The sequence below is a fragment of the Pseudomonas sp. S2_B10 genome (assembly GCF_054668425.1).
Genome location: NZ_CP162768.1, coordinates 1 through 230686, shown reverse-complemented (window position 1 = coordinate 230686; position 230686 = coordinate 1). Strand labels below are relative to the sequence as shown.

Below are 230686 nucleotides of genomic sequence, written 5' to 3'. Positions count from 1 at the left end.
TGACCAGAAACCAGCCGGGATTGCGCACGCGCAGCTTGCGCTGCGGTGGCGACAGGTCGATGTGGGCTTTGGCAGTTGAAGTATTCATGGCATTCACAACCGAGTCATACAGACCTATGGAGATCCCCATGTGGGAGCGAGCCTGCTCGCGAAAGCGCTGGGTCAGTGTCATGTGTGTTGGCTGACACGACGCCTTCGCGAGCAGGCTCGCTCCCACAAGAGGCAGGAGCAAGGCATTCAGCGGTTACTTGGGATAACCCGCGCGCTTCATCTCGCGTTCCGTGGTCTGCTGCGCCGCCGCCAGCGCCTGATCCACCGTGGTCTGGCCGATCAGCGCTGCCGAGAACAGCTTGCCGACCTGGGTGCCGACTGCCTGGAATTCAGGAATGGTCACCAGTTGAATGCCGATGTACGGCACCGGTTTCAGCGTCGGTTTGCTCGGGTCAGCGGCCTTCAGCGATTCCAGCGTCACTTTGGCAAACGGCGCGGCGTTCATGTACGCGTCGCTGTAGGTCGAAGCGCGGGTGCCCGGCGGCACGTTGGCGATGCCATCGGTCTTGGCAACCAGTTCGCCGTACTCTTTGGACGTGGCCCAGGCGCTGAAGGTTTTTGCTGCGTCCTTGGCCTTGGAGCTGGTCGGAATCGCCAGCGCCCACGAATACAGCCACGCCGAGCCTTTATCCGTGACTTGATGCGGAGCGAAGGTGAAACCGACGTGATCGGCGACCTTGCTCTGGGTCTTGTCGGTGACGAACGAACCAGCGACGCTGGCGTCGACCCAGATCGCACATTTGCCGCTGTTGAACAGGGCGAGGTTTTCATTGAAACCGTTGCTGGATGCGCCCGGCGGGCCGGATTTCTTCATGGTGTTGACGTAGAAATTCAGCGCGTTTTTCCACTCCGGGCCGCTGAATTCCGGTTTCCATTGCTCATCGAACCAGCGCGCGCCATAAGCATTGGCGACCGTGGTGACCAGCGCCATATTCTCGCCCCAGCCGGCCTTGCCGCGCAGGCAGATGCCGTACTGCTCTTTGTCTTTGTGGGTGAGCTTTTCGGCAAACCCGGCGATCTCTTCCCAGGTCGGCCGCTCCGGCATGGTCAGCCCGGCTTCCTTGAACAGGTCGGTGCGGTAATAGGTGATCGAACTCTCCGCGTAAAACGGCAGCGCATACAGCGAACCCTTCACCGACAGGCCTTCGCGCACCGACGGAAAGACATCGTCGAGGGCGTAACTGGCCGGCAGGTCCTTCATCGGCTCCAGCCAACCCTTGCCGCCCCAGAGTGCGGCTTCGTACATGCCGATGGTCAACACGTCGAACTGGCCGCCCTGAGTGGCGATGTCGGTGGTCAGGCGCTGACGCAGGACGTTTTCTTCCAGCACCACCCAATTGAGCTTGATGTCCGGATGCTCGCTCTCGAAGGTTTTCGAGAGTTTCTGCATGCGGATCATGTCGCTGTTGTTGACGGTGGCGATGGTCAGGGTCTGGGCGCCAAGGCTGACGCTGCTGAGGGTCATGCAGGTGAGAGCGAGCAGAGCTTTTGCAGTGGGTTGCATCGTGCACTCCTTTTCTGACACCCGACGGGGCAGAAGGACAGTTATTGTTTTTGTGTCTTCCGAATGCAGGAAGAATCTGCGCTGATTACAGCCTTCCACGGCGGAGCTGACAAATCATCCCTAGCACTTTTGTTGATACTTTTTTGCACTGGGGTTTGGGCGGGGGAACGCAGGGAAGGGGTTTTGCGCGAGGGGGCGTTAGCGAATGCGTACAGATTTCGCCAGCCGGGGCACGGTTTTTTTTGGGAGCGAGCCTGCTCGCGAAGATGGTGTGTCAGCCACAGGATTTTTCAATGACAGACCGCTTTCGCGAGCAGGCTCGCTCCCACAGGTGGCGTGTCGTCAGAGATGGTTCTGTTCTGTCAGCCGTTGCACCGCCAGCCGTCGATAGTGCGACGGCGTCATGCCCTTGAGTTGCTGGAAGCGTCGATTGAAGTTGGAAATATTGTTGAAGCCCGACTCGAAGCACACCTCGGTCACCGGTTTGTCACCATCGGCCAGCAGCTCACAGGATTTGCTGATGCGCAGGCGATTGACGAATTCGATGAAGTTGCGCCCGGTGGCCTGCTTGAATACCCGGCTGAAATAGGTCGGTGTCATACCCAGGTGTTCGGCCACTTCTTCCAGTGAGATGTCCCGCGCGTAGTGGCTGAAGATGTAATCGACCGCGCGGTTGGTGCGGTCGATGTTGTGTTCGTCGGCCAGTTGCGGCGTGGTGGCACCGGACAACAACTGGAAATCATCACTGGCCGCGAGCAATTCCATCAGGATGAAAAAATGCCCGAGGCGAGTGATGCCGGTGCTGTCGGCGATCCGCTGCATCAGTGTCATGGCCTGACGGATCGTGCGCTTGCAACGAAATTCGATGCCGTACTGCGCACGCTCAAGCAGTGGCGCCAGGGATTTCAGCTCAGCGAACACCTGGTGCCCGCTCTCGAACAATTCGTCGGTGAAGTTGACCAGCATGTCGCGCTTCTCCACCACTTCATCCTCGGCGACCTGGCTGATCCAGTTGTGCGGCAGGTTGGGACCGGTCAAAAACAAAGTCTCTGGATAGAAGTTGCCGATGTAATCGCCGATGAACACCTTGCCGGAGCTGGCCACGATCAGGTGCAGCTCGTACTCCTTGTGGAAATGCCAGCGCACCAGCGGGCAGGGGAAGCCGTGCTGGCGGTAGATGATGGACAAACCGTTATGGTCGTCCATCAACTCGTAGGAAGGGTCGGTCACGCGAGCGGTTCGGGTCATGACGGGGCACTTTTTTATTATCGCTGCGCGATCATGCCTCGTTTTTTGCCATTTGTGCCACTTCCGACCGGCCGTCCGTGGTGACCGCTCAGCTGAGCTTGTCGCGCGCCTTTTGCAGGTTGGCCATTTGGCAGAAACGCACGATGTTCGAATTTTTGATGAAGTCGAAATTGATGATGTTGCACTTGCGCGCCCAATCGGATTTTTCCGGGTCGAACCACTCGTCAAGACTGTCGAGGATCCGCTGTGGGCCGCCGAGTGTGTAACTGGTTGCCGACAGCGACCATGGGCGGAGCGTACTGACAGGTGTGCTCAGTACGTTGTCTATATAGCCATAAAGATCCGAGGTGCTGACCTGTGATTTGCCGATCCACTTGTGATTGATTGGTCTGTAGAAACGAAAGTCTTCGCTTTCCCAGGTCATCGGCGCGGCCACCATGATGCGTTGCAATGGATTGATGGCTTTGAGTTGGCCAATTGTCAGATGCAGATTGTCGGTGGGAATGATCCGTTCCCCAAGGTGCTCCAGCAAAGTTGTTTTGAATTCCTCATGGTTGAATGGATCTGTAGCGCTGGAAAGTTCATGAAAGTCCAGAATGATAAACTCATTCGGGCTTCTTTCATAAAAACCCTTAACGTCCCTGATCAGGTCTTCAAGCGTTCGCGAAGAGTTGAACCCATTGTGCTGGAAACGGAATCTCGCCAGTTGTTTCGCCTTGCTGTTGTATACAAGGCGTACATCAAGTGCGCGAGCGCCGCGATTCAACTGCGAATAAAAGGAAACGTCCTGGCAGGCAAGCCAGTTTTTCCCGGGAATAAGGGCGTAAGACGCTTCCCAGTCACAACCGGCGTTATGCGCGCCGGGCAGGGTCATTTCAAATAACGAAAGATTATCGATTTGTGGTGAATAAGCCATCCATTGATGGGTTGGTATATCGTCGAAGTTTTCCATGTTGCACATCCTGCGAAGTGGTTAGTAGTTGCGCGCAGGATGTTTATAAGCATGTTCGTGTTATTGCGAAAGTTGGCTTTTAATGCAAGTCATGTAATTGATGTAATCAACGCTCTGTTGGACTCAGCTGGTTTTTGGCTTCGATCCATTGAGCCATGTATTGAGTGCTTTTGAGTGTGTGATGTCGCAACATGGCGCCGGTGAAGTTGTCGTTTCTAAGTTGTGCCAAGTGTTGTCGGCAATCATCTATCCGGTTGATCAGACGCGGGCCATGTACGCTGCGCTGATAACGCTGCTGCAAAAGTGCCGAAGCCTGAATCTGCGCCTGCTGCCAGCGCGCCGGATTTTCGTACAGTTGCACCGCCTGTTCGGCAAAGGTGTTTGCGTCGAGGGCGACGGCTCCCGGCCACGGAGCGTCGCCGTGCATGGCTTCGGCGCCGATCGGTGTGGTCACACTCGGCGTGCCACAGAGCATGGCATCGAGCAGTTTGCCCTTGATTCCCGCGCCGAAGCGCAATGGCGCAAGGCAGACTCGTGCTGCCGACATCACTTCAAGTGCATCTTCGGCCCAGTCCATGATGTGAAAGCCTTGGGCCGGGTTGTGCAGTGCGGTGGCTTTGGGCGGCGTATAGGCGCCATAGATATGCAGTTGCGCGCGAGGCAAGCGCGCGCGGATCAGCGGCCAGAGGGTGGTCTTCATCCAGAGCACGGCATCCCAGTTCGGCGCGTGACGGAAGTTGCCAATGCTGAGGAAATGCGCGCGCTCTTCGAAACCTGGCGCGGCGGTGTCCGGAAGATCAATCATCAACGGACACCAATGCAGGATTTGCCGAGGCAGACCGAATTCCTCCACCAGCAGGTCGATCTCGACTTCGGAAATCATCAGGTTCAAGTCGCAGCGATACAGCGCAGCGATTTCCCGTTTGGCCAGATCGGTGCCGGCCATCAGCTGGAATTCTTCGTGCAATGCCGGTGCAAACAGCTCGGTGAAATCAGTCTGCTCGTCGTTGCTTTTCAGCCGGTCTTTCAGGCGCTGATGACGCGCATGCCGCAGGCTTTGCAGGTCGGAAGTTTCCAGGAGGCGTAGGGCGTCCGGGCAGTGTTTCTCCACCCGCCAGCCAAACTGTTCTTCCATCATGAACTGATCGAACAGCACGATATCCGGCGCCAACTCGCTGATGAACGTGTCGAAACTGCTGTTGTTGAGCTCGATCGATACTTCGCGAATGCCCAGCGCCGTCAGATCAGCCTTGTGTTCACCCGGGCCGGCCGGGCTGCTGAACGTGATGTCCCAGCCTTGATCGAGAAATGTCTCGAGGATCTGCATGACATGCCCGCTGGCCGCCGATGAGCGCGGTTCTGGCCAGACGTAGCCGATGACCAGAACTTTGGTGGTACGCGAATGGCTCACGACTGATCCTCTGACCCATGGAAGAAAAAAGGGCGCAATTAAACCACAGCGAAGTGATTGAAATGCACCCTGTCCACCGACCAGCCGTTTCAGCGCTTAAATGACCGGTTTGGCGAGATTGAGCAGCAGCGGCCCTTGCAGAAACTTGCCGGCAGCGGTGTTGCGCACGGCATTGTCGATAGTCTTCACATTGAAGCTCAATATGGCCGGACGCGTTTGTGCTTGATCGAGCAGCGATACCGCAAGCATGTATGACTCAGCGTTGGCCAGCGCCGGATGGTCCTGGACCAGTTTCGGCAGACTGGTTTTTACCTGGTTGAACTCGACGAATCCCGGTCGGTGCGCCAGAGCGTGATGTGGATTGATCAGGTTGTCCGGATGCGCCTTGCGCGCGTCCCGAGCCAGCTCCAGCAGTCCGACCGCATCGAACTCCGCCTGATGCAACTCCGGGTAGACCTTGCCGTAGTACAGGTCGAGGGTGTCCGGGCCACCGTGGGACATTTCGTGAATCAGCACGTCGGCGACGCTGCCGTCGTCGTAGCGCGACAACTTGTAAAACTCATCGAGATTGTCCGGGTAGATCGACAGAAACCGGCCTGCGGACTCATCGATTATTTCGCCGGTGCGCAGCGCTGTCTGCCAGCGCTTATAGGCCGGTGGCGAAAGCGAGGCGATCACGCCGGGTTGATGCGGGCGGAACGTCACATTGCTGAAGCTGATCGACTCGAGATCCTTGCGCATCGCGCTGAGATGTTTCGACACGTGCTGTGCCACTTCATCGGAATCGTTACCGAACACATGCTTGAGCACCGCGCGAATGTCGTCGTTGGAAGACAGTTGCGACAGCGCGTTGATGGAGTTGTCCAGCTTGGTCCGGGCGCGGGGAATGGCTTTTTTCAGATAACCGCGGGTGTAACTGAATGGCTTGAAGCGGCCGAACAGGCGCTTCAACGGGGCGAAGTTACCCAGGTCGAGCAGTTTCAGGCGCGGGCCCCAGGCACCGCCGGTGCGGATGCTCAGCGCGTGCCAGTCCTGGTTGCGTTCCAGCACTGCGATGTCGATCGCCTCGCCAAGCGCGTCGGCGCCTCGCCAGGTCGCCTGACGCACATCGCCGGTGTGGGAGAGTCTGATCCAGTCCCGACTCTCGACGCCATGTATCAACCTTTTCAATTGCACGCTGGCGGTGTGCGCGGCGTCGAGCGCGGTTTCGCCGGCAAAGACCACGCCGCGTTTGACCAGACGAAAACCTTTGCGGGCGAGGGCGGGCAAACCGTCGAGCGGGTTGATCAGCGACACGGTCGCTCGGGCCACGGCTTTGGCGACTTTCAGCAGTTTTAGGGTGGTCGACCCGGTCTTGGCGATGATGCTCGCTGCCGACGCGCCAAGACCGACCAGCAGGCCGATGACCGACAGGCCATCCAGAATGCAGCCACCAATGCCTTCGGCGACACGGTCGGTGCGTCCGGAACGAATGTCTTCAATGCACTGTTTGAACGGCACGATGACGTTGATTGCCAGATTCTCGACGATCTCCCTGGTGTCGCGCCATTCTTCCAGGCCGTTGCGCACATCCAGTGCGGCATACAACTCTTCGCGGCGGGCGACAGGATGGTTGTCCAGTACGCATTGGGCGATCTCATCCAGTTGCGCAGAAAAGAACAGCGGAACCGCGCGCACATCAGTCTCTTGCAGTTGCAACTGCCAGAGCTTCTCCACCACTACTTTGGAAGTCATGCCCTGGCGTGGTTCGCTGCCTTCGCGGTAGGCGGCGTAATCGAGGGGCCACTCGCTGGCTTTGTTCTTGTCCTGAAAATCGTACTTGCTGCCAGTGTATGAAAGGGTCGGCCGTTGATGAATGAGACCGGTGTCTTGCAGCTTGAGCGCCAGATCCGGACGCTCGTAGCAGACGCCGCGCAGCGTGAACAGTTCGTAAGCGCGCAGCCGATCACCGTCGTCGCAGCAAAGAATTATCCCGTAACGCCCATTGGCCTCATCTCGCTGGATTTGCGTTTCTTGCTGCGGATTCAGTGGGTTGACCTCCTTCCTGACGGTGTAGAAGGTCATTTTGCCGCTGGTCAAGGCCTGACGATCATGCTCTGGCATCTGTGTGATCGCCATTTTGATCAGGGACGATAGACCCTCGCGCACGTTCCGGTAGTAACGATCAAACGCCTGATCAAACAGTTGCGACGGCGATTGCAGTTCGGCCAGGCGGGTGAAGGCATCGGCCGGGGGGTGGAAGTTGTCGCGGGTCTTGAATTTGTCCGAAAGTTGTCCGTCTTCAACCAGATCGCCGGAAAGATACAGATCGAGAATCGACAGGCGTAGGCGCAACAGGCCGTTGATCGCGTATTGGTTGTTGTCAGTGGCGCTGGCGAGGAAATTCCAGAACTCGGTAAGAATCCCCGCCGGATGCGCAGCCTTCAACCCTTCGAGCCAGCTACGTTCGCCGAAGCTGTCCAGGTACTTTATTTCGAAGGCCGGCTGTTCGAGATAGGCGCCGGCGGGCATCACTTGCTCCAGCGCACGCAAAGCGATTTTGCGCCGGTCCGGTGGCGCGGTGGACAAGCCTGTTTCAGACTGGGCCAGAGCCTCCATGTAACGCGAGAAATACGCGCTGGCCTTGATCACCGTGGTCTTGTCGTAGTCTTTGTCGCTGCGGTAAGGGATGACTCCGTTGAGTACCGCCCAGTCCACCACCGCCGGGATCGCCGCCGCTTCGTACAACTTGTCGAGCTCACCGGAAACCGGGGTCAGCTCGGAAAACGCCTTGAGTTGTGCAAACGTCATTGCACGCGAGCTGCCAGGTGCGGCGTGCTCGACCACGGCAGCGCTCTGGCGCGCAGTTACCCAGCCTGGCTTGTCCAGCGTGAGCCCGGGCGGGATCTGGTCGATCAGCAACTCCGGTGCTGCACCCGCGATCAATAGATGCGCTGCCAGTGGCGCGTTGTGCGCTTCGCTCAGGCCCAGATCAACCAGATGCTGTTCGAACAGGACGCGTACTTCGGCAGCGCTGAGTGTGGAATTCGCCGGTTGATAGAAGTCATAGCCGGCGACAAGAGGCTGATCGGAGCGCAATTGCATGTCGATGATCAGCGCAGCGATGACTAACTCATTGACCTGGCGTTCGCGCACGTCCGCGTTATTGGCTTCCAGATGCCAGCCAAGGCGTGCATGCAGGGTTTCTCCCAGGGCGCGAGCGGTTTTTCGCCTCAGGAAGTTGTGCAGGAACTTGTCCGCGTTGTCGCGTATGTCCTGTGCCGGAATCAGGTTGAAGTTGGCGAACGCCAGTACCTGCAACAGGCTTGTCGCACCTTGGGTCAGCTCATGCACTGTCTGGGTTATGACTTTGCGGTTCGCTATCGATAAATGAAACGGTGACGACTCATCGGCGTGGAGCAATTCGTGGTAGTCGCCCAAGGCGGGTGGCTCGGGCAGTTCGAAGGTCAGCCATTCAATCAGTGCCCGGGTTTCGGCAATGTTCGTCGGCAAGTCATAACCGTTGAACTTCAACCATTGCACTATGCCAATCACTTGGCCGGAATAAACGACGCCGCCGATGTTCTTCGCCAAATCGGCGAGCATATCGAGTTCTTCGGAAAACACCGAAACTTCAGCATTGTCCAGTGCAATGCTGAAACGATGGGATTCGAACTCTGAGTCATAAACAACGAGAACTCCGGCGTTGGTATCCACTGCTAGGTTAATATCAGCTGAAAAAGAATGGTTGCGTAACAGCTGCGCAAACTCCGGGGTTGCAATTAAATTTTTCAAGGCATTGCGTGCTGGTTCACAGCGTTCGTCAAAACTGCTGCCGATGACCCGGGGTATGAAGCGATCTTGCACATTGAATACAGTGGCGACCGGCAGCGAGGCGCTTGCCGAGTAACTGTCGGCCGAGACTTCAAACTCAGTTGCCTTAAGGGCTTCAACAAGTAACTGAACAATAAGCGCGCGTTCCTGTTTGTCGGAAGCGGAGCAATCGACGGCGGCAGGCACGTCGGAAGAAATGAACTGCATGGGCTCTATCCTGAATGAGTATCGAAAGTTCCCTGGCTGTACTTCGTTATTTATTAACGCCGCCAAAGATGATTCAGGATAGAGCTGGCAGGTTAAGCAATGGCAGTGTTAGTTAGTTGCTGATTGTTTTCGGATGTGACAAGTTGCATCTGCGACGGGCATTTATCAGATTTAGTTCAGAATACTTTTAACTTTGTCGCGCAATTGATCGATGGAGAAGGGCTTGCCGATGACATGCATGCCATCGGGTACTTCGAGACTCTCGGCATAGCCGCTGGCGAACAGGATGGGCAGAGCAGGGCGCAGCTGACGGGCCTTTTGAGAGAGTTCGCGGCCATTCATGCCAGGCAGGCCGTAGTCGGTCATCATCAAATCGATGGCTTTGCCAGGATCCGCAAGGATTTCGAGTGCCGCGTTGCCGTCATCAGCCTCCAATACCGTGTATTCCAGCTCCTCCAGTACATCGACGATAAGCATGCGCACGATGGAGTCGTCTTCAACGACCAGGATAGTGGATGGAGTGGCAGACATGGCAGGACTCTCAAAAATTGAAATCGGGGGATACCGGGCAAGCGAATTTGCCGGACTCTTGCATGAGTAAGTGGCGCATAGCCACAAGTTCCCGAGCTGATACAAAAAAGAACAGGTCAGTGCGGTGAGGCAAGGATAACCGTTGGCGTCGTCCAATGCGCAGGTGTGCGTAGGAAAATGCCATCATTTGTGTGAGAAAAATGGATCCATGGCGGGGTTTTGGGGCAAACTCTCGGGTTTTCAACAGTTCGACAAGGCTGCCCCATGTCCTCTCCGTCCTCGGTTGATGAACAACGGTTCCGCAAACTTCTGAGTCGCAACGTCAGCCTGCCGCTGGGCGTTGGCGTGCTCAGCGCCGTGTTCTTCGTCTCGCTGATCACTTATTTGCTGTCGGTCATCCAATGGGTCGAGCACACCGACCGGGTGATCAATAACGCCAATGAAGCGGTGAAGCTCACCGTTGATCTGGAAACCGGCATGCGCGGCTATCTGCTCAGCGGTGACGAGCACTTTCTCGACCCGTACGAAGTTGCCAAGCCGCGTATCGAGGTCGCTCTCAATACGTTGCTGGAGCTGACCGCCGATAATCCGGTGCAGACCGATCGCCTGCGCCGTTTGCAAGCCTTGCAGGTGGAGTGGGCCAATTACGCGCAGTCTATGATCGATCTGCAGCGCAGCAGTGGCGACTATCGCGGTGCGGTCAAGGCCGGGCGGGGCAAGCGCCTGACCGATGAAATCCGCAAGCAATTCGAGGACGTCATCGAGACCGAGCAGGTGCTGCGCGCCACGCGCAATGAGGATGTGCGCCGCACGACGATCTGGAGCATCACCCTTTACCTGATCTTCATCGTTGGCATCAGCGGTTTGCTGGCCTACATCGGCCGCCGTGATCTGCTAAACCTGTCGACCAACTACAGCGCCAACCTCGCCGCCCAACTGGCCAGCGCCGAACGCCTGGAGAAACAGGCGTGGCTGCGCAACGGCCAGACGCAACTGGCCGAGCAGGTGTTGGGTCAACTGACGCTGAACCTGCTGGGGCGCAACATTCTGCAATTCTGCGCGCAATACCTTGGCACTGCCGTCGCCGCGCTTTATGTGCGTGAAGAACATGGCGGCCTCAAGCGCGTGGCGACTTATGGTTTCTCCCGCGAGCAGGAAGAGCTCAATCAAACGATCTACAGCGGCGAAGGCATCGTCGGCCAAGTGGCAGAACAGGCACGCCTGATCCGTCTCGACGCGGTCCCGGGCGACTATTTCAAAGTCAGCTCCGGGCTCGGTGCAGGTCTGCCGCACAGTGTGCTGGTGGTGCCGACCAGCGATGACGATCGGGTCAATGGCGTGATCGAGCTGGGTTTCCTGCGTCCGCTGTCCGAGCGCGACATCGAACTGCTGGAATTGATTGCCGGCAACATCGGCACCTCGATCGAAGCGGCGCGTTACCGTCAGCGCTTGCAGGAAGTGCTCGCCGAAACCCAGCAGCTCAATGAAGAGCTGCAAGTGCAGCAGGAAGAGCTGAAGACCGCCAACGAAGAGCTGGAAGAACAGTCGCGGATTCTCAAGGAATCCCAGGCGCATCTGGAAACCCAGCAGGTTGAGCTGGAGCAGACCAACGAGCAGCTCGCCGAGCAGCGCGATGCGATGGACAAGAAAAACACCGAGCTGAATCAGGCGCAGATCCAGCTTGAAGAGCGTGCCGAAGAGCTGCAACGCTCGAGCAAGTACAAGTCCGAATTCCTCGCCAACATGTCCCACGAACTGCGCACGCCGCTCAACAGTTCGCTGATTCTGGCCAAACTGCTGGCGGAAAACCCGCAGCAGAATCTGTCGGCGGAACAGGTCAAGTTCGCCGAATCGATCTATTCGGCCGGCAACGATCTGCTCAACCTGATCAACGACATTCTCGACATTTCCAAGGTCGAGGCCGGCAAACTTGAAGTGATTGCCGAAAACACCCGCGTCGATCGTCTGGTCGACGGCTTGCGCTCGATGTTCGAACCGTTGGCTGCCGACAAGCACCTTGCGTTCACCGTCGAGGTCCAGCCGGACGCACCGGGCTTGCTGTTCACTGATCGTCAGCGTCTGGAGCAGGTGATCAAGAACCTGCTGTCCAACGCGATCAAGTTCACCGAGCACGGCGCCGTCAGCCTGAGCATCACCGCGCAGCCGAATGATCACATCGCTTTCAGCGTCAAGGATTCCGGGATTGGTATCGCTGCCGATCAGCAGGAAAGTATTTTCGAAGCGTTCCGTCAGGCGGATGGCACCACCAATCGCAAGTACGGCGGCACCGGTCTGGGCCTGTCGATCTCGCGGGATCTGGCGACGTTGCTGGGCGGTTCGATCAGCGTCGACAGCGTACCGGGGCAGGGCAGTACGTTTACGCTGGTGTTGCCGCGTCAGTATCACGAATTCGGTGAAACGCCGGCCGCGCCGCTGACCTTCCACCCGGCACCTGTGACGCCTGCGCCAGTTGCTGTTGCGGCTCCGCTGGCATCGGCGATTCCGGCAGTCATCCCGCGCTTTGCCGACGATCGCGACAAGGCACCGTTCGCCACCCGCTGCATTCTGGTGGTGGAGGACGAACCGAACTTCGCCCGTATCCTCTATGACCTGGCCCATGAGTTGGGCTACATGTGTCTGGTCGCCCACGGCGCTGACGAAGGTTACGACCTGGCGCGCGAATTCGTGCCGGATGCGATCCTGCTCGACATGCGCCTGCCGGATCATTCCGGTCTGACCGTGCTGCAACGCTTGAAAGAACGCGCCGAAACCCGGCACATTCCGGTGCACGTGATTTCCGTGGAAGACCGCGTCGAAGCCGCCATGCACATGGGCGCGATCGGCTACGCAGTGAAGCCGACCACCCGCGAAGAGCTCAAGGATGTGTTCGCCCGTCTCGAGGCCAAGCTGACGCAGAAGGTCAAACGCGTGCTGCTGGTCGAAGACGACGATCTGCAACGCGAAAGCATCGCGCGGCTGATTGGCGACGAAGACATCGAAATCACTGCCGTCGGCCTGGCCCAGGACGCCCTGGAATTGCTGCGCACGACCATCTACGACTGCATGGTCATCGATCTCAAGCTGCCGGACATGCTCGGCAACGATCTGCTCAAGCGCATGTCCACCGAGGACATCTGCTCGTTCCCGCCGGTCATCGTTTACACCGGACGCAATCTGACCCGCGATGAAGAGGCCGAACTGCGCAAGTATTCGCGCTCGATCATCATCAAGGGCGCACGCTCCCCGGAGCGGTTGCTCGATGAGGTCACACTCTTTCTGCACAAAGTCGAATCGCAGCTGTCCCATGAACGGCAGAAGATGCTCAAGACCGCGCGCAGCCGCGACAAGGTCTTTGAAGGTCGCAAAGTGCTGCTGGTAGACGACGATGTGCGCAACATCTTCGCCCTGACCAGCGCGCTGGAACACAAAGGCGCAGTCGTGGTGATCGGCCGTAATGGCCGCGAAGCGATTGAGAAACTTCATGAAGTCGAGGACATCGACCTGGTGCTGATGGACGTGATGATGCCGGAAATGGATGGCTTCGAAGCCACCAAGGAAATCCGCAAGGATCCGCGCTGGCGCAAGCTGCCGATCATCGCGGTGACGGCCAAGGCCATGAAGGACGATCAGGAGCGCTGCCTGCAAGCGGGCGCCAACGACTACCTGGCCAAGCCCATCGACCTTGATCGTCTGTTCTCGCTGATACGTGTGTGGTTACCGAAAATGGAACGCATCTAGTGGAACGCAGCAGTTCAGCCGAGCGCAACAGCGAAATCGAATTACGCTTGTTGATCGAGGCGATTTACCTGAAATACAGCTACGACTTTCGCGACTACTCCGGCGCTTCGATCAAGCGCCGGGTGCAGCACGCGCTGAGTCAGTTCGAGTGCGCGACCATCTCGGCCCTGCAAGAAAAAGTCCTGCACGACCCGACGGCGTTCATGCAGCTGCTGCAACTGCTGACGATCCCGGTCAGCGAGATGTTCCGTGATCCTTCGCACTTCCTGGCGATCCGCAACGAAGTGGTGCCGCTGCTGCGCACCTATCCGTCGCTGAAAATCTGGATTGCCGGCTGCAGCACGGGCGAGGAGGTCTATTCGATGGCGATCCTGCTGCGCGAAGAAGGCCTGCTCGACCGCACGATCATCTACGCCACCGACATCAACCCGCGCTCGCTGGAGAAGGCCAAGCAAGGGATTTTCTCCATGGAAAACGTCCGCGCCTACACCGCCAATTACCAGCAGGCCGGCGGCCAGCGTTCGTTTGCCGATTACTACACCGCAGCCTATGGCTACGCGATTTTCGACAAGAGCCTGTGCGAGAACGTGACATTCGCCGACCACAGTCTGGCCACCGACAGCGTGTTCTCCGAAACCCAGTTGATTTCCTGCCGCAATGTGCTGATCTACTTCAACAAGAAGCTGCAGGACCGGGCGTTCGGGCTGTTCCATGAATCGTTGTCGCATCGCGGCTTTCTGGTGTTGGGCAGCAAGGAAACCCTGGATTTTTCCAACTATTCGAATCAGTTCGAGGCGTTGGTCAAACAAGAACGGATCTACCGCAAATCATGAACGACACCCCGAGCCTGCCTCGCATCGAGGCTGTCGTGATCGGCGCCTCTGCGGGCGGTGTCGAGGCCTTGTTGACCCTGCTCGGGCCGTTGCGCAAAGGCTATGTGCTGCCGATCATCATCGTTCTGCATCTGCCGGAAGAACGCCGCAGTCATCTGGCCGAAGTGTTCTCCCGCCGTGTGGCGATGCCGGTCAAGGAAGCTGAAGACAAGCAGGACATTGAAGCCGGCACGGTGTATTTCGCCACGCCCGGTTACCACTTGTCGGTCGAAGCGGATCGCAGCTTGTCACTGAGCCTGGAGGACCGCGTACATCATTCGCGGCCGTCTATTGATTACTTGTTTGAATCCGCCGCTGACGTTTACGGCGAGACACTCGCCGCTGTCCTGCTGACCGGCGCCAATCACGATGGCGCGCGCGGGCTCGCTTACGTCAAGCGTTGCGCCGGCCTGACCATTGTTCAAGACCCCGAGGATGCACAAGTCGCCACCATGCCCCAGGCTGCACTGAACGTTCTGCAGCCGGATCATGTCCTACCCATTCACGGCATCGGCCGTCTGCTAGTCGAGCTGGAACGAATCGCATGCTGAGTAATATCCAAGCCAAACTGTTGATCGTTGACGATCTGCCAGAAAACCTGCTGGCGCTGGAAGCGCTGATCAAGCGCGAGGATCGCACGGTCTACAAGGCTCTGTCGGCGGACGAAGCACTGTCGCTGTTGCTGCAGCACGAATTCGCCATGGCCATTCTCGACGTGCAGATGCCCGGCATGAACGGCTTCGAACTCGCCGAGCTGATGCGCGGTACAGAGAAGACCAAGAACATTCCGATCATCTTTGTCAGCGCTGCCGGCCGAGAACTCAACTACGCGTTCAAAGGCTATGAAAGCGGTGCGGTGGACTTCCTGCACAAGCCGCTGGATATCCATGCGGTGAAGAGCAAGGTCAACGTTTTCGTCGATCTGTATCGCCAGAGCAAGGCGATGAAGCAGCAGGTCGAGGCGTTGGAGCAGGCCCGGCGTGAGCAGGAAGCGCTGCTGCAACAACTGCAAAGCACCCAGCTGGAGCTGGAACAAGCGGTGCGCATGCGTGATGACTTCATGTCCATCGTCGCCCACGAGGTGCGTACGCCGCTCAATGGCCTGATTCTCGAAACCCAGTTGCGTAAAATGCATCTGGCGCGAGACAACGCCTCAGCGTTCACCCTCGACAAGATGCAGGCGATGGTCGACCGCGATGAGCGGCAGATCAAAAGCCTGATTCGCCTGATCGAAGACATGCTCGATGTCTCGCGAATCCGCACCGGCAAACTGTCGATCCGACCGAGTCGTTTCGATCTGGTGCAACTGGTCAGCAATCTCCTGCAGAATTTTGCCTCGCAAATGGAAGCGGCAGAAACCAGCGTTTCCTTCGAGGCATCGGCGCCGGTAGAAGGTTGCTGGGACGAGTTCCGCATCGAGCAAGTGGTGTCCAATCTGCTGACCAATGCCTTGCGTTACGGTGGTCGCAGCCCGATTCAGGTGCGCGTCTATCGCGAAGATGACGAGGCCCGGGTCGAGGTACAAGACCACGGCATCGGCATCAGCGCCGAGAACCAGAAGCGTATTTTTCAGCAGTTCGAACGGGTGTCCGCCAAGACGGTGGTGGCCGGGCTCGGGCTGGGTCTGTTCATTTCCGAGCAGATCGTCGCCGCCCATGGCGGCTCCATCGTCGTCGAGAGTGAAATCAACGAGGGCGCCCTGTTTCGCGTTTGTCTGCCAATCCAGGAAAACGGCATATCCGACGCAACCTCTGAGTGACCACACGGTCGTATCAGCAGCTATTGACCGAACAAAGGCTTCCCATGAGCGTAGATGCGCAAGATGTAGTACTCGTCGTCGAAGACGAACCGGTTATCTTGATGGTCCTGACGGATTACCTGTCGGGGCAGGGCTATCGCGTGTTGCAAGCGGAAAATGGCGAGCAGGCTTTCGAGATCCTCGCCAGCAAACCTCATCTCGACATACTGATTACCGATTTCCGCCTGCCGGGCGGGATCTCCGGCGTGCAGATTGCCGATCCGGCGGTGAAATTGCGACCGGACCTCAAAGTGATTTTCATCAGCGGCTATCCGCAGGAAATCCGTGAGACCGGCAGCCCGATTACCAACAGCGCACCGATTCTGGAAAAACCGTTTGATCTGGATGTGTTGCAGGAAAAGATTCAGGAATTGCTGGCCTGATATGTAGGAGCTGCCGTCGGCAGCTCCTATCGATTCAGCTATTGATCATCTCGCGCACCTTTGCGGTGAGCAGATCAAAGGTGAAGGGCTTGGTGATCATCTGCATCCCCGAGTCGAGGAAGCCTCCGCGCACCGCAGCGTGCTCGGCATAGCCGGTGATGAACAACACTTTCAGACCTGGGCGATATTGCCGACCAACCTCCGCCAGTTGACGACCGTTCATCCCCGGCAGACCAACGTCACTGATGAGCAAATCAATACGTTGCGTCGAATTGAGAATCGGCATGGCGCCGTCGGCATCACCGGCCTCGACGAAAGCGTAACCCAGCTCACTGAGCACGGCGCTGACCAATACGCGCACCGCAGGGTCGTCTTCAACGATGAGTACGGTTTCGCCATCCATCGCATACGGAGCCTGCTGCGAATCCGAGACGGGAATTTCTACTTCCTCACCCCGGAAACGCGGCAGATAGAGTTTTACCGTGGTGCCTTCATCGATTTCACTGTCGATCGACACATGCCCACGCGACTGCTTGCTGAAACCATAGATCATCGACAGTCCGAGGCCGGTGCCCTGGCCGATCGGCTTGGTGGTGAAAAACGGATCGAACGCACGGCTGACCACGCTCTGGGGCATGCCGCTGCCATTGTCAGTGACGCTGAGCATCACGTAATCGCCTGGCTCCAGATTGCTGTACGCAGCCGTGAATTCGCGATGCAGCACCTGATTGCTGGTTTCCACCACCAGCTTGCCACCCTCGGGCATCGCATCACGGGCATTGATCACCAGGTTGAGCAGGGCGCTTTCCAGTTGATTGGGATCGGCCTCGGCAACCCAGAGATTGTCGTCCAGGCGCATTTCCAGATGAATGCTTTCATTGAGGCTGCGTTGCAGCAGCTCGCCCATCGACAGCACCAGCGTGTTCATTTGCACGGCTTTCGGGTCGAGTGACTGACGGCGCGAGAACGCCAGCAGACGGTGAGTCAGGCCGGCGGCGCGGTTCGCTGACGTCACACCTAGATCGATCAGGCTGTCGAGGTCTTCCGTGCGGCCTCGGGCCAGACGTCGACGCAGCAATTCGAGACTGCCGATGATGCCAGTGAGCATGTTGTTGAAGTCGTGAGCGATGCCGCCAGTGAGTTGGCCGACCGCTTCCATTTTCTGCGATTGGCGCAGAGCTTCTTCGTTGTGGCGAAGTTGTGCGGTGCGTTCTTCGACTTGCTGCTCGAGGGTTTCCAGAGTCGATTGCAGGCGGCGTTCGCTTTCACTCAGGTCGATCAGCCGATCGCGCGCTTCATATTGTCGTCGTCGCCCACGGAGCGCGGCGGAGACCAGGCTGACCAGCGTCGCGGGATGGAAGGGGCGCTCGAGAAACGTCACGTTGCCGAGCAGGGTACTGAGGCGCGACGGAGGGCCTTGTTCATCGCCGCCATGATGAGTCAGCAGGACAATTGGCATGTCCGACCACGCGGGCTGCTGGTCAAGGTAGGCGATTAGCCCTTCCAGTTCAGGTCCGCGCAGCGCTTCAGCAGCAATCACCAGCAGTCCGGCACCGACCTCCAGCTCGGTGCATAAAGCGCCGAGATTCGGCGCCACCATGCCGCCGTAGCCGGCTTCGTTGAGGATCATCAACGCGATCTGGCTGTCGCGACCCATAGGCGCCAGCACCAGCACCCGCTCGGCCAACGGCGTGTTGACCGTCACAAGCTTTCATCCTCAAGCAATGGATTGCTCGCTCCCATGTAAGTCGGCACGCCACGCAGCACGCCCTGGAAGGATTCCAGCGGTTGGCCGATGGTCATGCCATGCGAGGAGATCCGGTATTCACGGATGGTCGACTCGTGGTTGCCGGTACGTTTCTTGATAATTGAGATCGCCCGGCGGACTTTGCCGAGGGCTTCGAAGTAGCGCAACAGAATCACCGTGTCGGCCAGGTAAGTGATATCGACCGGCGCCTGCATATCGCCCACCAGGCCGTGCTGGGCGACCGTCATGAAAGTCGCCGCGCCTTTGCGGTTCAGGTACAGCAACAGCTCGTGCATGTGCAGCACCAGCGCGTTTTCTTCCGGCATCGCCGCTTGATAGCCGTTGATGCTGTCGATCACCACGGTTTTGATACCCAGCTCATCGACGCAACGCCGCACGCGATGGGACAACTCGCCGGGAGACAATTCGGCGGCGTCTACTTGTTCGATCAGCAGATTACCGGTGGCCTGCAAGGCTTTGAGGTCGATACCGAGATGACGCATGCGTTCGAACAACAGGCCCAGCTCTTCATCGAAAATGAACAGCGCGGCTTTTTCGCCTCGAGCCACCGCTGCGGCGGCGAAGATCATTGAGATCAGCGATTTACCGGTACCGGCCGGGCCGAGAATCAGCGTGCTGGAGCCGGTTTCGATGCCGCCGCCGAGCAGGGCGTCCATTTGCGGGATGCCGCTGGACAGCTGCAGACGTGGGTAGTCGCCGCGATGCTCCGCCGCTACCAAGCGTGGAAAAACATGGACGCCGTCGCCCATGATGGTGAAGTCGTGGAAACCGCCACGGTATTTCTGCCCGCGATACTTGACCACTCGAACGCGCCGACGCTCAGCGCCGTAGCTTGGCGTCAGCTCTTCAAGACGAATCACGCCGTGGGCGACACTGTGCACGGTCTTGTCGAGGGACTCGGTGGTCAGGTCGTCGAGCAGCAGGACGGTGGCGTCGTAGCGCACGAAGTAATGCTTGATCGCCAGAATCTGCCGACGATAGCGCAACGAGCTCTGCGCCAGCAGACGGATCTCCGAGAGACTGTCGAGCACTACGCGGGTCGGTTTGAAGCGTTCGACCACTTCGAAAATCTGCCTGGTCGCCTCACCCAGTTCAAGGTCCGAGGAATACAGCAGACTTTGCTGGTGCTCGGCATTGAGCAGGCTTTCCGGCGGTGTCAGCTCGAAGATCTTGATGTTTTCGTTCAGCTCCCAACCGTGGGAGAGCGCACCTTGACGCAGTTCTTTCTCGGTTTCCGAGAGAGTGATGTACAGGCAGCGTTCCCCGGCCAGCGCACCGGCGCGCAGGAAATGCAACGCCACGGTGGTTTTGCCGGTCCCGGGTTCCCCCTCGAGCAAAAACACATGGCCGCGAGACAAGCCACCGGCAAGGATGTCATCCAGGCCTACAATGCCGACGGCGGCCTTTGCACTGATCAACTCGTTTGATGTAGTCAAAAAACGCCCTCTTATGACTAGGGTAATCCGGCGGCTGGCTAGAGTGAGCCGCCTGAGTAACTTGACCTCACGGCGTGTTCACGGTTCCGCTTTTTCTTGGACGGGCGGCCAATTGAGTCCGCCCTGACTGGATTAAAGACCTTGTTGCAAGGCCGGGTCGTCCGGATTCAGCTGCTCCAGTTGCGCCAACAGGATCTGCACATTCTGCAGTTGGCCGCTTTCCTTCCAGTAGTTGATCAGCAACACCCGCGCCTTGCGGTCGGCGGGGTGGCGCTGGACGATTTCCTGCAGCTGTTTTTGCGCCGCTTCCAGTTCTTCCGCGCTGTGCAGAGTAGTGGCGAGGTCGTAGCGATAATCCTTGTTGTCCGGCTCCAGCTCGACGGCTTTGGACAGGCCGAGCAGGGCATATTCGCGCTGGCCGTGGTGCAGCAGCCACAGGCCGAGGGCATGTTGCAGATAGGCCGAATCTGGCTGCGCCTTGAGCTGGCGGGCAAGCAACTGGCGAGCGGCATCGCTCTGGCCCTGGCGGTCAAGCACATCGATCTGCATGACCAGCGCCGGCAGGTTGCCGGGTTCCAGACGCAAGGTATTGTCCAACGCCTGTTGGGCCTGTTTGTATTCGGCGTTATGGATATAAAGACGGGCCAGTTGCGCATAGTTGGCAGCGCTTTCCGGCTGGTTTTCCAAGGTCTGTTGCCAGCCGTCGATAGCCTGCTGTAGCGGTGCGAAATACAGGCCGAGCTCGTCCGGGCTCAGGCCGAGCAGGGCATTGATCGCAGCGAAACGGACAGTTTGTTCTTCATCGTCGAGCAACGGTCCGAGCAGCAGACTGCGTTGCCCGCCGGGCACCAGACCGACGATGCTTTTGATCGCGGCGACGCGCACTTGCGGCGCTTCGTGATGCAGGTCGATGTCAGCCAGTTTCAAGGCCTGCGGGCTGGGGTAGTTGGGCAGCTCGCCGTGCAGCCAGACCCGGCGTTTGACCGAGATGTCCGGGCGGCCCAATTGCTGGTACAACTGGCGCGCCGCTCCGGGTTCACCAGTGCGCGCGGCGTTCAGCGCTTCGCTGTAGCCATGTTTGATAGCATCGGGGATGGTCGGTGTGCTGCTGCGCCATGACAGCCAGACGACGCCGAGGATCAGTACGAGGCCTAGGCCGATCAGCAGGTTGCGGCGGGACTGAGTCATGCGGGGTTTCCGAAAGCTTCGAACTTGAGCAGAGCGGCAAGCTTCGTTCAGCTTGGCGCGTGAGTCAAACCGTTGCCGGCGAATCGTCCTACAACATGTGTCGACTGTGAAATCCGTCAGGCTTTTGCTGGAATGTCTACGCTTGCAGAAGTCGTTTTAAAGAGAGTGCCCATGTCTGCGCTGTACACCTATTTCAAGGCGTTGATCCATCCCGGTCAGGCTGTTCTGCTGTTTGCCCTGCGGACCATCGCCGCCGGGCTGTTGACCCTATATCTGGCGTTCATTTTCGATCTCGAACAACCGAAGTGGTCGATCATGGCTGTGGTGATTGTCAGTCAGCCATTGGCAGGGATGGCACTGGCGCGCAGTTTCGGCCAAGTGGTCGGCACCACCGTGGGTGCCGCGGTGGCGGTGCTGATCATGGCGATTTTTCCTCAGGCGCCGCTGCCGTTCATCACGACATTGGCGTTGTGGCTGGCGCTGTGCACCGCGGGCGGCACCTTGCTGCGCTACACCAGTTCCCAGGCGTTCGTGCTCAGTGGCTACACCGCAGTGGTGGTGGCCTTGCTGGCAATCCCGGATCAGGAAGGCACGTTTTTGCTAGCGGTCACCCGCGTCACTGAAACCCTGCTGGCCGTTGCCTGCGTGTGCGTGGTGAGCCTGCTCACAGCCCGGCCTGAAGCAGTGGCCAAAGGTTATTTCGCCAAAATCGATCAGGTGATCAAACTGGCCGCCAGCCACGCCGCCGAAGTGCTTCGCACGGAAGAAAGCGAAGCCGATTTTCAGCGTCGGCAGATGCAACTGCTCGGCGAGATCAGCGCATTGGAGGGGTTGCGGCGCCATTTGTATTTCGATGCCCCACGTTTGCGCGATGCCGACAATCTGGTGTTGCTGCTCGGCAATCAACTGATGCTGCTGACCTCGCGACTGACCGCGCTACGTCATCAGCGCGAGTTGCTCATCGAACGCTGGGAGGGCGATCTGCCGCTGGAGGTGCAGCAACTGCGGGCCGAGGAACTGGCGTTGCTTGAGCAACTGGCGCAACAGGGTCGTGCGCTGTCTGGCGCGGACCGGCAACGTTTCGTCACCTTGCAGCAACAGTTCGAAGCGTTGGCGTACAAGGCCGAGCAGCAGACCGAGAACATGAGTGCGGCCCTGCGTTCACTGGCCTGGGCGCTGCGTTGGGAGCAGGCGCGCCTGCTGCAGCAACTGGAGCAGATTCTCGAACTGAGCGACGCCATTCAGGAAGGGCGCCCGGCCAGTTGCCTATATCGCGGCCAGAGCAGTCCGTTGCATCTGGATTTCACCCTGGCCTCGATGAACGCCATTCGCGCCTTTACCGCGCTGTTGGTCAGCGGATTGATCTGGATCGAAACGGCGTGGGATGGTGCGCGCGGCGGAATGATTCTGGTGGGAATTCTCTGCTCGCTGATGGCGACTTTTCCGCGTCCGCTGATGGCTGCGCAAAGCTATGCGCGAGGCTTGGGTCTGGCACTGGTGGTGTCGGCGTTCTATCAATTCATGCTGGTGCCGGCGATCAGTGATTTCGAGCTGCTGGCCTTGCTGCTGGCGCCGCTGCTATATGCCATTGCCGTGGGAATTTCCAGTCCGGCCACCGCCGGTATCGGCATGGGCCTTGGCCTCTCCAGTTTCCTCATGCTCGGACCGCAAAATACCGGCACTGGGCAGAATACGGCGATTCAATGGTTCGAATTCGCCGGCGCCTACGTCAGCGCAGCGATGCTGGCCCTGATCGTTTATGCGCTGATCTTCCCGTTCCGCCCGGGCTTGCGCATCCGCCGCCTGTACGGCGAAGCGCGGGAGCAGGTGTACCAACTGAGCAAAATGCCGGCGACCGATGAACAACAATTCGCTTTCGAGAGTCGGATGACCGATCGCCTGACCAGCATGCTCGGCCTGCTGCCAGCGGCGAACGATCGTGCCATGCAGCGCTTGTATGAAATCAGCCTGGCATGCGTGGCCTTGGGCGTGGCCATGCATCAGCTGCGGCAGCAGGCACAGAACAACGCGCTACTTACCGATGCGTTCGGCCAACGCCTGGCGTCGGCGTTGCGCAAGACCGGTCGTTTGGTTGCCGGTCGCGACGATGTCCAGCTTGCGGCGCTGCTGGCCACGTTGCACCAACTCGGAGATGAGCTGGACGAGCTGCACGCCACCAGTCATGAACATCTATGGTCGGTGTTTCGCATGCGTGTGGCGCTGCTGATTGTGGTGTCATTCCTCGAGCGGCACGGCGATTATTTGCAACCTCAAGGCCTGGAAGGAGAACCGCAACTTGCCCATTGATTTCGAAATTGGCGGGGTTTATCTGCCGCCGATTGCCCAGGCACTGTTACTGGCGATTCCGATTTTCATGTTGCTGGACTGGTGTCTGCGGCGCCTCGGCGTGCTGCGCCTGGTGTGGCATGAAGCACTGTTCGAAGGCGCACTGTATGCCTGTGTCTGCGCCACGCTGATTCTGTTGATGGGAGCCTGATGTCTTGAAAGCACTAGTTGCACGAATGATGACCGTGGCAGTGGTGATCCTGGCGATCGTCCTCGGCTGGTTCGCCTGGGAGTATTACACCCGCGCGCCGTGGACACGGGATGCTCGGGTGAGGGCGGATGTGGTGACGCTGTCAGCGGATGTTTCGGGGCGTATCGTCAAACTGGCGGTGCAGGACAACCAGCATGTCGACAAGGGCCAGTTGTTGCTGGAGATCGATCCGGCGCGCTATCAACTGGCGGTCGAGCATGCCCGACGCTCGGTGGAGGTGTCCAAGGCCTCGCTGGGGCAATCGCAAGCGGCAATCGTCGCCAGTGAAGCGTTGCTCAAACAACGTCAGAGCGAGGAGCGCCGGCGACGTACGCTGAAGCAAGGCTTCGCCATTTCCGGTGAGGAATGGGAGAAGGCCAGTACCGACGTGGCGGTTGCCCAGGCGGATCTGTTGCGCAATCAGGCCAACCTCGGGTTGGCCGAAGCCAATGTGCAACTGGCAATTGCCGCGCTGACCCAAGCCGAACTGGACTTGCAGCGCACCCGCGTTGAATCGCCAGTGAGCGGTTACGTGACCAACCTGCTGACCCGCCAGGGTGACTATGCACAAGCCGGCGGGGCACTCCTGGCGCTGGTCGACAGCGATTCGTTCTATGTCAGTGGTTACTTCGAGGAAACCAAGCTGCCGCGAATCGAGGAGGGTGATCGGGTACGCATTCAATTGATGAGCGGTGAGCGTTTCGGCGGCACGGTAGAAAGCATCGCCTTCGCCATCGCCGACCGCGAAAACGCGCCGGGCAGCCGATTGCTGGCAAACATCAACCCGAGTTACACCTGGGTGAAGCTCGCGCAACGGGTGCCGGTGCGCATTGGGATTGATGGTGACTTTGCCGGCAAGAATCGCCTGCGCGCCGGTACAACCGCCACTGTCACCGTCCTGGAGGATCACCGCTGATCCATTGTGGGAGCGAGCCTGCTCGCGAAGGCAGAGTATCAGCCACCGCTGATATGTCTGACCTGACGCTTTCGCGAGCAGGCTCGCTCCCACAAAAAATCCCAGTGCTGCAAACAGGCATAAAAAAACCCCGCGACCGAATGATACGCGGGGCAAAAAATTTGGTTGGTTGCGGCCAACCAAAGGAGCTCTTTAACAACCTTTACTTGCTGGCGACTGTCTCCGGTTGCCAGCCACCGCCGAGGGCCTTGTAGATCGCGACGATGCCGCGATACAGCTCGACTTCGGCCTGGGCCTGACTGTCTTCGGCGTTCAGGCGCTCACGTTGAGCGTCGAGCAGGACGAGGAAATCGGTGGTGCCTTCGCGATAACGGATTTCTGCCAGATCAGCGGCCTTGCGACTCGATTCGCTCTGACGGATCAGCGAGATCAAACGTTGCTGACGCTTGCCGTAATCGCTGAAGGCATTTTCCGATTCTTCCAGCGCCAGCAGCACCTGTTGCTCGTAGTTAGCCAGCGCGCCTTCGGCGTCAGCATCGGCACCGCGCAAACGGGCGCGGACGCTGCCGAGGTCAAACGCAGCCCAGGTGATGCTCGGGCCGAGTGCCCATGCGTTGGCTGCCGAGGAACCGATCTGCGAGCCACGTCCGGCCGTCCAGCCGAGGAAGCCGCTGAGGCTGACCCGTGGGAACAGGTCGGCTTTGGCCACGCCGATGCGCGCAGTGGCCGAAGCCAATTGCCGTTCGGCGCTGAGAATGTCCGGACGACGTTGCAGCAGTTCACCCGGATCACCGATTGGCAGCGCCTTGGCGATGGCCGGCAGATCTTTCGGGCTCAGGTCGACGGTCAGTTTGTCCGGGCGTTCGCCGAGCAGGGTGGCGATACGGTTTTTCTGCCGAACCTGTTCCGCCTGCAACTGCGGCACGGTGGCTTCGACGTTGGCCAGACGCGCATCGGCGCGCTCGACATCAAGCTGATCACCGACACCGGCGTCACGCAGGCTGATGGTGATCTTGCGCGACTCCTGCTGGTTGTTCAGGTTGGCCACGGCGATTTTTTCCCGCAGCTGGGCGCCGCGCAGTTGACCGTAGGCGTCGACCAGTTCGGCAATCATGGTGACTTGCAGCTGATACAGATCGGCTTCGGCGGCCTGCTGGTCGGCATCGCTGGCTTCCAGATTGCGCTGGATGCGGCCGAACAGGTCAAGCTCCCAGGCCATGTCCAGACCGAGGTCATAGCGCTCGCTATTGACCCGGTCGGTGGTCTGGCCGGGAATCTGGCCCTTGCCCAAGTCGCTGCTGGCGCGGCTGGTGATGGTCGGCATCGCATCATTGCTGGCGTCGTCGCGGAACGCCCGGGCGGCTTTCCAGCGGGCGAACGCCACGCGCAGTTCACGGTTGCCTTGCAGCGACTGGCTCACCAACTGGTTCAGAGTCGGATCGTCGAATTGCTGCCACCAGATGCCTTCGAATTTCGAACGGTCGAAGTTCTTTTGCCCGGCGGCGCCGTCGGTGGCGGTCGTGATATTGGCCGCCTCCGTGGCTGGGGTCTTGTAGTCGGGGCCGACGGCGCAGGCGCTGAGGGCCAGCACCAGCAGACTCGGCAGGAAGACTTTCAGACTCATTGTTGCGCCTCCAGTGGCTTTTGAAGAGTGTGCGCCTTTGCTGCTTTGCGCTGCTCGCCGCGTTCGACAAAGTTACGGATCAGTACATAGAACACTGGCGTCAGCAGCAGACCGAAGAAGGTCACCCCGAGCATCCCGGAGAACACCGCCACACCCATGGCGTGACGCATTTCGGCACCGGCACCGCTGGAGAACACCAGTGGCACCACACCCATGATGAACGCGAAGGAGGTCATCAGAATCGGCCGCAGACGCAGGCGGCAGGCTTCCAGCACCGCAGCGAGCGGATCGAGGCCTTCTTCCTGTTTGTCCTTGGCGAATTCGACGATCAGAATCGCGTTTTTACAGGCAAGTCCCACCAGTACGATCAAGCCGATCTGGGTGAAGATGTTGTTGTCACCGCCGGAAATGATCACACCGGTGATGGCCGACAGCAGGGTCATCGGTACGATCAGGATCACCGCCAGTGGCAGGCTCCAGCTTTCGTATTGGGCGGCGAGTACCAGGAACGCCAGCAGTACGCAGAGCGGGAACACGAACAGCGCGGTGTTGCCGGACAGAATCTGCTGGTAGGTCAGGTCGGTCCACTCATAGGTCATGCCGTTCGGAAGTTCTTCCTTGAGCAGTTTCTCGATGGCTTTTTCCGCCTGGCCAGAGCTGTAGCCCGGGGCTGCGGCACCGTTGATTTCAGCGGTGATGAAGCCGTTGTAGTGCATCACCCGATCCGGTCCCGAGGTGTCGCTGACCTTGATGAAGGTCGCCAGCGGGATCATTTCGCCTTTGTTGTTGCGTACTTTCAGCTGGCCGATCTGGTCGGATTCAAGGCGGAACTGTTGTTCGGCCTGAACGTTGACCTGGTAGGTGCGCCCGAAGCGGTTGAAGTCGTTGGCATACAGCGAACCCAAATAGATCTGCAGGGTGTCGAAGATATCGCTGACGGCCACGCCGTGGGTCTTGGCTTTTTCACGGTCGATGGCGGCATCGACCTGCGGCACGTTCACCGTGTAGCTGGTGAACAGGCCGGCCAGTTCCGGCACGTTGTGGCTTTTGTTGATGATGTTCATGGTTTCTTTGTACAGCTCGTCGTAGCCCAGGTTGCCCCGGTCTTCGATTTGCAGGCGGAAACCACCAATGGTGCCCAGACCTTGTACCGGCGGTGGCGGGAAGATCGCCATGTAAGCTTCCTGAATGTTCGCGTACTGGCCGTTCAAGGCGCCGGCAATCGCGCCGGCGGACATGCTCGGGTCTTTACGCTCGTCGAACGGTTTCAGCGTCACGAAGACGATGCCGGCGTTCGGGCTGTTGGTGAAACCGTTGATCGACAGGCCCGGGAACGCTACGGCGCTTTCCACGCCCGGCTGTTTCAGCGCGAGGTCGGACATGCGCTTGATCACGTCTTCGGTGCGATCCAGGCTCGCGGCATCCGGCAATTGCGCGAAGGCCACCAGGTATTGCTTGTCCTGGCCGGGTACGAAACCGGTCGGCGTGCTGGAGAAACCGAAGAAGGTCAGTACCATCAGGCCCGCATATACGAGCAGGGCGATGCCGCTGCTACGGATAACCCGGCGCACGGTGCCGACGTAGCCATGGCTGGCGCGATCGAAGAAGCGGTTGAACGGACGGAACAGCCAGCCACCGAAGATCTTGTCGAGCACTTTCGAGAAGCGGTCTTTCGGCGCGTCGTGGCTTTTCAGCAACACAGCGGCCAATGCTGGCGACAGGGTCAGCGAGTTGAACGCCGAGATCACTGTCGAGATAGCGATGGTCAGTGCGAACTGTTTGTAGAACTGCCCGGTGAGGCCAGAAATGAACGCCGCTGGAATGAACACCGCACACAGCACCAGTGCGGTGGCCACGATCGGCCCGGTCACTTCCCGCATGGCGCGCTTGGTCGCTTCGACCGGCGTCAGGCCGAGTTCGATGTTCCGTTCGACGTTTTCCACCACGACGATGGCGTCATCCACCACGATACCGATGGCCAGTACCAGGCCAAACAGCGACAGGGCGTTGAGCGAGAAACCGAACAGGTGCATGACCGCAAACGTACCGATCAACGATACCGGCACCGCCACCAACGGGATGATCGAGGCGCGCCAGGTCTGCAGGAACAGAATCACCACCAGCACCACGAGGATCAGCGCTTCGAACAGGGTGTGCACCACCGCCTCGATCGAGCCACGAACGAAGATCGTCGGGTCATACACGATGCTGTAGTCCATGCCCTGCGGGAAGCCTTTCTTCAGCTCTTCCATCTTGCCGCGCACTTCGTTGGAAATGTCGATGGCGTTGGAACCGGGACGCTGGAAGATCGGAATCGCTACAGCCGGCTGATTGTTCAGCAGCGAGCGCAAGGCGTATTGGCTAGAACCCAGTTCAATGCGTGCGATGTCCTTCAGGCGAGTGATCTCACCGTCGGCGCCTGCGCGAATGACGATATTCTCGAACTCTTCTTCGGAGACCAGACGGCCTTGGGTGTTGACCGACAGCTGGAAACTTTGCGCGGTCGGGGCAGGGGGCGCGCCCAGTTGACCGGCGGCGACCTGACGGTTCTGCTCGCGAATCGCGGTCACCACATCGGTCGCGGTCAGATTGCGCGAAGCGGTCTTGTTCGGATCAAGCCAGACGCGCAGCGAGTAGTCGCCCATACCGAACAACTGCACATCACCGACACCACCCAGGCGAGCCAGCTCATCCTTGATGTTGAGGATCGCGTAGTTGGACAGGTACAGCATGTCGTAGCGCTTGTCCGGTGAGGTCAAGTGCACAACCATGGTCAGGTCGGGCGAAGCCTTGTCGACGGTGATACCGATGCGCGTCACTTCCTCGGGAAGCTTCGGCTCGGTCCGGGTCACCCGGTTCTGCACTTGCACCTGCGCGTTGTCCAGGTCGGTGCCCAGGGCGAAGGTGATGGTCAGGGTGATCTTGCCGTCGGCGGTCGATTGCGAGGACATGTACAACATGTTCTCGACACCGGTGATGGCTTGCTCCAGCGGAGCAGCCACGGTTTCACCGATGACTTTGGGGTTGGCGCCCGGGAAGTTGGCGCGCACGACCACGGTCGGCGGCACGACTTCCGGGTATTCGCTGATCGGCAACTGGAACAGCGAGATCGCACCGGCGATCAGGATCAACAGCGACAGCACCGCTGCGAAGATCGGCCGGGAAATGAAGAATTGGGAAAAATTCATCGGAGTTGTCGTCCCTTAACCGCGTGGGGTCGTAGCAGCCAGCTTCGCAGCCGAACCCGATGCACCCTTGGAAGGGGCAACTTTGGGCAGGTTGCTGGCTTCCAGCGCTTGACGTTGTTGAGCGAGGGCGGCGAGGGTCTGCTCGCTGGCCATCGGAATCACCTCAGGGGTGACCGGTGAGCCAGGACGAACCCGTTGCAAGCCCTTGACGATGATGGTGTCGTCCTTGTTCAGACCGTTGCGGACGATGCGCAGGCCTTCGATCTTCGGACCGAGTTCTACGGCGCGGTAGGCGGTCTTGTTGTCGCCATCCATCACCAGCACGAACTTCTTGCCCAGGTCAGTGCCCACGGCTTCGTCATTGATCAGCATGGCGTTGTAGGTGCCGCTGCCGACCAGTTTCAGCCGTGCGTACAAGCCCGGGGTGTAGGTGCCGTCAGCGTTGTCGAAGACTGCGCGACCACGGATGGTGCCGGTTTTCGGATTGACCTGGTTGTCGACGAAGTTCATCTGGCCGAGGTGCGGGTTGCCGTCTTCGTTGGACAGGCCCATGTATACCGGCGTAGTGGCGCCACGCTGGCCGTTGCGGGCCAGTTGGGTGTATTTGAGGAACACGCGTTCGTCGGCGTCGAAATAGGCGTAGACCTTGTCGGTGGAGACGACGCTGGTCAGTGCGGTGGTATCGGCGGTCACCAGGTTGCCGGCAGTGATTTCGGCGCGGCTGACGCGGCCGCTGATCGGTGCGGTCACGCGGGTGAAGCTCAGATTCAGTTTGGCCAGGTCCAATTGTGCCTGCAGAGCACCGACGGCGGCGCGGGCCTCTTGGGCAGCGCTGGTGCGCGAGTCGGCCAGTTCAGCGGAAATGGCGTTGCTGGTACGCAGACGTTCACCGCGAGCGGCTTCGTTTTCGCTGCGAGTGGCGGTGGCGCGGGCTTGAGCAACCAGAGCTTCGAGGCGGCGTACCTCGGCCTGGAACGGACGCGGATCGATCTGGAACAGCAGGTCGCCTTTCTTGACCAGCGCGCCTTCGGTGAACGCGACCTGATCGATCTGGCCCGAAACCCGTGGGCGGATTTCAACGGTTTCCGGCGCTTCGAGGCGCCCGGTAAATTCGTCCCACTCGTTGACCGGTTGTTCCAGCACCTTGGCTACGCTGACTTTGGCAGCGGGCGGGGCGCCGGCAGTCTCCGGAGTTTTGCCGCAGGCGCTCATCACCAGTACGGCCAGCATGGCCAACGGGAAGCGCAAATGTTTGAGTGATTGTTCCATGGATGCAATCCGCCGAAGTATTGAAGATGGGCGGATGATGCTCGGCGCGGGTGTGATGGCACGAATCGAATGAAGCAAAGGTAACTATCATTCGGAATGATATAAGCGCCGAGGCAGCCCTCTAGCATGCACCTTTCGTTAGGGGGCTAACAATCGGCCTGAAGGCAATTCTGTGTTGCTTGATCTGCAATGATTGCGACCGACGCTGCGCGCGGAGGATTATCCGGCGATTAAATACCTCGCTGTTACCAGCACCTCGGCCACTTGCCGGAGCAATAAGCCAATATCGCGGAACGGGCAACCAAGGGAGTTTCGCTCTAACATGAGCGCAACCTCATGCTCTGACATTTATCGTCCCCGGATCATTTTTATGCGCGACCTGCCCCCGACCGCGACCCTGCGTGCTTTTGAAGTGGCCACCCGACACCCGACGTTCACCGCTGCCGCTCTAGAGTTGCACGTGACCCAGAGCGCCGTCAGTCATCAGCTCCGGCACCTTGAAGAACTTTGGGGCTTGCAATTGTTCGAGCGCGGCAAGGCGTTACGCCTTACAACAGCGGGGGCGACGCTGGCGCCGATCGTGCGCGAGTTTTTCATCAGCCTTGAAGCAACGCTGGAGGATCTGCGCGAGCAAAAGGACAGGGTTCGCCTGACTGTCAGCACCACTTATTCGTTTGCCTTGAAGTGGCTGCTACCACGCTTGCCGACTCTGTCGCGCCTGCACCCGGAGCTGTTGGTGTCGCTGGATACCACGGACAAGATCATCCACTTCGCCAATGGCGAAGCCGATGTCGCAATCCGCTTGGGCAAGGGCAATTACCCCGGTCTGTATTCAGAGTTCCTCTTCGGCGAACAGGTGTTTCCCGTGGCCAGCCCCGAACTGCTGCAGCGCGTCGGCAGGCCGGGCAGTCCCGCCGAGTTGCTGCAGATGCCGTTACTCATTCGCGACGGCGCCGAGTTGGCGCCGAAATGGGAGGTGTGGTTTCAGTCCGTCGGGCTGGAGTTTTTACCGCTGCGCGAAGGCGTCAGGTTTGGCGACACCAACATGACGGTGGAAGCTGCGTTGCTCGGCCAGGGAGTGGCGTTGGTGCGCAGTGGGCATGTCGAAAATGAAATCGGCGACGGCCGCTTGCTGAGGCTGTTCGATGTGCCGTTCACTTCGCCGCTTGCTTATTATTTCGTCTGTCCCAAAGGCATCGAAGCCCAGCCGCATATCCTCAAATTTCGCGAGTGGTTGCTCAGTGAAGCGTTGAAGGTGCAGAGCGCACAGCGCTGAAGTATGAGCAATTGCTCACGGTGTAATGAGGAGACTTCACTGTAATGCCGATGCCAGGGATGCCTAGAATGCTGCATGCCAATCCATCTCGTACTCCTCGTTCTGTTCGCCGCGCTCCTGCACGCCAGCTGGAACGCGCTGCTGCGCGGTGGCGCCGATCGGCTCTGGTCGATGACGATGATGTGCGTGGCCATCGCCATCGTCTGCGCCATCGCCGCCTCTTTCATGGCCCCGCCTGCACCTGAGAGCTGGGGTTACGCGCTGCTCTCGGCACTGCTGCATGTCGGCTACAACCTGTTTCTGGTACGCAGCTATCGGGTCGGCGATCTAGGGCAGATCTATCCGATTTCCCGTGGGTCGTCGCCAGCGCTGATCACCCTCGGCGCCGCGCTGTTTGCCGGCGAAACCATAACCCCCGGCGAACTGCTCGGCATTGGTCTGGTGTCCGGGGGGATCATCTCGTTGGCGTTCCGAGGGCGCAGCCTGTCGGTGCCGAGCCTGCCATATGCGCTGGGTACCGGTTGTTTCATCGCCGCCTACAGCGTCGTCGATGGCATTGGCGCCAGGCTTTCCGGTGCGCCGCTCGCGTACACGGTGTGGATGAGCGCCCTGTGGGGTGTGTTGATGCCATTGGTGTATATCGGCCTGCGCGATGCTCGCAGTCTGTTTTCCGTGCGGCCCGGCATGCTCGCCGCAGTGGTAGGCGGGCTGGTTTCCTTACTGGCTTACGCAATTGTTATCTACGCGATGAACGAAGCGCCACTGGGCGCGGTGTCGGCCCTGCGCGAAACCAGCGTGCTGTTCGCGGCATTGCTCGGCTATTTGTTCCTCGGTGAAAAGCTCACCGTCCGCAGGATGCTGGCATGCGTGGTCATCGCCAGCGGCGCCATCATCATCGGCTGACATAGGCCAACTGCTCAGGAGAACGTCGCATGGATAAAGTCTCGCAAGCACCGCTGATTCTGATCACCGGCGGCAGTCGCGGAGTCGGCGCCGCCACCGCCCGACTCGCCGCCGCGCAAGGCTACGACGTCGCCATCAGCTACGTCGCCAACGAGTCTGCCGCTCTTGAGGTGGTGGCGGATATCGAAGCGTTGGGGCGCAAAGGCATCGCGGTGCGTGCTGACAGTGCTGACCCCGAGCAGGTTGCTGAACTGTTCTCGGCCATCGATCGTTCATTCGGGTGTATCGATGTTCTTGTGAATAACGCTGGCGTGCTGGCGAAACAGTCACGCATGGAGGACCTGAGCTTCGAACGCATGCAGCGCATCTTCGCAGTCAATGCGCTTGGGCCGATCCTGTGCGCGCAGCAGGCGGTGAAGCGCATGGCTTACCGGCACGGCGGCACAGGTGGCGCAGTGATCAACGTTTCTTCTGCCTCGGCGCGCCTGGGTAGCCCGAATGAATACGTCGACTACGCAGCATCGAAAGGCGCGCTGGAAACTTTCACCATCGGCTTTGCCAAGGAAGTCGCGCGGGAAGGGATCAGGGTCAACTGCATTCGCCCGGGGCACATCTATACCGACATGCACGCCAGCGGCGGCGAACCGGGGCGGGTGGATCGCGTGAAGGACTCGATCCCGATGGGGCGGGGCGGTCAGCCGGAAGAGGTGGCGCGGGCCATTTTGTGGCTGGCCAGCGCGGAGGCTTCGTTTGTCACCGGGACTTTTCTGGATGTGACGGGTGGCAAGTAGGTCCGGCTACAGGCTATCCGGATCCCCAAAGAACATCTGAATCCGCGACCTCAACCACCGCTCTCCCGGGTCGTTATCCTGCGACCCACGCCAGGCCATGTGCAGTTCAAATGTACGCGTCGGCAGCGGTGGATCTTCAGCACGCAGACCGCCAGCTGCCGTCAGTGCCTCAGCCGTGTAATCCGGCACGGTCGCGACGATATCGGTGCCCGCCAGCAGCGTGCCCAGTCCGTTGAACTGCGGTACCGCCAGCACCACGTGCCGTTTGCGTCCGAGTTTCTCCAGTTCTTCATCGACGAAACCACTGAGGTCGCCAGCGAACGACACCAGTGCATGCGGTCGGGCGCAGTAGTCGTCCAGGCTCAGCGGCCCCGGCACGGTGTCGGCGCGCAGCAGCTTCGGTGCGCTGCGGCGCAGGACCTTGCGCTTGGCGTTGGCCGGCAGGTCGGTGGTGTAGCTGACGCCGATCGAAATCTCGCCGGAGGCCAGCAGGCCCGGCATCAATATGTAATTGACCCGCCGCACCACGAGGACAATGCCCGGTGCTTCGGCGCGCAGGCGCTTGAGCAGCATGGGCAGCAGGGCGAATTCGACGTCGTCGGATAATCCAATGCGGAACACCGAGGTGCTGGTCGCCGGATCGAAATCGGCGGCACGACTGACGGCGGTCGAGATCGAATCAAGGGCAGGCGAGAGCAGGGCGAAGATTTCCACCGCGCGCGCGGAAGGTTCCATGCTGCGACCGGTGCGGACAAACAAGGGATCGTCAAACAGGCTGCGCAGGCGCGACAGCGCCGCACTGATAGCCGGTTGGCCGAGGAACAATTTTTCCGCGGCCCGAGTCACACTGCGTTCGTGCATCAATGTTTCGAACACGATCAGCAGGTTCAGGTCGACACGACGCAGGTCATTACGATTCATCTGGAGTCCTGGCAGAGTCATCAAACTTGACGAGGGCGGCCATATGAGAACAATGGCCGGCATGAATCTTACGGGGAAAGGCTGGTACTCTGCACCGGAAAATTCAGCTTTACTGCGACGGTGGCAGGCCTTTTTTCATGGATTTTGCCAATGCCGCCCTTGATGCGGAATCAATGACAGGCATGTCGACTATTAATAGCCACTGATGGTCTTGGGTCCAAAGCCCAGATAGAGTTCATGGCATTAGAGGTTACTTTGACGAGGTTTGCGATGTCCCGCACGATCCGTTTTCACAAGTTTGGTCCGGCCGAGGTGCTCAAATGCGAAGAGCATGCGGCTGCTCAGCCAGGTCCTGGCGAAGTGCAGGTGCGTGTCGAGGCAATCGGCATCAGTTGGTACGACACCCTGTGGCGCCAGAATCTGGCGTCGTCCCAGGCACGTCTGCCTTCGGGCCTCGGTCATGAAATGGCTGGCGTGGTCACTGCGGTGGGCGCTGATGTCGAAGACCTGTCCGTCGGCGACAAAGTGGCCAGTTTTCCTGCAGAAAGCCCGAACGACTATCCGGTGTACGGCGAGTCCATCGTCCTGCCACGCACCGCGCTGACCCGTTATCCCGATGTGCTCAGCCCGATCGAAGCGAGCGTGCATTACACGCCGCTGCTGATCGCCTACTTCGCTTATGCCGATCTGGCGCGGGTCAAACCGGGTCAATTTGCGCTGGTGACTGACGCCAGCCACTGCGCCGGCCCGTCTTTTGTTCAATTGGGCAAGGCGCTGGGTGTGCGAGTGATCGCGGCGACCAAATCGGCGGAGGAGCGGGAGTACCTGCTGTCCCTCGGTGCGGAGAAGGTCATCGTCACAGAAGAGGAAGATCTGTTGATGCGCATCAACAAGATCACCGACAACCGCGGCGTCGATGTGGTGTTCGATGGTCTTGGCGGCCCGCAGATGTCGTTGCTCGGCGATGTGCTGGCGCCACGCGGCAGTCTGGTGCTGTACGGCCTGCAAGGTGGCAACCAGACCCCGTTCCCGGCGTGTGCGGCGTTTCAGAAGAATATCCAGTTCTTCGTGCACTGCATCGGCAACTTCACCGGCAAGCCGGAGCTGGGCATTGTCCAGGACCACGTCGCTCTGCAGCGTGCTTTGCGTGACATCAACCAGTTGACCGCTGACCGCGTGCTCCTGCCGCTCAAGACTCGTGTATTCCCGTTCAACGAGTTCGTCGAAGCGCATCGCTACATGGACGAATGCCCATGCCGCGAGCGAGTGGCCCTGCAAGTGGAAACCGCGTAAATCCGCTCATCAGAGTCCGTGGCCCCCACGGACTCTTTTCTGTTTATACCCTCCGCTGTCAGTAAACCCTCCCCGACATCGAAGCATTGGCCTTTTCAGTAACTGAACTGGTTTTTGCCGTTCATCTGTATCTTCTAATCACACTATAAGCACTGATAATTGAATGATTACTTTCATCTCAAGGAATGAGCTATGGCTGTGCATTCAATTTGTCCGAGGCAATATCAAATGGCTGGCTCAGCTGGCTTCGTCAATTTCTGTTTAATTGCTGTAGGGCGATTCGGAAGTTGCTTCTCTTTTTCTTGTAATGATTTGGCGTGGGACGTTGTGGGAAGTTTCCTCAGAACATTGTTGAGTGACGAAGGGCCAATGAATACGGGTGGTTGAGCGTCCAGCCTGGCATCTGGAAGGCTTTGTTCAGGTGAAGTGTTTCAAATAACTACAACTTTGTAAGTGTTAGCATTTCAGCGTCTATTACTTATTGATCCAATTGCCGCGCGCCTACTGTCATGTCTGCGCGGCATGAAACTTTTGATACCGGGTAAATACCGATGAGCACGATCCATGATCAGGCAATGAACTATGTCTATCAGCAAGTATTGCAGCGTTTGCTGAGTTTCTTTTCCCGAGCCGAGCGCACGGCATTGCAATTGCTGATACAGCGCTTGGTGGTGGCCGCAGGCGGCATGGAAAACATTGGGCAATTCAAGGTGCTGGTGCCTCAGTCCGGCCTGCGGGACGGCTGCTATACCCTGGCCTTGCTCCGGGCCGCTCAGTTGACCATTGCCGGCCGTGCTCCGGCGACCTTTCAGCTGCGCGTGGCTTCCCTGCGCTGGAATGGCGACAGCCCGCTCGCCCTGCAAAACCTGCATCGCAGCTACAGCGCGCTATTCCTTTATGACGATCCGCGGGTCGAGGTGCTGATGGTGGATAACCGCGAGGTCCTGCCGTTCGACCATCGCACGCCTGTCAGCAATGAAGGGCGCGAGGCCAGCCGGGTCAATCTGCTGCTGGTGGGGCACTGTCGCACCTGGCTGGAAACACCTGAATTATGGGATGACGCCTACCTGGCGACGGCCGAGTACTACAGCCAGATCGCGCGCTGGAACAACGGCGTCGACGCCATGATCAGCACCGAAACCAAAGGCAGTCAGCAGCATTTCCTCGAAGGCCTGAACCGCGCGATGCAGCGAGTGGCAATACCGGCTCCAGGCCTGGTCAATGCCGGATTCGAAACGCTTTTTCCTCTGCTCGACGAGCTCGGTGATGACTTTTATCGGGAACTGCGTGCCGATGATGACCGGACCGTGTGGCGACCGGAAGGTGAATTCGAAGCCTGCCGGCGCACCAGTTTTATCGACATCAACGACATGATGGTCGGCAAGCTCGAGGACCGCTGGCCGCTGTTGGGCGAGTTTCTCGGTTATGAACCTGATGATCTCGCGCTATACCAGGGCGAAGCGGTGTTTGCTGATCCTCTGATCTCGGCACATGTGCGAGGTTTGTACGCACGGTTCATCGAGGGGCGCGCCTATGAGGCGGGCATCGACGATTACGTCCGGCACACGCTGGCCGACATGCGGCGAAAGCAGGTTGCCGAAACCGTCTGCGAGCACTTGCTGGCCAGCTACGACAACGCCGGCGGGCCAGAACAACTGCGGATGCTTGCCGAGGATTACCTCAGCAATGGTTTCGGATTGACCGAAACTCAGTTGGCGTGCCTGCTGTTTGCGCCGTTCATCGACAACGGCAAAGGTCTCGAACGCTTCCTGCGCAATTGTCATCCCGGCATGCTGGTCGCCATGCCGGACCTGCACCGCGCCATGCAGGGTCTGCACGCACCTGAGCAGGTGATGAAGTGGCTGACGGAAGTCAGCGGCTTGCCAGTCAGGCTGTTGAACCGCCTGTATGCAATGGGTCCTGTGCAGATTGATGCACCTGCGCAATTCTCCTCGGAGAGTTCGGGTTCGGACGAGGCGCGTTCGGCTGCGCCGTTCGAGCGGTCGACGGAACGCTGACGGTGAGCCAGAGCCTGGATTGTGAACCAATATCTACGGAAATGAGGGTGTGAAGGGCGCGCGGGACAACGACTTTGTTTATCAGGCAGTTTATCGATATCTGACAACGTTGATTGATGCTGCCGGGGGTGGTGCGGCGGTACGCATGCCTTCCTTGCGACAACTGGCGGACCGGCTGAATGTCTCCATCTCAACGGTGCAATACGCCTATTCGCTTCTGGAAAAGGAAGGCCGGGTCTATTCGATCGCCAAGTCAGGGTATTACGCGCAAGCGCAGTTCAGCATGGATGCACCCGGCAACGGCAATGACCTGCTGGAGACCGTGTACGTCAACGCCAGGCGTCCCGGGATGTGTGTGTTGAGTGCTGACGAACCGGCCTCGCTGCAACCGTTGGACAGTCCGTTGCTGACCTCGGAACGTGAGCTTTTGCGTCAATACCCGCGTCAGTTGCAGACATTCGTGCAGCCTTGCGGTGAACTGGAACTGCGGGTTGCGCTGGCGGCGCGGTATACCAGCTCGACAGAGCACTTCTGGCATGCCGATGACATTTATATCGGCGCTGATCTGCGTGGCGTCCTGGAGATTCTGATTTCGGTGCTTGGATTGCGTCAGGCCACCGTGATTGTCGAATCACCGTGCGACTGGGTCATCCTGCGCCTGCTCGAGTCGTGCGGAGTACGCGTGATCGAGTGGCCATTGCTTGCCCGAGGCGTGCTCGATCTGTCGGCACTCGAATCACTGCTGAAGAACGAGCCGGTTCGTTTGATCCTGCTGTCTTCCGTACTGAGCATGCCCCAAGGCAACGGTTTCACTCGCGAGTGTCAGCAGGCCACGGCGCAGTTGCTCAATCATCATGGCGTCTGGGTACTGGAAAACGACTGCTACAGCGAGCTTGACGAGCGCAATGATTCGCAGCGTTTGCGCAGTTGGCTCGATCCTGATCGTCTGCTGGTGTTTTCCACTTTCGAGAAATTCATCGGCGCCGAAGCACCATTCGGCTTTGTCTTGTCGCGTCACTGGCGCGAGGAATTGCAGCGCCATTTTCTGCTGCGGGCGTTTCGCTTGTCGCCCATTCGCCAAAAGGCGATTGCGCGGCTGTTGAATGGCGGACGGCTTGATCAGCATTTATTCGTGTTGCGGCGAATGCTGGGTGAGCGGCGAGCCGTGTTGATCCAGACACTGCGCGAACGCCTGGGCGATACCCTGCAGATTGGCGAGCCGCCGGGCGGGGCGACGGTGTGGGTGCGTTCGTTACGCCCGGTCGACATGGCAAGCGTGTTTCATCGCCTGCTCAAGCAACAGATCATCGTGGCGCCGGGCGAGCTGTTCAGTCTGCAGGGCTTGCATGCGGATCATCTGCGTTTGAGCGCGCTGAACCATGGCGAGCGGGATTTGCCGAGTGTCATCGGCTTGCTCGGCGATGCCTTGCGCCTGTCGCCCGGCCAATAACGTTAAAAAACATCGGGCGAGTTTCGGATACATCCCGTCGCACAGTGGTCAAACTGCCAGTAAACTGCGCTGCATTTCCTGAACCACTCCGATTTCAGAGGTTTTTGCATGACACTCAGTCCTTTTGCGGGCAAACCGGCACCGGCAGAACTGTTAGTCGACATCCCGCGACTGGTTACGGCCTATTACACCGGCCAGCCTGATGCATCGATTTCTACCCAGCGAGTGGCGTTCGGCACGTCCGGCCACCGCGGCAGTTCGTTCGATTTGAGTTTCAACGAATGGCACGTTCTGGCCATCAGCCAGGCGATCTGCCTGTATCGCGAAGCCCAGGGCATCACCGGCCCGCTGTTCGTCGGCATCGACACCCATGCACTGTCGACCCCGGCGGGCGCCAGCGCACTGGAAGTCCTCGCCGCCAACGGCGTCACCGTGATGATCGCCGAAGGCGATGAGTACACACCGACCCCGGCAATTTCCCACGCCATTCTCTGCTACAACCGCGGCCGTACCTCCGGCCTGGCTGACGGTATCGTCATCACGCCGTCGCACAACCCGCCACAAAGCGGTGGCTACAAATACAACCCAACCAACGGTGGCCCGGCCGATACCCACATCACCAAGTGGATCGAAGCCAAGGCCAACGAGCTGCTGGCGAACAAACTGGCCGGGGTCAAACGCATCAGCTACGAGCAGGCGCTCAAGGCCAGCACGACCCATCGTCACGATTACCTGAACACCTATGTCGCCGACCTGATCAACGTCATCGACTTTGATGCCATCCGTGATGCCAAGCTGCGTCTGGGTGTCGATCCGCTGGGCGGAGCAGGGGTGCGCTACTGGTCGGCCATTGCCGAACACTATCGTCTCGACCTGGAAGTGGTGAATAAACAGGTCGATTCAACGTTCCGTTTCATGACCGTCGACTGGGACGGTCAGATCCGTATGGACCCATCGTCCAGCCACGCGATGCAGGGCCTGATCGGCCTGAAAGAGCGTTTCGACGTGGCGTTTGCCTGCGACCCGGATCACGACCGCCACGGCATCGTCACGCCGTCCGGTGGTTTGCTCGCGCCGAACAACTATCTGGCGGTATCCATCGACTACCTGTTCCAGAACCGTCCGCAATGGCGCGCTGATGCCGCTGTCGGCAAAACCGTGGTCAGCAGCGGCCTGATCGACCGCGTGGCCAAGCGCCTGGGCCGTCGTCTCTACGAAGTGCCGGTCGGTTTCAAATGGTTCGCCGATGGCCTGTTCGATGGTTCGCTGGGTTTTGGCGGTGAAGAGAGTGCTGGCGCTTCGTTCCTGCGCAAGGATGGCGGCGTATGGAGCACCGACAAGGACGGTCTGATTCCTGCCTTGCTCGCCGCTGAAATGACGGCGCGCACCGGGCGCGATCCAAGCCAGGCCTACCGCGCGCTGACCGACGAACTGGGCGAACCGTTCTCGGTACGCGTCGACGCCAAGGCCAACCCTGAGCAGAAGGCACTGCTGAGCAAGCTGGCGCCGGAGCAGGTCACCTCGACCGAGCTGGCAGGCGAGAAGATCCAGAGCATCCTCAGCCATGCACCGGGCAACGATCAGGCCATTGGTGGTCTGAAAGTCATGACCGAAAACGGCTGGTTCGCCGCGCGCCCTTCGGGCACTGAAGACATCTACAAGATCTACGCCGAAAGCTTCCTCGGCGACGACCACCTCAAGCAACTGGTGGCCGAGGCGCAAACTTTGGTAGATGGCGCCATTTCCAGCAAATGATGCGCACATGAAAAAGGGCAACCGTGAGGGTTGCCCTTTTTTATTGCCTGCAGATCAAGCCAGGTCGACCAGTACGATCTCGCTGTCTTCGATCGCCGTGACCGTCAGCACTTGCTCATGGGCTACCGCCACACCGTCACGCGCTTGGGCACGCAAGCCATTGACCTCGATCACGCCGGTGGCCGGAACCAGATAGGCGCGACGCCCTTCGTCGAGCCGGTATTCGGCGGTTTCACCGGCCTTGATGTTCGCCGCCACCAGGCGCGCATTGGCGCGAATGTGCAGGCTCTCATCGTCGCCGTCTTTGCCGCTGGCCAAGGTGACAAAACCTTCGCGCTCGCCTTTGGGAAACGGCTTGGCTCCCCACGACGGCGGCGCACCGGTTTCGGTCGGCAGAATCCAGATCTGGAAGATCTTGGTTTCCTTGTCTTCGAGGTTGTACTCGCTGTGGGCGATGCCGGTGCCGGCACTCATCACTTGTACATCACCGGCTTCGGTGCGGCCCTGGTTGCCCAGATTGTCCTGGTGCGTGATGGCACCTTCACGCACGTAAGTGATGATTTCCATGTCGCGGTGCGGATGCTGCGGGAAACCGGTGCCTGCGGCGATGATGTCGTCGTTCCACACGCGCAAATTGCCCCAGCTCATACGCTGCGGATCGTAGTATTCAGCAAACGAAAAGTGGTGATGCGCGTCCAGCCAGCCATGATGGGCGCCGCCCAGCGAGCTGAAGGGTCTGAGTTCAAGCATGATCGTCTCCTTAAATTAGGTTCGTCAGGGGGCGGGCCCCGTGGTTGATGACGACGATCATCTATCAGCCAATCATCGATAAAAAGCGCAAAAACTGCCGCATCATGATCAGGTTATTTGATAGGAATTTGCCCCAAAATCGTCTCATCCGACTTTCAATTCGTCGCCTAAACCGATGACCTGTAAGCATTTCGCTAGAACTCATCAGCAAATCCAGACACCATAGCCGCCACAGCCTCACACCCTGGAGTCCGTCAGCGTGGCGCAACACACCCCCGATCTTCCCCCTGAACTTCGTCCACTGGCCGAGATGCCCTGGTTCAAGCGTCTGGCCGCGCGATTCTTTGGTCACGGTCTGACCAAGCTGCGCGCGCAGCACCGGGCATCGTGGCTGCACGGGCAAGCTGACGGATTTCGCAGTGGCCACACAGCCGGCGTCGAATATGGTTTCAAGGAGGGCAAGCTTGAGGGTCTGGAGGAAGGCCGCCAGGTTCTGCTGATTCGCGACAGCCGCAACACCGAGCATCGGCCGCCCAGCGTCGATAACAACCTGTTCGATGACTGGCGCCTGCCGCTCACCGCCGAATTGAAAAAACGCATCAAGGCTGACGTCGCTCGTTTGCTCCCGGCCCACGCCCAGCCCAGCGCCGCGCAATGGAAAATGATCTTCAGCGATACGCCGTCCACCTCGGTGGTCGCCGGTGCGGGCGCCGGCAAGTCGACCACATTGGTGCTGCGCATACTGTTGCTCAGCCATTATCTGGGTTTTGAGCTGGATTCGATGACTGTGGTGACCTTCACCCGTGAATCGCGCAAGGACTTCATCAACAAGCTCATCGAAATATTCACGTTGTGGGGGCAGCCGCTGAACCTCAAGCAGGCGCGCGAACTGGTGCGAACCTTCCACTCGCGCATCCTGCCGATGGTGCGCAGCCTGCCGGGTTTCGAGCGCTTGCAGGCCTTCGAGAACCTCAGCGATCGCCCGCAAAGTGGCGCAGAGGAGGTCGACAGCAATCCGTTTGACCTGCGGATCAACGACGCGCAACGGCAGCAACTCAATGCCTGCTACCACCGCTTGTTCAACGAGGATGAGCGTTTCCGCCAATTGATCCAGCCGCTGTCCCGCGCGGGTTTGCAATTAAAGGAACTGGAGCGCGATCATCCCGATGTGCAGAAACGCATGGCGGTCACCGAACTGGCGGCCAAGCGCGATGAAGAGCTCTGCGATGTCATCGAGGATCTGTGGTTTCGCGCCGGTGCGTGGCCTATCCAAGGCATTGAGCCGAGTCGGCAAACGTTTGAAATCAACGGCTCGAAGTTCCACGCTCATGGCTATATTCCCAGCCTCGATGCCTGGGTGGTGCTCGGCTTTGATCCCAAGGAAAACGCCCAGCTGACCCGACCCAACGCCAAGCTGAGTGTCCGCGCAGAATGGGCGGTCAAGCACACCCTGTTTCAAGCTTTCTGCCGTAAGCCATTGATATGGCTGGATAGTTACGAGTCATTCAGGCGCGTTCTTGCGACGTTGGCCGGAGATGCCAGCGCCGGTCCCGGATTTGATTACAAGGTCAAGGGCGAGCTGGCATCCGCGCCATTGCTGGACTGTTTTGTCGCCGCGGCGGGCTTCATCGAAAACCTCGGCCTGGATGTGCCGGACGCGGTCAGCCGGATGAGCTTCGCCAAGGACGATCCTGATCGTTTTTTCTTTGAGGCCCTGAGCCTGTTCTGGCGCGCATTTGAAGATCACCTGCTGGATCAGAAACCGCCAGTGATGACCTACAACCGCATGTTCGCGTTGTTCAGCGAACACTCGCCGGACAACCTCAAGCTGCTCAGCGATGAGTTGCTGCGGCCGATGGCGCATTTGATGATCGACGAATTCCAGGACGTATCGCCGCAGATCGTTTCGTGGATTCGCGCCAGCCTCAATGAAATCCGCAGCCGTGGCCCGGCCATGCACGTTGGGCGAGGGGCGCAGCGGTCGTCGCTATTGTGCGTCGGTGATGACTGGCAGTCGATTTACGGCTGGCGCGGCAGTTCGCCGAGCTACTTCATGGAGTTCAACAAGGAGTTTCCTTCGCCGAGCACCACGCGGGTGATGCTCAGTGACAACTACCGCAGTCATCAACACATCATCGATGCCGCCGAGCACATTGTCCGCGCAGCGCCGGCCATCGCAGGCAAGAAGGCCAGGGCCAGTGGTGAGCCCAAACCATTGCAGCCGGTCAACGTGCTTGAGCGGAATGACGAGGCGCTGGGTCAACGGCTGGCCGAACATTACCGCCGCGGCGATTCGATCTTGATGCTCTATCGAAAAAGCAGCGATAAGTTATTGATTGAGCAGCATATTCAGCCTGTAATTAATGTGGATTCGAGCTTGCCCTATGATGCGCGGCGGCTGAAACAGCTGACCTATCACAGCGCCAAAGGCTTGCAGGCTGATGCGGTATTCCTGCTGGGTGATTGCCAGCATCTGACCAGTTCTCCGTACAAGAACCAGGTGTATCGCATGGCGGGATTGGGCAAAAGTGGCGATAGCGAGCCGTACGACAATGCGCAAAAAGACGAAATCCTGCGCCTTGCCTACGTTGGTATTACGCGCGCCGTCAGCCATTGCTACTGGTACGTCGAACCGCAGGAAACCCAAGCGGTAAACATGCCGAGGGCATCGGATCGAGTTGCCAAGGGCAAGCCGTTCTTCGTCGATCATCGAACCGAGAAGGCCAGCGCCTGATCAATAAAAAAGCCCGCATCGCTGCGGGCTTTTTGTTTTAAATCAGGCGGTTATGCGTAGTTCTTGAGAGATTCCGGAGGAGTGAAAGCTTCCAGCTCATCTTCGATGGCCTCGATGATGCGCTCGACGTCCGCCGCGTTCATCACCGTTGCGCAGGGAATGCCGGCAATGGCGATCATGGTTTCGCCGCTGGCACGATCAAACAGACGGGCGATCAGGCTGCCCGGCGCATCCATCGTCGCCTCGAAACCCATGGGATGAAAATGCCAGCGCATCAGCTGGCAAGCATTTGGAAAGGTGACTTTGCTGAACCCTTTATTCATGGTGTTGCCCGCCTGCTTCATCGAGCGCTTCCTTTTGCTCATGTTAGGTGGGAAGAGCCTTCATTGGCTCAACCAGTGCTTGAGCTTTAAAAGTAGCATCCGTGTGTGAAAAAACTGTGAGTTTTTTCAGTCCGTTTAGCGATTGATTCGCATTTTTTGATGTAAGTCACTGGCTCATCGATTATCGCCAAAACGCCACCATGGATTTTTCATTGAAGCGGCAGAGGAAGTTGGGCAAGCTCGGTTCTTTTTTGCCGAGCCGCTTATGCACGCCGATGACGACGGCCCAGAACAGACCCAGGCCACGGCCGCCACGGTCATGCGCTATCACCTGAGCTGGAAACACCGGGATCTGGACAGCGTCATGGCGCTTTATCACGCCGATATCCAGTACAACGATTTCTTTCAGAATCGCGTACTCAGACTGGATGAGTTACGCGAGTACGTGCGCGTGAGCATGCCGCGAGAATCCGACGAACTGCTCGAGCATTGCGACCGCATTCGGGTGGATGGCAATACCGCGTTCATTCAGTACGAAGTGACCTTGCGTGGCGGCGATGGTTTGGTGTCGTTCCGTTCCAGCGAAGCGATCACGGTCAAGGACGGCCTGATATGGCGCGTCAATGAATACGCCTCGCTGGTGCGTACCCAAACCAACGGCAGTTCGGCACCGAGCCGTCCGGCGGTCAGTCGTCTCGGTCTGTCACCGCGCCAACTGAGCTTCATGGCCGAAGACCTGCAGCAGTATTTCGAGAAGCAGCAGCCTTATCTGGACCCTGAGCTTGACCTGCAAAGGGTGGCGAAGGAGTGCGGGTACAGCCGCAATCAGATTTCCTATCTGCTCAATCAGGTACTCGGGCAAAGCTTTTATCGCTACGTCAACCAGGCGCGCCTGCAGCATTTGCTGCGTGCACTGGACAGCGCCGCACCGCCATTGCGCGTCGACGAGCTGGCGTTTGCCGCCGGTTTCAATTCGCTGTCGGCGTTTTACAAATGCTTTCGCGAGCACACCGGCCAGTCGCCCAAGGCCTACGCCAAACAAATTTCTCTGCGGGCACGCGCGCAAGACATCCACTGACGGCAGCCACTAGGATCGACGCCATCGAAGGTTTTCAGTGGCGGAGTCTGGCATGTCGGCGTGGCGCACGATCAGTTTATGGATGGATCAGCTCGATGAGCCGCTGCTGGCGCGCCCTGCGTTAGAGCGGGACCTGGATGTCGACGTGGCGATCATCGGCGCCGGTTACACCGGACTGTGGACGGCGTACTACCTGAAAAAACAGGCGCCCGGCCTGGATATCGCCATCATCGAGGCGCAAACCGCCGGGTTCGGTGCGTCCGGACGCAATGGCGGCTGGCTGATGGGTAACTTGCTGGGCGAGGATCGCTTGCTCGCAGGCTTATCGCCGCAGCAGCGCAGGGCTTCGTTTGATCTGCTGCACAGCATCCCCGATGAAGTGGAGATCGTCGTTGAACGCGAAGGCATCGACTGCGATTACCGCAAGGGCGGGGTGCTTTATTGTGCCGCGCGCTACCCAGAGCAGGAAACCGTTCTGCGCGATTACCTGAGCAAGCTGCATGCCCAAGGCCTGACTGACGACGATTACCGCTGGCTGAGTCCCGATCAACTGGCTCAGCAGATCCGCGTGGCCAAGCCCTACGGCGGCATCTTCGCCCCCCATGTCGCGACCATTAACCCGGCGAAACTGGTTCGTGGTCTGGCGCGGACCGTGCAGAACATGGGCGTGAAAATCTACGAAAACAGCCCGGTCACCCACTGGCAACCCGGCAGTCTGCGTACCGCCAAGGCCAGCGTGCGCAGCCGTTGGATCGTCCCGGCGGTGGAAGGTTATTCGGTGACCTTGCCGCCACTTGGCCGTTATCAATTGCCGGTGCAAAGCCTGATTGTCGCCACCGAGCCGCTGTCCGCTGCGACCTGGGACGAAATCGGCCTCAATCGCGGCCAGGCCTTCAGTGAATTCAGCCGTCAGGTCACCTATGGCCAGCGCAGTGCCGACAATCGTCTGATCTTCGGCGCCCGTGGCGGTTATCAGTTCGCCGGCAAGCTGCGCCATGACTTCAACCTCACCCGCGATGAGGTCGAACTGCGCCTCTATCTGTTCGGCGAACTGTTCCCGCAGCTGAAAAATGTGCAGATCACCCACGCCTGGGGCGGCAACCTTGGCATGTCGCGGCATTTCAAGCCGCACATGCTCTGCGACCGCGCCAACGGCATCGCGTTGTCTGGCGGTTATGGCGGCGAGGGCGTCGGTGCCAGCAATCTCGGCGGCCGGACGCTGGCCGATCTGATTCTTGAGCGCGACAGCGAGCTGACCCAACAACCGTGGGTCCTGCCCGACGGTGGCATTCACGCGCTGCGTGCCTGGGAGCCAGAGCCATGCCGCTGGCTCGGCTACAACGCGATCATCAAAAGTTTCGTGCATGAAGACCAGACGCTGGCCAATCCGGCGACCGCGCCCTGGCGGCGCAAGCTCGCCAGCCAAGTCGCCGGGTTCATGGAAGGTTTCATGCACTGAACGTCGTTTCCCTCAACAAACAGGTCACGCCATGAGCATCACCCAATTCAAGAACACCGCCGGGCTCGAACTCGAGGAGTCCAACCCGGTCGCCGTGCCCCTCGGCGAACCTGTCGCAATTGCCTCGACCACCAGCGTCGAGCGCGACGACGGTGTCGAAACCGGCGTCTGGGAATGCACCCCGGGCCGCTGGCGGCGGCAGATCACCGCGCAGGAGTTCTGCCATTTCATTTCCGGGCGCTGCACCTTCACCCCCGACGGTGGCGGCGAAACCCTGCACATACAAGGCGGCGACGCACTGATGTTGCCAGCCAACACGCTCGGGATCTGGGATATCCAGGAAACCGTGCGCAAGAGCTACGTGCTGATTTTCTGATTGTTCGATCCTTTGATTGCCTGCCAACAAAAAAAGCCCATACAGGAATCGCCCCATGATCCAGAAAACCCTCGCATTGGCGCCGCTGCTGCTGGCCGCTTCCGTCAGTCACGCGGCCGAGACGGTCAAGGTCTACAACTGGTCCGACTACATCGCCCCGGACACCACGAAGAATTTCCAGAAAGACACGGGCATCGGCGTCACCTACGACGTCTACGACAGCAACGAAACCCTCGACGGCAAATTGATGACCGGCAAATCCGGTTACGACGTGGTCTTCCCGTCGAACCACTTCATGGCGCGGCAGATTCAGGGTGGGGCGCTGAAGAAACTCGACAAGAGTCAGTTGCCGAACTGGAAGAACCTCAACCCGGCACTGCTCAAAGCCTTGCAGACCAACGACCCGAACAACGAGCACGGTTTCCCTTATCTGTGGGGCAGCACCGGCATCGGCTACAACATCGCCAAGGTCAAAGCGGTGCTGGGCGACGACGCGCCGGTGGATTCCTGGGATCTGATCTTCAAACCCGAATACATGGAAAAACTGCAAAAGTGCGGCGTGGCGATCCTCGACAACGGCCCGGAGCTGCTCCCGGCGGCACTTAACTACCTCGGCCTGCCGCACCACAGCAAGAATCCCGAAGACTACAAAAAAGCCGAAGCTTTGCTAATGAAAGTGCGGCCCTACGTCAGCTACTTCCATTCCTCGAAGTACACCAGTGACCTGGCCAACGGCGACATCTGCGTAGCAGTCGGCTTTTCCGGCGACATCCTGCAAGCGGAGAACCGCGCCAAGGAGGCCAAGAACGGCGTCGAGATCGGTTATGCGATTCCCAAGGAAGGCGCGGCCATCTGGTTCGACATGGTCGCCATGCCCGCCGACGCACCGGACGAAAAGGCCGGGTACGCCTTCATGAATTACCTGCTGCGCCCCGATGTCATGGCCGGCATCACCAATTACGTGCACTACGCCAATGGCAACGAACAGGCGGACACGCTCATCGATCCGGCGATCAAGAACGACACCAAGGTTTACCCGAGCGCGGAAATGATGGGCAAGCTGTTTGCGCTGGAAGCGATGCCGCTGACTATCGACCGGATCCGGACGCGGGTTTGGAACAAGATTCGTACCGGCAGCTGAGTTTTTTCAGGCCAACGTACAAGACCCCTGTGGGAGCGAGCCTGCTCGCGAAGCGGTTTGTCATTCGACTCTTATGTTGACTGGCTTGGCGCCTTCGCGAGCAGGCTCGCTCCCACATTTGTTATTCAATGAATCAGCATAGTTGATATCAAAGCACTGGCACCGCTGACTGAAAGTGTGACTTGCCCAACAAATTCAAACTTAGCGATATTTAATATTTAAATAGAAAATCGTCAGACAATTTGCGCCCTCGCTACAACTAAAAACAATCTTTCCTCCCCGCACGCTTTGTTTACGGCAGTTTCCTGATACCACCAAATTGGATCGCAAAAAAATCCTTTACGACAGATTTCCAATTGTGTCAGGTTCGTTACGCCTTCATTGGGCGAGTGATAGGACGATCTCGCCAAAGATCGTCCTGTCGGACAAAAACTGTTCCATTGCTAAACAAGGAAGTGTGTTTATGTCGAAAGTTAAAACCAATGCTGTTGATTCCGCCGAACAGGCTTTCCAGCTGGCCGCCTTCAGCTCGGCGTACAACCAGATCAATAGCTTCAGCCATCAGTATGACCGTGGCGGCAACCTCACGGTCAATGGCAAACCCTCGTACTCCGTCGACCAGGCGGCTACGCAATTGCTGCGTGACGGCGCTGCCTATCAGGACAAGGACAGCAGCGGCAAGATCGAACTCACCTATACGTTCCTGACCTCGGCCTCGAACAGCACGATGAACAAGCACGGGATCACCGGGTTCAGTCAGTTCAGCGCGCAGCAACAGGCGCAGGCCAAGCTCGCCATGCAGTCCTGGGCCGATGTGGCCAATGTCACCTTCACCGAGAGAGCCTCGGGCGGCGACGGGCACATGACCTTCGGTAATTACAGCGGTGGCCAGGATGGCGCTGCGGCGTTTGCCTATCTGCCGGGCACCGGCGCCGGTTATGACGGCACCTCGTGGTACTTGATCAACAGCGGTTACACGCAGAACAAGAACCCGGATCTGAACAACTACGGTCGTCAGACCCTGACCCACGAAATCGGCCATACCCTGGGCCTTGCTCACCCTGGCGACTACAACGCCGGCAACGGCAACCCGACCTACAACGACGCGACCTACGGCCAGGACACCCGTGGCTACAGCGTCATGAGTTACTGGAGCGAGAGCAACACCAACCAGAACTTCAGCAAGGGCGGCGTCGAAGCCTATTCGTCCGGCCCGCTGATGGACGACATCGCAGCCATCCAGAAACTCTACGGCACCAACACCACCACCCGCACCGGCGACACCACCTACGGCTTCAACTCCAATACCGGCCGCGATTTCCTCAGCGCGTCGTCGTCGAGCGACAAAGTGGTGTTCTCGGTGTGGGATGCCGGCGGCAAGGACACCCTGGATTTCTCCGGTTTCACCCAGAACCAGAAGATCAACCTCAACAGCGCTTCGTTCTCCGACGTTGGCGGCATGGTCGGTAACGTGTCGATCGCCAAGGGCGCGGTCATCGAGAACGCGATTGGCGGTTCGGGCAGCGATCTGTTGATCGGCAACAGCGTGGCCAACGAGCTCAAGGGCGGTGCCGGTAACGACATCCTGTACGGCGCTGGCGGTGCCGACAAGCTGTGGGGCGGCGCCGGTTCGGACACTTTCGTGTTCGCCGCCAGCTCGGACTCCAAGCCAGGTGCGATCGATCAGATCCTCGATTTTGTCAGCGGTCTGGACAAAATCGACCTGACCGGCATCACCAACGGTGCGGGCCTGCACTTCGTCAACAGCTTCACCGGTTCGGCCGGCGACGCAGTGTTGACCTCGTCGGGCGGCAATAGCCTGTTGTCGGTGGATTTCTCCGGGCATGGCGTGGCTGACTTCATCGTCAGCACCGTGGGCCAGGCAGCGACCAGCGACATCGTGGCGTGATGTGAAAGGAAAGCGGCGCCTCGTGCGTCGCTTTCTTCGCTTGCATCGGCCTGATCCCCGAGCAAGGCTACGAGCGGAAGTGAAATTTCCTATGACTCGATACGTTTTAACTGACACGACGATGGCATGGCTGATGGCAGTCACGCTGATGATGACCGGAGCGACAAGCATGGCAAGCAGCCTCAGACTCGAAGAACCCTCGGCATTCGCCGGGCGCTGGCAGGCCACATTGACCGGTCACAACGACACACCTGAAACGCGGTTGCTGCAAGACAAGCCGTCGAACACTTGCGTTGTCGATCTTGCGCCAAACAAGACCTTGGGCGAGGGCGCCGATTGTCTGGGCGCGTGGTTGAGCGAAGCCCCGATTGGCTGGTTTCCAGAACCCGATGGCATTGCCATCACTGGCAAGGAGGGTTCGAAAATCGCCTTTTTCAGCCGCCGGGGGGATGGCTCTTACACAAGCAGGTTGAATTCGCAATTGCTTATCTTGCTCGAACGCGTCGGGCACTAAGCGGTGGCTGGGTAGTTGCGCGAAGTTGATGTACTGCGATAACTGAGCGTTATAACCGCGAAGCCGATCAACTTGTTATGAAATTGTAAGCACTACTTGCAAATGATCTTTGGCAGGTACGCGAAATATCAATGGAATGCTCGTCCGCACCGACGAGACTATGAACTCAGGAAGAATCAATGAAGATGGCGAAGTCTCCGGCCGCTCCGTTAATCAAGGCATTGGGCGACTATAAAAGCATTCTGATCAGCGTCGGTTGTTTCACTGCGTTGATCAACGTGCTGATGCTGGTGCCGTCGATCTACATGCTGCAAGTTTACGATCGGGTGCTGTCGTCACAGAACGAAACCACTCTGGCGATGCTGTCGTTGATGGTGGTCGGGTTCTTCGCCTTCATCGGCCTGCTGGAAGTGATCCGCAGCTTTATCGTCATCCGCATCGGCAGCCAGTTGGAGCGGCGCTTCAATCTGCGCGTCTATCAGGCCGCGTTCGAGCGCAACCTGTTCAAGGGCGAGGGTAACGCCGGGCAGTCGCTGGGCGACCTGACCCACATTCGCCAGTTCGTCACCGGCCCGGCGCTGTTCGCCTTCTTCGATGCGCCGTGGTTCCCGGTCTATCTGTTTGTCATTTACCTGTTCAACGTCTGGCTCGGCGTGCTGGCCACGGCGGGCGCGCTGTTGTTGATCGCGCTGGCGTGCCTCAACGAATACATGACCAAAAAACCGCTGGGCGAAGCCGCCGGTTTTTCCCAGCAGTCCAGTCAGTTGGCTACCAGTCACTTGCACAACGCCGAAACCATTCAGGCGATGGGCATGCTCGGCTCGCTGCGCAAGCGCTGGTTCGGGGTGCATTCGCGCTTTCTCGGTTTGCAGAACCAGGCCAGCGACACCGGTGCGGTGATCAGTTCGCTGAGCAAGACCCTGCGCCTGTGCCTGCAATCGTTGGTGCTGGGCCTGGGCGCGTTGCTGGTGATCAAGGGCGACATGACGGCGGGGATGATGATCGCCGGTTCGATCCTGATGGGACGCGTGCTGAGCCCGATCGATCAGTTGATCGCCGTTTGGAAGCAGTGGAGCGGGGCGAAGCTGGCTTACCGGCGCCTTGATGCGCTGTTGCAGGCGTTTCCGCCTAGCGACGAGGCGATGGCACTGCCGGCACCGAATGGCCAGATCAGCTTCGAACAAGTCAGCGCCGGCCCGCCCGGGCAGCGTGCGGCCACTTTGCACATGGTCAATTTCACGCTGGGCGCTGGCGAAGTGCTCGGCGTGCTCGGCGCGTCTGGTTCCGGCAAGTCGACGCTGGCTCGAGTGCTGGTCGGCGTGTGGCCGGTTCTGGGCGGCACCGTGCGCCTCGACGGCGCTGATATTCACCGCTGGAACCGCGACCAGCTCGGCCCCTACATTGGTTATTTGCCGCAAGACATCGAGTTGTTCAGCGGCTCCATTGCCGAAAACATCGCGCGCTTCAGCGAAGCCGACCCGCAAAAAGTCGTCACCGCCGCGCAACAGGCCGGTGTCCACGAGATGGTCCTGCGCCTGCCGCAGGGCTACGACACGCAACTGGGCGAGGACGGCAGCGGCTTGTCCGGTGGCCAGAAGCAACGCGTGGCCCTGGCCCGCGCGCTGTACGGCACGCCGAGTCTGGTGGTGCTCGATGAACCCAATTCCAACCTCGACACCGTCGGCGAAGCCGCACTGGCCAGCGCCATTGCGCAACTCAAGGCGCAAGGCACCACGGTGATTCTGGTCACGCACCGTTCTTCGGTACTGGCTCAGGCTGACAAATTGCTCGTGCTCAACGATGGTCGTTTGCAGGCGTTCGGCCCGAGTCAGGATGTGCTCAAGGCACTTTCCGGTCAGCACGAACAGCAACGCGAAAAAGCCGCACAAACACCGGGCGGGCTCAGCATGAGCCGGCAGTATCAGCCCTCGACAAGGAATTCGGGTGTATGAGCAGCGCCAGCATGAACACTGAAAACGAAGCGAATATGGAACACGCCTACCTCACCGAGCGCCCGGAGCGCGATGCGAAATTCTTCGCGCGCATGGGCTGGATTCTGGCCATCGTCGGCGCTGGCAGTTTCTTCACCTGGGCGGCACTGGCGCCGCTGGATCAGGGCATTCCGGTGCAGGGCACGGTGGTGGTCTCGGGCAAGCGCAAGGCCGTGCAGTCGATGAGCAGCGGCGTGGTCAGCCGGATTCTGGTGCGCGAAGGCGAGATCGTGAAGCAGGGCCAGCCGTTGTTCCGCCTTGATCAGACGCAAGTGGCTGCCGACGTGCAATCGCTACAGGCGCAGTACCGCATGGCTTGGGCCAGCCTCGCGCGTTGGCAAGCTGAGCGCGACAACCTCAAGCAAGTCAGCTTTCCGGCCGAGCTGAGCAACGACCCGGACCCGCGCCTGGCGCTGGTGCTGGAAGGCCAGCGGCAACTGTTCAGCAGCCGCCGCGAAGCCTTCTCCCGGGAACAAGCGGCACTGCGCGCCAATATCGAAGGCGCCACCGCACAACTGGCCGGCATGCGCCGCGCCCGCAGCGACCTCAATGCCCAGGCCAGTTCCTTGCAGCAACAATTGAGCAACCTGCAACCGCTGGCCGACAACGGCTACATCCCGCGCAACCGCTTGATGGACTACCAGCGGCAACTGTCGCAAGTGCAGCAGCAACTGGCGGAAAACACCGGTGAAAGCGGGCGCGTGGAGCAGGGCATCCTTGAATCGCGCCTGAAGTTGCAGCAGCACGGCGAGGAATACCAGAAGGAAGTGCGCACGCAACTGGCCGATGCGCAGCTCAAAAGCGTGACACTGTCCGAACAGCTGACCTCCGCCGGTTTCGACCTGCAACACAGCGAGATCCTCGCCACCGCCGATGGCGTGGCAGTCAACCTCGGCGTGCACACCGAAGGCGCTGTGGTGCGTCAGGGCGAAACCCTGCTGGAGATCGTTCCGCAAGGCACCACCTTGGAAGTAGAGGGGCACTTGCCGATCAACCTGATCGACAAGGTCGGCACGCATTTGCCGGTGGACATTCTGTTTACCGCGTTCAACCAGAGCAAAACCCCGCGCGTGCCCGGCGCAGTCAGCCTGATTTCCGCCGACCAGATGGTCGATGAGAAAACCGGCGTGCCGTATTACGTGTTGCGCAGCAGCGTCAGCGATCAGGCCATGGAAAAGCTCAACGGCCTGGTGATCAAGCCCGGTATGCCGGCGGAAATGTTCGTGCGCACCGGTGAGCGTTCACTCCTCAACTATTTGTTCAAACCGCTGCTCGATCGCGCCGGTTCCGCGTTGACCGAGGAATAAGGATGTTCGGCTGTATGAAAAAGCTTTGCATGCTGGGGGCCGCAATGACGCTGCTCGCGAGTCACTCGGCAGTCGCGGCCATGGGGCCATTCGAGATTTACGAACAGGCGTTGCGCAACGATCCGGTGTTTCTCGGTGCAATCAAGGAGCGCGATGCAGGCCTGGAAAACCGCGCGATTGGCCGCGCCGGGCTGCTGCCACGGATCGGCTACACCTACAACAAGGGCCGCAACTCGTCCAAGGCGACGTCTCTGGATGATCGCGCGCGCAACCGCACCGATGAGCGCAACTACAACAGTTACGGCTCGGCGCTGACGGTGCAGCAACCGCTGCTCGATTACGAGGCTTACGCGGCGTATCGCAAAGGCGTGGCGCAGTCGTTGTTCGCCGACGAAGCGTTTCGCGGCAAGAGTCAGGAACTGTTGGTGCGCGTGCTGGATAACTACACCAAAGCCTTGTTCGCCCAGGACCAGATCGACATCGCCCAGGCGAAGAAGAAGGCCTACGAACAGCAGTTCCAGCAGAACGAACACATGTTCAAGCAGGGCGAGGGCACGCGCACCGATATTCTCGAAGCCGAGTCGCGCTATGAGCTGGCGACTGCCGAGGAAATCGAAGCGCGCAACGAGCAGGATGCCGCCTTGCGTGAGCTCGGGGCGCTGGTCGGCGTGCCGGCAGTGGACATCGGCGATCTGGCGCCGCTTGGTCAGCAATTCCAGACCTTCACGCTGCAACCGGCCAACTTCGACACCTGGCATGAACTGGCGATCAGCAACAACCCGAACCTCGCTTCGCAGCGTCAGGCCGTGGAAGTGGCGCGCTATGAAGTCGAACGCAACCGCGCCGGGCATCTGCCGAAAGTAAGCGCCTATGCCTCGATGCGCGACAACGAGTCGGAAAGCGGCAACACCTATAACCAGCGCTACGAAACCAACACCATCGGCCTGGAAGTCAGCGTGCCGCTGTACGCCGGCGGCGGGGTGTCGGCCTCGACGCGCCAGGCCAGCCGCACCATGGAACAGGCCGAATACGAACTGGATGGCAAAACCCGCGAAACCCTGATCGAACTGCGCCGACAGTTCAGCGCGTGCCTGTCCGGAGTGAGCAAATTGCGTGCTTATCAGAAGGCCTTGAAGTCGGCGGAAGCACTGGTGGTCTCGACCCGACAAAGCATTCTGGGCGGCGAACGCACCAATCTCGATGCGTTGAATGCCGAGCAGCAACTGTTCACCACCCGCCGGGATTTGGCCCAGGCACGCTACGACTACCTGATGGCCTGGACCAAATTGCATTACTACGCCGGGACGCTGAATGAGCAGGATCTGGCGCGGGTGGACGAAGCATTTGTGGTCGCGCAACAGCCCTCACCCTAACCCTCTCCCAGGGGGAGAGGGGACCGATCCGGGGAGATTGGCGAGATGCACCGATTTGAACGAGCTGTGCTGAATCCGTAATCGACTGGTTTTCCAGGTCGCTGAATAACTGAAGACAACACGGTCGGCTCCCTCCCCCTTTGGGAGAGGGCTGGGGTGAGGGGACCGATCCGGGAAGGTTGGCGAGATGCACCGATTTGAACGAGCTGTGCTGAATCCGTAATCGACTGGTTTTCCAGGTCGCTGAATAACTGAAGACAACACGGTCGGCTCCCTCTCCCTTTGGGAGAGGGCTGGGGTGAGGGGAACGGGCGACACCGCAGGATCTGAGGCTTTGCACCGAGACGTTAATGAGCAGGATTTGGCGCGGGTGGACGAAGCATTTGTGGTCGCGCAACAGCCCTCACCCTAACCCTCTCCCCAGAGGGAGAGGGGACCGATCCGGGGAGATTGGCGAGATGCACCGATTTGAACGAGCTGTGCTGAATCCGTAATCGACTGGTTTTCCAGGTCGCTGAATAACTGAAGACAACACGGTCGGCTCCCTCTCCCTTTGGGAGAGGGCTGGGGTGAGGGGAACGGGCGACACCGCAGGATCTGAGGCTTTGCACCGAGACGTTAATGAGCAGGATCTGGTGCGGGTGGACGAAGCATTTGTGGTCGCGCAACAGCCCTCACCCTGACCCTCCCAGAGGGAGAGGGGACTGACCGAGTGGCCTGCGATAGCTGCATCGACTTGAACGACCGAGCAGGCCGCAGGTTTAGACATCAACACAAATCGGCTCCCTCTCCTCGGGGAGAGGGCTGGGGTGAGGGGAACGGGCGACATCGCTATCAGCCCTGAACAAAACAACAAAAACGAGAATGATGACCATGGACGTACGCATCAAACCGATTTCGCTCGGCACGCTATTGCTGGTGACCTCGGCAACGCAGGCGCAATACCTGGAACCCGGCCAGCCCGGCAATCCGGCCAGTTGGCGCAGCGCCGAGTTCCTGCGCGACTGGGGCCTGGAACGCATGCAGGCCGATCAGGCCTACGCAGCCGGCATCACCGGCAAGGGCGTGAAAATCGGCGCGCTCGATTCCGGTTTCGATGCCGCCCACCCCGAATTCTCCGCCGACCGTTATCACCCGGTAACCGCCAGCGGCAGCTACGTCGATGGCTCAGCGTTCAACGTCGACGGCACGCTCAACCCCAACAACGATTCCCACGGCACCCACGTGGTCGGCACCATGGGCGCCGCCCGTGATGGCAGCGGCATGCACGGGGTGGCGTACAACGCGCAAATCTACGTCGGCAACACCAACAAGAACGACAGTTTCCTCTTCGGCCCCGGCCCTGATCCGCGTTATTTCAAAGCGGTCTACGACAGCCTCGCCGATGCCGGGGTGCGGGCGATCAACAACAGTTGGGGCAGTCAGCCGCCGGATGTCAGTTACCGCACTCTCGCGGATCTGCACGCCGCCTACGCGCAACACTGGAACAAGGGCACTTGGCTCGACGCCGCTGCCGATGTTTCGCGGCGCGGCGTGATCAATGTCTTCAGCGCCGGCAACAGCGGCTACCCGAATGCCAGCGTACGTTCGGCGCTGCCGTACTTTCAGCCGGATCTGGAAGGTCACTGGCTGGCGGTGTCCGGGCTCGATCAGAGCAATCAGCAGAAATACAACCAGTGCGGCATCGCCAAATACTGGTGCATCACCACACCGGGGGCGAAGATCGACAGCACCATTCCCGGTGGCGGTTATGCGATCAAGTCCGGTACCTCGATGGCGGCGCCGCACGCGACCGGCGCCCTGGCGCTGGTGATGGAGCGTTATCCGTACATGACCAACCAGCAGGCGCTCGAGGTGCTGCTGACCACCGCTACGCAACTCGATGGCGCGGTCACCGACGCACCGAACGAGCGGGTCGGCTGGGGCGTCGCCAATCTCAATCGGGCGATGCGCGGGCCGGGGCAATTGCTCGGTGCGTTCGACGCGAATCTGGGGGCAGGGCAGCGCGATGTCTGGAGCAATGACATCTCTGACAAGGCGCTGCTCCAGCGCCAGCGCGAAGACCTCGCCGAGCACAGCGCCTGGCAGCAAACCCTACAGGACAAAGGCTGGGAGAACGGTGTCCCGGCCGGCGCCAGTCAGCAGGAGCAGACCGATTACGCCGTCGGCATGCTGCGTGATGCGGCAGCGGCGAACCGGGTGTATGAGGGCAGCCTGATCAAGTCCGGCCCCGGGCAATTGCTGCTCAGCGGCGCAAATACCTATCGCGGCCCGACCACCGTCAACGGCGGTCTGCTGACCGTCAACGGTTCGCTGACCTCAGCGGTCACCGTCAACGGCAGCGGCACCCTCGGCGGCTCCGGACGCATCGGCGCGTTGACCGCCAACAGCGGCGGCCGGGTTGCACCGGGCAATTCCATCGGCACCTTGAACGTCGCTGGTGATGTGACACTCGCCCCGGGCTCGACTTACGCCGTTGAGCTGTCGCCCACCAGCAGTGACCGCATCGTCGCCGGCGGCACGGCAACCGTCAGCGGCGCCAGCGTCAGCCTGGCGCTGGAAAACAGCCCGACCTTGCTCAGCAGCGCCGAAGCGCAAAGCCTGCTCGGTCGCCAGTACAACATCCTGCAAGCGGCCGGCGGCGTGCAGGGGCAGTTCGCTGCAGTAGTGCCGAACTACCTGTTCATCGGCGGCGCCCTCGACTACGCCGCAAGCGGCATCCAGCTGAATATCCAGCGCAATGCCACAAGCTTCGCCAGCGTCGGGCAAACGCCGAACCAGCGTTCGGTGGCCGCTGCAGTTGAAGGTCTGGGCGCCGGCAATTCGGTTTACGAAAGTGTGCTTCGTGCACCGACTCAGGCCTCGGCGCAGCAAGCCTTCCAGCAACTGAGCGGCGAGATTTATCCGGCGCTGGGGACGATGCTGATCAATGACAGCCGCCAGTTGCGTGATGCGGTCGGCGAGCGGCTGCACGATGAATCGGCGACCCGCAGCAACGGCTGGATCAAAGCCCTCGGCGCCTGGGGCAGCACCGATTCGGGCCACGACACGGCCGGCTACAACACCTCGATCGGCGGCCTGCTGGCCGGTGTCGACGGCGCGCTGGACGAGCAGACCCGCATCGGTCTGGTCACTGGCTACAGCGACAGCTCCTTGAGCATGGGCTCGGGCACGCATTCTTCGGCGAAAGTCGACAGCTATCACCTTGGTGCTTACGCCGGGCACGACATCGGCGCCTGGCGCTTGAGCACTGGCGCGGCCTACAGCTGGCATCGCGGCGATGTGAAACGCGATCTGCAATACGACGAGGTCAGCGCCAAGCAGAAAGCCAAAGTTGACGCGACCACCACCCAAGTCTTCGGCGAAGCGGCGTATCGCTTGCAGCTGCAAACGTTGGCGCTGGAACCGTTCGCCAACCTGACCTACCTGCATCTGGACACCGAAGGCTTCACCGAAAAGGGCGATGCCGCTGCGCTCAAAAGCTCTGGAGATCGACGCGATGTGGCGCTGAGCACCTTGGGCGTGCGGGCGAGCAAAACCTTCAACCTTTCGAACCAGCAAGCGCTGGACGTCAGCGCGCGTCTCGGCTGGCAGCACAGCCTCAGCGATATCGAATCAGAGCAGCATTTGCGTTTTGCCAGCGGCGGCACGCCGTATTCCGTGGAAAGCTCGGCGCTGGTACGCGATGCCGCACTGGTCGGCGTGCAGGCCAGTCTGGCCTTGAGCAAGGACGTGCGGGTCAACCTCGATTACAACGGCCAACTGGCCAGCCGCGAGCAGCTGCATGGCGTTGGCCTGAGCCTGAACTGGCAGTTCTGATTGCATGTGTTTGAGTCACCGTGGCGAGGGGATTTATCCCCGCTCGACTGCGCAGCAGTCGCAAAACCTTGATCGTTCCCACGCGGAGCGTGGGAACGATCAAGGCAACCGGATTTTTCGCAACATCACTAAGGAAGGTCGTGGATGGATAACAACAATACCCCCGCGCAATCGGGTGGCCGCTTTGCCCTGAAAACCCTGACAGTCGCCATGCTCTGTGCCAGTGCGATGGCGCAGGCAGCGCCTTACGCGGAAAACGGCCGCAGCGGCGATCCGTCGAGCTGGCGCAGCAATGAATTCAAGGCTGACTGGGGCTTGGGCGCGATCGGCGCGGATTACGCCTACGCCGCCGGCTACACCGGCAAAGGCGTGAAGCTGGGCATCTTCGATCAGCCGGTCTACGCCGCACATCCGGAGTTCTCCGGCAGCAACAAAGTCGTCACCCTGGTCACCAGCGGCATTCGCGAATACACCGACCCTTACATCCCGGTAAAGGCCGGCGATGCGTTCCTCTATGACGGTTCACCCTCGGTCGGCTCCAACGGCAAGCTCGGCGCCCATGGCACGCACGTCGGCGGCATCGCGGCGGGCAGTCGCGACGGCGGGGTGATGCACGGTGTTGCATTCGGTGCGCAGATCATCAGCGCCGATAACGGCGACCCAGGCCCGGAAGACGGCATCGTGCGCGGCAACGACGGCGCGGTGTACAAGGCCGGTTGGGATGCGCTGATCGCCAGCGGGGCGCGGATCATCAACAACAGCTGGGGCATCGGCATCACCGACCGCTTCGACCTCGGCGGCCGCGATCCGGCGTATCCGCACTTCACCGTCAACGACGCGCAATTGCAATTCAACGAAATCCGCACGCTGCTCGGCACCAAACCCGGCGGCGCTTACGACGGCGCCATCGCCGCCGCTCGCAGCGGCATCGTCACCATTTTTGCCGCCGGCAACGATTACAACCTGAACAATCCCGACGCCATTGCCGGCCTGGGTTATTTCGTCCCGGACATCGCGCCGAACTGGATCACCGTCGCCGCATTGCAGCAGAACCCGGACACCGCCAGCGCCAATCCGTACGTGATCAGCACGTTCTCCTCGCGTTGCGGCTACACCGCCAGTTACTGCGTCTCGGCGCCAGGCACCAAGATCTACAGCTCGATCATCGAAGGCACCAACGCCGGCAACCTGACCACCAGCTACGCCAACTACAACGGCACCTCGATGGCGGCGCCGCATGTCGCTGGTTCCATCGCCGTGCTGATGGAGCGCTTCCCGTATATGTCCGGCGACCAGGACGCCAGCGTGTTGCGCACCACCGCCACCGACCTCGGCGCACCGGGCATCGACGCCTTGTACGGTTGGGGCATGATCAACCTGCGCAAGGCCATCGATGGCCCGGCGATGTTCGTCACCGAGCAGGACATTCCCGAAGAATTCCGCGTGCAGGGCGCTTATGGCTCCGGCCAGTTCGTGGCTGATTTGCCGGGCATCGGCGCGATCATCGACCAAGGCAAACCGACCGAGCGGGTGTGCAGCGATATCACTTGCGGCCTCGACACCTGGCGCAACGACATCGGCGGCCACGGCGGTCTGACCAAGCAAGGCATCGGCACCCTGGTGCTGACCGGCAACAACACTTACAGCGGTCCGACCCTGGTCAATCAGGGTCGACTGGCCATCAACGGTTCGCTGCAATCGGCGGTCACCGTCAACAATGGCGGCATCCTCGGCGGCAATGGCCGCATTGGCGCACTGGCTGTGAGCAGCGGCGGTACGGTGGCACCGGGCAATTCCATCGGCACCCTGAATGTGGCGGGGGACGTTACTTTCGCGCCGGGTTCGACCTACGCCGTAGAGCTGTCGCCGACCAGCAGCGACCAGATCGTCGCGGGCGGCAAAGCCGTCATCGACGGCGCCACGGTGAGCCTGTCACTGGAAAACAGTCCGACCTTGCTCAGCACCGGCGAAGTGCAAAGCCTGCTCGGCACTCGCTACAACATTCTGCAAGCGGCGGGCGGCATTGAAGGGCGCTTCGGGCAGGTCTTGCCGAATTACGCCTTCCTTGGCGGCACTCTGGATTATTCGGCGGGCGGCATTCAACTGGCGGTGGGGCGCAATGAGGCATCGTTCGCCAGCGTCGGTCTGACGCCGAACCAGCGCGCCGTCGGTGACGCCGCCGAACGTCTGGGTGCGGGCAACGCGCTGTTCGAAACCCTGTTGCTGTCGCCCAACGCGGCGTCGGCGCAGCAGGCCTTTCAACAGTTGTCCGGCGAGATTCACCCGGCCATCGGCACGCTGCTGATCAACGACAGCCGCTACCTGCGCGAAGCCGTCGGCGAGCGCCTGCGTGAGCGTGATCTGTTCAATGCCGATGCGCCGACTGATGATCGCAGCAACGTCTGGGTCAAGGTCCTCGGCTCGTGGGGCGAGAGTGACGGCGGACACGACAATGCCGATTCCAATAGCTCCATCGGTGGGCTGCTGGCTGGTGTCGACGGTCTGATTGCTGAAGATACCCGTCTCGGTTTCGTCACCGGTTACAGCGACAGTTCGTTGAGCATGGGCAGCGGCACGCATTCGTCGGCGTCGGTCGACAGCTACCACTTGGGTGCGTATCTGGGCCATGAAATCGACGCGTTGCGCCTGACCGTCGGCGGCGCCTACAGCTGGCATCGCATCGACGTCAAACGTGATCTGCAGTTCGGCGACGTCAGCGGCAAACAGAAAACCAAACGTGACGCGACCACCGCGCAAGTGTTCACCGAGGCCGCATACGATCTGGGCCTGCAACCGATGAACCTGGAGCCGTTCGCCAATCTGTCCTACGTGCACCTCAACACCGACAGCTTCACCGAGAAGGGTGACGCTGCCGCGCTCAAGGGTGGTGAAGACAACCGCGACGTGGTGCTGTCGACCCTCGGCGTGCGCGCCAAGCGCAGCTTCGCTGTGTCGGACAAGCATCAGCTGGAACTGGGCGCCAGCCTCGGCTGGCAGCACAACCTGAGCAGCGTCGATGCCGACAGCCATCTGGCCTTCGCCAACGGCAACAGCGCGTTCACCGTGCAGAGCGTGTCGATGGATCGTGACGCTGCTGTGGTCGGCGTGCGCGCCGGGCTGGCACTCAATCGCGAGGTGCGGGTCAACCTTGACTACAACGGCCTGATCGGTTCGAACGAAAAAGATCACGGCGTCGGTCTGACCCTCGACTGGCAGTTCTGAGGCGTAACCGGCAGCGCTTCTGGGCTGCCGGTTTTTCAAGGAAAAGGAGCGCTGCACATGGGATTGTTCGATTACAAAAATGCCGATGGCAAAGGGGTGTACAGCGACGCCATCGCACTGACGCTGTATGCCTACACGCCCACCGGCAAACCATTGCCGGCCACGGCGTGGGCACCGGTCGCCGCGACGGCGCTGGGCTATCAGGGCAAGGTCGGCGTGCAAGGCACGTTCTTCGGGGAACAGGATGGCTTCACCAGCGCCGAGGCCGAAGTGCTCGGCAAGTACGACGCCGCTGGCAAATTGATCGGCCTTGGCATTGCCTTTCGCGGCACCGGCGGGCTGGGTTACAGCGACACTTTCGGTGATCTGAAAAACAATCTGCTCGTGGCGGTCGGGCCGTCGGATTACGCGAGCAACTACGCGAAAAACGCTTTCGACAATCTGCTCAACGCCGTCGCCGATTTCGCGATCGCCAACGGCATTGCCGCCAGGGATGTGCTGATCAGCGGCCATAGCCTCGGCGGGCTCGGGGTCAACAGCGTCGCTGAATTGAGCGCGGACAACTGGGGCGGCTTCTACAAGGACGCCAGCTTCATCGCCTTCGCCTCGCCGACCCAGAGCAACTCCAGCACCCAGGTGCTCAATATCGGCTTCGAAAACGATCCGGTATTTCGCGTGCTCGACGGCACCACGTTCAGCACGGCGTCGATGGGCAAGCACGACAAGCCGCACGAATCGACCACCGACAACCTCGTCAACTTCACCGATAACTACGCCTCCACGGCGCAGAACCTGGTGCCGTTCAGCATCGCCAATCCGCTGAACTGGTCGGCGCACAGTTCGCTGGGCTACGCCGATGGCTTGAATCGGGTGATTGATTCGGCGTTCTACAACCTGACCGAGCGCGACTCGACGATCATAGTCGCCAATCTCGAAGAGGCATCGCGGAGCAAGACCTGGGTCGAGGACCTGGGCCGCAGCGGCGAGCCGCACAGCAGCAGCAGCACCTTCATCATCGGCACGCAGAGCAGCGACTGGCTCAAGGGCGGGGCGGGTAACGATTTCCTTGAAGGACTGGGCGGCGACGACCGTTTTCGTGATGACGGCGGCTACAACGTCATTTTCGGCGGGCAGGGCCATAACACCTTCGAACTGCAGAAACCGTTGCAGAACTTCAGCTTCGCCAACGACGGCGACGGCACGCTGTACGTGCGCGACGCCTACGGCGGCGTCAGCCTGACCCGCGACATCGGCGCGCTGGTCAGTAAAGAGGCCGGTTCGTGGTGGGGCAGCAAGGAAATCACCTGGGGCGTCACCGCCAAGGGCCTGAGCAACGGCAGCGAACTGACCCATTACAACCATTCGCTCAGCGGTGATGGCTACGGCAATGCCCTGCATGCCATGGCCGATGGCGACTGGCTGTTCGGGCTTGGTGGCGATGATCAACTGATCAGTGACAAGTCGCAGGTGACTTTCGTGGGTGGCGCCGGCAACGACGTGATGACGGCGGTGGGTGGCGGCAACACCTTCCTGTTCAGCGGCGCGTTCGGTTTCGATGCGATCAATGGTTATCAAGGCAGCGACAAACTGCTGTTCATGGGCGTCGCGGGCGCGGGACAGGGTTATGACTACAAGCAGCATGCCGCGCAGTCCGGCGCTGATACCGTACTGAAAGTCGGCGATTTTGCCGTGACGCTGATTGGCGTCGGCGTGGCTAACCTGACGGATTCGAGTTTCGTCTTTGCCTGATTCCGAAGGTGCAGGAGATCTCATTGTGGGAGCGAGCTTGCTCGCGAAAACGGTGGGTCAGGCGATTGTGATGTTGAATGTGCTGCCGCCTTCGCGAGCAGGCTCGCTCCCACAGGTGCGGCGTACACATGATCGTTCCCACGCTCTGCGTGGGAATGCAGCCGGGGACGCTCTGCGTCCCACAAGATCGCAGCCTTCGGCAGTTCCTACAGAGGCTGTGCAAGATGTAACGAATGCTCCGGAGCCTCGCGCTCTGGCTGTGAGCTATCTCTGACAATTCCAACAACAAGAGAGGCAATGGCAATGGGTGTATACGACTACAAGAACTTCGGCACAGCCGATTCCGCGGCGCTGTTCAGTGATGCCATGGCGATCACGCTGTATTCCTATCACAACCTCGATAACGGTTTCGCCGCGGGCTACCAGCACAACGGCTTCGGCCTCGGCCTGCCGGCGACGCTGGTCACTGCGCTGATCGGCGGCACCGATTCGCAAGGGGTGATCCCCGGTATCCCGTGGAATCCCGATTCGGAAAAACTGGCTCTGGAGGCCGTACAAAAGGCCGGCTGGACGCCGATCAGCGCCGCGCAATTGGGCTACGACGGCAAGACCGATGCACGCGGGACGTTCTTCGGCGAGAAGGCCGGCTACACCAGCGCGCAAGTGGAAATCCTCGGCAAGTACGACGCTCAGGGTCACCTCAACGAACTGGGGATCGCCTTTCGCGGCACCAGCGGTCCGCGCGAAATCCTCATCGGTGATTCGATTGGCGACGTGATCAACGATCTGCTCGCCGCGTTCGGCCCGGCCGATTACGCAAAAAACTACGTCGGCGAAGCCTTCGGCAATCTGCTCAACGATGTCGTCGCCTTTGCCCGGGCCAACGGCCTCAGCGGCAAAGACGTGCTGGTCAGCGGCCACAGCCTGGGCGGTCTGGCGGTGAACAGCATGGCTGACTTGAGCGCTGGCAAGTGGGGCGGGTTTTTCGCTGATTCCAACTACATCGCCTACGCCTCGCCGACCCAGAGCAGCGGCGACAAGGTGCTGAATATCGGCTACGAAAACGACCCGGTGTTTCGCGCCCTCGACGGTTCGACCTTCAGCAGTGCCTCGGTGGGTGTGCACGACGCGCCGCATGCCTCGACCACCGACAACATCGTCAGCTTCAACGATCACTACGCCTCGAACGCCTGGAACGTGCTGCCGTATTCGATCCTGAATATCCCGACGTGGATTTCGCACCTGCCCACTGGCTACGGCGACGGCATGACCCGCGTGCTGGAATCGAAGTTCTACGACCTGACCAGCCGCGACTCGACAATCATCGTCGCCAACCTGTCCGACCCGGCGCGGGCCAGCACGTGGGTGCAGGACCTCAACCGCAACGCCGAAACCCACAAGGGCAACACCTTCATCATCGGCAGTGACGGCAACGACCTGATCCAGGGCGGCAGCGGCAATGACTATCTGGAAGGCCGTGCCGGCAATGACAGCTTCCGTGACAGCGGCGGCTACAACGTCATTCTGGGCGGGCAGGGCAGCAACACCCTCGACTTGCAGCAGACGGTGAAGAACTTCGATTTCGCCAACGACGGCGCTGGCCACCTGTACATCCGCGATGCCAACGGCGGGATCAGCATTACCCGCGACATCGGCAGCATTGTCAGCAAAGAGCCGGGGTTTCTCTGGGGCGTGTTCAAGGACGACGTGTTGCACAGCGTCACGGCCACGGGGCTGAAAGTCGGCAGTAATCTCACCGTTTATGAATCGAGCGTAAAAGGCACGGCCGCTGCTGACATGCTCAAGGCCCATACCGGCGGTGACTGGCTGTTTGGCCTTGAGGGCAATGATCATTTGCTCGGCGGCGCGGGCAATGATGTGTTTGTCGGCGGCGCTGGCAATGACCTGCTGGAATCGGGCGGCGGGGCGGATACGTTTCTGTTCCACGGCGCGTTCGGCCAGGATCGGGTCGTTGGCTATACGGCCGATGACAAACTGGTGTTTCTCGGCGTACAGGGTGTGTTGCCGGGGGATGATTTCCGTGCCCACGCGTCGGCGGTCGGGCAGGATACCGTGCTGACATTTGGTGGGGATTCGGTGACGTTGGTGGGGGTGGCGCTGGGGAGTTTGAGCGACGACGGGGTGGTTATCGCCTGAGGTTGATGCGGGGCCTGTGCCGGCCCCTTCGCGAGCAGGCTCGCTCCCACAGGGGATTTGTGAACGACGCAGATCCAGTGTGTGATCGTTCCCACGCTCCGCGTGGGAATGCAGCCCGGGACGCTCTGCGTCCCACTCAAGAGCCGAACGCGGAGCGTCCGTGGAGGCATTCCTTTGCTGCGCATGGGAACGATCATTCAGGCCAAGTCAGTCTTCCTTGCGAACGGTCGCGACTTCATCGGCGCGAACCTTGACCTTGGCGCCGGAAATATCCTCGAACTCATAGAAACCGTCCTCGGTCTCGGTCTTTGGCATGTCCTCGGTCAGGTACTGGGTGCCGTTCTGCAACGTCACCACGGTCTGGGTCGAACAGCCGCCCAGCGCCAACAGGGCTGCGACCGCTACAGGAATGCCCAGCATCTTGATTTTCATACCCACCTCTGACTCCTTGCTTGAATGTGATTGCGGGCATTGTCGGCCCTGTAACGCGGTTGGTGCCAGCAGCGGCGGAAAAGTTCGATGGCGGCGCGAAAAAATGCCATTGATCTTTTTCCGTTTGCGCCGGGCAGGGCTGAGCTGTTATCTGTACGCATAACCAGTGTTCGCTTGCCGTGGCTTTGAATTCCCGTGACCTCCAACCCTCTCGACGATCCGTTCTATTACCTCAACAACTTCCGGCAAGTGCTTGATTGGCTTGGGCTTCGCTATGCCGATGTGATGAGCGCAAGCGAGCACGGCTTCATCCGCGACTTCAACACGCTGCCGCAAGCCTCGCAGGGATTGCTGGTGCGCATGGTCATGCGCAAGGGCATTCACTTTCGCGCGAGCAAACTCAACTATCTGGAAATCGGCGACATTGCCGAGGCGGCGCGGCCGTTGCTCGAACACGGCTGGCTCGACGAACACGCTGCGCTGACCCTGGCAGAGCTGTTTGATGTCCTGCTCAAGGCCGAGCTGCTGCAAGCGTTCGGCACCTTTATAGAACAGCCGAAAGGGCGCAAGGACGAGTGGCTGCCGGTGCTGGCCGAACAGTTCAGCGAGGCGCAGCCCCTGCGTGTCTGGGCGCCGCAACTGGCTGAGCGGCTGTTCAGCCTGACCCTGATGGACCTGTGCGATCGCCTGCGCCTGATGTTCTTCGGCAATCTGTATCAGGACTGGTCGGAGTTCGTGCTGGCCGACCTGGGCATCTTCACTTATGAAAAAGTCGAGTTCTGCGCTGACTCCCGAGGCCTGCGCAGTCGCGAAGACGTCGATGCCTGCCTGTTCCTGCATCAGTGCCAACTGCGTTTCGAGGCCGGTGAGCCGCTGGCGGAAATCGTCGAACAGATCAACGCCGTGCAGTTCGACAACCCGTGGCTACGCCGTCGGCAAGCCAAGGCGTTGTTCCAGATCGGCCAGTATGCCGAGCGCATCGGCGACTTTGCGCTGGCCCTGAGTGTTTACCGCGACTGCGCTTATCCGGGCGCACGGCTGCGCATGATCCGTGTGCTCGAACGCTGCGGCGAATACGCGCTGGCGCTGGAGCTCGGCACGCTGGCCGAACAGGCACCGCAAAGCGCGGCCGAGCAACAAGGTTTGCAACGCATCGTCCCGCGTCTGCGGCGCAAACTCGGTGGCCCGCCGCTCAAGCGTGCCAAGGCCAGAGAGGTCGAGCGCCTCGATTTGCATTTGCCGCGCAGCGATCCGGCGCGGTCGGTGGAATTTCATGTACAAGCGCACTTGCACGCCGATGACGGCCCGGTGCATTACGTCGAGAACAGCCTGATCAATTCACTGTTCGGCCTGTTGTGCTGGCCGGCGATCTTCGCGCCGTTGCCGGGTGCGTTCTTCCACCCGTTCCAGCGCGGCCCGGTCGATCTGCTCAGTGAAGACTTCCTCGAACGCCGCGCCGAGCTGTTCCAGGCCTGCCTGGGCGAACTCGATGACGGCCGCTACGCCGAGACCATCCGCCAGCGCTTCGTCGACAAGTGGGGCATCCAGTCGCCGTTCGTGTTCTGGGGTGCGCTCAATGAAGCCTTGCTGGAGCAGGCGCTGGCCTGTCTGCCCGCCGAACACTTGAAACACTGGTTCAATCGCCTGCTGCTCGACATCAAGGCCAACCGCGCCGGCATGCCGGACCTTATCCAGTTCTGGCCGCAGCACAAGACCTACCGGATGATCGAAGTCAAAGGCCCCGGCGACCGCTTGCAGGACAATCAACTGCGCTGGCTGGAGTTCTGCCACGAGCACCAGATGCCGGTGGCGGTGTGTTACGTGCAATGGGCGGAGCAGAGCGCTTGAGTTACAGCGTTGCCGTGCGTGCACTGTGCGAGTTCACCGCCAAGACCGGTGATCTCGACCTGCGCTTCACCCCGTCACCAACGGCGCTCGAAGGCATCGTCGGCCATCGCACCGTGGCGTCGCGGCGCAGTGAGCAGTACCAGAGCGAAGTGGCTCTGCAAGGCGAATTCGGCGAGCTGAAGGTCAAGGGCAGGGCGGATGGCTACGACCCGGCGCAAAACTGCCTGGAAGAAGTCAAAACCTATCGCGGCGACCTGAGCAGGCAACCGGCCAATCACCGCCAGTTGCACTGGGCGCAGGCGAAAATCTACGGCTGGTTGATGTGCCAGAAACTGCAATTGCAGCAGATCAATCTGGCGCTGGTGTATTTCGACGTCGTCAGCGAAAAGGAAACCTGCCTGGTCGAATCCCACAGCGCCGAGTCACTCCAGACGTTTTTCACGCAGCAGTGCGGCTTGTTCCTGCAATGGGCCGAGCAGGAAATGGCCCATCGCGAAGCGCGCAATCTGGCCGCGCAGCAACTGGCGTTCCCGCATGCGGATTTTCGTCCCGGCCAACGGCATCTGGCCGAATCAGTGTTCAAAGCCGTCAGCACCGGCCGCTGTCTGATGGCCCAGGCACCGACCGGGATTGGCAAAACCCTTGGCACGCTGTTTCCGATGCTCAAGGCCCTGGCGCCGCAGCAACTGGACAAGGTGTTCTTTCTCACCGCCAAGACTCCCGGACGCAAACTGGCGCTCGATGCCAGTCAGGTGTTGTTCAGGCAAGCGCCGGACTTGCCGCTGCGGGTGATGGAAATGGTTGCTCGCGACAAGGCCTGCGAACATCCGGACAAAGCCTGCCACGGTGAATCCTGTCCGTTGGCCCAGGGTTTTTATGATCGCCTGCCGGCTGCCCGCGAATCTGCCAGCCATATCAATCTGCTGGATCAGGCGGCGATGCGTGAAGTTGCCGCGCAGCACAGCGTATGCCCGTATTACCTGAGTCAGGAAATGGCCCGTTGGGCGGATGTGGTGGTTGCCGACTACAACTATTACTTCGACTTCAGCGCGCTGCTGTTCGGCCTGGCCCAGCTCAATCAATGGAAAGTCGCGGTGCTGGCCGACGAGGCGCACAACCTGGTCGAACGCGGCCGGCAAATGTACAGCGCCAGTCTCGACCAGTTCACCCTCGCCAGCGTGCGCAAAACCGCGCCGGCAGCGCTGAAGAATTCCCTGCAACGGGTCAACCGCGAATGGAACGCGCTGCATGCGCCGCAACTGGCGGCGTATCAGGCGTACGACAAGGCGCCGGACAAGCTCCTGCACGCCATCTCGCTGTGTTGCGCGGCCATTGGTGATTACCTCAACGAACATCCGCAAGGCCTCGACAGCGGCCTGCAGAATTTCTATTTCGACCTGCTGCAATTCGCCCGGGTCGCCGAGCTGTACGACGAGCATTACCTGTTCGATATCAGCAAACGCGATCTCGACCGCAAGCGTCCGCTGTCGCAACTGTGTCTGCGCAACGTGGTGCCGGCGGCGTTCATCGGCCCGCGCCTGACCGCGGCGCGCAGCAGCGTGCTGTTCTCGGCCACGCTGAGCCCGCGCAACTACTACGCCGACCTGCTCGGCACGCCCGCCGACACGGTGTGCATCGACGTCGAATCGCCGTTCAGCGCCGAGCAATTGCAGGTACACATCGTCAGCCAGATCTCCACCCGTTTTAACCATCGCCAGGCCTCGCTGGAGCCTATCGTCGAGCTGATCGCGCGCCAGTTCAGCGAGCGCCCGGGCAACTATCTGGCGTTCTTCAGCAGTTTCGATTACCTGCAACAGGTCGCGACGTTATTGGCCGAGCGCCATCCGCACATCACTCAATGGCTGCAATCGCGGGGCATGGCCGAGGGCGCGCGGCAGGCGTTTCTCGACCAGTTCAGCGCCGACAGCCAGGGCGTCGGGTTTGCGGTGCTGGGCGGGGCGTTTGGCGAGGGCATCGATTTGCCCGGCGCGCGGCTGATCGGCGCGTTCATCGCCACGCTGGGGCTGGCGCAGCTCAACCCGGTCAACGAGCAGATGAAGCGGCGCATGGCGGCGATTTTTGGCGCCGGCTACGACTACACCTATCTGTATCCGGGCATGCAAAAAGTCGTACAAGCCGCCGGGCGGGTGATTCGCACCCGTGAGGATCGCGGCACGGTCATGCTCATTGATGACCGCTTTGCCGAGAGCCGCATCCAGCAACTGCTGCCGCGCTGGTGGGCGATCAAAAGCGAACCGGCGCTTTTCAAATCGACGGATTCACGCATACTTCAGCCCATGACAGTGGCTGGTGAGTGTGATGAGTGAAAACAACAGTACCGCAGCGATCGAAGACAGCCGTTTCCGGCTGCTGATCGACGCGGTTGTCGACTACGCGATCTACATGATCGACCCCGACGGTACCATCACCAGTTGGAACTCCGGCGCCAAACGCTTCAAGGGCTACGAAGAAGCGGAAATCATCGGCGAGCATTTCTCGCGCTTCTATACCCCGGAAGACCGCGCCAACGGCATGCCGCAACGGGCGCTGGACACAGCGATCCGTGAAGGTCGCTTCGAAGGCGAGGGCTGGCGCGTGCGCAAGGACGGCACGCACTTCTGGTCGCACGTGGTGATCGATCCGATCATCGACCCCAACGGCGAACTGCTCGGTTTCGCCAAGATCACCCGCGACCTCACCGACCGCAAAATGGCCGAGGAAACCCTCAAGCAAAGCGAACAGCAGTTCCGCCTGCTGGTGCAGGGCGTCACCGACTACGCGATCTACATGCTCAGCCCCGAAGGTTGCGTCAGCAACTGGAACCAGGGCGCGCAGCGCATCAAGGGTTACCTGCCGGAAGAAATCATCGGCCAGCATTTTTCGATTTTCTACACTCCCGAAGACCGCGAACTCGGCGAGCCGCAGCGCTCGCTGGAGATTGCCACCCGCGAAGGCCGGTTCGAGAGCCGCAGTTGGCGGATGCGCAAGGACGGCACGCGGTTTCTTGCCCACGTGGTCGTCGATGCGATTCGCGGCGACACCGGCACGCTGCTCGGCTTTGCCAAGATCACCCGCGATGTGACCGAGGCGCACGAGGCGCAGCAGGCCCTGGAAAAGACCCGCGAGGCGTTGTTCCAGGCGCAGAAGATGCAGGCGATCGGCCAACTCAGCGGCGGTATCGCCCATGACTTCAACAACCTGCTGACGGTGATTCTCGGCAATCTCGAGATCGTGCAGAAACGCATCGGCGACGCGCCGAAAATCGCCCGTCTGCTGGAGAACGCCACCCAAGGGGCCTTGCGCGGTGTCTCGCTGACCCAGCGCATGCTGGCCTTCGCCCGGCGTCAGGAACTGAAGACGGAATCGGTGGATATCCCGCAACTGGTGCAAGGCATCACCGGGCTGCTGCGCAGTTCGCTCGGACCGGGCATTCGTATCGAAACACGCTTTCCCGACGATCTGCAGCCAGTGCTGGCCGACAGCAATCAGCTGGAGCTGGCGATCCTCAATCTCGCCACCAATGCCCGCGATGCCATGCCCGAGGGCGGCACGGTGATCATTCAGGCGCAAGCCGAAGTGGTGCTGGAACAAACTCATTCGACCCTGGCAGCGGGGCGTTACGTGTGCCTGAGCCTGATCGACAGCGGCGAAGGCATGGATGAAGCCACGCTGGCCTGCGCCCGCGACCCGTTCTTCACCACCAAGGGCCTGGGCAAAGGCACCGGGCTCGGCTTGTCGATGGTGCATGGCTTCATCGAGCAGTTGGGCGGGCGCTTTATTCTGAAAAGCGAGAAGGGCCACGGCACGGCGGCCGAACTGTGGATTCCGGTGGCGCTAGAGCAAACGGCCAGTCGCCCGGCGTACAGCAACGCCGCGCCCATTGCGGTCCCAAGGCTCAGCGTGTTGGTGGTCGATGACGATTCGCTGGTGCTGACCAGCACCAGCCTGCTGCTCGAAGACCTCGGCCACCGCGTCATCGGCGCGACCTCCGGCGCCCAGGCGCTGGCGCTGTTCGATCAGGGCGAAGTCATCGATCTGGTGATCACCGACATGGCCATGCCAAAAATGAGCGGCGCGCAACTGGCTCACGCCTTGCGTATGCTCAAGCCGGATTTGCCGATCATTCTCGCCACTGGATACGCCGAACGTTTGGAAGGCTTCGCCGCCGATCTGCCGCGCCTGCCGAAACCGTTCACCCAGTTGAATCTGGTCCAGATCATCGCCCAGTCGATGAAGTGACGCGCTGGTCGATCCGGCTGAACTAGCGCTGACGCGTGCCTTTCCAAAAGTCTTGTTCACTTTTGGAGGGCACGTCTCTTGTCTCGCATATTGACCCAGCCAAGCGCTGTTGAAGAAGCCTTGGCCGAGCACGACGCCAAGATGTTTGGCTCACCCAAGGAGCGGCTGGATTTCTATCGCCGGGAAATCCAGTACGAAACCAGCATCCTCGCCAACCGCACAGACGCCTACCTGGCGGCGCAGTCGTTTCTGGTGATCGCTTTCGCCTCGTGCATGGCCAACCTCAATCCCGAGTGGGGCAAGATGTTCACCCTTGTCGTGCCGCCGTTTCTGGCGCTGCTTGGTGTGCTCAGTTCGCTGAATGCCTGGCCGGGGATTCGTGCGGCTTACGACATCATTGATCACTGGCACTTTAAACAAAGCCAGTTGCTGCACAGCGAACCGGTGATGGGCGCGGCGTATGACGAGTCTCCACTGTTCAGCGAAATGGAATCGAGCCACAAGGGCTATCGCAAGTCGCTGCTGTTCTCAGTGCGCACGCCTTGGATTTTTGCGACGTTCTGGGTGATGTTGGGGGTGTATGCGGTGTTTATTCAGGTGACCAATCCTTGAGGTGGATTGGTCGGGGGCAGGGGACAGGTGCTGGATTTTGTGGTGTTAGTGAGATCTTACCCCCTCACCCCAGCCCTCTCCCCCAAGGGGGCGAGGGGGAAAGGGAGCAGATCTTCATGCTTTTCAAAATCTACATTCGGCGCGGTACGCCAGGTCGGTGTAGCACGTGAGAACACCCCGGTCAGTCCCCTCTCCCTCGGGGAGAGGGCTAGGGTGAGGGGCTTTTGACTTTTATCACGCAGTTTCCAGCTCACGCCGCGGTGTAACAGCATTCTGCACCGCTGCCGGAATAGGCGGGAAATCCTCATTCAGCACACACAGATGATCAATTGCATCTTCAAATTTCGCATCGGCTTTCTTGCGCAGTGCCCGGTATTGCTCAAAGCGTTCGAAGTCGGTCGGGGTCTGTTCCAGCAGCGCGTTGGCCGCTCGGTTCAGTTCGTGGGCTTCTTCGAACAGTTGACGATTGCGTTCCAGAGCCAGTGCTCTGCAAGCCTTGATTTGCGCAGGAGTCGAGCATTCGTTCATGACTGTGACCTTGTTTGTGTCGGGGTTCCGTTTGATAGGCTGTTCACCGCAGGGGAACCGAACCTGCCGGGTCGCGCTGGATGGTTGGCGCGGTTAAAGGTGTGACCCTTGGGTCGCGCCCGGCGATCCATTTTTTTGTAGAAAAATCTTCGATGATTTTCGGCAAAGCGCAGCGGTTGAAGAATCAGCTTTTTCGTTGCTTCAGACTTTCATAGCGCGCCAGCATCGGCTGTGTGCTGATGCCATGCAGCAGGATGCTCAGGGCCACCACCGACAACGTGATGTCGGTACAAACCTTGGCCACGTCGGAATCCAGGCCATGGTTCAGGGCGAAGAACAGGTAGAACAGGCTGCCGATGCCGCGAATGCCAAACCAGCCGATCAACAAACGCTGCGGCCCGCTGAGCAGAGTGCCCCATGGCATCAGCGCCACGCTCAGCGGACGAATCAGACAGAACAGCACGGCGCCGATCCACAACGCCCGCCAGTCCCAATGCGCAATCAGTACGACGCCGAGCAGGGTCACCAGAAACACTTCCATCGCCCGCTCGACCAGACTGCCGAATGCGAGCATGTCGCCCATCATGATGCCCGCTGCAACCTGGCTGTCTTCCAGTTGCTCGGTGTCGCCATGCACGGCGTTCTGTGGTTCGACGTTCTGATGACCGACCACCGGCTGCACCAGATGCTCCGCAGGTGCCTGGGTGATGCCCGTGGATTTCACTTCCTCCTGACGCAGACCGAGGCCAGCAGCGAAGACCGCGAGAAAGCCGTAGCCGCCAATGGCGTCGGCGACCACGTAGGACAGCGCGATCAGCGCGAGGGTGAGGTAATCGTTCGGGCCGAGGGTGCTGTCCTCGTTGTGAATGCGCAGCAACAGAGCGATGCGGCCAATTCCGCGCCCCATCCAGTAGCCGGTGAGCAAACCCGCCGGCACCGCCCATAACAGACTGCGAAGCACCCAGTGCTGCCATTCGCTAGCGCTGCCGTCGCCGTGCAGCAACAGCAGACCGAGAATCACGAAAGGGAAAGCCACGCCATCATTGAGCCCGGCTTCACCGGAGAGGCCGAAGCGCACGCTGTCGACGTCCTGCGCATCATTGACCTGCACCAGTGCGGCGAGCACCGGGTCGGTCGGCGCCAGAATCGCGCCGATCAGCAACGAAGGCCCCCACGGCAATTGCAGGCCCCAATGCAACAGCAGGCACACGCCGATAATCGTCAGAATCATTACCGGCCCGGCCAGACCAAAAGCGATACGCCAGGTCTTGTGGGCCAACGGCAACCGCAGCTTCAGACCGCAGACGAACAGGGAAAAGAGCACCGCGACTTCAGTCAGGTGCTCCATCCACAATGATGATTCTTCCAGCGACAGTTTCAGAAGTTCGAGGCCGCTGGGGCCGATGGCAATGCCCAGCAACAGGCACACTGCCGAGGTCGTAACCGGCATCCAGCGCAACCACGACGACGTCAGGGCCAGCGTCAGCAGCACGGCGCCGAGCACCGCGACCCATATGCCGAAACTCATGACCGCTCACTTCGGTGAATTCTCAAGGACAGGCGCACCGGGTCAGCTCACGGTCGTGCGCAGGTACTCGGGGATGAGCACGTTGAACCACAGCAGGATCATCGACACCAGCATGGTCACCAGCACCAGCAGGCCGACGCCCCACACGCACGCCGAATACAGCAGGCCTTGCTCCTTGCGCTCATGCATGAAGGTCGGCAGGCCGACGAACAGCAAAAACGTCGAATAGATTGACGCCGCGCCGAGCACCAGAATCGCCAGCCAGCGGCTCGGGTACAGCCCGGCGATCCCGGCGAGGAAAAACGGCGTCACCGTGTAAGCGGCAAACCCGATGCATTGATTCAGCGTTGGCCGCGCATCGAACGATCGCGACATCCAGCGAATGAATCCGCCGATAACCGCCACACCGGCGACAATCGTCACGTACAGCAGCACGCTCAACTGCAGGGCGCTGGCCGTGCTCAGGCGCACGTTCTCACCCGCGGCGAGGCTCCAACCGACTTGAGTGGTGCCGATGAACAGGCACACGGCGGGAATCAACGCGAGCAGCAGCAGATGCGCGAGGTAGTGGCGGGGATGGGTTTCCTCTTCGCGGCGGATATCGGTCCAGGCGAAGTTGGGTTGGGTGAAGAGTCTGACGAGGGGGGCGGACATGACAACCTCCTGTTCCAGTTGGCCCGTAGGCGCTTAAAGGTATGGAGAGATGCCATGCCGCTCGGGTTCAGTTTTTCTGCTGCACGGTTACAGCATCGGTTTGCCGCCGGTTACGCCGTAGCGCTGGCCGGTGATATAGCTGGCTTCGTCGGAGGCCAGCAGCACGTAAATCGGTGCGACTTCCACCGGTTGGCCCGGACGGCCGAGCGGGGTGCTGCCGCCGAAGTTCTGTACTTCTTCGTCGGGCATGGTCGAGACGATCAGCGGTGTCCAGATCGGGCCTGGGGCGACGCTGTTGACGCGAATCTCCTTCGGCCCGAGCATCTGCGCCAGGCCACCGGTGAAGTTGGCGATCGCGCCTTTGGTGGTGGCGTAGGCCAGCAGGGTCGGTTTGGGCATGTCCGAGTTGACCGAGCTGGTGTTGATGATCGACGAGCCTGGGCGCATGTGCTTGATCGCCGCCTGGCAGATCCTGAACATGGCGGTGATGTTGACGTCGAAGGTCATCACCCATTCGTCATCGGGGATTTCCTCGAAGTTTTCGTGGGTCATCTGGAACGCGGCGTTGTTGACCAGAATGTCGATGCGGCCAAAGCGCTCGACGGTCTTGTCGACCAATGCTTGGCACTGTGCTTTCTCGGCGATATCGCCCGGCAGCAGGATGCACTGACGCCCGGCCTGCTCGACCCAGCGTGCGGTTTCCTTGGCGTCTTCGTGTTCATTCAGGTAAGCCACGGCGACGTCGGCGCCTTCACGGGCGAAGGCAATCGCCACCGCGCGACCGATGCCGCTGTCGGCACCGGTGATCAACGCAATCTTGCCGGCGAGGCGCCCGGAACCGACGTAACTTTGCTCGCCGCAGTCTGGATACGGTTCCATCTTGCGTTGCGAGCCGGGCACCGGTTGGGCTTGTTTCGGGAAGGGTGGTTTTGGATAGTCAGTCATCGCAGGGTCTCCTGATTTCAAGTCCAGTGTTCCGGGTTGACCCGGTGGGTTTGCCTTGAGTTCGATCGGATTTGCGCTGGATTTAGTTGGCGATGCAAAACCAATGTGGGAGCGAGCCTGCTCGCGAAAGCGGTCTGTCAGACGATAAATATGTCGACTGACACTGCGCTTTCGCGAGCAGGCTCGCTCCCACAGGGGGTCATTTATACAGGGGAATACCGGGCAAGGATCAGCGTTTTCGGCTGGCCAGCGCCCGCTCCATCCGCGCAATCCCTTCTTCGAGCAACGCCCTCGGGCAACCGAAGTTCAAGCGCACGAACTGCTGATGCCGGTCACCAAAATCGAGCCCGGCACTCAGCCCGACCTTGCCCTGTTCGAGGAAGAACCGCTGCGGATCCGGCAGGTCCAGCGCGGTGCAATCGAGCCACGCCAGATACGTGCCCTGCGGCACATTGATGGTCACGCCCGGCAGCCGCGTGCGTACGGCGTTCACCAGCCAGTCGCGGTTGGCCTGCAGGTAGATTTTCAATTCCGCGAGCCAAGGCCCGGCTTCGCTGTAGGCGACGCGGGTGGCTTCCATGCCCAGCGGGTTGACGCTGTCGACCATGCCGCAGCGGGCGTGGTTGACGCGTTCGCGCAGCGCGGCGTCCTGAATGATCATGAACGAGGTCTTCAGACCGGCGATGTTGTAGGCCTTGCTCGCCGACATCAGGGTGATCGTGCGCTTGGAAATTTCCGGACTCAGCGAGGCGGTGGGAATGTGCACGCGGCCGTCGAAGCACAGTTCGGCATGAATTTCGTCGGAGATGATCCACGCGTCCTGCGCTGCGCAGATGTCCGCCACTGCCTGCAATTCTTCGCGGGCGAAGACCTTGCCGATCGGGTTGTGCGGGTTGCTCAACAGCAGGGCGCCGCCGCCTTTCAGCGACTCGCGCAGTGCGTCCAGCGGCGTGGCGTAGGTGCCATCGGCCTGAGCGTTGAATTCCAGCTCGACCTTGTTCAGGCCCCAATGCGCCGGCGCATGGCGCAGTGGCGGGTAGTTCGGCACTTGCACGACGACATTCTGCTGCGCCTGGACCAACGCCTTCAGCGCCATGTTGAAGCCGGATTCCACGCCCGGGAGGAAGATCAGCTCCTGCGGTTTGACCTGCCATGAATACTTGTTCCACAGGTCGGCGACGATGGCTTCGCGAAGGTTGTCTTGCGCCACGCTGTAACCGAGCAGCGGGTGCAGCAGGCGCTGTTGCAAGGCTTCGACGATGACCGGCGGCGCGGCAAAATCCATGTCAGCAACCCACATCGGCAACACATCGGCCGGGTAGCGGCTCCACTTGGTGCTGCCAGTGTGGTGGCGGTCGAACAACTGATCAAAATCGAAAGTCATGCGCGGTCTCGTCAAGGCGGAGTTGGTTCTGCCGGACATTCTATGCGCAACACCATCTGTGTGGGAGCGAGCCTGCTCGCGAATACGTCGGGTCAGGCAGCATCGAGTTGGATGACCCAGCGCTTTCGCGAGCAGGCTCGCTCCCACAGGGGGGTGTGCACTGGCTGGAAATCCGGGCCAGACACCCGACGGTCGGTTTTCACACAATCGGCAAGGTCTTTGTCTACAGTGAAAAAGTCGGCGCCAAGGCGTCGCAACCGTGATTGTCCAGATAAAGCCCGGCACAAGTACCGGGTTCCACCTGATCAGGAGTGCACGATGGATCTCAGCCGTCGTCAGTTCTTCAAGGTCGCCGGTATCGGCCTTGCAGGCTCAAGCCTGGGCGCGTTGGGCATGGCCCCGACGGCGGCCTTCGCCGAGCAGGTGCGTCACTTCAAGCTCGCCCACACCCGTGAAACCCGCAACACCTGCCCGTATTGCTCGGTCGGTTGCGGTTTGATCATGTACAGCCAGGGCGATGCCGGCAAGAACGTGGCGCAAAACATCATTCACATCGAAGGCGACGCCGACCACCCGGTCAATCGCGGCACCCTGTGCCCGAAAGGCGCGGGCCTGCTCGACTTCATTCACAGCCCCCGCCGCTTGCAGTACCCCCAGGTGCGCAAGCCCGGCAGCAATGAATGGACGCGCATCGGCTGGGACGAAGCCCTCGATCGCATCGCCGACCTGATGAAAGTCGACCGCGACGCCAACTTCATCGAGAAAAATGCCAACGGGCAGACGGTGAATCGCTGGCTGACCACCGGTTTCCTCGCGGCATCGGCGGCATCCAACGAAGCCGGCTACATCACTCAGAAGGTGATTCGCAGCCTCGGCCTGCTGGGGTTCGATAATCAGGCGCGTGTCTGACACGGCCCGACGGTGGCAAGTCTTGCCCCGACGTACGGCCGTGGTGCCATGACCAACACCTGGACCGATATCGCCAACGCGAATCTGATCCTGGTAATGGGCGGCAACGCAGCAGAAGCGCATCCGTGCGGCTTCAAATGGGTGACCGAGGCCAAGGCGCACAATGCTGCGCGGCTGATCGTGGTCGATCCGCGTTTTACCCGGACCGCTTCGGTGGCCGACTATTACGCGCCGATCCGTACCGGCACCGACATCGCCTTCATGGGCGGGTTGATCAATTACCTGCTGACCGAGGACAAGATCCAGCACGAGTACGTGCGCAATTACACCGACGTGTCGTTCATCGTCAAAGCCGGTTATGGCTTCGAAGACGGCCTGTTCAGCGGCTATGACGCGGAAAAACGCAGCTACACCGATAAGTCCGGCTGGGGTTACGAATTCGCCGAGGATGGTTTCGTCCGCGTCGACCCGACCCTGCAAGACCCGCGCTGCGTTTATCAACTGATGAAGCAGCATTACAGCCGCTACAACATCGACCTGGCCAGCCAGATTTGCGGCATGCCCGTCGACGCCATGCAGAAAATCTGGGAAGAGATCGCGACCTGCTCGACACCGGGCAAGACCATGACGATTCTCTATGCCCTCGGCTGGACGCAGCACTCGATCGGCGCGCAGATCATCCGCAGCGCGGCGATGGTGCAACTGCTGTTGGGTAACGTTGGCATGCCCGGCGGTGGCGTCAACGCTTTGCGCGGGCACTCGAACATCCAGGGCCTGACCGACCTCGGCCTGCTGTCCAACGCCTTGCCCGGCTACCTCACGCTGCCCAGCGACAGCGAGCAGGATTACGGTCAGTTCATCTTCAAACGCACGCAGGTTCCGCTCAGACCGGGGCAGCTTTCGTACTGGCAGAACTACAGCAAGTTCCACGTCAGCCTGATGAAATCCTGGTACGGCGCCAACGCCACCGCCGAGAACAACTGGCTGTTCGACCATTTGCCGAAGCTCGACATCCCCAACTACGATGTGCTGAAAATGTTCGACCTGATGAGCCAGGGCAAGGTCAACGGCTACTTCTGCCAAGGCTTCAATCCGATCGCTGCGTTACCGGACAAGAACCGCGTGATGGGCGCATTGGCCAAACTCAAGTGGCTGGTGGTGATGGACCCCCTCGCCACGGAAACCTCGGAGTTCTGGCAGAACGTCGGGCCGTACAACGACGTGAAAACCGCCGAAATCCAGACCGAAGTCATTCGCCTGCCAACCACCTGTTTTGCCGAGGAAGACGGCTCGCTGGTCAACAGCAGCCGCTGGCTGCAATGGCACTGGAAAGGCGCCGACGGCCCCGGCGAAGCGCAGACTGACATTCGCATCATGAGCGAACTGTTCCTGCGCCTGCGCCAGCGTTATCAGACCGAAGGCGGCAAGTTTCCTGATCCGCTGCTGAAACTGTCGTGGCCGTACAAGATCCCCGACGAGCCTTCGCCGGAAGAACTGGCGCGGGAAATCAACGGCACCGCTGTCAGCGATTTCACCGATGCTAGCGGCGTCACGGTCAAGGCCGGTACGCAGCTGGCCGGCTTCGGTTTGCTCAAGGATGACGGCAGCACCGCGTCCGGTTGCTGGATTTTCGCCGGCAGCTGGACCGAGGCCGGTAACCAGATGGCCCGGCGCGATAACGCCGACCCATTCGGCATGCACCAGCATCAGGGCTGGGCGTGGGCCTGGCCGGCCAATCGGCGGATTCTCTACAACCGCGCCTCGGCGGACCCGGCGGGCAAACCGTGGGACCCGAAAAAACGACTGGTGTGGTGGAACGGCAAGGCCTGGACCGGCACCGATGTGCCGGACTACAAGGCCGACGTGCCGCCCGAAGCCGGGATGAACCCGTTCATCATGAACCCCGAAGGCGTCGCGCGGTTCTTCGCCGTGGACAAGATGAACGAAGGGCCATTCCCTGAGCACTACGAGCCGTTCGAAACGCCGATCGGCATCAACCCGCTGCACCCGCAAAACAAGAAGGCCACCAGCAACCCGGCGGCGCGGATCTTCGATTCGGTCTGGGAAACCCTCGGCGAAGCCAAGGACTTCCCGTACGCCGGCACCAGTTATCGGCTTACCGAGCATTTCCACTTCTGGAGCAAGCACTGCAAGTTGAACGCGATTGCCCAGCCTGAGCAGTTCGTTGAAATCGGCGAGGTGCTGGCGAACGAGAAGGGCATTGCTGCCGGTGATCGGGTGCGGGTCAGCTGCAAGCGCGGCTTTATCGAAGCGGTGGCGGTGGTGACCAAACGGATCCGGCCGCTGCAGGTCAACGGCCAGGTCGTGCATCAGATCGGCATCCCGCTGCACTGGGGTTTCACTGGCCTGACGCGTCACGGTTACCTGACCAACACCCTGGTGCCGTTCCTCGGCGATGGCAACACTCAGACCCCGGAATCCAAGTCATTCCTGGTCAACGTGGAGAAACTGTAAATGGCCACCCAAGACATCATTGCCCGCTCGGCCACCACCACTGCGCCGCCGTCGGTAAGGACTCAGCAGGGCGTTGCCAAGCTGATCGACACGACCAAGTGCATCGGTTGCAAGGCCTGCCAGGTCGCCTGCTCGGAATGGAACGAGCTGCGCGACGAGGTCGGCCACAACCACGGCACCTACGACAATCCGCAGGATCTGACGGCGGATTCGTGGACGCTGATGCGCTTCACCGAGCACGAAACCGACGCCGGTAACCTTGAGTGGCTGATCCGCAAGGACGGCTGCATGCACTGCGCCGAGCCCGGTTGTCTGGCCGCGTGCCCGAGCCCCGGGGCGATCATTCAGCATGCCAACGGCATCGTCGATTTCGATCAGGACCACTGCATTGGCTGTGGCTATTGCATCACCGGTTGCCCGTTCAACATCCCGCGCATTTCGCAGAAAGACCACAAGGCCTACAAATGCACCCTATGTTCCGACCGCGTGGCGGTGGGGCTGGAGCCGGCCTGCGTGAAAACCTGCCCGACCGGCGCCATCGTCTTCGGCACCAAGGAAGATATGAAGGAACATGCCGCCGAACGCATCGTCGACCTGAAAAGCCGTGGCTTTGAAAACGCCGGTTTGTACGACCCGGCAGGCGTTGGTGGCACCCACGTGATGTACGTGCTGCATCACGCCGACACGCCAAAAATCTATGCAGGTTTGCCGGACCATCCGGCGATCAGTCCGCTGGTGGGCTTGTGGAAAGGCATCAGCAAACCCCTCGGCCTGCTGGCGATGGGCGCGGCGGTGCTGGCCGGGTTCTTCCACTATGTGCGCATCGGCCCGAATCGTGTCGAGGAGGATGAGCATCCGACGCCACCCGATACCTCGGTGCACGTGGTCGACCCGGCGGTGCACACCTTCGATCCACGCGGGGAGGAGCGGCCATGAGCAACAAGACGATCCTGCGTTACAGCGCCAACCAGCGCACTAATCACTGGCTGGTGGCGATCCTGTTTTTCATGGCCGGGTTGTCCGGGCTGGCGTTGTTTCATCCGTCGCTGTTCTGGCTCAGTAATCTGTTTGGCGGCGGTACCTGGACGCGGATTCTGCACCCGTACATGGGCATCGCCATGTTCGTGCTGTTCCTCGGCCTGGTGTTCAGCTTCTGGCGCACCAATTTCTTCATCGCCAATGACCGCCAGTGGCTGCGGCGGATCAACCGGGTGATGGTCAACGATGAGGAAAGCGTGCCGCCGGTGGGCAAGTACAACGCCGGGCAAAAGTTGCTGTTCTGGACTTTACTGCTGTGCATGCTCGCGTTGCTGTTCACCGGGCTGGTGATCTGGCGCGCATGGTTCAGCGCGTACTTCGGCATCACCACGATCCGCTGGGCCATGCTGCTGCATGCGCTGGCCGGGTTCGTGCTGGTGCTGAGCATCATCGTGCACATCTACGCCGGTTTGTGGATCAAGGGTTCGGTCGACGCCATGTTGCATGGCTGGGTCAGCCGGCCGTGGGCGAGAAAACACCATGAACTGTGGTACCGCGAGGTGACCCGCGACGAACAGCCTCGGGACGTGCCCGAGCGACCGCTGACAAAAAAGGGCTGACTTTTGCCAAGCATTCTTGAACCTGGGGAAATCGAGGCGGCGGCCAGTTCGCCGCCGTTTCTGTATCTGCCGCCACGTAACCTGTTTGCCCTGCGCGCTGAACGCCTCGAGCGTCTGGCCGAGGGCAATGGGTTGGCGGATTATCTACGGCTGATGGCCGGATTGTGCCGGGCGCAGCAGCAGGTCTTCGACGATCCGCCGCTCACCGCGCCGTTTGATGCGCAGCGTTTCGAAGCCTGTCAGCAGCACGGTCTGCCACCATTCGCGGCAGATGCCCTGGTGCGCGAAGATGCCTGGCAGCCGTGGCTCGACGCCTTGCTGCAGCACGATGCGCCAGCGCGTCAACCTGCAGTGATCGACGCGCTGGACAGTCTGCGCGCCGCAAGCCCCGGCCAGTTGCGCGCGTGGGCGGTGGCGCTGGTCAGCGGTCAGTATTCGCTGGTGCCGGCGGCGCTGGTGCCGTTTCTCGGCGCGGCGCTGCAATCCGCATGGAGCCACTGGCTGCTCAGTGTGCCAAATCTGCAACTCAAGCCTGGCGATAGCCTCAGCCAATGCCCGGCCTGTGGTTCACCGGCCATGGCCGGGGTGATTCGCCATCGCGGCAAGCACAACGGTTTGCGCTATCTGGTCTGCTCGCTATGTGCCTGCGAATGGCACGTGGTGCGGGTCAAATGCATGTATTGCGAGCAAAGCAAAGGCCTTGAGTATCTGAGCCAGGAAGACGACCGGCACAGCGCCGAACAGGCGCCGCTGCGCGCCGAAGTCTGCCCGAGTTGCAACAGCTACCTGAAATTGCTCTATCTGGAGAACGACGCCGAAGCCGAGGCGTTGTCGGCGGATCTCGGCAGTTTGCTGCTGGACATGCGTCTGGCCCAGGACGGCTATCAGCGTCTGGCGCCCAATCTGCTGCTGGCGCCGGGGGACGAATGACGAGAGCAAAACTGTGGAAGGGGGTGTGCTCCCACAGGTTTTTGTGGTGACCAACAATGTCCATTCCACCCCGAATCCCTGTTGGAGCTGGCTTGCCAGCGATTCGGTCGGCACATCCACCACCTTCTTTGACGGACCCACCGCAATCGCTGGCAAGCCAGCTCCCACAAGTCTATGTGCCGAATCACAAAGCCCGGTCAGCCCCGGATTTCTCTGTGGGAGCGAGCCTGCTCGCGAAGGCGTCGTTTCAGACACATCATCTTTGACTGACTTACCGCATTCGCGAGCAGGCTCGCTCCCACAGGTTTTTGTGGTGACCAACAATGTTCATTCCGCCCCGAATCCCTGTGGGAGCTGGCTTGCCAGCGATTGGTCGGCACATCCACCACCTTCTTTGACGGACCCACCGCAATCGCTGGCAAGCCAGCTCCCACAAGTCTATGTGCCGAATCACAAAGCCCGGTCAGCCCCGGATTTCCCTGTGGGAGCGAGCCTGCTCGCGAAGGCGTCGTTTCAGACACATCATCTTTGACTGACTTACCGCATTCGCGAGCAGGCTCGCTCCCACAGTTTTTTGTGGTGACCAACAATGTTCATTCAACCCCGAATCCCTGTGGGAGCTGGCTTGCCAGCGATTCAATCGGCACATCCACCGCCTTCTTTGACGGACCCACCGCAATCGCTGGCAAGCCAGCTCCCACAAGTCTATGTGCCGAATCACAAAGCCCGGTCAGCCCCGGATTTCTCTGTGGGAGCGAGCCTGCTCGCGAAGGCGTAAGGTCAGCCACATCCACACCAACTGACACACCGTTTTCGCGAGCAGGCTCGCTCCCACAGGTTTTTGTGGTGACCAACAATGTTCATTCCACCCCGAATCCCTGTGGGAGCTGGCTTGCCAGCGATTGGTCGGCACCTCCACCACCTTCTTTGACGGACCCACCGCAATCGCTGGCAAGCCAGCTCCCACAAGTCTATGTGCCGAATCACAAAGCCCGGTCAGCCCCGGATTTCTCTGTGGGAGCGAGCCTGCTCGCGAAGGCGTCAGGTCAGCCACATCCACATTGACTGACACACCGCTTTCGCGAGCAGGCTCGCTCCCACAGGTTTTTGTGGTGACCAACAATGTTCATTCCACCCCGAATCCCTGTGGGAGCTGGCTTGCCAGCGATTGGTCGGCACCTCCACCACCTTCTTTGACGGACCCACCGCAATCGCTGGCAAGCCAGCTCCCACAAGTCTATGTGCCGAATCACAAAGCCCGGTCAGCCCCGGATTTCTCTGTGGGAGCGAGCCTGCTCGCGAAGGCGTCAGGTCAGCCACATCCACACCAACTGACACACCGCATTCGCGAGCAGGCTAGCTCCGGCAGTGCGTCTACACTTCTGAAACCCTTTTGGGAGCAAGCTTGCTCCCAAAAGGGCCTGTTTCGGTCAAATCAGGAGTGGCTGATGTCTTCAAGCGTTGCCCTGCGGTTGCCGTCCATTGATGGGTTGTTGCGTCATCCGGCGTGCGCGCCGTTGGCCGAACGTTACGGCCGGGATTCGTTGCTGACTGGCCTGCGTCAGTTGCTCGATGAGCTAAGGCCTGACGTGTTGAGCGGGCAATTGGCGGCCGTGGAAATCGGCCCCGAAGTGCTCGCCGGCCGCGTCGGTGAACGCTTGGCGCAACAGCAGCGCAGTCAGGTGCGCCGGGTGTTCAACCTGACCGGCACGGTGCTGCACACCAATCTCGGTCGCGCCTTGCTGCCCGAAGAAGCCATCGAAGCAGTGCAAACCGCCGCACGCTATCCGCTCAATCTCGAATTCGATCTGGGCAGCGGCAAGCGCGGTGATCGGGACGACCTGATCGAAGGCCTGATCCGCGAACTGACCGGCGCCGAAGCCGTCACCGTGGTCAACAACAATGCCGCCGCCGTGCTGCTGACCCTCAACAGCCTCGGCGCGCGCAAGGAAGGCATCATCTCGCGCGGTGAGCTGATCGAAATCGGCGGCGCTTTCCGCATCCCCGACATCATGGCCCGGGCCGGCGTGCGCCTGCACGAAGTCGGCACCACCAACCGCACCCATGCCCGGGATTACCAAGCGGCAATCGGTCCGCGCAGCGGTTTGATCATGCGCGTACATGCCAGCAATTACAGCATCGAAGGCTTCACCGCGCGAGTGGCGACCGCCGAGTTGGCTGAACTGGCGCACGCCCATGGCTTGCCGTTGCTGGAAGATCTGGGCAGCGGCAGTCTGCTCGACCTGACGCGCTGGGGCCTGCCGGCGGAACCGACGGTGCGTCAGGCATTGCTCGATGGCGCCGACATCGTCACCTTCAGCGGCGACAAATTGCTCGGCGGGCCGCAGGCCGGGTTGATCGTCGGGCGCAAAGAACTGATCGCGAAGATCAAGAAGAATCCACTGAAGCGCGCACTGCGGGTCGATAAATTGACCTTGGCCGCGCTGGAGGCGGTGCTCGGTCTGTACCGCGATCCGGATCGCCTCGCCGAGCGTCTGCCGAGTCTGCGCCTGCTGACCCGGCCCCAGGCCGACATTCATGCTCAGGCTCTGCGTTTGCAACCGTTGCTCGCCGATGTGTTGGGCGAGGTCTGGCAGGTCAGCGCGGTCGAGGCGTTGGGCATGATCGGCAGCGGCAGCCAACCGGTGGCGCGCTTGCCGAGTGCAGCGCTGTGTTGCCGCCCGCAAGTGTCCAAGCGCTGGCGCGGGCGTTATCTGCTCAATCTCGAAGCAGCGTTGCGCGGTTTGCCGATCCCGGTGCTCGGGCGAATCGGCGACGATGCGCTGTGGCTGGATCTACGCCAGCTCGACGATGAGCCAGCGTGGCTGGCGCAGTTGCCGCAATTGCAGGTCGATCCGTGATCGTCGGCACGGCGGGTCACATCGACCACGGCAAGACTTCGCTGTTGCAGGCGCTGACCGGGCAAACCGGCGACCGCCGCCCGCAGGAGCGCGAACGCGGCATGACCATCGATCTCGGTTATCTCTACGCCGAACTCGCAGCGGGCTCCGGGCTGACCGGCTTCATCGACGTGCCCGGCCACGAAAAATTCACCCACAACATGCTCGCTGGTGCGCAGGGCATCGATCTGGTGTTGCTGGTGGTCGCGGCCGACGACGGCGTGATGCCGCAGACCCGCGAGCATCTGGCAATCGTCGAACTGCTCGGCATTCCCCGCGCCCTGGTGGCGATCACCAAATGCGACCGGGCGGGAGCGGGCAGGGTGGAAGAGGTGCAGCGTCAGGTCCTGGACCTGCTCGCGCCCGGACCATTTGCTGATGCGCCGATTTTTACCGTGTCGAGTGTGAGCGGGCAGGGCGTCGATGGATTGCGCGCGGCGTTGTTGCAGGTGCGGAGCGAGGTGCAGGCGCGCGGTTGCGAAGGCGGCTTTCGTCTGGCGATTGATCGGGCGTTCAGCGTCGCGGGTGCGGGGATTGTGGTCACGGGCACGGCGTTGTCGGGCACGGTTGCGGTGGGCGACAAACTTGTCTTGGGGCCTGCGGGCAAATCGGTGCGCATCCGTGGCCTGCACGCGCAAAACCAAGCCGCTGAACGAGCGTTCGCTGGTCAACGCGTGGCATTGAACCTCAGCGGCGATCGTCTGGAACTGGCGCAAATCCACCGTGGCCAATGGCTGCTTGCGGACTGGCTGCATGCCCCGACCCAGCGCATCGACATCGACTTTCAGCTGTTGCCCGGCGCGCGCATCTTCGAACACTTTCACCCGGTGCATCTGCACCTTGGCACCCAGGATGTCATCGCCCGCGTCGCTTTATTGCAAGGCCCGCGCCTGAGCCCCGGCGAGCGCATGTTCGCGCAATTGCTGATCAACGCGCCGGTGCACGCGGTGAAGGGTGATCGGTTGATCCTGCGTGACTCCAGCGCCCAGCGCACATTGGGCGGCGGTGTTGTGCTCGACCCATTCGCTCCGGCACGCCAACGCCGCAGCCCGGAACGCCTTGCGCAACTGCAAACCCTCGCCCTTAGCGTCAGCCTCGAACAGGCCCTGCCGGCACTGCTCAACCACAGCCCCGGCGGCCTCGACCCGCAACGCCTGGAACGCCAGTTCAACCGCCCGCGCGCGCAGTGGACGCTGGCGGAGAACATCCGCCTGATCGACACCCGCCAAGGCCCGCTGCTGTTCAACGTGCAGCGCTGGGGCCAGTTGAAATTCACTTTGCTCGAACAACTGGCGCGATTCCACGAACAGGAACCCGACCAGATGGGGCCGGACCGCGATCGCCTGCGCCGCTTCAGCGCGCTGGCACTGGAACGCTCGACGTTAATCAGCCTGCTCGACGAACTGCTCAACGCCGGCTCCATCCTCGCCAGCGGCCCCTGGCTGCACCTGCCCGACCATCAGGTGCGCCTGAATGCCGACGACGAAATCCTCTGGCAGCAATTACAGCCGTTGTTCGAACAGGCCGGTTTCGACTCGCCGTGGGTGCGCGACGCGGCTAAAATGCTCGGCGAAGACGACGCCAGCGTCCGCCTGCTACTGCGCAAACTCGCCCGCCTGGGCCTGATGCACCAGGTGGTGCGCGACCTGTTTATCAGCGACATCGTCCTGCGGCAAATGGCGGCGCTACTGCTGAAACTCGCCGAAGAAAATCCAGCGATTGAGGTGACAACTTTCCGTGATGCGCTAGGCTTGGGACGCAAACGCTGTATTCAGTATCTGGAGTATTTCGACCGACTCGGCCTTACCCGTCGCCTCGGCGAATCCCGCCAGATCCGCCCCGACAACGCGCTGGCCAACGTCTGCGCGCCCTGAGTTCAGGAAGACAATCGCGCCCGGTGGCGCGGCCGGGCTTCAAACCCGGTTGGGGACGGCATCCGTTCCCGGGCAGGTTCAACTCCGGCTGTCTTCCGCCAGTCTCCCAAAAGCAAAGATCGCAGCCTTCCGCAGCCCTACAAATCGATGTAGGAGCTGCCGAAGGCTGCGATCTTTTGATTCTGAATGCAGGAGAAACGTAGTCTGGCCCGTTTGGTTCGCCAGTTATTCAGAGGCAGCCGCGAACTTATGTGGGAGCGAGCCTGCTCGCGAAAACGGTATATCAGTCGACATCTCAGGGATTGACCCACCGCATTCGCGAGCAGGCTCGCTCCCACAAAGTTGGCGGCGTGAACGAAGCCATGTGATTGACAGAAAACCCTGTGTAGGCTTGCCCGCGAAGGCGCCTCACTCAGCATCCTTTAGCGAGGCCCGCTACTGTGGCAACTCCAGATTATCCAGCACCCGATTCACCGCCAACTCTCCGAGCATGATCAGCTGCGCGATCCCCATCAGCGTTCGGCGTTGCGATGGCTTGACCAGCCCGGCGAATTCCTGGGCGATGGTTTTGGCGGAGGCGAGGGTTTCACAGGCATTGGCCAGCAAGTCTTCGTTTTTGGTGTCGGCGGTGACGGCGTACATGGCGCGGGGGCTGAGGGGGGTGGGGTTGAGCCGGGAGGGCAGAGGTAGTGGTCGAGGGCGCGGTCGGCGGCTTGGTGAAGTTTTTTCGAATCGAGGGATTCGTAGGGGGAGGTGGGATCGGTTTCGGGTGGGTTGGGTGTTGGTTTGATCATGGTGAGACTCCGTGGTTGATTTAGCCGCCACGGCTCATCGCTAAACAAGTAAAGGTGGCGGCTGTACGCAGGTTAGCGATCCGGGTCACAGAAACCCCGGGTAGACCCGAAGGTCTCCCACGCACAGCCACCAAGACATCAAGTGCAGATCGAAAAATGCAATTGAGACTGGGCATTGGTGCGTCTGTAATGAGTCGGATCGCTAAACCCGATCGCTGATTCGTCAGCGACCGCACCACAATAGAACCCGCCCCCAAGGCGCACAAGCCGGCGGATTCTGGCGTAGCTGTAGGTAATGGCGCAAGGATTTGTAGCCTGGAAGGCGTGTCTGGAGGTGTCTTTTAAACAGTTTCGTTTAAATCGAAGCATTGCGCCGAAGCTGGTCGCGAAAGGACCATCCCGGCCAGTGAAAAATAACCTCGATCACGCGTGCTGTTTAAATTACTCTTATATATCTCCGTCACCTTTTCTTTGCTTTTCGTTTGCATTACTACAACGGTTTCGCACCTTAATTGCCGCTAGGAGCCGAATTATTGCTCGTCAATGTGAATGGCTGGGCATTATTTTCAATTTCGATTCGCGGTATTTTCTTTAGTCGAACATTGTCTATTTTAATGGTTGAAGGTGCCTGCAACATTATAAATATTCTTGAATGCGCTGTTGTTTGTGGTGTGCCGAGAAAAAATTTCATGAGGATATTTTTCCAGTTGTTAGTGCCAGATAATATTGGGCCCAATAAAGTTATTCTATTGGGCGCGTTCAAGTGTGGCGTCATAAAGATACTGAAGTTTATGGGATGCGAGCTCATATAGTCGAAGCTGAGAGCACATGATTCCCCGCTCTCAAGGTGGTGATATGATTTTGAAATGTATAAGGATGCGGTATTTTGGCCTGGTTGGGAGTATGCATAGTACTCATCGTTCTCTTTGACTATTGATCCTGCTCCTTGCTCAAATTGCCAGCCATTGCTCTCATAATTAGTAAAAGTAGTCAGATCATCGAGGGCTTTCTTGATCGTATACATTTTCTTCGGCAAGGATATTTGATCATCTTCAGTCCTATCAAAAGAAACCCTCACCTCAATCTCAAGTGTTGAGTCTTCTTCCCACATCAGCAACTTGTCCAATGGCACTGTATATTCCACCCAAGTCCTCCGCCGTTACCTCTTTCCCCTTATAAGCCTCTTCAACAAACCCCGTACTGCCATCACGCTTGATTTCCCTATACGTCAGCCAAATCCTTTGCCCCAAGGCAATGAATGGCCAAGCCGCCGTCCGCGTATGATCCGTCGGCAACAAATCCGCCGGATCCAGCACATCTCCCGTCACCCGATCAATCGCCGGCGTGGGCAATCCGGGGTGGCCGTCGGCAATGTCCTGCACGGTCAGTGTCAGCGGCAGGGAATCCCGTGTTTCAGATCCGGTTGTCTTGCTGTAATCCACAGTGACGTTCCTGCCGAAACTGTATGCAAGCACCTTGTTATCCAGCGCAATCTCCTGCGTCCCCAGTGCTCTGACCACGTGAGGCGGCGAGGTATCGGAGCCATCGGCGGGAACGCCCGGGGCGGCGGTCCAACGCACTTCGATGACATCATTGAGTTGAATGGAAGGATCGAAGACCAGCGCGGTCAGCGCATCTTTCGCCGCAAACGGATCCAGGCTGTTGCCTGGCGCTTGTTTGATTTTTGGCGATAGCAGATCCGGCGCCGTTTCGCCAATGATCTCGGCCTCAGCCGTTCCGGAATGACCAATGACGTTGCCCGCTGGCCGTTCCAGTTCAAACCGCACCTGCAAGCGTGCGCCGGAAGTCAGCTGATCGTTGGGTAGTTCCAGAATGCAGGGTTGCAGTACCCCGAACCTGTCGGTGATCACGCCCGGTTGAGTCGATTTCTCGGCCGCTTCGTTCAGCCGATAAAACGCCTTGACCGTGTCGCCCTTTTGAAAATGCGAGGTAGTGGGAGAAATGACGATCAATAGCGGCCGACCGTCGAGTTTTTCGAGGTCCACAAGCGCGGGATCGTCCATGTCATCGTCCGCAATTTCGCGCAAGAGTGGCTTGGGCAGAAATGTGCGCTCAAGATCAATGTTGGCAAAAATGAACTTCGACCAGCGGCTTTGGTGGGTCGGATTTTTCAGTTGATCAATCACGGTGTAGGAGAACGGGCAGTTAGTGATACTGCCGATTTCTTTCAGCCTGTCGGAATCAATCAGCACCGAGAACGGCTTGCCGGCTTCTTCCGGCGTCACCCTGTGAGTGAAACGCTGGCGATTGATCTCGTATTCCACCGCATCGTAGGCTCGGCAATAAGGGTAATCGAACGTCAGGAGTACGCCTTTCTCAGCCTGACCCTTGTCAATCACTGCCGGATTTCCAAGCTCTTCGGGCAGGCTGATCAGCAGATCCGGATGATCACCGGTCCCAGGCACATCATTGCCGCCGGGCGACGTGTCGTTGTAGAGCGCCCACGCTTCGATGGATTTGTTTTCATTGCCGGCGATGCTTTTCAGCATGTATTGGATTTTGTTGATGACCCCGTCGCGAAACTCCCTCTGGAACACGGAGAAGGTCATTCTCTCGTTGACGACTTGCTGTGGAATGCCGCTCTGCACACCGTTGATGTAGAGCCGGATGTCGACATATTGACCAACGTCCACAGGTGGATCGACCACTACCTGCACACCAGCGGCATTGACTCCATCGCGTGTGAGTTCCCTGAATATCCGCAATGGCAAGCCATACGCGTGTATGGGGGGTATGGCTGGCGGATCGCTGATCACGCCCTCGATCGCCAGGTATATTTTCACGGGATGCAGTGTCATGACGTCGTTGTCGGGTTGAGCATTGTCCATCGCACACCTTCCTGATGAGACGGCCAGGGAGGGCTGGCCGGGATGGAGATATCAGATACCGGGTGGGGGAAGTTGGCTACTGTCAGATCTGACAGTAGATGGTGGTTTCGCGACGAATGGTAGGCCGCTGCGGATGCAATGCCCTGTGGGAGCGAGCCAACTTGCGAATGCGGTTTTCAGTCGACATCTCAGTGACTGATACTCAGCCTTGGCGAGCAGGCTCGCTCCCACATTTGGAATGCGATCAAACTGTGGGAGCGAGGCAGCTCGCGAAGGGGCCGGAACGAATAGCCAATAACTCAGCCTTTCTGCATTGCTGTGATTTCTCCAGATTCAGAACTCGATTCGCTACCAACTCCCGAGCGCGTTAAATAATGTGGTCTGTATTTAGAGAACTTTCTACCGGATTCTAGAGCGGTATCCAATTGATTGATTGTTAACTGTGCCTGTCCAATTTGCACCTACTGCACTAATTCCCCCGACGTATGGCTTAGTTTGCCATTGGGCTTCTTTGGCGCTCACTCTCGCGACTGATGCATAGGGCAAACCGGTTAGATTAAAAATATATGAAGAATACCAATATTGTGTGGCCGGTCCATTTAATTTTTGAAAGCTAAAACTCGCGGCTTTGCCGGTCGGATCATCTACCCCAGGAGACAAACCGCCGGGGAATGGCCGAGCACCGATTGATGCCAACCACGACATGGCCTGTGCATGGTTACGTGGCTGCGAAGAATAGACCAGTTCATAAACATTTTCACATGTGACTTCGTAACTGGCATTTTCTCCATTCATATCACTTACATTGATACGGGCGATGCCATTTCGAATGGAGACAACTTGGCCGGTATCCTCATCCACTGAAGCAACCTCAGTGTTCGATGAGCTGTATTGATAAGGTGGTACACCGCCTTGGGCCTCGCGAATTTGCTGCGCGTTATCGTCTAAATAGGCCGTCGCATCGAAGGGGGGGCATACGGCGCGGGTGCTGGAAAGAAATGGGGACCGTCCAGCACCATCGGCGTCGTATCAATCTCCAATGCCTTGGCCACACTCACCGTATAAGTGCGCACCCGAAGCGGTACCGCTTTTGTCTTGTCCTTAACCCCATCAAGATTGACCGCACAAACCACTTTCAACTGGCTTCCATCTTTCAGTTTTTTCAACCACTCGACCTGCGCCAGTAACGAAATTCTGTCAGCCAATTCACTGCGCCCGCCTGACGAGATTTCGTTGGTTACCGGGTTCCCATCCGCGTCAACGCCTTCAAAATCAACCCAAACCGGGTGGGTTTGTTGCATCAGTGGAATTTTTTCCGAGAGCACCCGCGCATCACTCGGTAGTTCCGGAACATTGAGTTGCTGTCCGGTTTCCCCTGCAATATTCGGTGTCGGCAACCGCGGGTCATCCAACGCGATTTTATCGATGACCACCTCCAGAGGAGGGGATTCGCCGCTGGGCAAGCCATCACGAATCAATACCCACAACACCTGGATCGTTTTACCTTGATGAGCGAGAAGGAATGCCACACTGAATGTGAAATTGGCGCGTTTGTTGGTGTTGAATACCACTTGCGGAAATGGTGATCCCGGTACGCCACCGACAATTTTCAGAGTCGCCTTGTCGTTTGTCAAAGCGGCGTTGAACTCGGCTCGTACCCTCACTCCGCCTTCACTTGCCAGCACGTCGATGGGAGAGGTGGCGTTTACAAGTGTTGGTGGAACGAGAGAGATCTTGTCCAGATCCACTTCCACGAACACGGCATCGGACCAGGTTGGAGGGCCGGACGGGTTGGTCAGGTAGTCGACAACGCGATATTTGATTTCGAAGGTTTTATCGTTGCCACCCTCGATCAGCTTTTCTTTCGGGATGTCGATAACGACACTTTTTGGCACGGGAGGCAGGGGCGACGCACTGCCGGGTGTGAGTTGGTATGGGTGATGCGCGCCATTGCAAAACACAAAAATCCGGTCATACCACTGCAGGTTATCGTAGGTGACAGTCACCTTGAACTTGTCAGCTTCCGCCTGGTTGATGACCTTGTGGCTGACAGTGAGACTCAATGCCGGTGGTAAATCACCGGGCGGAGAGGTTCGATGGTAGAGCACCAGCTCAGGTGTGAGTTCATCATTCCCGGACGTGCGCTCAATGTGAATTTTGATGCGGTTAAGGCCTTTTTGCAGTAAGCCGGCAGGCAGGCGCAGAGGTGTATCGTCGCTTTCCTTGCCCTCAGCGATGGTGGTGCTAGGCCCTTTGTTGTCGTTGACCAGCAGGATGAGCTTATCGTTCTTGGTCTGATTCAAGTAAGCCAGCATGAGGACCAACAAGCCCTCGGTTTCATTGGCTTTCACAATGGTCACGCCGCCATGGACGTCTGCCATTGCAGGTTCCAGCTCAACCATTTCGGGGGCGTACGGGCGGGTCAGTGCAAAAGGTTCAACCAAGTTACGGATGCGGCTCATCGCATTCTCCTTGCGTGACATAGGATCGCTCTTGCTGCATCTAATGCGAGATGGGCCACATCGTCACCTGTCAACTCTGACAGGTATGAGTGGTTGTGCGACGGACGGTAAGGGGCTATAGGTGCGAAACTCATGTAGCTGCCTGCAAGCGAACGCATCCGTCAGTTGACAGTTCAGTGACTGAGCCAACGCTTTCGCGAGCAGGCTCGCTCCCACAGGGTTTGTGTTTCGGCATTTAGGGTTTGCGGGGGAGGTCAGTCCTGCAGTCGAGTTTGCAATTCCAGGACCTTCAACATTCTGAATTTGATTGTTTCGGCATCGAAGGTCTGAGGTTTTCCGCTGGGTTCGCCTTCTTTGAGCCCGGCGCGGATGGTTTCCAACTCAGCGTTTTGTTTTTGCTCAAGATGAGTCGAATCCTCGCTGCACTGGTTGCCATCCGCATCGCGATCCGCTTCGACCTGAGGTTTTAGCCGGCCTGCTGTTCAGTTGCGCTGCTGATTTTTCGTACGGTAGTCATGATCGGGCCTGATGATTGCGGAGCATTAACCCTCATACCTTAAATCAAAAGATCGCAGCCTTCGGCAGCTCCTACAAAACGAGGTAGGAGTTGCCGAAGGCTGCGATCTTTTGACCTTGTGTGCGTCAGACCCGCAAACGAATCTGCCACCCGAGCACATCCATCGGGTTAAATAATCCGTCCCCTTTGTGATCGCGAGCAGGCTCGCTACCACAGGTTCCTTCAGTGGTCGCAAAGTTTGCGTCCGACCAGGATCAATGTGGGAGCGAGCCTGCTCGCGAAGAGGCCGGCACGGGCATCGCATAACTCAGCCGGCCCGCATTACCCCGGCAATTCCAGATTATCCAGCACCCGATTCACCGCCAGTTCCCCGAGCATGATCAGTTGCGCAATCCCCATCAGCGTTCGGCGCTGCGATGGTTTGACCAGCCCGGCGAATTCCTGGGCGATGGTTTTGGCCGAGGCGAGGGTTTCGCAGGCATTGGCCAGCAAGTCTTCGTTTTTGGTGTCGGCGGTGACGGCGTACATGGCGCGGGGGCTGAACGGCGGTGGAGTAGAGCCGGGTGGGCAGAGGTAGTGGTCGAGGGCGCGGTCGGCGGCTTGGTGGAGTTTTTTGGAATCGAGGGATTCATAGGGGGAGGTGGGGTCGGATTCGGGTGGGTTGGGTGTTGGTTTGATCATGGTAAAGCTCCTTGAGAAATGGAGCCGTCAGCCTTCGCTGCTAAACGAAGAGGGTGGCGGCTTTACGCGGGTTAGCAGACCAGGCTCAAGGATCCCGGCGCACCGAAGTGCCCCACGCAAGCCGCCATAAATAGAGAGGCGGAGCCAGCGTACCTTGAAAATTTGCCAGGCTGCTAAACCCGATCACTGAACAGTCAGCGACCGCACCACAATAGAACCCGCCCTCAAGGCGCACAAGCCGGCGGATTCTGGCTTGGCTGTAGGCAATGGCGCAAGGATTTGTAGCCTTGAGACCGTGTCAGCAGGTGTCTTTTAAACAGCTTCGTTTAAATCGAAGAATTGCGACGGCATTGATGGCCTCTTCGCGAGCAGGCTCGCTCCCACAGTTGGAATCCCGTTTTCAGCAAGAGCTGAGTGGGTAGTTCAGAAACCCAGCGGGTACTGGATGACCACGTAAATCCGGTCAATATCATCGCCAGCCTGCGCCTCGTTGGCGCGGTGGGTGACGTGCGACAGCTGCACCGACAGATCCTTCGCGGCGCCGGATTGCACGACATATTTCAGGTCGATATCGCGTTCCCAGTGTTTACCGCCATCGCCCTGTTGCGGTTGATAGTCGCCGCTGTCGGCGTCGAACGGGTTGTAGGCGCCGCCCTTGGGCGCGTGCGTACCGTCGATGTGGCTGCCGCTGACGTAGCGGGTCATGAAGTTCAGGCCGGGGATGCCGAAAGCGCCGAGGTCGAGGTCGTAGCGGGCTTGCCAGGAGCGTTCGTTGGCGCCGTTGAAGTCGGCGTATTTGATCGAGTTGGCGAGGTAGATCGAGTCGCCGCCGACGAAATCGAACGGCGTGTCGCCATTGATCCGCTGCCAGCCGAGCATCACCGCATGCGGGCCGAAGCTGTATTTGCCGGAGAGGCTAAGGGCGGTGTTATCGATCTCGCCGGCCACTGCGCGGCCGGTGTCGCGGGTGTGGTAGAGGTTGGCGTCGAGCAGCACGCCGGACTGTTTAAAATGCAGGTTGCCGTAATACTGGTGCCAGGTGTCGCTCAGTTCTGAGGCGTAGAGTGCGCCGCCGACCGGGCTGCTGCCGAACAGGTCGGCGCCGACGAAACTGATGCCGCCTGCTTCGGTGTTGGCGCCGTAACCGTAGAAGTCGCCTTGGCCGGAAGAGCTATCCTGATTCTTGAACGCGGTGAAGTGCCCGGCGACCAGATTGACGTTGTCGAACTCGGCGCTGTTGAGCAAAAAGCCTGTGGCGTATTCCGGTTGCAGGCGTTTGTCGGAAGTGTCGAAGACCGGGGTTTCCACGGTCATTTCGCCGAAGGCCAAAGTGGTGCGCGAGACCTTGAGCTTGAACGCACCGCCAGCGCTGGAATAGTTGTTTTCACTGCGACCATCGCTGTCGACGGGCAGCAGACCAGTACCGGAGTGGCCCTTGCCGCCGTCGAGTTTCAGGCCGGCGAAAGCGTGGGCGTCGATGCCGAAACCGACTGTGCCCTCGGTGAAACCGGATGAGAAGTTGCCGATAAAGCCCTGTGCCCATTCCTGTTTGTAGTTTTTTCCGGAGGGCGTGGGCGAGCGGTAGTCGTTGCTGAGGTAGAAGTTGCGCAGCAGAACATCGCTTTTGGCGTCGTCGAAAAAGCCGCTGGCATGGGCGGTGCCGGTCAGACCGCAGAGCATGGCAAGCAGGGTGAGGCGGGAGGGCGCGCGGTTGATCATGGTCAGGGCCGGTGGTCATCAGGATGGCGCTGATGATCGAAGATCGGGAACAAAGAGGATTGGGTTGATGTGCTGAGTTGGCAGCTTTCACCACAAAACCTGTGGGAGTCGGGGGTAGTCAATTAGAACTGTGGCGGCCGTCAGGCCGCCATCGCTGGCAAGCCAGCTCCCACAGGGTTTGTGGGAGCTGACGCAGTGCATTAAGCCAGCGGCGGTGTACGCGGTGGGATCTGGCGTTTGCTGCCGGTGGATTCGAAGGCGGCGGCGAAGCGCAGCAGGTTCGAGTCGTCATAAGCGCGGCCGGCGAAGGTCAGGCCGACGGGCATGCCGATGTCGGCCATCACGCCCATGGGCACGGTGACGGTCGGAACGCCGAGGTGGCGGATCGCGAGGTTGCCGTTGGCCACCCAGACGCCGTTGCTCCAGGCGATGTCGGCCGAAGCAGGATTGACATCCGCGTCGGCCGGGCCGACGTCAGCGACGGTCGGGAACAGCACGGCGTCGAGGCCGAGGTTGTCCATCCAGTCTTCAAGGTCGATACGCCGGGTCTGCTCCAGACCGCGCAGGCCGTCAGGCACGGTAGGAATCTCATTCCACGGCGTGATGCCACGCTCGGCCATGCGCACGTATTCGTCCATGCCGGCGGCCAGATCGCCTTCGCGGTTGGGCAGGGTGCCCGGGTCGTGCGGGAAGATCTTCGGCCCGTCGACATCGACCAGACGATTAAGCTTCGGGTCGCCATTGGCTTGCAGGAAGTCGTCGAACGCCCAGGCAGTCAGATCCCACAGTTCATGGTGGAGGAATTCTTTCGACACCAGCCCACGGGTAAACACGGTTGGCGCGCCAGGGCGGTCGCCTTCGCAGTTGGAGACCAGCGGGAAGTCGGTTTCGATGACTTCGGCGCCAGCGGCCTCAAGGGCCTGACGTGCCTGCTGCCACAAGTCGATCACGGACGCGCGGGTGTTGATGCGCTGGCCGGTCGAGCCGCCTATGCCGGGGGCTTCGCTGGTGCCGGCGTCGGGGTCGGCGTTGATGTACATGCGCGGGATGGCGAAGCGTTTGCCGGCCAGGGCTTTGGCATCGGCGGCCAGTTCACTGTACGCAGCCGGGCGTACTTCGCTGACGCGCGGGATCGGCACCCACGGTTGCAGGCGCCAGAGGTCGCCACGGGTGTCCGGGTCTTCGGCGACGACCACGTCGAGCACTTCGAGCAGGTCGGCCATGGTCCGCGCGAACGGCACGACGACGTCCATGGTCGGGGTCAACGGCCAGTTGCCGCGCACCGAAATCACCCCGCGCGACGGGGTATAGGCGCACAGGCCGTTGTTCGACGCAGGGCCGCGACCGCTCGACCAGGTTTCCTCGGCCAGACCGAACGCAGCAAAACTCGCAGCGGTGGCGGTGCCGGCACCGTTGGACGAGCCGGAGGCGAACGGGGCGGTGAGGTAAGCGGCGTTGTACGGACTTTCGGCGCGGCCATAGACGCCGCGTTGCATGCCGCCGTTGGCCATCGGCGGCATGTTGGTCTTGCCCAGGCAGATCGCCCCGGCAGCGCGCAGGCGTTCGATGGTGAAGGCGTCGCGATGGGCGACCAGATCGGCAAATGCCGGACTGCCGGAAGCGGCGGTCAGGCCCTTGACCAGATAACTGTCTTTGGCGGTGTAGGGGATGCCATCGAGCGGGCCAAGGGTTTCACCGTTGGCGCGGCGGGCGTCGGAGGCGCGGGCCTCGTTCAGCGCTTCAGGGTTGCGCACGACGACGGCGTTGAGTGCCGTCGGGGTGTCGGTGCCATCGTAGGCATCAATGCGCGCCAGATAGGCCTGCACCAGCTCCACGGCAGTGGTCTGGCCGGATTCAAGGGCGGCGCGCAGTTGGGCAATGGAGACTTCGGTGACTTCGATCATGGGGTCACCTGTTGAGCGTGGTTGTTTGGGGCAGGAGTATTCATAGCGGTTCTCGTTGCACGGCTTTAAGCGACAAGGTCAAGACTGGCGCCTATTTAACACCAAGCCGCGCTTCGAGTAATCGGCGGGGTGATGGCCCCGCCGATTTTTTCTGCGTCTAGCGGATCATTCATTGATGCGCGGATGCTGCTGGACCAGCACTTTGCGCTTGGCCTCCAACTCGGCGATCTCGGCATCGATGTCTTCGATTTTCTGCTCGATGTTGTCGTGGTGTTCTTGCAACAACTCCTTGGCCTCTTCCAGGTCGGAAGCCGCCGGGGCCGCGCCGCGCAGGGGCTTGTTGGCGGTTTCCTTCATGGTCACGCCAGTGACCAGACCGACCACGGCGATGACCATCAGGTAATACGCAGGCATGTACAGATCGTTGGTGCTTTCCACCAGCCAGGCCACGGCAGTCGGGGTCAAACCGGCGATCAGCACCGAGACGTTGAAGGCACTGGCCAGCGCGCTGTAGCGGATGTGGGTGGGGAACATCGCCGGCAGGGTCGAGGCCATCACACCGATAAAGAAATTGAGCAGCACCGCGAGGATCAGCAGGCCGGAGAAGATCAGCGCGATGCTGCCGCTGTTGATCAGCATGAACGCCGGAATGGCGAAGATGAACAGGCCAATGCTGCCGACGACAATGAAGGGCTTGCGGCCGATCTTGTCGCTGATGAAACCGATCAGCGGCTGCACGAAGAGCATGCCGACCATGATCGCGATGATGATCAGTACACCGTGGTTTTCGCTGTAGTGCAGGTTGTGCGTCAGGTAACTTGGCATGTAGGTGAGCAGCATGTAATAGGTGACGTTGGTCGCCGCCACCACGCCGATGCAGGTCATCAGGCTGCGCCAGTGTTTGGTCGCGACTTCCTTGAACGACACTTTCGGGCCACCGGCTAGGCCTTCGCGGTCGCCTTGTTCGAGTTTTTCCACGTGCTGCTGGAATGCCGGGGTCTCTTCCAGGGCGTGGCGCAGATACAGGCCGATCATGCCCAGCGGCAGGGCGAGGAAGAACGGAATCCGCCAGCCCCATTCTTCGAAGCGCTGTTCACCGAGGATGGTTGAAATCAGCACCACCACGCCGGCACCGAAGACGAAACCGGCGATCGAGCCGAAATCCAGCCAGCTGCCGAGGAAGCCGCGTTTGCGGTCCGGCGCGTATTCAGCGACGAAGATCGAGGCGCCGGTGTATTCGCCACCGACCGAGAAACCCTGCGCCATTTTCGCCAGCAACAGCAGGATCGGCGCCCAGATGCCGATCGAGGCATAGGACGGAATCAGGCCGATGGCGAAGGTGCTCAGGGACATGATGACGATGGTCGCGGCGAGGACTTTCTGCCGTCCGTACTTGTCGCCGAGCGCACCGAAGAACAAACCGCCCAGTGGACGGATCAGGAACGGCACGGAGAAGGTCGCCAGCGCGGCGATCATTTGCACGCCGGGATCGGCGCCGGGGAAGAAGACCTTGCCGAGCACATAGGCGACAAAGCCGTAGACGCCAAAGTCGAACCATTCCATGGCGTTGCCCAGTGCGGCGGCGGTAATCGCCTTGCGCATCTTGGCGTCGTCGACAATGGTGATGTCTTTCAAACCGATCGGTTTGACGGTGTTCTTGCGTGATTTCATTGCGCTGTTCCCGCTCGCTGATCCAGATTACCGCTGCGATGCCATCTCCATGATGGCGCCGGCTCTTCTGGCTCAGATACATGCGGACACGAAATAATTCACCGATGGGCTGGAATTAATTTCGACAGGTGGGGCTGGTGGTCGGTGCTCTGAAGGGCTTGGTTGGAGCATTCAAGATAGCGGTTGTCTGAACCAATGCCATCGCGAGCAGGCTCACTCCTACAGTTTCGCGCGGCGAATCACAATTCCCTGATCCAACACAAATCCCCTGTGGGAGCGAGCCTGCTCGCGAAGGCGGCGACACATTCAACATCGCAGTCGCCTGACCCGGCGCTTTCGCGAGCAGGCTCGCTCCCACAGTGGTTTTGTGTTTCGCAGGGACTTATAGCGCAGCCTTCACCTGCAAACCCACCACCAAAGCATTGTCGATGTCCTGCCCGGAAAACGCGCCCGGTTCGATGATGTATTGCAGGTTCGGGCGCAGCGTCAGCCACGGGGTGGCCTGGTAGCCGTAGCCCAACTCGATCAATTGTTCGGCGCTATCGAGATTCGGAAACGCAGCACCATTGGCCAGCGCGGCATCCTGTTGCACATCGCGGCTGCGCGGGTTCGGCACGGCGCGGCCATAGCCCAGGGCCACGGTGTCACGCGGGCGGCCTTCGAACGGTTTGTACAAAACCACGCCGGTGCCGTACCACTTGCTGAACGGCGAGGCGGCTTCACTGGCCGCCGAATACTGACCGAACGCATGCAGGCTGCGGCCCTCGGAGGTCGGCGAACGCCATACGGCCTGATCGATCAACAAATAATGTCCGCCACGACCGGACACTTCATCGTCGCTGCCAATGCGTTTGACGTCAGAGCTGTCGTAGTAATAGCCGAGCTTGTACTCACCCGGCAGCTCGCCGGCGTGCTTGTACACCAGCTCGATCGGCACGACGGTGCCGGTGGTGTGCTTCGGCCCCAGATGCCAGGCGCGGCTGGAATTGCCGTTGCTTTCTGGATCGACGTTGAACGCTGCCACACGCAGCTGCCAGGACGGCGACAGGTCGTATTTGACCCGCACGCCCAGACGCGCGTTGGGGTAGTTGGTCCAGCCGCTGCCGCCGGACATGTTCAGCGGGTGACCGCAGAAACCGGCGTTCATGAAGTTGCACAGAATGCCGCTATCCAGACCGCCGAGGTCGTTGCCCATGGCCATGTAGCCGAGCTTCACGTTCAGCGCCGGGGTGAACAGGCTGCGCTCGTAACTCAGTTCCGTCAGGCGCGTGTACAGGCCGCCGTAGTTTTCCTGAATCGGCAGGCGGTTGCCGACCAGATCTTCCGAAGCGCTGTTACCGCGCCGGTCGTTGATGGTCAGTTGCACTTTGCCGGCGTTGTCGACGCCGTAGAGTTTGCTCAGATCAAACTGCACGCCGAGTTTGATGTTCTGCGAGTAGCGCGCCGAACGGTGCAGGCCGCCGTCGGCGTTGTAGGCGGTTTCGCCGCTGTAATCGCCAGTGAACTTGATGCCGTCTTCATCGAGTTGATGACGCAAGCCGCCCCAGTCACCGGTCAGGGTGCTGCGGGTCAGCAGATCGGAGTCGCTGGCGGCCAGCGCGGGTAGGGCAGTGGTGCAGCTCAGACCCAGCAACAGGCCAGTGGAAAGCTTGGTACGAGAAAAGCGAACAGCCGATGACATGTGAATCCTTCCTGCTGAAATCTTTAACGCAATAAAACGGCGACGCGGTGCTTTGGGGCACCGCGCGCTTGGAGGAGGTTGGTTGTGCGGCAGCGAGTTACGGCAGGGCGTAAGCCATCACGTAATCGCCACGATCGGTCGACTGGCGTGCGCCGCCAGCAGTGACGACGATGTACTGCTTGCCGGTTTTCGGCGAAACGTACGTCATCGGGCCGCCCTGACTGCCGACCGGCAGACGGGCTTTCCAGACTTCTTCGCCGTTGCCGCTGTTGAAGGCGCGCAGGTAGAAGTCCTGGGTGCCGGCAATGAAGATCAGGCCGCCCTGGGTCGACAGGGTGCCGCCGAGGGTGGGGAGACCGATCTTGATCGGCAAGTGCATGCGGATGCCCAGGGGACCGGTATCTTCAACGGTGCCGACCGGAACCTGCCACGCGACTTTCTGGGTCTTCATGTCGATCGCGGTCAAAGTGCCGAACGGCGGCGCCTGGCACGGAATGCCGGCCACCGACAGGAAGCGGTTCTTGTTCACCGCGTACGGCGTGCCTTTGAGCGGAACAGCGCCCATGCCGGTGTTCAGCGCTTCGCCACCGCCAGCGGCCTGGCCTTTGTTCTGCGACGGGATCATCTGGATCCACAGACCCAGGCGCATGTCGTTGACGAAGATGAAACCGTGCACCGGGTCAGTGGAGATGCTGCCCCAGTTCATGCCACCCAGCGAACCCGGGAAGCTCAGCGATTTGTCGGTACCCGGCGCTGTGTACAGGCCGTCGTAGCGCATGCTCTTGAAGTCGATGCGGCAGAGCAACTGGTCGTACGGCGTGGCGCCCCACATGTCCGATTCGGTCAGGTGCTGCGCGCCGATCTGCGGCATGCCCACGGATTTCGGCTGGGTCGGCGAGTACGGCTCGTTAGGGATGTTCGCGGCTTTCACCGGTACTTCCTTGACCTCGGTCAGCGGCTTGCCAGTGGCGCGGTCGAGCACATAGATCTGCCCGGCCTTGGTGCCGATGACCAGCGCCGGAACGCTTTGGCCGTCCTTGTCGAAGTCGATCAGGCTCGGCTGCATCGGCAGGTCGAAGTCCCACAGATCGTTGTGCACGGTCTGGAACACCCAGCGTTCTTCACCGGTGCTGGCGTCCAGCGCGAGGATCGAGGCGCCGTACTTGTGGTCCAGTTCGCTGCGCTCGACACCATAGATGTCGGTGGACGAGCTGCCCATCGGCAGGAACACCGTGTTGGTAGCCGCGTCGTAGGACATCGGCGCCCAGCTGTTCGGCGTGCTGCGCACGTAGGTTTTGCCGTCGGCCGGCGCGTTGCGGTCCTGCGGGTTGCCCGGGTCGAACGCCCAGCGCATGGCGCCGGTGATCACGTCAAAACCGCGAATCACACCGCCGGGCATGTCGCTCTGCACGTTGTCGGCAACACGACCGCCAACCACTACGGTGGTGCCAGCCATCAATGGCGCGGACGACAACTGATAGTAGCTGTCCGGAACATCACCCAGACCGGCCTTCAGATCGACCTGGCCGTTGTTGCCGAAACCCTGGCAGAACTCGCCAGTGTCAGCGTCGACCGCGATCAGGCGAGCATCGATGGTATTGGTCAGCAGACGACGCTGGCAGTTGGCAGCCGGCGCCGGTTTGGCTTCGATGATCGAAGAGTTGCTCGGCTGAGCGATGGTCGCGGTGGCGTCGAAATAGGCCATGCCACGGCAGCGCTGCCAGACTTTCGATTGCGCGTTGATCGCGTTCTTCCAAAGCTCTTTACCGGTGTCGGCATCGAGGGCGATCAGGTTGTTGTGCGGGGTGCAGATGAATACTTTGTTGCCGACCTGCAGCGGGGTGAGCTGGTCTTCGGCGCCGTTGCCATCGCTCTCGGCGACGTCCCCGGTGTGGTAGGTCCACGCGACTTTCAACTTGTCGACGTTGTTGCGGTTGATCTGGTCGAGCGCGGCGAAGCGGCTGCCACCTTCGGTGTTGCCGTAATGCGCCCAGTCTTTCTGCGCCTTGGCCGGCTCGACCGGAGTCAGGCCCGGGCCAGTGCCAGTGGCGGCAACGGTTGGGTGGGCGACGAACATGTTGCCCGCCGCAACGGCCACACCGACCGCCAGCACAGCGGCCACGGCATACGCACCACGACCGGCCACGCGGCCATTGGCGCGCGCCAGCAGCGGGTAGACCAGCGCGACGACCATACCGATGACGCTGAACATGAACAGCCGCGAGAACACCGGCCAGAACACCAGCCCGGCGTCAGCCACGGCCCAGATCGCGGTGGCCACGAGAAACGCGGCGAACAGCCAGGCGCCTGCAGTTTTCTTCAGTGCGATCAGCACACCGGAAACGGTCATCGCCAGACCGCCGACCAGGAAGTACCAGGAACCGCCCAGGCTGACCAGCTTCACACCGCCGACCGCGAGCGCCAGACCGAGCAGGGCGATGATCACGCCAAGGCCGACCAGAATGAACGTTGAAACGCCTGAGACGCGTTGACTGTGGTTCACATTGAAAGTCCCGTTTGAATGAAGCGCGGGATTATAGCGGTAACTAACCATTCAGTTAACCGCAGTTTTGCCATGAAACCGTGCACTTCTGTGAATCAAGCGTGGTGCAGGATTAGCAAAACGCAAGTTGAGAGGGGTTTCTCGAGGTTTCAGCAGGAGGGGCGGATTGAGCGTGGTATTGCAATGCACATGCTTGGACACCGCGCTGGATTCACCCCTCACCCCAGCCCTCTCCCCGAGGAGAGGGAGCCGATTTGTGGGCTTTTTGAGACCTGTGTTCGCCTCGGTATCTCAGGTCGGTGTAACTCGCGCATTCAACTCGGTCAGTCCTCTCTCCCTCTGGGAGAGGGAGCTGATTTGTGGGCTTTTTGAGACCTGTGATCGCCTCGGTATCTCAGATCGGTGTAACTCGCGCATTCAACTCGGTCAGTCCTCTCTCCCTCTGGCAGAGGGAGCCGATTCGTGGGCTTTTTGAGACCTGTGTTCGCCTCGGTATCTCAGGTCGGTGTAACTCGCGCATTCAACTCGGTCAGTCCTCTCTCCCTCTGGGGGAGGGAGCCGATTTGTGGGCTTTTTGAGACCTGTGTTCGCCTCGGTATTTCAGGTCGGCGTTACTCGCGCATTCAGCTCGGTCAGTTCCCTCTCCCTCTGGGAGAGGGCTAGGGTGAGGGGCTTTTGAGGTTGGCCGCGATGGCAACCTTGCCCTTGGCCCGGCCTTGTTCAACGTAGTGCAAGGCGTCAGCTATCTGATCGAACGGAAAAGTACGATCGATCACCGGTTTGATCACCCCGGCCTCAATCAACGCAGTGATTTTCTGCAACTGGATGCCGTCGGCACGCATGAACAGAAAAGAATAACCCACCCCGTGTTTGCGTGCTTTACGGCGAATACCACTGCTGAGCAGGCGCATCAGCACCCCGAGCAGCCACGACAAACCCTGCTCCTGAGCGAACTGCGCAGTCGGCGGCCCTGACAGGGAAATCAGTTGCCCGCCCGGTTTCAACACCCTCAACGATTTTTCCAGCACATCGCCGCCGAGGCTGTTGAGCACCACGTCGTAGTCGCGCAGCTCATTGGCGAAATCCTGCTGTTTGTAATCAATCACCAGATCAGCGCCCAGCGCCTTGACCCACGCGACATTCGCCGTGCTGGTCGTAGTCGCAACAAAAGCGCCGAGGTGTTTGGCCAGTTGAATGGCGACCGTGCCAACGCCACCGGAGCCGGCGTGAATCAGTACCTTCTGGCCTTTTTGCACGTTGGCGACTTCGACCAGTGCCTGCCACGCCGTCAACGCCACCAGCGGCATGCAAGCCGCCTCGGTCATGGCGAGATTGGCGGGTTTCAACGCGACCGCTGTTTCATCGACAGCGATGCGTTCGGCAAACGTGCCAATCCTGTTATCAGGCACACGCGCATAAACCTCATCGCCCGGCTTGAAACGCTTGACCGCCGCACCGGTGCTGAGCACCACACCGGCGACATCGTTGCCCAATATCAAAGGCATTTGATAGGGCAGGATCATCTTGAATTCGCCGCTGCGAATCTTCAGATCCAGCGGGTTGACGCTACTCGCGCGCACTTCGATCAGCACGTCGTGAGCGCCAACCAGCGGTTCGGGCAGGTCGCCAATCCGGCCGTTCTGCTTGCCGTAGCGCTCGATGAAAAATGCCTTCATTGCGGATGCTCTTGTCGGTAGAAACCCGCCGGCATAGCGGCGGGTTTGAATGAGGTCAGGCTTGCGTCAGATAACGTTGCGCAACAGCCGACTGGCGGATCTGCCCCAACAGGCCCTGCCGCGCGGTTTGCAGGGCGTCCCAGCGCTCGCCTTCGTGCAGCGGCGGGATGGTCACGACTTCGCGACGGTCGAAGCCGACCAGCGCGGCGTCGACCATGTCGCCGACTTCCATGATGTCGGTGAGGGTGTTGATGTCGATACCGGCGCGGTCCCAGATTTCCGTGCGGGTGGCGGCGGGCAGGACCGCTTGCACATACACGCCTTGTGGCGACAGTTCCAGGCTCAGGCCTTGAGAGAGGAACAGCACGAACGCCTTGGTCGCGCCATACACCGACATGCCGAACTCCGGCGCCAGGCCCACCACCGAGCCGATGTTGATGATCGCGCCGTCGCCGGCCTTGGCCAGGCGCGGGGCAATCGCGCTGGCCAGCCGCACCAGCGCGGTGGTGTTGAGGGCGACCAGTTGCGCCACGCTGTCGGTGCTCTGCTCGATGAAGGTACCGGACTGCGCGGCGCCGGCATTGTTGACGAGGATACCGATGCGCGAGTCGTCACGCAGACGCGCCTCGACGGTTTGCAGGTCGCTCAGTTGCGTCAGGTCGGCGTGTAGCACTTCGACATTGACGTTGTGTTCAGCGCGCAAACCGGCAGCAAGGGTGTCCAGACGCGACTGGTCACGGGCGACCAGCACCAGATCGTGCCCGCGTTGGGCGAAACGTGCGGCGTAGACAGCGCCGATGCCGGTGGAGGCGCCAGTAATCAGAACAGTAGGGCGAGTAGTCATGGTGTGGGCTCTTTGTCAGTTGAAGACTGATTGCGGGCCTTTAGGATGATGATCCAAATCTAAACTGTCAACGGTTTTGATTATGGCCAACATCTATGTATCATCGGCCGATGAATTTTCAGCGCTGGAGGTAGACAACATGCGCGTATCCAAGGCTCAGGCTCAGGCCAATCGCGAGCACATTGTCGAAACGGCATCAGTGATGTTCCGCGAACGCGGTTATGACGGGGTCGGCGTGGCTGACCTGATGGCGGCCGCCGGTTTTACTCACGGCGGTTTCTACAAACACTTCGGCTCCAAGGCCGACCTGATGGCCGAAGCCTCGGCCAACAGCCTGGCGCAGTCCACGGCCGCCGCCGAAAGCATGAGCGTGCAGGATTTCATCGACGTGTACGTGTCGCGCGAGCATCGCGACGGCCGCTCCACCGGTTGCACCATGGCAGCGCTGTGCGGCGATGCGGCGCGGCAGTCCGGGGACGTGAAAGCGGCGTTCGCTGAAGGCATCGAGCGCACGTTGCAGACGCTCGGCGAGAAATACCCGACGGCAGCGGATGCACCGCAAGGTGGGGGCCGGACCCGGATGATCGACCTGCTGGCCCGCGCCGTCGGGGCGATCATGCTGTCGCGGGCCTGCCCGGATGACTCGGCGCTGGCCGATGAGATTCTGGCTGTGTGTCACGCTTCGATGACTGAGTCGCTGCCCGCGATCGAAACTGCGCAAGAAGCCACGCAGGACAGCTGAAGCGATCAGTGCTGGCGGTGCAGGGCCTTGTCGAGTGCCGCCAGCAAAACCTCTTCTTCGAAGGGTTTGCACAGGCATTCAAACGCCTGGTAATGCCCGGACTCAGCCAGCGCCGCCTCGTCCCAATGGGCGGACATGCAGATCACCGGAAACTGTCGCGGCAGTTGGCGCATCACGTCGATGCCGGACAGGCCGGGCATGCGCAGATCCAGCAGCAGGCAGGCGATTTCGGCGAAGTCTGCTTCGGCGAGAAACGCTTCGCCACTGGCATAAACCTGCGCGCGATAACCGACCGAGCGCAGCAGATTCGACAGGCTTTTGCGCACCGACGCGTCGTCATCGACGATGCAGACAATCGTCGGTCGGGTGTTCTCGATCGCCGTCGGGCGACCCGCCGGGGCGCTCACGACAGGCTCGATGGGCCAGGCGAAGGCGCAGCGCTGATCAGTCCGTAGAGTTCGACGAGGTTGACCAGCGAGCGGGTCTGCATCTTCGCCATGATGTGTTTGCGATGAACCTTGGCGGTCACTTCACTGGTGCCCAATTGGTTGGCGATCTGCTTGTTCGACAGACCGCCAACGATCAGTGGCAGCACCTCGCGCTCACGCGGTGTCAGTTGCGCCGCCAGCTGCCGCACGTGCTGAACCCGTTGCCATTGATTGAACGCCGTCGCGGCGTGTTGACGGGTGCTGCGCAGAATGCCGAGCAGTTCATCGTCATTGAATGGCTTGGTCAGGAACTCCACCGCGCCGGCCTTCATCGCCTGCACCGACATCGGAATCGTGCCGTGGCCGGTCATGAAGATCACCGGCCACGGCAAGCCGCGCTCGTTCAGCGCCGCCTGCAATTGCAGGCCTGTGGTTTCGGGCAGGCTGACGTCGAGCAACAGGCACGCCGGGCCATTGGCGATGTCGCCCTCTAGCAGTTCTTCGGCGGACTGGAAAATCCGGTGCTCGATGCCTTCGGCGCGCAACAAGCGGCTGAGCGCGGTACGCACGCAGGCCTCATCGTCAACGATGAACACCGGCACCGATTGCGTATCGACCAACGGCGGCTGCGCCACCATCGGCGCCGAGGCCAGCGCGTTGAACACGGGCAGTTTGGGTTCGCGGTCTTTCAATAATCGGTAACCTCGACGGGCAACCGTCTGGATGATTTCTTTTTCCCCGAGCAGTTTGCGCAGCGAGGAAATCTGCACTTGCAGATTGTTCTCTTCGACGACGATGTCCGGCCACACCTGATTGATCAGCTCGTCCTTGCTGACGATGCGCCCATCGGCCTGCATCAGTACGGAAAGTATTTCGAACGCCCGCCCGCCCATGCGCAAGGGCCGGCCATCGAGAAAGGCTTCGCGCCGTTCCAAAGAAATCGTGGCTTGGCCGAGTCGGATCATGCGGGCCTCTGCGTTGCGGTGAGAAGGACAGGGCGCGGGCGCCGGGTTATCAGGTTCGTACGCTAGGGGACGGCCTGGCATAAAGCAATTATCCCGAGGGATAAGACGTGCGCTTGTATAGCGCAAGAAACAGCCGCGCAAGGCTCTGGACGGCCATCTTGAGGCTGCGGACGGACATCAGCGCAGCGGCTGGCCCTCTGGCAAAAAAACGCTGGGTATACTTCGCCACCAGCCTGAATCCCATTTCCAGCGGTGAATGCGTATGCCCGGCCAGCCATCCTCCTCTGCAATTTCCCGCGTGGCCGATGCGCCGATGCTCGATGAAGCATGGCTGGAGAGCTGTCGGTTCAGTCTGCTGCGCCGTGACCATGAACTGACCTGGTTCAGCCTCGAAGACAGCCACTCGGGCCAGAGCTGGTTCGCTGTGCGTGCGCCGATCCAGCGTCCGGCGCTGTGCCAGCGGCTGGAGCGCGATTTCCATTTGCAGTTGCCTTCGCAGTGGGCGCTCAACCCGCTCGCGCTGATTCGCTCGGCGGACGGGCCGGTGTTGGTCTACCCGCAATGGGGCGCGCCGCTGGCTGGACTGATCGACGCCGCCGGCTTACCACTCGGACGGGTGCTGAATATCGCCGTCGCCGCCGCGAATGCGCTGGTCCACTCTCGCCATCCGGAAACACCGCAAAACCCTGTGGGAGCGAGCCTGCTCGCGAAAGCGTCATTCCAGCCGACATCACCCTTGACTGACCCACCGCTTTCGCGAGCAGGCTCGCTCCCACAGGGTTCTTTATTGCCTTGGCATCTGCTGGTCGATGCTGACGACAGCGTCAGGCTGATGGGCTTTCACACCCACGCGCAGGAAACGCCGGCGACCGAACTGCCGAGCTTGGAACACTGGCCTTATCTGGCGCCGGAACAGCTGCAGCGCGACGGCGTCGATTCCGATGAGCGCAGCGACGTCTATGCGCTGTCGGCAATCATTTATGAGGCGCTGACCGGGCGCCCGCCGCTGATCGCTCGCGACGCCTCGCAATGGCTGCATGTGCACGCCGCCGTCGAGCCTTTGTCGCCAGCGCAATACCAACCCGACCTGCCGCAAGGCATTTGTCACGTGCTGCTCAAGGGCCTGGCCAAGGAGTCGGACGCGCGCTATCAAAGCATCGAATCGCTGGCCGCCGATCTGACCTGGTGCCTGCGGCAATGGCAGAAAAAGGCCAGATCGAAGCGTTCCGCCTCGGTGCATTCGATGCTCGCGCAACGGCCACGCGCGGCGATGTGCTGTTTGGTCGTGATGACGAACGTCAGCAACTGCTTGAACAGATCCAGCGCGTGCGCAGCGACGGCATCGCTCGCGTGCTGCTGGTTGCCGGCGCACCGGGAGCGGGGAAGTCGACGCTGATCCAGCAAGTCCTGCGTAGCCAGGCACCCGGTTATTGGGCCAGCGGCAAGATCGAACTGCTGAACAATGACCGGCCCTTCGCGCCGGTGGCGCAGATTTTTCAGTCTCTGATCAGCCAAGTGTTGACCAAGCCCACGCTGGCCTTGCAGGCCTTGGCCGAGCAACTGCGCGAAACCCTAAAGGGCCGTGGCCGCTTGCTGCTGGACCTGGCGCCGGAAGCCGAACTGCTGATTGGCGCCACCGCCGAACTGCCGAACATGCCGGCGCGCCACGCCCTGGATCGGGTCAATCGGGCGCTGCTCGATGTGCTCGAAGTCTTTGCGCAACCGGGGCATCCGCTGCTGCTGTTTATCGACGACTTGCAGTGGGCTGACGACTCGACGCAGGCGTTTCTCAAAGCCTTTATCGGCCGACCGACGCGGCATCTGCTGCTGGTTCTGGCGTATCGCGAGGGCGAGTTGACGGAGCATCCGGGCGGCTGGCTCGATGAGATGCGCAGAGCACCCGCGCTGCCAGTCAGTGACCTTCGACTAGGGCCGCTGTCGGTGCAGGCCGTTGCGCAACTGATGGCGGTCGAACTCGATGCTGACGTCGACAACCTCGAGGCGCTGGCCCGCGTCGTGCACTTCAAAACCGCCGGCAATCCGTTGTTCGTCAGCCAGGTGGCGCGCGCGCTGGTGGACGAGCGTCTGCTGCGTTTCGACGCGACGACGCGGCGCTGGGTGTGGAATCAGGCCGAAGTGAACGGCTATCGCTACGCCGACAACGTGGCCGAATTGATGGTGCAACGCTTGCAGCGTCTGCCGGTCAGTGCCCGTGAAGTGTTGCGCACCGCGGGTTACGTTGGTGGCCGCTGTGACGAAACGCTGTTGGGCGATTTGCTGGGGGACGATCCGGCGCAATTGCTGCGTGACGTGGATTATCTGGTCAGCGCCGGATTTCTCCTGCGCGAGCCTGGCCAACTGGTGTTTCCCCACGATCGGGTGTTGGAAGCCGCCGCTGCGCTGACCGCACCGGCCGGGCGCTCGGCTGAGCATGCGCGCATCGCTGCCGCCATGCTCGATCAATGCGGCGAGCAGCGGCAGGCGCGGGTCTTCGACATCGCCAGTCAGATTCAGCGCAGCGCCGGCAATGCGCTGCAAGCGCCTCGACGCGCTGAATTCATCCAGTTATTGCTCGAAGCTGCCGAGCGCGCCCGCGATAGCGCCGCTGTCGAGCAGGCCGTGGATTATCTGCGCAGCGCCGAGGTGTTACTCGGCGACAACGGCTGGACGCAGCTCTACCCGCAAGCCTTCGCGGCGCGCTGGCTGGCAGCCGACTGCGCGATGTTGCTGGCGGATCTGCCCGGCGCGCAACAGCGTCTCGACGACTGTCTGGAACACGCTGCCACCGTGCTGGACCGGGCGAAAACCTACCGCCTGCGCGCCAGCCTGCGCACCTTGCATTCCGATTACCACGGCGCGATCGGCGAAGCGCTGGCCGGTCTTGCGTTGCTCGACATCGACCTGCAGCGACACCCATCGAAGGCGCAACTGGGCGAAGCGTTCGAACGGGTTCGGCAATTGGTCGGTGCGCGACGGATCGCTGAGTTGACGGCGTTGCCCAAAGCCATCGAGCCGCGAATCGAAGTGGCCATGGAACTGCTGAGCACGCTGATCGCCTCGTTCTTCGTGCAGGACGACATTGCTTTTCTGCACCTGGCGAAGATGGTTGAACTGACTTTGCTCCATGGCACCACGCCGAGCAGCGGCTACGGTTTCGCCTGGTACGGCGTGATGATCGCCGACCGTTATGGCGAATATCTGGACGGTGTTGCTTTCGCCGAACTGGCGCTCGATCTGACTGATCTGCACGGCTATGAGGCGGGGCGCACCGGCACGCTGGTGGCGCTGGATCAGGTCAGCGCGTGGACCCGGCCGATGGCTTACGCGCGGCAGAAGGCTTTCGCCGCGTTTGAGTGCGGTCAGGCCGGCGGCGATCTGGGCATGTCGTGTTACGCCTGCAACCACATCGGCTCCGATCTGCTGTTCATGGGCGAGCCGCTGCCAAACGTGTTGAACGAGCTGGACGTCGGCCTGAGTTGGGTGCGGCAGTTTCACTACATCGACATCGAGCGCATTCTGCTGGCGCAACAGGCGTTCGCCAGCGATTTGCGCAATGGGCCTGAGCCTCGTTCGATCGCAATGCTGGATGCTTTGGAACATGACCGTTTTGGCCCGCTGCATCGCGACCGCGTTTCACAGCCGACGCTGTTGTGGATGTGGTTGTATTCGGGCATGTCGGCGTTCTATTTCGGTGAAGTGCGTTACGCGTTGCGCCGTTTCGAAGACGCCGAGGCGTTGACCTGGTCGCTGCCGGCGCACATTGATCTGGCGCATTACTACCTGTTCTACAGCCTGGCACTGGCCAGTCCCGAGGCGCCGGGCTCTGTTGCCGAAAAACTGCAGAAGCTGGAGCAGCAACGGCAGCGTTTTCTGCCATGGGTCGAGCTCAATCCTTCAACCTTCAGCAACAAACTGCTGCTGATCGAAGGCGCGATGGCCCGCGTGCGCGGCGAAGGGCTGGCCGCCATTCGCTGCTTCGACCAAGCGCAAATCGCGGCGGCCGCTGCCGGATTTATCCATGAGCAAGCACTGGCACATGAACAACTGGCCGAGGTCTGCCTGGCCAACGGCCTGGTCTCCGGCACGCATCATCACCTGCGTGTTGCGCGCGACTGCTATGTGCTGTGGGGCGCTGAAGCCAAGGCGCGCCAGCTCGAAGCGCAGCATCCGTTTCTCGCCCACGAGCATACCCTTCAAGCGGGAACGCCGGTGACGCGGGTGCGCCTTGATCTGGAAGTCGGCATTGAAGCGGCACGCGCGGTCTCGCAAGAGGTGTTGCTCGATCGGCTGGTGGAGACCTTGATGAATCACTTGATGATTCAGGCCGGTGCCGACCGCGGCGCGCTGCTGTTGGTCGCCGAGGGTGAGTTGCAATTGGCCGCTGCCGCGCATGTCGAGGCGGGCAACGTGCGGGTCAGTCAGGACAACGATCGCTCGCTGGAGCAGATCGCGCCGGTTTCAGTACTCAATTCGACCATGCGCACGCGCACGCCGCTGGTGCTCGACGATGCCCGCGCCGACTGCCCGCAAGCTTACAGCGCCGACTTGCGCGAGCGGCAGACGCGCTCGCTGATGTGCCTGCCGTTGCTCAAGCAGGGCGCGCTGATCGGTCTGGTGTATCTGGAAAACAGCCTGGTACCGAAGCTGTTCAGCGCCGAACGCCTGACCATGCTGGAAATCCTCGCCTCGCAGGCAGCGGTGTCGCTGCAGACCGCACGGCTCTACGCGCAACTGGTCGAAGACAACCGCTTGCGCGCGCAGATGGAAGCCGACTTGCGCAGCTCGCGGGCGGAACTGGCGCGCAACTCGCACCTGAAAATGATGGGCGAACTGTCGGCCTCGATCGCCCACGAAATCAGCCAGCCGCTGCTGGGCATTTCATCGAACGCCTCGGCCAGTCTGCGCTGGCTCAAGCGCGACACGCCTGATCTCGACGAGGCTATTCAGGGACTGGAAGACATCCGCTCCGACAGCGCCCGTGCCACCGAGATCGTCCAGGCCTTGCGCGCATTGGCCAGGCAGGCGCCGTTGCAACGATTGCCGGTGTCGATTGACGCGTTGATCGGTGAGGTCGTGCAACTGACGGCCAGCGATGTGCACAATCGCGGGGTGAGCTTGCACACGCAACTCAACGCTGCTGACCCGGTGCTGGGGGATCGGGTGCAGATCCAGCAGGTGATCTACAACCTGATCGTCAACGCGCTGGAAGCGATGGCTGGGCAGGGCGTGACTGACGGGCGCCTGGTGATTGAGTCGACGCTGTCCGATGGGCAGGTCTGCGTGGCTTTTCAAGACAATGGGCCGGGGATCGCCGAGCATCAGCGTGAAGAAATTTTCGATGCGTTCTTCACCACCAAGGGCAGCGGCATGGGCATGGGCCTGGCGATTTGCCGAACGGTGATAGGCGCCCATGGCGGGACGTTGCGCGTGGAAGACAGCGAAGAGGGCGCGCGGATCTGTTTCAGGCTGCCGCTTGCGCCGGACGCCAGGATCAAAAAGCCCCTCACCCTAACCCTCTCCCGGAGGGAGAGGGGACTGACCGGGGTGTTTGGGGGAGATACGCCGACGTGAAAGTCCGAGTTGAACTCAGGACTGGAAAAACACCAAATCAGCTCCCTCTCCTCGGGGAGAGGGCTGGGGTGAGGGGGGAGTTCACCGCCGTACCAACGCCGACCACCAGCGCTCTACCGCAAAAAAAAAGCCGCGAAAAATCGCGGCCAAAAGGGAGGAGTGAACAAAACCCTTTGAAATCCGACTCAGGGCCGCAGTTCCGTCAAGCGCTGGCCCATCGTCGAATTCAGCAACCCATCGCTGAGCCGCCAGACATCCGCATCCACCAGCGCCACCCGCGCTCCGCACATCAGTTGGCGCCAGACCTTCGGCGGCATCCCCACCATGCGCCCGAACGTGCGGGTGAAGTGCGAGTGATCGGAAAATCCGCATTCATAAACAATCTCGGTAATCGCCATCGAGGTCAGCAACAGCCCTTTGGCTTTGTCGATCTTCATCTTCAGCATCCATTCCTGAGGTGAGCAGCCGGTGACGATCTTGAACGCCCGGGAAAAGTGGCTGCGTGAAAGATTGCAATGTTCGGCAATCTCGCTGACGCGCAGGCTGCGGCTCAGATCGTGCAGCATGTAGGCCTTGGCGCGGCGTTCCTGCCAGCCGGACAGTGCGCCCAGTGGGCGCGCCAGGTGGCAGGAAGGGTCTGACTTCACCGATTGCGGGTTCATGGCGGCTCTCCTGATCGATGGGCAAAGTCTGGCCGCAGGCTTTATTTAAAGTCCTTAAACAAACCTTAAAAGTTATGAAGCCCAAGCCTCAGGCGTGAAACGGATAATCGACATAACCACGCTGATCGCCGCCGAAGAAACTGCTCGGATCCGGTGTGTTCAGCTCAAGGCCATCGTGCAACCGACGCGGTAGATCCGGGTTGGCCAAAAATGGCCGGCCAAAGGCGATGATGTCGGCGCGATCGGCGTTCAACGCCTGTTCGGCGGACTCGGCGTCGTAACCGCCAGCGAGGATCAGCACGCCGTTCCAGGTCTGGCGCAACTGGGCAATGATCGCGTCCCAGCGCGGATCAAAGTTTTCGTCCTTGACCGTGCCGACCATGGCCGGCTCGACCAGGTGCAGGTAGGCCAGATTCCACTGGTTGAGCGCTTCGACCAGATAACCGAAGGTCGCTTCGGGCGTGTCATCGCCCATGCCCATGAAGCGACCCATCGGCGTCAGTCGTACGCCGACGCGCTCGGCACCGACTTCATCAGCCACGGCGGCGACCACTTCGAGCAGGAAGCGCGCGCGGTTTTCTACGCTGCCGCCATAGGCGTCGTCGCGCTGGTTGCTGTTGCTGTTGAGGAACTGGTCGAGCAGATAACCGTTGCCGGCATGGATTTCCACGCCGTCCATGCCAGCGTTCAACGCGTTACGCGCAGCGCGGCGATAGTCTTCGACGATGTCGGCAATTTCCGCTGTTTCGAGGGCGCGCGGTACCGGCACATCACCCCACACGCCGTTGCCTTGTTCATCGACGATAAAGGTCTTGCCCGGCACTGGCAGGGCGCTTGGCGCCACCGGCAAGCCGGCGTCCGGCTGAAAGCTGGGGTGCGAGACCCGGCCGACGTGCCACAGCTGCATGAAGATCAGACCGTTCGCTGCGTGCACCGCCGTGCTGACTTCGCGCCAGGCCTGCACTTGCGCGTCGGTGTAGATCCCCGGCGTCCACGCATAGCCCTGGCCCTGTTGGGAGATCTGCGTGGCCTCGGTGATGATCAGCGCAGCACTGGCGCGTTGGCGGTAGTACTCGGCGTTCATTGCAGTCGGCACGTCGCCCGGCTGGCCAGCGCGCGAGCGGGTCAGGGGCGCCATCGCCACACGATGGGCAAGGGTGTAAGGGCCAAGGGCGATCGGTTGGAACAGGCGACGGGTCATGGGTAGCTCCGGATTTCGATGAGTAGGGTTCAAGTGCGGCAGCCAGGTGCCGCGCGCTGTGCAGGTAACTTAACCGGGGGTGGCGGGGCTGATAATCCGTGGCCGGCGCTACGCAGTTTTGCGCGCAACGCAACGGCACCCGCGCTCATCGCTGATGAACGCGGGCGTGGTTCAGGCGGGTTGGGTCGAGCGAGTCAGCGGCAGATTCAGCCAGCGCCGGCCGGTTGCATTGCTGACCGCGTTGCCGAGCGCAGCAGCCATTGGCCCTTGCACAATTTCGGCAGCACCGAGGAAAGGTTCGCCCGGTTGATCAAGCAAATGCACGTCGACTTTTTTTGGCAATTGCGTAAAGCGCAGAATTGGATAACCGCTCCAGTCATAGCTGCGAATGCCGCCGGCGTCGTAGGCGACTTTTTCGTAGAGCGTCCAGCTGGCCGACTGGACGATGCCGCCCTCGACCTGATTGCGCAGGCCATCGGGGCTGACAATCTGGCCAACATCGACCGCTGTCACCACATGATCGACACGGATCTCGCCGGTCTGCGGATGCACCCACAGTTTCACCCCAAGGGCGCAGTAACCCATGATGTTTTTGTAGCGGGCGAAGGCAAAACCGATCCCCGCGCCGGGCTCGTTGCTCTTGTGGGGCCAGCCGATTTCGTCACGCACGCGCTCGATCACGGCACGGGCACGCGGGTCGCGCAGATGCGCCAGGCGTAACGCCAGCGGATCGAGCCCGGCCTTGATCGCCAACTCATCAATACCTGCCTCGATCGCGAAGATGTTGATGTGCGCACCCAGCGAGCGCATGGCCGAAGTGCGGAACGGCATGGTGGTGACGAAATTCATGTTGATCCGCGTCGCGCCCAGCTCGTACAGCGGCACCGCGTTGCGATCGCCATCACCTTCGGGCTGGGCGATCGGCACCGAGGGCGCCGAGGTAAAGGGTTTCGCCAACAGGCGTGCCGGCAGCAGGCGCCCGGCATTGACGATGCGTTCGTTATGCGGCGTGGTCCACAGCTCGTAGTTCCAGTCCTGCAAACGGCCCTGACTGAGGCCGGCATCGATTTCGGTGACCATCGCCGAACTGTACGGCTCCCAGAGGTTTTCCTGCTCGCGCATCCATTGCACGCGCACCGGCGTGCCCGGCAGGCGCATGGCGATCAGCGCGGCATCGGCGGCGGCATCATCGGCGCCGTTGTGGCCGTAGCAACCCGAGCCTTCGGTATGAATGCAGCGCACACGCTCCGGCGGCAGACGCAGCATTTCGGCGATACCGGCGCGCAGTGGATAGACGCCCTGGGTGTGGGTCCACACCGTGAGCACGCCATCGTTGAACCAGGCCACGGCACAGGACGGGCCGATCGAACCGTGCATCAAATACTGCTTGGTGACCCGCGCTTTGAAGCGCGTTTCGGTCGTGCCGCCGGGATTGCCGTTGTTGCTGATCGGATAGCGCTTGGAGGGCAGCTGCTTGAGCAAATGGTGAATCCCGGCGGCTTCGGGAATCGCCTCGCCACCACTCCACTTGGCACTCTCAATGCCGCTGCGCATGGCCTTGATCGCTTGCCACTCATCACGGGCGACCACCGCCAGATAGTTGCCGTCGCGAATCACTTTGACCACGCCGTTCAACGCCTCGATGGACGCGGCATCGAACGCCTGAAGCGTGCAGCCGGGACGCGGCGGGCGAATCACCCGCGCATGCAGCATGCCCGGCAGGCGCATGTCTTGCACGAACGCCGCGCCGCCGCTGACCTTGGCCGGGATGTCCAGGCGCGGCAGGTTGTGCCCGATCAGTTTGAAGTCGGCCGCCGCCATCGCTGGTGATTGTGCCTTGGCGTATTGGTGCACATCGACATGCTTGACTGCTTCGGCATAAGCCATGCGCTGACCGGCTGGCCCTTCGATAATGCCGTCGCGAGTGCTCAGTTGCGCAGCATCGACTTGCCAACTGCGCGCAGCGGCATCGACGAGCATTTCCCGCACCTGCGCGGCGGCGTTGTACAGCGCGGTGCCGCTGTCGAAAATGCTGTGGCTGCCGGCGGTGTAGCCTTCGTTGGGCGTCAGTGCGGTGTCGGCGGTGAGCAAATTGACGGCGCGGGCCGGCACCTGCAAACGCTCGGCAGCGATTTGCAGCAACGCGGTTTTCACTCCAGTGCCCAGTTCGACCTTGCCGGTGTACACGGTGATGCCGTCGGCGCCAATGCGAATCCACGCGTCCAGGTAAGGGTTGGTGCGCAGGCTGCCGGGCAGATCGGGGGCCAGCACTACGGTGCCGAGGGTGTCGACTTCGGTGTCGGCCAAGGCCCGCCGCGCCATTGGCATCAGGGTAAAAGCCATGAGCAACGCGCCGCCGCGCAGGAAGGCCCGGCGGCTGGGGTTCAAGCCGTTTGCTTCGCTCATGTCAGGCTCCCGTTATGCCCGGCCACCTGTTTGATCGCCTCGATGATGCGCAAGTGCGTGCCGCAACGGCACAGATTGCCGGCCATGTGCTCGCGGATGGTTTGTTCGTCCGGGTGCGGATCACGTTCGAGCAACGCCTGCGCGCGCATCAGCATGCCGGCGATGCAGTAACCGCATTGCGCGGCCTGCTTGTCGATGAATGCCGTTTGCAACGGGCCGGGTTTTTCTGCGCTGCCGAGGCTCTCCACGGTGCGGATTTTTTCCTTCAAGGCCTGCGCACGGTGTGAGGCAGGCGAACACCGGCTGGTCGTCGACGATCACCGTGCACGCGCCGCACTGGCCCAGGCCGCAGCCATACTTGGCGCCGTTGAGGTTCAAGTGATTGCGCAGCGCATACAGCAGCGGCATGTCCGGCTCCAGCTCCAGCGCTTGGGCGGCTCCATTGACGGTGAGAGTGATCTGGCTCATTTCGTCTCCTGACGTAACGCTTCAATAGTGGAAGAAAGGTCGGTCCATGGCTGCTCGGGTCTGGCTTGCTCGCGCAAATACGCCGCCAGTGCGCCGAGCTGGGCGTTATCGAGGCTGGCGGCGAACGGCGGCATCACCGGGCCGGGCGCGCCGGGAATGGCGGGCACGCCTTCGAGCACGGTCTTGAGAAAGTTGCGCGGGCTGGCCGCTTGCAGCGCCGAAGTGCTTTGCAGGCCTGGGCGGCCGTCGATTTCGCGCATCGGCGCGGCGGGTGCGTGACATCCGGCGCAGGCGCTGCTGAAGAGCAGGGCGCCGGTGCTGTGATCCGCTGGACTGCTCGGCTGCTTTTTCGGGGTGATTTCGGTCACCGCGTGCGGGCTTTGCAGGCTCAGCAGGTAGTCGGCAATCGCCTCGACTTCACTGGCCGGCAAGCGCGCCAGACTCAGGCTGACCGGACGCATCGGGCCGGCGGGTGTGCCGTGACCATCGACCACGTCAGCGCGCAGGTAGCCGACCAATTGCTCGCGATTCCATGGATTGGCGCGTTGCTGGAGGCCGACCAGTGCCGGCGCTTCCCAGCCATCAACGCTGCCGCCCTGCAGATACTCCGAGGATTTCTCCGCGCCGATCAGGTTCAGCGGCGAATGGCAGCCGGCGCAGTGGCCCGGGCCGTCGACCAGATAGCGTCCGCGATTCCATGCCGCGCTGTGTTCGGCCAGCGGCGTCAGTGGCTCGTCATGCAGAAACAGCAGGTTCCAGAACGACACCAGCGGGCGGATGTTCATCGGGAAATTCATCTGGTTCTGCATGGCGGGCGCATGTACGGCGGGGCCGCTCATCAAGTAGGCATAGGCGTCGGCGATGTCTTCGGAGCTCATGCGCCGGTAGTGCACGTAAGGAAAGGCCGGGTAGAGAAAGTGGCCGTCGCGGGCAATGCCTTCACGCATCGCCCGCTCGAAGGCCGGCAGTGACCATTCGCCGATGCCGGTCTGCGCATCCGGGGTGATGTTGGTGCTGTATAGCGTGCCGAACGGCGTCACCAGCGGCAGCCCGCCGGCCAGGTATTCGCCGCCGGGGCGGGTATGGCACACCGCGCAGTCACCGGCCTCGACCACCCGTGCGCCGCGTTGCAACTGCGCAGTATCGAATGACGTCGGCCGTTTGATTGGCGCGATCGCCGGGCGCCACATCAGCGCGACGGCGACGATCAGGCCGAGTACCGCGAGCACGGCGACGCTGAACCACAGGGTTCTGGATTTGAGCAAATGGCTATTCATGGTCGGCAGAAAAACGCGGCGGGCAGTGGCAGGACGAGTGCAGTGCGGGTCATGGAAACGCTCCTTGTAGCAGCCGGGGGAAGGGCGCCGATGCGGACGTCTGCGCCAGGGCCAAAGCGTAGAGAAGACCCTTGCAGCGGAGAATCACCGGCCCGCGCAACAGCGCGTTGCGCCACAAGCAACGTTGCGCGCCGCGCATCAGTGCGTTGCCAGTGGCACGGATTCTCGCCCCCGCCGGCTGACCGTAGCCTTGGCACAACTTTCCCGAACTCAACGAGGTGTCACCATGCTTACGGGCAACCCTGCCGTTGCGGCCCCGGCCGAACAGCCTGCTTCACTCTCCGGCCTGATGGTCGCGTTTCTGGCATTTTGCTGCGGCGCGGTCGTCGCCAACCTGTATTACGCACAACCCATCGTCGAACTGATCGCGCCGCAGATCGGCCTCTCCAGCGCCAATGCCAGCCTGATCGTGTCGCTGACGCAGTTCGGTTACGCGCTGGGCTTGTTGCTGCTGGTGCCGCTGGCCGACCTGATGGAAAACCGGCGTCTGGTGGTCGGCTTCACCCTCGCTGCCAGTGTCACGCTGCTGTGTGCTGGCCTGACTCATTCGCCGTCGCTGTTCCTGCTGCTCTCTTTACTGATCGGCCTGACTTCGGTGGCAGTGCAGATTCTTGTGCCGCTGGCCGCGCATCTGGCACCGGAAGCCAGCCGGGGCCGCGTGGTCGGCAACATCATGAGCGGCCTGCTGTTGGGGATTCTGCTGTCGCGGCCGCTGTCGAGCCTGTTGGTCGAAGTGTTCGGCTGGCGCGGGGTGTTTTACAGCGCGGCGGCACTGATGGCGGTGATCGCGCTGATTACCGCTGTGGCATTGCCGCGCCGGGTGCCGACGCACAAAGCCACCTATGTCGCGTTGATCGGTTCGGTGTTTGCCTTGGCCCGACGCTTTCCTGTGTTGCGCCAGCGTTCGCTGTATCAGGGTTTGCTGTTCGCCAGTTTCAGCCTGTTCTGGACGCTCGCGCCGATTGAGCTGATGCGTCACCACGGTTTCAGCCAGGCGCAAGTGGCGATCTTTGCGTTGGTCGGCGCGGTGGGTGCGATTGCCGCGCCGATTGCCGGGCGTCTGGCCGATGCCGGGCACGGTCGTCGCGGTACCTTGGTGGCGTTGCTGCTGGCGCCGCTGTCGCTGTTGATCGCCGCGTTGCCGGGCAGTGGTTACGTGTGGCTGGTGGTGTGTGCGGTGCTGCTGGATTTTGCCGTGCAGCTGAACATGGTCCTCGGCCAGCGCGAGGTCTACGCCCTCGACCCGCACAGCCGCGCCCGCCTGAATGCGGTGTACATGACCAGCATCTTCGTCGGCGGCGCGCTTGGTTCACTGGTCGCCAGCCCGCTGTACGAACACTTCGGCTGGAACCTCTCTGCCGTCGCCGTAGCGGTGTTGCCGGCGCTGGCGCTGGCGCTGTTCCTGAGCCGCAAGGCTGATGGCTGAGGGCGCGATGAGGCCCGGCAAGCACGACGATACAAGACGTGTGGCGAGCACTGATGCACAATCAGCGGCGTTCCCTCACCACCGGATCCCGCTTATGGACAAGTTGCTGGCATTGAAGATGTTTGTTGAAACCGTGCGCTGCGGGGGCTATTCCTCGGCGGCGCGCAAGCTTGGGATTTCGACGTCTTCGGTGACACGGCAAGTGGCGGGGCTGGAGAACGAGTTGGGCGCCAGCCTGCTCAATCGCACCACGCGCAACACCAGCGTGACCGTCGCCGGTCAAACCTATTTCGAGAAGGCCGTGGCGATTCTCGATGCCATCGACGAAGCCGATGCGGTGGTCGCTGATCGTGGCAGTGATGCCCAAGGCCGCTTGCGCATCAGTGTGCCGGTGGAGTTTGGCCGCCGGCTGATCGCGCCGCACCTGAGCCGCTTGCTCGAACGTCATCCGGGGCTGGAGATCAGCCTGTCGCTGAGCGATCAGGTCAGCGATCTGCTCAGCGAGCAGATCGACGTTTCAGTACGGCTCGGCTCGACGGTGGTCAGCGAAGACATCGTCAGCAAACGCGTCGGGCAGTTTCAGCGTTGGATTGTCGCCAGCCCGGATTATCTGGCGCGCAGCGGCGTGCTCGAACATCCGCGGGATCTGCTTGAGCACCAATGCCTGCGTTTCGATTACGGCGGCAGCCATCATCACTGGACCTTTCAGGGCGACGAAGAGCCGATTCAGCTCAACGTTGCGGGCCGCCTGCAAAGCAACAACGCCGACATCTTGCGCGAAGCGGCAATTGGCGGTGGCGGGGTGGCGCTGCTGGCCGACTGGCTGGTGCGCGACGACGTCGCCGCCGGGCGCCTGGCGCGCTTGCTTGAGCACTACGAGGTCAATCCCGGCAGTGCCAGCAGTTGCATCAACGCGCTGTACCTGCCCAACCACCGTGGTTCGAGCCGGATCAACGTGTTCATCGATTTTCTCGTGGAAATCCTCAAACCCGCCGCATCCGCTGTTTAGCACTGCACACTCTGTTGCTGCAGCCGCTGCACACTGCTTGTATGCTTGCGCCCCGGAACACGTGGCCGCCGTGAGTGCCGACGTTCGAATGATGGCTGGAATGGATACCGGACTTCCTTAAGGTACTGACGTGAAGCGTGATACTCGCCTTGTAATGCTCCTGCTGCTGGTGATTGGCTGTTCCCTGACTTCACTGACGATCTGGAAGGTCTGGTCTTCGCGCGAGCGTGCGCTGGCGGAAGTCGACGTGCATGGCCTCAACCTGACCCAGGCGCTCAATACCTACACCGAAGGCATCGTCCGGCAAAGCTCGCTGCTCTTGCTCGGACTGGTCGAACGTCTGGAAACCGAGGGCAACGGCCCGGCGCAGATTCAGCGCATCCAGAGCCTGATCGACCGCCAGCAGCCGCTGATGCCACAGCTCAGCGGCATCATCATCTATGACCGGAACGGGCATTGGCTGATGTCCTCCAACCGGCCGATTCCGGAGGGCGCCAACAGCAGCGACCGCGCCTATTTCATACATCACCGTGACAGCCCGAGCCGCGAGCCGTTCATTGGCCCGCCGATCCAGAGCCGTGCCAATCACGAATGGGTGGTGACTATCAGTCGGCGCTTCAACGACGATGGCGGGCAGTTCGCTGGCGTGGTAGCGGTGACGCTGGGGGTGGAAAACTTCCTGCGGGTGTTCGGCAAACTCGACGTTGGCCAGGACGGCGCGATAGGCCTGTCGTACACCGATGGCACGCTGCTGGTCCGCTATCCGTTCCGCGAGCAGGACATGGGCCGCAACTTCTCCAAATCGCCGATTTACGCCAAATACCTCGTTGACCGTTCAGTCGGCACTGCCTCGTACACCTCCAGCCTCGACGGCGTGGAGCGGTTGTACGCGTTCCGCAAAAGCGAAACGCTGCCGCTGATCACCACCGTGGCCCTGGGCAAGGATGAAGCGCTGGCGGCGTGGCGCATCGAAGCGGCGTTGTCGGCGGTGGTGGTGATCGGGCTGCTGGGGCTGACCGGGCTGATCGGCTGGTTCCTGATCCTTGATATCCGCCGCCGCACCGAGGCCGAAGAAGCCTTGCGCGATGCCCAACAGCAATTGCTCGCGTCCAATCGGCAGCTGGAATTACTGGCGCTGAAGGATGCGCTGACCGGCCTGGCCAACCGCCGCTGTTTCGATGAAACCCTGACGGTGGAAGCGCGGCGCGCGCAGCGTGACGGGACTTCGCTGGCCTTGCTGATGATCGATATCGACCACTTCAAATTGTTCAACGATGCCTTGGGCCACGTCGCCGGCGATGCCTGCCTGCAAGCGGTCAGCAAGATTCTTGAAGGCTGCGTGCGACGCCCCTCGGATCTGGTCGCGCGCTACGGTGGCGAGGAAATGGCGGTGATCATGCCGGCCACCGACAGCGCCGGTGCTACGGTGGTGGCGCAACTGATGCTCGAGCGTTTGCAGCAGGCGAACATCGCCCACCCGGGCAGTCCGTTTGCTCGGATCACGGTGAGTATCGGTATGGCGGTAGGGACGGGCGCCCAGCTGGATTCGCTCCCGGCGTTGATCCAGAACGCGGATCAGGCGCTGTACCGCGCCAAAGCGGCGGGGCGCAACGGGATGGCCGGGCAGGCCTGAGGCGCACTAGAAAGCTTCGCCGCTATCCAGTTTCGCCAACAGCATCTGCCCGCGTTGCCACAGCGCATCCTGCTTGGCCAGCGGCATGCGGTCGAGGTTCTTGTACATCATGCCCATGCGCTGATTGCCACGCAGGATATCGCCGTGGCGCATGAGGAAATGCCAGTACAGCGCGTTAAACGGGCAGGCATCGTCCGCGCTGCTTTCCTTGACCTTGTAGGCGCAGTCGCCGCAATAGTCCGACATCCGATTGATGTACTGGCCGCTGGCACAGTAAGGCTTGGAGCCGAGATAACCGCCGTCGGCATGCATGACCATGCCGAGGGTGTTGGGCAGTTCGACCCAGTCGAAGGCGTCCATGTAGATCGCCAGATACCATTCACAGATTTCCTTCGGCGCAATCCCGGCGAGCAAGGCAAAGTTGCCGGTGACCATCAGCCGCTGGATGTGGTGGGCGTAGGCATGTTGCAGGCTTTGGCCGATGGCCTGGCGCATGCAGTTCATCTGTGTCTGCCCGGTCCAGTAGAACTCCGGCAGCGGGCGCGTGTTGCCAAACACATTGCCCTCGGCGTAATCCGGCATCTTCAGCCAGTACACACCGCGCACGTATTCGCGCCAGCCGATCAGCTGCCGAATGAAGCCTTCGGCCGCGTTGAGGCCGATGCTCCCCGACCAGTAGGCGGCCTCGACATCGCTGCACAGCTGGCGCAAATCGAGCAGGCCGATGTTCAGCGCGGCACTGATCCGCGCATGAAACAGAAACGGTTCATCACTGGCCATGGCGTCCTGGTAATCACCGAAGCCGGCCAGCGCATAGTCGAGAAAGTATTGCCACAGGGCCTGGGCATCGGCGTGGGTCACCGGGTAATTGAAGTCATCCAGCGTGCCGTAATGCGTGGCAAAGCGCTCGCCGACCAACGCCAGCACCTCTTGGGTGATTGCGTCATTGGCGAAACGTGCCGGGTAGGGCGGTTTGGCGTGTTTGGGCAGCGCCTTGCGATTCTCCGCATCGAAATTCCACGCACCGCCGACCGGCGTGCCGTCGCCATTGAGCAGCAGCCGACTCTTGCGCCGCATCTCGCGGTAGAAAAACTCCATGCGCAGCTGTTTCTTGCCGCTGGCCCAATGGGAGAACTCTTCGCGGGAGCAGAGGAAGCGGCTGTCTGAATGCCAGTGCACGGGCAAGCCCGAATCTTTGATTGACTGCTCAAGGCGCCAGTCGCCGCATTCGGTGATGTGGATTTCGTCGGCACCAGTGAGGGTTTGCCAGCGCTGCAATTCGCCGGGGATTGAGCCGCTGTTATCCGGGTCGTCGAGGCGGACGTATTGGACGCGGTAGCCTTTATCGCGCAACGCCTCGGCAAAGTGGCGCATGGCGCTGAAGATCAGAGCGATCTTTTGCGGATGATGGGCGACGTGGGTCGCTTCCTCCATGACCTCGACCATCAGCAGCAGGTCGTGCTGGGGATCGAGTGGCTGCAGGGAGGCCAGGTCGAAAGACAGCTGGTCGCCGAGGATCAGGAGCAAGCGGTGGGCAGGGGGCATGGAGCTAAGTCCGGTTAGAGATTCAGACTCCAATAGTTATACAGATTGTTTGTTATGTATAGGTTCTAGCGGCCACTGACATCCTATTGTGGGAGCGAGCCTGCTCGCGAAAGCGTACTGTCAGCAAATACAAATGCTGACTGACACACCGCCTTCGCGAGCAGGCTCGCTCCCACAGGGATTTGTGTTGTGTCCTTATGCGGGGTAGGTCGGATAGTCGATGTAGCCCTCGGCACCACCGCCATACACCGTCGCCGGATTCAATTGGTTCAACGGCCAGTCATTGGCAATCCGCGCCGGCAGGTCCGGGTTGGCCATGAACGGTCGGCCAAACGCGACGAGATCGGCCAGCCCCGACTCAAGCAATTGCGCGCCGGTTTCGGCGGTGTAGCGACCGGCATAAATGATCGCGCCGCTGAACGTGTCGCGCACGGCCTGGCGAAAGGTCTGCGGCATCGCTGGCGCGTTGTCCCAGTCGGCTTCGGCGATCGACAGGTAGGCGATGCCGACGTCTTCGAGAATCTTGATCGCCGCAATGTAAGTTGTGTGCGGATCTTCCTCGACCAGGCCCAGATACGTCCGCGCTTCATCAGTTGTAGTGAACAACGGCGCGAAACGCACACCGACCTTGTCCTTGCCGATGCATTCGGCGACGCCGGCCACCACTTCGCGCAAGAAGCGCAAGCGATTGTCCAGCGAGCCACCGTACTGATCGGTGCGCAGGTTGCTGTGGGCGGAGATGAACTGGTTGACCAGATAACCGTTGGCGCAATGCAGTTCGATGCCATCGAAACCCGCATCCATCGCGTTGCGCGCGGCCTGGATATACAGCTGAATCAGTTCCTGCACTTCATCGGTGCTCAGCGCGCGCGGAGCGGACGGCGGCACCAGTTCACCGACACCAGGCGCGGTTTCGATGAACACGCTGACGCGGTCCGTCGCCACCGCAGAGGCCGACACCGGCGCATCACCATTGGGCTGCAACGCCGTGTGCGAGACCCGACCGACATGCCAGAGCTGGGCGAAGATCACACCATCCACCGCGTGCACCGCCTCGGTGACTTTGCGCCAACCGGCGATCTGCTCCGGCGTGTGAATGCCCGGCGTCCACGCATAACCCTGGCCGCGCGGTTCGATCTGGGTGCCCTCGGTGACCAGTAAACCGGCACCGGCGCGCTGCTGGTAATACTCGGCCATCAATTCGTTGGCGACATTGCCCGGTTGCGTGCTGCGCTGGCGGGTGAGAGGTGGCAGGACGATGCGGTTTTTCAGGGTGTGTGCGCCCAATTTGGCAGGCGTGAAGAAAGCGTTTTTCATGGAGTAAGCCTGGAATCTGATTAGACCAGTCGACTAGTGACTGGGCAAAAAAACAACGCCGGGCGGTACGCACGCGGCGTTGATCGGGGTAGAGCGAGGGATTCAGCCGAGCATCTTCAACAGCTTTTCGGCAACGGCGGCGGAGCTGGCCGGGTTCTGGCCGGTGACCAGTTGACCGTCAGCCACCACATGCACCTGCCAATCGGCGACTTTCGAATAGCGCCCGCCCAGACGCTGGAATTCGTCTTCGATGAGGAACGGCACCACGTCAGTCAGACCAACAGCAGCTTCTTCGGCGTTGGTGAAACCGGTGACGTCGCGATCTTTGACGATCGGCTGGCCGTCAGCGCGCACCACATGACGCAACACGCCGGGTGCGTGGCAGACAAAACCGTGAGGTTTGTTGGCGCGGTCGAAGGCTTCGATCAGTGCAATCGAGGCCTTGTCTTCGGCCAGATCCCACAGCGGGCCGTGGCCGCCTGGGTAGAACACGGCGTCGAAATCTTCGGCCTTCACGTCAGCCAAACGGCCAGTGGTGGCGAGTGCCTGTTGTGCAGCCGGATCAGCGCGGAAGCGATCGGTTTCGGCAGTCTGCGCGCTTGGCTCATCGCTTTTCGGATCGAGCGGCGGCTGGCCGCCGGCAGGCGATACCAGCGTGACGTCGGCGCCGGCGTCCTTGAAGGCGTAGTAGGGCGCGGCGAACTCTTCCAGCCAGAAGCCGGTTTTCTTGCCGGTGTTGCCGAGTTGATCGTGGGAAGTCAGAACCATCAAGATTTTCATAGAGCACCCTTGGTTTGGTCAGGCATCGGCACAGGGCGAGGAATTCGCTCAGCGTCGGCACCGCATGAATTTGTGTCTCGGGGCGCAGCATAGGTTCCAATTAGACCAGTCGTCTAGTAATTTTTTCAGAAAATGTTTTTGCCCGTCGGTTATGGCAAACTCCCGGTCCTGAAAACTATACGACTGGTCTATTGCCTGGAATTTTGCGCACCATGAAGCCGACCTTTGACGACACCCGCCAACACTTGCTCGACACCGGCCACCGGATGATGGCCGAGAAGGGCTTCACCAGCGTCGGCCTCAATGAGATCCTGCAGACCGCTGGCGTGCCCAAGGGCTCGTTCTATCACTACTTCAAATCCAAGGAGTTGTATGGCCAGGCGCTGCTCGAGGATTACTTCGTCGACTACCTCGCCGACATGGAGCGCCGCCTGACATTGCCTGGGCTGACTGCGTTCGAACGTTTGATGGATTACTGGCAAGGCTGGCAGAACCGCTGCACCCTCGAAGGCCACGGCGATGAATGCCTGGTGGTGAAACTCAGCGCCGAAGTCGCCGACCTCTCCGAATCAATGCGCCTGACCTTGCGCGACGGCGCCGAACGCATCGTCGCGCGGATCACCGAATGCATCGAACAAGGCCAAAATGACAAAAGCCTGCCCGAGGGCGATGCGCGGAAGTTGGCTGAGACGCTGTATCAGCTCTGGCTCGGCGCGAGTCTGCTGAACAAACTGCAGCGCACCGGACAGTCGCTGGAAACTTCGATGGCGATGACCCGGCAGTTGTTGCAAGTCTGAGCCTCGCCGCAGATCCCTGTGGGAGCAAGCCTGCTCGCGATGGCGGCGGCACATCCAACATCTTTTTTAACTGACCCAATGCATTCGCGAGCAGGCTCGCTCCCACAGGAGATCTGTGTTGATTGGTGAGATTGGAGATCATTCAAAACTCAGGCAGAACTGCTGTCCTCTTCAAGCAGTTGGGCAAACCACTGCGCATACGGCGTATTGCTCACCTTGAAACGGTTGTAATCCGGGCTGCCGTCATCCCACCACACCGGCCCGCGTTCACCCAGCGCGACTTTGGCGTCGTTGACGCGAGCTCTCGCCGACTTCAACGCCTGTGCATCCTCCGCACGCTTCGCCTCTTTGACCGCACGCCGCGCGGACATGAGTTCGGCTACAAACGTCTCACGTTCGGCGGCTGGCAACGATGGGTTGCTGCAACGCCACAGCTGTTGCTTGACCACAAAATAGCGGCCATCGGGGGTGGTGGGGTACATGGGCGATATCCTGCGCGATCGAGTCTCAGACCGGGTAGGACAACTCGCCGATGAGTTTATCCAGCGTAATCGGATAATCGCGCACCCGTACGCCACACGCGTTATAGATCGCGTTGGCGATGGCCGCCGCCGCGCCGCTGATACCCAGCTCGCCAACGCCTTTGGCTTTCAACGGGGTTGCATACGGATCGACTTCATCGAGAAAGATTACTTCCTGATGGGGAATGTCGGCGTGCACCGGCACCTCGTATCCGGCCAGATCGTGATTGACGAAAAAGCCGATTCGATGGTCCACCGCCAGCTCTTCCATCAATGCCGCACCAGCGCCCATGGTCATGCCGCCGATGATCTGGCTGCGCGCGGTTTTCGGGTTGAGGATGCGCCCGGCGGCGCACACGGCCAGTTGCCGGCGCAGGCGAATTTCGCCGGTCGCCGCATTGACCGCGACTTCGGCGAAATGCGCGCCGAAAGTCTGCTGGGCAAAACGCTCGGCCAGATCGCCGTATTCCATGCGGTCCTCGCCCGTCAGCTCGCCACTGGCTGCGGCCTGAGCCAAGGCAACCTGCTGCGAGCCTGCGCGAATCTGTGCATCGACAAACTCGGTTTGCTGCGGGTCAAAACCGACGGCGCGAGCAGCGGCTTCACGCAGTTTCATGCACGCGGCATACACGCCGGCAGTGGAGGAGGCGGCTCCCCACTGGCCGCCGGAGCCCGACGATTCCGGAAACCGCGAATCGCCCAAGTGCACCACGACACGGTCCAGCGGCACGCCCATCATTTCGGCGGCGGTCTGGGCGATGATGGTGTAACTGCCGGTGCCGATGTCGGTCATGTCGGTTTCCACGGTGATGACGCCTTGACGATCGAGACGCACGCGTGCCGCCGAAGCGGTGGTCGGTGCGCCGCGAATCGCCGAGGCCAGCCCGATGCCGATCAGCCAACCGCCCTCACGGCGCTGAGCGGGTTGAGGGTTGCGCTGACGCCAGCCAAAGCGTTCGGCGCCAGTGTTCAGGCATTCCACCAACTGCCGTTTGGAGAACGGCCGCGCCGGTTGCTCCGGATCGACCTGCGAGTCGTTGAGGATGCGCAGTTGCAGCGGATCCATCTGCAGCTTTTCGGCCAGTTCATCCATGGCGATTTCCAGCGCCATCATCCCCGGTGCCTCGCCCGGCGCGCGCATCGCCGAACCCTCGGCGAGATCGAGCACGGCGAGATTCAGACGGGTCATGCGATTGGCCCCGGCGTAAAGCAATCGGGTTGACGCGGTGGCCGCTTCGGCGCGTCCGCCGCGCAGATTGCCCGACCAGCTCTCGTGGCCGATCGCGGTGATCACGCCGTCACGGTTGGCACCGATGCGCAGGCGCTGAATCGTCGCCGGACGATGGGTCAGGTTGTTGAACATCAGCGGCCGCGGCAGCGCGACTTTCACCGGTCGCCCGGCATGTCGAGCCGCCAGGGATGCCAACACTGCGTCGCAAAGAATCGTGCCCTTACCGCCGAAACCGCCGCCGATATACGGCGAGATCAGGCGCACATCTTCCTTGGCGATGCCGAGGGTTTTCGCCAGATCGCGCACGCCCCAGTTGATCTGTTGGATCGATGTCCACAAGGTCAATTGCGTGCCACTCCAGCGGGCAATGGTTGCGTGCGGTTCCATCATCGCGTGGGCCTGGTCAGGCGTGCTGTAGTGCTGATCGATTTGCACTGGCGCAGCGTTGAAGGCGCCTTCGAAGTCACCGACGCTGGTCTGCGGCGGCGGGCCGAAACCGGCCGGTGGCGGTGGGGTTGCGGAGTCTTTCGCAGCCGCCAGATCGAATGAACCTGGCTCGGCCACGTAGCGGATGTCGAGCAAGCCGGCGGCCGCGCGCGCCTGTTCAAAAGTGTCTGCGACGACAATCGCCACGGCCTGGTGATAGTGATCGACCTGCGGCCCGGCCAAGGCCCTGGCTACGTAAAACTCGCCTTTGGCCAATGCCCCGGCGTTTTCGTAAGTGACGATGGCAATCACCCCGGACGCTTCCCGCGCTTGCGTCGAATTGATCGAGGCAATGCGCCCCTTGCCGATCCCGGCGCCGACGATATAGCCATAGGCGGCGTCCGGCACCGCTGCGTTTTGCTCGTAGGCATAGGGGGCGGTGCCGGTGGTTTTCAGCTTGCCGTCGATGCGGTCGGCAGGTTGGCCGATCACCTTCAGCTGGTCGATCGGATTGGAGCCGGCCGGGGTGTCGAATTTCATCTGCAAATTCCTTCCAGACAGGCTGGCGACGCACACGTAGCGCGGCGCAGCCATCGGTTGACGTCGGATCTCTACGAGCCTAGGCCATCGACGCGCCACTGATAATGCGCGGTTTCAGGATGGAATGATGAATCTCGCTCACCAATCCTGATCAACATGACAAATAGGAATACGTTTCAATTACTAATGCGACCGTATACCATGCGCGACGTTTTCACTGGCGGTTTTGCCCTTCGTTCTGGCCTATTCGTAAAGGTTTTTACCTCATGCGTCGAACTCTGCTTTCCATTTGTGTGCTGCAGGCGTTGTCTTCTTCCTCGTGGGCTGAGTCAGCCGAACCGACTTCTTCAACGCTTGAGCTGGAAGCCACCGACGTGGTCGGCACAGCGGATTACGAAAGGGCAGACGGTCCGGTGCAAGGCTATCGCGCGACGCGTTCGGCCAGCGCCACGCGCACCGACACTTCGATTCATGAAACCCCGCAGTCAATCAGCGTGGTGACCAAGGATGCCGTCGAAGACCTCGGCGCCACGCGTTTGCAGGATGCGCTGGATTACGCCGGCGGCGTCGGGCGCGCGAACAATTTCGGTGGGCAGGGCCTGACTACGTTCACCGTGCGCGGCTTCACCACGGGCGAGTTCTACCGCAACGGTTTCCCGATCAACCGTGGCTACCCGAACATGCCAGACGCCAACACCATCGAGCGTCTGGAAGTGCTGCGCGGTCCGGCGACCATGCTCTATGGCCGTGGCGACCCAGGCGGTACCTTCAACGTGGTGTCGAAACAGCCGTTGCCCGAGCGCACCGTTACGTTAGGCAGCCAGTTGAACGACCAAGGCATGAAGCGCGGCACCCTCGACGCTTCCGGGCCACTCGACGAAGAAGGGCGTCTGGCCTATCGCTTGAATGTGGTGGGCGAGGGCGGTGACACCTTCCGCGATCATGTCGAGAACGAGCGCTACGGCATCACGCCGGTGCTGACCTGGCAGGCCACCGATGCGACCAAGCTGATTTTCGAAGGCGACTTCATGCGCAACAACGCGCCGCTCGATCGTGGCGTCACGCGCTACCCGGCGCAGATCGGCACCGCCTCGCGCGATACCTTCTTTGGCGAGAAGGACGTCGGCAAGCTGCACAACGACAACAACATGGCGCAGTTGCGTTTCGAGCACATGCTCAACGATGACTGGACCCTCGGCGGTGGTTTCCAGTGGCTCGACGGCTCCCTCAAGGGCAACGCGATCGAGGCCAACGGCATTGCCGCTGACGGCCGCACGCTGGGGCGCAACTTCAACTACCGCAAGCTGGAATGGACCGACAAGGACACCCAGCTCAACCTCACCGGGCATTTTGATACTGGCGGTCTGCAGCACACCTTGCTCACCGGCATCGAGTATGAAGATTACGATTACAAGTCGATCATCCAGCGCTCCAGCGGCGCGGTCAGTGCCTACCCGATCGACATCTTCAATCCGGTTTACGGCCAGCCACGCCCGGCGCTGACCCGCACGCCGACCCACGACAAAGAGAACCTCAAGACCTACGCGGCATTCGTGCAGGATCAGGTAGCCCTTACCGACAAACTGAAAGTGCTGGCCGGCGCGCGTTTCGAGCGCTTCGAGCACGATTACGAAACCTACGTGCCGGGTGGCAAGAGCTGGCAGGCCAGCGACAATGCCGTCACCCCGCGTATCGGCGTGACCTACGATTTGACCGAAACCCTGGCGGTGTACGCCAACACCGCGCGCTCGTTCAAGCCCAACACCGGCGCCAGCCGCGAAGGCGGCGGTTTCGCCCCGGAGAAAGGCAAGTCCTACGAGATGGGCGTGAAGTGGGAAGCGCTGGATCAGCAGTTGAGCGTCGACGCGGCGATCTACCAGATCGAAAAGCGCAACGTGCTGACCACCGACCCGGTGGATTCGACTTTCAGCGTCGCCGCCGGTGAAGTGCGTAGCCGTGGTTTCGACGTCAATGTCACCGGCAACCTCACCCCGGAGTGGCGAGTGGTCGGCGGTTACGCTTACGTTGACGCCGAGGTGACCAAGGACAACACGCTGCGCTCCGGCACGCGCCTGCTGAACATCCCGAAGAACAGCTTCAGCCTGCTCAACATGTACGAGTTCCAGGACGGCGCGCTCAAAGGTCTTGGCCTTGGCACCGGACTGAAATACGTCGACGAGCGCGCCGGGCAGACCGCCAACACCGCGTTTTCCATGGGCAGTTACACCGTGGTCGACCTGCTGAGCTTCTACAAGGTGAACGACAAAGTGCGGCTCAACCTCGATGTGAAAAACATCTTCGACCGCGACTACGAAGAAGGCGCCTTCGGCAACGTTTACGCCTACCCGGGCGCGCCGCGAACCGTGCAGGTAGGGATTTCCTACACGCTGTAACTCGCCGCAGCGGTTGCCGCCGACTCATAGTGGCCTGAGAGTGGCATGTCGAAATCAGACATCGGCATGCCGCACTCAGGCTAGTTGCGCGGCGGTCGGGCCACGTAAGGTGAAGCATCATTTCGTCGGCAAAGCGTCTGCGTCGCAGCTTTCGCCTGATGCCGACACCGGAAGTGATGATCGCCTGACGCTCAGTCAGTGGCCCAAACGTCGATCATGAGAACAATAAGAACCCATGACTAGCCTGAACCCCAAGGACTCCAACGGTCAGTTGGCGCAAGGTTTCAAACCGCGTCACGTCACCATGCTTTCCATTGCCGGCATCATCGGCGCAGGACTTTTCGTTGGCTCAGGCCACGCCATCGCCGCCGCAGGACCTGCGGTGCTGCTCGCTTATCTGTTCTCCGGTCTGCTGGTCGTGCTGGTGATGCGCATGCTCGGCGAAATGGCCGTGGCGCACCCCGACACCGGCTCGTTTTCCACCTACGCCGATCAAGCCATTGGCCGCTGGGCCGGCTTCACCATTGGCTGGCTCTACTGGTGGTTCTGGGTGCTGGTGATTCCCATCGAAGCACTGGCCGCCGGTCACGTGCTCAATCAGTGGTTTCCCCAGGTCGATGCCTGGTTGTTCGCCTTGCTGTCGATCGTCCTGCTGGTGATCACCAACCTGTTCAGCGTGTCGAAATACGGCGAGTTCGAATTCTGGTTCGCCATGGCCAAGGTCATCGCAATCATCGGTTTCATCGGCCTGGGTTTTGCGGTGCTGATGGGCTGGATTCCCGAGCGCGAAGCCAGTGGCTTGAGCACGCTGATGGCCGAGCACGGCGGCTTTGCGCCGAACGGCATGTCGGCGGTGGTCGGCGCGTTCATCACCATCATGTTCAGTTTCATCGGCACCGAAGCGGTGACCATTGCCGCTGCGGAATCGAACAATCCGGCGCAGAACATCGCCAAGGCCACGCGTTCGGTGATCTGGCGTATCGGCATTTTCTATCTGCTGTCGATCTTCGTGGTGATTTCCGTGGTGCCGTGGAATGACCCGCAACTAGCCTCGGTCGGCTCCTACCAGCGCGCACTGGAACTGATGAACATCCCCAACGCCAAATTTCTCGTCGACGTTGTGGTGTTGATCGCGGTGGCCAGTTGCATGAACTCCTCGATCTACATTTCCTCGCGCATGCTCTATTCCTTGGGCCGACGCGGCGATGCGCCGCCGGCATTGAAGGTGACTTCGGGGGCGGGCGTGCCACGCGCGGCGGTGATCGCCAGCACGGTGATCGGCGCAGGCGTTACCTTGCTCAGCTATTTCATGCCGGCCGGGCTGTTCCAGTTCCTGCTCGCCAGCTCCGGCGCGATTGCCTTGCTGGTGTATCTGGTGATCGCCATTTCGCAGTTGCGCATGCGCCGCCGACTGGAACGGGAAAAGGTCGAAATGACCCTGCGCATGTGGCTGTTTCCCTGGCTCACCTGGCTGGTCATCGCCTTCATCTGCGCGGCTTTGGCAGTGATGATGATCACCCCTGAACATCGCCTGGAAGTGACTTCGACCATTGGCTTGGCGCTGCTGATTTCCTTCGTCGGATTGATCAGCAGCCGCCAGCATGGGCCGGCGGGCAGAGTGGCGGCGGTGAGCAAAGCCTAAGCAAACAACGCCTTGAGCCCACGGGAAAACCAGCCGTTCGGGCTCGAAGGCAGATGCTCACGTTGATTGAATGAGCCCGTCAACGCGCAGGTTTCACCGGCGAGTGAACCCATCAATTGCGGCAGCAAAAAGCTGCGTTCGCATTCGCTGGCGGACAGTCCGGTTTTCTCTTGCGGCCAAACGACGCTGGTTTCGGCAAACGGCTTCATGGCACACCTCCTCAACATTCAAACATCCAGCACCAGGGTGTCGCTGCCCTGCGCCGGGGCGGCGCAGCAGATCAGCACTTCGTCATCCGCCAGACGCATGGCCGGCGGGGTGAGGTAATGCACCTGGCCGCTGGTAAGGCGGGTTTTGCAGGTGCCGCACGAGCCGCCGCGACAGCTGAACTCAGGATTCAAGCCACGCGCCTCGGCCAGTTCCAGCAAGGTGCCGCTGCCCGGTTCCCAGCGTGCTTCCTTGCCGGACGTGGCAAACAGCACCTTGACCGGCTCTTCCGCGACCGGCACTTGCGGCGGCGCCGGGGTGCTGATTTCGACATCGCGGATCAGCGTCGACGGGCCGAAGGTTTCGGCGTGGATGCGATCGTCCGGGATGCGCATTTTGCGCAGGCCGTCGTACAGCGCCTGGGTAAAACTGCCCGGGCCGCACAGGTAGAAATCGTAGTCATCCAGCGGCAGCAGGCTCTTCAGCAAGGCGATGTCGATGCGCCCGGCATGATCGTAACCCTGCGCTGTTGCTTCCAGCGGCGGCTGGCTGACCACGCGCAGCACCTTGACCTTGTCACCGGCGCGTGCAGCCAAGGCGTCGATTTCTTCGCGAAAGGCCAGATCCTCGACGGTGCGACTGCTTTGCACGACCCAGGTCGGGCGCATGCGGCTGATGCGTTTGCCCTGATAGACCACCTCGCGCAGCATCGACAGCAACGGCGTCACCCCAACCCCGGCGGCCAATAGCACCAGTGGCCGGCGTTCGGTGGCGTCAACGGTGAAATCGCCTTGCGGCGCGCGGGCTTCGATCAAATCCAGTGCCTGGACCCGATCATGCAGATGCGAGGATACCGAGCCATCGCGTTTGACGCTGATACGCAGAAACTCGTCCGACGGCGCGCTGGACACGCTGTAGGTGCGGATCGACGCGGCATCCTGGCCGTCGAGCAAGACCTTGATCGGCAAGTGCTGGCCCGGTTCGAAGCGCGGCAGGCCGAAGCCGTCGTTGGCTTGCAGGTAAAACGAACGGATCTGCGGACTCTCATCGACCACCCGCGTGACGTGCAGCGCGCGCCATTGATTGCGCAGCGCCTCGGCCTGCAAACGCTCGCGGGTCTGCTCCCAGCTGCCGGTCATTTGCGAATTGGGCGAATCGCCTTGCGGCTGCTCGGCCCAGCGTAGTGGCAATGCGGCCTGACGGTAAACGATGCGCTGCGGCTTGAAGCGCCACAGACGCTCGGCGCCCTGGAACGCGGCGATTTGCGGATCGTCGAGCAGCACTTCTGCGCTGCCGGTCATCTGCAACAGATCGCCGCTTTCAAAATCGATGAAGGTCAGCCCGGCGCGCGGGTTGAGCAGGATGTTGCCCAAGGTGTTGAAGAACAGATTGCCGGAGAAATCCGGGATGGTCAGGGTGCCGTCCTCGTCCATATGGACGAAACCGGATTTGCCGCCGCGATGGGACACATCGACTTGCCGCTCACCGTCGCGCACCACGTAAGTGGCCACGTAGAACGAATCGGCGGCGGTGATCATGTCGCGCACCAAGGGTTCGCTGACAGGCAGGTCGAGCGCGGTGTCGGTGGTTTCGTCGACGAACGCGTAATGGCGCAGATTGATGTAGCGCGGGCAGTTGCCGTAAGCCTGGGTCACGCCGATCTCGAGGCTGTTGTCAGCGCGGCGGCTGATGTTGCCGTTCATGCGATTGCGCCGACGGGTGTGCAGCTCGATGCCGAGCATGCCGATCGCGTCGCCGGGCTGCAGGCCTTGATTCGCCGGATCGTTAGGCTGGGCGTCGAGTTTGATCTTCAGCACCTGTGGCGACGGCGAATCCATGAAGCCCGGTTGACCGGTGCGCAGCGTCGCCCACGGGTCGCCCTGGCCATCAACGGCGCCGAGCACGACGAAGGGCAGTTGCGCGTAGAACTCGCGGTGCTGATCCGGCATCCAGTCGCGGGCCAGTTGCCGCTGGCCGACACCAACCATCATTTCCACCGCGCCGACGGCACGTTGCAGGGTCAGCTCACCTTCATGCCAGGGCGAGGGCTGCGGTTTCGACGCTGTGTCCATTTCGATTCTCCTCGGGTGCAAACGGGCCGGTGAGCCGCCAGGGGCTGAAGCTCAAGTGGGCTCATGTTCGCCCTCGGCCGGTTGCGAGGGAATGGCCAGAAACTGCAATCCACTGTTTCACGCGGTGAAATGATCCCTACGCGCGCCTAAGGACGAGGATGATTATTTCACTGGCTGAAATGCTCGATTGTATTTGCTGAGGATTCCGCGATTTGCGGCAGGGGAGCAGGATGAGCCCATCGACACGATCAGCGGGTCGACCTCAAAAAATCCAGGAGCACGTCATGTCTCAGTCAGCCGTCAAACTGTATCGTCATCCGTTGTCCGGCCACTCGCATCGCGTCGAGTTGATGCTGTCCCTGCTGGATGTTCCGACCGAACTGGTGTTCGTCGACCTGATGAAGGGCGCACACAAAACCCCTGAATTCCTCGCCCTCAACCGTTTCGGCCAAGTGCCGGTGATTGACGACAACGGTACGGTGCTCGCTGATTCCAACGGCATTCTTGTTTATCTGGCGAGCAAATACGGCAACGGCCAGTGGCTGCCGAGCGATCCGGTCGAACAAGCCAAGGTGCAACGCTGGTTATCGGTAGCTGCCGGGCAGATCAGCTCCGGCCCGGCCACGGCGCGCTTGATCACGGTGTTCGGCGCCGGTTACGACGCAGCTGATGCGATCAAGCGTTCCCATGCGTTGTTGCAGGTGATGGAAGACGAGTTGGCCAACAGCGCATTCCTTGCCGGCGACAAGGCAACCGTTGCCGATGTGGCCGCCTACACTTACGTCGCCCACGCACCGGAAGGCAATGTCTCGCTGGAGGATTACCCGAATGTGCGGGCGTGGCTGGAACGGGTCGAGGCGCTGCCGAAATTCGTCGGCATGCAGCGCACAGCGGTGGGCCTGCAAAGCGCTTGATATCAGCGCACGCCAAAAAACCTTGTGGGAGCGGGCTTGCCCGCGATAGCGGTGGGTCATTCAACGGTGATGTTGACTGACAGAATGCCTTCGCGAGCAGGCTCGCTCCCACGGGTTTGGCGTCAGCTGTCCCATCCATGCATTGGAAGACACTGTCTCGCTGGAGGAATATCCGAATGTGCGGGCGTACTGGCGGGAGTTGAAGCATTGCCCAAATTTAACTCTGTACACCAAACCCTGTGGGAGCGAGCCTGCTCGCGAAAGCGGTGTGTCATGCAACGGTGATGTTGACTGACGGAAAGCTTTCGCGAGCAGGCTCGCTCCCACATGATTTCACTGTGTTTTCGAGGTTTTTTACAGGTTCCCGTCTATGGATCGTTTTCAGGAAATGCGCATGTTCCTGGCCGTGGCCGAGGAGGGCGGCTTTGCGGCGGCGGCCCGGCGTTTGAACACCTCGCCCCCCAGCGTCACCCGCGCCATTGCTGCGCTGGAACAACGCATCGGCACGCGTCTGTTGTCGCGCACCACGCGCAGCCTGCACCTGACCGAAGCCGGGCATCGTTATCTGGACGATTGCCGAAGAATTCTGTGCGACGTCGACGAAGCCGAAGAGGCCGCTGCCGGCAGTTATCGGGTGCCGTGCGGGCACTTGAGCGTGACCGCGTCGGTATTGTTTGGCGAGTTGTTCATCGCGCCGTTGCTGGCGCAATACGTCGATGCGTTTCCTTCGGTGCATCTGAAGGCTTTGCTGGTTGATCGCGTGGTGAATATGGCGGAAGAGGGTATCGATGTCGCCGTGCGCATCGGCCATTTGCACGAGAACAATCAGCATGCAATCAAGGTCGGCGAGGTCCGTCAGGTGATCTGCGGCACCCCCGATTACTTCGCCCGCTATGGCCGACCGCAACATCCGAACGAGCTGAGCCGCGCCAATATCGTCATGTCGTCCGCCAGTCATTTGCTCAGCGATTGGCAATTCGCCCATGCCGATGGCCCGTTGAGTTTTCGCTTCGAGCCGCGTCTGGTGGTCACCGCGAATCAGGCGGCGATCAACATCGCCAGCTCCGGTTGGGGCATTACCCGGGTGCTGTCCTATCAAGTCGCCAGCCAGGTCGCGGCCGGTGAACTGGAATTGGTGCTGGAGGCCTTTGAGCCGCCGGCGTTACCGGTGCAACTGGTCTATCTGAAACATCCGCGCGTACCGGCGAAGGTGCGCACGTTTGTCGATTTCCTCAGCGAGCGGCTGCAACACCACCCAGCGCTGAAAGCCGTGAACAGGGTTCACGGCTAAGGCTTCAAGGTTCAACTCAACGCTGGATCACTTCCCGGCCGCAGCCGTTTCGATCAGGCTGGCAACGGCTTTCGGGTTGGACACCATCACCACGTGCGAAGCGCCTTTGACCACGACGGTCTGCTTGGAGTGCGCGCGCTCGGCCATGAACGCCAAGGCTTGCGCCGGGATGTTCTTGTCCTGGTCACCGTAGACGAAGTACGACGGCACGGTTTTCCATGCAGGCTCGGTGGCGGCTTCGTTGAGCGCGGCGACGGTCACCGGGCGCTGCGTGGCGGCCATCAACTTCGCATCTGCCTGAGACACATCGGCAGCGAACTGATCGTGGAATTTGTCCTGCTGGATGTACAAATCCTTGCCACCATCGGCCAGCTCAACCGGGGCCGACAGGGTCGGGCCAAGGGTGCTGCCAGGGAAACGCCCGGACAGCTCAGCGGCGGTTTCACCCTTTTCCGGTGCAAAAGCTGCGACGTACACCAGCGCTTTGACATTGGCATTGCCGTAAGCGGCTTCACTGATTACCGGGCCACCGTAGGAGTGGCCGACCAGTACCACCGGAGTTTTCACGCTGGCCAGCACATCCGCCACCGATTGCGCATCACCCTTGACCGAGCGCAGCGGGTTGGCAGCGGCGATCACCGGATAGCCATCCTTCTCGAGAATCTTGACCACGCCGTTCCAGCTGCTCGAATCGGCAAAGGCGCCGTGCACCAGTACCACGGTGGGTTTGACCGGCGCGGCGAACGCAGCGGTGGCGCCGAACATGGCGGCGGTAAGGGCGAGGGTTGCGAAGACTTTGTTCATGGTGATGTCCTGTCGATTGGTTAAGGTAGGAATGGAAGCGACAGTGGTATTTAGCGCGCTAAATGTGTCAGTTGTGTGTGCGCACGGCCGAACTTCGCATGCGTATGTATCTGTGTCGGCAAATGCTACACGCTGATACAAAGCGATCCATCCGCTCAGATCGCGCGGCGGATCTTGCCCGGGGCCTCGCCGTAGGTTTCCTTGAATTTCTTGCTGAATGCAGCTTGCGACTGATAGCCGACCTGCACGGCAATGTCATTCAGGCCCAGATGCGAATGGCTCAGCAGACTGAATGCCAGCTCCATGCGCAGCTGGGTCAGCAGCACCCACGGCGACACGCCAGCGACCCGGGCGAAGGTGCGCATGAACGTTGCGCGGGACATGTTCGCGGTGTCGGCCATGGCCTCAATGGTCCATTCGTGCGCTGGGTCAGCCAATATCGCCTGACAGGTGCGGCCGAGGCGCTGATCGCCGAGCAGCGCCAGGGTGCTTTTGTCCTGCTCCGCACGGGCCAGGTGCGCCCGCAGAATCAAGGTGAACAACGCTTGGGACAGTGAGTCGAGGAGAAAGCGTGCACCCGGCTGTTCGCTGTCGGCTTCGCTGCGCAATAGCGCGACCAGGGCTGTCAGCGGCGCATCCACCGGCAAACCATCGTTGGCAATCAACAGGTAATCGGGGAGGGCGGCGAACAGCATCGATGCGCGGTTGTAATGAAAGCCACCGCAGAGCATGTCCAGATCGGCGCTCGCGCCACCCAGCCGATAGATCGGCAACACCCCGCCGGGAATCAGCGTTGGCAGCATTGGCGCTACATCTTTACCGCCGCTGTGCAGCACATGCGGCGTGCCCCGTGGCAACAGCAGAATATCGCCAGCGCGCATCGCCAGGCGTTGCCCGCTGGCCAGTTCCACCCGGCATTCACCTTTGAGCACGATGTGATAGGGCGCCTTGCCCAAGGCTTCCTGTTGATGATCGCGCGCCCAGTCGCCTTGAAACTGGCAACGCAGATCGAGGCTGCCGCGCACGTTGGCCAGGCTGATGAGCTTATCGAGCGAGTTCATTGGCACCCATCACGAAGGAATCCGCAAAGTTGAGACGATTGAGCAAGACGTTGAGCATGACCGACAAAAGCGCGATTCGGTAGCACCGCAGACTGACTCCACTTTCATTGATCTGGAGACGTCGCATGTTCACCTCAATCAACGCCGGACTACAACAGCTCGGCAAACTCGATCGCCTCGGTATCCCGCTGATGCGCGCGGCCATCGCCATCGTCTTCCTGTGGATCGGCGCGCTGAAATTCGTCCCGTACGAAGCCGACAGCATCACGCCCTTCGTCGCCAACAGCCCGGTGATGTCGTTCTTCTACGAACACCCGCAGGACTACAAGGCGCACCTGACCCATGAGGGCGAGCTGAACGCCGACAAGCGCGCCTGGCAGACCGCGAACAACACCTACGGTTTTTCCACCGGGCTTGGCGTGGTGGAAATCGTCATCGGTCTGCTGGTCCTGTCCAACCCACTTTCCCGCCGCACCGGCCTGCTCGGTGGCGCGCTGGCGTTCGCTACGCCGCTGGTGACCCTGAGCTTTCTGGTTACCACGCCTGAAGCCTGGGTCGCTGCGCTGGGCGATGGTCAGCATGGCTTTCCCTATCTGTCCGGTGCCGGACGCCTGGTGCTCAAAGACGTCCTGATGCTCGCCGGAGCGCTGCCGGTCATGGCCGATTCCGCGCGCCAATTGCTGACTGAACGTCAGGCCTGAATTCCCCATCCTTTATAGAGAGATCACAGCATGAAAACGTTTATTGCTTTGACCCTGACCATCCTCGCCGGCAACGTGTTCGCCGCCACCGAACCTGCACAAACCGGCGTGCCACTGGATATCGCCAAAATCATCAGCATCACCGACACCAGCGCCGCCTGCGGAATTGTTCCGGTGGAGGTCGTCTATGAAGACAGCCACGGCCAGCGGCATGTCGCCACGTACAGCGTTTTAGGCGATGGCTGCGGTGGCGATTAGCTCAGGTTTGGCCCATAACCGCAGCGGACTCGATTTTCTCAGTCCGCTGCAGCGTTTCCGGAACAGCGATCAACAGCAGCAGAAACGCTGCTCCTGCAATTGCGGCAAGGGTTAGGAATGCGGCGCTGTAACCGGCGGCTTCGACGACAAAACCGGCTAGCCCGTTGCTCAGCGCCGCGCCCAGGCCAAACGCTGTGGTCAGCGCGCCGAGGCTGACATTGAAATGCCCGGAGCCGAGGGTCAGATCCTTGACCATCACTGGAAACAGCGCACCGAACAAACCAGCGCCGACGCCGTCGAGCAACTGCACGGCGACCAGCCAGTACGGATCATCCGAGAAGGTGTAGAGCAAGCCACGCAGCGGCAGGATCAGAAAACCCGCCAGCAATAACGGTTTGCGCCCCCATACATCGGCTTTCGCGCCGGCCAGCAGCGCCATCGGCACCATCACCAGTTGCGCGGCGACGATGCACGCCGACGTCAGCGGTGTGGCCATGTGCAAGTTGGCTTGCGCGAGTTTCTGGCTCACCAGCGGCAGCATCGCCGCGTTGGCCAAGTGGAACAGCGCGCAGCACAGGGCAAACATCAGCAACGGGCGATTGCTCAGCAGTACCTTGAACCCGGACGGCTGATGGCTTTGATCGCCAGGCTGCAAACCGCGCGCGACGTCGTGATCAATCGCCTCGGCCGAGACGAACAGCACGGCAATCACGCTGGCCAGCGCCATGACCGCCATCAGATAAAACACCGCCACCGGACCAAACAGATAGGCAAACAAACCGGCTAATAACGCTGCGCACGCGTTGCCGGCGTGGTTGAACGTCTCGTTGCGACCGGTACGCCGGGTGAATGCTCGCGGGCCGGTGATGCCCAGGGTGATCGCGGAGATGGCCGGGGCAAAAATAGATGCTGCCGCCGCGCTCAAGGCTTGAGTCAATGCCACCAGACTGAATGACGAAATGAACGGCAGGAGCAGACAACTCACCGTGACCAATAGCGCGGCGATGATGACCAGCGCCCGTTTCGCCCGGCTGCTGTCAACCAGCGCACCAGCGGGCGTCTGCGTGATCAGTGCGGCGATACCGGCAATGGTCATGACCACGCCGATACTGGCCGGGTCCCAGTGGTGCACGGCGAGCAAGTAGATGGCGAGGTACGGCCCGAGGCCGTCGCGAACATCGGCGAGGAAGAAATTCAGACTGTCCAGCGAGCGGTTGTTGCGGCGATCGAGATGGCTGATCACGGTGGGCAGTCTCTTGAAAGTGAGGTCTGCGTAAATGTATCAACCTCGGCAAACCTAATGACCGAAGCGGCGGGGGATTAGTTGCAGAACGGCGGAGCAGTTGCTGCTCCGCAGATATTCATGCATCAGGCGTTTGCAGTATTTCTATCCATAATGCGCCTTTGCCGGAGGCCGCTTCACCGACACGCTTCAGCGCGCCATCCTTGCTCACCGCGTACGTACCGACCTTGGCGCTTTTCTCGCCCGTCACCAGCAGCCAGTGGCCATCGGGGGAGAAGGCGATATTTCGCGGTTGCTGTTCTTGCACCGGGTAGTTATCGAGGAACTTGAGTGCTCCTGATGCCGGATCCACGGCAAATGCCGAAACGCTGCTGCTGGTGCGCTCACTCATCAGCAGCAGTTTTCCATCCGGCGACATGCGCAGGTCGGCAGCCCAGATGCGCGGGGTCGGATCGTCTTTCAAGTCGTTGTTGCGCGCATCACGGACTTCGCCGTGGGCCAGTTTCAATCGCTCGGGAATGCCGTTGGCTTCAGCGATTCGGGTCAACGCGCCGCTGGCCTCGTCGATCGAAAACGCCGTCACGGTGCCGCTCATTTCACCGACGACGTAAAGGAATTTGCCGTCGGGCGAGAACGCCAGGTGCCGAGGCCCGGTTTTCTCCGGAACACTGACCGCGCCGCTGCCGATCGCGCTGAGCTCGCCAGTCTCGGCATCCAGGCGATATTGCAGCACCTTGTCGGTGCCCAGGTTGCCAGCGTAGGCAAAGCGATTGCTCGGCTCGGTGCGAATCGAATGCGCGTGCAGGCCGGTCGGGTAGCGCAGGATGTTGGCGGAAGGTTGCTGATCCTCGCCGATCTTTTGAACGCTGAGGGTATCGGCGCCGTAGGACGCGGCGAGCAGGTAGCGACCTTTTTGATCGGTCGACAGGTAGGCCATGCTCTTCTGCCAGAGGCGCTTGGGTGAACTTTGTCAGGTGCCCGCTTTTGGAGTCGATCTGATAGCCCAAAACCTGGAAAGGCTTGACCCGCAACGCTGCAAACAGCACTTTGCCGTCCGGGGTGAGCGCCATGGGATTGACCTGATCACCGGCCTGAACCTGTTCAATAAGGGTGAGTGCGCCGTTGTTCTGATCGAGGCGGTATTGCGAAATGAGACCGTCACCGGGGCTTGAAATATAAGCGAAGGTAGCGGCGTTGGCCGTCACGCTCAGAGCTGAAGCGAGCGCAGCGATCAAGAGGGTTCTTTTCATCATTTTCAGCCTTATTGTTGTTGTGATCAGTCATCCTATGAGTGATTGGCTGGGCCATCAATGGCTATTTCGTGGGCCTGTAACGTCGCTACGCTTATTTGACGTGCTTGTTCTAGATGATTTTGATCAGCGGAAATGACCGGAGAGGGTGGTCGTGATTGAGGTTTGACACATTTCTACATACTCTCCCGTTAGCGTTGTTGTACGACATCCTACCTAATGTGCGCAGTGCAACAACTCTCACAAAAACAATAATGGAGATACCCCTATGACGAGCATGGCTCCACTCGATCATCAGGCCGCTGCAAAACCGCAAAACCTGTTCCTGCGTACGCTGAAACTGCTCGGCCCTGGCATTATCGCCGTGCTGTCGTGGCTCGGTGCGGGCGATCTCATCACGTCGTCAGTGGCCGGTGCGAATTACGGCTACGCAATGATGTGGGTGCTGGCGGTCTCGCTGTTGCTCAGGTACCTGATCGTCAACATCATTGCCCGGTTCCAGCTGTGTAATAACCAGGGCATGACCATCCTGCAGGGCTACGCCCAGCTCAACCCGGTGTTTGCCTGGTTCATGTTGGTTTATGCCTTGTTGATGGGGCACTTGATGAACGCCTACATGATCAAGGGGGCAGGGGAGTCGCTGGCGATGCTGTTCAAGATCGATCAGCCATTGCTGTGCTCGGTGGCGGTGGTGCTGGCGGTCTGGATGCTGGTCGGGCGCAACATCTACACGATGATCGAAGGCGTGATGAAGCTGCTGCTGGCGATCATGACCCTGGCGTTCATCGCTTTGGCGGTGATGTCCGGTCCGGATGTCAGCGGCATCATCAAAGGCACCATCGGCTTCAGCATTCCACCGGACGAAGGCGTGCATGGCGCGTTGCTGGTGGCGGTTTCAGTGATCGGCGCGGTTGCCGGCTCGATCGCCAACTTCGTGCACCCCTATGTCATGCGCCAGAAAGGCTGGACCGGGCCGCAGCACAAGCGCATTCAGCGTAACGATCTGCTGTTTGCGGTGTTCGTCGGGATCATCATCAACCTGGCGATCTGGATCGTCGGTGCGGAAATCCTGCGGCCCAACGGCATCGAGGTGAAAACCTTGGGCGATCTGGGCAAGGCGCTGGAAATCTTCTTCGGCCCGATCGGCTGGTACGTGTTCTTCATCGGCGTGTTCGCGACGCTGTTCGCCAGTATTTCAGGCAAGACCACGGCGTTTCCGATGCTGATCACCGATGCCTTCCAGCATGTTCGTCCTGAGCGTCGCGAGAAGTACGGTAAAGAGTTCCATCACGACCCGATGCACAAGTGGTTCATGCTGTTCATCCTGGTCACGCCGCTGATCTGGTCGATGCCGGGCATGCCGGATTTCGTCACACTGACCATTGGTGTCAGCGCATTGAACATCATTGGTTTGCCGGTGATTTCCCTGGGCTTGCTGATCATGTCCAACCAGAAATCGCTGCTGGACAAGCAATATCGCAACAACCTGTTTGAAAACATCGCGCTGATGTTTGCTACAGGTCTGGCGCTATGGGTAGCGTTCCAGTTGGGCGTTGATCTGTTTACTTGACGGGAAGCAGTCGAGGGGGCACACGCCCCCTCGAATCGCCGCTTACAGCGGCACATCCATTTCGATCCGGCGCCAGGCCGCTTCGGAAAAGCTGTACACCGAAAACGCGATCAGCCCTAACGCCATCAGCATCAACAGCACGCCGCCTGCCGGCAGATTCTGCAAAGCATCCAGCGCTTCCTTCATGCCGGGTGGATTGGTTGCCTGGTAAACCGAGCCACTGACCGCCATCAACACTGCAATCTCGATAAACACCACGCCTCGGGCGATCAAGCCAAAGCGCGACACCGGGCGCACGTAACGCATCACTTCGTCATCCGCTTCGAAGTACTTCTCGAACGAGGCCTTCCAGCCTTTGATGATGTGGGCGATACCGACACCGAGCGGGATCAGCGCGATCAGGTAGATCAACAGGTTCGAATGCTCGAATGACAGCAGCTGCGCGAGCAGATCCTTGGTCTTGCCATCGCCGGAACCGCCGGAACTCCTGAGGCCACTCACCAACAGACCCAAGGCAAAGAAGGCCAGCGCCGCGTTGACCAGACCGCCGGCGAGCAAACCTGCGCGAATGACCAGGCCTTTGAACTCGCTGCCGTGGTGGTCGACATCGCGGATCGCTTGCAGCGCACGCCAGGCGGCGAAGGCCAGCAGGCCGGCGACCACAACACCGATCAGCACGTAGCCGAAGGGCTGGCTGAGCAACGCTTCGAGGCTTTTGTGACTGTCTTTCGGTTTGGTGGAGTCGTGCGCCGCCAGCAGCGCGAAGATGCCGATGATCAGATACAGAACGCCGCGCGCGGCGTATCCGCCTCGGGCAAGCAGGACAAGTGTGTGTTGAGTGGACATGGGATTTACTTCCAGGGAATCGATGTGAAGCAGACCCGTGGACGGGGCAGGGGTTCGATAAATGCGTCGCCCTTGGGCGACGCGCGCCTTATCAGCCTGCCATTCAGTGCTCGCCGCGCTTGAGCCTCATAAAGGCGTGGTCAGCGAAAACGGAATGCGCAGCTCTTCAACCGGCCCTGAATCCCGACCGCACATTTCGTCGTGCACGCATTGTTGCACCAGTACGCAGGGAAACGCCGGCACGGTCTGCAGCAAGTCGCGCAGGTGAGTGATCGAGCGCAGGTGCATTGGCTTGGCCGCGTCATCGAGCAAGGTGAATTGGCCCTGATCTACGCGAATTCTCGCCAGATAAAAACCACCTTCAAGTGACAGCAGCTCCAGTTCGCGAACTTCACTGTTGGCCGCACGTTCGGTGAGGGTTTGCAGATTCATGCTTCACTCCTTGCCTACCAGGGCAGGCGTTCTCCATCGTAGGCGAAGAAATGGCCGCTGTCGGCCGGCGTTAGCGTGTCAATCAGAGTCAGTAATTGCCCGGCGGCAATGTCTGCCGGGCGGGCGCTCGAGGCTCCGCGAAAAGGTTGCGACAACGGCGACACTACTGTGCCCGGGTGCAGACTGAGCAAGCGGCTCTGCGGGCGAGTGCGCGAAAGCTCGATGGCGGCGGTCTTGATCAGCATGTTCAGCGCAGCCTTGGAGGCGCGATAGGCGTACCAGCCGCCCAAACGGTTGTCGCCGATGCTGCCGACTTTTGCCGAAAGCATCGCCATCGCGCCTTGAGGTGCAAGCAATGGCAGAAAGTCGCGCAGCAGCAATGCAGGCCCCAGCGTGTTGACCTGGAACACGGCCTGCAGCGACTCGGCGTCGATCGCGCTGTAGCTTTTTTCCGGCTTGATCCGGTCACGATGGAGGAGGCCGGCCGCGTGAATGATCAGGTGAAAGGGTGCTTCGCCTGCCAGTTCAACGGCGGCGCTGGCGATCGTTTCGGGTTGCTCGAGGTCGAGCTTCGGCACAGTCTGGCGTCCCAGCGCACGGACGCTGGCGCAACGTGGATCCTGTTGCAGATGTTGGCAAAACGCCGTGCCGAGGGCGCCACTGGCGCCGATCACCAAGGCGCGATAACCGTCGCCGAACGAGGCCAGGGTCAACCCACTGCTCATGGGTTCGTCCCAGCGTTCTGGCGCCGGAAGAACACCGTCACCTGACCGACTTCGAAACCCCACTTGGACATACGGGTGCGGTTGATCAGCGTGTCCTCGTCGACCAGGTACATCCAGTCGTCCATGCTCATCTCGTAGGTCGAGTCGTCGACTGGCAGGTTCAGGCGATAACGCCAGTGGAAGGTGTTTCCAGCGATCTGGCCCTGAGCAACCCCGACCACATCGTGCGCGCGACCGCTCCACTGACCATTGCCCCCGGGAGTGAGGGTCCAGACTCGGCGTTCACGGGTGCCGTCGCTGTAACGGAAGCGCTCGTCGAGGATCAGGTTTTCACCTTCACGACGGCTGGCGATATCGACCTCGAAACGCTTGACCACTTCGCCGTTGCGCTTCTGGAACATCCCCCAGGCTTTGACGGGCTGGCTGAAAAACTGCTCCAGACTCAATGCAGGTTGCTGGTCAGCGTAACGAGCAACATCGACACTGCCGCAGCTTGCGATGCTGAGCGCCAGTCCTAACAGCAGCAGAAATCGGGTCATGTGCCTACTCCTTGAGCTTGTACAGGTAACAGATTATGTATAGGCCTAGCGCCGTCCGATGAGCTGGAGAAATTCCTGCCGCGTCGTCGAGCTGTCGCGAAAGGCACCGAGCATGACCGAGGAGGTCATGATCGAATTCTGCTTCTCGACGCCGCGCATCATCATGCACATGTGCCTGGCTTCAATGACCACCGCGACGCCGGCGGCATCGGTGATCTGCTGGATCGCCTGAGCAATCTGCCGAGTGAGGTTTTCCTGGATCTGCAGGCGCCGCGCGAACATGTCGACCACCCGCGCCACCTTCGACAGCCCCAACACCCGGCCAGTGGGGATATACGCCACATGCGCCTTGCCAATAAACGGCAGCATGTGATGCTCACACAGCGAATAAAGCTCGATGTCGCTGACGATCACCATTTCATCGCTCTGCGACTCGAAGAGCGCGCCATTGGTGACGTCTTCCAGGCTCATCCCGTAACCATTGCACAGGTATTGCATCGCCTTGGCGGCGCGCTGGGGCGTATCCAAAAGCCCCTCACGCTCGGGGTTTTCGCCGACGCCAACGAGGATTTCACGGTAATGGCTGGCTAATAGTGGGCTCATTCGGGTCACTCGTGGCGGTGCTGCGTGAGGGCCAATGTCTGGCGAAAAGGTTGTACGCATACAGGTTGCCTGTATAGGTTTTATTCAAGATAGGCCGAAAAAAATCAACTGACAATGAATCGGTGATTTTTTTGTGCGGGTTTGGGAGTTCAGGCAGGACAAACCTGCGCCAGGTTTGGTGAGCGGCTTGCTTGGCGCAGATGTGCTGGCATCTCGCCTGATAGCTACTCGGGATCGATAACTGCCGGTGGCGACTGGCAGCAATCGGCTACAAGCGTACTCCGCGTGATTCATCTTGAGGCCACGACTCAGAGCGCTAGCCCCTAGAGCCGCATTACCGCGAGTGCCCTGCGCAGGGGCTCGTCGAATATCTGGATAGGCCCGTGAAATGGTATGTCCATGTCCAAAACAAGGTACACGGAAGCTGCAATGAGCAATGACGAGATGATGAACATTCCTCTCACCATCGAATTACGGGGAGCGCGGTAGCCAAAACTGGCGAAGATGAGCGTCAACCAGGCTACAAGCATCCCGATAAGCGGGCCAGGAATCGCTCCCTCTGACTGTTCGACGATCCTCCAGCGTCGCTCGATGAGCGAATGATATTGCTGACGAATATCCTGAAGCATCGTTTCATGGTAGCGGTCCGCAGGCTTTATAAGGGCCAAAGACTTACCTATGTCATCCAGGTATTTAGCCGCCTCGCTGTTACGATGCTGCAGCGCCTCGTCTCCCCGATACGGGGTCTCGATAGCGCGCTCAAGATAGGTGATCAGACGATTTCGCGTGTCTTGCGCCGCATCGCCATAGCCCCGCAGTGTCCGATCAAAAATGATCATGCTGGTTGCATACCCATGGAAGTTCGCATCAATAGACTCAAAGGTGTTTTTGGCAGAATTGATCATCAAGCCAAAAACCAGCGAGGTCATCACCACAAAAATGTTGGCGACCAGACGAATCACGGAGTTGGTTTCGTCGTCCCTGTGTTGGGCTGCCAGCTTTGGGTACCACTGCATCATGAGAAGCGAGGCAGCGACGAGGCATCCGAAAATGGCCAGTGCTATCCATAGAGAGTTCATACAGCAGTGCCTCGATCAATGTGAGTCAAGTCTTGAAGGATAGACCGCCAGGTTCTTCGCGAATCCTGGTCGTCAGTTTGCAGGTCGGCAATGGCGCCAATATCGGTGTGAACGCCAGCGCTGATCACCGGAAGATTGTGATCGATCTCCGTACGTTCAGTTTCTGACGACAGGCAGTTCAACCTCTGACGAGGCTGCCATTGTGAAATAACTTGCAACTCTTGATCGATTGAGAAATCGCACACGGCTCTCTAAATTTTTCCTCACAACGCCGGGCCCCTCTGACAGCGAATCGCTGCCATGTCGGAGTTGCAGTTTGTACAACTTCGACACTAGAGGAGGGGGCTCATGACTGCCCTGGAACCGTTCTTTTTTGCCGAGTTTCTCGGCACCGCCACTTGGTTGTGGCTCGTTTTTGTCAGCATCGTTTTGGGCCTTTTGATCTTCGATCTTGGGGTGCTGCACCGTGAGCATCGAGAGATCGGCGTCCGTGAAAGCCTGCTGCTGTCTGCGGGCTATATTGCCGCCGGCTTGCTGTTCGGCTTTTGGGTCTGGCAGGTCAAGGGCGGTGATGCCGGGATGGATTTCTACACCGGCTTTCTGATTGAGAAATCGTTGTCGATGGACAACGTCTTCCTGATGGCGATGATCTTCAGCTTTCTCTCAATTCCGCGTAAGTATCAGCACGAGGTGCTGTTCTGGGGCATTCTCGGTGTAATAGTGCTGCGCGCTATCATGATTGGCCTGGGTGCAGCGCTGATCGCCGAGTTCAGCTGGATTCTGTATGTGTTCGGCATCTTCCTGCTGTTGACCGGGGTAAAGATGCTGTTCAGCAAGATCGATGCCCATCCGGACCTTAGCGAGAACCTGCTGGTGAAGTTCCTGCGCAAGCACATGCGCGTGACCGATCGCTTGCATGAAGGGCACTTCTTCGTTCGCCAGACCGATGCCAGTGGCAAGTCCGTGGTCTGGGCGACGCCGTTGTTCCTGGCCTTGGTGCTGATCGAGTGTGCCGACCTGGTATTCGCCGTCGACAGCGTGCCGGCGATCTTTGCCATCACCCAGGATCCGTTCATTGTCTACACCTCTAACATCTTCGCCATCCTCGGCCTACGTGCGCTGTATTTCGCTCTGGCGGCGATGATCCACCGCTTCGCCTACCTCAAGTACGCCCTGGCGCTGGTGCTGGTGTTTATCGGCGGCAAGATCTTCATGGTCGGCATCATCGGCAAGATTCCGGCAGTCCTGTCTCTGAGCGTGACGGTGACTTTGTTGCTTGGCGGTGTGCTGCTTTCGCTGTGGAAAACCCGCGGCAAGCACTCCGCTGGCCCGCGGGTTTGAACCAGGCAGGAGTCGGCCGCTAAACGAAATTCGCCAACCCGGCGTAAGCGCTGGGTTTGGCGATTTCTGCCTGTTGGGAGGGTTGTAATTGCCCCATGGCTACGACTTGGCTCCCGCAGCCTGACTGATTGCAGGTCAAAATTTTACGGAGAATTTACGCAGTCTTTATTGAGGGCATCCGATACTGCGCGGCGCTAATTTGGAACGCTATCGTGATGTCCCTCGCAGCAATTCGGCTTATCGGCTTCATCTTGGGTATTTTTCTGATCACCCTGGCGGTAAGCATGGCTATACCCATGTTCACGCTGGTGGTCCATGAGCGTAGCGACGATCTGTCGGCCTTTCTCTGGTCGAGTCTGATTACCTTCATCTGTGGTCTGCTGTTGATCGTGCGAGGGCGTCCGGAGACCGGCAATCTTCGGCCCAGGGACATGTACCTGCTGACTACCGCGAGCTGGGTTGTTGTGTGCGCCTTCGCAGCGTTACCCATGGTTTTCATCAGCGATATCAGCTACACCGATGCATTCTTTGAAACGATGTCGGGCATCACAACCACTGGCTCGACGGTACTCACCGGTCTGGATAGCGCCTCTCCCGGCTTGTTGATCTGGCGTTCCATGCTGCATTGGTTAGGCGGCATCGGTTTTATCGGCATGGCTGTCGCGATTCTTCCGCTCTTGCGAGTCGGCGGCATGCGTCTTTTCCAGACAGAGTCCTCGGACTGGTCGGAGAAAGTGACACCACGTTCTCATGTCGCAGCCAAGTACATCCTTTTGCTCTATCTAAGCCTGACGGGTATCGGCACCTTGGCGCTCTGGCTCGCAGGAATGACCCCATTCGAAGCGATCAACCACGCAATGTCGTTGATCTCTACTGGTGGGTTCTCGACGTCGGATTCCTCCCTCGGGCATTGGGAGCAGCCAGCAATTCACTGGGTGGCGGTGGTCATCATGATCCTGGGCAGCCTGCCATTCACCTTGTACGTCGCTACATGTCGAGGCAATCGGCGTGCGCTGATCAGGGACCACCAGGTACGCGGGTTTATTGGATTCCTGCTCGTCACATCGTTGGCGGTAGGTACCTGGCTGTATTTTCACAGCGACTACGGATGGTGGGACGCGTTTCGTATCGTGGCGGTCAATGTGACCTCGGTTGTCACGACCACTGGAATTGCGGTTGGCGACTACACCTTGTGGGGCAGCTTCGCTGTGTTGCTGTTTTTCTATCTGACCTTCGTCGGTGGCTGTTCCGGCTCAACGGCCGGCGGGCTGAAAATCTTCCGTTTTCAGGTGGCCGCCGCGCTTCTGGTCAGCAGCTTGAAGCAGTTGATCCACCCTCGCGCCGTGATTCAGAAAAAATACAACGGCCATCCCATCGATGAGGAAATCGTCCGCTCGCTGCTGACCTTCTCGTTTTTTTTCACCATCACGATTGCCGCCATCGCTTTGGGCCTGGCTCTGATCGGGCTTGATTGGATTACCGCCCTGAGCGGTGCCGCTACGGCGGTGTGTAACGTCGGCCCCGGCCTGGGCACCATTATTGGACCGGCAGGTAATTTCTCGTCACTGCCAGATGCGGCCAAATGGCTACTCACCGTTGGCATGCTGCTAGGCCGGTTGGAAATCCTGACGGTGTTGGTGCTCGTGACCCCGGTTTTCTGGAGATATTGAGCCAGGCAGTCGCTGGCAGGGACGTCGATCGTTGCCTGTTACGGTGATAGCACGGCGGTCATGGTTTTACCGCGTGATCATCGTCAGTACGGGGAGCGTCCATTGGTTTCTTCTCCGGTACTGTAAAACTCACTGTCGTACTGGTGATGATCTGGTGCGTCGGGTCGGCCACTTCCAAGAGAACCTTGTGAGCACCGGGCGTTAGCCCGACCAGGATAATCGGGTCTTCACTGGTGTGCGCCCACGTACCTTTCCAGTCATCGACGGTCACGTGAAGGTGACCTAAGCGTGGTGATACCTCAGCAGCCACTTTGCCAAATACCGGCATGATCCTGGCGTGCTCTGTTCGAAACTGGATGATGACCACTCCACGGGCGAGCGGCTCGGCAAGCGGCGGGTAGGCAATGAGTTTCGGCGCACTCTCGGATGCCAATGGCAGTATCGCCGGTGGAGAATCGCTGTCTGCTGCCCCTTGTGCGAGCACGGATGTGCAGAAGACGACACCCAAAGCCAGGGCCAATATTCTTCCGGGAGCGAGGGACATGATCTGGTTCTCCGCGTGATTTCATTCAAGCGTAGATCAACCTGGGTGTTGCCCGCTGCTCATTTGAAAATGGAATCATCCAACGTATCTCATCGATACTGACTGGCCGCTTCTGGCCGATCTCCGTGTCACGGATCGCCAAATACCCAAAAGCGGCCACCCTTGTGTTTGTGTACTATCTCAATTCGCTAGCGCCAGTGAACGAGGGTCTCGATACCCGCTTTGTCACCTTTATCTGATGACAGTCCAAGTCGACCTCTGCCGAATAAGCCCTGGGGAAAACGGGACCACCCAATCAGAAGCTGCTTTCGAACCATAGCTGTCGCTTAACAGCAAATCTGCCAAAATGTTTTCTAACAGGCTTGTCCTGAATCCATCGCAAAACCGAACTCACGAGTACTTTGATCATATGGCCACAGGTCTTAGTGATGCCGAGCTTGATTACGTACTGGGGATGATTGAGAAAGCCCCAAACACCGAATTAAATGTTATGTGTGAGCACCTGCAGATCGACAGCCGCGATCTTCTCAATCAGTTGGCGATCTCAGTGGCAAGACTGTTTATCACCGGCTGCCGCGATTTTCACTACTGTGATGAGGTGATGAATATTGTCATCAGCGATATCGTCGATCTGTCCTTGTACGCAGAGATGCCCGAGCCGGCATTTTCGATCTATCAGGCATTTGATGCGGGCGAGTATTGGCACAGCGGCGATGACCGGGAGGTATTCCCTTGGGAGAGGTGGACCCGTCCTGAGCTTGAGAGAATTTTGCGTGAGGTCGGCGGCTAACAACCAAGTCGAAGGTGCTCGCGGTAACGCGGGCACCGTTTTCTGTGTGGGGAAAAACGCTGACCCGCTTGCTTACCAGTTGTAGCTCAGTTTGGCGGTAATCTCGCGGCCCGGGTTGTAGAAGTTCGCCGTGCCGGAGCCGACCACGTGCTGCTCATCCAGCAGGTTGCTGACGTTCACCGCCAGGTCGGTGCCCTTGGCGATCTTGTAGTTGAAGGCGGCGTCGAACAGGGTAGTGCCATCGCTTTTGCCGGAGTTGGCTGCATCGAAGTAATAAGCGCCGACGTAGCGCGCACCCAGGCCCACGCTGACATCAGTGGCGGGTACGTCGTAGTAACTCCAGAGCGAAGCGGAATGCTTGGGTGCCGTGGCGAACTCGTTGCCCTTCAGGGAACTGCCGTCATACAACGAACCGCGCAGTACCTCGGACTCCATGTAGGAATAGCCACCGATCAGGCTGAGGTTCTGCGTCACCTGCGCTTTGGCCTCCAGGTCGAGGCCACGCGCCCTCGATTCGCCCACCGTCTGCTGCTCGATGATGCCGCTCGGCAGCACCACAGCGATGGTGACATTTTCCTGGGTCAGGTCGTACACGGCGGCGGAGAAAAGTGCATCCATCCCCATCGGCGCATACTTCACGCCGACTTCGTACTGCCTGCCTGTCTGCGGTGTCACGCCGACCTGCGGCGGCGAGACGGATTCGACCATGCTCACATAGGTGGAGACTTCATCGTTGACGATATAGGTCAACGCACCTCGGTAGGAGGTTTCGGAGAAGTTGTCTTTCTCGGTGGATTGCAAGCCTTTGCTGGTCAGGTCCATCGAGTCGTTGCGCACACCTCCGGTGACGATGAAACGCTCGTAGAACGACAGGTTCTGCTGAAGAAACACAGCCTTGGTGGTCGCGTCTCGCTTGTTGACGGCATACGGCGCGATTGAGCGTGGAACGCCAGTAAACACCGGGTTGGCAATGTCGATCGGGGTTGTCAGGGCGTAGACCGAGCTTTCCTTGGTGGTCGAATCGAGGTACTCCACGCCCACCAGACTGCTGCTGTCGATGTTCTCGAAGCGGGCATCGTATTGCAGCATCAGATTGCCGTTGAACTGGTCGGCTTCAGTGTCGGTTCCGAACAGGTAGCGATCGACGGTGGTACCGATACGTGCGGCGCTGTCGCTGAGGTACACGTAGCCAAAATCATCGGTCAACTTGCTGTAACGCAGATTGCTGCGCAGCACGAAGCCGTTGTCGAAATCATGGGTGACGTTACCGCTGAGGCTGGTGCGCTCGACATCGTGGAAGTTGTAGCTGGGCTCGCCATAAAACTTGCTGCGGTCGTATTCCCGATCCAGTGGATAGCCGCCGCTGTTGGGCGAACTTTCGGTTTTCAGGTAATCCAGAATCATCGTAGCCGATGTGTAATCCGTCGGTGCCCAGGTGAGGCCACCCATAAACAACTGGTTATCGTCCTGCGAGTGATCGTACTCGCGGTCGCTGTTCTGGCCTTTGGCAGTAAAACGGCCGGCCAGGGTTTTCTCGTCGTTCAGCGCATCGCCGACATCGATGCCGGTCTCGACATGGTCAAACGAACCGTAGGTCACATAGCCTTGGCCAAACTTCTCGAAGCGCGGCTGTTTGGTCACGAAATTTACCGAACCGCCCGGGTCCGCAGGGCCAAACAGCGTGGAGTTGGCGCCACGCAGAATCTCGATGCGCTCATAGGCGAATGGGTCTTCGCGTACGCCGCGCATCGAGCTGAGGGTCAAGCCGTCACGGTAGGTGGTGGCCTGGAAGCCGCGGATCTGGAAATAGTCGTTGCGATCATCCGTACCATAAAAGTCGCTGACCACGCCCGGCGTGTATTGCAGCGCTTCTTCCGTGGTGCTGACGCTGCGTTGCTGCATTTCCTTGTTGGTCACCACCGACACCGATGCCGGTGTATTGAGAATGCTGGTGGCCACCTTGCCGCCAACCCAGAGCTCCTTGGCGACCACGGAATTGGCGTCGTCGTCGGCACTGACCCGGACCTTGGCATTGATGATGAGCGGGGCGAGGCGGTAGTCCTCGACGGCCGTTGCGTCGAGTTCCAGCGGGCCGGCGGTTTTTGCTTGAGGGGTCAGCAGGTAAGCATTCGGGCCTTGCTGTTCGACCTGCAATTCGCTTCCCTGGAGCAGCGATGACAGCGCTGCCGATGTATCGAGCGAGCCATTCACGCCAGCAGTGGTGCGGTTCGCCACACTCGACGCGTCGAAGGAAAGGCTTATGCCAGCTTCGCGCGCAAAACGGTCAAGCGCCGGCGCCAGTGGGCCGGGGGCGATATTCCACTGTTTGACTTGATTGCTGTGATCAGCGCCCGAGGTTTGCGCCAGCGATGGCAATGCGTAGCTGCTCACGATCAAACCCAAGATCGCACCGTGCATGGCACGACTTAATGGATGGCGCTGTGAAACCGGGGACGAACTCATTTTCTCGCTCCAAGAAAGGACATCGGCAGACTGGCCTGTATTCCGGCCTTCCTTAGAGGTCGAACGAGAATGAGAAACCACCTCATTATTTTTCAGATAGCAGAAAAATATTCAGGTGGACTCAGGTGGCAGCGGTTACGGTCACCCAATAACGGGTTCGGTAATCAATGTGCAGGCGCAGTGACTGCGCGATCAATGCCAGGACCCGATCGTTGTCGGCGAGCTGGAAAGTGCCGGAAACGCGTCGATCAGCGACCTCTTCGGCGCAGCGCAAGACTCCGGGGCGATAACGCGACAACTCCGCGATGAAGTCCCCAAGGCGCATATGGTTCGCACTGATCACTCCGTCACCCCAACCCCATGGATCAAGGCCGTTGTCCCTGAACGTTCGGGTGCCGCTTGGGGTGAACAGCAGTTGGTTTCCTGCCAGGACGTTGCGGCTCGCAGGCGTTTGACTGGAGCCGGGGAACACCGTGACTGATCCTTCCTGGGCCGCGACCAGAGTGCCGTCGTCACGCTCGCGGACCAGAAAGCGCGAGCTGTGGGCTCGCATCATTCCGTCGCGTGATTGCACCCAGAGTGGTCGCGCTTGCGGCGAGTGTTGATCCGCACCGACATTCACGATGATTTCACCTTGGCGCAGGATGATCAGGCGCCGCTGGGCGTCGAAATCGCTGTCGACGGCGCTATCGCTATTGAGCTGGATTAGGCTGCCATCATCGAGTTGGAAACGTCGTTGCTCGCCGGTGCTGCTGCGCTGCTGTGCAAGCATGGAGGGCAGGGGGGTGTAGTCGCGGCCGAGCCAGGCTGCCGCGCCGACCGTCGCCAATACGCCCAGTAGCTTCAGGCTTTCCCGCCGGCGCATTCCATGCTGGGCACCCTTAAGGGTTTGTCGAGCCAGTTGAGCTGGCACGCCTTCGAATTCATCGCCAAGCGTTTCCACACGCTGCCACGCCAACGCATGCTCCGGGCGCTGCTGCAGCCAGCGCTCGAACGTGCGCTGTGTCTGTTCATCGGCTTGATTGAAGCGCAGGCGCACCAGCCATTGGATTGCCTGCTCGACAATGGCCGGATCCAGCGCCTCGGGCTCAGGCCTCGACATAACGCAAGCGATAGCAGTGTTGCAGGGCCGTGGCCAGGTCGCGCTCCACCGTCGCGCGGGAAACACCGAGCTTTTCGGCGATTTGCGCGCAGGTCAGACCGTCGAGTCGGGCAAATAAAAACGCCTGGCGTACTCTTGGTTTAAGCGAGTCGAGCAGACGGTCTATGCGCTCGAGCGCATCCAGAATCATCAGCCGGCTTTCTTCCGATGGAACCTCGTGTTGCGGCAGCAAGGTGATGCTTTCCAGGTAGGCACGTTCGAGTTCGCGACGACGATACTGATCAATCATCAACCCTCGGGCAATGCTGCTCAAATAAGCACGTGGTTCGCGCAGGGCGCCGGACTGATGACGGTGTTTGAGCACACGCACAAAGGTGTCCTGCGCCAGATCTGCGGCATTATCGCGACAGCCAATGCGACGGACCAGCCAGCCCTGTAACCACGAGAAGTGGGTGCGATAGAGCAGCCCTGGATCTGCAGTACCTAGTGGTTCGTCGCTACGCATCGGCATCCCGGGACATACATGATTGATAATGAATCGCATTCTACTCAGGCGTTGGGCCATCAGGCAAATACGTCGCGCGTAGTGTCTGTTTCGGGCGAAATGACGCCCCTGGTTTCTTGGACAGTTGGCCACAGTTCAGGCTGACGCGCCGATCCCGGTAATAGGCCCAGGCTGGGTTGCTGCGTTACTGGTCAGAGGTGCAGTCATTCTTGGTTTGTCCCTTCATCGCATCACCTTGGGTTCGAACGTCTGCTCTTGGCCGATTTCTGCCTCACAAGAGGCTCCCTCCGCTTGCAAAAATCGATCAGGCCGGCATGGGCAAAGGGCACTGGACACCTTGTCATCGATGATCTCCTCGCTGGCCAGACGTCCCACTATCGCCGCCAGAGTAATTCCAGGGTGCATTGCACAAACGTAGACGCCACCTACTTTGGGGAGATAACCGATGATGGGGATGCCATCGGCAGGCATGGGCCTGACGCCGACACAAGCCCGTTCCAGTTCTATGGAGACGACACCATGGAGTTCGTTCTGGATTGTCTTGGCAGTGCGAAGCGCTATCGCTGCCGGCTGATTTTCCACGGCATCGTTCAGATAATCTTCCGCCGCGAGCAACGCACCATCCGAACTTTGCCGCACTTCCATTTCAGGGCTGGATATGAGGGTGTGTACGAGGTCGGGTTGTGACTTGTAACGGATGAAAATGGCAGGGGAGGCCTCTATTGGCAGGGACACTCCAAGCATGTCTGTCAGTTTCGTGATGCCTGCCCCGGCTGCCAATACGACAATATCGGCATCGATGACGCCTTTGGTTGTTTCGATTCCTGTCACCGTTGCGCTCTGGGTTACAAAACCGAGCACTCGCGTCTGAGTGAGAATCTTCGCCCCATATGCCTGCGCACCTGCGATCAACGCATGCGTAGCTGCTACTGCGTCCAGCGCTCCTTCTTCAGCCGCATACAGAGCAGACTGGGGAGGGTTCTTGAGATTTGGTTCCAAGTCGAGAATCTGCGATCGAGACACCAGGTTTGCTGAAGCCTGGTGACCTGAGACTGGCAGTGCCTCAATCGCCAGCGCACTGTAAGACAAGGCGCCTGTCCATCTTATCTCCAGACCAGGTAGCTGCGTTTCGAGTCGGTGGTACTCCTTGATGGCAGAACCGCGCAGTTGCGCGATCGGGTCGGGTTCGGGGTGTGAGGCATTGAGCCAAGCGAATGAGCTGCCGGTCACTCCCGAAGCTATACCTTCAGCTTCTATCAAAGTGACATTCGCGCCTTTACCTGCCAAGTGATACGCCAATGACGCGCCAACGATGCCTGCACCAACGACAACGACTCGTTTGTCCTGACCATTTCCCATATCAACCTCCGTATTGTCGATGTGCCGATGGTACGGCAGCCGGATGATTTCATGACATGAGAACCTGATCGTTGAGCTTTTCAAGTGTCTGCTTCTGGCCGAATCCGACGACGGTGCCGCGCGACTGATCCACCCCGGTCCTTCACCCACGTGGAGGGCACCACCATGTACACAATCGCTAAATATCGACCTCAGCCATGGAATAAGGGGAAGCTCGTCGGCCAGAAAGCTCCGCTTCGAGTCAGGGATATCTGAGCCTTGAGGCAATCAATCTCCTTCCATCTACTTATGGCCGATGGATGTGGCTCATCAGGTGCTGCAATCACTATTGACTCACCGATCGCTAGCGGATGAGACCGGCTAAGATGAGTGGTTGGCGACTGCGTAAATCCAGGGAAACCGCACATGCGCAAATATTTGGTCTTGCTATTGATTGGCGTCACAGGCGTTGCGAAGGCGCAATCTCAATGCTCAAACACGTGGTATCAATCGGTCGATAAGGTTCTGCATTCGGCTGATATGCAAGGGCACGGACCGGATTTAGGTTCTGACGAATGGAAGTCAGTGATCGAGATAAAGTTGGGGGTTCAGGATGGGGCAGATGTCCCTGAGCGTAGCTCCGAGCAGTGGTGCAATTACATTGATCAGCAAATCAGTGCGATACAGTCGACCGGGGCGCGCACGGGAACATCGTCGGCTATCAGTTCGTCACCTGGTCCATCTTACGATTGCTCAAAGGCGGAGCCTGGCGGTATCGAAGCATTGATATGTAAAGACAAGGAATTATCTGCCCTCGATCGCAAACTCTCGGCAGTGTATGCCAGTGCGAGTATCAAGGCCGGCAACGAGCATCCTCCAATGCTCAAAGCAGAGCAGCGGGGGTGGATCAAGGGGCGGGACGATTGCTGGAAGAGTGATGACGTCGGTGCATGCCTGCGCATGGAATACCAGAACCGCATCGCTGAGTTGCAAGCACGGTACCGACTGATCTCTGGCACTGGGCCTGTCTTTTACGAATGCGACGGCATCCCTGCAAACGTGGTAACTGTCAGGTTCTTCGAAACTGATCCGCCGACATTAATAGCCGAGCGTGGCGACAGCGTATCGCTGATGTACCAGCAACTCAGTGGCATGGGCATCAAATACGTCGGGCGTAATGAATCGCTTTGGGAACATAAGGCCGAAGCCATCATCACTTGGGGATATGGTGCGCCCGAAGAGCAATGCAAAAGAAAACCTTGAGCAGCGGTTTATTCAGGCCAGGTAATTACAAATGGGTGAGAGGCCAGCTCTCATAGAACGAGCCGCCTACAGGGATCGGGTTGCCATCCATATGGTGTGCAGCCCATGCCAGTAGGTGTGCCATACGTTCGGCAGCAACTGGCGACAGCGTTTTGGGCTGGAGAAGACCATGGGGGCGGCAGCTCTTGGCCGAAAGCGGTTATTGCTGGGTGGCAACTAACGGCCAAAGGCAGACGCCTTTGGCCGTTTGCGTTCTGAAAGGATTACAAGAGGCTATGCACTCACAAACTCGATAACCGTCTTCCCCTTGCCGCGGCCTTCGGCGACTTGGCGAAATGCCTCGTTGACGTCTTGCGGCGCAAAGTGCTGTTGATCCACGCGGATCGTCAGTTGACCCGCATTGGCCAGCGCAGCGGCCTCGCGCAGGATAGCGCCGTGGTGTTCGCGTCCTTTGCCGGTGAGCAGTGGCGCTAGGGTGAAGACGCCCGAGTAGGTGGCACTTTTGAAAGATAACGGTGCCAGGCTGTGCTGGCCCCAACCCAGGCAGCTCAGCACGTGCCCGGTATAGGCTTTCACGGCTTTGAATGATGCATCCAGCGTGCCGCCGCCGACGGTGTCGTAGACAATGTCGAACCCTTCGCCGGCGGTGTAGTGCTCGACATAATCCTCAACGCTCTGTGCCTGATAGTCGATCGCTGTAGCCCCCAGCGAGCGTATGAAGTCGAGACTGCCCGCCGAACCGGTGGCGTAGACATCGGCACCGCGTGCCTTGGCCAGTTGCACAGCCACTTGGCCGACCCCGCCCGCGCCCCCATGAATCAGGACACGCTGACCGGAGCGGACATTGGCGTGATCGACCAGACCTTCCCACGCGGTGATGAATACCAAAGGCAATGCAGCCGCCTCACGCATGCTGAGGGTGTGTGGCTTGACCGCGATCAGGCGGGCATCCACGGCAATGTACTCGGCCATGGTGCCTTGGGCACCGCCGATCCCGCCGGGCATGCCGAAGACTTCCTGGCCCTGGGTGAACCCGTCGACTGCTTCGCCCACTTACAGCAGCGAGGCTATCCGCGAAATGGTGCTCTGCGGCCTGGGTATTTCCCTCTCACCGCAATGGCTGTTCACAGCTGACGTCGAGCAGGGCAGGGTGAGTACCGTACTCGACAGCTATCAGACCAGCGCGCTGCCTGTCAGCGCCGTACTCAGCCGCGAGCGACGACGTTCAGCGCGGACGATGGCGTTCATCGATTTTCTACGCGAGCAAATGTTGTAGAAGCGTTTCGCCGGGAAGACGGATCTACATCGACCATCAGCGAATTTTCCTGCCATTGAAGCCGACACGAACAGGTGGCTCAAGCTGATTTCTGCACAGCTCTTATTGGCGGTCGATCAAGCGCTGAGTTGTCCTTGGAGTGAGCGCGCTACGGCAAACTGGCGAAATCGGTGAGGTTCATCGCCGCTACCCCTGCGCTGCCAGCGCTTCAATCAATTCCTGGGTGGTGACGATTGAATGAGCGAAAGTCGGCCCGTTCAACTCGTGGGCGGCGTGCATCATTTCCGCACGGAAAGCGGCGGTCGCATCCCGCACCAGCGTGACGTGGTAGCCCAGTTCCGAGGCGTAGCGGGCGGTCGCTTCGATGCAGGTGTTGGCGAGCAGGCCGACGATGATGACGTGGGTGATGCCTTTCTGCTTCAGGCGAAAATCAAGGTCGGTATTGGCAAAGCCGCTGGAGCCCCAATGTTCCTGCACGACAATGTCGCCGTCCTTCGGCGCGAAATCGGGATGCCATTCGCCGCCCCATTCACCGCGTGCGAAGTGGTGCATGTGCATGATTTTGCACTGGGTCGGTGTTGGATGGTCCCAGCCTTCATAGTCGCCATGTTCCCAGCGGTGGTGCGGCACGATGACCACCGGAATGTTCTGCGCCCGTACGGCGCGATCGAGGGCTCGCAGGTTGTCGAGCAGCCCGACCTGCTCGGCAATCGGCTTGATCAAGGGGAAGACCTTGCCGTTTTCCGAGAGAAAATCGTTGTACGGATCGACCAGCAGATAAGCGGTGCGGTTCAGCGGATAAGGGGCGTTCGACATGACAATGTACTCCACGCAAGTTGAGTGACCGATGCCGTGGGCTCGCCCGGGCATCAGTTTTTTATGACGACGAAAAAGCTCAAGTCAGTTGAAGGCGCTGCGGTAGGCAAAAAGGCCAGGCAAGCCGCCGGTCATCACAAACAGCAGATTGCTGCCTGGCGGGTAGTCGCCCCGGCGCACGGCAGCGAGCAACCCGGCGAAGGCCTTGCCACCGTAGACCGGATCCGTCAGCAAGCCCTCAACGGAGGCCAGCAGTCGAACCGCTTCGAGCATCGATTCGGTGGGTGCGCCGTAGGCGTCGCCACGTTGACTGCCATCCACAGTGATTGCGCTTTGCAGAAGGGTTGCGGACGGGTCCAGGAGCTGCAAGGTTTCCCGAGTTTTTCCCAGGGTCGCGGCCGTGGCCTGCTCCTCAGTTGCCAACACCGAGTAGCCGATCACTTCGGTTGATGATCGAGCCAGTGCCAGACCCGCCTGCAGTCCTGAATGGGTCCCTGCGCTGCCGTTGGGGATGATGATCCGCTCGAATTGCACACCGAGCGCGTCTGCCTGGCGGAGGATCTCTCCCGCACAAGCGGCGTAGCCCAGACTGCCCCTGGGGCTGGAGCCGCCCAATGGTATGAGGAAGGGTTTTTTGCCTTGGCTTTTGAGCGCGCTGAGCAGTTCGCCAGCGTAGCTATCGGGCGTCAAACCGCGCGGCAGTCGATGAACCTTTGCGCCAAACAGGCCATCGAGCAATACGTTGCCGTTATGACAAAAATCATCATCGCTGCGCACCGCAGACGGAGTCAGAATAAGCTCGCAGGCCAAGCCGTGGCGGGCCGCGACGGCGGCGGTCAGCCTGGCGTGATTGGATTGAAAGCCGCCCCAGGTAACCAGTGTGTCCGCGCCTTCGGCCAATGCTTCGCCAAGCAAAAATTCGAGTTTGCGCAGTTTGTTGCCACCGCCGCCGAGGCCCATCAGGTCATCGCGTTTGACGTAGAGATCGCAGCCATGCAGCTCGGCGGCCCGGCTCAGACGGGACAGTTTCTGAATCGGTGTCGGGCCTTCCAGCAGCGCCACTCGGGGGTAAGCAGCCAGCGCAGTTTCCAGTTGATTCAAGTCGTGAGGCATGACGGTTCACTTGACGTTGATGGAAGGAAGTGGGGCGGTCACTTCAACAAGCCCCGGCGAAATGCTTAATAACTGAGATTGCAGTTAAGTCGCTTTGTCAGGCAGTGGCGGACTCTCGTGCGACTTGCCTGAGGATTTGTTCGTATTCCTTGACGGATAGCGATCCGGACACCAACTGACGGCCGTTCAGCACCATGGCCGGGACCGAGTTAATCCCGCGCTCAAGGTAAAAGCTCTCAAGTTCACGGACCTCGAGAGCGAACGCCTCGCTAGTCAAAATCTCGCGGGCGCGGGTGGTTGAAAGTCCCGCTTCACCGGCCAGGCGCACCAGTGTTTCGTGGTCGCTGGGGTTCTCGCCATTGGTGAAATAAGCCTCGATCAGGATTTTCTTCAGCGCGACCTGGCGGCCTTCCTGCACGGCCCAGAGCAGAAGGCGATGGGCATCGAAGGTGTTGTAGAAATGGCTGCGCTTTTCCAGGTCGAACTGAAAACCGATGGCATTGCCACGCGCGACGATCATTTCATTGCGCGTGGCGACTTCTTCGGCGCTGCGCCCGTATTTGCGCATCATGTGCTTGATGGCGTGCTCGCCCTCGGCCGGCATGTCCGGGTTCAATTCGAACGGCTTGAAGGTCAGTTCTACGGCAACCTCGCCGGCAACATTGGCGATGGCTTGTTCCAGCGCTGTGGCGCCGAGTGCGCACCAGGGGCACACGACATCCGACACAAAGTCGATACTGACGGGGAAAGTCATTTCTTCGACTCCGTCAGTTGTTGGCGGTACTCAGTGGTGGTAATTCCGGCATAGCCCCAGTTATCGGTGTCGACCTCTTCAATGACGATATGGGTGAGGTGCGGGTCCTTGTTGAGGACTGTTTGCATGGTTTTGGTGATCTCGGCGATGACTTGGGATTTCTGTTCTTTGGTAACGCCGTCGCGAGTGATACGAACGCTGATGAAAGGCATGGGATAAGTCTCCTGTAGGCGCCCCATCGATATGAAGAGGGGAGCAGTGGGATCGACTTTAGAGTGTTGCGTTCAGGGGATAAATCAGGGGCGGAGAACATCACTTATAACGCTGTGTAATCAATCCGCATTTAACATTGAGCGCTTTGCAGAAAGTAGATCGCCCTCCCTGGCTGCAGGCGCGGGGAGGGCGAATGCTACGGCGGGAGGAATCAGTTCTGCGCTTTGCTCATGCGGGTAAATAGCTCGGTGGGTACTTTCTTGCCATTGGAAATGTACTGGTTGGTTCTGAACTTGTAGACCTCACCTTCCGAAAGAAAACCATCGTGGTTGGTGTCCATCGCTTTGAATTCTTCACCGCCCTGAGGTGCCACAGCCAGCAGCTCTTTAAGAGAGACGAGGCCATCATGGTCGGTATCTGTGCGGGCGAAAGAGTCGTCCCCACATTTGCCTTCACCGCACTTGCCTTCGGCAGTAGCGGACTTGTCGCTGGCTTCGCTGGCGCCGCATTTGCCTTCGCCACACTTGCCTTCGCCGGTTTTATCGGCCGATGCCAGTTGGTAGCCTTGGGGCAATGGCTCAACAGCAAAAGCGGCAGACGATGCCAGGCTCATGCCACCGGCTAAAGCAATTGCGGCCAGGCCGAGACTGGTTTTGTTCGACATTGGTTTACGGTACATAGTGCTTCTCCAGATGCTTTGCGCGGCGAGGCCGCGATTCATGCCACAGGGCGGATAGACCCTCAAGGAAGCTCGAGGCGAAGGGCGCAAGCTTCGTCCACTTCGACAGAGCGACCTTATTCGGGCAGGCCTATTTAGCGGGAGTCATGTATCGGCGATGTATCGGCGAGCGGAGCATTTGTAAGCCAATCCCAAGACTTCGCGTTTGGGTACATAGAGATACAAAAACTGACCTCAGCCTTTGCGCGTCAGTCAGGACAACAGCTTTAAAACGGGTGTCGCTGCTACCCCGACGACAGCTTGCTCATGCAGCTTGCGCAGCAGCACCAGTGCGTCAGCAACGAAGCTGGTCACGTCTGATGCACCAGCCTCCGCAGCCAAAGCGTGCAACTGCGCTCGTCCATCCATGTCAGGGAAGTGCTCGATCCGCTGCAACAAACGGAACGCGAGAGGGCTGACCTGGGAGAATTGCACCTGGCCACTCGGCACACGGCTGATCAGCAGCAACGTCGGTTGTTCTGGCGGTTCAGAAGGCAAGTGGCCTGGGCCGAGACGATGTACGGCCCAGGTGTAAGCCAGCGGCCAGACGAGCGGGGAAAGCCTGAGGGGACGGTCGAGTAAATACGCCGCATCACTGGCTTTTAACGGCGCTGCGTCCAACTGTTGCAGCGCCATTTCCACCCATTCGTAATGAGCCAATTCAGGCAAGAACGGGTACCAGGGGTGTTCGTGACCGGGCGAGTCTTCCAGGCTCGCTACGAAGTCTACAAACTCACGAGCTATTTCTCCGAAGCGTGGCGTTTGCGCGCGGTAGTCACGCAAAAAACGCCGTACCAGCCCACGCCAACCGGCATCACCCAGCACGGCAATCAGCACCGGAAACGTTCCACCCAGCAACCCCAACAGATTGTTCAACACCAGGTTGAGGTAGACCTGCGCTCTTGCGGGATTCATCTGCGCAGGCGGCGCATAACTGTCCGGGTCACGCAGGTAACGGGTCAGCGCGAGCTGCTGACTGTGCAGACTTGAAGGGGAGTCAGCCATCGACAGTCACCCGCGCCAAAGCACCCGCGTCGCGTTGCAAGCGCTTGATGATGTTCAACTCAGCCACCAGTTCGTCGTAGGACGGAAAGTTGAAATCGCGCTCCAGCAGGGTTGGCTTCACGCCGAAAAGGTCATAAGCCTGCCCCAGCAATGACCAGACTACCGGTTTGACCGACGCACCATGGGTGTCGATGATCAGGTCCTCGGCTTCGTCGTAATGCCCAGCCACGTGCATGGCGACTACGCGTTCGGGTTCCAGGCCGGCGAGGAAAACCGCTGGATCAAAGCGGTGGTTGACTGAGTTGACGTACACATTGTTAACGTCGAGCAACAGGTCGCAATCGGCCTCGCGGAGCACTGCATTGGTAAAAGCAAGTTCGTCCATGTCCTGATGAGCAGCGGCGTAGTAAGAGACGTTCTCTACAGCAAGACGACGACCGAGAATGTCCTGCGCACGACGGATGCGCGCCGCAACGTGATGAACGGCCTCCTCAGTGAATGGCAACGGCAGCAGGTCGTATAAATGGCCATCGTCACTGCAGTAACTGAGGTGTTCGCTATAGAACGGCGCGTTGAAGCGATCGAGAAACCCGCGGACCTGCTCAAGAAAAGACTCGTCCAGCGGCGCACTGCCACCCAGTGACAGTGACAGGCCATGGCATGACAGCGGGTAGCGTTCAGCCAGCAATCGCAAGGCTTCACCATGAGCGCCGCCGATGCCGATCCAGTTCTCTGGAGCAACCTCTAGAAAATCGAAATCCCCGACTGGAGCGTCACGAAGCGTGTTGAGCAGCGCACGGCGCAACCCGAGCCCGACGGTCGCCGCAGGGGGAAGCTGTGGATCTAAATGCGTTGATGATGAAGTGTTCGTTTGCATGAGCTAAATACTCCGATTCGACGTCTGAAACCCCCGATCCACAGCACCTCCACGGTCACCGTTGGCAGCCGAGGGTGTGAATCGGGCGATTGAAACCCGCCACGGTTCTGCTCAAACGAGGTTGATCACCACGTTGATGTTGTTCCGCGTCGCTTTGGAGTACGGGCATGTCTGGTGTGCGGTATCGATCAGGTCTTGAGCGACGTTGCGATCCAGCCCGGGAAGGAAGACGTTGAGGCGAGCCTGGAGGAAATACGCACCATCTGTTGTGCCTAGATCCACTTCGGCGTCGACGGCAAGGTCACCCGGGAGGGTGACTTTCAGCTTGCTCGCCGCAATCCCCATCGCGCCGATAAAACAGGCCGACCAACCTGCGGCGAACAACTGCTCTGGGTTGGTACCGGCGCCAGAGGTGCCAGGCGATGACAGCTTTATATCCAGTCGGCCATCGTCACTGAGGGCGGTGCCATTGCGTCCACCCGAAGAGGTATGGACTTTGCCGGTGTACAGCACTTTATCAATATGGGTCATGGTGAAACTCCTGGTTAACTAGTGGGGGTTGAGAGCGATACCCTTGATGACGCGATAACACTCAGCGTGCATTCAAGCGCTCGAGATACCGATCGATGAATGCATCCAGGCTCAGCTTGCCGGCGCCTGTGAATACCAGTGGCAGAAGTGCGACGAGATAGATCAACGGCAGCTTGAAATTGCCGTAGCCTTTGTTGCTGATGGAGTACCCCATAGCCAGTTCACTCAACGTCGACCACTCTGCTGGCCAGTGAACTGCGGCAGTTGCCACGACGGTGACCACTATGAGGATCAGTGCCGAAAGACGTGTTCCCAGGCCTACAAGCAAAGCAATGGAACAGAGCAGCTCTGCCCACATGGATAACTGCCAATTGAACGTAGCCGGCAGCTGATTGAAGGGAAAAGGAAAGGCCCCTTGAATGCTGGGGAACCAGTTCTCACCGTTCCACTTTTCCCATCCCGCTTCAAAAAATTCCCAGGCCAGAAAAACGCGCAGGCTTAAAGGGGCGATCCAGTCCCCAGCGCGATCGAGATTAAGTTGCAGCCGATTCAAGACCGATGACGCGTTTGTTTGCATGGGTTTAATCCTCCGACTTGTCGTCAAGAAAGTGGAAGCCGTTCAGGTGCTCCCAATGACAGCTGTCAGGCACAGGAGCACTGCGCTGGCCGTGGGCGCAGTTCATCGTGCTGGTGTATCTCGCTTGTGTCTGAGGGGGCGGGAAGATCAATGTTGTGTAACGTGTTTGCGTCCGTACACACTTGGATACAGAGCGATACCTCTGGAAGGCGCTATTTTGGAGTTGGGATATATGATCGGCTGCGTACTGCCGGTGACTGGCAGGAGGATTTCACAGGGCGAATGAAAGTCGCAGATGTGGGGGGCGAGGGCGTGGAAATGACTGTTGAATGAGGGGGCACGCCAGGTGCCCACCTTATCTGTCTGGAACCGCCTAAGGTATCAAGCGCATCTCCCGCAGCCTGTCGAACACGTCAAAAAATGCCTGATCACTCGCCTGGTAGGCAGTGAAGCCCATCAGTCGGCTTTTCGACATATCCGTGACCACTTCGATCGGCCGGCCAAGGTCTGCATCGGTATGCCATGGGGAAATCAGACGTCCAATGTCGGACTCTTTCAAACCGTGCTCGGCGACTATTTGCGCCCATACGGCTTGATCGTCCGCCATCTGCTTCTCTAGAGGAGAAGGTGACGCAGGATAGTCAGCAGCAGGCAGGTCGAAGTATTCGGCAATTCGGCTCCACATCCATTTCCAGCGGAATACATCGCCATTGGTGATATTGAATGCCTGATTTGCCGCAGCCGGCGTGGTGGCCGCCCACAGTTGCTGTTTCGCCAACTGCCGCGCATCGGTCATGTCGGTGAGGCTGTCCCACTGCACCCTGGAACCGGGAAACACAAAAGGGCGATTGGTGTGCTTGCAAATCGAGGCATAGACGGCGAGGGTGGTCGCCATGTTCATCGCATTGCCCACGGCCACCCCAGTGACGGTATGCGGGCGATGAACGCTCCACGTGAAGCCATCCTTTTCAGCCGCGGCGAAGAGTTCGTCTTCCTGAGCGTAATAGAAATTCTCGACATCCAGACGACCCTGTTCTTCGCGAAACGGCGTCTGTGGCAGGCTGCCCTTACCATAGGCTTCGAAAGGGCCGAGGTAGTGTTTCAGGCCGGTAACCAGTGCTACGTGTTTGACGCTTTTCGCTGGGCGAATGGCGGCGAGGACGTTGCGCACCATGGCGGCATTGACGCGAATGTTCTCGGCCTCCGTGGCTTGCCGCGACCATGTGGTAATGAACACATGCGTGGGTTTCACATCCCTCAGCGCCTGTTCCAGAGAAGCAGGATCCTGAAGGTCCGCCGCGACAGGGATCACGCCTGGCGCTTGCGACGGATGCCTCGACAGCGCGGCGACTTGCCACTGGTTGTCGATGAGTAACTGGGTGATGGCGCTGCCGACAATGCCGCTGGCGCCCACGACTAGAGCTGTCTGGGTCATAGGTTTCTCCTGAATTCAGGTTTGGGAGTCCGCCTGAGCAGAAGAGGTTCAACCTGAAAATCCGTTAGAGTGCGCGCTACTCCCCGTTAAAGCCTGTGAGAAAAATGACTCGTCCGCTGTTTGTCGCTCTGGATGGCCCCAAAGGCGTCGGCAAAACCTCGCTGTTGGAGGCCATCACTGAAGTCCTGAGGGCAGACAACCAGAAAGTGATCCGACTGTGCGAGAAAAAAAGCGACCCGTTCAGGGGCGAGACAATGCATCTGGTGAACCGACTCGTCCGTCATCCTGATCGGGATCTGGAACTGGAAGTCTGCCAACGCCTCGCTGATAGCCGCAGCTGGATTTCCCGAAACGTGCTGACCAGACAACCCGCCGACAGCATCATCCTGATCGATCGCTGGTACCCGTCCGATGCCGCGTTTCGCCGGATAGTCCCGTTTGCTGAAATCCTGCAATTAAACCGTGATCGCAACGTTCAGGTGCCCGACCTGCATGTTGGCGTGGTCACGGCGGCGGAAATTTCGTGGGCGAGGGCGGGGGCGCGACGGCGTGGCTTGAGCAGTACTGTGCTTCGCGGTCTGGAGGAGCATGTCGCTTGTACTGAGGCGTTTGAGGTGGCCGCTGCCGATCAGGGTTGGTTTTTGTGTCGGAATGAGGGAACGATCGAGGAGGCGACGGGGCGGGTGGTAGGGGAGATTAATCGGGTGGTGAGCCGTCTACGCGTTCCTTAGCGCCAGTCCCTCAGGGCAGATCACGGTCGACTAAGAAAGGCAGCGCGGAAAGTGCCATTGCACAAAAAAACGGGGCTCCAGCGTTGCGAATATGTGCTGGAGCCCCGCATCGATCGGCTATCAGTCGAAACTCAGTTCCTGAGTCTTGATGTGATTGGCCACTGCGCCGGAGATGGCGTCGAAGATTGCTTTTTCATTGTTGCTGTAGACCTCCATGTCGAGATCCAGGGTAATGGCTGCGCTGCGGATCATTACACCTTCATGGTGGTAGCTGACAAACAATGAGTGCCAGTCTGTGAATTCCACATCCAACACGAGGTAAACCACCGTCACCGAAGCCATGCCCTGGTCGTTCTTGATGGGGCCAAAGGCGACAGTCGTGCGGCCGTCCTTAGTACTGGCCTTGTTCCACCAGAAGGTCATGAAGTCATGGGTGCCCGAATCGTTGGGATCCTTGGCCAAGAGCGTCGCGAGCTGCTTGAAACTCTCGAGTTCCGTCGCTCCCAGATACGTGCCAACGATGGTGGTCAGCAAACTACCGATGTCCACGTCACCAGAAGAGACATCCTGCCTGACCTGGCCGCCGCTCGCTGCCTTCACGGTGAAGCCCAGATCGGTCAGTTGGTAAACCACAGCATCGAACCATTGCTTCGTCTGCAGATAGTCCGTATTGGTGATGTCCACGCCCTTGCTTTTCAGGACAGCACGCGCAGCCCCCTGTGCGTAGAGGTTCAGGTGGGAGTATGCGCTGACCTGCTCCGGGGTAGCATCGGTCATGGCATAAACCAACTGCGAGTCGATGGCTGTGGCGTCGATTGTCGTCGTAGTTCCACCGGTTAGCACGCTGCCCAGCTTAGGCGGCGCAAGGGCAGGCCATGCGCAGGTGATGATCCTGCTCGTAAATCCCACACCATCGCGAAGATAGGCTTGACGAGAGCGCCAGTCGGGATGGGAAGTGCGGTCGATAGTGAAAGGGACGTCACGCAAGCCTTCGGGAGGGTTACCTATGGACTTGTCGATTGCCACGTTGAGTCTCTTCAGAAGCCCGTCGCACTCGCATTTCGCGAAAACATTCAGATGGTAGTTCAGGCCTTCTGTGTTGGTGACTTGCACGTGAGCACCAGCCCCCAGGGCCGCTTGGCAAGTTGAGATGTTCCGACCGAAAAGGCTGAACGTTTTCTGGGACTCGAACTTCACTTCTACATCAGCTTTTGCAGATTCCTTAGTGCACATGATGATCTCCAGCTCATACCCAGGCGTCATTGCTCGGGCATCTAGAAGTTATCAATATCGGACCCTTCGTGAAGCTCAGTCGGTTGAGCATTGCTCACGAATTGCCCTGAAAATATTGCGTGGCGCTCAAGTTGCTGGAGTGGTTACTTCATCAAGAAACTTGGCGAGGTTACGAACATCGTTGTCGGCCATTCTTTCAATCACGTCCGCGAGCGCTTTGCGATGCGGCGCGTCATGCATGGCGCCGAGCGTATGCTGTCCACGGCCGAGCAGAAGCCAATCGGCATTGACGTTCAGCTCGACGCACAGCTTGGCGAAGTTCTCCATACTGATTGGCTCTGAACGAAACCACCGACTGAGGGCGCTGTCCGTCACACCGATTCGGTGTGACAGCGCGTAGAGTTTTGGAAACCCACGAAGGGTATATGCGAACTGAAGTCTCTCGCCGTAGCTTTTGATGCCATGCATTTCCATATCTATCTTCGTCCTTTACTCGGAGAGGCATCGAAAGCTTCAGAAGTCCGCAGCCTCTCCGGGTTTAAGGCGGGTGAAGCCCCCAAGAGCGAATCGAGTGTGGTGAGAGGCACATGGCAGCGCGCCAACGATTGCTCTCGGCCATGCTAAAGACGAACTCATGTGCAGTGATATGAACTTTGCCGACTGAGAGCTCAGGCAGGTGTCCGGCCAAGGTGATTGTCTGGTTCGAGCGATTATGGCCTGAGCGCCAGCCAACGACTTGGTTTGCGAGGCTGAGGCGCTATGGGGATCGGTTTCACCGCGCGCTTAAACAGATATCTCAGCGGCCGTTAACAACCTTGAAGAGTGATCGCACGTCGGTGAGTGCGCACACGGTCAAGCGGTTGGACTCCGCATCCGTCTGCATACGCGCGAGCTTATCGGTTTGGTTGGTACGCGTTGCGTTCAGGTTGGTTGGGAAAGGATCCTGATGAGACGCTGTGGGTCAGCCCAACATGGGAGGTTTATGAGCGGTGGTGCTTTGTAACTGTAGTCTCACAGCCGCAACGTCAGTTTCCTGAACTCGTCTGGAGTCGTGAATATCGATCGATGGGTTTAAAAGAAATCGTGTGGCGGGGAATAGCGGCTGATGTGACCGTTGAAGCATGTTACCAAGTCCGATGCCCAGCGATTGATCAACCTGCGCATCGCGGTTTTCAAAGCATATCGCGAGAGCGATATCCGGACATCGTCGTGACGTTGGACTCGCCTTCGACGAAGCGCTTCTTGGTTTTCGATGCGAAGTATCGCAGCGCCCGCGCCAGCCTCCTGGATGCAATGGAGTCAGCGCACATTTATCACGACAGTCTCCAGTGGAAGGGCATCAAGCCTGACGTTTCATTGCTGCTGATACCTAGGGCAGACAAAGTAACGGCGCTTATCAGCCCGACTTATCATGCGGACTATGGGGTCGGAGCCTGGCAAATCAGTGCAGAATCAGAAGGGGAGGCACTGGGGATCGAACTCAAACGAATTCTGAGTGCAATACCAATCGCGGCCGCTCCAGCCCGTACAATTGCTATTGGAACGGCGAAGTAATCGATTACGCACAGTAGCGCTAAACTCGCTGACAATCCCGCAACCCGAAATAAAGTCGTCGGGCTCCAGGCGTATTGGTTCGCGACGCCGGTGCAAAGGACTCGATCAAACTGCGCTGGTCTTGACGACTCTTCCCGAGATCACCTGATTACGTTCAGGTTCACAAGCGGCAATGTTTTCGATCTTCACAATCGTTCAGCGCTGGTGGACAATCCGCGCTCTGTTCCGGGGTAGTTCAGCGGTAGAACACTCGGCTCTTAACCGGGTGGGCGCTGGTTCGAATCCAGCCCCCGGACCCACAACATCGCAGGCTCGGAAGGACTCATGCTCAGGGACGATAGGGAATCGAATGCGAATGCCGGCATAGGTGCCGGCTATGCAGCCTTTCAACTGTCTCGGGCACTCGCTGCATCGGGCCTCGACGATAACGGACAGACGAGCAAGCGCATCGAGCGCTGGCGCAATGTAATCGAGCACATATTGCAGGGATCTGCGTCGTATGGCTCACGAACTCCATTCGCGGATGTGCCTGAGTGGGTCACGCTGGAAGTCGTCACGGGAGGTTTCGCCACTGGGCAGTACATGGCCGGTGGCGCACTGACCGAGTACGAGCGACATTTGGCTGCTTCGATTCCTGGTATCCGTCCTGGCTTCGAGCGACTCGATCTCAACACTTGGCACCTTACGGAGGAGGGGATTGAGGTACTGCAAACGAAGCTGGCGAGCGGGGATTATCGAATCGAGGTGCCAGAAGAAGCTGCACTGCTGACGGTGGCCTGGTTGCTGGGCCAACAACGTACAGAGAACGCATGGGACCTGGTTGAAGCGATAGCGCCTTTCTTTGAAGAGCTGCGATTCTTTCCGATGGCTTCTGACGGTTCGCCGCTTTCAGCAGGGCAAGTGCAGGTTTTTACTGTCGGTGATGTCAGAACCGTGCTTTCAAACCGCCCAGCACAGACGCGTCTGGCAGCGCAAAAACATGTCGTCGAGACTCGCTTGCCGCTCTACGATGCGGCGGTGTCGCTTTTCCTTTTGACGTATCAGGATGATTGGCCTTGTCGCCGGTACCCCGAGGGCTGGTTTGAGCAGGCGAATATTCTGAAGCGGCAGTTCGATGCTTCTTGCCCCAGCGCTTCAGGTGAAGCTGAAAGCTCAAGGGATCGGGCAGGGGAGTTGTTTGCATTGCTGGGGAGTTGCGCTAGCGATGCGGCGTCGCTTACGGGACGGCAAGTCGGACGAATTCGCAGGATCGTCGACGATTTCGTACGCAAGCATGGTCATCCCGAATCCGAATCTCATCAAAAGCACAGAGAGTCTCAACGCAGTCACGTGTCCTCACCCGGGCACCATCTATTTGCTAAAGCGGTTGCCGCACGTCTGAGCAGGTATCCCGGTTCGGACGGAGTTTCCGACTTTTCATCTCTGCTGCAACCCGTTACCTGCGAAGAAGCGACCGCATATTCGCTGTTAACAGGTATCGGCATTCCTACTGATATTCGTCGACGCGTCGAGCGGTGTCGAACGGGCACAATTGCCGAGCTGATCGATAAGGGATTGATTACATCCGGGGATACCGTGGCGCGGCTGCTGCCAGCGATAACGGCTGAGATCTGCAGTGCAGGATTTCGCGATATGTCGCTGCGGATGCTCTCTGTAGCAACCTATCGCGCCTTTCGACAACGCCGCTCATTGTTGCTGTTGGATCTGCAAAGTCAGGTCAGGATGAATGAATTGCCGTGGGTGGCGGCTGTTGAGGACCAGCGAGAAACGGACGCGGTGGTCGCTGACGCAGCCAGACAGGTCCTGATCGAATGCGCAGCGATGACTCTTTGCGCTTTTCCTCAAGCGATCCTGCCCAACAAACTCATTCAGGAATTTGCTGCGCTTGGTGCGATGGCCAAGCTGGATCTGCCTTTTGTTGAAGAAGTCGCCTCGGACATTTTCATGGGCGCTTTCTCGAACAAGTACATAAGAGCTGCCAGGCAGGCGGCATCTTTGACAGGTGGCACGCTATACGCCAATTACTACGACATTGATGCAAGCCAATTGGCGATGCTTCCTGATCAACCGAAATCCAGGCGGAAAAGGTTCTCCAGACCTGACGCTAGTTCCAGGGACGCATTGGCCAGATTGTGCTCCCAGCGGGCTGATGCGGGCCTGGGGACATGGCGACCGGCGACTAACGGGAAAATCATCGAGCAACAACAGATCCTGACGACGCAAAACCTTGCGCTGTTGTTTGGTGAGCTCGGGTTGAAGGCGCTGTTGCAGTATCGCCTGGCTTCGATGGCCGAGGAATGCTTCAGATGGATATGCGTACGCCAGCAGATGAAGTTGCGGTTTTATCACTCCAGCCTGGTGGTGATCAAAAATACGGCTTATGCCTGGCGGCAAATGGTCTTTTATCTAGCGATGCTAGATGAGGCAGAAATGCGTTTCGCGATTGAACGTATCGAAGCTCATTTCGCGATTCAGCCTAGTGCATTTCGTGAAAGGTTTCTGCCGGCGATTAGAGGATTGCGAGTAGCGGCTTCTGGCGCACCGTTGACCGAGGCTCGCCAAGCAAGCGAAGGTGCTCAGGTTTTTATCGGATGGACTACCGAGAGACATTGGTTGTTGAAGCAGCAAACGAATGGCGTTGCTTAGACTGAGAGGTTGGGAGTGGTGGATCTGATATCTAAAGCCTGAGGCCATTCGCATACATGATTTAACATAATATACATTACACGTAACAAGATGTTACAGGGTTAGCGTGGTTGCCCGAGAGATTTGAATCTGCGCGGTCGCTTCAAAACCAGCTTTCCCTGCAAACTGCATTTGTCCCAATCTACAACTCTCAATCTTCACCGCGCGTAAGCATTTCAATCAGCGCTCCATGCTGCGGATACTGTGCCGTGAGTTTTGCGCGATTACCGACTTCCATGTCCGCGAAATCAAACCCAGGCGAAACCGCTTCGCTGATCAAGCCAAAGCCATTCGAGCCTTCCAGCAATCGAGAGGCTTTCCAGATTCCACCCGGTACGTGCAATTGCAGTTGCTGACCAGCCAAAACATCGCTGCCCATCACCAGCGTTTGCAGTGAGCCGTCGGCGTGGATCAGGTTGTATTCGATGGCGTCGCCCAACTGAAAATAATGCAGGATGTCGGATTGGTTGAAATGAAACTGGCCCGCCGGCGATTGCTCAGTGAGCAGATAGTAGATCGAGGTCAGCAGATATCGCGTGCCTTGCTGCGTTTCGAGGCAGGCACGGTGATCGGCTTGATAGGTTCTGCGGTAATAACCGCCCTCGACATGGGGCTGTAGATTCAGCGCAGCAATCACATCTGTAGCATTCGGCTTGCGCTGAATCATGGCCTTCTCCGTTGCAGGTACGGTTTTTTGTTAGCTCAACTAAACGGTCATTTAGTGTAGTTAACGTATTTTCGACGACGATCGACGCACTTACCCTGCTCCGTTAGAAGTCTACCGCCGCCGACAGCAGATACGTCCTCGGCGTAGAAAGCGTCAACCCCGGCTCACTATCATCCGATGCACCCGCCGAGCTCCAATAGCGTTTATCCAGCACGTTTTCGACATTTGCGCGCAAGGTGATCGTCTTCTCGTCCAACTTGAAAGCATAGCGTGTGCCTACGTCGAACCGTTCCCAGGAGTCGATTTCCTTATCATTCGCCTGATCCAGATACTGCGAACTCGAATAGATTCCACGACTGGTCAATGTCAAACCCTGCACAGTCGGCACGTCCCACTCTGCACCAAGGTTGACGTTGTATTTCGGTGTTGCCGGTGCGCGGTTGCCGTCGAATGTACCGTTGGTGGTATCGGTCAGTTCGCTATCGATGTACATCACCCCGCCGAGCAATCGGAAGCCCTTCAGCGGTTCGCCAAACACGCTCAGTTCTACGCCGTTGTTTTCGCGTTTGCCGTTCGGGCCGAAGACTCGTGTGGTCGCATTGGTTTCGTAGGCAGGTTGTTTGATGCGGAACACCGCTGCCGTCAGCGCGTATGAGCCGGCGTCGTACTTGGCGCCGACTTCGACCTGGCGGCTGATGAATGGCGGGAAGATTTCGTCTTCGTTGATCGACGTCGATGGCGCGATCTTGCCTTGGCTCAGACCTTCCATGTAGTTGGCGTACAGCGAAAGTTTGTCCGTCGCCTTGAACAGAATCCCGCCCGACGGCGAGACCTTTTCTTCATCGTAGGCCGTATCGCCCTTGATGCCGTCGCTCCAGTCATCGACTTTGACCCGCTGCCAGCGCGCGCCCAAAGTCAGCAGCAGTCGATCCTCGAAGAAACCGAGCGTGTCGGACAAGGCCACGCCGCTGAAGCGATTTTCGGTGTAGACCTTGGCGTCATTGCGGGTCGGCGTGCCGGGTCTGGCTGTTTCCACCGGGTCGTAGAGATTGCTGCGCCCGGCTGCGTAACGGGCGCCGCCGTTTTCGAAGTCCATATAAAAGTAGTTGGCCGCCAGGTTCACTTCATGGCTGACCGGTCCGGTCTGGAACCAGTTGCGCACCCCAGCGGTAGCCGTGCGAACGTTTTCGTCGCGAGTGAAGTCGCGCGGCTGGACGCTGAAGTCGCCGGCGTCATTGGTCACTGAAACCGCGTGGCGCAAGAAGTCGTGATTGCTTTTGCGTGCGCCGACGCCGCCATACAGCATGACCGAATCGCTGACATCGAACTCGCCGTTGAGCGTGCCGAAAGTGTCTTTGGTTCGCGCCCGGCTCCAGGGTTGCGCATAGTTGTCGCGCACATCATTGGCGTTCGGCACCTTGGCGTTGGTCGCGACTTGCACGCGTTCCTGCGGTGCGTCGGTGTCGCGTTCGGTGTGGCCGATATCGGTGGAAAGTCGCAAGCGTTCACCACGGAAATCCAGACCGAGTACTGCCATGTCGCGATCGACACTCTGATGATCCCATTCGGTATCACCGGACTGTTTAACCCCGTTGAAGCGCACCCCGAATTGATTGTCTTCGCCAAAACGCCGTCCGACATCCACCGCGCCGCCGACTTGATTGTTCGAGGCGTAATTGGCTGTCAGCGAGGTGATCGGCTTGTCGGTCGCGCGTTTCGGCACGACGTTGATCCCCCCTCCTACACTGCCCCGTGGCGAAATCCCGTTGATCAATTGGCTCGGGCCTTTGAGGATGTCGACGCGATCGGCCATTTCCATATCAATCGTGTAAGTCGGCAACACACCGTAGAGGCCGTTGTAGGCAACATCACTGTTGAACAGGCTGAAACCACGGATGGTGAATTGCTCATAGCGGCCACCGGCCGGGTTGGTGGCGCGTACCGAAGGGTCGGTACTGATCAGATCGCCGAGCGTGCGCGCCTGTTGGTTTTTCACCGTTTCGCTGGTGTAGGTGGTCATGCTGAACGGGGTTTCCATGAAATCCCTGGAACCCAACAACCCTTGCGAGCCACGCCGCGCGACCTGACCGCCAGCAAACACGTCGGCATCCGCTGAACCGCTCGCGCCGAGAATGGATGTCGGCGCAAGTTGCAAGGTGCTGCCTTGCGCTGCGGGCACCAGCGTATAAGCCTGATCGCCGACCGGTTGCAGCTGCAAACCCGAACCCAGCAACAACCGGCTGAACCCCTCCTCCACGCCATATTCACCGGACAAACCATTGCTGTTGCGGCCGCTGACCAGTGCCGGATCCACCGACAGATTGACGCCGGCGAGACCGGCGAAGCGCGTCAGCGCTGTACTCAGACTACCGGCCGGCACCTGATAACTGCGGCGACTGCCATCGTCGGCCCAGCTCGATTGGATCAACACGGGGCTGGCACTCAGGCTCAGCAAAAGGCTCAACTGCAACAACGGACGCAAACGACCTGGAAATACTGCGGGCATTGGAAGAAGCTCTCGATTTTGTTCACTTGCCTGGAATGACCAGCGAGGCGAAAAAAAGGGACAGGCTTCAGCCAGTTTTTTCTGCACGCGGTACCAGTGACACCCAAAATCGCGTTCGCGTATGCACATCGACGGGCAAACTGGCAGCCAGCAGTGCCAGCACTTGATCGGTATCGTCGAGGCGAAAGCTGCCAGTGACGCGCAGCGATTCCAGCGCCGGATCCCAGCGCAGAACACCCGAGCGGTAGCGACTCAGCTCGCGGAGGAAATCACCCAGCGGCTGGTTTTGCGCCATCACCACACCGTCGCGCCACCCGGGCATCAACGCATCGAACGCCGTCACCGCCCCGGCGCCCGAAGCTTGCAGGCTGACTTGCTGGCCTTGCTGCAATACCAGCGCCGGGCCGTGCAGTGGCTGCAATTGCACCGAACCACGCAGCACGCAGACCTGGCAATCGCGCGCATTGAGGCGCACCGAGATGTCGCTGTGTTTGACGATCATCCGTCCATAAGGCGCGTTGACGATAAAGGCTGAATCGCCTGCCGCGTTGAGCGCCATCTCGCCACGAATCAGCGTCAACTGACGTGCCGCCAGATCGACATTAACCGCGCTGTCGGTGTTGAGTTGCAATGAATAATCCTGGGCCAACTGCACTTTGCGCCGCTCGCCAGTGCTGGTGTGCAGGTCGGCGCGCCAGACCTCCAGCGGCAGCTCCCGACTGATCAACCACACCGCCGGCACTAGCGCTGCCACGCCCAAAGCACGCTTGAGAGCAGCGCGCCGCGCCGGATCCGGCCGATCCAGCGTGGCCAGGGCAAGCGCCGGGGGCAAGCCTGCAAAGCGTTGACGCAGTTGTTGAATTTTCTGCCACGCGTTCTCGTGGCGACTGTCGCTGGCGCGCCAATGCTGTAATCGCGCGTGATCTTCCTCGCTGGCACAACCGGACTCGAGCAGTGCCAGCCAGTGCGCCGCTGCCCGCGCCACTTCCCGCGTTTCCTCGCTGGGTGCAACGCGCATCAGAGATCCACCAGCAAACAATGCTCGTACGCCTGGGCCATGTAACGTTTCACCGTGCGCTCGGAAATCTGCAAGCGCTCGGCAATCTCGCGGTAGCCGAGGCCTTCGAGCTGGCTCCAAAGAAATGCCCGACGCACCGCACGCGGCAAGCCATCGAGCAATTCATCCAGCGCTTGCAAGGTTTCCAGCAGCAACCAGCGCTGCTCCGGCGACGGTGCGCACGCTTCCGGCAATTGCGCCAAGGCATCGAGGTAGGCTTTTTCCAAGTGGCGCCGCGTGTAGAAATTGCTAAGCAGGCGTTTGCCGACGGTGAGCAAATACGCGCGCGGCTCGCGCAACTCGGCCAGTGGCGGCGCGTTACACAGGACGCGTAGAAAGGTGTCCTGACTGAGGTCCGCCGCATCCCACGCATTGCCCATGCGCCGGCGCAGCCAGGTTTCCAGCCAGCCGCGGTGCTCGCGATACAACTGCTGCAGGCTCTGCTCCGACGGTGACGTGGCTTCAATCATCTCAAGAGACCCTGCGCGAAGGTAGATTCAAATGAGACTGATTCTATTTAACTTCTGCGAGGACACAAAGCCTTTTTCTGCTCAGCGCTTGAGCGTTTCGCTCGGCAGCTCCTTGAACAGCGCGCGGTAACTGCTGGAAAACCGCCCCAGATGCCAGAACGACCAGCGCATCGCCACTTCGGCAACGGTGGTTTCGCAAGGTCGGCGCTTGAGCAATTCACGGTGCGCACTGTTCAACCGCCTCAGGCGTAACCAATGGCTCGGGGTCATCCCGGTGTAGGCCTTGAAAGCCTGTTGCAACTGGCGCAGGGGTACGCCGGCAACGTGGGAAAGTTCGAGCAGATTGACCGTGTCTTCCGGCGAATCAGCCGCCCACTCCCCTACTCGCTTCATGATTTGGCGTTCGTTGTTGCGCTGCTGCAATCCTCCACGATCAAGACGGGTTTGAGCGTTGTCGAGGATGAACAGGCAGTCCTCAAGCAACTGCTGAGTCAGGCGATCTTTATCAAGTGGATCAGTAGCTTGCGACAACTTCGTGAGAATAGAGCTTAACCAGCCGCTGAACAAAGCGTTCTGTCCGCAGTTCAGCGGCGCCATGAACAAACCTTCGAGCTTGGCCACTTGCAAACCGTGCTCGCGGACAAAATCCGGGCCGAACACCACAGCGATTTCCCGGTAGTTCTCCGGGGTGATCCAGATGTTGCGGCTCTCTTCGTTGAGCAGATACAGCGCGTTGTCACTGCGATCAAAACAGAACGCCAGAGCCCCGGATGGCGCACTGAAATTCTGCTCGACCCGGGTGTTCATCTGTTCTTCGTAGACCTCGACGCCCTGCAGATCCAGATAGCGAATCTGCCCAGCGAAATGCCCCGGCGACATCTGCTGGTAATGCTGGACCCAGCCCGGTGTAGCGCGGATTTGCTCGGCCACATCGGCGGTATTGAACGCTTGAACCTGAAGCGGATTGCACGTTGTCATGGGGTGACCCTGCGCACTCTTTTGGTGCGCTTTGGTGCTGCTGAAAGTGGATAGATGGAATCGCAAGCCGCGCCCAAGATAGTCGCCAACGCGCCACAGGGGAAGGGGCGGAAGATGAAACCCGCCCTCCCCGGCGTCTACAAAGCCAATAACGAGGTCTTTATGAACGCCCCTTTCGATCAGCTGTTCACCTGGCTGAAAGATCACAAGATTACCGAAGTCGAATGCGTGGTCAGCGACCTGACCGGCATCGCCCGCGGCAAGATTGCACCGACCAACAAGTTCCTGCATGAGCGCGGCATGCGCCTGCCGGAGAGCGTGCTGCTGCAAACGGTAACCGGGGATTTTGTCGACGACGACATCTACTACGACCTGCTCGACCCGGCTGACATCGACATGGTCTGCAAGCCGGTTTCCGACGCCGTGTACGTCATTCCTTGGGCAATCGAGCCGACCGCCATCGTCATCCACGACACCTTCGACAAGTTCGGCAACCCGATCGAACTGTCGCCGCGCAATGTGCTGAAGAAAGTCCTGCAGCTTTATACCGACAAGGGCTGGAAGCCGATTGTCGCGCCGGAAATGGAGTTCTACCTGACCCAGCGCTGTGAAGATCCGGACCTGCCGCTCAAGGCACCGCTGGGTCGTTCGGGTCGTGCGGAAAGCGGTCGCCAGTCATTCTCGATCGATGCCGCCAATGAATTCGATCCGCTGTTCGAAGACGTCTACGACTGGTGCGAACTGCAAGGTCTGGATCTCGACACGCTGATCCACGAAGACGGCCCGGCGCAGATGGAAATCAACTTCCGCCACGGCGATGCGCTGGATCTGGCTGACCAAATCACCGTGTTCAAACGCACCCTGCGCGAAGCAGCGCTCAAGCACAACGTCACCGCGACGTTCATGGCCAAACCGATCGGCGACGAGCCCGGCAGCGCCATGCACTTGCACCAGAGTGTGGTCGAGATCGCGACGGGTCAGCCGATCTTTGCCGATGCCGAGGGCAACATGAGCGAACTGTTCCGTCATCACATCGGTGGCCTGCAGAAATACATCCCGAAAGTGCTGCCGATGTTCGCGCCGAACGTCAATTCGTTCCGCCGTTTCCTGCCGGACACCTCGGCGCCGGTCAACGTCGAATGGGGTGAAGAGAACCGCACTGTGGGCCTGCGTGTGCCGACATCGGGACCTGAATCGATGCGCGTGGAGAACCGCTTGCCCGGCGCCGACGCCAACCCCTATCTGGCGATTGCCGCGAGCCTGCTGTGCGGCTACATCGGCATGGTCGAGAAGATCGAGCCGAGCGCGGCGGTCGAAGGCCGGGCCTACGAACGGCGCAATCTGCGCCTGCCCATCACCATCGAAGAAGCCCTGACGCAGATGGAAGACTGCCCGAAAGTTGCCGAGTACCTGGGCAGCAAATTCGTCCGCGGTTACGTCGCGGTCAAACGCGCCGAGCATGAAAACTTCAAGCGCGTGATCAGCTCCTGGGAGCGTGAATTTCTACTGCTCAGCGTCTGACGGCGCGCCCGTCCCTGTGGGAGCGAGCCTGCTCGCGAAGACGGCCGCACAGTTGATCGTTCCCACGCTCCCGCGTGGGAATGCATCCCGGGACGCTCTGCGTCCCATCCAAAGCCGAACGCCGAGCGTCCGTTGCGGCATTCCCACGCACAGCGTGGGAACGATCATTACAAGAAGAGGTGTCGATATGCGTCTATTGAAATCCGTACTCCCGGTCGCGCTGAGCGTGCTGTTCAGTGCAGCAGCCCACGCCGAGCCCCAGGTCAGCGTCTACAACTGGACCGACTACATCGGCGAAACCACCCTTGCAGACTTCCAGAGCAAGACCGGGATCAAGGTGATCTACGACGTCTTCGACTCCAACGAAACCCTTGAAGGCAAACTCCTCGCCGGCCGCACCGGTTACGACGTGGTAGTGCCGTCCAACCACTTCCTCGCCCGTCAGGTAAAGGCCGGCGCGTTCATGAAGCTCGATCGATCACAGTTACCAAACTGGAAGAACCTTGACCCGAAACTGCTTGAATTGCTTGAGAAAAACGATCCAGGCAATGAGCACTCGGTGCCCTATCTGTGGGGCACCAACGGCATCGGCTACAACGTCGACAAGGTCAAGCAAGTGCTCGGCATCGACCACATCGATTCCTGGGCCGTGTTGTTTGAACCGGAGAATCTGAAGAAGCTCAGCCAGTGCGGTGTGTCGATGATGGACTCCGCCGACGAAGTCTTCCCGGCCATCCTCAACTACATGGGCATGGATCCGCGCAGTGAAAACCCTGAAGACTACAAAAAGGCCGAAGCCAAGCTGCTGAGCATCCGTCCGTACATCACCTATTTCCATTCTTCCAAGTACGTGTCGGACCTGGCCAATGGCGACATCTGCGTCGCGTTCGGTTACTCCGGCGATGTGTTCCAGGCGGCCAACCGCGCCAAGGAAGCGAAGAACGGCGTCAATATCGCTTACGCCATCCCCAAGGAAGGCGCCAACCTGTGGTTTGATCTGCTGGCGATTCCCGCTGATGCGAGCAACGCCAAAGAGGCCCATGCCTTCATCAATTACCTGCTTGATCCGCAGGTGATCGCCAAGGTCAGCGCCACCGTCGGCTACGCCAACCCGAACCCGGCGGCCAAGCCGTTCATGGATGAGGAACAGGTCAACAACCCTGAGGTTTATCCGCCGCAGTCGGTGCTCGACAAACTCTACATTTCCTCGACCCCGCCCCAGGCGATCATGCGTCTGATGACCCGGTCGTGGAGCAAAGTGAAGTCGAACAAATGAATCAGCACAATTCACAGCACGCCCGCTCCTGGTACGCCGCTTCTGCGCGGGCGAGCACGGCCTACCCTGCGCTAAACGGGGATTTGATTGCCGATGTCTGCGTGATCGGTGGCGGTTTCACTGGCGTCAATACCGCGATTGAGCTGGCGCAGCGCGGTCTGTCAGTGGTTTTGCTCGAGGCGCGACGTATCGGCTGGGGCGCCAGCGGGCGCAATGGCGGGCAGCTGATTCGCGGCATCGGCCATGAAGTCGAGGGTTTCGCCCGTTACGTTGGCCAGGACGGCGTGCGCTATCTGCAGCGCGCCGGCATCGATTCGGTGGAGCTGGTGCGCCAGCGCATCACTGACAACGCCATCGACTGTGATCTGCGCTGGGGCTTTTGCGAACTGGCCAACACCGCCGCGCAATTTGCCGCGTTCCAGCAAGAGCAGGACAGCCTTGCCGAACTCGACTATGCCCACGCAACGAGGCTGGTCGGGCCGGAGCAGATCCGGCAGCAAGTGGTCGACGCCGGTGTGTACGCCGGCGGATTGATCGACATGGGTTCGGGCCATTTGCATCCGCTTGATCTGGTTCAGGGCGAAGCGCGTCTCGCCGCGTCGCTGGGCGTGCGGATCTTCGAGCAGAGTCCGGTCCTGGAAATCCTCCATGGCCCGACCGTCGAGGTGCGCTGCGCCACCGGTTCAGTACGCGCCGGCAGCCTGGTGCTTGGCTGCAACGCGCATCTGGATGACCTCGAGCCGAAACTCAGCGGCAAAGTGCTGCCCGCCGGCAGTTACATCATCGCCACCGAGCCGCTGGACGAAAGCCGTGCCGCGCAGTTGATTCCACAGAACCTGGCGCTGTGCGATCAGAAAGTCGGGCTCGATTATTACCGTCTCTCGGCGGATCGACGTCTGCTGTTCGGCGGTGCTTGTCATTACTCCGGGCGCGATCCGGCGGATATCGCCGCCTACATGCGACCGAAAATGCTCAAGGTGTTCCCGCAACTGGCCGACGTGCGCATCGACTACCAATGGGGCGGGAAGATCGGTATTACCGCCAATCGTTTCCCCCAGGTTGGCCGGCTCAAACAGCACCCGAACGTGTTTTACGCGCAGGGCTATTCCGGCCATGGCCTCAACGTCACCCATTGGTGCGCGAAATTGCTGGGCGAAGCCATTCACGCCGGGCATAGCCAGGGCATGGACGTGTTCAGCAGCGTGCCGCACATGACCTTCCCCGGCGGCCCGGCGTTGCGTTCGCCGTTGTTGGCGCTGGGCATGTTCTGGTATCGCCTGCGCGAAATGCTCGGCTGAGCCCGCCACGACTCTGGCCCCTGTAGGAGCTGCCGAAGGCTGCGATCTTGGGACGCAGAGCGTCCCGGGCTGCATTCCCACGCAGAGCATGGGAACGATCAGGTCGCAACCTTCGGCAGCTCCTGGACTGCAATCGCGTCCCACGCCAGCTATACACATTTGCTCTATCGCCAAGCACTTCTATATTGATGAAGTGCTTTTGCGTTCCTGACGCTCAGTGCCCGATTAATTGAGGAGGACATGGATGAAGTCGTCAGCCAGCGACGAGCCGCGAGCACCCGGTCAGGCGCCGATCAAAACCCGCCGATTCGGTATCTCGCTGGTATGGATCGTGCCGATCGTGGCGGTGCTGGTGGGCATTTCGCTGGTGATTCACAACATCCTCCAGGAAGGCCCGACGATCACCGTCACCTTCAAGACCGGCGATGGCCTGACCGCCAACAAGACCGAAGTCAGGTACCGCAACGTAGTCATCGGCCATGTCTCCGATGTTGAACTGGCCAACGACCATAAACACGTCAACGCCACGATCAAACTCGCCAAGCAGGCCGAAGCCTTCACCCGCGAGGACTCGCAATTCTGGGTGGTACGTCCGCGCATCGGCGCCGGCGGGGTATCGGGCATCGACACATTGCTGTCGGGCGACTACATCGGTGCCGACATTGGCCAGGCCAATACCCGCTCAAAAAACTTCAAGGGTCTGGAGAACCCGCCGCCGATCACCTACGGCGAACCGGGCAAGCGCTTCACCCTGCACACCGCCGACCTCGGCTCGCTGGACATCGGCTCCCCCGTCTATTACCGCAAGATCCCGGTTGGCCAAGTGGTGTCCTATGCCTTGGACCAGGACGGCAAAGGGGTCAACATCGAAGTCTTCGTGCATTCGCCAAATGACGCCTACGTCACCGAAAACACCCGTTTCTGGAACGCCAGCGGCATCGACATCAATGTCGGTGCCAACGGCTTTGCGGTGAAAACCGAGTCGCTGTCGACCCTGCTGGTGGGCGGCATCGCTTTCCGCGCTCCGGATTACAGTCCCAACGATTCGCCAGCCAGTGAAGACAAGGGTTTCGAACTGTTCGCCGACCAGGCCACCGCCCTCGCCCCGCCAAACGGCAAGGCACAATATCTGGCGCTGCGCTTCGATCAAGCCTTGCGCGGGCTCAAGGTTGACGCGCCGGTGGAGTTCCTCGGAGTTGAAATCGGCCGGGTGGTGGCAGTCAATCTCGACTTCGACGAGGTCAAGCGCACCTTCCCGGTGAATGTCGGCATCGTCATCTATCCGCAGCGTCTGGGCCGCGCTCACACGAAAATGCTCAAGGCTTACCATGGCGACGAAAACGATGAGGCCACCGGCGCGCGCCTGATCGGCACGTTCATCGAAAACGGCCTTCGCGCCCAGGCCCGCAACGGCAACCTGCTCACCGGTCAGTTGTATATCTCCCTGGATTTCTACCCCAAAGCGCCGAAAGTCGCTTTTGACCCTACGGCACGGCCGGTGACCATTCCGACCGTCCCTGGCAGCCTCGAGCAATTGCAGGAAAAACTCGAGGCGATGGTCAACAAGATCAACGCATTGCCGGTTGAACGCATCGCCAGCAACCTCGACGGCAATCTGGTCGAGCTGCGCAAGGGCCTGAAGCAGTTCAACGCCAGGACTCTGCCGGGTGTACAGAGCACCCTCGCCGACGTCAGCAAGACCTTGCAGTCCGCCAATTCGACCCTGGCCGAGGATTCACCGCAACGTGAGCAGTTGACCGAAACCCTCGACGAACTCGGGCGCATGTCGCGCTCGTTGCGAGAGCTGTCGGATTACCTCGGTCGCCACCCTGAGTCGCTGATTCGCGGACGCCCCGACAACGCCGCGCCGCTGGACCTCAAAGGACCGCCACGCAATTGAGCACAGGAGCTGCATCCATGGTTTTACCGTTGAAGATCTCCCTGCTCGCTGCGCTCGTGCTGCTGGCCGCGTGCCGTAGCGACCCGATCAGCTTCCATACGCTGACCCCGGCGCAACCGGGTGCCAGCCGCAACGGCGCCGACATCGCCATCGAAAGCATCAGTGTGCCGCCGCAGGTCGATCGCGCGCAGATCGTGATTCGCCAAGGCAACAGCGGCGTGGCCATCCTGGATACCGATTGGTGGAGCGCCACCCTTGCCGATGAGTTGCGCGGTGCGCTGGTCGATCAATTGAGCGGCGGCGTCGGCCAGCAGCGCGCTTCCGTGCGAATCGACGTGCAGCGCTTCGATTCGATTCCCGGTCAGTACGCCTTGATCGACGTGAAATGGCGAGTGCGCCCATTAGGTGCGGCGGACGCGGCCCTGCTGAGCTGTCGCTCGGTGTTGCAGACGCCTTCAGGGCCGAGCATCGACGAACTGGTAACCGCGCAACAGAACAACATCAAACGCCTCGCTGCGCACATCGCGCAGGGTGCCAGCGGCTCGCGCTGCCCGCCGCAGACCTGACACCGTTTACAAATCGAAGCGATCCACCGCCCGCCGCCGCTCGTTGTCATCGCGCACATCGTAGTTGGCAGTCGTCTGGATATTGCTGTGATGCGCCAGTTTCTGCGCGATCGACAGGTCGTGCTCTTCGATCACCCGGGTGATGAATGAACGACGGAAGTCATGGGGCATGATTTTCACCCCGACCTGCGTACCGCGCTGGCGGGCAATGTAGTAAATCGCGTGTTTGGTGATGCGCTCGCGGGTGATGTGGCTGCCCCGGCGAATACGGTTGAACAGAAACGCATCGTCGCTCTCACCTTCCTTGAGCTGTGAACGACGCAGTTCCAGCCAGGCATCGAGCTTGGCAAAGGCCCAGGCCGGCGCGTATTTGATCAACTGCTTGTTGCCCTTGCCGGTCACCGTCAGGCTGCGTTCGTGAAAGTCGACCTGGCTCAGATCCAGATCCACCGATTCCGACTTGCGCATGCCGGTGCCGTACAGCAGCGCAATCACCGCCGCATCACGCAGGCCCTGCGGGCGCGGGTCGGCAGCGCAGACTTCCATCAGTTCATGAATCAGCGTGCGCTTGAGGTTGCGCCCCTGGGACAGCCGCGTGCCGGCTATGCCTTTGACCGACCGCATCTTCAGCAGGTGATCCTGGCTGATCAGGCTCATGCGCCATGCTTCGTTCATCACCCCGCGTACGGCGTTCACGTACAGCGACGAGGTGTTCGGTGCATAACCATCGGCACGCAAAGCGGCGACCAGCGCCACCACGTCTTCCGGTTGCAGGCCGTGCCAGGGGATTTCTTCGATATCGACGTCCTCGAAACCGAGGCGGTCAGCGGCGTCTTGCAGCACATAACGCATGGTCAACTGGCTGGAAGGTGCCAGTCGCGCCAGGTAAACGGTCAGCGGATTGTTGTTGGACGGTGCAGGTTGGGTACTCGACAAATCACTCAAACGAAACGGCCTTGAAATAAAAAACGATTCAACAAAAACAATAAATGCATGAAATGAAACGCAAAAAACGGCATGACTCGATGACAAGGGTTACCGCGAAAGGCCCACAACCTGCCGTTCGAGGCGGTAAAAGTCAATCGGGCATTCCCCGAACGGTCTGTTTGCTGATTCTTCAGCAGTAGGCGAACTGAAACATCGCGCTCTTATGTTCAGTGCAGGGAACTGCGAGCAGGAGTGCGGCATGAAGATCACGGTGTTTGGCAGTGGTTATGTCGGTCTGGTGCAAGCGGCGGTGCTGGCCGAGGTCGGTCACGACGTCGTGTGCATGGATGTCGACGCGCAGAAGATCGAGCAATTGGGCCAGGGGCACGTCAGTATTTACGAGCCGGGGCTGGCCAGTCTGGTGCGTGAAGGCCTGGATTCGAAACGCCTGCAATTCACCACTGATGAGCGACTCGCGGTGTTGCATGGGCGTGTGGCGTTCATCGCGGTGGGCACGCCGTCACGCGAGGATGGTTCGGCGGATCTGCGCTACGTCCTGTCGGTTGGCGACGCGATTGCCCGGCATCGCGAGCAGCCATTGATCGTGGTGGAAAAGTCCACGGTGCCGGTGGGCACGGGCGACGCTTTGCGCAGCCACATCGAAAAGGCCCTGATCAGGATTGGCCGCCTGCTGCAATTCGATATTGTCTCCAACCCGGAATTTCTGAAGGAAGGTTCAGCGGTTGCTGATTGCCGGCGACCGGATCGCATCGTCATTGGTTGCGAAGGCACTGAAGTGCGCGATGTGATGCGCGATCTGTACGCGCCGTTCAACCGCAACCATGACCGCATCCTGTTCATGGATTTGCGCAGTGCCGAGCTGACCAAATACGCCGCCAACTGCATGCTGGCGACCAAGATCAGCTTCATCAACCAGATCGCCGAACTCGCCGAGCACCTTGGCGCAGATATCGAAGCAGTGCGCCAGGGCATCGGTGCCGATACGCGGATTGGCTATCACTTTATCTATCCGGGTTGCGGCTACGGCGGTTCGTGTTTTCCCAAGGACATGCGCGCGTTGATTCACAGTGCCGAGCAGGCACATTGCTCCAGTGATCTGCTGCAAGCGGTTGAGGCGATCAACCAGCGCCAGAAGCACAAGCTCTTTGAGCGCATCAACGCGTTCTACCGGGGTGATTTGCGCGGCAGGACCTTTGCCCTGTGGGGCCTGGCGTTCAAGCCCAACACCGACGACATGCGCGACGCGCCGAGCCGGGTTCTGCTAGAAGATTTATGGGCTGCCGGGGCCAGCGTGCGCGCGTTTGATCCAGAAGCCATGGTGGAAACCCAGAATCTCTATCCAAACGAATCAAAACTGATGCTGATGGGGACGCCGGAATCGGTACTGGCCGGCGCCGATGCGTTGATCATCTGCACCGAATGGCAACAGTTCAAGGCCCCGGATTTCGAGCTGATCAAACAGCGCCTCAACAGCCCTGTGATCTTTGACGGCCGTAACCTGTACGACGCCGAGCGCCTGGCGCGCAATGGCTTTCAGTATTTCCCGATGGGGCGCGGTGAATCGTGCAAGTTGCCGATCACCTTGCGGCAGTGGCCGGCGGCTTCGGATGTGGCTTGAACTGGCTCGCTGGTGGCCAGTGATGGCAGTGGACTGCACACAGACCCTGTGGGAGCTGGCTTGCCAGCGATGACGGAATATCAGCCGATTCAAATGTTGCCTGACACACCGCAATCGCTGGCAAGCCAGCTCCCACAGGGACAATGTGCATGGGGCGATGGGGGTTGACCGTTGGCGGCTGCCCAGAGAGGATGGCGTTCGCCCAGGCTTCCCGAATAAGGACATTCACCTCCCTTGGCCATCTATTCGCCGTTCATTCGCCGGTTGATGCTCAGCTCGCTGACCGTGGTCATCAGCCGCGCCCTGATCAGTCCTCTGCTGACGCTGTTCCTCAGCAACAAGCTTGGCCTCAATCCGCAGGATGTCGGCTTGCTGCTCGGCATCGCCGTGTTCAGCGCAACATTGCTGTCACTGTACGGTGGCTACATCATCGACAAGCTGGACAAGCGCCAGTTGCTGATTCTGGCCATGCTCTCCAGCGGTATCGGCCTGATCCTGTTGACCTTCGCGCAGAATCTGTATGTCGTCACCTTGGTGCTGATCATCAGCGAAACCGCGTCGGCGCTGTTCCTCATCGGCTCCAAGGCGATCCTCAGTGAAAACCTGCCGGTGGGCCAGCGGGTCAAGGCGTTTTCCCTCAATTACACGCTTACCAATATCGGCTACGCCGTCGGCCCGATGATTGGCGTGGTGATTGCCGGGGTGCAGCCGTCCGCGCCGTTCATCGTTGCCGGTGCGATCGCCATTGGCAGTATTTTTCTGCTGCTCGGCGCGACCAGGGATGCCAGTCCGATAACATCCGGCAGTGCGCCGCAAAGCTTCCTCAACACGCTGATGATCCTGAAAAACGACCGCACCATGGTGCTGTTCACCCTTGGCTGCCTGCTCAGCACGTTGGTGCACGGGCGCTTCACCCTGTACCTGTCGCAATACCTGCTGGTCACCCACACCCAGCAACAAACGCTCGACACCATGGCCGCCCTGCTCGCCTGCAACGCAATCACAGTGATCCTGCTGCAATACCAGGTCGGTCGCTGGCTCAGTCGCGAACACCTGCGTCACTGGATTGCTGGCGGCACTGCGCTGTTCATCGTCGGGTTGATTGGCTTCAGTGTGGCGGACAGCCTGCTCGGCTGGTGCGTGGCGATGTTCATCTTCACCCTGGGCGAGATGATCATCTACCCCGCCGACTTCCTCTTCGTTGACACCCTCGCCCCGGAGGCACTGCGCGGCAGTTACTACGGCGCGCAGAACCTGTCAGCGCTTGGCGGGGCTGCCAGCCCGGTAATGTGCGGTTTTCTATTGATGCACACGCCTGCGCCAAGCATGTTCTACGCCTTGAGCGGTTTGGCGGCGCTGGGTGGATACCTATGCTTCGTCAGCGCGCGGCGCACCGCTTCAATGCAAAAATAGTGCACTAAAACTGCATTTATATGAATTTGTCAGCATCGATTTTGATCGGCAAACTACGCGCGTTCCTCCCCCAATGTTGGAACGCTTCTAGGGCTTTCCGGATATGCCGGACAAGTCCTTTTTTTTGCCCCGGATTTTGTAAAGGATCAGTTCTACATGCTTGCTCGCTGGTTGCCCGCTGCCATCAACACCCGCCCCACTGAATGGAGCCGTGCCGCGATCGGCATGGGCCTGGGCACGCTGTTCAGCGTGTGGATGTGCGCGCAGGTGTTCGGCCATGACGTTGCGTTTCACCTGGTCGGCCCGCTCGGCGCTTCGGCGGTGCTGCTGTTCGCGGTGTCCTCGGGCGCCCTCGCCCAGCCATGGTCGATTCTTGGCGGCTACCTGTGTGCTGGCGTGGTCGCCTTGCTGGTCGCCCATGTGCTTGGCCGTACGCTGGGCAGCGCCTGCCTTGCTGCCGGCATGGCGGTGATTCTCATGTGCTGGCTGCGTTGCCTGCACCCACCGGCCGGCGCCTTGGCGTTGACGCTGGTGCTGGCCGACCCTGCGACCATCGCCATGGACTGGAAAGCCATGGAGCCGGTCATGCTTGGCGCCCTGTGCATGCTCATTAGTGCGCTGGCCTATAACAACCTGACCCGCATCCGCTATCCGAAACGCGCTGCTGACCCGGCTCCGCCAGTGGTCCCGATCGATAGCCAGGCGATCACCGCAGCAGACCTGAAACTGGCGCTGGCCGACATGGAAGCCTTCATCGACGTAACCCCCGAAGACCTCGAACGCCTGATTCACGCCAGCGAACTGCATGCCAAACGCCGCAGCATCAGCGAAACCTTCAGATGATCCCTTTGTAGGAGCTGACGAGTGCAACGAGGCTGCGATCTATTGATTTCAAAAAACAAGATCAAAAGATCGCAGCCTCGTTGCACTCGTCAGCTCCTACACGGACAGCGGCGCTAAGAGAAAAACGCAGATTCCCCCTGCACATATCCCCGTTGTACACGACAAATTTGCACTGTTACGATCCGCTAACGCCCGCGCGCGGGCTTTTCGAATAAAGACAATAAAAGCAGGGAGTTACTGATGACAGCTCAGGCTTCATCCCGGCGGACCCCGTCCATGGATGCCATGCAAAACGACGTGCTGGCCGAGGTGCGCAATCATATCGGCCACCTGACCCTCAACCGCCCTGCGGGCCTCAATGCAATCACCCTCGACATGGTGCGTCTGCTGCAACAGCAGCTCGATGCCTGGGCGTCTGACGCCGATGTGCACGCCGTGGTATTGCGCGGCGCTGGTGAAAAGGCCTTCTGCGCCGGTGGCGATATTCGTTCGCTGTACGACAGCTACAAGAGCGGCGACACGCTGCACGAAGATTTCTTCGTCGAGGAATACGCCCTCGACCTGACCATTCATCACTACCGCAAACCGGTGCTGGCCTTGATGGACGGTTTCGTCCTCGGCGGTGGCATGGGCCTGGTGCAAGGCGCCGATCTGCGTGTGGTCACCGAAAAGAGCCGTCTGGCGATGCCGGAAGTGGCCATCGGTTATTTCCCTGATGTCGGCGGCAGTTACTTCCTGCCGCGCATCCCCGGTGAGCTGGGGATTTATCTGGGCGTCAGCGGCGTGCAGATTCGCGCCGCCGATGCGCTGTACTGCGGCCTCGCCGACTGGTACCTGGACAGCAGCAAACTGGCGCTGCTCGACGACAAGCTCGACCAGATGGAGTGGCAGGACACGCCGCTCAAGTCGCTGCAGAACCTGCTGGCCAAGCACGCCGTGCAAACTCTGCCCAATGCACCCCTCCAAGTGTTGCGCCCGGCCATCGACCATTTCTTTGCCCTGCCCGACGTGCCGAGCATGATCGAGCAATTGCGCGCCGTCACTGTCGCCGACAGCCATGAATGGGCGGTCAGCACGGCGGATCTGCTGGAAACCCGCTCACCGCTGGCCATGGCCGTGACCCTGGAAATGCTCCGTCGCGGCAGACATTTGAGTCTGGAGAATTGCTTTGCTCTGGAGCTGCATCTGGACCGCCAGTGGTTTGCCCGTGGCGACCTGATCGAAGGCGTCCGCGCCCTGTTGATCGACAAGGACAAGTCACCGCGCTGGAACCCGCCGACCGTTGCCGAGCTGGACGCTGCGCAGGTGGCGAGTTTCTTCCATGGTTTTGATGAGAGCGGGAGCTGAGCCATGCACGATCTCGAACTGACTGAAGAACAAGTGATGATCCGCGACATGGCCCGGGATTTTGCCCGTGGCGAAATCGCGCCCCACGCCCAGGCCTGGGAAAAGGCTGGCTGGATCGACGACGCCCTGGTGGCGAAGATGGGCGAGTTGGGCTTGCTCGGCATGGTCGTGCCTGAGGAATGGGGTGGCACTTACGTCGATTACGTTGCCTACGCGCTGGCGGTTGAGGAAATCTCTGCCGGTGACGGCGCGACCGGCGCGTTCATGAGCATCCACAACTCGGTCGGCTGCGGCCCGGTGCTCAACTACGGCAGCGACGAACAGAAACAGACCTGGCTGGCCGATCTGGCCAGTGGGCAGACCATCGGTTGCTTCTGTCTGACCGAACCCCAGGCCGGCTCCGAAGCACACAACCTGCGCACCCGCGCCGAACTGCGCGACGGCCAATGGGTGATCAACGGTGCCAAGCAATTTGTCAGCAATGGCAAGCGGGCGAAACTGGCGATCGTCTTCGCGGTAACCGATCCGGATCTCGGCAAAAAAGGCCTGTCAGCGTTTCTGGTGCCGACCGACACACCGGGTTTCATCGTCGATCGCACCGAACACAAGATGGGCATCCGCGCCTCCGACACCTGCGCGGTGACGCTGAACAACTGCAGCATCCCCGAGGCCAATCTGCTCGGCGAGCGTGGCAAGGGCCTGGCGATTGCCCTGTCCAACCTTGAAGGCGGACGCATCGGCATCGCCGCGCAGGCATTGGGCATTGCCCGGGCAGCGTTTGAAGCGGCGCTGGCCTACTCGAAAGACCGGGTGCAATTCGACAAGCCGATCATCGAGCACCAGAGCATCGCCAATCTGCTGGCTGACATGCACATGCAGATCAACGCCGCACGGTTGCTGATCCTCCATGCAGCGCGGCTGCGCACGGCGGGCAAACCATGCTTGTCCGAGGCTTCGCAGGCCAAGCTGTTCGCATCGGAAATGGCCGAGAAGGTGTGTTCGTCGGCGATCCAGATTCATGGCGGCTATGGCTATCTGGAGGATTACCCGGTCGAGAAGTACTACCGCGATGCGCGGATTACCCAGATCTATGAAGGGTCGAGCGAGATACAGCGGATGGTGATTGCGCGGGATTTGAAGAACTATCAGCTGTAATGGCGTTGGCCCTTCCCCTCACCCCAGCCCTCTCCCCAGGGAGAGGGAGCCGACCGAGTCGGTTACGGATTCAGCGGCAACCTTTCAGGTCGGCGTAATTCGCCCATATCACGCGGTCAGTCCCCTCTCCCCAGGGAGAGGGAGCCGACCGAGTCGGTAACGGATTCAGCGGCAGCCTTTCAGGTCGGCGTAATTCGCCCATATCCCGCGGTCAGTCCCCTCTCCCCAGGGAGAGGGAGCCGACCGAGTCGGTTACGGATTCAGCGGCAACCTTTCAGGTCGGCGTAATTCGCCCATATCACGCGGTCAGTCCCCTCTCCCCAGGGAGAGGGAGCCGACCGGGTCGGTTACGGATTCAGCGGCAACCTTTCAGGTCGGCGTAATTCGCCCATATCCCGCGGTCAGTCCCCTCTCCCCAGGGAGAGGGAGCCGACCGAGTCGGTTACGGATTCAGCGGCAACATTTCAGATCGGCGTAATTCGCCCATATCACGCGGTCAGTCCCCTCTCCCTGGGGAGAGGGCTAGGGTGAGGGGCTTTTGAAGGTCACACACTATTTGCCTTGGAATGCAGCCTCACGCTTGGCAATAAACGCCGCCATCCCTTCCTTCTGATCCTGCGTCGCAAACGCGGCATGAAACACCCGCCGCTCGAAACGCACGCCTTCGCTCAGGTTGACCTCGAACGCCCGATTCACGCTCTCCTTGATCATCATCGCAATCGGCAATGACTTGCCGGCGATCACCGCCGCGACTTTCAGCGCTTCATCAAGGAGCTCATCGCTCGGCACGATCCGCGCGACGATGCCGCAGCGCTCGGCTTCCACCGCGTCGATCATGCGCCCGCTCAGGCACATTTCCATGGCCTTGGCTTTGCCCACCGCGCGGGTCAGGCGCTGGGTGCCGCCCATGCCCGGCAGCACGCCGAGGTTGATTTCCGGCTGGCCGAATCTGGCGTTGTCGCCCGCCAGGATGAAGTCGCACATCAGCGCCAGTTCACAACCGCCGCCGAGGGCAAAACCATTGACCGCGGCGATGATCGGCTTGCGCCGGTTGGCCACGCGATCGCTGTCGCTGAACAGATCGTCCATGTAGATCTGCGGATAGGTCAGCTCAGCCATTTCTTTGATGTCGGCGCCGGCGGCAAAAGCTTTTTTCGAACCGGTGAGGACGATGCAGCCAATGTGCGCATCGGCTTCCAGCGTATCGAGGGCGTGGTTCACTTCGCTGACCAGCTGCGCGTTCAGCGCGTTCAGCGCCTGCGGCCGGTTGAGGGTGATCAGGCCGACGCGGTCGCGGGTTTCCAGCAGAATCGTTTCGTAAGTCATGAATAAAATTCCTTATCAGAGATTGCGCGAAATGACCATGCGCTGAATGTCGCTGGTGCCTTCGTAGATCTGGCAGACGCGCACGTCGCGGTAGATTCGTTCCAGCGGGAAGTCATTGAGGTAACCGTAACCGCCGAGGGTTTGCAAGGCCATGGAGCAGACCTTCTCGGCCATTTCCGAGGCGAACAGCTTGGCCATCGACGCCTCGACCAGCGCCGGTTGGCCGCTGTCACGCAAGGCCGCGGCGTAATGCACCATTTGCCGGGCGACGGCAATTTGCGTGGCCATGTCCGCCAGGCGGAACGCCACGGCTTGATGCTCGATGATCGGCTTGCCGAAGGTGTCACGCTCACGGGCATAGTCGCGGGCAGCTTCGAACGCAGCGCGGGCCATGCCGACAGCTTGCGAGGCGATACCGACGCGGCCGCCTTCGAGGTTGGCCAGGGCGATCTTGTAGCCTTCGCCCTCCTCGCCGAGGCGGTTGGCGACCGGCACTTTCACATCTTCAAAAAGAATCTGGCAGGTGTCGGACGCGTGCTGGCCGAGTTTGTCTTCGACCCGCGCGACTTTGTAGCCCGGCGAGTCGGTCGGCACGATAAACGCGCTGATCCCGCGTTTGCCGGCGCTCGGGTCGGTCACGGCAAACACGATCACGATGCCGGCGTTCTGCCCGGAGGTGATGAACTGTTTGCAGCCGTTGAGCACGTAGTGATCGCCTTCCAGTCGTGCGCGGGTTTTCAGGCTGCTGGCATCGGAACCGGCCTGCGGTTCGGTCAGCGCGAAGGCGCCGAGCATCGCGCCGCTGGCCAGCGGTTTGAGGAAGCGCTCGCGCTGATCGTCATTGCCGAACTTGAGAATCGGCACGCAGCCGACCGAGTTGTGCACGCTCATGATCGTCGAGCAGGCACCGTCGCCGGCGGCGATTTCTTCCAAAGCCATGGCGTACGCGAGGTAGCCGGTGTCACAGCCGCCCCACTGCTCCGGCACGAGCATGCCGAAGAAGCCCAGCTCAGCCATCTCGGCGATGGCTTCCTTGGGGAAACGGTGCTCGCGATCCCACTCGGCGGCGAACGGCTTGAGCCGCTCCACGGCAAACTGCCGGGCCATGTCGCGGATCTGGGTCTGGTCTTCGTTGGGGATCATGGTGAGTCCTTGAAATCTGAGTACGACATTGAACCCTGTGGGAGCGAGCCTGCTCGCGAAAGCGGTGTATCAGTCACGCATGTGCCGGCTGAAACGACGTCTTCGCGAGCAGGCTCGCTCCCACAGTTGATCGGCGATGCCTTCAGTAAACGCATTCCACAGCCATGGCCGTGGCTTCGCCGCCGCCAATGCAGATCGCTGCAATGCCGCGCTTGAGCTGTTTCTGCCGCAGCGCCGCGAGCAACGTCACCAGAATCCTCGCTCCCGAGGCGCCGATCGGATGGCCCAGCGCGCAGGCGCCGCCATGCACGTTGAGCTTGTCGTGGGGAATCTCCAGGTGCGTCATCGCCGCCATGCCGACCACGGCAAACGCTTCGTTCACTTCAAACAGATCCACCTGATCCAGCGCCCAACCGGTCTTCTTCACCAGTTTCTTGATCGCGCCAATCGGTGCGGTGGGAAACAGCCCAGGGGTATCAGCGAACGCAGCATGCCCATGAATCACCGCCAGCGGCTTGAGGCCCAGTTGCTGCGCATGGGACTGGCGCATCAGCACGAGCGCCGCCGCGCCGTCGGAAATCGAGCTGGAGTTGGCTGCGGTGACCGTGCCGCCCTCGCGGAACGCCGGTTTCAGCGAGGCAACCTTGTCGAGTTTGGCTTTTGGCGGCTGTTCATCGTTGCTGATCACCACCTGCTCTTTACCGACAGTCACAGTCAGCGGGACGATTTCGTCCTTGAAGCTGCCATCCTTGATCGCCTGTTGCGCGCGGGTGGTCGAGGTAATGGCGAAGGCATCCTGCGCTTCGCGGCTGAAGCCGTTGGCCTCGGCGCAATCCTCGGCGAAGGTGCCCATCAGGCGCCCCTTGTCGTAGGCGTCTTCGAGGCCGTCGAGGAACATCGAATCAAGCACGCGGCCGTGGCCCATGCGATAGCCGGCGCGGGCGCGATCGAGCAGGTACGGCGAGTTGGACATGCTTTCCATGCCGCCGGCGATCACCACGTCGGCACTGCCGGCAAGCAGCATGTCGTGAGCCATGATGGTGGTCTGCATGCCCGAGCCGCACATCTTGTTCACCGTGGTGCAGCGCGTCGATTTATCCAGCCCGGCGCCCAGCGCAGCCTGACGTGCCGGCGCCTGACCGAGGCCGGCGGGCAGTACGCAACCAAACAGCACTTCATCAACCGCGTCGCTGGCGACACCGGCGCGTTCGACCGCAGCCTTGATCGCCGCCGCGCCGAGTTGCGGTGCGGTGAGGCTTTTCAGTTCACCTTGAAAACCGCCCATCGGTGTGCGGACAGCGCTGACGATAACAATCGGATCATTGGACATAGTCATGACTAATCCTCCTTACTTGGCGGCCATGCGCAAGGCGCCGTCGAGACGGATCACCTCGCCGTTGAGCATGCTGTTTTCGATGATGTGGCGCACCAGCGCGGCGTATTCGGCAGGCTTGCCCAGACGCGGCGGGAACGGCACACCAGCGGCCAGCGAGTCGCGCACTTCCGGGGTCATGCCGGCCATCATCGGCGTTTCGAAAATGCCCGGGGCGATGGTCATCACGCGGATGCCGAAGCGCGCCAGTTCGCGGGCGGCGGGCAGGGTCAGGCTGGCGATCGCGCCTTTCGAAGCCGAGTACGCAGCCTGGCCAATCTGGCCGTCGAACGCTGCGACCGAGGCGGTGTTGATGATCACTCCACGCTCGCCGTCAGCATTGGCTTCGCTCTCGGCGATCGCCGCCGCAGCCAGGCGCAGCATGTTGAAACTGCCGATCAGGTTGACGTTGATCACTTGAGCAAAACTGCTCAGGGCGTGCGGGCCGTTCTTGCCGAGAATTTTCTCGCCGCGAACGATGCCGGCGCAGTTGATCAGGCCGTTGAGGCTGCCAAATGCGGCAACGGTCGCCTGCACAGCGGCTTCGGCGGCGGCTTCATTGCTGATGTCAGCAACCACGCTTTGCGCACCCAGGCGCTGCGCCTGAGCGGCGACGGCTTCAGCGTTCATGTCGACCAGCATGACTTTGGCGCCGGCACTGACCAGCAATTCAGCGCTGGCGGCACCGAGGCCTGACGCGCCGCCGGTGACGATAAAAACCTTGTTCTCGATCTGCATGACGGTGTTCCCTTGGATTCAAGCTGAAACTCTGTGCGCCGCGGCCTCTTGAGCCTTGGCGATTTCCTGGTTGCGCAAGATAAAGCGCTGCAATTTGCCACTCGGGGTTTTGGGCAACTCGCTGACAAATTCGATTTCACGCGGGTACGAATGCGCGGCCAGACGCTTGCGCACGTGTTGGCGCAGTTCTTCGGCCAACTCCGGCGCGGCGCGGTACTGCGCGCTCAGCACGACAAAGGCTTTGACCAGTTCGGTGCGTTCCGGGTCGGGTTTGCCGACGACCGCCGCCTCGACCACGGCCGGGTGTTCGATCAGGGCACTTTCCACGTCGAACGGGCCGACGCGGTAGCCCGAAGTGGTGATCACATCATCACTGCGGCCGACGAAGCTGATGCTGCCGTCCGGGTTCCACTCCACGGTGTCGCCGCTCAGGTAGTAGTCGCCGACGAAGGCCTTGGTCGGCGCGCCTTCGTAGCCACCGAACCAGCACATCGGCGACTGCGGGCGGTCGATGGCGAGAATGCCGGGTTGACCGACGCCGAGTTCGTTGTACTGGTCATCGAGCACGACAATGCGATGGCCCGGCGAAGCGAAACCGGCCGCGCCGACATGCACCGGGTGCTCGAGGCCGTGGTGGTTGCACAGCACCATGCCCAGTTCGGTCTGGCCGTAATGATCGTGAATGACCACGTCGAGGTTATCGGCGAACCAGCGGATCACTTCCGGGTTCAGCGGCTCACCGGCGCTGCTGACGATGCGCAGTTTGCCCTTGATCGATCTGGCGAACTCCTCGCCACCGGCAATCAGCAAACGATAGGCAGTGGGCGAGCCGGTGAGATTGGTAATGCCGTATTTGTTGATCACCCGGCAGGTGCTTTCGAGGGTGAACGGGCCATCGTAGAAGGTAATCGGGTGCCCCAGCGCCAACGGTCCGGTGACGCCGAAATAGATGCCATAGGCCCAGCCCGGATCGGCGACGTTCCAGAACGCGTCTTCGGGGCGCAGGTCCACTGCATCGCGGGTGTAACTCTGGAAGGCGACGATGGCTTTGAGCGGCACCGCCAAGGCTTTCGCAGGGCCAGTGGTGCCCGAGGTGAACATCAGCAGGAACGGGTCTTCGCCGGTCAGCAATACCGGCTCGCAGACATTGGAATAGTTGGCCAGCTCAGCCCAGAAACTGAAATCACCGCGAACAATGCCCTGACCTTTGGCGCCACCAACGGTGACGATGGTCGGGCATGCGCTGACTTCATTGAGCTTGGGTCGGTTGACCGCGTCGGTGACCACGATTTTAGCCCCCGAGCTGTTCAGGCGGTGCTCTAGCGCTTTCGGCCCGAATGCGGTAAACAGCGGCTGATACACCGCGCCGATGCGCCAGGTGGCGAGCACGGTGATGAGCAATTCGACGTTGCGTGGCAGCAGGCCAGCGACTTTATCGCCCTTCTGCACGCCCTGGGCGAGGAGGCAATTGGCGAAACGCGCGGCTTTGTCTTGCAGATCAGTGAAGGTGTAAGTCGCACTTGAGCCGTCGCGACCTTCCCAGAACAACGCAATGCGCCCGGGCAAGGCATGGCGGTCGCAACATTCAACGCAGGCGTTGAGTGCCGCCAGCGTGCCGCTGAGCGACGCGTCGACGGTGTGCTGATAGTTGAACTGTTCGGTGGCAGACAAGTAATCGCGCATTGCCAGAATCCCTCGGTGTTTTTATTAGGCTGGGAACCGTAAACAACACAGGGATAGTCGCGCCGCGCGGGCCTTGGGGCAATGGTCAAAGCTATCAACGTGGTTGACTGGTTTGGCCAAGAGGTTGCGGCCGCATGCCCTGTAGGAGCTGACGAGTGCAACGAGGCTGCGATCTTTTGATCTTGATTTTTACCATCAAGTACAAGATCAAAAGATCGCAGCCTTCGGCAGCTCCTACAGGGGACCGCATTTCAAAAATGTGGAAGCGAGCCTGCTCGCGAAGGCGTCGGGTCAGACCACCTCATTGAGGATCAGCGTCCGGTAATGCCCCGGGTTCGACCCCGACCACTTGCGAAACGCTTTGTAGAACGAACTGGCATCAGCAAAGCCCAGCCGTGCAGCAATCTCGACAAAACTGATCGAAGGCTCCGCCAGCCAGGTAATCGCCAGCTCTTTGCGCACGCTGTCTTTCAGCCCCTGATAAGTCTGCCCTTCCTCGGCCAGACGCCGGCGTAATGTCGACGCGGACATACAAAGTTGCTGGGCCAGCGCCTCGGTTTCCGGCCATTGCTCGGCGGGGAGCTGCCGCAGATCCTGCTTGATCCGGCTGGCGAGGCTGTCGGGGTCGCGGTACTTGACCAGAATGTTGGCCGGCGCCTGGGCGAGAAAGCGCTTGAGTTCTTCGGCGCTGCGTTTGATCGGCAGATCGAGGCAATCGGCGGAAAAAATCATCCGCGTACGTGGGCGCTCAAACCGCAGGTTTTCGGAAAACATCACCCGATAGTCATCAGTGAAATCCGGTTCGGCGCAGCGCAGTTCAATCGCCAGAATCGGAATCCGCCGCCCGGCCAGCCAGCACGCCACGCCGTGCACGATCATCCAGTAAGTGAAATAGGTGAAGGCGCGGCGCGGTTCGGCGTCGTCTTCGAGCAGGACGATTTCCGCCAGGCTCTGCTGATGCACCAGTTGCGCCGGCAGTTTTTCCAGCATCAGCGACAGGAACGTCAGACCGGTATCCAGCGCCGCCGCCAGCGTCGGTTGCGCCATGGCGCTGCGACACAAAAACGCCAGGCTGCCGGATTTGAGCGGGCGCGGGTCCATGCCGAAGAACTCGTCATCACCGCGTAGCGCCAGCAGGCGCCAGAGTCTGGCGTATTGCGAGGCCGGCACCCTGCCCTCATCGGCCGCTAACAAAGCCGGATCAATGCCGACCTTGCTCAACGCCTCATTCGTCGCCGCACCCGGGGCACAACTTTGCAGCAGCGCTTCGCGCACCAGTTGAATGGCAATGGTGTCTTTTTCTGCCATGGAGCGAGGTGAACCTTGTTGTTTTTCGGTGGTGGGCATCTTAACCCAGCTGCTGAAGTCATCGCAGGGCCAATGTGGGAGCGAGCCTGCTCGCGAACGCGGTGTGTCAGATAAACAAATGTCACAGGCATACCGCATTCGCGAGCAGGCTCGCTCCCACAGGAATCACAGTTGTTCAGCTAAGGTTCAGCTAAATGTCAATGAATGCCATTTGGGAATGAGTGTCATTATGTTACAACTTAGCCTCCTATCTAAATCGCTGTGGCTCGCCAATGCTCGTTCCCTTTTTGATCATGTTGCGCGAAGGCATCGAGGCCGCGCTCATCGTCGGCATCATTGCCACTTATCTGCAGCAGACCGGCCGCGGTCAATGGATGCCGGCGGTGTGGATCGGCGTTTTCCTCGCTGCTGCCCTTGCGCTGCTGGTCGGCGGTGGCCTGGAGCTGGTGAGCGCTGAATTCCCACAGAAGCAGCAAGAGTTGTTCGAAGGCGTCGTCGGTCTGGTCGCCGTGGGCATCCTCAGTTCGATGGTGTTCTGGATGCGCAAGGTCGCGCGGTCGATCAAGCACTCGCTGCAAGCCTCGCTGGATCAAGCGCTGACGCAATCCAGGCATCAGGTGATTGCATTGATCGCCATGGTTTTCTTCGCCGTCGCTCGCGAAGGCCTGGAAACCGTATTCTTCCTGCTCGCCGTGTTCCAGCAAAGCGAAGGCCCGGGCGCGCCGATCGGCGCCCTGCTCGGCCTGATCCTGGCGGTGATTGTCGGTTTCCTGATCTACAGCGGCAGCATGCGCCTGAATCTGTCGGCATTCTTCAAGTGGACCGGATTGTTCATCCTCGTGGTCGCCGCCGGAATACTCGCCAACTCGGTGCAGGCGCTGCATGAAGCCGGGCTGTGGAATCACCTGCAAACGGTGTTGTTCGACTTCAGCGCGACGCTGCCGATGGACGGCCCGCTGGGCTCGGTGCTGGCCGGCATGTTCGGCTATCAGGATGCGCCGACCGTCAGCACCCTGGGTGCGTATCTGATTTATCTGCTGCTGGCGCTGGTGATGTTCTTCATGCCCGCGCCGCGCCAGGCGCCGTCAACGACTTCCGTTTCCAGCCAATAAGGCCCTTCATGTCTACTACCCAAACCCCTCCGGCCCTGCGTTGGGCGCTGGCCGGCTCGGTGCTGCTGATGGTCGCCGCCGGCGGGCTGTTCTGGTACGCCTCGAACATGGCCGCCGCCAAGCGTCAGCACAACCACGACGAAATCGTCGTCAACATCCATCCGCACAGTTGCGAGCCGAACACACTGACGGTGCCAGCCGGCCGCGCCAGTTTCCGCATCGTCAACCGCTCCGAGCGGGCGGTCGAGTGGGAAATTCTCGACGGCGTGCTGGTAGTCGAAGAGCGGGAAAACATCGCGCCGGGCCTGAGCCAGGTGATCAATGCCAACCTGCAACCGGGCGACTATGCGATCACCTGCGGCTTGCTCAGCAACCCGCGCGGCACTTTGCACGTGACGCCGACGGCAGCCTCGGATGCCGCGGCCAAGGCCAAGCCGTCGATGGTCGCGTTCGTCGGGCCGTTGTCGGAGTTTCGTGTGTATCTGGCCGTCCAGGGCAGCGCGTTGATCAAAGCGGTGACGGCGCTGAACCAGGCGATCGCCAGTGGTGATCTGGCGCAGGCGCAAGCGTTGTACCTGCCGGCGCGTGCCGCTTATCAGCGTCTGGCGCCGGCGGCGCAGCGTCTGGCCGAGCTGGACAACCACATCAATGCCCGCGCCGATTATTTCGAAAAGCGCGAGCAGGATCCGGCGTTCGTCGGTTTCCATCGCCTCGAATACGCGCTGTTCGAGCAACGCAAACTCGACGATGTCGCGCCGATTGCCCAGCGCTTGCTCGCTGACGTCACCACCCTCAAGCAACAGTTGCTCGCGCAGTCGCTGCCACCGGAGCAACTGGTGAGTATCGTCGTGCGCAACCTCAACAGCCTCGCCGATGTGCGCGCTGGCAGCGGCGAAGAAGAACGCTACAGCCACAGCGACCTCAACGGTTTCGCCGCCAACGCGCAGACTGCGCGCAAGGTCGTCGACCTGTTGCGCCCGATGCTGAGCAAATCCGCTGCTGAGCTGTTGCCGAAGATCGACCAGGCGCTGGACGATTTCGACAGCCAACTCCACCTCTTCAAATCCGCCGATGGCTACGTCAGTTACGACGCCGTGACCGTCGCGCAACGCCAGCAGATCGCCGCCAAAGCCAAGGCTCTGGCCACGGCACTGGATGGCATCGACCCCGCCCTCGGCCTTTCCGGCCTGTAAGCAGAAGACCACGACAGATGAACGATTCAGAACCTCTCAACCTGCAACGGCGCCGCGTGCTGATGGGCATGGGCGCCGCCGGTGTCGCCCTCGCCGGATCGGCGCTGAGTTGCCCGGCCATGGCCGCGCAGCCTGCGCAAGTCACCGAAGCGCCGAGCAGCGACAAGACCGAAGACCGCCACGACTTCCACGGTGTGCACCAGGCCGGCATCGTCACCCCGCGCCCGGCCTCCGGGATGCTGGTGGCGTTCGATGTGCTGGCCAGCGATCGCGAAGACCTCGAGCGGCTGTTTCGCACCCTCAACGAACGCATCGCGTTTTTGATGAAGGGCGGCCCGGTCGCGCAGATCGACCCGAAACTGCCGCCGCTGGACTCCGGCATCCTCGGCCCGGTGGTCACCCCGGACAACCTGACCATCACCGTTTCCGTCGGCGACTCGCTGTTCGACGAGCGCTTCGGTCTCGCGGCGGCAAAGCCCAAGCGTCTGCAACGCATGGTCGGTTTTCCCAACGATGCACTGGACGCCGATTGCTGCCATGGCGACCTCAGTCTGCAGTTCTGCGCCAACACCGCCGACACCAACATTCACGCCCTGCGCGACATCGTCAAAAACCTGCCTGACCTGCTGCTGGTGCGCTGGAAACAGGAAGGCAGCGTCCCGCCGCAAGCGCCGGCCAAACCCGGCGTACCGGCGCAGTCGGCGCGCAACTTTCTCGGTTTTCGCGATGGCTCGGCCAACCCTGATTCCAACGACGCCAAGGCCATGGACCGCATCGTCTGGGTGCAACCGGGCAGCGACGAGCCGGCCTGGGCTGCCCATGGCAGTTATCAAGCGGTACGCATCATCCGCAACTTCGTCGAGCGCTGGGATCGCACGCCGTTGCAGGAGCAGGAAAGCATTCTCGGCCGGGTCAAGAGCAGCGGCGCGCCCATCGGTGGCCACACTGAAAGCGAAGTGCCGGATTACAGCAAGGATCCGGCCGGCAAGCTGACCAGGCTCGATGCGCACATTCGTCTGGCCAACCCACGCACCGCCGCGACCCAGGCCAATCTGATCCTGCGCCGGCCGTTCAACTACTCCAACGGCGTCAACAAGAACGGCCAGCTCGACATGGGCCTGCTGTTCATCTGTTACCAGGCTGACCTGGAACAAGGCTTCATCACCGTGCAGACCCGCCTCAACGGTGAACCGCTCGAGGAATACCTCAAACCGGTCGGCGGCGGTTACTTCTTCACCCTGCCCGGCGTGACCGGCGATGACGATTTCATCGGTCGCTCGTTACTCGCTGCCACCTCCCAAAACAAAACCGCATGACACCCAACCGACACTGGAGCCGCCCCATGAAAAAGACGCCACTCGCGTTATTGCTGACCCTTGGTTTGCTCAACACCCCGCTGGCGGCGTTCGCCGCGACCGCGCCGCTGGATCTGGTGGGGCCGGTGTCGGACTACAAGATTTACGTCACCGAGAAACTCGATGAGCTGGCCAGCCACACCCAGCAGTTCACCGACGCGGTGAAGAAAGGCGATCTCGCCACCGCGCAGAAGCTCTACGCGCCGACGCGGGTGTATTACGAGTCGATCGAGCCGATTGCCGAGCTGTTCAGCGATCTCGATGCGTCCATCGATTCTCGCGTCGACGACCATGAAAAAGGCGTAAAGGCTGAAGACTTCACCGGATTCCACCGCATTGAATATTCGTTGTTCGCGGAAAAAACCACCAAGGGTCTGGATGCATTGGCCGACGGTTTGAACAAAGACGTGCAGGACCTGCAAACCCGTGTGGCCGGTCTGACCTTCCCGCCAGAGAAGGTCGTCGGCGGCGCTGCTGCGCTGTTGGAAGAAGTCGCGGCGACGAAGATTTCCGGCGAGGAAGACCGCTACAGCCACACCGACCTGTACGACTTCCAGGGCAACATCGACGGGGCGAAGAAGATCGTTGATCTGTTCCGTCCGCAGATCGAACAGCAGGACAAGGCGTTTGTTGCCAAGGTCGACAAGAACTTCGCCACGGTCGACAAGATCCTCGCCAAGTACAAAACGGCGGATGGCGGGTTTGAGACCTATGACAAAGTGAAGGACAACGACCGCAAAGCGCTGGTCGGGCCGGTGAATACGCTGGCGGAGGATCTTTCGATGATGCGCGGGAAGTTGGGTCTGAACTGATTTTTTAGCCTCTGGTCTGGCCCCTTCGCGAGCAGGCTCGCTCCCACAGTTGGAATGCATTTCCCTGTGGGAGCGAGCCTGCTCGCGAAAGCAATTCCGGACGCGCTAGAGAATCCTGTAGAGCAACCGCTCAATCCTCACCCGACTCACCCGCTTGAGAAACTTCGCCACCCCTGCCGGGTAATCCGGCAGCGTTTCAAGCGACTGGAAGTTATCGATCCGCGTGGTATGGCGGAAGATGTTTTCCAGCTCTTTCGCCCGTGGCTCCAGCCACTCGCCTTTCGGGTCTTCAATCAGCAGCGCGTTTTCCAGGTCGAGGCGAAACGCGCGCGGATTGAGGTTGTTGCCAGTCAGCAAGGTATAGCGCTGATCGATCCACATGCCCTTGAGGTGATAGGTGTTGTCGCCGTCGCGCCACAGGTGCAGGTTCAACTGGCCGCTGTCGATGCTGTGCTGATGGCGTTTGGCGAAGCGGCGCAGGCTGATCTCGTATAGATACGGCAGCGCGGCGATCACCTTGAACGGCTCGCTCGGCGGAATGTAAAAATCATTGGCGGTCTTGTCGCCAACCACAATGTCGATCTTCACGCCCCGGGCCAGCGCGCGGTTGATCTCACGGATCACGCCCAGGGGCAGGTTGAAGTAGGGAGTACAGATGGTCAGCTGCTTTTGCGCGCTGGCAATCAGTTCGAGAATCGCCCGGTTCAGCGGGTTGTTCTTGCCGACGCCGAGCAGTGGCGTGACCGACAGCCCATCTCTGCTGGTGCTGCCGGCGCCGGTGTCGTAGGTCGCATACTTGAGGCGACTGCGCAGGTCGCCGATGTCGTTGCGCAGGCTGCGCGTGCTCGGCAGGTTCGGCAGGTCGAGGCGATGCACGGCTTTCGATTCGATCAGTCCGTGCTTGACCAGATGATGCATCGAATCCGCGAGCTCGCGACTGTGCAGCACGTGGTAGCGGTCGAAGCGGTACTTGTCGAGTTTGTGCAGGTAGACGTTGTTCAGACTCGCGCCGCTGTAGACCACCTTGTCGTCAATCACGAAGCCTTTGAGGTGCAGCACGCCGAACAACTCGCGGGTCTGCACCGGCACGCCGTAGATCGGCACTTCGCTCTGATGCGTGCGGGTCATGTCCTGATACCAGGCGGCGTTGCCCGGCTGCTTGCCAGCGCCGATCAGGCCGCGCTGGGCACGCAACCAGTCGACCACCACGGCGATTTCCAGTTCGGGACGCTTGAGCTTGGCTGCGTGCAGGGCATCGAGGATTTCCTGACCGGCTTCGTCCTGCTGCAGATACAGCGCGACGATGTAGATGCGCTGCGTCGCTGCGGCGATTTGCTCGAGCAGGCAGCGTCGGAATTCGGCAGCACTGGACAGAATGCTCACCGCCTCGGCGGTCAGCGCGAAGCTGCGCAGTTTGGGCAGCAGAGAACGTTTGAAAAGCAACGGCATAAGGCTCGCAAGGTTCGATTCCGAAGAGTTTGAGAGCTTACACCATCGTCTGCGCCGGGTCTTGTCAGTGTCAGTAATGGCCCCTTCGCGAGCAGGCTCGCTCCCACCGTTAAAATGCATTCCCCTGTGGGAGCGAGCCTGCTCGCGAAAGCGTTTTCACACACGCCGAAGAAATTCGCTTGACCAAGGAGAACAGACGTTCTACTGTTCGCCACATGAACGAATCAATCAGCAATGACACACGCGACATCATTCTGGATGTCACCGAAAAGTTGATCTATAAAAGTGGCATTGCTGCCACCAGCATGGATCTTCTGGTGAAGACCGCCGGCGTCTCCAGAAAAAGCATTTACCGTTACTTTGCCGACAAGGACGCACTGGTTGTCGCAGCCCTTCAGCGACGCGATGTTCGCTGGATGCACTGGTTCACAAGTGCTGTCGACCAGGCCAAGACTCCGGCCGATCGTCTGCTCAACCTGTTTACCGTGCTCAAGGGCTGGTTCGACTCGGAAGGCTTTCGCGGCTGCGCCTTTATCAACACCAGCGGCGAAACCGGCGATCCACAGGATCCAGTGCGGCTGGTGGCCAAAGAACACAAACAGAAGCTGCTCGACTACGTGTGCGAGCTATGTACCGAATATGGTGCCGAGGATCCGCAACTATTGGCCAGACAGTTGCTGATCCTGATTGAAGGCGCCATTACCATAGCGCTTGTGATGGGTGATCACAGTGCCGCCGATAATGCGCAATGCATGGCGCGAAAGTTATTGGGCCTGTAACTCTTAATAAGCCGGACTTGTTGTTCATACATTAAATGAAACAGGAGATTGAACATGTCGACTGCAGCCCAGGTACGTCCGCCATTGCCGCCATTCAACCATGCGTCAGCGATCGAGAAGGTGCGTCTGGCCGAAGATGGCTGGAACACCCGCGATCCGGAAAAGGTGTCGCTCGCTTATACCCTCGACACCAAATGGCGCAATCGCGCCGAGTTTGCCAACAACCGCGAAGAGGCCAAGGCGTTTCTGACGCGCAAATGGGCGAAGGAACTGGATTATCGCTTGATCAAAGAACTCTGGGCCTACTCCGATACGCGTATCGCGGTGCGTTATGCCTATGAATGGCACGACGATTCCGGCAACTGGTTCCGCTCGTACGGCAACGAGAACTGGGAGTTCGATGACAACGGCCTGATGTTCCAGCGCTATGCCTGCATCAATGACATGCCGATCAAGGAAAGCGAGCGCAAATTCCACTGGCCGCTGGGCCGCCGGCCGGATGATCATCCGGGGCTGAGTGAACTCGGTCTCTAAAGCCAACCCACCCCTGTGTAGGAGCTGCCGAAGGCTGCGATCTTTTGATCTTGATTTGATCGTTCCCACGCGCAGCAGCCGGGGTGCTCCGCGCCCCAGAAGATCGCAGCCTTCGGCAGCTCCTACACAGGAATGTATTCCAGACTGTAATTGACGACGGCATGCTCTGGCTCGCCGCAACAGTTCGATACAGGTAACATAACCGCCCTCCCCGCAGCCCACGTTCTGCGCCTTGCCGAATAAGCCGACTCCATGCCTTTCGAACTCAGCGTTGACCTCACCACCCTGGCCATTCTGGCTGCTGTAGCTTTCCTTGCCGGGTTCATCGATGCCATCGCTGGCGGTGGCGGTCTGTTGACCACGCCGGCGCTGCTGACGGCGGGCCTGCCGCCGCATCTGGTGCTGGGCACCAACAAGCTGAGCTCGACCTTCGGTTCGGCGACCGCCAGCTTCACCTTCTACAAACGCAAACTGTTTCATCCACGCCAGTGGACCCACGCGATTGTCGGCACCCTGGTCGGCGCGCTCACTGGCGCGGTGGTTGCGCATTACCTGCCGGCCGAGTGGCTGAACAAGATGCTGCCGGTGATCGTTTTCGCCTGTGGCCTGTATTTGCTGTTTGGCGGCACGCCGAAAGCGCCGCTGGACAGCGACGCGCCGATCAAAAAGAAATGGCAATCGACCCAAGGCTTCAGCCTCGGCTTCTACGATGGCGTGGCCGGCCCCGGCACGGGCGCATTCTGGACCGTGAGCAGTCTGCTGCTGTACCCGATCGACCTGGTCAAGGCCAGCGGCGTGGCGCGGAGCATGAACTTTGTCAGCAACATCGCGGCGCTGTCGGTGTTCATCCTCTCCGGACAGGTCGACTGGATCATTGGCCTGTGCATGGGCCTGTCGGTGATGGTCGGGGCTTTCTTTGGCGCGCGCACCGCAATCAGCGGCGGCGCCAAATTCATTCGTCCAGTGTTCATCACCGTAGTGCTTGGCCTGACTGTGCGCCTAGCCTGGCAGCACTGGTTCAGCGTGGCCTAAGCGCCGCGCGACGTAGACGTCGATCAGGTAACGGGCAATTGAACGCGACGCCGGCAACGGCGGCAAGTCATGCACGTTGAACCACTGGGCGTCCTCGATCTCGTCTTCCTGACAGACAATTTCGCCACCGGCATATTCGGCATGGAAGCCGAGCATCATCGAGTGCGGGAACGGCCAGCACTGGCTGCCGATGTACTGGATGTTCTTCACTTCGATCTGCACTTCTTCACGCACTTCGCGAATCAGGCAATCCTCGGCCGATTCCCCCGGCTCGGCGAAACCGGCCAGCGTGCTGTAAACCCCGGTGACGAAACGCGGCGAGCGCGCCAGAAGGATTTCGTCGCCACGGGTGATCAGCACGATCATGCTTGGTGAAATGCGCGGATAACTGCGCAGATCGCACGGCTGGCAATACATCGCTCGTTCGCGCGGGACTTGCGTCATCGGCTGGCCGCAGTTGCCGCAGAAGCGATGCTCTCGTGCCCAAGTGCCAATCTGAGCGGCATAACCGAGCACTTTGTACAGCGTGTGTTCGCCTTCGAGCATGAACGCTCGCAGCCCCTTCCAGCCGCAACCGGGCACATCGCTGGCGCTGTGCAACTCAAGCAGATAGACCGGTTCGCCGTCGAGATGACCAATCCCGTGCTCAGCGAGGACTGAAAGGTCCTGGCGCTTGAGCCACTCGCGCGGGAACAGTGCGCCGTTGTCATCGAACAGGAAGCCTTCGGGGCTGCGCGCTACGGCCCAGCCGCCGGGTTGATCGGTGTCGAGTACTGCAGTGGTCCAGCGAGAGATCATGGTTAACTCAATCCAGAAATTCGGGTTTCTGTTTGCTCATGTGGGCGGCCATGGCCACGCGCAGATCGGTGGATTGCAACATGGCGGCGTTCCAGGTGGCAACGTATTCAAGACCATCGTCGATGCGATGGTCGCGCATGTAGCTGATCATTTCCTTGGTACCGGTCACGGCGATCGGCGACTTCGCAGCGATGTCACGGGCAATGCCGAACACGCCTTCGAGCAGCGTGTCCTTATCGCCGTAGACGCGATTGACCAGGCCCATGCTGCGCGCTTCCTCTGCGCCAAAATTGCGCCCGGTGTAAGCCAGTTCACGCAGCATGCCGTCTCCGATGATTCGCGGCAACCGTTGCAGCGTACCGACGTCAGCGGCCATGCCGATGTCAATTTCCTTGATGGAAAATTGCGCGTCCTCGGCGGCATAACGCATGTCACAAGCCGAGATCAGATCGATCGCCCCGCCCAGGCAATAGCCCTGAATGGCAGCAAGCACCGGTTTGCGGCAGTTGTCGACGGCGTTGAACGAGGCTTGCAGATTGAGGATCTTGCGCCGCAGCAGGCGCGCATTGCGGCCCACGTCCTTGCCCAGCTCGTTGGCGACACCGGCGAGCATCATCAGGTCGATGCCCGATGAAAAATGCTTGCCGTTACCACTGAGGACCACCACGCGGACTTCGTCGGTATCGTCGATCCACTGGAAGATTTCGACAATCTCGCTCCAGAACGCCGCATTCATTGCGTTGATCTTTTCCGGGCGATTGATCTGCACATGGGCGATGTTGTCGGCCAGTTCGACGCTGAAGGCGGAGTATTGAGTCATGGCAGTGATCCTTTACCGGGCTGGGAAATAAGCCCCGAACTATAACAAGGCAACGGGGCGGCGGTTCGGCCAAATGCGGGACTGCCCGAAGTCTGCGCAAGATGCGCGGGCCTCTTCGCGAGCAGGCTCGCTCCCACAGGGAGACTGCATTTCAATGTGGGAGCGAGCCTGCTCGCGAAGGCGTCGGATCATTCACCGCACGCAATTATTTCAGCCCCAGCCTGTAAAGCGAGCCATTCTCTTCATCCGTCAGCACATACAGATAGCCATCCGGCCCTTGACGCACGTCACGGATACGCTGATTCAACTCACCCAGCAAACGCTCCTCATGGACCACCTTGTCGCCATCGAACTGCAGGCGAATCAGCTCCTGGGTCACCAGTGCGCCGATAAACGCGTTGTGCTGCCACGGCGTGAAGCGATCCGCGTCATAGAAGGCCATGCCGGTAACCCCGGGGGATTTTTCCCAGACATGATGCGGCGCCACGGTGCCTTCAGCAGTTTTGCCCTTCGCCTCAGGAATCGGCTGCATCGAGTAGTTGATGCCATGGGTCGCCAACGGCCAGCCATAATTCTTGCCACGTTCGATGATGTTCACTTCATCGCCGCCACGTGGCCCGTGCTCGTTCTCCCACAGCGTGCCGGTCCACGGATTGAGCGCCGCGCCTTGCGGGTTGCGCAGGCCATAGGACCAGATTTCAGGCCGGACACCGGATTGGCCAACAAAAGGGTTATCGTCCGGCACCTTGCCATCCGGGAAGATGCGTACGACTTTGCCTTGCAACTTGTCGAGGTCCTGCGCAGTCGGCCGATCGTTGTTTTCGCCCAGGGTGATGAACAGATACCCGTCGCGATCGAATACCAGCCGTGAACCGAAATGGTTGCTCACTGACAGTTTCGGTTCCTGACGGAAGATCACATTGAAGTCCTTCAGCGTCTTCAGGTCATCGGAAAGCCGTCCGCGCCCTACCGCCGTACCAGCCTTGCCGCCCTCACCACCGCCTTCTGCGTACGACAGGTAGACCATGCGGTCCTGCTTGAACTCCGGCGACAGCGCCACATCGAGCAAGCCGCCCTGCCCTTTGGCCCAGACTTGCGGCACGCCACTGATCGGCTCCGACAGTTTGCCGTCCTTGCTCACTACGCGCAGATGACCCGGGCGTTCGGTCACCAGCATGCCCTTCTGATCAGGCAGAAACGCCAGTGCCCAGGGATGTTCCAGGCCTTGGGCAATGGTGGTGACTTCAAGAATGCCCTGCTCGCTTTTCAGCTCTTTGGGCGCGGCGGCGAACGCCGGGGCACTGATCAGCGCGGCGGCGCAGCAGGTGGCTAGTAGGGTTTTACGCAACATGCACGATTCCTTTTGTTCGTGTGAAAGGCTGACAGAACATCAGTCCTGCCGTTCAACGGTTGCTGCCGGTGCCCCGTGAGGGCGGGTTGGGAATGAAGGTTGGCGGATTGCTCGGCACCGAACGAATCGGTTGACCATTGCCGATGCCGCGATTTTCAACGGTCGGCTGACGTGGCACGGGAACGGTGTTCGGCCCGCGAAGCGGCGGAGCGCTGGGCTGGGTGCCCTGCATGCTGTTGGGATTGGCCCGGCGGATCGGGCTGTTGTAGGGATTGTTGCTGTTCCCGGTGGGGCTTTGTGCGAGCACGACATCGGCATGAACCAGGCCACCACTTAAGGCGAGGACGGCGATGCCAATCAGAAACCGGTTCATGGGAATACCTCTCGATGTGCGTGGACTAGAGCCTTGGAGCCCAAGCTACGCCGTGGGTTCGGATTTGTTAACCCTCGTGCCTTAAACAACATGTAACACGGCTTGACCGTACCGCTGGAAGCCGCGCAATCACTGGAAACTTTCTCGCCGCGCCACGGGTCACCTGATCATCACTCGGAGGACAAGTCATGGCTCGGGCAATCTGGAAAGGCGCAATCAGTTTTGGACTGGTACACATCCCCGTGGCGCTGGTTTCAGCGACGTCGTCCCAAGGCGTGGACTTCGATTGGCTCGACAGCCGCAGCATGGACCCGGTGGGCTACAAACGCATCAACAAGGTCACCGGCAAGGAAGTCACCAAAGAGAACATCGTTAAAGGCGTGGCCTACGAAAAGGGTCGCTACGTGGTGCTCAGCGAGGAAGAAATCCGCTCGGCGCACCCCGTCTCGACACAGACCATCGACATTTTCTCTTTCGTCGACGCCGAGCAGATTCCGCTGCAGAACATCGACACGCCCTATTACCTGGCGCCAGACAAGCGCGGCGGCAAGGTCTACGCGTTGCTGCGCGAAACCCTGAGCAAAACCAACAAGGTCGCCCTCGCCCGCGTTGTCCTGCATACCCGTCAATACCTGGCCGCGTTGATGCCGCTGGAGTCGGCGCTGGTTCTGGTGAAACTGCGCTGGCCGCAGGAAGTGCGCAGTCTTGATGAATTGGCGCTGGGCAGTGAAGTGACCAAGCCGCAATTGGCCAAGGGTGAGCTGGACATGGCTAAACGTCTGGTTGAAGACATGACCTCGGAGTGGTCGCCTGAGGACTACAAGGACGAGTTCGAAGACAAGATCATGGCGCTGGTCGAGAAAAAAGCCCACGAAGGCAAGATCGAGGACGTCGAGACCACCACTGGCGAGGAAGAACGCAAGACTGCCGATGTTATCGACTTGACCGAGCTGCTCAAACGCAGCCTCGGCGGCAAGGCACCGGCCAAGCCCAAGGCCAAATCAACCAGTAAGGCGGCGCCGGCGAAGAAGACTCGGAAGGCGTCCGGGGAGTAAGCGTTGGGCCAGCTAGAGGTATGTTTGAAGTGAGGCCGCCTTCGCGAGCAGGCTCGCTCCCACAGGGAAACGCATTTCAAAATGTGGGAGCGAGCCTGCTCGCGAAGAGGCCGGTACTGACACCGCAAGTCTCAGATCAGAATAAAGATCGCCAACAACGCCGCAAAAATCGCCCATTTTTCCAAGTAGTAACGCGTACGGTTGCGCTTCTTGAGCTCTTTGCCGCGCAAACGGATCTTGTAGATCTTGGTAAACAAGCGGTTGATACCACCGGTCTTGTCCCCCGCATCATTCGGCGCGCCTGCCGCTGACATCACGGTGCGGCTGAACCAGCGGTTGAACGCCGCCGCCCAGTGGTACTTCAACGGCCGCTCAATATCACAGAACAGAATGATCCGGTTCTGATCCGTGGTGTTTTCGGCGTAATGAATAAACGTCTCGTCGAACATCACCGCTTCGCCATCGCGCCAGTGATAGTTCTCACCGTCGACGTTGATGTAGCAGCCGGGATCATTCGGCGTATCCAGACCCAGGTGATAACGATAGGAACCGGCGTACGGATCGCGGTGGCGCACCAGCTTCGAGCCCGGTGGCAGCTCGGCAAACATCGCCGCCTTGATTGAGCCGATGCTCTGCACCAATTCAGTGGTGCGCGGGCACAGCTTCATCGCCGATGGATGGCTGTCGCCGTACCACTTGAGGTAGAAGCGCTTCCAGCCAGTCTTGAAGAAAGAGTTGAAGCCGACATCGTCATACTGATTCGAGCGCTTGATCTCGCCGGCACGCAACAGATTCTGGCCCTCCTCGCGAATCTCTTGCCAGTGCGCCTGCAACGGGCTCAGATCGGGAAAGTCCGCCGGGTTCAGATACGGCTTGTTGGGAATTTTCGAAAACAGATAGAGGAAGCAGTTGATCGGCGCGAGGAACGTCGAGTGGTCACTCAGTTGCCGCCCCAGCTTGTGGCGCACGCGTCCACGCAAGTGAACGTAAGCAATGGAGATGACATAAACAGCGGCAATGATGAGTTTCACGGAAAAGGGTCACACGTCAAAAGTGAACAAACTGCGCGCGTGGCGACCTGAGGCCCAGCGTCTTATGCAGCGGTCTTGATGCACAGGGCGCGTCCATGGCCCGCGCCGTTTCCGGGCGCTCGGTGAAAGGGTGGCATTTTAGCCACAGTTCGTAACCGATAGTGAACCCTCAACTGTGAAAAACTGTCTTGCCTGCTTTTGTGTAATGCCTGCGCGTCATACAAACAGGCGCAACGCCCGTTGCTCATTTCGATGGAACCACGCTTGGCACGCGCTCCTCTATCGCTTACCAATAACGGAGGAACCCCCATGATCGCCCCACAAACCGGTATGAAACCAGGTCAGCGCTATCGCATTGAAAGCGTCGAGCGCGCGCCGCAATTCTCTGGCTTTTTTCTCGATGGAAAGTATTACCTGGGGCCTGAATTGCAGACCGCCGTCGGCTGGCTTGAAGGGCAAATGTTTTTCTACGACCAGCTCGACCCGACCGGTGAGCCGGTTTATCCGGGCAGAATTGCCGGCACGATCGAAGGGCTGACGCTGGTGATGCCGGACGGCTTACGCCTGGAGATCGAAGAAGCGCCTTATCTGGCGGAACCTCTTGCGCCGGTGCGCGCCTCCCTCACCGGGCGCATCGAGCGTATCTCGCGGCAGCCGATTCGCCCTTCGCCGCTGTTGGTAGCCGGGGCCGCGATGCTGGTAGGGGTTTGCCTGCTGACGATCTCGCGCATCAGAAATCGCTGAAGGCCACCGCGCAAGCAGTGGCCCAACCATCGGTCACTGCTCGCGGGTTACCGACAACGCGACCACGGCAATCCGCTCAGCGCGCTCGTATTCAGGCTTGAGCAGTTCCTCGCTGAACACGTCCGGATCGAGTTCACGATAAGTCCAGCCAAAACGTTCGCCCTTGAGCAGAGGCGCCACGGCCTCGCGGAACGGGTCCTGCCCGGCAACAATCGCTACGCCGGTATACACAAGTAACGTGCCGCCGACTTCCAGACGTGGCAACGCTTCACGCACGATACGCACCGACAAGCCTTCGCCCAGCGCCCCGCCGCCGTGGCGATAGGCGCGCTGTTGCTGGTCGTTCATATACGGCGGGTTGGCGATGATCAAGTCGAACTGACCTTCGACACTGGCGAGCAGATCGCTGTGGTACACCGACACGTTGTTGGCCCCTGCCAGCTCAGCGTTGACGGCACTCATGCGCAACGCCTGCGGATTGATATCCACCGCCAGCACTTGGGCATCCGGCCTTGCTTTGGCGATGAGCACCGCCCCGGCGCCGCTGCCGCAGCCGATGTCTACTGCGCGCCTGATCGGCGAAAAGCGCTGCTGCAACTGCGCTTCTATGGCCTGAGCAAAACGATAAGTGTCCGGGCCAAAGAACACCGCATCGCTCGCGGTGGTCGGAAACGCCGAGTGGGCGAATAACCGGTCATTCAGCGTCGACCAGCGCACACGACTGCGCCACACCGCGCCATCGCGTTCGACTACGCCGGCCTGCTCCAGCGTGGCCAGTTCTTCTGCGCGAAACAGCTCTGAAGGAAACGGCATCGACCAGCCAAACACATCACGCAGATCTTTCGCCAACGGCGTGGCAAAGCGCTGCAAGAAGCGCTCGTGGGTCAACGGCGTTGGAGTAATGAAGTGATAACCGCTGTCGAGCAGGCGCTTGCCCAACTCGAACAGCGCTCTGTCCGATGTTTCTTGTGCCGACATGAAGCCTCCTTGTTTCAACGCAAGCGGGCGCGCAGTTGCATGAAGCGACGCGTCGCGAAAAGTCCGGCCGGACGCCAGTGCCGCTGGGGTTGCAGCCATGGCATCAACAATGACATCTGTTCGGCGGCAGGCTTGTCGGCCAGTGCCGCTTCCAGGTTGAGCAGATCGGCGTCATCGTCAAAGGTTTCTTCGACGGCAGCTTCGCGGCGTACGTAAGGCCGAGGCCGGGAGGCCGGGCAATCCTGAGTGATCCAGTCGCGCAACAGCTGTTTCTCATAGCCATTGAACACCCCGAACATCGCCGCATCGCTGCCGTCGATCAAACGCCAGAAACGACTTTCTTCCACCGCCTCACCGCGTTTGATCCAGCTTTTGCGCTCCAGCGCCGAAAGAAACTCGCCCATCTGTCCCGGCGTGGCCAGCCACTGATTGATGGTGCGGTTTTCGATACGGCAGTAGTCGGAATGCATGTGCCGGCCAAAGACAGCTTTACGCTCAAGCATGGCGATGACTTCGTGGTCCAGATCAAACTCTGTGATGACGGCGGTTGTGCCTTTGCCGACATCATTGAGGCGATAACCGACAGCCATGCGCCGGTAGAACTCATCGCGTTCATCGCCAAGTGGCAACAGCTCGAGCATTGATTGCACTGCCTTGCGCGCATGGCCGGTGCTGGCGTTGTCGATGGTCACGTGCAGGCGGAAATAGTGCGGATCGATGCCCAGCTCCGCTAGCTCATAAGCACTGATCAACAAGTGCAGCGGCAGTTGCTCGTAGCCGAGGTTGAAGCCGATGACTTCTGGCAGAAACTGCCCGCCGAAACGTCCCAGTGCCAGCTGCACCGCGCCTTGCAGAAAATACTCGTCGGCAAGACCGCTCAGATCAGAGCATTCATGCTCGGCGAGCAGCTTGCGATAGATCACCACATGATTCTGCCGTGGCACGCCCTCGCCCAGCTCTTCAAGATAGGTATCGAGCAAATCGTCGAAACGCGGGTCCTGCCACTGCGGCAACAGCCCAGCCAGCCAAGCGCCATCGACCTCTTTGGTCGGTGCCACATGCAAGATGAAATACAACGCGTGGGATTTGTTGCGGAAATAGCGGCGCGGCGCGCCCTGCTGACGTTGTTCGAGGTAATCGGCGTACTCGGCCGCCACGCTGGCGCAGCGGGTTTCCGACCATTGCAGCAGCTCTTCGGCGCTGGCCGGCAAATCGTCAGACAGCGCAGCCGCCTTGCTCAGCTGCCGGCGCAGGAAGTCCAGTGCCGCACGATCAACCGTGGAGTCTTCCGCCAGCAATCGGTCATAAAGCCGGCGCTCGGTATCCGCCGGCGTGGATGTTTTACCCGAAGACTTCCTGGTCGGGATTTCGATCAGCGACATGACTCATTCCCCTGCGTTATTGGCATTGCCTATAAACGAAAGAGTGATTGGCGCTGAAAAAATTCCTTTTTTGTGCGAGACGATAGGCTCAGTGGTGCACGTCGTTTTTTTAACCCAAAGCGGTATCGAGAAACATCATCACGCCGAACCCAAGCATCAGCCCGAGCGTGGCAGGCGTCTCGTGGCCGTTGCGGTGAGTTTCCGGGATCACTTCATGCGACACCACAAAGATCATCGCGCCCGCCGCCAGGCCCATCGCCACCGGAAAACCCAACGCAAAACTGTTGGTGATGCCCAATCCGACAATCGCGCCCAACGGTTCCATCAATCCTGAAGCGGCGGCAATCAACGCTGCACGCCCTGCGGAAATGCCGGTCACGCGCAATGCCAACGCGACCGCTAGTCCTTCTGGAATGTCCTGAATGGCGATCGCAGTGGTCAGCGGCAAGCCGATTTTCATGTCGCCGGTGGCGAAGCTGACGCCGATCGCCATGCCTTCCGGAAGGTTGTGCAGAGTGATCGCCAGCACGAACAGCCAGACCCGATTGAAGCGCTTGGCTTCAGGCCCGCGCCGGCCGCTTTTTTCATGTTCGTGGGGGACGAAGCGGTCGAGACCGACCATCAACGCCACGCCTAAAGCCATGCCGGCCACAACGACGGCAGCGGCGAGCATGGGGCTGCTCACCGCTTCCTTCGCCGCCGCAATCCCCGGCAGGATCAGTGAAAAGGAACTGGCAGCCAACATCATCCCTGCCGCAAACCCGAGCATGGTGTCTTGAGTTCGCGAAGTAATCGCCCGCAACGCCAGGGCCAGCAACGCACCGATTGCCGTGGCGGCAAAACCCGACAGACCGCCTAGAGTGGCGAGGCGTAGCGTGTCGCGGCCGGTACTGACCAAACCGGTGTAGCCACTGATCAGCAACAACACGGTTACACCGACCAGGGTCAGCCAGAAAATGCGCCCTCCCCAGCCCGTGCGCGACAGGTTCACAAACCATGCTCGCACGGGAGCTGCGAACGAAGATGACGGTAGCGCCATGAAAAGTCCTCGGTTTCAGGTGGCCGGTACGAACGGCGTGGTTTCATCCAGCTGCGCCAGCGGAACATCGCTGCCACCCGGGGTCAGAATCACCTTGCGGCATTCTTCCTGCTTCTTATTGAAGATCTTGTAACCCTCGGCCGCCTGCTCCAGAGACAGCCTGTGGGTGATGATCGCCTCGGGCTGCAACTTGCCGGTTTCGATGTAGCCAAGCAGCTCCGGGAGAAAACGCTGTACGTGAGTCTGGCCCATTTTGAAGGTCAGGCCCTTGTCAAAAGCGTCGCCGAACATGAAGCCATGGATAAATCCTGCATACACCCCCGGAACGCTGACCACACCGCCACGGCGGACGGCGGCGATGCACTGGCGCAAAGCCTTGCCGCTGCTGCCTTCAAGCTTGAGTGTAGCCATGACCGTTTCGGTGGTGCTGCCCTTGGCTTCAAGGCCGACGGCATCGACCACGGCATCGACGCCGCGATGGCCGGGAGTCTGGCTGGTAATGGTGTCGGCCGGGTCATCGTCTTCATCGAAGTTGATCGGAATCACGCCGTAGGTGCGCTGGGCATAATCGAGGCGGTACTGATGGTGATCAACCATGAAGATCAGCTCAGCACCGAGCATTCTCGCGCAGGCTGCGGTGAGCAAACCGACCGGCCCGGCGCCATAGATGGCCAGACTCGAACCCTGTTGGACGCCGGCGTTGATCACGGCTTGCCAGGCAGTCGGCAGGATGTCAGAGAGAAACAGTACTTTCTCGTCCGACAGCGTGCCCGGCACCTTGAACGGCCCGGTATTGGCTTTCGGTACCCGCACCAGTTCCGCCTGGCCACCGGGAATTCCGCCATACATACGGCTGTAGCCGAACAGCGCTGCTGGCGGCGGAATCATTTTCTTGTTCAGCGCCGCGCCGGGACCTTCATTGGTGGTCTCGCAGGCGGCGTAAAGCTCTTGCTGGCAGAAGAAGCAATCGCCACAGGCGATCACGAACGGAATCACCACACGGTCGCCGCGCTGCACGGCGGTGACGGCTGGGCCGGTTTCTTCGACGATGCCCATGAACTCATGGCCAAAGATATCGCCGTGCTCGACGGTGGGTATTTTGCCTCGGTACAGGTGCAGGTCCGATCCGCAGATGGCGGTGGCGGTGACGCGCAGGATGATGTCGTCGGCGGCTTCAAGTTTCGGGTCCGGTACGGTTTCGACGCGCACGTCATGGGCGCCGTGATAGGTCATTGCTCGCATGGCTTGGTCCTCACTCGTTTGAACAAAATGGCTGCTGCTCCACTTTCCGAAGTGAAAATGGCCGAGTGAGTTCATTCGGGTTTTCGAGATTTTGATCAGCGGATATCGGGGACTTCTCGGACGAGCCGATGCGTACGCCCGTTTGCCTGCCATATAACTGCCGTCTGAGTTATGCGACAATGCGCGCCAATGTCCAACAAGAACCCCGTACTCGTCGCTCAGCAGCTTGCCTTCAACGGCCCCAGTTGCGGACGGCTTATGCGCGTTGGCTCAACTCAAGCACAGACTGGGGGAGCTGGAAAAGCTCCAGATTGGTACTCAAGTTTGTACCAGGCACCACAGACCAGCTCTAACCCATTGATAGGTAAGGTAATTGATCTCCACAGCTAACATCACGATGCAGTTTGGCGCCAAGCCGCTGTTCGAAAACGTTTCGGTCAAATTCGGCGCAGGCAATCGCTACGGCCTGATCGGTGCCAACGGTTGCGGCAAGTCGACCTTCATGAAAATCCTCGGCGGCGATCTCGATCCGTCCGGCGGTCAGGTCATGCTCGAGCCGAACGTGCGTCTGGGTAAGCTGCGCCAGGATCAGTTCGCCTACGAAGAATTCACCGTGATTGACACCGTGATCATGGGTCACGAAGAGCTGTGGAAGGTCAAGGCCGAGCGTGATCGCATCTACTCGCTGGCTGAAATGTCCGAAGAAGACGGCATGGCCGTCGCCGAGCTGGAAACCGAGTTCGCTGAGATGGACGGCTACACCGCCGAATCCCGCGCCGGCGAATTGTTGCTGGGTCTGGGTATCCCGCTGGAACAGCATTTCGGCCCGATGAGCGAAGTTTCGCCAGGCTGGAAACTGCGCGTGTTGCTGGCGCAGGCACTGTTCTCCGATCCGGAAGTGCTGTTGCTCGACGAACCGACCAACCACCTGGACATCAACACCATTCGCTGGCTGGAAAACATCCTCACCCAGCGCAACAGCCTGATGATCATCATCTCCCACGACCGTCACTTCCTGAACAGCGTGTGCACGCACATGGCTGACCTGGATTACGGCGAGCTGCGCCTGTTCCCGGGCAACTACGACGAGTACATGACCGTGGCGACCCAGTCCCGCGAGCAACTGCTGTCGGACAACGCCAAGAAGAAAGCGCAGATCTCCGAGCTGCAATCGTTCGTCAGCCGCTTCTCGGCCAACGCCTCGAAAGCCAAGCAGGCCACCTCCCGTGCCAAGGCGATCGACAAGATCCAGCTGGCCGAGGTCAAGCCTTCCAGCCGCGTCAGCCCGTTCATTCGTTTCGAGCAGAACAAGAAGCTGCACCGTCAGGCGGTCATGGTCGAGAAAATGGCCAAGGGTTTCGATGGCAAGCCATTGTTCAAGGACTTCAGCTTCCAGGTTGAAGCCGGCGAGCGCGTTGCGATCATCGGCCCGAACGGTATCGGCAAGACCACCCTGCTGCGCACCCTGGTCAACGAACTGACCCCGGATGCCGGTAGCGTGAAATGGACTGACGCCGCTGAACTGGGCTACTACGCTCAGGACCACGCTCACGACTTCGAAGACGACGTCACCCTGTTCGACTGGATGGGTCAGTGGACCCAGGGCGAACAGATGATTCGTGGCACCTTGGGCCGGATGCTGTTCTCCAACGACGAGATCCTCAAGTCGGTCAAGGTCATCTCCGGTGGTGAGCAAGGTCGCATGCTGTTCGGCAAGCTGATCCTGCAAAAGCCCAACGTGCTGATCATGGACGAACCGACCAACCACTTGGACATGGAATCGATCGAAGCACTGAACCTGGCGCTGGAAAACTACCCGGGCACGCTGATCTTCGTCAGCCACGACCGTGAGTTCGTATCGTCCCTGGCCACGCGCATCATCGAGCTGAGCCCGAACGGCGTGACCGACTTCAGCGGCACTTATGACGACTACCTGCGTAGCCAAGGCGTCGTTTTCTAAGAGCAGCTTTTAGTTTCAAGCGGCAAGCTGCAAGTTAAAAGCCCTGTCCTCTGTGACGGGGCTTTTTGCATTCGGCGTTTGGACATTGCTGGTGCGCAGATATTCGCGAGCAGGCTCGCTCCCACAGGGGAATGCATTTCAAATGTGGGAGCGAGCCTGCTCGCGAAGGGGCCGTCAGCAGCCCCATCAATCCCAAGGGAAAGTAGTTAGCCTGCTTTCTTTTATCCCAGCCCCGCGCCATGATGTCGGCAACTCTCCCACCGCCGCCCGCGAACGAGTGCTCATGTCTGCGCAGCCACTGCCACCGCAAAGCTCCCTGGCGATCACCCTGCAGATCGTCTCCATCGTTTTCTACACTTTCATTGCCTTTCTCTGCATCGGGTTACCGATTGCGGTATTGCCAGGTTACGTCCATGAGCAACTGGGTTTCAGCGCGATCATTGCCGGCCTGGTGATCGGCTCGCAATACCTCGCCACCCTGCTCAGTCGGCCAATGGCCGGGCGCATGTCGGACACCCTCGGCACCAAGCGGGCGATCATTTATGGCTTGTGGGGGATTGTTCTCAGCGGCGCGCTGACGTTGCTGTCGACCTTGCTGCAAAGTTTTCCGCTGACCAGCCTGTTGATCCTGATTGCCGGGCGCCTGCTGCTTGGCATTGCCCAAGGCTTGATCGGTGTCGGCACCATCAGTTGGTGCATGGGCCAGGTCGGTGTCGAGCACACGGCAAAATCCATCGGCTGGAACGGCATCGCCTCTTACGGCGCGATCGCCATTGGTGCGCCGTTGGGCGTGGTGATGGTCGCTGAATATGGCTTTGTCAGCCTTGGCATCGCGCTGTCGGCGTTGGCGGCAGGTGCGCTGTGGTTGATCCGCAACAAACCTTCGGTGCCGGTGATTCGTGGCGAGCGCCTGTCGTTCTGGGCGGTGTTCGGCAAGATTGCGCCGTACGGCACCAGCCTGACGCTGGCCTCTATCGGCTACGGCACACTGACGACTTTCATCACCCTTTATTACCTCAACCGAGGCTGGACCGGCGCAGCTTACTGCCTGACCGTGTTTGGCGTGTGTTTCATCCTGTCGCGGCTGTTGTTCATCTCGGCCATCGCCCGGTTTGGCGGGTTTGCCTCAGCCATCGTTTGCATGTCGGTTGAAACTGTCGGGCTGGTGCTGTTGTGGCTGGCGCCCTCCACTGCGTATGCGTTGATTGGCGCAGGGCTGGCGGGGTTTGGGCTGTCTCTGGTGTACCCGGCGCTGGGCGTTGAAGCGATCAAACAGGTGCCGAGTTCCAGCCGTGGTTCAGGGTTGGGGGCTTATGCAGTGTTCTTCGATCTGGCGCTGGCGATCGCGGGACCGTTGATGGGCGCGGTGGCGTTGAATCTGGGCTATTCGTGGATTTTCTTCAGCGCGGCGTTGTTGTCGGTGACCGGGTTGGGCCTGACCTTGTTGCTCAAGCGTCGTGCACTTCCCTGAAAACAGACAATTCAATCTCCGTGGGAGCGAGCCTGCTCGCGAAGGCGTCGTGCCAGAGAAAGATGCGCTGGCTGACTCACCGCTTTCGCGAGCAGGCTCGCTCCCACAGGGGAATGCGGTGTTTGAGTTATTGATCCGCCGTCTGCATCCCCGCCCTGCTCGATTTACCCAGTGCCTGGGCAAAAAACCGTCCAGCCTCGGAGATCAGGTTGCGATGAATATCCTCGCGATCCACCCCGTCGGCATCGGTGCACAATGCCGGCATGGCGCGGATCTGCTCTTCAGTGCACGGCGCCATGAACACGAAGTGCCCTGCCCCGGCCAGCAATTTGAAGTCCGGCGCGGTGGGCAGTTTGCGCGCCAGGGCCGCAGCGTTTTTATCGAAGGCCACCAGTTTGTCGCCGTCGCCGCTGTAGAGCAGCACCGGTACGTGCACATCGGCAAGGGTGTGGCGGCCGAACTTCAGGCTCAGCGGCGCCATCAGCAATAACGCGTGAACCCGTGGATCGGCCACTGGCTGCAAATCGTCGCGATCGACAATCAGCTCGCCCTGGGTGTTGCAGGCGTCGTGATCGTCCGGGCGTTCCTGGCAATAGCGGCGCAGACGATCCAGATCCGGTTGCGCCCCGGAAAGAATCAGCGCGGTCTCGCCACCGGCCGAATAACCGATCACACCGACCTGGTCAGCATTGACGAACGGGGCCAGCATGTTGTCGGCGAGGGTGGCGGTGATCGCTTGGGAAATCTGGATTGGCCGGCCGTAGAGATTGCTCAACGTGCCAAGTCGGCTGTGGTCGCGCCAGTTGTCGCCGGGATGAATCACCGCCACCACGACAAACCCCTTGCGCGCCAACGACGTCGCCAGATCATGCAAGGCCAGCGGCGTGCCGGTATTGCCATGGGAGAGCATCAACATCGGAAAGCGGCCGATGGCGACCTTGGTGTCTTCTCCAGCCTCGACCGAGTAACCCTCAA

Annotated in this window: 177 protein-coding genes, 2 tRNA genes and 5 pseudogenes (1 of these 184 cut by a window edge); 84 read left to right on the top strand and 100 right to left on the bottom strand. The window is 60.0% G+C overall.

The features are described from left to right. The 7 genes from AB4O45_RS00920 to AB4O45_RS00890 all read right to left on the bottom strand — a co-directional run. On the bottom strand, positions 1 to 88 hold the beginning of the coding sequence (locus AB4O45_RS00920; protein WP_041480415.1) for a carbohydrate ABC transporter permease. The gene continues 839 nt to the left of window position 1, outside the view; the window shows 88 of its 927 coding nt (coding positions 1–88); it begins with the start codon at positions 86 to 88; the stop codon falls past the left edge of the window. A gap of 156 nt (positions 89 to 244) precedes the next feature. After that, a complete protein-coding gene (locus AB4O45_RS00915; RefSeq protein ID WP_236169056.1) occupies positions 245 to 1555 on the bottom strand; it encodes an ABC transporter substrate-binding protein in 1311 nt (436 codons plus the stop codon). A gap of 342 nt (positions 1556 to 1897) precedes the next feature. Continuing rightward, the gene (locus AB4O45_RS00910; RefSeq protein ID WP_056789758.1) at positions 1898 to 2803 is read right to left on the bottom strand and encodes an AraC family transcriptional regulator; all 906 of its coding nucleotides are present in this window, start codon (positions 2801 to 2803) and stop codon (positions 1898 to 1900) included. Positions 2804 to 2891: 88 nt separating this feature from the next. After that, positions 2892 to 3755 (bottom strand): PI-PLC domain-containing protein, encoded by an 864-nt coding sequence (locus tag AB4O45_RS00905; RefSeq protein ID WP_252882105.1) that lies wholly within the window; start codon positions 3753 to 3755, stop codon positions 2892 to 2894. A 106-nt stretch (positions 3756 to 3861) separates the two neighbouring features. Further along, a complete protein-coding gene (locus AB4O45_RS00900; protein WP_252884289.1) occupies positions 3862 to 5166 on the bottom strand; it encodes a glycosyltransferase in 1305 nt (434 codons plus the stop codon). Positions 5167 to 5262: 96 nt separating this feature from the next. Continuing rightward, a complete protein-coding gene (locus tag AB4O45_RS00895) occupies positions 5263 to 8751 on the bottom strand; it encodes a hypothetical protein (RefSeq protein WP_460160946.1) in 3489 nt (1162 codons plus the stop codon). 606 nt (positions 8752 to 9357) lie between these two features. After that, entirely contained in the window at positions 9358 to 9717 is a 360-nt protein-coding gene (locus AB4O45_RS00890) for a response regulator (RefSeq protein WP_323620238.1), read from the bottom strand. A gap of 264 nt (positions 9718 to 9981) precedes the next feature. Between AB4O45_RS00890 and AB4O45_RS00885 the strand changes: the two genes are divergently transcribed. The 5 genes from AB4O45_RS00885 to AB4O45_RS00865 are packed head-to-tail and all read left to right on the top strand — an operon-like array spanning position 9982 to position 16508. Next, positions 9982 to 13455 carry a response regulator gene (locus AB4O45_RS00885; protein ID WP_460160945.1) on the top strand — a complete coding sequence of 1158 codons (3474 nt, stop codon included), beginning with the start codon at positions 9982 to 9984 and terminating at the stop codon, positions 13453 to 13455. Beyond that, positions 13455 to 14288 (top strand): CheR family methyltransferase, encoded by an 834-nt coding sequence (locus AB4O45_RS00880; RefSeq protein WP_016774863.1) that lies wholly within the window; start codon positions 13455 to 13457, stop codon positions 14286 to 14288. Before AB4O45_RS00885 ends, AB4O45_RS00880 begins: the two co-directional genes overlap by 1 nt. Next, a complete protein-coding gene (locus AB4O45_RS00875; RefSeq protein ID WP_041480259.1) occupies positions 14285 to 14878 on the top strand; it encodes a chemotaxis protein CheB in 594 nt (197 codons plus the stop codon). The genes AB4O45_RS00880 and AB4O45_RS00875 overlap by 4 nt, the downstream gene beginning before the upstream one ends. Beyond that, complete coding sequence (locus AB4O45_RS00870; RefSeq protein WP_041480260.1) at positions 14872 to 16086, top strand: hybrid sensor histidine kinase/response regulator; 1215 nt, start codon at positions 14872 to 14874, stop codon at positions 16084 to 16086. The genes AB4O45_RS00875 and AB4O45_RS00870 overlap by 7 nt, the downstream gene beginning before the upstream one ends. Before the next feature lie 44 nt (positions 16087 to 16130). Then, positions 16131 to 16508, top strand: a complete 378-nt coding sequence (locus AB4O45_RS00865; RefSeq protein ID WP_056789776.1) for a response regulator — start codon at positions 16131 to 16133, stop codon at positions 16506 to 16508. Between the two features lie 34 nt (positions 16509 to 16542). On the opposite strand, the gene AB4O45_RS00860 is transcribed toward AB4O45_RS00865, so the two are convergent. From AB4O45_RS00860 to AB4O45_RS00850, 3 genes are all read right to left on the bottom strand, one after another. Continuing rightward, positions 16543 to 18213 carry an ATP-binding protein gene (locus AB4O45_RS00860; protein WP_150635167.1) on the bottom strand — a complete coding sequence of 557 codons (1671 nt, stop codon included), beginning with the start codon at positions 18211 to 18213 and terminating at the stop codon, positions 16543 to 16545. Next, entirely contained in the window at positions 18210 to 19712 is a 1503-nt protein-coding gene (locus AB4O45_RS00855; RefSeq protein WP_056789781.1) for an ATPase domain-containing protein, read from the bottom strand. Before AB4O45_RS00855 ends, AB4O45_RS00860 begins: the two co-directional genes overlap by 4 nt. 132 nt (positions 19713 to 19844) lie before the next feature. Continuing rightward, positions 19845 to 20900, bottom strand: coding sequence for a tetratricopeptide repeat protein (locus AB4O45_RS00850; RefSeq protein WP_041480266.1), 1056 nt, complete (start codon positions 20898 to 20900; stop codon positions 19845 to 19847). Between the two features lie 171 nt (positions 20901 to 21071). Between AB4O45_RS00850 and AB4O45_RS00845 the strand changes: the two genes are divergently transcribed. Genes AB4O45_RS00845 through AB4O45_RS00835 form a run of 3 tightly spaced genes read left to right on the top strand, consistent with a single transcriptional unit; the run spans position 21072 to position 24352 of the window. Next, positions 21072 to 23207 (top strand): FUSC family protein, encoded by a 2136-nt coding sequence (locus tag AB4O45_RS00845; protein WP_460160944.1) that lies wholly within the window; start codon positions 21072 to 21074, stop codon positions 23205 to 23207. Beyond that, positions 23197 to 23397, top strand: a complete 201-nt coding sequence (locus tag AB4O45_RS00840; RefSeq protein ID WP_016774855.1) for a DUF1656 domain-containing protein — start codon at positions 23197 to 23199, stop codon at positions 23395 to 23397. Before AB4O45_RS00845 ends, AB4O45_RS00840 begins: the two co-directional genes overlap by 11 nt. 25 nt (positions 23398 to 23422) lie before the next feature. Continuing rightward, positions 23423 to 24352 (top strand): biotin/lipoyl-binding protein, encoded by a 930-nt coding sequence (locus AB4O45_RS00835; RefSeq protein WP_375709714.1) that lies wholly within the window; start codon positions 23423 to 23425, stop codon positions 24350 to 24352. Between the two features lie 202 nt (positions 24353 to 24554). Here the strand turns inward: AB4O45_RS00835 and AB4O45_RS00830 are convergent, their stop codons facing one another. From AB4O45_RS00830 to mexE, 3 genes are read right to left on the bottom strand one after another with little or no spacing between them, the layout of a single operon-like run. Further along, complete coding sequence (locus tag AB4O45_RS00830; protein ID WP_460160943.1) at positions 24555 to 25976, bottom strand: efflux transporter outer membrane subunit; 1422 nt, start codon at positions 25974 to 25976, stop codon at positions 24555 to 24557. Then, positions 25973 to 29164: an efflux RND transporter permease subunit gene (locus AB4O45_RS00825; RefSeq protein ID WP_460138059.1), complete on the bottom strand. Its 3192-nt coding sequence runs from the start codon at positions 29162 to 29164 to the stop codon at positions 25973 to 25975. Before AB4O45_RS00825 ends, AB4O45_RS00830 begins: the two co-directional genes overlap by 4 nt. Before the next feature lie 15 nt (positions 29165 to 29179). Beyond that, a complete protein-coding gene (gene mexE, locus AB4O45_RS00820; protein ID WP_095180098.1) occupies positions 29180 to 30433 on the bottom strand; it encodes a multidrug efflux RND transporter periplasmic adaptor subunit MexE in 1254 nt (417 codons plus the stop codon). A 370-nt stretch (positions 30434 to 30803) separates the two neighbouring features. On the opposite strand from mexE, the gene gcvA reads away from it, so the two are divergent. From gcvA to AB4O45_RS00805, 3 genes are all read left to right on the top strand, one after another. Next, positions 30804 to 31709, top strand: a complete 906-nt coding sequence (gcvA, locus tag AB4O45_RS00815) for a transcriptional regulator GcvA (protein WP_460160942.1) — start codon at positions 30804 to 30806, stop codon at positions 31707 to 31709. 75 nt (positions 31710 to 31784) lie between these two features. Then, positions 31785 to 32612, top strand: coding sequence for a DMT family transporter (locus AB4O45_RS00810; RefSeq protein ID WP_252876373.1), 828 nt, complete (start codon positions 31785 to 31787; stop codon positions 32610 to 32612). 29 nt (positions 32613 to 32641) lie between these two features. Then, positions 32642 to 33403 (top strand): SDR family oxidoreductase, encoded by a 762-nt coding sequence (locus AB4O45_RS00805; protein ID WP_252876372.1) that lies wholly within the window; start codon positions 32642 to 32644, stop codon positions 33401 to 33403. Positions 33404 to 33409: 6 nt separating this feature from the next. On the opposite strand, the gene AB4O45_RS00800 is transcribed toward AB4O45_RS00805, so the two are convergent. Further along, positions 33410 to 34324 (bottom strand): LysR family transcriptional regulator, encoded by a 915-nt coding sequence (locus tag AB4O45_RS00800; RefSeq protein ID WP_016774850.1) that lies wholly within the window; start codon positions 34322 to 34324, stop codon positions 33410 to 33412. 270 nt (positions 34325 to 34594) lie between these two features. On the opposite strand from AB4O45_RS00800, the gene AB4O45_RS00795 reads away from it, so the two are divergent. The 4 genes from AB4O45_RS00795 to pgm all read left to right on the top strand — a co-directional run bounded on the left by AB4O45_RS00795 (position 34595) and on the right by pgm (position 40840). Continuing rightward, complete coding sequence (locus AB4O45_RS00795) at positions 34595 to 35617, top strand: zinc-dependent alcohol dehydrogenase family protein (RefSeq protein ID WP_095180096.1); 1023 nt, start codon at positions 34595 to 34597, stop codon at positions 35615 to 35617. A gap of 551 nt (positions 35618 to 36168) precedes the next feature. Then, entirely contained in the window at positions 36169 to 37635 is a 1467-nt protein-coding gene (locus AB4O45_RS00790; RefSeq protein WP_252867676.1) for a hypothetical protein, read from the top strand. A gap of 49 nt (positions 37636 to 37684) precedes the next feature. After that, on the top strand, positions 37685 to 39085 hold the full coding sequence (locus AB4O45_RS00785) for a PLP-dependent aminotransferase family protein (protein WP_315435105.1): 1401 nt from the start codon (positions 37685 to 37687) through the stop codon (positions 39083 to 39085). A gap of 108 nt (positions 39086 to 39193) precedes the next feature. Beyond that, positions 39194 to 40840 carry a phosphoglucomutase (alpha-D-glucose-1,6-bisphosphate-dependent) gene (gene pgm, locus AB4O45_RS00780; protein WP_056789815.1) on the top strand — a complete coding sequence of 549 codons (1647 nt, stop codon included), beginning with the start codon at positions 39194 to 39196 and terminating at the stop codon, positions 40838 to 40840. Between the two features lie 54 nt (positions 40841 to 40894). Here pgm and AB4O45_RS00775 read toward each other — a convergent pair whose 3' ends face one another. Further along, positions 40895 to 41590 (bottom strand): pirin family protein, encoded by a 696-nt coding sequence (locus AB4O45_RS00775; protein WP_305380849.1) that lies wholly within the window; start codon positions 41588 to 41590, stop codon positions 40895 to 40897. A gap of 259 nt (positions 41591 to 41849) precedes the next feature. On the opposite strand from AB4O45_RS00775, the gene AB4O45_RS00770 reads away from it, so the two are divergent. Next, entirely contained in the window at positions 41850 to 44324 is a 2475-nt protein-coding gene (locus tag AB4O45_RS00770; protein ID WP_460160941.1) for a UvrD-helicase domain-containing protein, read from the top strand. Between the two features lie 50 nt (positions 44325 to 44374). Here the strand turns inward: AB4O45_RS00770 and AB4O45_RS00765 are convergent, their stop codons facing one another. Further along, on the bottom strand, positions 44375 to 44647 hold the full coding sequence (locus AB4O45_RS00765; RefSeq protein ID WP_041480416.1) for a DUF1652 domain-containing protein: 273 nt from the start codon (positions 44645 to 44647) through the stop codon (positions 44375 to 44377). Positions 44648 to 44912: 265 nt separating this feature from the next. Here AB4O45_RS00765 and AB4O45_RS00760 point away from each other — a divergent pair, with 265 nt between their 5' ends. The 13 genes from AB4O45_RS00760 (at position 44913) to AB4O45_RS00700 (ending at position 66742) form a co-directional block, all read left to right on the top strand. Next, positions 44913 to 45725, top strand: coding sequence for an AraC family transcriptional regulator (locus AB4O45_RS00760; protein WP_056789824.1), 813 nt, complete (start codon positions 44913 to 44915; stop codon positions 45723 to 45725). Between the two features lie 52 nt (positions 45726 to 45777). Further along, positions 45778 to 47184 (top strand): NAD(P)/FAD-dependent oxidoreductase, encoded by a 1407-nt coding sequence (locus tag AB4O45_RS00755; protein ID WP_460160940.1) that lies wholly within the window; start codon positions 45778 to 45780, stop codon positions 47182 to 47184. Positions 47185 to 47215: 31 nt separating this feature from the next. Beyond that, complete coding sequence (locus AB4O45_RS00750) at positions 47216 to 47560, top strand: cupin domain-containing protein (protein WP_056789830.1); 345 nt, start codon at positions 47216 to 47218, stop codon at positions 47558 to 47560. A gap of 55 nt (positions 47561 to 47615) precedes the next feature. Next, a complete protein-coding gene (locus AB4O45_RS00745; protein ID WP_406226662.1) occupies positions 47616 to 48701 on the top strand; it encodes a polyamine ABC transporter substrate-binding protein in 1086 nt (361 codons plus the stop codon). Between the two features lie 463 nt (positions 48702 to 49164). Beyond that, positions 49165 to 50610 carry a serralysin family metalloprotease gene (locus tag AB4O45_RS00740; RefSeq protein ID WP_460160939.1) on the top strand — a complete coding sequence of 482 codons (1446 nt, stop codon included), beginning with the start codon at positions 49165 to 49167 and terminating at the stop codon, positions 50608 to 50610. Between the two features lie 91 nt (positions 50611 to 50701). Continuing rightward, positions 50702 to 51124: an AprI/Inh family metalloprotease inhibitor gene (locus AB4O45_RS00735; protein WP_236169108.1), complete on the top strand. Its 423-nt coding sequence runs from the start codon at positions 50702 to 50704 to the stop codon at positions 51122 to 51124. 179 nt (positions 51125 to 51303) lie between these two features. Further along, a complete protein-coding gene (locus AB4O45_RS00730) occupies positions 51304 to 53076 on the top strand; it encodes a type I secretion system permease/ATPase (protein WP_252878256.1) in 1773 nt (590 codons plus the stop codon). Continuing rightward, entirely contained in the window at positions 53073 to 54422 is a 1350-nt protein-coding gene (locus tag AB4O45_RS00725) for an HlyD family type I secretion periplasmic adaptor subunit (protein ID WP_150635184.1), read from the top strand. The genes AB4O45_RS00730 and AB4O45_RS00725 overlap by 4 nt, the downstream gene beginning before the upstream one ends. A gap of 2 nt (positions 54423 to 54424) precedes the next feature. After that, the gene (locus AB4O45_RS00720; RefSeq protein WP_252882087.1) at positions 54425 to 55795 is read left to right on the top strand and encodes a TolC family outer membrane protein; all 1371 of its coding nucleotides are present in this window, start codon (positions 54425 to 54427) and stop codon (positions 55793 to 55795) included. A gap of 873 nt (positions 55796 to 56668) precedes the next feature. Beyond that, positions 56669 to 59614, top strand: coding sequence for an autotransporter serine peptidase EprS (gene eprS, locus AB4O45_RS00715; RefSeq protein WP_460160938.1), 2946 nt, complete (start codon positions 56669 to 56671; stop codon positions 59612 to 59614). Between the two features lie 144 nt (positions 59615 to 59758). Continuing rightward, the gene (locus AB4O45_RS00710; protein WP_460160937.1) at positions 59759 to 62836 is read left to right on the top strand and encodes an autotransporter domain-containing protein; all 3078 of its coding nucleotides are present in this window, start codon (positions 59759 to 59761) and stop codon (positions 62834 to 62836) included. A gap of 57 nt (positions 62837 to 62893) precedes the next feature. Next, on the top strand, positions 62894 to 64585 hold the full coding sequence (locus AB4O45_RS00705) for a polyurethane esterase (RefSeq protein ID WP_460160936.1): 1692 nt from the start codon (positions 62894 to 62896) through the stop codon (positions 64583 to 64585). Between the two features lie 303 nt (positions 64586 to 64888). Then, the gene (locus AB4O45_RS00700) at positions 64889 to 66742 is read left to right on the top strand and encodes a polyurethane esterase (RefSeq protein WP_460161528.1); all 1854 of its coding nucleotides are present in this window, start codon (positions 64889 to 64891) and stop codon (positions 66740 to 66742) included. A gap of 207 nt (positions 66743 to 66949) precedes the next feature. On the opposite strand, the gene AB4O45_RS00695 is transcribed toward AB4O45_RS00700, so the two are convergent. Continuing rightward, entirely contained in the window at positions 66950 to 67174 is a 225-nt protein-coding gene (locus AB4O45_RS00695) for a YgdI/YgdR family lipoprotein (protein ID WP_016774830.1), read from the bottom strand. A gap of 195 nt (positions 67175 to 67369) precedes the next feature. Between AB4O45_RS00695 and AB4O45_RS00690 the strand changes: the two genes are divergently transcribed. The 4 genes from AB4O45_RS00690 to AB4O45_RS00675 all read left to right on the top strand — a co-directional run bounded on the left by AB4O45_RS00690 (position 67370) and on the right by AB4O45_RS00675 (position 73873). After that, entirely contained in the window at positions 67370 to 69022 is a 1653-nt protein-coding gene (locus tag AB4O45_RS00690; protein WP_460160935.1) for a VRR-NUC domain-containing protein, read from the top strand. Then, on the top strand, positions 69019 to 71349 hold the full coding sequence (locus AB4O45_RS00685; RefSeq protein WP_460160934.1) for an ATP-dependent DNA helicase: 2331 nt from the start codon (positions 69019 to 69021) through the stop codon (positions 71347 to 71349). Before AB4O45_RS00690 ends, AB4O45_RS00685 begins: the two co-directional genes overlap by 4 nt. Next, the gene (locus AB4O45_RS00680; RefSeq protein WP_460160933.1) at positions 71342 to 73261 is read left to right on the top strand and encodes a hybrid sensor histidine kinase/response regulator; all 1920 of its coding nucleotides are present in this window, start codon (positions 71342 to 71344) and stop codon (positions 73259 to 73261) included. The genes AB4O45_RS00685 and AB4O45_RS00680 overlap by 8 nt, the downstream gene beginning before the upstream one ends. Before the next feature lie 78 nt (positions 73262 to 73339). Further along, complete coding sequence (locus tag AB4O45_RS00675) at positions 73340 to 73873, top strand: hypothetical protein (RefSeq protein WP_016774826.1); 534 nt, start codon at positions 73340 to 73342, stop codon at positions 73871 to 73873. A 234-nt stretch (positions 73874 to 74107) separates the two neighbouring features. Here the strand turns inward: AB4O45_RS00675 and AB4O45_RS00670 are convergent, their stop codons facing one another. The 5 genes from AB4O45_RS00670 to AB4O45_RS00650 all read right to left on the bottom strand — a co-directional run bounded on the left by AB4O45_RS00670 (position 74108) and on the right by AB4O45_RS00650 (position 78912). Beyond that, on the bottom strand, positions 74108 to 74401 hold the full coding sequence (locus AB4O45_RS00670) for a hypothetical protein (RefSeq protein ID WP_039761510.1): 294 nt from the start codon (positions 74399 to 74401) through the stop codon (positions 74108 to 74110). A 184-nt stretch (positions 74402 to 74585) separates the two neighbouring features. Next, positions 74586 to 75929: a cation:proton antiporter gene (locus AB4O45_RS00665; protein ID WP_460160932.1), complete on the bottom strand. Its 1344-nt coding sequence runs from the start codon at positions 75927 to 75929 to the stop codon at positions 74586 to 74588. A 42-nt stretch (positions 75930 to 75971) separates the two neighbouring features. Further along, entirely contained in the window at positions 75972 to 76583 is a 612-nt protein-coding gene (locus tag AB4O45_RS00660) for a Yip1 family protein (RefSeq protein WP_056786193.1), read from the bottom strand. Positions 76584 to 76670: 87 nt separating this feature from the next. Beyond that, positions 76671 to 77528 carry a glucose 1-dehydrogenase gene (locus AB4O45_RS00655; protein ID WP_016774822.1) on the bottom strand — a complete coding sequence of 286 codons (858 nt, stop codon included), beginning with the start codon at positions 77526 to 77528 and terminating at the stop codon, positions 76671 to 76673. A 229-nt stretch (positions 77529 to 77757) separates the two neighbouring features. Then, positions 77758 to 78912 carry a MalY/PatB family protein gene (locus AB4O45_RS00650; protein WP_460160931.1) on the bottom strand — a complete coding sequence of 385 codons (1155 nt, stop codon included), beginning with the start codon at positions 78910 to 78912 and terminating at the stop codon, positions 77758 to 77760. 318 nt (positions 78913 to 79230) lie between these two features. Between AB4O45_RS00650 and fdnG the strand changes: the two genes are divergently transcribed. From fdnG to AB4O45_RS00615, 7 genes are all read left to right on the top strand, one after another. After that, positions 79231 to 82296, top strand: coding sequence for a formate dehydrogenase-N subunit alpha (fdnG, locus tag AB4O45_RS00645; RefSeq protein ID WP_460160930.1), 3066 nt, complete (start codon positions 79231 to 79233; stop codon positions 82294 to 82296). After that, positions 82297 to 83232, top strand: coding sequence for a formate dehydrogenase subunit beta (fdxH, locus tag AB4O45_RS00640; protein ID WP_460160929.1), 936 nt, complete (start codon positions 82297 to 82299; stop codon positions 83230 to 83232). Continuing rightward, positions 83229 to 83894 (top strand): formate dehydrogenase subunit gamma, encoded by a 666-nt coding sequence (locus AB4O45_RS00635; protein WP_041480299.1) that lies wholly within the window; start codon positions 83229 to 83231, stop codon positions 83892 to 83894. The genes fdxH and AB4O45_RS00635 overlap by 4 nt, the downstream gene beginning before the upstream one ends. A gap of 3 nt (positions 83895 to 83897) precedes the next feature. Further along, positions 83898 to 84824: a formate dehydrogenase accessory protein FdhE gene (gene fdhE / locus AB4O45_RS00630; protein ID WP_460160928.1), complete on the top strand. Its 927-nt coding sequence runs from the start codon at positions 83898 to 83900 to the stop codon at positions 84822 to 84824. Positions 84825 to 86272: 1448 nt separating this feature from the next. After that, a complete protein-coding gene (gene selA, locus AB4O45_RS00625) occupies positions 86273 to 87685 on the top strand; it encodes an L-seryl-tRNA(Sec) selenium transferase (RefSeq protein ID WP_460160927.1) in 1413 nt (470 codons plus the stop codon). Next, entirely contained in the window at positions 87682 to 89598 is a 1917-nt protein-coding gene (gene selB, locus AB4O45_RS00620) for a selenocysteine-specific translation elongation factor (RefSeq protein WP_460160926.1), read from the top strand. The genes selA and selB overlap by 4 nt, the downstream gene beginning before the upstream one ends. A 5-nt stretch (positions 89599 to 89603) precedes the next feature. Continuing rightward, a tRNA-Sec gene (locus AB4O45_RS00615) sits at positions 89604 to 89699 on the top strand. A gap of 334 nt (positions 89700 to 90033) precedes the next feature. Here AB4O45_RS00615 and AB4O45_RS00610 read toward each other — a convergent pair. The 13 genes and pseudogenes from AB4O45_RS00610 to AB4O45_RS00550 form a co-directional block, all read right to left on the bottom strand. Continuing rightward, positions 90034 to 90392, bottom strand: a pseudogene (locus AB4O45_RS00610) (DUF6124 family protein). Positions 90393 to 90900: 508 nt separating this feature from the next. Next, entirely contained in the window at positions 90901 to 91503 is a 603-nt protein-coding gene (locus AB4O45_RS00605; protein ID WP_460160925.1) for a hypothetical protein, read from the bottom strand. Further along, positions 91478 to 93241: a hypothetical protein gene (locus tag AB4O45_RS00600; protein ID WP_460160924.1), complete on the bottom strand. Its 1764-nt coding sequence runs from the start codon at positions 93239 to 93241 to the stop codon at positions 91478 to 91480. Before AB4O45_RS00600 ends, AB4O45_RS00605 begins: the two co-directional genes overlap by 26 nt. A 399-nt stretch (positions 93242 to 93640) precedes the next feature. After that, positions 93641 to 94102, bottom strand: coding sequence for a hypothetical protein (locus AB4O45_RS00595; RefSeq protein ID WP_460160923.1), 462 nt, complete (start codon positions 94100 to 94102; stop codon positions 93641 to 93643). Positions 94103 to 94185: 83 nt separating this feature from the next. Further along, complete coding sequence (locus tag AB4O45_RS00590) at positions 94186 to 95703, bottom strand: hypothetical protein (RefSeq protein ID WP_460160922.1); 1518 nt, start codon at positions 95701 to 95703, stop codon at positions 94186 to 94188. 838 nt (positions 95704 to 96541) lie between these two features. After that, complete coding sequence (locus AB4O45_RS00585; RefSeq protein ID WP_073476221.1) at positions 96542 to 96901, bottom strand: DUF6124 family protein; 360 nt, start codon at positions 96899 to 96901, stop codon at positions 96542 to 96544. Positions 96902 to 97324: 423 nt separating this feature from the next. Beyond that, positions 97325 to 98620 (bottom strand): OprD family porin, encoded by a 1296-nt coding sequence (locus tag AB4O45_RS00580; protein ID WP_460160921.1) that lies wholly within the window; start codon positions 98618 to 98620, stop codon positions 97325 to 97327. Positions 98621 to 98820: 200 nt separating this feature from the next. Next, positions 98821 to 100524, bottom strand: coding sequence for an amidase (locus AB4O45_RS00575; protein ID WP_460160920.1), 1704 nt, complete (start codon positions 100522 to 100524; stop codon positions 98821 to 98823). Positions 100525 to 100689: 165 nt separating this feature from the next. Beyond that, positions 100690 to 102195: a glycine betaine/L-proline transporter ProP gene (gene proP, locus AB4O45_RS00570; RefSeq protein ID WP_041480305.1), complete on the bottom strand. Its 1506-nt coding sequence runs from the start codon at positions 102193 to 102195 to the stop codon at positions 100690 to 100692. Positions 102196 to 102577: 382 nt separating this feature from the next. Beyond that, on the bottom strand, positions 102578 to 103876 hold the full coding sequence (locus tag AB4O45_RS00565; RefSeq protein WP_457263079.1) for a carbohydrate porin: 1299 nt from the start codon (positions 103874 to 103876) through the stop codon (positions 102578 to 102580). 97 nt (positions 103877 to 103973) lie between these two features. Further along, positions 103974 to 106379 (bottom strand): glucose/quinate/shikimate family membrane-bound PQQ-dependent dehydrogenase, encoded by a 2406-nt coding sequence (locus AB4O45_RS00560; RefSeq protein WP_252867653.1) that lies wholly within the window; start codon positions 106377 to 106379, stop codon positions 103974 to 103976. Between the two features lie 659 nt (positions 106380 to 107038). Further along, on the bottom strand, positions 107039 to 108055 hold the full coding sequence (locus AB4O45_RS00555) for an NADP-dependent oxidoreductase (protein WP_460160919.1): 1017 nt from the start codon (positions 108053 to 108055) through the stop codon (positions 107039 to 107041). 55 nt (positions 108056 to 108110) lie between these two features. After that, complete coding sequence (locus AB4O45_RS00550) at positions 108111 to 108899, bottom strand: SDR family NAD(P)-dependent oxidoreductase (protein ID WP_406229161.1); 789 nt, start codon at positions 108897 to 108899, stop codon at positions 108111 to 108113. A gap of 139 nt (positions 108900 to 109038) precedes the next feature. Between AB4O45_RS00550 and AB4O45_RS00545 the strand changes: the two genes are divergently transcribed. Continuing rightward, positions 109039 to 109641: a TetR/AcrR family transcriptional regulator gene (locus AB4O45_RS00545; RefSeq protein WP_406229160.1), complete on the top strand. Its 603-nt coding sequence runs from the start codon at positions 109039 to 109041 to the stop codon at positions 109639 to 109641. Positions 109642 to 109646: 5 nt separating this feature from the next. On the opposite strand, the gene AB4O45_RS00540 is transcribed toward AB4O45_RS00545, so the two are convergent. Further along, positions 109647 to 110048, bottom strand: coding sequence for a response regulator transcription factor (locus AB4O45_RS00540; RefSeq protein WP_236168776.1), 402 nt, complete (start codon positions 110046 to 110048; stop codon positions 109647 to 109649). After that, entirely contained in the window at positions 110045 to 111034 is a 990-nt protein-coding gene (locus AB4O45_RS00535) for a response regulator (protein ID WP_236168777.1), read from the bottom strand. Before AB4O45_RS00535 ends, AB4O45_RS00540 begins: the two co-directional genes overlap by 4 nt. A 313-nt stretch (positions 111035 to 111347) precedes the next feature. On the opposite strand from AB4O45_RS00535, the pseudogene AB4O45_RS00530 reads away from it, so the two are divergent. Next, a pseudogene (locus AB4O45_RS00530) lies at positions 111348 to 116512 on the top strand (trifunctional serine/threonine-protein kinase/ATP-binding protein/sensor histidine kinase); the annotation flags it as partial. A gap of 278 nt (positions 116513 to 116790) precedes the next feature. Here AB4O45_RS00530 and AB4O45_RS00525 read toward each other — a convergent pair. The 5 genes and pseudogenes from AB4O45_RS00525 to AB4O45_RS00505 form a co-directional block, all read right to left on the bottom strand. Continuing rightward, positions 116791 to 117267 carry a helix-turn-helix domain-containing protein gene (locus AB4O45_RS00525; protein WP_016774798.1) on the bottom strand — a complete coding sequence of 159 codons (477 nt, stop codon included), beginning with the start codon at positions 117265 to 117267 and terminating at the stop codon, positions 116791 to 116793. A gap of 88 nt (positions 117268 to 117355) precedes the next feature. Then, positions 117356 to 118468 carry an alkene reductase gene (locus AB4O45_RS00520; protein ID WP_056786154.1) on the bottom strand — a complete coding sequence of 371 codons (1113 nt, stop codon included), beginning with the start codon at positions 118466 to 118468 and terminating at the stop codon, positions 117356 to 117358. A gap of 171 nt (positions 118469 to 118639) precedes the next feature. Further along, on the bottom strand, positions 118640 to 120874 hold the full coding sequence (locus AB4O45_RS00515) for a xanthine dehydrogenase family protein molybdopterin-binding subunit (RefSeq protein ID WP_460160918.1): 2235 nt from the start codon (positions 120872 to 120874) through the stop codon (positions 118640 to 118642). Further along, positions 120871 to 121342: pseudogene (locus AB4O45_RS00510) on the bottom strand ((2Fe-2S)-binding protein). Before AB4O45_RS00510 ends, AB4O45_RS00515 begins: the two are co-directional and overlap by 4 nt. Continuing rightward, positions 121339 to 122607 carry a c-type cytochrome gene (locus AB4O45_RS00505; protein ID WP_460160917.1) on the bottom strand — a complete coding sequence of 423 codons (1269 nt, stop codon included), beginning with the start codon at positions 122605 to 122607 and terminating at the stop codon, positions 121339 to 121341. The pseudogene AB4O45_RS00510 and the gene AB4O45_RS00505 overlap by 4 nt, the downstream one beginning before the upstream one ends. A gap of 298 nt (positions 122608 to 122905) precedes the next feature. Between AB4O45_RS00505 and AB4O45_RS00500 the strand changes: the two genes are divergently transcribed. The 3 genes from AB4O45_RS00500 (at position 122906) to AB4O45_RS00490 (ending at position 126747) form a co-directional block, all read left to right on the top strand. Then, entirely contained in the window at positions 122906 to 124105 is a 1200-nt protein-coding gene (locus AB4O45_RS00500; protein WP_076562840.1) for an MFS transporter, read from the top strand. Between the two features lie 94 nt (positions 124106 to 124199). Continuing rightward, a complete protein-coding gene (locus AB4O45_RS00495; RefSeq protein ID WP_258706724.1) occupies positions 124200 to 125114 on the top strand; it encodes a LysR family transcriptional regulator in 915 nt (304 codons plus the stop codon). Positions 125115 to 125244: 130 nt separating this feature from the next. Beyond that, positions 125245 to 126747 (top strand): sensor domain-containing diguanylate cyclase, encoded by a 1503-nt coding sequence (locus tag AB4O45_RS00490; protein WP_150635211.1) that lies wholly within the window; start codon positions 125245 to 125247, stop codon positions 126745 to 126747. 6 nt (positions 126748 to 126753) lie between these two features. Here AB4O45_RS00490 and AB4O45_RS00485 read toward each other — a convergent pair whose 3' ends face one another. From AB4O45_RS00485 to AB4O45_RS00475, 3 genes are all read right to left on the bottom strand, one after another. Beyond that, positions 126754 to 128292: a cryptochrome/photolyase family protein gene (locus tag AB4O45_RS00485; RefSeq protein WP_460160916.1), complete on the bottom strand. Its 1539-nt coding sequence runs from the start codon at positions 128290 to 128292 to the stop codon at positions 126754 to 126756. Between the two features lie 195 nt (positions 128293 to 128487). After that, positions 128488 to 129609, bottom strand: coding sequence for an alkene reductase (locus tag AB4O45_RS00480; RefSeq protein ID WP_460160915.1), 1122 nt, complete (start codon positions 129607 to 129609; stop codon positions 128488 to 128490). A 102-nt stretch (positions 129610 to 129711) separates the two neighbouring features. Further along, positions 129712 to 130389 (bottom strand): type 1 glutamine amidotransferase domain-containing protein, encoded by a 678-nt coding sequence (locus AB4O45_RS00475; RefSeq protein WP_150635214.1) that lies wholly within the window; start codon positions 130387 to 130389, stop codon positions 129712 to 129714. A 212-nt stretch (positions 130390 to 130601) separates the two neighbouring features. Here AB4O45_RS00475 and AB4O45_RS00470 point away from each other — a divergent pair, with 212 nt between their 5' ends. Beyond that, positions 130602 to 131186 carry a TetR/AcrR family transcriptional regulator gene (locus AB4O45_RS00470; RefSeq protein WP_256809839.1) on the top strand — a complete coding sequence of 195 codons (585 nt, stop codon included), beginning with the start codon at positions 130602 to 130604 and terminating at the stop codon, positions 131184 to 131186. A 149-nt stretch (positions 131187 to 131335) separates the two neighbouring features. Here the strand turns inward: AB4O45_RS00470 and AB4O45_RS00465 are convergent, their stop codons facing one another. Beyond that, on the bottom strand, positions 131336 to 131668 hold the full coding sequence (locus AB4O45_RS00465) for a hypothetical protein (RefSeq protein WP_460160914.1): 333 nt from the start codon (positions 131666 to 131668) through the stop codon (positions 131336 to 131338). A 25-nt stretch (positions 131669 to 131693) separates the two neighbouring features. After that, on the bottom strand, positions 131694 to 133904 hold the full coding sequence (paoC, locus tag AB4O45_RS00460; RefSeq protein WP_460160913.1) for an aldehyde oxidoreductase molybdenum-binding subunit PaoC: 2211 nt from the start codon (positions 133902 to 133904) through the stop codon (positions 131694 to 131696). A 266-nt stretch (positions 133905 to 134170) separates the two neighbouring features. Here paoC and AB4O45_RS00455 point away from each other — a divergent pair, with 266 nt between their 5' ends. Then, positions 134171 to 136297 (top strand): TonB-dependent siderophore receptor, encoded by a 2127-nt coding sequence (locus AB4O45_RS00455; RefSeq protein ID WP_460160912.1) that lies wholly within the window; start codon positions 134171 to 134173, stop codon positions 136295 to 136297. A gap of 235 nt (positions 136298 to 136532) precedes the next feature. Further along, positions 136533 to 137939: a GABA permease gene (gene gabP / locus AB4O45_RS00450; RefSeq protein ID WP_095180054.1), complete on the top strand. Its 1407-nt coding sequence runs from the start codon at positions 136533 to 136535 to the stop codon at positions 137937 to 137939. Here gabP and AB4O45_RS00445 read toward each other — a convergent pair. Continuing rightward, positions 137936 to 138148, bottom strand: a complete 213-nt coding sequence (locus tag AB4O45_RS00445; RefSeq protein ID WP_041480326.1) for a hypothetical protein — start codon at positions 138146 to 138148, stop codon at positions 137936 to 137938. The two genes, gabP and AB4O45_RS00445, sit on opposite strands and share 4 nt — an antisense overlap. Positions 138149 to 138166: 18 nt before the next feature. Continuing rightward, positions 138167 to 140218, bottom strand: a complete 2052-nt coding sequence (locus AB4O45_RS00440) for a 2Fe-2S iron-sulfur cluster-binding protein (protein WP_252878220.1) — start codon at positions 140216 to 140218, stop codon at positions 138167 to 138169. Between the two features lie 284 nt (positions 140219 to 140502). On the opposite strand from AB4O45_RS00440, the gene AB4O45_RS00435 reads away from it, so the two are divergent. Next, the gene (locus AB4O45_RS00435; protein ID WP_256809834.1) at positions 140503 to 141132 is read left to right on the top strand and encodes a glutathione S-transferase family protein; all 630 of its coding nucleotides are present in this window, start codon (positions 140503 to 140505) and stop codon (positions 141130 to 141132) included. 370 nt (positions 141133 to 141502) lie between these two features. Next, positions 141503 to 142423 (top strand): LysR family transcriptional regulator, encoded by a 921-nt coding sequence (locus AB4O45_RS00430; RefSeq protein WP_041480329.1) that lies wholly within the window; start codon positions 141503 to 141505, stop codon positions 142421 to 142423. A gap of 27 nt (positions 142424 to 142450) precedes the next feature. Here AB4O45_RS00430 and AB4O45_RS00425 read toward each other — a convergent pair whose 3' ends face one another. After that, complete coding sequence (locus AB4O45_RS00425; protein WP_243243178.1) at positions 142451 to 143227, bottom strand: alpha/beta fold hydrolase; 777 nt, start codon at positions 143225 to 143227, stop codon at positions 142451 to 142453. A gap of 155 nt (positions 143228 to 143382) precedes the next feature. After that, on the bottom strand, positions 143383 to 144288 hold the full coding sequence (locus tag AB4O45_RS00420) for an AraC family transcriptional regulator (protein ID WP_460160911.1): 906 nt from the start codon (positions 144286 to 144288) through the stop codon (positions 143383 to 143385). Between the two features lie 125 nt (positions 144289 to 144413). On the opposite strand from AB4O45_RS00420, the gene rclC reads away from it, so the two are divergent. Continuing rightward, positions 144414 to 144989 (top strand): reactive chlorine resistance membrane protein RclC, encoded by a 576-nt coding sequence (rclC, locus tag AB4O45_RS00415; protein ID WP_252867636.1) that lies wholly within the window; start codon positions 144414 to 144416, stop codon positions 144987 to 144989. A 30-nt stretch (positions 144990 to 145019) separates the two neighbouring features. Next, positions 145020 to 145247, top strand: a complete 228-nt coding sequence (locus AB4O45_RS00410) for a DUF2790 domain-containing protein (protein WP_252867635.1) — start codon at positions 145020 to 145022, stop codon at positions 145245 to 145247. 1 nt (position 145248) lies between these two features. On the opposite strand, the gene AB4O45_RS00405 is transcribed toward AB4O45_RS00410, so the two are convergent. Beyond that, positions 145249 to 146490 carry an MFS transporter gene (locus tag AB4O45_RS00405; RefSeq protein WP_252867634.1) on the bottom strand — a complete coding sequence of 414 codons (1242 nt, stop codon included), beginning with the start codon at positions 146488 to 146490 and terminating at the stop codon, positions 145249 to 145251. 118 nt (positions 146491 to 146608) lie between these two features. Continuing rightward, positions 146609 to 147743 (bottom strand): annotated as a pseudogene (locus AB4O45_RS00400) (lactonase family protein). A 274-nt stretch (positions 147744 to 148017) separates the two neighbouring features. Here AB4O45_RS00400 and AB4O45_RS00395 point away from each other — a divergent pair. Continuing rightward, entirely contained in the window at positions 148018 to 149310 is a 1293-nt protein-coding gene (locus AB4O45_RS00395; protein WP_371699886.1) for an Nramp family divalent metal transporter, read from the top strand. 42 nt (positions 149311 to 149352) lie between these two features. Here the strand turns inward: AB4O45_RS00395 and AB4O45_RS00390 are convergent, their stop codons facing one another. From AB4O45_RS00390 to AB4O45_RS00365, 6 genes are all read right to left on the bottom strand, one after another. Continuing rightward, positions 149353 to 150156 carry a DUF1206 domain-containing protein gene (locus AB4O45_RS00390; protein ID WP_056786090.1) on the bottom strand — a complete coding sequence of 268 codons (804 nt, stop codon included), beginning with the start codon at positions 150154 to 150156 and terminating at the stop codon, positions 149353 to 149355. A gap of 126 nt (positions 150157 to 150282) precedes the next feature. Then, on the bottom strand, positions 150283 to 150588 hold the full coding sequence (locus AB4O45_RS00385; protein ID WP_016774774.1) for a DUF6482 family protein: 306 nt from the start codon (positions 150586 to 150588) through the stop codon (positions 150283 to 150285). Positions 150589 to 150602: 14 nt separating this feature from the next. After that, positions 150603 to 151313, bottom strand: a complete 711-nt coding sequence (locus AB4O45_RS00380) for an SDR family oxidoreductase (protein ID WP_460160910.1) — start codon at positions 151311 to 151313, stop codon at positions 150603 to 150605. Continuing rightward, on the bottom strand, positions 151310 to 151852 hold the full coding sequence (locus tag AB4O45_RS00375; RefSeq protein WP_150635226.1) for a DUF3833 domain-containing protein: 543 nt from the start codon (positions 151850 to 151852) through the stop codon (positions 151310 to 151312). The genes AB4O45_RS00380 and AB4O45_RS00375 overlap by 4 nt, the downstream gene beginning before the upstream one ends. Before the next feature lie 45 nt (positions 151853 to 151897). Then, on the bottom strand, positions 151898 to 152455 hold the full coding sequence (gene folE / locus AB4O45_RS00370) for a GTP cyclohydrolase I FolE (protein WP_041480339.1): 558 nt from the start codon (positions 152453 to 152455) through the stop codon (positions 151898 to 151900). Positions 152456 to 152778: 323 nt separating this feature from the next. After that, positions 152779 to 153534: a bestrophin-like domain gene (locus AB4O45_RS00365; protein ID WP_460160909.1), complete on the bottom strand. Its 756-nt coding sequence runs from the start codon at positions 153532 to 153534 to the stop codon at positions 152779 to 152781. 348 nt (positions 153535 to 153882) lie between these two features. On the opposite strand from AB4O45_RS00365, the gene AB4O45_RS00360 reads away from it, so the two are divergent. Together AB4O45_RS00360 and AB4O45_RS00355 are read left to right on the top strand one after the other, a co-directional pair. After that, on the top strand, positions 153883 to 154875 hold the full coding sequence (locus AB4O45_RS00360) for a TerC family protein (protein ID WP_258706710.1): 993 nt from the start codon (positions 153883 to 153885) through the stop codon (positions 154873 to 154875). A 215-nt stretch (positions 154876 to 155090) separates the two neighbouring features. Next, positions 155091 to 156545, top strand: coding sequence for a TrkH family potassium uptake protein (locus AB4O45_RS00355; RefSeq protein WP_056786084.1), 1455 nt, complete (start codon positions 155091 to 155093; stop codon positions 156543 to 156545). 58 nt (positions 156546 to 156603) lie between these two features. Here AB4O45_RS00355 and AB4O45_RS00350 read toward each other — a convergent pair whose 3' ends face one another. Further along, a complete protein-coding gene (locus AB4O45_RS00350) occupies positions 156604 to 157089 on the bottom strand; it encodes a DUF6130 family protein (protein WP_460160908.1) in 486 nt (161 codons plus the stop codon). Between the two features lie 409 nt (positions 157090 to 157498). On the opposite strand from AB4O45_RS00350, the gene AB4O45_RS00345 reads away from it, so the two are divergent. Then, a complete protein-coding gene (locus tag AB4O45_RS00345; protein ID WP_095180041.1) occupies positions 157499 to 157879 on the top strand; it encodes a hypothetical protein in 381 nt (126 codons plus the stop codon). A gap of 72 nt (positions 157880 to 157951) precedes the next feature. Here AB4O45_RS00345 and AB4O45_RS00340 read toward each other — a convergent pair whose 3' ends face one another. The 4 genes from AB4O45_RS00340 to AB4O45_RS00325 form a co-directional block, all read right to left on the bottom strand. Next, complete coding sequence (locus tag AB4O45_RS00340) at positions 157952 to 160342, bottom strand: TonB-dependent siderophore receptor (RefSeq protein ID WP_150742188.1); 2391 nt, start codon at positions 160340 to 160342, stop codon at positions 157952 to 157954. A gap of 121 nt (positions 160343 to 160463) precedes the next feature. Then, positions 160464 to 161444 (bottom strand): FecR domain-containing protein, encoded by a 981-nt coding sequence (locus AB4O45_RS00335; RefSeq protein WP_460160907.1) that lies wholly within the window; start codon positions 161442 to 161444, stop codon positions 160464 to 160466. Next, positions 161431 to 161949 (bottom strand): sigma-70 family RNA polymerase sigma factor, encoded by a 519-nt coding sequence (locus AB4O45_RS00330; RefSeq protein ID WP_460160906.1) that lies wholly within the window; start codon positions 161947 to 161949, stop codon positions 161431 to 161433. The genes AB4O45_RS00335 and AB4O45_RS00330 overlap by 14 nt, the downstream gene beginning before the upstream one ends. 222 nt (positions 161950 to 162171) lie before the next feature. Then, positions 162172 to 163308, bottom strand: a complete 1137-nt coding sequence (locus AB4O45_RS00325) for an NAD(P)/FAD-dependent oxidoreductase (RefSeq protein WP_460161527.1) — start codon at positions 163306 to 163308, stop codon at positions 162172 to 162174. A gap of 405 nt (positions 163309 to 163713) precedes the next feature. On the opposite strand from AB4O45_RS00325, the gene AB4O45_RS00320 reads away from it, so the two are divergent. Further along, on the top strand, positions 163714 to 164550 hold the full coding sequence (locus tag AB4O45_RS00320; RefSeq protein ID WP_460160905.1) for an MliC family protein: 837 nt from the start codon (positions 163714 to 163716) through the stop codon (positions 164548 to 164550). Between the two features lie 273 nt (positions 164551 to 164823). On the opposite strand, the gene AB4O45_RS00315 is transcribed toward AB4O45_RS00320, so the two are convergent. Further along, positions 164824 to 165603, bottom strand: coding sequence for a zinc-binding dehydrogenase (locus tag AB4O45_RS00315; RefSeq protein ID WP_460160904.1), 780 nt, complete (start codon positions 165601 to 165603; stop codon positions 164824 to 164826). Positions 165604 to 165607: 4 nt separating this feature from the next. On the opposite strand from AB4O45_RS00315, the pseudogene AB4O45_RS00310 reads away from it, so the two are divergent. Then, positions 165608 to 165826, top strand: a pseudogene (locus tag AB4O45_RS00310) (LysR substrate-binding domain-containing protein); the annotation flags it as partial. 186 nt (positions 165827 to 166012) lie between these two features. On the opposite strand, the gene AB4O45_RS00305 reads toward AB4O45_RS00310, so the two are convergent. The 10 genes from AB4O45_RS00305 to AB4O45_RS00260 all read right to left on the bottom strand — a co-directional run bounded on the left by AB4O45_RS00305 (position 166013) and on the right by AB4O45_RS00260 (position 173865). Continuing rightward, positions 166013 to 166642, bottom strand: coding sequence for a cysteine hydrolase family protein (locus AB4O45_RS00305; protein ID WP_460160903.1), 630 nt, complete (start codon positions 166640 to 166642; stop codon positions 166013 to 166015). 84 nt (positions 166643 to 166726) lie between these two features. Next, on the bottom strand, positions 166727 to 167755 hold the full coding sequence (locus AB4O45_RS00300) for a D-cysteine desulfhydrase family protein (protein ID WP_310216019.1): 1029 nt from the start codon (positions 167753 to 167755) through the stop codon (positions 166727 to 166729). Between the two features lie 97 nt (positions 167756 to 167852). Beyond that, positions 167853 to 168509: a DsbA family oxidoreductase gene (locus AB4O45_RS00295; protein WP_310216017.1), complete on the bottom strand. Its 657-nt coding sequence runs from the start codon at positions 168507 to 168509 to the stop codon at positions 167853 to 167855. Next, the gene (locus AB4O45_RS00290) at positions 168506 to 168721 is read right to left on the bottom strand and encodes a tautomerase family protein (protein ID WP_016774741.1); all 216 of its coding nucleotides are present in this window, start codon (positions 168719 to 168721) and stop codon (positions 168506 to 168508) included. The genes AB4O45_RS00295 and AB4O45_RS00290 overlap by 4 nt, the downstream gene beginning before the upstream one ends. A 212-nt stretch (positions 168722 to 168933) precedes the next feature. Then, positions 168934 to 169401 (bottom strand): HvfA family oxazolone/thioamide-modified RiPP metallophore, encoded by a 468-nt coding sequence (locus AB4O45_RS00285; protein ID WP_041480354.1) that lies wholly within the window; start codon positions 169399 to 169401, stop codon positions 168934 to 168936. A 252-nt stretch (positions 169402 to 169653) separates the two neighbouring features. After that, positions 169654 to 170445, bottom strand: coding sequence for an HvfC family RiPP maturation protein (locus AB4O45_RS00280; protein WP_095180032.1), 792 nt, complete (start codon positions 170443 to 170445; stop codon positions 169654 to 169656). Continuing rightward, positions 170438 to 171322, bottom strand: coding sequence for an HvfB family MNIO-type RiPP peptide maturase (locus AB4O45_RS00275; protein WP_460160902.1), 885 nt, complete (start codon positions 171320 to 171322; stop codon positions 170438 to 170440). The genes AB4O45_RS00280 and AB4O45_RS00275 overlap by 8 nt, the downstream gene beginning before the upstream one ends. A 111-nt stretch (positions 171323 to 171433) precedes the next feature. Next, positions 171434 to 171853: an organic hydroperoxide resistance protein gene (locus AB4O45_RS00270; RefSeq protein ID WP_056786037.1), complete on the bottom strand. Its 420-nt coding sequence runs from the start codon at positions 171851 to 171853 to the stop codon at positions 171434 to 171436. Positions 171854 to 171914: 61 nt separating this feature from the next. After that, on the bottom strand, positions 171915 to 172430 hold the full coding sequence (locus AB4O45_RS00265) for an HvfX family Cu-binding RiPP maturation protein (protein ID WP_460160901.1): 516 nt from the start codon (positions 172428 to 172430) through the stop codon (positions 171915 to 171917). Positions 172431 to 172803: 373 nt separating this feature from the next. After that, positions 172804 to 173865 carry an SDR family oxidoreductase gene (locus tag AB4O45_RS00260; protein ID WP_460160900.1) on the bottom strand — a complete coding sequence of 354 codons (1062 nt, stop codon included), beginning with the start codon at positions 173863 to 173865 and terminating at the stop codon, positions 172804 to 172806. A 104-nt stretch (positions 173866 to 173969) separates the two neighbouring features. On the opposite strand from AB4O45_RS00260, the gene AB4O45_RS00255 reads away from it, so the two are divergent. Further along, positions 173970 to 174596 (top strand): dTMP kinase, encoded by a 627-nt coding sequence (locus AB4O45_RS00255; RefSeq protein ID WP_460160899.1) that lies wholly within the window; start codon positions 173970 to 173972, stop codon positions 174594 to 174596. A 120-nt stretch (positions 174597 to 174716) separates the two neighbouring features. Here AB4O45_RS00255 and AB4O45_RS00250 read toward each other — a convergent pair whose 3' ends face one another. Both AB4O45_RS00250 and AB4O45_RS00245 read right to left on the bottom strand, forming a co-directional pair. Further along, on the bottom strand, positions 174717 to 175829 hold the full coding sequence (locus AB4O45_RS00250; protein WP_460160898.1) for a hypothetical protein: 1113 nt from the start codon (positions 175827 to 175829) through the stop codon (positions 174717 to 174719). A gap of 126 nt (positions 175830 to 175955) precedes the next feature. Then, positions 175956 to 176297, bottom strand: coding sequence for a helix-turn-helix domain-containing protein (locus AB4O45_RS00245; protein ID WP_252876304.1), 342 nt, complete (start codon positions 176295 to 176297; stop codon positions 175956 to 175958). 221 nt (positions 176298 to 176518) lie between these two features. Here AB4O45_RS00245 and AB4O45_RS00240 point away from each other — a divergent pair, with 221 nt between their 5' ends. The 4 genes from AB4O45_RS00240 to AB4O45_RS00225 all read left to right on the top strand — a co-directional run bounded on the left by AB4O45_RS00240 (position 176519) and on the right by AB4O45_RS00225 (position 180029). Continuing rightward, positions 176519 to 176776 carry a DUF2357 domain-containing protein gene (locus tag AB4O45_RS00240; protein ID WP_191636956.1) on the top strand — a complete coding sequence of 86 codons (258 nt, stop codon included), beginning with the start codon at positions 176519 to 176521 and terminating at the stop codon, positions 176774 to 176776. A 118-nt stretch (positions 176777 to 176894) separates the two neighbouring features. Continuing rightward, the gene (locus tag AB4O45_RS00235) at positions 176895 to 177383 is read left to right on the top strand and encodes a nuclease domain-containing protein (RefSeq protein WP_460061358.1); all 489 of its coding nucleotides are present in this window, start codon (positions 176895 to 176897) and stop codon (positions 177381 to 177383) included. A gap of 224 nt (positions 177384 to 177607) precedes the next feature. After that, positions 177608 to 177682, top strand: a tRNA-Lys gene (locus AB4O45_RS00230). Between the two features lie 25 nt (positions 177683 to 177707). Next, positions 177708 to 180029, top strand: a complete 2322-nt coding sequence (locus AB4O45_RS00225) for a hypothetical protein (protein ID WP_460160897.1) — start codon at positions 177708 to 177710, stop codon at positions 180027 to 180029. 190 nt (positions 180030 to 180219) lie between these two features. Here the strand turns inward: AB4O45_RS00225 and AB4O45_RS00220 are convergent, their stop codons facing one another. From AB4O45_RS00220 to AB4O45_RS00200, 5 genes are all read right to left on the bottom strand, one after another. Then, on the bottom strand, positions 180220 to 180735 hold the full coding sequence (locus AB4O45_RS00220; RefSeq protein ID WP_056786019.1) for a cupin domain-containing protein: 516 nt from the start codon (positions 180733 to 180735) through the stop codon (positions 180220 to 180222). 103 nt (positions 180736 to 180838) lie between these two features. Then, positions 180839 to 183241 carry a TonB-dependent siderophore receptor gene (locus AB4O45_RS00215; RefSeq protein ID WP_460160896.1) on the bottom strand — a complete coding sequence of 801 codons (2403 nt, stop codon included), beginning with the start codon at positions 183239 to 183241 and terminating at the stop codon, positions 180839 to 180841. A 67-nt stretch (positions 183242 to 183308) separates the two neighbouring features. Further along, on the bottom strand, positions 183309 to 184259 hold the full coding sequence (locus tag AB4O45_RS00210; protein WP_460160895.1) for a FecR domain-containing protein: 951 nt from the start codon (positions 184257 to 184259) through the stop codon (positions 183309 to 183311). After that, on the bottom strand, positions 184259 to 184768 hold the full coding sequence (locus tag AB4O45_RS00205) for a sigma-70 family RNA polymerase sigma factor (protein ID WP_150635318.1): 510 nt from the start codon (positions 184766 to 184768) through the stop codon (positions 184259 to 184261). Before AB4O45_RS00205 ends, AB4O45_RS00210 begins: the two co-directional genes overlap by 1 nt. 81 nt (positions 184769 to 184849) lie before the next feature. Beyond that, on the bottom strand, positions 184850 to 185746 hold the full coding sequence (locus AB4O45_RS00200) for a helix-turn-helix domain-containing protein (RefSeq protein ID WP_460160894.1): 897 nt from the start codon (positions 185744 to 185746) through the stop codon (positions 184850 to 184852). Between the two features lie 162 nt (positions 185747 to 185908). Between AB4O45_RS00200 and AB4O45_RS00195 the strand changes: the two genes are divergently transcribed. The 5 genes from AB4O45_RS00195 to AB4O45_RS00175 all read left to right on the top strand — a co-directional run bounded on the left by AB4O45_RS00195 (position 185909) and on the right by AB4O45_RS00175 (position 192307). After that, complete coding sequence (locus tag AB4O45_RS00195; protein WP_041480368.1) at positions 185909 to 187267, top strand: glutamine synthetase family protein; 1359 nt, start codon at positions 185909 to 185911, stop codon at positions 187265 to 187267. A 187-nt stretch (positions 187268 to 187454) separates the two neighbouring features. After that, entirely contained in the window at positions 187455 to 188543 is a 1089-nt protein-coding gene (locus AB4O45_RS00190) for a polyamine ABC transporter substrate-binding protein (protein ID WP_460160893.1), read from the top strand. Then, on the top strand, positions 188540 to 189841 hold the full coding sequence (locus AB4O45_RS00185) for an NAD(P)/FAD-dependent oxidoreductase (protein ID WP_150635323.1): 1302 nt from the start codon (positions 188540 to 188542) through the stop codon (positions 189839 to 189841). The genes AB4O45_RS00190 and AB4O45_RS00185 overlap by 4 nt, the downstream gene beginning before the upstream one ends. A gap of 244 nt (positions 189842 to 190085) precedes the next feature. Then, complete coding sequence (locus AB4O45_RS00180; RefSeq protein ID WP_252876296.1) at positions 190086 to 191741, top strand: PqiB family protein; 1656 nt, start codon at positions 190086 to 190088, stop codon at positions 191739 to 191741. 17 nt (positions 191742 to 191758) lie between these two features. Continuing rightward, positions 191759 to 192307, top strand: coding sequence for a PqiC family protein (locus tag AB4O45_RS00175; protein WP_095180019.1), 549 nt, complete (start codon positions 191759 to 191761; stop codon positions 192305 to 192307). Positions 192308 to 192313: 6 nt separating this feature from the next. On the opposite strand, the gene AB4O45_RS00170 is transcribed toward AB4O45_RS00175, so the two are convergent. Next, complete coding sequence (locus AB4O45_RS00170; RefSeq protein ID WP_305965242.1) at positions 192314 to 193252, bottom strand: site-specific integrase; 939 nt, start codon at positions 193250 to 193252, stop codon at positions 192314 to 192316. A 241-nt stretch (positions 193253 to 193493) separates the two neighbouring features. Between AB4O45_RS00170 and AB4O45_RS00165 the strand changes: the two genes are divergently transcribed. The 5 genes from AB4O45_RS00165 to AB4O45_RS00145 all read left to right on the top strand — a co-directional run bounded on the left by AB4O45_RS00165 (position 193494) and on the right by AB4O45_RS00145 (position 199631). Further along, positions 193494 to 194873 (top strand): UDP-glucose 6-dehydrogenase, encoded by a 1380-nt coding sequence (locus AB4O45_RS00165; RefSeq protein ID WP_460160892.1) that lies wholly within the window; start codon positions 193494 to 193496, stop codon positions 194871 to 194873. A gap of 234 nt (positions 194874 to 195107) precedes the next feature. Beyond that, positions 195108 to 196286 carry an MFS transporter gene (locus AB4O45_RS00160; protein WP_460160891.1) on the top strand — a complete coding sequence of 393 codons (1179 nt, stop codon included), beginning with the start codon at positions 195108 to 195110 and terminating at the stop codon, positions 196284 to 196286. Between the two features lie 156 nt (positions 196287 to 196442). Then, positions 196443 to 197129, top strand: coding sequence for an HPP family protein (locus tag AB4O45_RS00155; protein WP_460160890.1), 687 nt, complete (start codon positions 196443 to 196445; stop codon positions 197127 to 197129). A gap of 240 nt (positions 197130 to 197369) precedes the next feature. After that, complete coding sequence (locus tag AB4O45_RS00150; RefSeq protein ID WP_375123706.1) at positions 197370 to 198476, top strand: enoyl-CoA hydratase/isomerase family protein; 1107 nt, start codon at positions 197370 to 197372, stop codon at positions 198474 to 198476. A gap of 3 nt (positions 198477 to 198479) precedes the next feature. Continuing rightward, entirely contained in the window at positions 198480 to 199631 is a 1152-nt protein-coding gene (locus AB4O45_RS00145; protein WP_041480377.1) for an acyl-CoA dehydrogenase family protein, read from the top strand. 552 nt (positions 199632 to 200183) lie between these two features. Here AB4O45_RS00145 and AB4O45_RS00140 read toward each other — a convergent pair. From AB4O45_RS00140 to AB4O45_RS00115, 6 genes are all read right to left on the bottom strand, one after another. Continuing rightward, a complete protein-coding gene (locus AB4O45_RS00140; RefSeq protein ID WP_016774718.1) occupies positions 200184 to 200957 on the bottom strand; it encodes an enoyl-CoA hydratase in 774 nt (257 codons plus the stop codon). A 15-nt stretch (positions 200958 to 200972) separates the two neighbouring features. Further along, complete coding sequence (locus AB4O45_RS00135; RefSeq protein ID WP_150742127.1) at positions 200973 to 202100, bottom strand: acyl-CoA dehydrogenase; 1128 nt, start codon at positions 202098 to 202100, stop codon at positions 200973 to 200975. A gap of 142 nt (positions 202101 to 202242) precedes the next feature. Continuing rightward, on the bottom strand, positions 202243 to 203436 hold the full coding sequence (locus AB4O45_RS00130; protein WP_460160889.1) for an acetyl-CoA C-acyltransferase: 1194 nt from the start codon (positions 203434 to 203436) through the stop codon (positions 202243 to 202245). Between the two features lie 12 nt (positions 203437 to 203448). Next, positions 203449 to 204210, bottom strand: a complete 762-nt coding sequence (locus AB4O45_RS00125) for an SDR family NAD(P)-dependent oxidoreductase (RefSeq protein ID WP_041480381.1) — start codon at positions 204208 to 204210, stop codon at positions 203449 to 203451. Between the two features lie 18 nt (positions 204211 to 204228). Further along, the gene (locus tag AB4O45_RS00120; protein WP_460160888.1) at positions 204229 to 205893 is read right to left on the bottom strand and encodes an AMP-binding protein; all 1665 of its coding nucleotides are present in this window, start codon (positions 205891 to 205893) and stop codon (positions 204229 to 204231) included. 291 nt (positions 205894 to 206184) lie between these two features. Beyond that, entirely contained in the window at positions 206185 to 207201 is a 1017-nt protein-coding gene (locus AB4O45_RS00115; RefSeq protein ID WP_236168833.1) for an AraC family transcriptional regulator, read from the bottom strand. Positions 207202 to 207473: 272 nt separating this feature from the next. Here AB4O45_RS00115 and efeU point away from each other — a divergent pair, with 272 nt between their 5' ends. Genes efeU through efeO (AB4O45_RS00095) form a run of 4 tightly spaced genes read left to right on the top strand, consistent with a single transcriptional unit; the run spans position 207474 to position 211673 of the window. Further along, positions 207474 to 208313, top strand: a complete 840-nt coding sequence (gene efeU, locus AB4O45_RS00110) for an iron uptake transporter permease EfeU (RefSeq protein WP_460160887.1) — start codon at positions 207474 to 207476, stop codon at positions 208311 to 208313. Positions 208314 to 208321: 8 nt separating this feature from the next. After that, complete coding sequence (gene efeO / locus AB4O45_RS00105; RefSeq protein ID WP_150742122.1) at positions 208322 to 209506, top strand: iron uptake system protein EfeO; 1185 nt, start codon at positions 208322 to 208324, stop codon at positions 209504 to 209506. Positions 209507 to 209523: 17 nt separating this feature from the next. After that, complete coding sequence (gene efeB, locus AB4O45_RS00100) at positions 209524 to 210822, top strand: iron uptake transporter deferrochelatase/peroxidase subunit (RefSeq protein ID WP_460160886.1); 1299 nt, start codon at positions 209524 to 209526, stop codon at positions 210820 to 210822. A 26-nt stretch (positions 210823 to 210848) separates the two neighbouring features. Then, positions 210849 to 211673 (top strand): iron uptake system protein EfeO, encoded by an 825-nt coding sequence (gene efeO / locus AB4O45_RS00095; RefSeq protein WP_150742120.1) that lies wholly within the window; start codon positions 210849 to 210851, stop codon positions 211671 to 211673. A 105-nt stretch (positions 211674 to 211778) separates the two neighbouring features. Here the strand turns inward: efeO (AB4O45_RS00095) and pssA are convergent, their stop codons facing one another. Beyond that, positions 211779 to 213122: a CDP-diacylglycerol--serine O-phosphatidyltransferase gene (gene pssA / locus AB4O45_RS00090; RefSeq protein WP_150635339.1), complete on the bottom strand. Its 1344-nt coding sequence runs from the start codon at positions 213120 to 213122 to the stop codon at positions 211779 to 211781. A 215-nt stretch (positions 213123 to 213337) separates the two neighbouring features. Here pssA and AB4O45_RS00085 point away from each other — a divergent pair, with 215 nt between their 5' ends. The 3 genes from AB4O45_RS00085 (at position 213338) to AB4O45_RS00075 (ending at position 215467) form a co-directional block, all read left to right on the top strand. After that, positions 213338 to 213901 (top strand): TetR/AcrR family transcriptional regulator, encoded by a 564-nt coding sequence (locus AB4O45_RS00085; RefSeq protein ID WP_252876285.1) that lies wholly within the window; start codon positions 213338 to 213340, stop codon positions 213899 to 213901. Positions 213902 to 213955: 54 nt separating this feature from the next. After that, entirely contained in the window at positions 213956 to 214435 is a 480-nt protein-coding gene (locus AB4O45_RS00080) for a nuclear transport factor 2 family protein (RefSeq protein WP_041480390.1), read from the top strand. A 252-nt stretch (positions 214436 to 214687) separates the two neighbouring features. Then, positions 214688 to 215467 (top strand): TSUP family transporter, encoded by a 780-nt coding sequence (locus AB4O45_RS00075; protein WP_095180001.1) that lies wholly within the window; start codon positions 214688 to 214690, stop codon positions 215465 to 215467. Here AB4O45_RS00075 and nudC read toward each other — a convergent pair. The 4 genes from nudC to AB4O45_RS00055 form a co-directional block, all read right to left on the bottom strand. Continuing rightward, positions 215435 to 216265 carry an NAD(+) diphosphatase gene (gene nudC / locus AB4O45_RS00070; RefSeq protein ID WP_460160885.1) on the bottom strand — a complete coding sequence of 277 codons (831 nt, stop codon included), beginning with the start codon at positions 216263 to 216265 and terminating at the stop codon, positions 215435 to 215437. The two genes, AB4O45_RS00075 and nudC, sit on opposite strands and share 33 nt — an antisense overlap. A 7-nt stretch (positions 216266 to 216272) precedes the next feature. Further along, entirely contained in the window at positions 216273 to 217085 is an 813-nt protein-coding gene (locus tag AB4O45_RS00065) for a crotonase/enoyl-CoA hydratase family protein (RefSeq protein WP_252883843.1), read from the bottom strand. Between the two features lie 205 nt (positions 217086 to 217290). Beyond that, entirely contained in the window at positions 217291 to 218436 is a 1146-nt protein-coding gene (locus AB4O45_RS00060; RefSeq protein WP_323621326.1) for a PQQ-dependent sugar dehydrogenase, read from the bottom strand. 52 nt (positions 218437 to 218488) lie between these two features. Further along, complete coding sequence (locus AB4O45_RS00055) at positions 218489 to 218809, bottom strand: hypothetical protein (RefSeq protein ID WP_042609927.1); 321 nt, start codon at positions 218807 to 218809, stop codon at positions 218489 to 218491. A 188-nt stretch (positions 218810 to 218997) separates the two neighbouring features. Here AB4O45_RS00055 and ku point away from each other — a divergent pair, with 188 nt between their 5' ends. Further along, the gene (gene ku / locus AB4O45_RS00050; RefSeq protein WP_073474486.1) at positions 218998 to 219864 is read left to right on the top strand and encodes a non-homologous end joining protein Ku; all 867 of its coding nucleotides are present in this window, start codon (positions 218998 to 219000) and stop codon (positions 219862 to 219864) included. Positions 219865 to 219995: 131 nt separating this feature from the next. On the opposite strand, the gene lpxO is transcribed toward ku, so the two are convergent. Continuing rightward, complete coding sequence (gene lpxO, locus AB4O45_RS00045; protein ID WP_150635344.1) at positions 219996 to 220895, bottom strand: lipid A hydroxylase LpxO; 900 nt, start codon at positions 220893 to 220895, stop codon at positions 219996 to 219998. A 309-nt stretch (positions 220896 to 221204) separates the two neighbouring features. On the opposite strand from lpxO, the gene AB4O45_RS00040 reads away from it, so the two are divergent. After that, positions 221205 to 221639: a hypothetical protein gene (locus AB4O45_RS00040; protein WP_056785950.1), complete on the top strand. Its 435-nt coding sequence runs from the start codon at positions 221205 to 221207 to the stop codon at positions 221637 to 221639. Between the two features lie 33 nt (positions 221640 to 221672). Here AB4O45_RS00040 and AB4O45_RS00035 read toward each other — a convergent pair whose 3' ends face one another. The 4 genes from AB4O45_RS00035 to AB4O45_RS00020 form a co-directional block, all read right to left on the bottom strand. Next, a complete protein-coding gene (locus AB4O45_RS00035) occupies positions 221673 to 222617 on the bottom strand; it encodes a class I SAM-dependent methyltransferase (protein WP_353189034.1) in 945 nt (314 codons plus the stop codon). 14 nt (positions 222618 to 222631) lie between these two features. Continuing rightward, complete coding sequence (locus tag AB4O45_RS00030) at positions 222632 to 223999, bottom strand: iron-containing redox enzyme family protein (RefSeq protein WP_056785944.1); 1368 nt, start codon at positions 223997 to 223999, stop codon at positions 222632 to 222634. A 109-nt stretch (positions 224000 to 224108) separates the two neighbouring features. Next, positions 224109 to 225038, bottom strand: a complete 930-nt coding sequence (locus AB4O45_RS00025) for a ZIP family metal transporter (protein WP_056785943.1) — start codon at positions 225036 to 225038, stop codon at positions 224109 to 224111. A 15-nt stretch (positions 225039 to 225053) separates the two neighbouring features. Continuing rightward, a complete protein-coding gene (locus AB4O45_RS00020) occupies positions 225054 to 226280 on the bottom strand; it encodes a zinc-dependent alcohol dehydrogenase (protein WP_460160884.1) in 1227 nt (408 codons plus the stop codon). 373 nt (positions 226281 to 226653) lie between these two features. Here AB4O45_RS00020 and AB4O45_RS00015 point away from each other — a divergent pair, with 373 nt between their 5' ends. Further along, positions 226654 to 228240: an ABC-F family ATPase gene (locus AB4O45_RS00015; RefSeq protein WP_016774693.1), complete on the top strand. Its 1587-nt coding sequence runs from the start codon at positions 226654 to 226656 to the stop codon at positions 228238 to 228240. Between the two features lie 283 nt (positions 228241 to 228523). Continuing rightward, positions 228524 to 229711, top strand: a complete 1188-nt coding sequence (locus tag AB4O45_RS00010) for an MFS transporter (protein ID WP_056785939.1) — start codon at positions 228524 to 228526, stop codon at positions 229709 to 229711. A 127-nt stretch (positions 229712 to 229838) separates the two neighbouring features. Here AB4O45_RS00010 and AB4O45_RS00005 read toward each other — a convergent pair. Beyond that, positions 229839 to 230686: alpha/beta hydrolase family protein (locus AB4O45_RS00005; RefSeq protein ID WP_460160883.1), on the bottom strand; the 848-nt coding region annotated here is incomplete at its 5' end.

Excerpts from the sequence above, each read along its gene's own strand:
- AB4O45_RS00915 (WP_236169056.1), bottom strand. The coding sequence starts at position 1,555 with ATGCAACCCACTGCAAAAGCTCTGCTCGCTCTCACCTGCATGACCCTC.
- AB4O45_RS00910 (WP_056789758.1), bottom strand. The coding sequence starts at position 2,803 with ATGACCCGAACCGCTCGCGTGACCGACCCTTCCTACGAGTTGATGGAC.
- AB4O45_RS00905 (WP_252882105.1), bottom strand. The coding sequence starts at position 3,755 with ATGGAAAACTTCGACGATATACCAACCCATCAATGGATGGCTTATTCA.
- AB4O45_RS00895 (WP_460160946.1), bottom strand. The coding sequence starts at position 8,751 with ATGCTCGCCGATTTGGCGAAGAACATCGGCGGCGTCGTTTATTCCGGC.
- AB4O45_RS00890 (WP_323620238.1), bottom strand. The coding sequence starts at position 9,717 with ATGTCTGCCACTCCATCCACTATCCTGGTCGTTGAAGACGACTCCATC.
- AB4O45_RS00885 (WP_460160945.1), top strand. The coding sequence starts at position 9,982 with ATGTCCTCTCCGTCCTCGGTTGATGAACAACGGTTCCGCAAACTTCTG.
- AB4O45_RS00875 (WP_041480259.1), top strand. The coding sequence starts at position 14,285 with ATGAACGACACCCCGAGCCTGCCTCGCATCGAGGCTGTCGTGATCGGC.
- AB4O45_RS00870 (WP_041480260.1), top strand. The coding sequence starts at position 14,872 with ATGCTGAGTAATATCCAAGCCAAACTGTTGATCGTTGACGATCTGCCA.
- AB4O45_RS00865 (WP_056789776.1), top strand. The coding sequence starts at position 16,131 with ATGAGCGTAGATGCGCAAGATGTAGTACTCGTCGTCGAAGACGAACCG.
- AB4O45_RS00850 (WP_041480266.1), bottom strand. The coding sequence starts at position 20,900 with ATGACTCAGTCCCGCCGCAACCTGCTGATCGGCCTAGGCCTCGTACTG.
- AB4O45_RS00845 (WP_460160944.1), top strand. The coding sequence starts at position 21,072 with ATGTCTGCGCTGTACACCTATTTCAAGGCGTTGATCCATCCCGGTCAG.
- AB4O45_RS00835 (WP_375709714.1), top strand. The coding sequence starts at position 23,423 with ATGATGACCGTGGCAGTGGTGATCCTGGCGATCGTCCTCGGCTGGTTC.
- AB4O45_RS00830 (WP_460160943.1), bottom strand. The coding sequence starts at position 25,976 with ATGAGTCTGAAAGTCTTCCTGCCGAGTCTGCTGGTGCTGGCCCTCAGC.
- AB4O45_RS00825 (WP_460138059.1), bottom strand. The coding sequence starts at position 29,164 with ATGAATTTTTCCCAATTCTTCATTTCCCGGCCGATCTTCGCAGCGGTG.
- mexE (WP_095180098.1), bottom strand. The coding sequence starts at position 30,433 with ATGGAACAATCACTCAAACATTTGCGCTTCCCGTTGGCCATGCTGGCC.
- gcvA (WP_460160942.1), top strand. The coding sequence starts at position 30,804 with ATGCGCGACCTGCCCCCGACCGCGACCCTGCGTGCTTTTGAAGTGGCC.
- AB4O45_RS00810 (WP_252876373.1), top strand. The coding sequence starts at position 31,785 with ATGCCAATCCATCTCGTACTCCTCGTTCTGTTCGCCGCGCTCCTGCAC.
- AB4O45_RS00805 (WP_252876372.1), top strand. The coding sequence starts at position 32,642 with ATGGATAAAGTCTCGCAAGCACCGCTGATTCTGATCACCGGCGGCAGT.
- AB4O45_RS00800 (WP_016774850.1), bottom strand. The coding sequence starts at position 34,324 with ATGAATCGTAATGACCTGCGTCGTGTCGACCTGAACCTGCTGATCGTG.
- AB4O45_RS00795 (WP_095180096.1), top strand. The coding sequence starts at position 34,595 with ATGTCCCGCACGATCCGTTTTCACAAGTTTGGTCCGGCCGAGGTGCTC.
- AB4O45_RS00790 (WP_252867676.1), top strand. The coding sequence starts at position 36,169 with ATGAGCACGATCCATGATCAGGCAATGAACTATGTCTATCAGCAAGTA.
- pgm (WP_056789815.1), top strand. The coding sequence starts at position 39,194 with ATGACACTCAGTCCTTTTGCGGGCAAACCGGCACCGGCAGAACTGTTA.
- AB4O45_RS00775 (WP_305380849.1), bottom strand. The coding sequence starts at position 41,590 with ATGCTTGAACTCAGACCCTTCAGCTCGCTGGGCGGCGCCCATCATGGC.
- AB4O45_RS00765 (WP_041480416.1), bottom strand. The coding sequence starts at position 44,647 with ATGAATAAAGGGTTCAGCAAAGTCACCTTTCCAAATGCTTGCCAGCTG.
- AB4O45_RS00760 (WP_056789824.1), top strand. The coding sequence starts at position 44,913 with ATGCACGCCGATGACGACGGCCCAGAACAGACCCAGGCCACGGCCGCC.
- AB4O45_RS00755 (WP_460160940.1), top strand. The coding sequence starts at position 45,778 with ATGTCGGCGTGGCGCACGATCAGTTTATGGATGGATCAGCTCGATGAG.
- AB4O45_RS00750 (WP_056789830.1), top strand. The coding sequence starts at position 47,216 with ATGAGCATCACCCAATTCAAGAACACCGCCGGGCTCGAACTCGAGGAG.
- AB4O45_RS00745 (WP_406226662.1), top strand. The coding sequence starts at position 47,616 with ATGATCCAGAAAACCCTCGCATTGGCGCCGCTGCTGCTGGCCGCTTCC.
- AB4O45_RS00740 (WP_460160939.1), top strand. The coding sequence starts at position 49,165 with ATGTCGAAAGTTAAAACCAATGCTGTTGATTCCGCCGAACAGGCTTTC.
- AB4O45_RS00735 (WP_236169108.1), top strand. The coding sequence starts at position 50,702 with ATGACTCGATACGTTTTAACTGACACGACGATGGCATGGCTGATGGCA.
- AB4O45_RS00730 (WP_252878256.1), top strand. The coding sequence starts at position 51,304 with ATGAAGATGGCGAAGTCTCCGGCCGCTCCGTTAATCAAGGCATTGGGC.
- AB4O45_RS00725 (WP_150635184.1), top strand. The coding sequence starts at position 53,073 with ATGAGCAGCGCCAGCATGAACACTGAAAACGAAGCGAATATGGAACAC.
- AB4O45_RS00720 (WP_252882087.1), top strand. The coding sequence starts at position 54,425 with ATGTTCGGCTGTATGAAAAAGCTTTGCATGCTGGGGGCCGCAATGACG.
- eprS (WP_460160938.1), top strand. The coding sequence starts at position 56,669 with ATGGACGTACGCATCAAACCGATTTCGCTCGGCACGCTATTGCTGGTG.
- AB4O45_RS00710 (WP_460160937.1), top strand. The coding sequence starts at position 59,759 with ATGGATAACAACAATACCCCCGCGCAATCGGGTGGCCGCTTTGCCCTG.
- AB4O45_RS00705 (WP_460160936.1), top strand. The coding sequence starts at position 62,894 with ATGGGATTGTTCGATTACAAAAATGCCGATGGCAAAGGGGTGTACAGC.
- AB4O45_RS00700 (WP_460161528.1), top strand. The coding sequence starts at position 64,889 with ATGGGTGTATACGACTACAAGAACTTCGGCACAGCCGATTCCGCGGCG.
- AB4O45_RS00695 (WP_016774830.1), bottom strand. The coding sequence starts at position 67,174 with ATGAAAATCAAGATGCTGGGCATTCCTGTAGCGGTCGCAGCCCTGTTG.
- AB4O45_RS00680 (WP_460160933.1), top strand. The coding sequence starts at position 71,342 with ATGAGTGAAAACAACAGTACCGCAGCGATCGAAGACAGCCGTTTCCGG.
- AB4O45_RS00670 (WP_039761510.1), bottom strand. The coding sequence starts at position 74,401 with ATGAACGAATGCTCGACTCCTGCGCAAATCAAGGCTTGCAGAGCACTG.
- AB4O45_RS00665 (WP_460160932.1), bottom strand. The coding sequence starts at position 75,929 with ATGAGTTTCGGCATATGGGTCGCGGTGCTCGGCGCCGTGCTGCTGACG.
- AB4O45_RS00660 (WP_056786193.1), bottom strand. The coding sequence starts at position 76,583 with ATGTCCGCCCCCCTCGTCAGACTCTTCACCCAACCCAACTTCGCCTGG.
- AB4O45_RS00655 (WP_016774822.1), bottom strand. The coding sequence starts at position 77,528 with ATGACTGACTATCCAAAACCACCCTTCCCGAAACAAGCCCAACCGGTG.
- AB4O45_RS00650 (WP_460160931.1), bottom strand. The coding sequence starts at position 78,912 with ATGACTTTCGATTTTGATCAGTTGTTCGACCGCCACCACACTGGCAGC.
- fdxH (WP_460160929.1), top strand. The coding sequence starts at position 82,297 with ATGGCCACCCAAGACATCATTGCCCGCTCGGCCACCACCACTGCGCCG.
- AB4O45_RS00635 (WP_041480299.1), top strand. The coding sequence starts at position 83,229 with ATGAGCAACAAGACGATCCTGCGTTACAGCGCCAACCAGCGCACTAAT.
- selA (WP_460160927.1), top strand. The coding sequence starts at position 86,273 with ATGTCTTCAAGCGTTGCCCTGCGGTTGCCGTCCATTGATGGGTTGTTG.
- AB4O45_RS00605 (WP_460160925.1), bottom strand. The coding sequence starts at position 91,503 with ATGTGGGAAGAAGACTCAACACTTGAGATTGAGGTGAGGGTTTCTTTT.
- AB4O45_RS00600 (WP_460160924.1), bottom strand. The coding sequence starts at position 93,241 with ATGGACAATGCTCAACCCGACAACGACGTCATGACACTGCATCCCGTG.
- AB4O45_RS00590 (WP_460160922.1), bottom strand. The coding sequence starts at position 95,703 with ATGAGCCGCATCCGTAACTTGGTTGAACCTTTTGCACTGACCCGCCCG.
- AB4O45_RS00585 (WP_073476221.1), bottom strand. The coding sequence starts at position 96,901 with ATGATCAAACCAACACCCAACCCACCCGAATCCGACCCCACCTCCCCC.
- AB4O45_RS00580 (WP_460160921.1), bottom strand. The coding sequence starts at position 98,620 with ATGATCAACCGCGCGCCCTCCCGCCTCACCCTGCTTGCCATGCTCTGC.
- AB4O45_RS00575 (WP_460160920.1), bottom strand. The coding sequence starts at position 100,524 with ATGATCGAAGTCACCGAAGTCTCCATTGCCCAACTGCGCGCCGCCCTT.
- proP (WP_041480305.1), bottom strand. The coding sequence starts at position 102,195 with ATGAAATCACGCAAGAACACCGTCAAACCGATCGGTTTGAAAGACATC.
- AB4O45_RS00565 (WP_457263079.1), bottom strand. The coding sequence starts at position 103,876 with ATGTCATCGGCTGTTCGCTTTTCTCGTACCAAGCTTTCCACTGGCCTG.
- AB4O45_RS00555 (WP_460160919.1), bottom strand. The coding sequence starts at position 108,055 with ATGAAGGCATTTTTCATCGAGCGCTACGGCAAGCAGAACGGCCGGATT.
- AB4O45_RS00550 (WP_406229161.1), bottom strand. The coding sequence starts at position 108,899 with ATGACTACTCGCCCTACTGTTCTGATTACTGGCGCCTCCACCGGCATC.
- AB4O45_RS00545 (WP_406229160.1), top strand. The coding sequence starts at position 109,039 with ATGCGCGTATCCAAGGCTCAGGCTCAGGCCAATCGCGAGCACATTGTC.
- AB4O45_RS00535 (WP_236168777.1), bottom strand. The coding sequence starts at position 111,034 with ATGATCCGACTCGGCCAAGCCACGATTTCTTTGGAACGGCGCGAAGCC.
- AB4O45_RS00525 (WP_016774798.1), bottom strand. The coding sequence starts at position 117,267 with ATGAACCCGCAATCGGTGAAGTCAGACCCTTCCTGCCACCTGGCGCGC.
- AB4O45_RS00520 (WP_056786154.1), bottom strand. The coding sequence starts at position 118,468 with ATGACCCGTCGCCTGTTCCAACCGATCGCCCTTGGCCCTTACACCCTT.
- AB4O45_RS00515 (WP_460160918.1), bottom strand. The coding sequence starts at position 120,874 with ATGAGCGAAGCAAACGGCTTGAACCCCAGCCGCCGGGCCTTCCTGCGC.
- AB4O45_RS00500 (WP_076562840.1), top strand. The coding sequence starts at position 122,906 with ATGCTTACGGGCAACCCTGCCGTTGCGGCCCCGGCCGAACAGCCTGCT.
- AB4O45_RS00495 (WP_258706724.1), top strand. The coding sequence starts at position 124,200 with ATGGACAAGTTGCTGGCATTGAAGATGTTTGTTGAAACCGTGCGCTGC.
- AB4O45_RS00485 (WP_460160916.1), bottom strand. The coding sequence starts at position 128,292 with ATGCCCCCTGCCCACCGCTTGCTCCTGATCCTCGGCGACCAGCTGTCT.
- AB4O45_RS00480 (WP_460160915.1), bottom strand. The coding sequence starts at position 129,609 with ATGAAAAACGCTTTCTTCACGCCTGCCAAATTGGGCGCACACACCCTG.
- AB4O45_RS00475 (WP_150635214.1), bottom strand. The coding sequence starts at position 130,389 with ATGAAAATCTTGATGGTTCTGACTTCCCACGATCAACTCGGCAACACC.
- AB4O45_RS00470 (WP_256809839.1), top strand. The coding sequence starts at position 130,602 with ATGAAGCCGACCTTTGACGACACCCGCCAACACTTGCTCGACACCGGC.
- AB4O45_RS00465 (WP_460160914.1), bottom strand. The coding sequence starts at position 131,668 with ATGTACCCCACCACCCCCGATGGCCGCTATTTTGTGGTCAAGCAACAG.
- paoC (WP_460160913.1), bottom strand. The coding sequence starts at position 133,904 with ATGAAATTCGACACCCCGGCCGGCTCCAATCCGATCGACCAGCTGAAG.
- AB4O45_RS00455 (WP_460160912.1), top strand. The coding sequence starts at position 134,171 with ATGCGTCGAACTCTGCTTTCCATTTGTGTGCTGCAGGCGTTGTCTTCT.
- gabP (WP_095180054.1), top strand. The coding sequence starts at position 136,533 with ATGACTAGCCTGAACCCCAAGGACTCCAACGGTCAGTTGGCGCAAGGT.
- AB4O45_RS00445 (WP_041480326.1), bottom strand. The coding sequence starts at position 138,148 with ATGAAGCCGTTTGCCGAAACCAGCGTCGTTTGGCCGCAAGAGAAAACC.
- AB4O45_RS00440 (WP_252878220.1), bottom strand. The coding sequence starts at position 140,218 with ATGGACACAGCGTCGAAACCGCAGCCCTCGCCCTGGCATGAAGGTGAG.
- AB4O45_RS00435 (WP_256809834.1), top strand. The coding sequence starts at position 140,503 with ATGTCTCAGTCAGCCGTCAAACTGTATCGTCATCCGTTGTCCGGCCAC.
- AB4O45_RS00430 (WP_041480329.1), top strand. The coding sequence starts at position 141,503 with ATGGATCGTTTTCAGGAAATGCGCATGTTCCTGGCCGTGGCCGAGGAG.
- AB4O45_RS00425 (WP_243243178.1), bottom strand. The coding sequence starts at position 143,227 with ATGAACAAAGTCTTCGCAACCCTCGCCCTTACCGCCGCCATGTTCGGC.
- AB4O45_RS00420 (WP_460160911.1), bottom strand. The coding sequence starts at position 144,288 with ATGAACTCGCTCGATAAGCTCATCAGCCTGGCCAACGTGCGCGGCAGC.
- rclC (WP_252867636.1), top strand. The coding sequence starts at position 144,414 with ATGTTCACCTCAATCAACGCCGGACTACAACAGCTCGGCAAACTCGAT.
- AB4O45_RS00410 (WP_252867635.1), top strand. The coding sequence starts at position 145,020 with ATGAAAACGTTTATTGCTTTGACCCTGACCATCCTCGCCGGCAACGTG.
- AB4O45_RS00395 (WP_371699886.1), top strand. The coding sequence starts at position 148,018 with ATGGCTCCACTCGATCATCAGGCCGCTGCAAAACCGCAAAACCTGTTC.
- AB4O45_RS00390 (WP_056786090.1), bottom strand. The coding sequence starts at position 150,156 with ATGTCCACTCAACACACACTTGTCCTGCTTGCCCGAGGCGGATACGCC.
- AB4O45_RS00385 (WP_016774774.1), bottom strand. The coding sequence starts at position 150,588 with ATGAATCTGCAAACCCTCACCGAACGTGCGGCCAACAGTGAAGTTCGC.
- AB4O45_RS00380 (WP_460160910.1), bottom strand. The coding sequence starts at position 151,313 with ATGAGCAGTGGGTTGACCCTGGCCTCGTTCGGCGACGGTTATCGCGCC.
- AB4O45_RS00375 (WP_150635226.1), bottom strand. The coding sequence starts at position 151,852 with ATGACCCGATTTCTGCTGCTGTTAGGACTGGCGCTCAGCATCGCAAGC.
- folE (WP_041480339.1), bottom strand. The coding sequence starts at position 152,455 with ATGAGCCCACTATTAGCCAGCCATTACCGTGAAATCCTCGTTGGCGTC.
- AB4O45_RS00365 (WP_460160909.1), bottom strand. The coding sequence starts at position 153,534 with ATGAACTCTCTATGGATAGCACTGGCCATTTTCGGATGCCTCGTCGCT.
- AB4O45_RS00360 (WP_258706710.1), top strand. The coding sequence starts at position 153,883 with ATGACTGCCCTGGAACCGTTCTTTTTTGCCGAGTTTCTCGGCACCGCC.
- AB4O45_RS00355 (WP_056786084.1), top strand. The coding sequence starts at position 155,091 with ATGTCCCTCGCAGCAATTCGGCTTATCGGCTTCATCTTGGGTATTTTT.
- AB4O45_RS00350 (WP_460160908.1), bottom strand. The coding sequence starts at position 157,089 with ATGTCCCTCGCTCCCGGAAGAATATTGGCCCTGGCTTTGGGTGTCGTC.
- AB4O45_RS00345 (WP_095180041.1), top strand. The coding sequence starts at position 157,499 with ATGGCCACAGGTCTTAGTGATGCCGAGCTTGATTACGTACTGGGGATG.
- AB4O45_RS00340 (WP_150742188.1), bottom strand. The coding sequence starts at position 160,342 with ATGAGTTCGTCCCCGGTTTCACAGCGCCATCCATTAAGTCGTGCCATG.
- AB4O45_RS00335 (WP_460160907.1), bottom strand. The coding sequence starts at position 161,444 with ATGTCGAGGCCTGAGCCCGAGGCGCTGGATCCGGCCATTGTCGAGCAG.
- AB4O45_RS00330 (WP_460160906.1), bottom strand. The coding sequence starts at position 161,949 with ATGCGTAGCGACGAACCACTAGGTACTGCAGATCCAGGGCTGCTCTAT.
- AB4O45_RS00325 (WP_460161527.1), bottom strand. The coding sequence starts at position 163,308 with ATGGGAAATGGTCAGGACAAACGAGTCGTTGTCGTTGGTGCAGGCATC.
- AB4O45_RS00320 (WP_460160905.1), top strand. The coding sequence starts at position 163,714 with ATGCGCAAATATTTGGTCTTGCTATTGATTGGCGTCACAGGCGTTGCG.
- AB4O45_RS00305 (WP_460160903.1), bottom strand. The coding sequence starts at position 166,642 with ATGTCGAACGCCCCTTATCCGCTGAACCGCACCGCTTATCTGCTGGTC.
- AB4O45_RS00300 (WP_310216019.1), bottom strand. The coding sequence starts at position 167,755 with ATGCCTCACGACTTGAATCAACTGGAAACTGCGCTGGCTGCTTACCCC.
- AB4O45_RS00295 (WP_310216017.1), bottom strand. The coding sequence starts at position 168,509 with ATGACTTTCCCCGTCAGTATCGACTTTGTGTCGGATGTCGTGTGCCCC.
- AB4O45_RS00290 (WP_016774741.1), bottom strand. The coding sequence starts at position 168,721 with ATGCCTTTCATCAGCGTTCGTATCACTCGCGACGGCGTTACCAAAGAA.
- AB4O45_RS00285 (WP_041480354.1), bottom strand. The coding sequence starts at position 169,401 with ATGTACCGTAAACCAATGTCGAACAAAACCAGTCTCGGCCTGGCCGCA.
- AB4O45_RS00280 (WP_095180032.1), bottom strand. The coding sequence starts at position 170,445 with ATGGCTGACTCCCCTTCAAGTCTGCACAGTCAGCAGCTCGCGCTGACC.
- AB4O45_RS00275 (WP_460160902.1), bottom strand. The coding sequence starts at position 171,322 with ATGCAAACGAACACTTCATCATCAACGCATTTAGATCCACAGCTTCCC.
- AB4O45_RS00270 (WP_056786037.1), bottom strand. The coding sequence starts at position 171,853 with ATGACCCATATTGATAAAGTGCTGTACACCGGCAAAGTCCATACCTCT.
- AB4O45_RS00265 (WP_460160901.1), bottom strand. The coding sequence starts at position 172,430 with ATGCAAACAAACGCGTCATCGGTCTTGAATCGGCTGCAACTTAATCTC.
- AB4O45_RS00260 (WP_460160900.1), bottom strand. The coding sequence starts at position 173,865 with ATGACCCAGACAGCTCTAGTCGTGGGCGCCAGCGGCATTGTCGGCAGC.
- AB4O45_RS00255 (WP_460160899.1), top strand. The coding sequence starts at position 173,970 with ATGACTCGTCCGCTGTTTGTCGCTCTGGATGGCCCCAAAGGCGTCGGC.
- AB4O45_RS00250 (WP_460160898.1), bottom strand. The coding sequence starts at position 175,829 with ATGTGCACTAAGGAATCTGCAAAAGCTGATGTAGAAGTGAAGTTCGAG.
- AB4O45_RS00245 (WP_252876304.1), bottom strand. The coding sequence starts at position 176,297 with ATGCATGGCATCAAAAGCTACGGCGAGAGACTTCAGTTCGCATATACC.
- AB4O45_RS00235 (WP_460061358.1), top strand. The coding sequence starts at position 176,895 with ATGGGTTTAAAAGAAATCGTGTGGCGGGGAATAGCGGCTGATGTGACC.
- AB4O45_RS00225 (WP_460160897.1), top strand. The coding sequence starts at position 177,708 with ATGCTCAGGGACGATAGGGAATCGAATGCGAATGCCGGCATAGGTGCC.
- AB4O45_RS00220 (WP_056786019.1), bottom strand. The coding sequence starts at position 180,735 with ATGATTCAGCGCAAGCCGAATGCTACAGATGTGATTGCTGCGCTGAAT.
- AB4O45_RS00215 (WP_460160896.1), bottom strand. The coding sequence starts at position 183,241 with ATGCCCGCAGTATTTCCAGGTCGTTTGCGTCCGTTGTTGCAGTTGAGC.
- AB4O45_RS00210 (WP_460160895.1), bottom strand. The coding sequence starts at position 184,259 with ATGCGCGTTGCACCCAGCGAGGAAACGCGGGAAGTGGCGCGGGCAGCG.
- AB4O45_RS00205 (WP_150635318.1), bottom strand. The coding sequence starts at position 184,768 with ATGATTGAAGCCACGTCACCGTCGGAGCAGAGCCTGCAGCAGTTGTAT.
- AB4O45_RS00200 (WP_460160894.1), bottom strand. The coding sequence starts at position 185,746 with ATGACAACGTGCAATCCGCTTCAGGTTCAAGCGTTCAATACCGCCGAT.
- AB4O45_RS00195 (WP_041480368.1), top strand. The coding sequence starts at position 185,909 with ATGAACGCCCCTTTCGATCAGCTGTTCACCTGGCTGAAAGATCACAAG.
- AB4O45_RS00190 (WP_460160893.1), top strand. The coding sequence starts at position 187,455 with ATGCGTCTATTGAAATCCGTACTCCCGGTCGCGCTGAGCGTGCTGTTC.
- AB4O45_RS00185 (WP_150635323.1), top strand. The coding sequence starts at position 188,540 with ATGAATCAGCACAATTCACAGCACGCCCGCTCCTGGTACGCCGCTTCT.
- AB4O45_RS00180 (WP_252876296.1), top strand. The coding sequence starts at position 190,086 with ATGAAGTCGTCAGCCAGCGACGAGCCGCGAGCACCCGGTCAGGCGCCG.
- AB4O45_RS00175 (WP_095180019.1), top strand. The coding sequence starts at position 191,759 with ATGGTTTTACCGTTGAAGATCTCCCTGCTCGCTGCGCTCGTGCTGCTG.
- AB4O45_RS00165 (WP_460160892.1), top strand. The coding sequence starts at position 193,494 with ATGAAGATCACGGTGTTTGGCAGTGGTTATGTCGGTCTGGTGCAAGCG.
- AB4O45_RS00155 (WP_460160890.1), top strand. The coding sequence starts at position 196,443 with ATGCTTGCTCGCTGGTTGCCCGCTGCCATCAACACCCGCCCCACTGAA.
- AB4O45_RS00150 (WP_375123706.1), top strand. The coding sequence starts at position 197,370 with ATGACAGCTCAGGCTTCATCCCGGCGGACCCCGTCCATGGATGCCATG.
- AB4O45_RS00145 (WP_041480377.1), top strand. The coding sequence starts at position 198,480 with ATGCACGATCTCGAACTGACTGAAGAACAAGTGATGATCCGCGACATG.
- AB4O45_RS00140 (WP_016774718.1), bottom strand. The coding sequence starts at position 200,957 with ATGACTTACGAAACGATTCTGCTGGAAACCCGCGACCGCGTCGGCCTG.
- AB4O45_RS00135 (WP_150742127.1), bottom strand. The coding sequence starts at position 202,100 with ATGATCCCCAACGAAGACCAGACCCAGATCCGCGACATGGCCCGGCAG.
- AB4O45_RS00130 (WP_460160889.1), bottom strand. The coding sequence starts at position 203,436 with ATGACTATGTCCAATGATCCGATTGTTATCGTCAGCGCTGTCCGCACA.
- AB4O45_RS00125 (WP_041480381.1), bottom strand. The coding sequence starts at position 204,210 with ATGCAGATCGAGAACAAGGTTTTTATCGTCACCGGCGGCGCGTCAGGC.
- AB4O45_RS00120 (WP_460160888.1), bottom strand. The coding sequence starts at position 205,893 with ATGCGCGATTACTTGTCTGCCACCGAACAGTTCAACTATCAGCACACC.
- AB4O45_RS00115 (WP_236168833.1), bottom strand. The coding sequence starts at position 207,201 with ATGGCAGAAAAAGACACCATTGCCATTCAACTGGTGCGCGAAGCGCTG.
- efeU (WP_460160887.1), top strand. The coding sequence starts at position 207,474 with ATGCTCGTTCCCTTTTTGATCATGTTGCGCGAAGGCATCGAGGCCGCG.
- efeO (WP_150742122.1), top strand. The coding sequence starts at position 208,322 with ATGTCTACTACCCAAACCCCTCCGGCCCTGCGTTGGGCGCTGGCCGGC.
- efeB (WP_460160886.1), top strand. The coding sequence starts at position 209,524 with ATGAACGATTCAGAACCTCTCAACCTGCAACGGCGCCGCGTGCTGATG.
- efeO (WP_150742120.1), top strand. The coding sequence starts at position 210,849 with ATGAAAAAGACGCCACTCGCGTTATTGCTGACCCTTGGTTTGCTCAAC.
- pssA (WP_150635339.1), bottom strand. The coding sequence starts at position 213,122 with ATGCCGTTGCTTTTCAAACGTTCTCTGCTGCCCAAACTGCGCAGCTTC.
- AB4O45_RS00085 (WP_252876285.1), top strand. The coding sequence starts at position 213,338 with ATGAACGAATCAATCAGCAATGACACACGCGACATCATTCTGGATGTC.
- AB4O45_RS00080 (WP_041480390.1), top strand. The coding sequence starts at position 213,956 with ATGTCGACTGCAGCCCAGGTACGTCCGCCATTGCCGCCATTCAACCAT.
- AB4O45_RS00075 (WP_095180001.1), top strand. The coding sequence starts at position 214,688 with ATGCCTTTCGAACTCAGCGTTGACCTCACCACCCTGGCCATTCTGGCT.
- nudC (WP_460160885.1), bottom strand. The coding sequence starts at position 216,265 with ATGATCTCTCGCTGGACCACTGCAGTACTCGACACCGATCAACCCGGC.
- AB4O45_RS00065 (WP_252883843.1), bottom strand. The coding sequence starts at position 217,085 with ATGACTCAATACTCCGCCTTCAGCGTCGAACTGGCCGACAACATCGCC.
- AB4O45_RS00060 (WP_323621326.1), bottom strand. The coding sequence starts at position 218,436 with ATGTTGCGTAAAACCCTACTAGCCACCTGCTGCGCCGCCGCGCTGATC.
- AB4O45_RS00055 (WP_042609927.1), bottom strand. The coding sequence starts at position 218,809 with ATGAACCGGTTTCTGATTGGCATCGCCGTCCTCGCCTTAAGTGGTGGC.
- ku (WP_073474486.1), top strand. The coding sequence starts at position 218,998 with ATGGCTCGGGCAATCTGGAAAGGCGCAATCAGTTTTGGACTGGTACAC.
- AB4O45_RS00040 (WP_056785950.1), top strand. The coding sequence starts at position 221,205 with ATGATCGCCCCACAAACCGGTATGAAACCAGGTCAGCGCTATCGCATT.
- AB4O45_RS00035 (WP_353189034.1), bottom strand. The coding sequence starts at position 222,617 with ATGTCGGCACAAGAAACATCGGACAGAGCGCTGTTCGAGTTGGGCAAG.
- AB4O45_RS00030 (WP_056785944.1), bottom strand. The coding sequence starts at position 223,999 with ATGTCGCTGATCGAAATCCCGACCAGGAAGTCTTCGGGTAAAACATCC.
- AB4O45_RS00025 (WP_056785943.1), bottom strand. The coding sequence starts at position 225,038 with ATGGCGCTACCGTCATCTTCGTTCGCAGCTCCCGTGCGAGCATGGTTT.
- AB4O45_RS00020 (WP_460160884.1), bottom strand. The coding sequence starts at position 226,280 with ATGCGAGCAATGACCTATCACGGCGCCCATGACGTGCGCGTCGAAACC.
- AB4O45_RS00010 (WP_056785939.1), top strand. The coding sequence starts at position 228,524 with ATGTCTGCGCAGCCACTGCCACCGCAAAGCTCCCTGGCGATCACCCTG.